This window comes from Brevundimonas sp. (genome assembly GCF_047617075.1).
Lineage (GTDB): Bacteria > Pseudomonadota > Alphaproteobacteria > Caulobacterales > Caulobacteraceae > Brevundimonas.
The window spans coordinates 223,274-396,258 of sequence record NZ_JBLGCI010000001.1; the positions used below are offsets into that span (position 1 = coordinate 223,274).

Consider the following 172,985-nt stretch of genomic DNA (forward strand, 5'->3'; position numbering starts at 1 on the left):
TCCCGATCCGGTCACGGCCTTCGCCTCCGGCTGGATGCGGGTGCGGGCCCGCGCCCGGCAGCGGGGGGTGGAACTGCCGCTGATCCTGTCCGACCACGCCGACTGGGACGAGCTGACCGACACCCTGACCGAGTTGAGGCCCGATCAGGTCTGGATCACCCATGGGCGCGACGACGCCCTGTGCCGCTGGGCCGAGTTGAACGGCCTGAACGCCCGGGCCCTGCATCTGGTGGGCTATGAGGACGAGGACGACGAGGACATGAGCAGCGAGGCGGACGGCTGATGCGCGCCTTCGCCACCCTGCTGGACCGGCTGTCCATGACGGCGTCGCGCAACGCCAAGCTGACCCTGATGCGCGACCATCTGGCCGACGCGCCGGACCCGGACCGGGGCTGGGCCCTGGCCGCCCTGACCGGGGCCCTGTCCTTCAAGGCCGCCAAGCCCGCCATGATCCGTCAGGCGGTGGAGGGGCGGGTCGATCCCGAGCTGTTCCGCCTGTCCTATGACTATGTGGGCGATCTGGCCGAGACCGTGGCCCTGATCTGGCCCGCGCGCCACGGCGCCAACCGCGAGCCGGAGTTGTCCGAGGTTATCGACGCCTTGACCCACGCCAAGCGGGGCGAGGTGCAGGGGCTGCTGGAGGGCTGGCTGGACGCGCTGGACGCGGACGGGCGTTGGGCCTTGCTGAAGCTGCTGACCGGCGGCCTGCGGGTGGGCGTCTCTGCGCGGCTGGCTTGGCAGGCGGCGGCGGACTTCGGCGGGGTCGCGGTGGCCGACATCCAGGAGGTCTGGCACGCGCAGGAACCGCCCTACGCGGACCTGTTCGCCTGGCTGGAGGGCAAGGCCGAGCGCCCCTCCGCCGACGCCCACGGCCGCTTCCGGCCGGTCATGCTGGCCCAGCCGCTGGACGAGGAAACGGACCTGCCGAAACTGGACCCGGCCGCCTACGCCGCGGAGTGGAAATGGGACGGCATCCGCGTGCAGGCGGTCTCGGAGGGCGGGGTGAAGCGGCTTTACAGCCGCACGGGCGAGGACATCTCCGGCGCCTTTCCCGACGTGCTGGAGGCCCTGACCTATGAAGGGGTTATCGACGGCGAACTGCTGGTCATGCGCGACGGACAGGTCGCGTCGTTCGGCGATCTGCAACAACGGCTGAACCGCAAGACGGTGGATGCGAAACTGGTCGCCTCCAACCCTGCCGGGGTGCGGGCCTATGACCTGCTGGCGGCGGACGGCGAAGACCTGCGCGGCCTGCCGTTCGTGGAGCGCCGGGCGCGGCTGGAAGCGTTCGTGACGGCGGCGGGATCGGACCGCATCGACCTGTCGCCCATCCAGCCGTTCGCGACTTGGGACGAGCTCGCCGCCCTGCGTCTGGCCCCGCCGCCTGGCGATCCCGCCATCGCCGAGGGGCTCATGCTGAAGCGGCTGGACAGCGTGTATGAGGCCGGGCGTCCCAAGGGGCCGTGGTTCAAATGGAAGCGCGACCCGCACCTGATCGACGCGGTGCTGATGTACGCCCAGCGCGGCCACGGCAAGCGGTCCAGCTTCTATTCCGACTACACCTTCGGCGTCTGGACCGAAGACGCGGACGGCGCCCATGTGCTGACCCCGGTGGGCAAGGCCTATTTCGGCTTCACCGACGAGGAGCTGAAGCAGCTGGACAAGTTCGTGCGCGACCACACCACCGACCGCTTCGGCCCCGTGCGCGCCGTGCGGGCAGACCGCGAGTTCGGGCTTGTGCTGGAGGTGGCGTTCGAGGGGCTGCAGCGCTCCAAACGCCACAAGTCCGGCGTCGCCATGCGCTTCCCCCGCATCAGCCGCATCCGCTGGGACAAGCCCTCAAAGGAGGCGGACGAACTGGCGACGCTGGAGAGGATGCTGAACTGATTTTCTCCTCCCCATCACTTGGGATGGGGAGGTGGCGCGGGCGCGACTCAGCGCCCGTGACGGAGGGGGCGGCGCGGACGAAAGGGATTGGTGTCTCGGGCGGCAGACACCGAGCCGCCCCCTCCACCACGCCCTTGCGGGCGCGGTCCCCCTCCCCATGAATGGGGAGGAGAATGAGGTCAGCTGCGCGTCCGGTCCCACACCCCGAATTCATGGGCGATGCATTGGGCGATCAGTTTGCGCCAGACGGGCTCGGCGATGGCGGGGGACAGGCCGGCGGCGTCCGACGCGGCCAGCACCTTGGCCACCACGTCCTCGATGCGCCAGTCGTCGTGGACCACATCGCGGCTGGGCTTGATGCGCGCGGCGGCCTCCATGTAGCGCTGCCGCTCGGCCAGCAGGGTCACCAGCGCGCGGTCGAGGGCGTCGACGCCCTCGCGCACCTGGCTCATGTCGGCGCAGTCTTCTGGCGGGGTGCGAGGGTCTATGGAGACGGAGTTCGGCGCGGTCATGGTCCGGCTTTAGGGGAGGGCGCCGCGCCCGCCAAGCCCGGTCAGCCCACGAAGGCCCGTTCCAGCACGAAATCGCCCGGCTCGGCGTTGGAGCCTTCCCGCATGCCATAGCCTTCCAGAAGCTCCGCCGTCTCCTTGATCATGGCCATGGAGCCGCACAGCATGACGCGGTCCTTCGCCGGATCGAAGCCTTCCTCGAGGCCGAGATCGCGGAAATAGTCGCCCGATCGGATACGGTCGGTGATGCGGCCCGCATTGTGGAACGGCTCGCGTGTCACGGTGGGATAGTAGGTCAGCTGGGCCTTCGCCTCGTCGCCGATCAGGGGGTCTTCGTGAATGCCGCCCTCGAAGAATTCGCGATAGGCCAGATCCTCGGCCTTGCGCACCGTGTGGGTCACGATCACCCGGCCGAAGCGGGAGTAGGTCTCCGGCTCGCGCGCCACCGACAGCCAGGGCGCCAGGCCGGTGCCCGTGCCGATGAGGTGCAGCCGCTCGCCGCCGGTCAGGGCGTCCAGCACCAGGGTGCCCGTGGGCTTCTTGCCCACCAGCACCGTGTCGCCGGGCTGGATCGTCTGCAGCCGCGAGGTGAGGGGGCCGTCGGCCACCTTGATGGAGAAGAACTCCAGCTCCTCGGCCCAGAAGGGGCTGGCCACCGAATAGGCGCGCACCAGCGGCTTGCCCGCCTCGGTGGGCAGGCCGATCATCACGAACTCGCCCGAACGGAAACGGAAATCCTCGGCCCGCGACAGGCCGAAGCTGAACAGCTGGTCGGTCCAGTGTTTCACCCACAGCACCTGGGCCTCGTGATACGGGCTGGGCTTGGCGGGTTTTGCGGCGACGGCGAGGGTGTCGGTCATGGGGCTTCGACTTAAGCCCTTCGGTGCAGATGCGAAAGGTTCGCGGGCGCGACATTTTCTGCGGCGTGCGAACACGGTTTCTCAATCCGCTCATCCCGGCGAAAGCCGGGACCCAGTGCTTTGGGTGGTGCAGCAGATCAGGGCCATTCTCCGCTCGCCAGTCCTGAAGCGCCGGCGCCAAGCGGGACAGGACTGGGTCCCGGCTTTCGCCGGGATGAGCGGAAGAGTGTTGTCAGCCCCTGCCCAACCCGCCTAGCTTCACCGCCATGCGCACATTGCTTCTGGCTTCGAGCCTGCTCATCGCCCCGCCCGCTTTCGCCCAGTCGATCGATTCGAGAGCCCCGGTCCTGACGCCCGAGCGGGTCTTCGCCGACCCCAGCCTGAACGGCCCGGTGGCTCGCGGCGTCAGCCTGTCGCCGGACGGGGAGCTGGTGGCGTTCCTCCGATCAAGGGAAGACGACGTGAACACCCTGGACCTGTGGGCCGCGCCCACCGGCGAGGGCGAACCCTACAAGCTGATCGACGCCCGGGCGCTGGTCCCGGACGCCGGCGAACTCTCCGAGGCGGAGATCGCCCGGCGCGAGCGCATGCGCATCAGCCAGCGCGGGGTGGTGGAGTATTCCTGGGACGAGCAGGGCCGCTACATCCTGGCCCCGCTGGAAGGCGACATCTTCCTGGCCGACCGCAACGGCGAGGTTCGCCGCCTGACCGAGACCGAAGGCGACGAGATCGACGCCAAGGTGTCGCCGCAGGGCACATGGGCCTCGTGGGTGCGCGACCAGAACCTTTACATCCAGCCGCTGGCGGGCGGTGAGGAGCGCGCCGTGACCACCGACGGCGACGGCCTGATCACCTGGGCCACGGCGGAGTTCATCGCCCAGGAGGAGATGGACCGGGACACCGGCTACTGGTGGAGCCCGGACGAGGCGCGCATCGCCCTGACCCGCGTGGACGAAAGCACCGTGGACGTGATCCCGCGCCTGGACATCCAGGGCGGCGGCGCCACCACCATCGAGCAGCGCTATCCCCGCGCCGGTCGGCCGAACGCTGTGGTGGACCTGTTCATCCACGACGTGGCCTCGGGCGAGCGGATCGAGGTGGATCTGGGCGAGAACGACGACATCTATCTGGCCCGCGTGAACTGGTCGGCGGACGGGGGCGTGCTCTATGTGCAGCGCCAGTCGCGGGATCAGCAAACGCTGGACCTGCTGGCCGTTGACCCGGCCACGGGCGCGAGCCGCGTCATCGTCACCCAGACCGACGCCGCCTGGGTCGGCCTGACCCACGATTTCCGCGCGCTGGAGGACGGCCGCTTCGTCTGGTCCAGCGAAGAGGACGGCTGGCGGCATCTGTATCTGTACGAGGCCGACGGGGCGCTGGTGCGCCAGATCACCGATGGCGACTGGGCGGTGAAGTCCCTGGACGGAATCAACGCGGAGACGGGCGAGGTCTTCTTCACGGCGTCGTTCGAGATCGCGGACGACGGTGCGCGCGAACTGCCCATCGAACAGCGTCTGTGGCGCACCACCCTGGATGGGGCGGCCCCGACGCCCGTCACATCCGAAGGCGGCTGGTGGTCCGTAAGCATGAACGGTCCGGCCACGGCCTTTGTAGGTAACTATTCCGATCCGGCGACGCCCAGCCGCAGCGGCCTGTACAGCGCCGACGGGACGTTCATCCGCTGGATCGAGGAGAACCGGCTGGACGAGGACCACCCCTACCACCCCTATCTGGCGCGCCACCGCACCCCGGATTACGGCACGCTGGAGACGGCGGGGGGCGAGACGCTGGTCTGGCAGATGACCACGCCCCACGACTTCGATCCGTCGCGGCGCTATCCGGCGGTGATCCAGGTCTACGGCGGCCCGTCGGGCGGCGGCGTGCGCCGGGGCTGGCAGCCCATGACCACGCGCCTGCTGAACGAAGCCGGCTATGTGGTCTTCCGCATTGACAACCGGGGGGAAGGCTATCGCTCCGCCGCCTTCAAGCGCGCGCTCTACCGACGCATGGGCACGGTGGAGATCGAGGATCAGGTGGTCGGCGCGAACTATCTGCGCAGCCTGCCATACATCGACGCGGACCGCGTCTCGGCCATGGGCTGGAGCTACGGCGGCTTCATGACCCTGCACATGCTGACCGAACCGGAGATGGGCCTGACCTCGGCCATCTCGGGCGCGCCGGTGACGGACTGGAGCCTGTACGACACCCATTACACCGAACGTTTCATGTCGACGCCGGAGGATAATCCTGAGGGCTACGCCGCCTCGGACGTGGTGGATCAGCTGGACCTGATGACCGGGCGGCTGCTGCTGCTGCACGGCATGGCCGACGACAACGTCATCTTCGAGAACACCACCCGCGTTCTGAACGCGCTGCAGGAACAGAGCGTCCCGTTCGAGACCATGCTCTATCCCGGCCAGCGCCACGGCATCCGGGGCAACGCGCGCCAGCTGCACCAGTGGCGCACCTATCTGGACTTTCTGGACCGTACGATCGGGGAGCGGAGCGAATGATGCGCAAGGGGGGCGTTCTTGCGGCGCTGGCGGGGCTGACGCTTTCGGCCTGCGCCACATCAGGATCCACAGGTCTGGAGGCTCGTGACCGGGCGACGGTGAACAGCGTCATCGCCTGGAGCCCGGCGGCCGGTTCGGCGACCTGGGACGCCGGGACCGCAGACCGGTCCATTGTCGGCATGCCCATTCTGATCAAGGACAACATCGAGACCGCCGACATGCCCACCACCGCCGGGTCGCTGGCTCTGGTGAACAATGCGCCCGGACGTGACGCGCCGCTGGTGGCGCGGCTGCGCGAGGCGGGGGCGGTGATCGCCGGCAAGGCGAACCTGTCCGAATGGGCCAATTTCCGGGGCGCGGACTCCATCAGCGGCTGGAGCGCCGTGGGCGGCCAGACCCGCAATCCCCATGCGCTGGACCGCAACCCCTGCGGCTCGTCTTCGGGCAGCGCGGCCTCGGTGGCGGCGGGGCTGGTTCCTGCGGCCATCGGCACCGAGACCAACGGCTCCATCGTCTGCCCGGCGGCGGCCAACGGCGTCGTGGGCTTCAAGCCTACTGTGGGCCTGGTCTCGCGCACCCACATCATCCCCATCAGCGCCAGCCAGGACACCGCCGGGCCCATCACCCGCACGGTGGAGGACGCGGCCCTGATCCTGTCCGTCATCGCCGGGACCGACCCGTCCGACCCCGCCACCGCCGAGGCGGACGCCCGCCGCACCGATTATCGCGCGGCGCTGGACGCCGGATCGCTGGCGGGGGTGCGCATCGGCGTGGCGCGCTTCGCCGCCGGCTATCATGAAGGAACCGACCTGGTGTTCGAGGCGGCCCTGGCCGAGCTGCGCGCCGCCGGGGCCGAACTGGTGGAGATCACCGAGGGACCGGAGATGGGGCCCATCGGCCAGGCCCAGTTCACCGTCCTGCTGACCGAGTTCAAGGCCGGACTGAACGCCTATCTGGCCTCTACCGATCCGGTGCAGGTGCCCTCTCGCACCCTGGCCGATCTGATCGCCTTCAACGAGGCGACCCCGCGCGAGCTGGCCCTGTTCGGCCAGGAGTATTTCGTTCAGGCCGAGGCCACAGGCGGTCTGGACGATCCCGAATACATCGAGGCACGGGACACGGCCCGGCGTCTGGCCGGACCTGAAGGCATCGACCGGCTTCTGGCCGAACATGACGTGGTCGCGCTCGTCGCCCCCACCGGCGGACCGGCATGGCCCACCGATCCTGTTCTGGCCGACAATTTCACGGGCTCGTCCAGCACCCTGGCCGCCGTGGCGGGTTATCCGCACCTGACCGTGCCCATGGGTTTTGTGCGGGGTTTGCCGGTGGGCCTCTCCATCTTCGGCGCCCAGTGGGACGACGCCCGCATCCTGTCGCTGGGCTATGCCTATGAGCAGCAGAGCCGGGCCTTCCGGGCGCCGGCGTTCCTCAACAGCATCAACGATAACGAAGAGATCGCGCCCCTGCTGCGGCCGGCTGCGTCGCAGTAGGAACCGGGCGCCCGCGTCGCCGTTCAGAGCCGGTGGAAAGCCAGCTCCTGATCAATGTCATCGGCACGGGCGCGGCCCTGTGCACCATCACAAGCTTCGTGCCGCAGATCATCAAGATCATCCGCGAGCGCGACGCCTCGTCGGTGTCCTTGCGGATGTACGGCCTGACCGTCAGCGCCTTTTCGCTGTGGACCATCTACGGCGTCATGCTGGGCGCCTGGCCGCTGGTGGCGGCGAACAGCGTGTCCTTGATGCTGGCGGCGACAGCCCTGGTCTGCAAATGGCGCTTCCGCGACGGCGACCCGGAGGAGTGACGACTGTCATTCTCCTCCCCACGTCGTGGGGAGGGGGACCGCGCCCGACAGGGCGTGGTGGAGGGGGCGTCTCGGTGTCTGCGGAACGAGTCGCCAGTCCCTTACCGTCGGCGCCGCCCCCTCCGTCACGGGCGCTGAATCGCGCCCGCGCCACCTCCCCATCTCGAGGGATGGGGAGGAGAGGGTTAGCCGAAAACCTTGGCCATCAGCCGTTCCAGCCATTCGGCGTCCACGGCGTCGAAGGCGGCCTTTTCGGTGGCGTCCACGTCCAGCACGGCGATCAGTTCGCCGGAAGGGTCAAGAACGGGGACCACGATCTCGCTGGCTGAACGCGAATCACAGGCGATGTGGCCAGGGAAGGCGTGCACGTCCTCGACGATCTGGGTTTTCCGTTCTGCGGCCGCCGCCCCGCACACGCCCCGTCCGAACGGAATGCGCAGGCAGCCCAGCGTGCCCTGATACGGCCCCACCACCAGTTCCTCGCCCTTGGCCGCGTCCACCACATAGAAGCCGGTCCAGAAAAAGGCCGGGAAGGCGTCCGCCAGCATGGACGAGACCGTAGCCATGCGCGCCACGCGATCCGGCTCGCCGTCCAGCACAGCGAGAATCTCCTGCTCCACCTCGGCGTAGCGGGCGGCCTTGTCGGCGGGGCGGTCGTCTCGGGCGGCGTAGGCCATGGTCTCTCCTGTTGCGCCCCGCATATAGGTCCACAGAAACCTTTGCGACAGACCCCGATGTGCTCGTGCCTCAGGCGAATAGCCAAGCCCCTGATTCGCCTTGGAAACGCATATTTTCGCCACACTGTGGCAACGCTTGAAGCAGCTTGGCGTTAAGCTCTCGTTAACCTTGACAGAAGGTTAACTCGACCGGATCGTCCCGGTCGAACAGGGTTACGGGCGGGCCGTCGGGGCCCTTTGGCCAGCGGGGCGTTATGGACGATCACGACCACCCTGAACCCAGACGACGCGGGTTCGACCGGTTCAACCGCTCCGGCGGTTCCGGGCCGTTGCCGTTCATCGCGGCGGCGGTGGTTGTGGTGCTGGCCGTTCTGGGCGCCTTGCTGCTTTCCGGATTCGGGGATCGTGGTCTCAGGTTCTGGTCGCGCGGCGATCCGGCCGCCGCCGCCTGCCCGCGCCCGGCGTCGGTCACCGGCGCCGAGTTCAACGATCAGGAAGCGGGCATTCGCCGCCTGCGACGCCTGGCGTTCCGGGGCGACTTCTTCGCCCAGCTGGAGCTGGGCGGACGTTACGCCGCCGTGCGCGCCACCGACCGCAATCTGGAAGACCCGATCGAGAGCTCGGTCTGGTACGCCATGGCCCTGGCCAACACCGAAGGCTTTGCCCCCATCAACAGCGCGCGGCGCGCCGGTCTCGGATCGTGGCGGCCCCTGTCGGGCTATGACGACTGCCGCGCCTTCGAGCGCCGCGTGGCCTATCAGCGTCTGGACGCCCAGCTGTCGCGCATGACCCGCGAGGAACAGGAAGAAGTCCGCGACCGGGTCATCTACGTGCTGTCGACCCAGGACGCGGACGGTTACCGCACCCTGGCCCGTCTGCACGACGAGCTCTACGGCCCGTTCGGCGAGCCCGTCGACAATGTTCAGGCCCGCGAGGCCTGGGGCCACGGCGCCCGCGTCGGCGGCCCCGGAAGGGTGAACCGCACGGGCCGTCAGGCGGCGGTGAACCTGTTCCCGCGCAACGATGTGGACGCCTACCTCTACAACTATCTGGCGGTGCAGACCGGCGACGTGGGCGCCTATGTGCTGCTGCGGGATTTCGAGGCCTCCACGCCCGCCCGTTCGCGCTACGGCGCCTTTGTGGAGGCCAAGGCCCGTCAGTGGGTGCCGCCGTTCGAGTTCTATCCCAACGAGGCGCCGCAGTCGGGCGTGCCCCACTCGGACGAGAGCCGGTCGCGGGGTGACGCCTATGACTACGCCCTGACCCGGATCACCGAGCTGCCCTTCGTCCATGTGGGCCGGGCCATGCGCTATCTGGGCGTGACGGACAATGTCGCTTCGGCGCCGAACGCCCTGTCCCGGCGCCAGGTGGAAACGCTGGAGGCCATGCTGGGCCATCCCATGGAGGCCCGGCTGTCCTATCAGGAGCGGCTGCGGGCCATCCAGCTGGCGGCGGTGAACGGCTCGTCCGAGGCCCAGCTGGTGCTGGCGGTCATGTACGCCGAAGGGGTCGGCGTGCCGGCCGACTACGCCCGCTCGTTCCACTGGTTCCAGGAAGCGGACCGTCAGGGCTCGCCCGAGGCCAAGTTCGCCATGTCCAGCTACTTCGCCCTGGGCGTGGCCGGGGTGGCCGATCAGGACAAGGCCGAGGCCGTGGTCTACCGCATCGAATCCGCGCTGTCGGGCTTCACCCCGTCGGCGTCCCGCCTGCAGGCCGTCCTGGCCCAGGTCTCGCGCGCGCAAAGCCGATAGAGGCGCCGGAAATGAAAAAGCCCATCTTCACCCCCGCCCGCGTCACCCTCGCCGCCGCCGTTTCGGGCATGGCCCTGATCGGCCTGGCGGGACTGGCCGACAGCCCCGCCAGCGCCCAGACCGCCGCCAAGGTGGAAAGCCAGACCCGGCCCAATTTCGGCATCCTGCTGGACCCGCCCACCCGCACCCGCGCCCGGCCCCAGCGCCGGTGGAGCTATGGCGACCATCGCCGCCGGTGGGATCACGGCTATGGCCGAGGCCCCACCTATCCGCCCCCGCCCACAGCCAGCGAGCAGGTCGTCTTGATCGACTGCGGCGGCAATCCCGGTTCGGGCGGGCTGGAGAACGCCGTGGCCCGCGTGGCGCCGGGCGGAACCCTGATCATCCGCGGCCGCGCGGGCGCCTGCGTGGGCTGGCTCAACATCGACAAGCCCATGACCATCATGGGCGACGCGGGCTTTGATCGCCGCGACTGGGACCGCTCGCCGTCCGCCACCATCCAGGCGCCGGACGGCCTGCCCTGCATGACGGTGGCCCAGGGCGTGCGGGTCGAGGTGCGCGACATCGTGTTCGAGTCCCGCAACGCGGGGGAGGCGGCCTGCGTGGTGGGCTACGGCGCCCAGATGATCTTCGATCGCACCGGTTTCCGCCACGGCGGCGACGAGCCGGCCATCTACGCAGACGGCGGGGCGCTGGACATCCGCAACAGCGTCATCGAGGCCCACACCATCGCCCCGGCCATCGTCGCCGACGGCGCGGGCGTCTCGGTCTATGAGGTGGACATCACCCACGCCCAGGCGGGCATGGAGGTGATCCCCGGCCCCGGCCAGACCGCCCAGCTGACCCGCGTGTCCATGAAGGGCACAGAGGCGCCCAACAATTTCGGCCCCCGCTCCATCGGCCTGATGGTCCGTTCGGGCCGGGACTACGGCCGGGTCATCGTCGAGGGCTCGCGCATCTGCGGCTATGTGGAGGGCGTGGCCATCGAGGGCGCCTCGGTGGAGGTGCGCGACAGTCGCATCTGCCGCGCCGACAAGGGCGTTGTGCTCTACAACGGCGAACTGGTCCTGACCGACAGCCGCGTGCGCGCCGACACCCTGGGCGTCGCCGCCGCCTCGGGCCGCGCCGTCATCACCGACAACGTGTTCGCGGGCGTGCGTCAACTGGTGTTCGCCGAAGAGCGAGCCTCGGTGGAGGAAAGCGGCAATCGGGTCTGGTCGCGCCACGACATCTGCCGGCCCCGGTTCCAGCCCCGCTACCGCGACCGCTACGCCTTCGAGCCGGCCCGGGGCCAGTCCTGGCAGTGCCAGTACGATCCCTATCCCCGCGACTGGTGGGCCCAGGACGACGGCTGGTACGGCGACCCCTATCAGGATTACGCCTACGGTCTGGACGGCTGGGACCGCTACAATCAGGGCTATGGCTGGTACGACCAGAACGGCCGGTACGTTGACGACCGCCGCTATCTTGGCGACGACCGCTGGAACCGGGGCGGCCGCCGCGGCTGGGGCTGGTAGGGCCTCCGGCATCCGCACGAACATGTGATCCGTAGCTGATCCTGTCGGGGTCAGTTGGAGAGGACCACATGATCAAAACAACCACCATCGCCGCCGGCGCCGTTTTGGCGCTCGCCGCCGCGACCGCGACCCCGGCCGCAGCCCAGGACTGGCAGGGGCCCTATGTGGGCGGCTATCTCGGCTACGGCTTCCAGCCCGACGACGATGACGAGCGCATTTTGTTCGACACCGATCTGGACGGCCAGTTTGGCGACACCGTGCGCACCGGCGCGGGCGCTGACGCCTTTTCGCCCGGCTTCTGCGGCGGCCGAGCCACCGGCCCCACCCCCGCGGACGGCTGTGACGACGATGACGACGGCGCCGAATTCGGCCTGCGCGCGGGCTACGACTGGCAAATGGGTTCCTGGGTCGTGGGCGCGGTAGGCGAAATCGGTCGCCCCGACATCACTGACAGCGTCAGTGGCTTCAGCACCACCCCGGCTCGCTACACGTTCACCCGCGAGGTCGAGAACATCGCCGCCCTGCGCGGACGTATCGGTTATGACGCCGGCCGGTTCCTGCCGTATGTGACCGCTGGCTTTGCGTCGGCTGAAGTGGAGGGAACTTATTCCACCAGCAACGGGGCCAACAGCTTCACGCCCATGTCGGTCAGTGATCGCCGCTCCGGCTACCAGCTGGGCGCCGGGGTGGAGACCTGGGTCACCTCGAACATGACTGTCGGTGTCGAGTATCTCTACACCAACCTCGAGGACGACGATTACATCGTCCGCACCGGCCCCGGCACGGCCCCCGCCACCAACCCGTTCCTGCTGGTGGATCCGACCGGGACGGATCAACGACGCAGCGACGGAGATTTCGATTTCCACGCGGTGCGCGTCACCGCCGCCTGGCGCTTCTGATGAGGCCTGGCCTCCGTCCCTCAGGGGCGGAGGCTATCGCCCAGGGCGCGCTTCGCCAGCGCTGCGGCGTCGTCCACCCGCGTGCCCGCCGCCTTGCGCTCGGAATACCGGTCCACCAAGCCCTGCGCGTGCGGCCGGGTCAGGACGGTGAAGCGGACCAGCTCCTCCATCACGTCCACGATGCGGTCGTAGTAGGCTGACGGCTTCATGCGCCCCGCCTCGTCGAACTCCTGCCAGGCCTTGGCCACGCTGGACTGGTTCGGGATGGTGATCATGCGCATCCACCGGCCCAGCAGACGCATGGTGTTGACCGCGTTGAAGGACTGGGAGCCGCCGGACACCTGCATGACCGCCAGCGTCCGCCCCTGGGTCGGGCGCACCCCGCCCATGTTCAGGGGGATGTGGTCGATCTGCAGCTTCATCAGGCCCGAGACCTGACCGTGCCGCTCGGGGCTGGACCAGACCATGCCCTCAGACCACAGGGCGTGCTCGCGCAATTCGTGCACCGCCGGGTGGTCGTCGCCCGCGATCTGGTCCGTCAGGGGCAGGTCGGACGGGTCAAAGATCCGGGTCTCGCAGCCCATCAGCCGCAGAAGCCGCGCGGCTTCCTCCGCCGTCAGCCGCGAATAGGACCGCTCACGCAGCGAGCCGTACAGCAGAAGGATGCGCGGCGGATGGTCCATCGGGCCCATGTCCAGCGCCGGCCGCGTGTGCAGATAGTCCGGATCCAGCGCGGGCAGATGGTCCGGGTCGGGCAGGGGGCGTAGACGGTCCATCAGCGCACCTCCTTCGACGGGGCCGTATCGGGGAACCAGCGGCGGCCCATCCACAGGGCCACCGACACCAGCAGGATCAGCACCGGCACCTCCACCAGCGGGCCGATCACGGCGGCGAAGGCGACCGGGCTGGCCAGGCCGAAGGCGGCGATGGCAACGGCGATGGCCAGCTCGAAATTGTTCGAGGCGGCGGTGAAGGCCAGGGCGGTCGTGCGCGGATAGTCCGCCTCGATCAGCTTGCCCATCAGGAAGCTGACCACGAACATGATCAGGAAATAGATGGTCAGGGGCACGGCGATGCGCAGCGCGTCCAGCGGCAGGGCTGCCACGTCGGACCCCTTGAGGCTGAACATGGCCAGGATGGTGAACAAAAGGGCGATCAGGGTGATCGGCCCAATGCGCGGGATGAAGCGCGTCTCGTACCACTCCTCGCCCTTGCGGGCGACCAGCACCCGCCGTGTCAGGTACCCGCCCAGAAACGGCACGCCCAGATAGATCAGCACGGCGCCCGCGACGGTCCAGACGCTGACGTCAATGACGCTGCCCTCCAGCCCGAACAGGGGCGGCAGGACGGTCAGGAACAGCCAGGCGTAGACGCTGAAGAACAGGATCTGGAACACCGAGTTGAACGCCACCAGCCCGGCCACATACTGGTTGTCGCCGCGCGCCAGCTGGTTCCAGACCAGCACCATGGCGATGCACCGGGCCAGGCCGATCAGGATGACCCCGGTCATGTACTCCGGGTAATCGCGCAGGAAGATCACCGCCAGGGCGAACATCAGTACCGGCCCCAGCACCCAGTTCTGGAACAGGGACAGGGCCAGCACCCGCTTGTCGGCAAACACACGGGGCAGGGCCTCGTATTTCACCCGCGCCAGCGGCGGATACATCATCAGGATCAGGCCGATGGCGATGGGGATGTTGGTGCTGCCCACCGACAGACTGTCCAGCCACGCGGGCAAGCCCGGGATCAACGACCCCAGCGCCACGCCCGCCAGCATGGCGGCGAAAATCCACAGGGTCAGCCAACGGTCGAGGAACGACAGGCGGCGCGGCGGGGCTTTCTCCTGAACGACGGTGTCCACCATCAGCGCACCCGGTTTCCGGCGTCGTCGATGATGACCTCGCCGTCTTCCTTGACGAAGGGCTTCAGCGGCACGCCCGGCAGCAGGTCCAGCACCGCCTCGGATGGACGGCAGAGCTTCACGCCCGCGGGCGTCACCACGATGGGCCGGTTCAGCAGCACAGGGTGCGCCTCCACCGCGTCCAGCAGCTGATCGTCGGTGAGAGTCTCATCATCCAGCCCCAGCTCCGCATAGGGCGTGCCCTTCTGGCGCAGCACGTCGCGCAGGGGCACGCCCATGCGGTCCACCATGTCGGCGATCAGGGCGCGGGTCGGCGGGGTCTTCATATACTCCACCACATGGGGTTCGATCCCCAGATGCCGGATAAGCGCCAACGTGTTGCGCGAGGTCCCGCAGGCGGGGTTGTGGTAGATGATGATGTCCATGATCAGTCCGTCAGACAGGGGTTCAGTTCGGCCATCAACGGCCGGCAAAGGTCGGCGCGTCCGCCGCAGCAGTCCTTGAGCAGATAGAGCACCAGCCCCGTCACCCGCTCGAAGGCTGCGCGATAGACGATGGAGCGCCCGCGCCGCTCGCCCCGCACCAGACCGGCATGGGACAGCACGTTCAGATGGGCCGACAGGGTGTTGGCCGGCACGGCCAGCGCCTGCGCCAGATCCCCCGCCGCCATCCCCTCGGGCTCATGCCGCACCAGCAGCCGAAACGCCTCCAGCCGCGTGGGCTGTCCCAGGGCGGCGAGAGCGGTCAGGGCGTCTTCTGATTCCATATTTCCAGAATAATGGAATCAATCGGACAGGCAAAGCCGCGCTGTGTCGGGACCACTTAAGACTGGCTCATCTGCTCACTGAAAAGCCGCACAAATTTTCCGGCGACCACTTATCCGACCACTTAAGGGCGCCTCAGTCGCGTTCTGGCCAGCCGCTCGCCGCCAAAGGCAGGTCGGCTTGGCGCCAGAGGCAGACCTTGGCTTCAATCCGAAAGAACGACATCCGGTCGCTCAAGATAAGCACTACGGCTGGGCGCCCCGAAGCACTTCCTGCTCCCAAGCGTCCAGCATCATCTTCTTTTCCTAGGGCTTGATTCACATTCTTGCGTGCATCATGCCGCGTGTGCGGGCGGGCCGGTTGTGGAGTGATTGATGGCGCGCATCCTGATTGCTGACGATGATCCGCTGTTGCGGGCGCTGCTGCAGCACAAGCTGGCGACGGAGGGTCATCAGGTGCTTGTGGCCGAGAATGGCGGCGAGGTTGCGGCCCTGGTTGGCGATCATGGGCCGGACCTGATCGTGCTGGACGCCATGATGCCGGTGATGGACGGCTTCGAGGTGCTGCGCAGGCTTAAGACCGATGAGAACACCCGCCACATTCCCGTGGTCATGCTGACGGCTCTGAAACGAGAGCACGACGTGGTTGGCGCTCTTCAGCTGGGCGCCGCGGACTATCTGGCCAAGCCCTTCATTCCAGACGAGCTGGTGCAACGGATCCGGCGGATTTTGAGCGCCTCGGACATGGAGCAAGGTGATGATCGTTCAAGACGTCCCGGCTGAGGTCCGCACGGACCCGACGGCCTTGTACGAGGCGGCGGTGGCCGACCGGCGCGCGGGACGACACGAGGCGGCGCTTCTAAAGCTGAACACCGTCCTGCAATTCCGCCCCGGCGACGTGGACGCCCGGCTGAATCGCGGCCTTTCCCTGCTGGCCCTCAATCGGCTGGACGAGGCTGAAGCGGACTTCGAGGCGGTGCTGGTCGCCGCGCCGGATTATGTGGACGCCAGACTGGGCCTCGCGCGCGTCGCGCAACGTCGCGGAGACGTGGCCCGGGCGCGGATGGAGACGGACAGAGCCGCCTTGGCGGCGCCGGACCGCGCCGATGTGGCGGCGCTGAGCCGTGCATTGCGGCCGCCGCCCACTTGGCGGCTAGATCTGGACGTCTCACGCAGCCGCCTCCGGGCCAACCTGCCCGACTGGACCGAGGCGCGTTTGGGCGCCGTCCGGACGCTGGATGAGCGCTGGACGCTTGGCGCGTCCGGCGAATGGACCGAGCGGTTCGGCGAGGACGACCTGTTTCTCGAGGGGCGCGTGGATCGTCGTTTCGCCTGGGGCGGGGCCTATGCCGCCCTGGGTGGCGCGCTGGAGGCCGAGTACCGGCCGGAAGCCTCTCTGCGGGCCGGCGCCGACATCCGTATCTCGCCGACGTTCAGCGGCACCCTCGACGCCTCCGCCGCCCGGTTCGCCAGTGGCGATGTGACCAGCCTGCAGCCGGGGCTGGCCGCCGACCTGGCGCAAGGTCGGATGCGGGTGGCGGCGCGCTGGATCAATGTCTGGGACGAAACCGATCAGCGCCGGACCGGCTACGCGCTGAGCGCCCAATGGACGGCTACGGACCGCCTGCGGCTGCGTCTGGACCACGCCGACGCGCCGGAAACCAGCGAGGGCGTCACCGTGGACGTGCGCGCCGTCAGCCTGGGCGCTGAAATCGGCCTGACCGACCAGGTCAGCCTGCGGCTGGGCGCCTTGCACGAAGACCGCGGCGCCTATGACCGGGAGGCGATCACGCTTGGTCTCGGCTGGCGGTTCTGGTGAGCATGCTGGCGCTCCTGTGGTGGAGCTCGCTGCTCTTCGGCGCGGCGGCGCTTGTCTGGATGGCCGGGCTGATCCTCGCCCGTCTCCGGCGCGAGCGGGCTGATCAGACGCGGGCTGCGGATCAGGCGCGCGTCCGCGCGTTGTTTCTGGAGACCATGGCCGGCGATGCGGATGCGGCGCAACGTCTGAGCCCCTACGCCGAACGCGCTCGATTAATGGCTGAGACTCTGGTCGAGGTGCTCGGCCTGGTGCGGGGCGTCGAGCGGGACCGGTTGATCGACGGCCTTGTAAAACTCGGATTGGCCGAACGCCTGCGACTTCGGCTCAATCGCGGCGGCAAGGCGGGGCGGATCGCCGCGGCCGAAGCGCTGGCGGCGTTTCCCGACGTGGCGACCGTGGAGGCGCTGCGCGCGTCGCTTGGGCGATCCCGTGACGGCGATTTTCGCGTGGCGGTTCTCACCGCCCTTCTGGCCATGGAGGCCGCGCCGCCACTGCAGGACATGCTCATCGACCTGGCGAACCGCGACCTGCAGGATTCGCTGTTGTACGAACCGGTCATCCGCCGGGCAGCGGCCGACTCGCCGATGGAAGCGCTGGACGTTTTCCTGCTGTCCGAAGCGCCGTCCGCCACCCGGGCGGTGCTGGCGGACGCTTTGGGCGCCTCCGGCGACTATCGGGCGGTGGAGCCGCTATGCCGAACCGCCGCCTCGCCTGAGCTGGAGCTGCGCATCGCCTCCGTCCGCGCTCTGGGGCTGCTTGGCCATCCCGCCGCCGAAGAGGCGGTTACGGGAGCGTTTTCAGACCCGGCATGGGAGGTGCGGTCCGCCGCGTGCGAGTCCGCTGGCCGGATCGGCTTGGTGCAGACCGCGCCCATGTTGATCCAGGCGCTGGGAGACCCCGCCTGGTGGGTGCGATTCCGCGCCGGCGAGGCCCTTGCCGCCCTGGGCGAAAAGGGTCTCGCCGGCCTGCGCATGGCGGTCGGTATCGATCAGGACGTGGTGCGACGCGCGGCTTCCCTTGCACTGGCCGAGCGCGGCCTAGCGGAGACGGCGTCATGACCCAGGGCCTGGCGGTCGTCATGGTGGGGTTCGCCCAGTCCATCGCCCTGTTCGTCATCGGCATGGGCCTGGCCCAGAACGTCATCTATCTGATCCAGCTGCTGCTGGCGGCCGGCGCCCTTTCGGCGCGCCCGTCGATCCCGCAGTCTGGCGTCCTGTGGCGCCGTTACGCCGAAGCGTCGCCGCCCATCGCCCTGCTGGCGCCCGCCTACAATGAGGCGCTGACCATCGTTCAGAGCGTCCGCTCCCTGCTGTCCCTGCGCTATCCCAGCTTCGAGGTGATCGTCATCAACGACGGCTCTAAGGATACGACCCTTCAGGTGCTCATTGACGCCTATGACCTGAAGCCGGTGGAACGCCATTACGATCAGGCGCTGGATCATCAGCCCATCCGCGGTGTGTACGCCGCCGCGCACCAGCCCCGTCTGATCGTCGTGGACAAGGAGAATGGCGGCAAGGCCGATGCGCTCAATGCGGGGATCAATGTGTCCCGTGCGCCGATCTTCTGCTCCATGGACGCGGACTCCCTGCTGGAGCCTGACGCCTTGCTGCGAGCGGTCAGGCCCTTCGTGGAGGACCCGGAGCGCACAGTCGCGGTCGGCGGCACCGTGCGCATCGCCAACGGCTGCCTCATCCGCGACGGCCAGGTTCTGGAAGTCCGGCCGCCGCGCAATCTGCTGGCATTACTGCAGACCGTTGAATATCTGCGCGCCTTCCTGATGGCGCGCCTCGCCTGGAGTCGCATCAACACCCTGACCATCATCTCCGGCGCATTCGGCCTGTTCCGGCGGGCCCGGGTGATCGAGGCCGGCGGTTACACGCGCGGTACGGTCGGCGAGGATATGGAGCTGGTGGTGAAGCTGCACCGGCTGATGCGTGATCAGCGCCGACCGTACCGTGTCGGCTTCGTTCCTGAACCGGTTTGCTGGACCGAGGCGCCAGAGGATCTGCGTGTTCTTGGTCGCCAGAGATCACGCTGGCATCGCGGCGCCCTGGAAACCTTCGAGCGCCACTGGGACGTGATGTTCCGTCCCCGCTACGGGCGCCTGGGCCCCATCGGCTTCGGCTACATCTTCTTGGTCGACGTGCTGGGGCCCATCGTGGAGTTGCTGGGCTATCTGCTGATCCCGGCCTTCTGGGCGCTGGGACTGCTCTCGCTGGACTATCTGCTGGCGTTCCTGGCTGTCAGCTTCACCTTTGGGGTGGTGATCTCCGTCGGAGCGCTGGCGCTGGAGGAGTCTGAGTTGCGGCGCTTTACCCGCGCCCGTCACCTGCTGCTGCTGACCGCCGTCGCGGTGCTGGAGAACTTCGGTTATCGCCAGCTCAACAACCTGTGGCGTCTGCGCGGCCTGTGGCAATATCTGCGGCGCAGCCAGTCGTGGGGAACCATGACCCGCAAGGGCTTCAGTCCTCCCGCTTAGCCAGCGCGTCCCTGATCGCGGCAGTCAGCCGCTCGACACCCGCGCGATCCGGCGCTTCGCCTTTGGCGAAGGCGTCATCGCATTCCCCCGCTGCGGCGCTGATGTCGGGAAATCCGAAGGTGCCGGCGGCGCCTGCCAGGCTGTGGACCAGGTCCTGCATCTCGTCGACGTCCAGGGCGCCGCGCGCCAACAGATCTTCGAGTCGCTGGAGATCGCCGACGCAGCGATCCAGAAAGCGCACCCTCAGACCGGCCAGCACATCATTCATCGCCGGGCCGCCAGGATGGCTCGAACGTCCTGCGCCAACGTCATGGGATCGAACGGCTTGGTGATGACGTCGAGCGCCCCCAGAGCACGGTAATGGTCCACTTCGCCGGACTGCGCGCGGGCCGTCATGAAGATCACCGGCGTGGCCTGATGCGCCTGCCGTTCACGAATTCGGGCCAGAGTCCCGGGGCCGTCCAGATGCGGCATCATCACGTCCAGCAGGATTACGTCGGGGCCAAGCCCCGCATCCAGGGCCGCCAGCGCAGCCTCGCCCGAGGCGGCCGAGGTCAGGGTGATGTCCGGATCCAGTTCCAGCGCGAACGCCGCCACCTCGCGGATGTCATCCTCGTCGTCCACGTGCAGAATCTTCAATGCACTCACGAAGGTCCTCCGGTGCGGCGAGTCAGGCGGCGCACGGTGCGCGCCAGCTGGGTCAGGGACATGCGCGACTTGGTCAGCACCGCCCGTACGGCCGGTGCCGCTTCACGGTCCATGTCCTGGGCGGAGTAGATCACGACGGGAATGGTGCCGCCATCCTCGTCCGTCAGTTCCGGCAGCAAATCCAGCCCGTTTCCGTCCGGCAAGCCAAGGTCCAAAATCACCAGGTCCGGACGCCTGGCCGCCAGCTCAGCCCGCGCCTCGGCCAGGCTTTCGGCCCCGACAACCTCGACCGATCCCAGGGCTTGCCGCGTGACCTCCAGAATGTCCCGATCGTCGTCCACATGCAGCACCAGCGGCTTTTTATTACCGCTGAACAGAGACTGTACGGCCAGTTTCAGGCGGGCCTGATCGACCGGCTTCTCCATCCAGTCAGCCACCTCCAGCGAACGCCCGCGCACCCGTCCGCGCGCCACATCGCCCGAGACCACGATCACCGGCATGGCGCGGGTGTCGTCGCTCGCCTTCAGCGCCCGGATGAGGCTGACGCCATCCGCATCGGGCAATTGCAGATCGACCAGCGCCGCCGCGTAGGATCCCGCCCGCGCGCTGGACAGGGCTTCGCGCGCCGTTCCGACCACATCGGCCTGATAGCCTTCGTGCGACAGCATCTCGGCCAGAACCCGGGCCGCGTCGGGGTCATCCTCGCAGATGAGCAGCCGTCCCGTTACGTTCCCGGTCGTCTCTTCCGGCCGGTTCAGAGGCAGGTCGAGATGGAAGGTCGCCCCCTCGCCCTCGGCCGACTCGAACCACAGCCTGCCGCCATGGCGCTCGGCGATCTCGCGCGCGATAGCCAGGCCTAGGCCCGTCCCGCCCTTGGCCCGCGTGTCGGTGGAGTCCGCCTGGGCGAACTTGCCGAAGATGCGGGCGCGAAATTCCTCCGGGATGCCAGGCCCGTGGTCCGCGACGCTGAGCCGGGCGATCCGCGCTTCGGGATTGACCGTCACGGTCACCTCGCCGCCCGACGGCGAGAATTTGGCCGCATTGGACAGAAGATTGGTCACCACCTGGATCAGCCGGTCGGCGTCGCCCCGCACCGGAGCAGGCTCGCCGTCGCCCAGGCTCAGGGTCACGCCCATCTGCTCGGCATAGCCGCGCACGCCGTCGATCGAGCGGGCGGCGATGTCGCGCAGGTCCAGAGGCGACAAGGCCAGAACCAGTTTCCCGGATTCCAGTTTCTCCACATCGAGAATGTCGTTGATCAACCGCACCAGGCGCTGGCTGTTGGAGTGCGCAATGCCGATCAGCCGCGCAGCCTTGTCCGGAAGGTTCCCGCCCGCGCCGCCCGCCAGCAAACCCAGCGATCCCGCGATGGAGGTCAGCGGCGTGCGCAGTTCATGGCTGACTGTTGAGACGAAGGCGTCCTTCATCTCGGCGACCCGACGGCGTTCGGTGATGTCGCGGATCACCGCCACCACATGACGGCCCGTGGGCAGATCCATGGCGCCCAGGGCCACGTCGGCCGGAAAGGTCTCGCCGTCCCTGCGCTTGCCGGTCAATTCCCTCAGCAGCCCGTCGTCCAGCGCGCCCTGGCTGGCGCCCAGTCGATCCAGAAATGTCCCTTCGCCATTGTCCGCCAGGTCGATCAGCACATTCACATCCCGGCGCCCGATCTCTTCCGCCCCCCAGCCGAACATGCGCTCGGCGGCCGGGTTCAGGGTTTCGATGCTGCCGCTGGGGTTCAGGGTGACGATGGCGTCGAAGGCGCTGTCCAGGGTGGCGCTGTGGCGAGCCGCCGCCGCTTCCAGCCGCTCCAGAAGCGCACTCCGTGTCGCCAGATAGCGCCACACCAGAACGGCTGTCCCGGCCGCTATGAGGACGAGCGCAGCGAACAGAACCATCACCATGATTTCTGTTCGCTTCGTGCGGGCCGTTGCGCCCTCGGAAAGGACCAGAAGGTGCTGCGCCTCTCGCGTCGTCATTTGGTCCACGAGGCGCCGGATCTCGTCCATGGCCGCCTTTCCCTCGCCGCTGGACACGGCCGCGAATGCGGCGTCCGTGCGCCCCGCTTCGCGAAGGTCGATGCTCCGTTCCATCGTCAGACGTTTGCGGGTGATGCGCTCGGAAAGGCGCAGATGGTCCACGGCCTGCGCATCATCCCCGCCGAACAGGGCGCCGAGGGCGGCCATCTGCGCGTCCAGCTGGGTCAGCGCTTCGTCGTAGGGTTCCAGAAAGCGCTCATCGCCGGTGATGATGTAACCCCGCTGCCCAGTCTCCGCGTCCTGCAGCAACGAGAACACGGACTGGATCTGCAGCCGGGTGTCGTACGACCGCTCGACAGCAGCCCGCAGCGCGCTGGCGCTGGCGAACTCCCGGCGGAGCTCCAGGCCCGTGACCACCAGAAGTACGGCCAGGATCGCGGACGCCAGCCCCACGACCACGCGGAAACGACGCCTGCCGGGTTGACGGACTTCGGGGTTCATCGGCTAGACCTGCATGATTGATGCATCCGGAGGTTGGGCATGAAGGTCTGTGTCATCGAGGACGATCCTCTGATGCTGAGTCATCTGGACGACATGCTGAAGCGCATGGATTACCAGGTCATGACCGCCGAAACGGTGGATGAGGGCCTCCGCATCGTCCGGGACTGGTCCCCTGATGCGGTCGTGGTGGACATCCTGATGCCGGAACGCGACGGCCTGAACTTCATCATGGAGACCCGACATCTCAGGGAAACCATGCATGTGATCGCCATAACCGGCGGCGGCAGGCTCGGCCCCGGGCCGATCCTGAAAATGGCCTCGGGCCTCGGCGCTCACGCCACCCTGACCAAACCGATCACCGAAGAGGCGTTGAAGGCGGCTCTGTCAGGAGTTTGAGACGAGCCTTGATCCATCACCCTTCAGAGCTCGGGATCCAGACTTTCCGAACCGTCACTTGAGCCCGAGGTAGACTTTCCCGGGTGATGCAGAGTCGAGCCGCCTACCCCCTGAGCCACTCTTAAGTGGTTTTGAGGCAGTTCTAAGTGGTCTCGACAGCCGCACTGGTAGGCGCGGAGGGACTCGAACCCCCAACCAGACCGTTATGAGCGGTCGGCTCTAACCATTGAGCTACGCGCCCGCCGTGGCGGAGCGTCTGGCTAGCAGGCCCGGCGGTCATGGGAAAGCCTGCAACATTACGGGCCCCCATGAGTCCATGAATGGAACCTGCACCATGGCGCCAAGCGTTCATTCAGGCGCGAAAGGCCAAGGTTCGGCCACGGCTGGGGCGCACGCTCCCGCCGGACGCACAACAGGAAGCTCCGAAGGAGACACCATGACCCGTTTTCCCGCCCGCGCCGTCGCCGTGGCCCGGCCCCGCCCGAACCTGACCCTGATGCTGGGCGCCGCCGTCCTGGCCGCCGGCGCGGTCATGACCGCCGCCCCGGCCCTGGCCCAGCAGGCGACGCCTGCCGCCAACCAGACCATTCTGGTCCAACCCGAGACTCCGACCCTGAACCTGTCGGCCTATGGCGAGGTGAAGGCCGCGCCGGACATGGCCAGTATCAATTTTGGCGTCGTGACCGAGGCGACCACCGCCGCCGAGGCCATGGCCCAGAACCGCACCCGCATGAACGAAGTGATGCGCGCCCTGCGATCCGCCGGGATCGAGGAGCGCTTCATCCAGACCTCGGGCCTCAGCCTTCAGGCCCAGTATGACTATGTGCAGAACGAACCGCCGCGCCTGCGCGGCTATCAGGCGTCCAACCGGGTCACGGTCGAGATTCGTGATCTGGAGCGTGTCGGCTCCACCGCCGATGCGGTTGTGAACGCCGGCGTCAACCAGATCGACGGCATCAGCTTCGGCCTGATCAACCCGCAGCAGGCCGAGGATCAGGCCCGCATGGCCGCCGTCCAGGCGCTGCAGGCCAAGGCCAATCTGTACGCCAATGCGCTCGGCGTGCGCCTCGCTGGTATCCGCAACCTGTCGGAAGGCGGCGGCTATGCGCCCCAGCCGCCGATGTTCGCCCGCGGCGCCATGGCCATGGACAGCGCCGAAAGCACCAGCGTGGCGCCCGGCGAACTGACCATCCGCGTCAACATCAACGGCGTCTACGACATCGTGCGGTAAGCCGCGTCCAAGGCCCTCTCCCTCCCCGTTCGGGGAGGGGGCTGAGCCGAAGGCGAAGCGGGTGGGGGCTGCACGGCAAGGCCGCCGCGCTCTCGTAGCCGAGCCCGCCCCACCCGGCCGTCGCTGCGCGCCGACCGCCCTCCCCGAACGGGGAGGGAGAACGACCGTCAGGATCAGATCAAGCTGCGTCCTTGATGTGGTTGCCGTCGTCCAGCAGCACCACATTGGGCGTGTAGTTGCGCGCCTGTTCTGCGGGCAGCTGGCCATAGGTGACAATGATCACCTTGTCCTTCTTCTGCACCAGACGGGCGGCGGCGCCGTTGACGCCGATGACGCGGGATCCGCGCGGCGCCTCGATGGCGTAGGTGGTGAAGCGCGCGCCGGTGGTGATGTTCAGCACATCCACCTGCTCGTGCGGGTAGATCTCGGCGGCGTCCAGCAGGTCGCGATCAATGGCGATGGAGCCCTCGTAGTCGAGGTCCGCCTGGGTCACCGTCGCGCGGTGCAGCTTGGATTTCATCAGGGTGACCAGCATGGGGAGCTCCGGCCTCCTCTATCCGTGGGGCGGGGGACATCCCCCGTTGATGGGCCGCATATAGGGGTTTCGCCGCCCGTCTTCAATCAGGACTGCGGCGGTGCAGCATGAAGTTCGCGCGTTACGGGACGTTCATTTGACGGTGACGCCCCGCCCTCTATGGTCACGACTGGCCACGTGTGGCCGAACGACGATTTTTCAGGAAACCGATGAAGCAGTTCGCACTCACCATCGCCGGGGTCTTTGTCGGCCTTCTGTTGTTCTTCATTGGAATTCCGCTGCTTCTGATCGCGTCCGCCGCCGGGTCGTCCAAACCCGCGGTTCACGCCCAGTCGGTGCTCGAGGTGGATTTGCGCGGCGGCCTGACCGATCAGGCGCCCACCAATCCCTTCGCCGGCTTCGGCGGCTCCGGCCTTTCGGTGATGCGCGTCGTGGACGTGCTGGCCCAGGCCCAGGAGGATGACCGCATCAAGGTGGTGCTGGTGCGCCTGCCTGAAAGCGGCATGACGCCAGCCTCGGCCGACGAACTGCGCCAGGCCATCCGCCGCTTCCGCGCCTCGGGCAAGCCGGTGATCGCTCACTCCCAGGGCCTGATGCCGCTGGGCGCGGTGGTGTCCACCTACATGCTGGGCGCCTCGGCCGACGAATTCTGGATGCAGGAGAACGCCAGCTTCCAGGCCACGGGTCTGGCCAGCGAGGAAATCTTCTTCGGTCGCGCCTTCGAGCGTTACGGCGTCACCGCCGACTTCGAGCAGCGCTACGAGTACAAGAACGCGGTCAACACCTTCACCCAGAGCGACTTCACCGAGGCCCACCGCGAGGCGGCCGAGGGCTGGATGACCTCCATCTATGTGAACGCCCTGGCCAACGCCGCGCGGGATCGCGACATGGAGGCGGCCGCCCTGCGCACCGCCTTCGAATCCGGTCCCCACACCCCGGCCGAGGCCGAGGCGCTCGGCCTCATCGACCACACCGGCGGCGTGCATGAGGCCGAGGCCGAGGCCCGACGCCGCGCCGGCGACAACGGCCGCATCATCCGCTTCAGCGACTATTCCGCCGCCGTGGGTGAGCGCACCGGCTCGGGCCGCAACGCCATCGCCATCGTGGGCGGGGAGGGCGCCATTCTGACCGGACGCAGCTCGGCCGACCCGTTCGGCGCGGGCTCGATGATGAGCTCCGACGACATCGCCGCCGCCATCTATGACGCCATCGAGGAGGACTCGGTGCGGGCCATTGTGTTCCGCGTCTCGTCGCCGGGCGGTTCGCCCGAAGGCTCCGAACAGATTCTCGAGGCTGTGCGCGCGGCCAAGGCGGCGGGCAAGCCGGTTGTGGTGTCCATGGGCGCCTATGCGGCGTCGGGCGGTTACTGGATCTCGTCCGAGGCCTCGGCCATCGTGGCCCAGCCCTCGACCCTGACCGGCTCCATCGGGGTGTACGGCGGCAAGTTCGTGCTGGACGAGGCCCTGGGCCGGTTCGGCGTGGACATTCAGGGCCTGACCGTGGGCGGCGAATACGCCGACGCCTTCACCCCCGAGCGTCCCTTCAACGAGGCCGAGCGCGCCGCCTTCTCCGGCTGGATGGACGGGGTCTATGAAGACTTCATCGCCCGCGTCTCCACCGGCCGCGACCTGCCGGCCGCCCGCGTGCGCGAAATCGCCCGCGGCCGCGTCTGGACCGGCGCCCAGGCCCGTCAGCTGGGGCTGGTGGACGAGATCGGCGGCATCCATGAAGCCATCCAGCGGGCCAAGGCCCTGGCCGAGATCCCCGAGGACGAGTCGGTGCGCTTCCGCCGTTATCCGCGTCCCCTGTCCACCTGGGAGGCGCTGGGCGAGGCGTTCGGCGCCTCGGGCGAAGCCGCCGAAACCCTGATCCGCCTGAACGGCGTCATGTCTGATCCGGACGTCCAGGCCGTCGTGGCCCGGGCCCGCGCCGAGCGCATGCGCTCGCAAGGGGCCGTGGTCATGGCCGATCAGCCGCTGCGCTGAGACACTCACCTGTGAGGGGATGTCGCATTGACGGCGTCCCCTCGCGGACCGACATTGATGTTCATGCGTTGAGCAGGATCACCGCCTCTTTCAGTGATCGTTCATGACGGCGTCGCCAAGGTAGCTCATGACCCAGTTCCAGACCCGCTTCACCCGCATCGGCTTCTCGCCGCGCCCCGCGCGCGGGTCCGGCCTGATGGGCGCGGTCATGTGGCTGGGCGGCATGATCGCCGCCGGGATCGCCGTAACCATCGGCGCCCTGCTGGCCGTGTTCACCGCCGCCGCCGTGGCCGTGATCGCCGTGGTGGCCGGGGTGGTCATGTTCCTGACCGGCTTCGCCATGCGCGCCCGCCGCTCGGCCCGCGCCCGCACCGCTGCGGCCGGTCCTGACGGCGTGATCGAGGCCGAGAAGGTGGGCGACACCTGGGTGGCCCACGGCTGGGAACGTCAGGGGCGCTAGACCCCGCTTTTCATCGGGCGCGGTCCGGTCGAATATGGGTCCATGACCGCCCTGGACTTCATCGACGCCCCCACCCCTAACACCGACGCCCGGCGCGCCCCGCCGGACATGATCCTTCTGCATTACACCGGCATGCAGACCGGCGCCGAGGCGCTGGACCGTCTGCGTGATCCAAAGGCGCGCGTGTCCGCCCACTATGTGGTGGAGGAGGACGGCCGGGTGTTCCGCCTTGCTCCAGAGGAGCGCCGGTGCTGGCATGCGGGCGTGTCCTGGTGGAAGGGCGAGACCGACATCAACGCCGCCTCCATCGGCATCGAGATCGTCAATCCCGGCCATGAATGGGGATACCGCGCCTTTCCGGAGGCCCAGATCGACGTGGTCATCGCCCTCATCGCCGACATCCGCTCGCGGTGGACCATTTCCGACAATCGCATTCTCGGCCACTCCGACGTGGCGCCGAACCGCAAGACCGATCCGGGCGAACTGTTCCCTTGGAAGCGCCTGGCCGAGGCCGGCCACGGGCTATGGTTCGAGCCTGCCGCCGAACGCATCGCCGCCCTGGGCCCCCCGCTGGGCCCCGGCGACGAGGGGCTGGGCGTCCATGTGCTGCAGGCCGGCCTGCACCGTTTCGGCTACGAGCCGGCGCCCTCCGGCGTCTATGACGATGACACCCGCATCGTGGTTGAGGCGTTCCAGCGCCACTGGCGGCCCGAGAAGGTGGACGGGATCGCAGACGGCCAGACGCGCGCTACCCTGATGGGCGTTCTGCAACTCGCGTCCGCCGAATCCCTGACCGGCGTTCTGGACGGATGACCGGGCTTTCGAAAAGTGGGACGGAGCGGGCGGCGAAACGCGAGGCCGACCGCGCGCTGCTCCAGAGGCGCTGGGTGGAGATTGAACGGCCCCGCCTGAAACGTGCTGTATTGGCGGAGGTCGAGCGCCGCGTTCTGACGTCCTTCATGAACGACACCCGTTGGCGCGAGCTGCGCGAGGCGGTGGAGACCCTGCCTTTCCCCCCGGTTTTCCAGCGTCAGGACGTGTTGGGGCCGCGCGAGCCCTTGTGGGCCTGCGATCAGATGTCCTGCCTCGGCGACTGGAGCCATGAGGGGCTCGAACCTTTCTTCATGATCGAGTGGATCCGGGTCGTGCCGAAGCTCTGGGCCGAGCAAGGCCGGCTTCTCCCGATGAAGCAGGTGGGCGACTGCACGGTCGAGCTGCGTGAGGTGCTTGATCGTCTGCGCCTGCCGTACCGGGAGGACGCGCGCGGGTTCTGGATTTACGGCTATGCCCAGGCTGATCCGTCAACATTGACGGAAGCGCCGGAACGGGCCCCTTGAAGCCGCGCCGTCTGCCGGGCGTCCTGATGCCGGCCCAGGCCGAGCCGGCGTGCCGCCATAAATCCGACTCCGGCGAGTGGTCAGGTGATGATGCGCCGTGCCGACGTGAACGGCTGTCACCGCGCGTCGGCTTCTGCTAGCGGGACATCATGATGATCACACCCCTGTTTATCGCCCTGGCCCTGGTTGGACAGACCGCCCAGGAACCGCGACCGGCTCCTGAAGCCCCCGTGACACAGGTCGACGAAGTCACCATTACTGGGCAGCGTGTGCGCGAAGCGGTCAGTTCGTTTCTGGATGAGGTTACGGATCCTCCCAGAGGCCGGGGGCCGGCGCGCTGGAGCGACAGCGTCTGCGTGGGCGCCGTCAATCTTCGGCGTGAACTTGCGCAGCCGATGATCGATCGATTGTCGCAAGTGGCGCTTGATCTGGAACTGGACATCGGCGAGCCCGGCTGTCGCCCCAACATTCTGATCATCGCCACGGATGACGGTCCGGGCCTGGCGCGCGCCCTGGTCGATGAACGGCCCCGGGCGTTTCGGCCGGGCTACGCCGGCGCATCACAAAGCCGGGCCAGCCTCGAACAATTCCAGAGCAACGATCAGGCGGTGCGGTGGTGGCACGTCAGCATGCCGGTCGATGCGGATTCCGGGCGTCCCGCGGTTCGCTTGCGGGGTCAGAACCCGCCCGTTGTCCCGAGCCAGGGCAGCCTTCTTCGCACGCAGATTCGCAACGACCTGACCCGAGCGATCGTGATTATCGATCTGGCGAGAGCGGAGGGCGTGTCCCTTCGGCAGCTGGCTGATTATGTCGCCATGGTCGCGTACGCCCAGGTGAATCCCGAAGCGGACACCCGGCCCTATGAGACCGTCCTGAACCTCTTTGATGACCCGTCGTCCGCGCCTGATGGAATGACCGACTGGGATGTTTCCTATCTGGCGTCGCTTTACGCCGCCGAACTGGATCAACGCAGTCCCACCGCTCAGGTGGGCAGGATCGGCTCGATCATGGCGCGCGATCGGGAAGAGCCTGCCGAGCCGGCCGCTGAAGACTGAGCAGTCGCTCTGTTGATGCAGGCTGTGTTATCCTCCGGGCGCCAGACGGCCGGGCGGTCGCGGCGGGGTTCGCCCCGTCGAGGAAAGTCCGGGCTCCACGGTGAAAAGGCGGCGGATAACTTCCGCCCGGGGTGACCCGAGGGACAGCGCCACAGAAAGCAAACCGCCTTCTTCGGAGGGTAAGGGTGAAAGGGTGGGGTAAGAGCCCACCGCGTCTTCGGCAACGAGGGCGGCATGGCAAGCCCCGCCTGGAGCAAGACCGAATAGGGACGTCGCGCGGCTTCGGCCGCAGGGCTCACCGCCTGGGACGTCCGGGTAGGTCGCGAGAACCGGTCAGCAATGGCCGGTCCAGAGGAATGATCGTCGCCGTCTTCCGAGACGGAACAGAACCCGGCTTACAGGCCGTCTGGCATTTCAACCCCGTTAACCGGTTGGGCGCCCATGTGGCGAGCACAGTCATCCACAGGCTGTGAATACTTGTGTGTTCCGCGAATGTTCTGAAAGTTAACAGAAACGGCCGCCCAAAACGGGTCTTCATGGTTAAGAAGTGTCAACTAATCCCATTGTCTCCCAACTGATCCCATGGTACCCCAATAGTGAACCTGGGGAGGGTCGGCGTTGTGCCGGTCCGCATGCGGCGACGGGTGTCGGGACGGATCAACGGGTCCGAGGCGGGCAAGGGTGTTTCTCTCAACCCACGAGAAGCAACTGGACGCAAAGCGTCGCCTGCAGGCGCCGCAGGAATTCCGCACCGCCGAAAACGGCGCCGCCACCGGCCTGTACTGCTTCCCCTCCATCGAGGCCGACTGCCTTGAGGCGGGCGGCGAGGGGTTCGTGGCGGCCTATCGCGCCTTCATCGACAGCATCCCCTTCGGCGATCCGTTTCGCGCCGCCATGGAAAGCCAGTTCTACGGCGGGCTGAAGCAACTCTCCTACGACACCGCAGGCCGCATCACCCTGACCGAGGCCCTGGTGGAGCGCGGCGGCCTGACCTCCGATGTGGTCATGGTCGGCCTGGGCGACCGCTTCCAGATCTGGGACCGCGCCCGCTGGCGCGAGCATGAGGCCGAGCAGCGCAAGCTGGCCCAGCAAGCCATGCGCGAGATGGGCGAGGCCCGCCGCCGGGCCGCCCTCACGGCGCGCGGGGAGGGCGGCTGATGACGGCTCCCCACGCTCCCGTCCTGCTGGATGAAGTGATCGAGGCGCTGGACCCGAAGCCGGGCGAGGTCATGGTCGACGCCACCTTCGGCGCCGGCGGCTACTCCCGCGCCATCCTGGCGCGCGGCGCGGCCGTGGTCGGTCTGGACCGCGATCCCACCGTGCGCCCCCACGCCGAGGCGGTCGCAGCCGATTTCCCCGGCCGGTTCGAACTGAAGCAGACGCCCTTCTCGGGCCTGTCCGCCGCCTTCGCCGAGACCGCGCATGAGCGGCTGGACGGCGCCGTGTTCGACATCGGCGTTTCGTCCATGCAGCTGGATCAGGCCGAGCGCGGCTTCTCCTTCATGCGCGACGGCCCGCTGGACATGCGCATGTCGGCCGACGGCGAAAGCGCCGCCGACATCGTCAACAGCTGGGACCACGGCCCGCTGGCCCACATCCTCAAGCTTTATGGCGAGGAGCGTCAGTCCGGCCGCGTGGCCACGGCCATCCTGCGACGCCGTGTCGAGAAGCCCTTCACCCGCACGCTGGACCTGGCCGAGGTGGTGGAGAAGGCTCTGGGCGGGCGCCGGGGCGCCCCCATCCACCCGGCCACACGCACCTTTCAGGCCCTGCGCATCGCCGTGAACGACGAACTGGGCGAGCTGACTGCCGGTCTGGAAGCAGCCGAGGCGACCCTCGCCCCCGGCGGGCGGCTGGCGGTGGTCACCTTCCATTCGCTGGAAGACCGCATCGTCAAGGCGTTCCTGACCGAGCGCACCGGCAATACGCCCGGCGGCTCGCGCCATGCGCCGATACAGGTCGAGACTCGCGCCCCCAGCTTCACCCTGCTGTTCAAGGGCGCCCGCGAGGCCGGCGAGGCGGAGCGCGCCGCCAATCCCCGCGCCCGTTCGGCCCGCCTGCGCGCCGCCGTGCGCACCGACGCGCCCGCCTGGGGGAGGATGGCCGCATGACCGCCGCCCTGCGCTCCGTTTTCGACTGGAAGGTTCGCGGCTTCCGCGTGACCGAGATCATCGGCATCGCCATCCTCGCCGCCGTGGTGGTCTCGGTCTATTTCGTGAAGGCCCAGGCCGCCCGCCAGAGCGCCGAGATCGCGGCCTTGCAATCGGACATCAGCGAGCAGCGCCAGCGCGTTCGCCTGCTCACCGCCGAAACCGCCCGACTGGAGGAGCCCGCCCGGCTGGAGGCCCTGTCCCGTCAGGCCGGCCTGGCCCCCATCTCGGTCGAGCAGCGCGCCGACCTGAACGCCCTGCCTGCCCTCGCGACCCAGGCCGAGCCTGAGGTGATCGAGCCCGCGCCGCCTGCGGAGGCCGCGCAATGAGTTCGGTCGAGCCGCGCCACATCCCGTCCGCCGCGCCGACGTGGCGCTGGCTGACCGGCCTGATCTGGTGGATCGAGCACGCCTTCGAGCGCGCCAAGGCGGACCAGCGGCCCGAGGAAGACACCCGCGTCCGCATCGCCCTGATGCTGGTGGTCTTCGGCGTTCTGTTCACCGCCCTTGTGGGCGGCGCGGGCCATGCGGCCCTGTTGTCCGGCGATCCCAACGCGGGCGGCTGGCGGTCCGGCCCGGTGCTGGCGCGCGGCGACCTGACCGACCGCAACGGCGCCCTGCTGGCCGCTAACATCCGTCACTACGGCCTGTACGTGGACCCGGCCGAGGTCTGGGACCGGGAGGCCGCTCTGGAGGCCATGACCGCCGCCCTGCCGCGCATTCCGCGCGACCGGCTGCGCGAGGCGCTTTACGGCGACCGCCGCGTGGTGGTGATGAACGGTCTGACCCCTCCGGAGCGCGCGGCCCTGCACGATCTGGCTCTGGGCGGCGTCTATTTCGAGGCCGAGAACGCACGGGTCTATCCGCTGGGCGGTACGGCGGCCCATGTGGTCGGTTTCGCCGGCGCCCGGGGCGTCACGGGCGCCGAGCTGGCCTTCGATCGCGAGATCCGCGAGGCCGGCGAGACGGGCGGCGTCGTGCCCCTGTCCATCGACCTGAGGGTGCAGGCGGCGCTGGAGAACGAGCTCTACGCCGCCGCCGAGGAATTGAACGCGCGCGGCGCGGTCGGCATCATCACCAACATCCAGACCGGCGAAGTGCTGGCCATGGCCAGTTACCCGGAGTTCAATCCCAATCGGCGGGGCGAGACCGGCGATGCGGAGCTGAACCGCGTCACCTCGGCCCACTACGAGATGGGCTCGGTGTTCAAGGCCTTCACCGTCGCCGCCGGGCTGGACACCGGCCAGGCGGACATGACCTCCACCTTCGACGCCTCCGATCCCCTGCAGATCGGCAATCGCACCATCCGTGACTTCCACGCCCAGAACCGCATCATGACGCTGGAGGAAGTGTTCCTGCACTCTTCCAACATCGGCACCTCGCGCCTGGCCATCGAGATGGGCGGCGACACCATGCAGCGGTATTTCCGGGACCTGGGCCTGTTGGACGCGGCGCCCATCGAGCTGCGGGAATCCGCCGCGCCCCGCCGTCCGGTCAACTGGCGCGACACCACCCTGGCGTCCCTGTCCTTCGGCTACGGCATCATGGTCACGCCCGCCCAGGCGGCCGGCGCCATGGGCTCGCTGCTGAACGGCGGGCGCTACGTTCCGCTCACCCTGCGTCCCGCCGACGGCCCGCACCCGGGTTCGCGCCGCGTGGTCAGCGAGGAGACCTCGCGCGAGATGCTGGAGCTGATGCGGGCGAATGTGGTGCGCGGCTCGGGCACGCGCGCCGACGCTCCCGGCCTGCGGGTCGGCGGCAAGACCGGATCGGCCAACAAGGTGGTGAACGGGCGCTACGATCCCACCCACGCCATCGGCACCTTCGCCGCCGTGTTCCCCACGGACGGCCCGCTGGATGCGCCGCGCTATCTGGTCTTCATTCTGATGGACGAGCCCCAAGGCTATCCGCGCACGGGCGGCTTCGTGGCCGCGCCGGTGGCCGGGCGGGTCATCGACCGCATCGCCGGTTTCGTGAACGTCTCGCGCGGCGCGGACCGCTGGCGCACCGCCACAGGCGAGCCCATTCCCCAGCCCGGTGACGACGCGAGGGCCGCCCAGTGAGCCTCGCGGGTGTGCGCCTCTCAGAACTGCTGCGCCGCGACATCGGTCATGATCCGGTCATCACCGGCGTGACCGCTGACAGCCGCAAGGTCGCGCCCGGAACCCTGTTCGCCGCCATTCCCGGCGCCGCCGCCGACGGTCGCGCCTTCATCCCCCAGGCCCTGTCGCTGGGCGCCGCCGCCGTCCTGGCGCCCAGCGATACGCCGGGCGAGGCGGCTCCGGTGCTGGTGCCCTGCGGCGACGTGCGGCGGTCCTACGCCTTGGCCGCTCGCGGCTTTTACGGCGCCCAGCCCAGGACCTGCGTCGCTGTCACCGGCACCAACGGCAAGACCTCCGTCGCCGCCTTCTGCCGCCAGATCTGGACGCGGCTGGGCATCCAGGGCGCCAGCGTCGGCACCCTGGGCGTCTGGCACGGCGATCACGCCCTGACCCGCGCCAGCCTGACCAGCCCGGACGCGGCGGACTCCGCCAAGATCCTGTCCAAGCTGGCCGAGCGCGGCGTCACTCATGTGGCGCTGGAGGCGTCCTCCCACGGGCTGGAGCAGCGCCGTCTGGACGGCGTCTCGCTGAAGGCCGCCGCCTTCACCAACCTGACCCAGGATCATCTGGACTACCACGGCGACATGGCGACCTATCGCGCCGCCAAGCTGCGCCTGTTCGACACCCTGCTGCCCCGCGGCCGCACGGCGGTGCTGAACGCGGATTCGCCCGCCTATTCCGGCTTCGCCTCCCACGGTTTGATGTCGGGCCTGTCCATCATGGGCGTGGGCCAGCGCGGCCGCGACCTGGGCCTCATCGCCAGCGCCGCGACCAGCGAAGGTCAGCGCCTGACCATCGACGCGCGCGGCGACATCTTTGAGGTCATGCTCCCTCTGGTGGGCGCGTTCCAGGCGTCCAACGCCCTGGTGGCCGCGGGCCTGTGCATCGCGGCGGGCGAATCCCCGGACCGCGTGCTGGCGGCGCTGGAGCACCTTCAGGGCGCCGAGGGCCGCATGCAGCATGTGGCCACGGGTCCCCAAGGCGGCGACGCCTATGTGGACTACGCCCACACCCCTGACGGCCTGGAGACGGTGCTGACCTCCTTGCGGCCCCACGCCACCGGCCGACTGATCGTGGTGTTCGGCTGCGGCGGCGACCGCGACCGGGCCAAGCGGCCCCTGATGGGCGCCGTCGCCCAGAAGCTGGCGGACGTGGCCATCCTCACGGACGACAACCCCCGTTCCGAAGACCCGGCCGCCATCCGCGCCGAAGCGAAGGCCGCCGCCCGTGACGCCATAGAGATCGGCGACCGGCGCGAGGCTATCCGTCACGCCCTCGGCATGATGCGCGACGGGGATGTGGTGGTGGTCGCCGGAAAAGGGCATGAACAGGGCCAGATCGTCGGTGGAATCACCCATCCCTTCGACGACGCCCAGGAAATCGCCGAGGCCCTGAAGGAAGACGCGTGATGCCCCAATCGTCGGGGAAAGACCCCCTCTGGACGGCCGTCGACATCGCCGTCGCCACGGGCGGCCGCATGGACGGCGCCGGGTTTCAGGCCCGGGGGATCACCTTCAACAGCAAGGAAGTGGAGACCGGCGACCTGTTCGTGGCGCTCAAGGGCGCGCGCGACGGTCACGAGTTCGTCGCCTCGGCCTTCGAGGCGGGCGCGGCCGGCGCCCTGGTCGAGCGCCCGGTGGACGGCGGCCCCTGCATCGTCGTCCCCGACACGCTGAAGGCGCTTGAGGCCCTGGGCGCCGCCGCGCGCGACCGCGCGCCTCAGGTAAGGCGCGGCGTGGTGACCGGCTCGGTCGGCAAGACCAGCGTCACCCAGGCCATCAAGGCGGGCCTCGATCTGGCCGGTCCCGCCCATGCCTCGGTCAAGAGCTTCAACAACCACATCGGCGTACCCCTGACCCTCGCCCGCATGCCTGCGCACGTGGAGCGCGCCGTGTTCGAGATCGGCATGAATGCGCCCGGCGAGATCGCGCCCTTGTCGCGGATGGTCCAGCCCCACGCCGCCTGCGTCACCACGGTCGGCCCCGTGCACATCGAGGGCTTCACGGACGGCGAGACCGGTGTGGCGAATGAGAAGGCCGCCGTGTTCGAGGGCCTCGGCCCCGGCGGCGTCGCGGTCATCAACGGCGACAACGGCTGGATCGACCTGCTGCGTGGCAAGGCGCTGCACCACGGCGCGCGGATCATGACGTTTGGTTCGGGCGCAGACGCCGACGCTCGTCTGATCGACTTCACCCCAAGCGAGACCGGCGCCCGTGTCGAGGCCGAGGTGTTCGGCCGCCATCACGTCTTCACCCTTCGCCAGTCTGGATTCCACTGGGGGCTCAACAGCCTGGCGGTGATCCTGATGCTGGAGGCCCTGGACGTGCCGGTGGAGACGGCGATGCAGGCCCTTTCGGAATTCCAGCCCCTGGCCGGGCGGGGCCAGAACAGGAGCGTTCGCATTCGCGGCGGCGCCTTCCTGTTGATCGACGAGAGCTACAACGCCAACCCCCTGTCCATGCGGGCGGGGTTCCTCAGTCTTGGAGCGCGGCCCGTGGCCACGGGCGGGCGGCGCATGGTCGCCCTGACGGACATGCTGGAGCTGGGCGACCAGTCCGTGGCCCTGCACGCCGGGCTGGCCGAGACAATCGACGCGGCGGGTCTGGATCTGGTCTACACCGCCGGGCCTCAGATGAAACACCTGCATGACGCCCTGCGCCCGGAGCGGCGCGGCCTGTGGCGCGAGACCGCCGCCGATCTGGCCGAGGCGCTCATCGAGGAAGTCCGGCCGAACGACATCGTCATGGTCAAGGGATCGAACGGCTCGAAGGCTTCGGTGATCGCCGCGGCCCTGGCCGACATGGAGCGTCGCCAGGACGCGGAGGAGGGCGCCTCATGATCTATCTGCTGTATCTCTACTACGCCGACATCGCCCAGGCTTACCCCCTGCTCAATCTGGTGCAGTACCAGACCGTGCGCGTGGGTCTGGCGCTGGTCACGGCCATGGTCGTTGCGGTGGCCATGGGTCAGCGCTTCATCGACTGGATGCGCGCCCGTCAGGGCAAGGGCCAACCTATCCGGGCCGACGGGCCGGAAAGCCACATTCTGACCAAGCAGGGCACGCCCACCATGGGCGGGCTGATGATCCTGGCGGGCATCGCGGCGGCCGTGCTGCTGTGGGGCGACCTGACCAATCCCTACATCTGGATCGTGTCGCTGGTGACCGCCGCTTTCGGCATCCTCGGCTTCATCGACGACTACGCCAAGGTGACCAAACAGTCCTCCGCCGGCCTGACCTCGAAACAGAAGCTGGCGGCCCAGCTGGTGGTCGCGGTCATCGCCGGCGTCCTGACCGTGGTCTGGATGCAGATTTCGCCCACCTCGCCGGGACTCGAAACCTCGGTGGCCTTCCCGTTCTTCAAGGAAGTCCTGCTGAACATCGGCTGGTTCTATGTGGTGTTCGCCGCCGTGGTCATCATCGGCGCGTCCAACGCGGTGAACCTGACCGACGGTCTGGACGGCCTGGCGGTGGTGCCCGTGATGATGGCCGCCGCCTGCTTCGGCATCATCAGCTATCTGGTCGGCAACTTCCTGTTCTCGGAATATCTGCAGGTGCACCACGTGCCCGGCGCCGGCGAGCTGGCCATCTTCTGCGCCGCCATCATCGGCGGGGGCATGGGCTTCCTCTGGTACAACGCGCCCCCGGCCAAGATCTTCATGGGCGACACCGGGTCGCTGGCGCTGGGCGGATCGCTGGGCGCCATGGCCGTGGCCACCAAGCACGAGATCGTCCTGGCCATCGTCGGCGGCCTGTTCGTGGTCGAGGCCCTGTCGGTCATGATCCAGGTGGCCTACTTCAAGGCCACCGGAAAGCGCATCTTCCTGATGGCGCCCATCCACCACCACTTCGAGAAGATGGGCTGGGCCGAATCCACCGTGGTGGTCCGCTTCTGGATCGTGGCGGCCATGCTGGCGCTGGTTGGCCTGTCCACCCTGAAGCTGAGATAGCCATGATCACCGTCCCCGGTTTTGAAGGGCGGCGTGTCGCGGTCTTCGGGCTGGGGCGCAGCGGCCTGACCGCCGCCCGCGCGCTCCGGGCCGGCGGCGCCGAGCCCGTGCTGTGGGACGACAGCCTGTCCAGCCGTCTTCAGGCCGAGGCGGAGGGCTTCGCGGTCGAGGACCTGTCCCGCGCCGACTGGTCCGGCTTCGCCGCCCTGATCCTGTCCCCCGGCGCGCCCCTGACCCATCCCTCGCCCCACTGGACCGTTCAGATGGCCAAGGATGCGGGCGTGCGGGTCATGGGCGACATCGAGCTGTTCGCCCGCGCCGTCTCCGCCCTGGCGGAGGTCGAGCGGCCCAAGGTCATCGCCATCACCGGCACCAACGGCAAGTCCACCACCACGGCCCTGATCGGCTGGGTCCTCCGTCAGGCGGGGCGCACGGTCCATGTGGGCGGCAACATCGGCATCGGCGTGCTGGCCCTGCCCGAACCCACGCCGGACGCCATCTATGTGATCGAGGTCTCGTCCTATCAACTGGATCTGACCAGCCGCTTCGGGCCGGACGTGGCGGTGCTGACCAACATCAGCCCGGACCATCTGGACCGCCACGGCGGCATGGCGGGCTATGTGGCCGCCAAGCGCCGCATCTTTCAGGAACAGCCGCCGGGCGGCGTGGCCGTGATCGGCGTCGATGATCCGTACAGTCAGGGCGTGGCCCGGGGGCTGACCGCCTTCATACCGATCAGAATATCCGCTCATCCCCGCGAAAGCGGGGACCCAGTTCTGTCCAGCGAGACGCCGGCGTTTCAGGACCAGCGAGCGGCGCCTGAAGCTGATCCGCTGCAACACCCAAAGAACTGGGTCCCTGCGTTCGCCGGGATGAGCGGGGTCGGTCTGCGTGGCGGCTGGCTGATGGACGGCGACGAGCGCATCGCCGATCTGTCCAGGGCGGCGTCCCTGCCGGGCCGGCATAACGCCCAGAACGCCGCCTGCGCCTACGCCGCCGTGCGCGCCGTGGGTCTGACCCGCGAAGAGGCCGTGCACGGCCTGCTGACCTTCCCCGGACTGGCCCACCGCATGGAGCCGGTGGCAAGCCTGGGCCGGGTCGCGTTCATCAACGACTCCAAGGCCACCAACACCGACGCGGCGAAACAAGCCCTGGCCAGCTATCCCCGCGTCTGGTGGATCGCGGGCGGCCGCGCCAAGGACGGCGGCGTCGCCGACCTGTTCTCGCTGTTTCCCCGCATCGCCCACGCCTATCTGATCGGCGAGGCTGCGGACGCCTTCGCCGCCGAGATCGACGACGCGGCGCCCGTCTCCCTGTGCGGCGATATGCAGTCGGCCGTGACGGCCGCCGCCCGTGACGCCGCCGAATGGGCAGAGGCGAACAACGAGGACGCTGTGGTCCTGCTCAGCCCCGCCGCCGCCTCCTTCGACCAGTATCCGGATTTCGAGGCGCGGGGCGAGGCGTTCCGCGCCGCCGTGCTCGGCCTCGGCGCCGCGCCGCCCGTGATCGAGGATGCCGCGTCATGACCGTGAACACCTACGCCCACCCGTTCTCGCGCAACGACACCTCGCCCATCGCCCAGTGGTGGTGGACGGTGGACAAGGGCCTGCTGGCCGCGGCCTCGACCCTGATCTTCCTGGGCGTGGCCTTGTCCTTCGCCTCCAGCCCGGCGGCGATCCGGGCCGATGAGTCGATCACCGATCCGTTCCACTACGCCTGGCGCATGATCCTTTTCGCCGGCGCCGGGGGCTCGGCCATGCTGATCGCCTCCCTGCTGTCGCCGCGCGGGGTCCGGCGCATCGCCGTGCTGGCGCTGATCTGCGCCATCATAGTCATGCTGCTGTTGCCCTTCATCGGCAATGAGGTGAAAGGCGCCGCCCGCTGGGTGAACATCGGCCCGTTCGGCCTTCAGCCGTCGGAGTTCGCCAAGCCGGGCCTGATCGTCTTCGCCGCCTGGATGTTCGCCGAGGCCCAGAAGGGGCAGGGGGTGCCCGGCGTCTCCATCGCCTTCGCCGTCTATGTGCTGACCGTGGGCCTGCTGGTGATCCAGCCAGACATCGGACAGACCCTGCTCATCACCACCACCTTCATGGCCGTGTTCTTCATGGCCGGCGTGCCCATCCGCTGGATGGCGGTTCTGGGCGGGATTTTCCTCAGCGGACTGGTGGCGGTCTATTTCGTCTTCGATCACGTGCGCGATCGGGTCGGCAAGTTTCTGTCGCCCGGCGCCGCGGACACCTATCAGATCGACCGCGCCTCCGAGGCCATCTCGGCCGGGGGCCTGCTGGGCCGGGGCGTGGGGGAGGGGGTGATGAAGCGCAATGTGCCTGACCTGCACACCGACTTCATCTATTCCGTCGCGGCCGAGGAGTTCGGGCTGGTCTTCTCGCTGATCCTGATCGGCCTTTACGCCTTCATCGTGCTGCGCGGCCTGTCCCGCGCCATGAAGCTGGCCGACCCGTACCAGCAGACGGCGGCGGCGGGCCTGTTCCTGCTGATCGGGCTGCAGGCCACCATCAATATCGCGGTCAATCTGAACCTGATCCCCACCAAGGGCATGACCCTGCCGTTCGTCAGCTATGGCGGCTCGTCCATGCTGGCCATGGGCCTGACCATGGGATTCGCCCTGGCGCTGACACGCCGACGCCCGGGAGCTTATGAACCGGGCGCCTTGCTGCCGCGCAACCGCCGTCGCATCCTGCCGCGATGAGTCCTTCCCGAGTCTGCGTCCTCGCCGCCGGCGGCACCGGCGGCCACATGTTCCCCGCCGAAGCTCTGGCCCGCGAGATGGCGGCGCGCGGCTGGCGCGTCGTCCTGGCCACCGACCGGCGCGGCGAGCAGTACGCCCACAGCTTTCCTGCCGAGGAGCGGCTGGATCTGGACGCGGCCACCGGCTCCGGCCCGCTGGGCATGCTCAAGGCGGCCAGCGCCATCGCCCAGGGCGTGCTTCAGGCGCGCAAGGCGTTTGATCGGCTGGATCCGGCGATCGTCGTCGGCTTCGGCGGCTATCCGTCCGCGCCCGCCCTTCTGGCCGCCATCAGCCAGAAGCGGCCGACCCTGATCCATGAACAGAACGCGGTGCTGGGCCGCACCAACCGCTGGTTGGCCCCCTATGTGGATCAGGTCGCCTCGGCTTTCCCGACGCTGGAGCGCACGCCCGACAAGCTCCGCGCACCCATCCAGGTGGTCGGCATCCCCGTGCGTTCCGACATCCGCGCTCTGCACGACCGCGCCTATGTGGCGCCCGACTACCGCATCCGGGTGCTGGTCACAGGCGGCAGCCAGGGCGCCCGCATCCTTTCCGAGACCGTCCCCCGCGCCCTCGCCGCCCTGCCCGAGACCCTACGCGCCCGCCTCAAGGTCGAACAGCAGACGCGCGCAGAATCCCTCGAGGCCGCACGGCAGATATACCTCGAAGCCGGAATCGCCGCCGAGGTGGCGCCCTTCTTCCGCGACATGGCCGCCCGCCTGCACGCCGCCCATCTGGTGATCGGCCGGGCCGGGGCCTCAACCGTGTCGGAGCTCGCCGTCGCGGGCCTGCCCTCGATCCTGATCCCGCTGAAGATCGCCACCGACGACCACCAGCGCGCCAACGCCAAACTTCTGGCCGACGCCGGCGCCGCGTGGGTCATCACCGAGGACGATCTGACGGTGGACAGCCTGACCGCCGCGGTTCAGTCCCTGTTGTCGAACGCATCGGGCCTGGCCGCCCGCGCCGGCGCCGCGCGCTCGGTGGCCATGCCGGACGCGGTCAGCCGCCTGGCGGATCTGGCGGAGCGAACCGCCCGGTCCTAGTCCTGCGTCTCGAGCAGGCGGAAATATTCCTGCGACAGCTCATAGGCCTCCTGCGTCCCGGAGAACGGCTCGCCGTCCCGGAAGTCCTCGCAGGCCGCCTGCACCAGACGCTCGCGCACCGTTCCCGGCTCGGCGCGCTGCGGCGGCTGGAGCGAGAACTGGCCATACTCGTACTGCATGGCGTCAAAGAACTCGGCCCGGGTCGTGCGGGTAGTGCGGGCCTCGCAGTCCACCTCGACGCGATAGGCCGTCCCGTCCCAGTCCGGCTGCTCCGGTGTGCGCGGATAGAAGTGCCACCACCACATGGCGCGGCCGCCGTCCGGGTCCACATCCACCGCGCCCCGCGCATGCAGGTTGGCCCCCTGCACCGCCACCAGCTCCAGAACCTCGTCCCGGGATTGCTGATCCGGGTGCGGGGTCGGCTGCGACAGGGCGGCGGCGATCAGGACGGCGGCGAGCGTCGACATGGCGTTCTCCTTGAGGGTTCGCGGCGCAGCATATCCGCCGCCGCCGCCGCGCAGCCTGATCATCCCTGACGCCGGGTCTTTCCGCCGGGTCTCATGCCGCCTAGGCTGAGGCCATGCCCGAGCCGATCCTGAATCTGACCCGCGAGGTGTTCGCCCTGTGGCGCCGGTTCGACTGGCTGCCGGAATGGGCGGTGATCGGCCTGGTCATCCTGGTCACGGTGGCGGTGGGTCTGATCGCCAACAGCATCGTGTTCCGCATCCTCACCTTCGTGGTGCGAAAGCGCGATCTGTTCTGGCGCGGCGTGGTGGCGCGGGCGCGCATGAAGGTGCGGCTGGCGGTGCTGATCATCGCCTTCGCCCTGGCCATCACCATCTCGCCGCTGGACCCGGAAACCAGCGAGTTCATCCGCCGCACCCTGCTGTTCGCCTTCATTCTGGTGACCGGCTGGATGGCGGTGGGGGCCATGGACATGTGGGCGGTGGTCTATCTGCGCCGCTTCAACATGGCGTCCGAAGACAATCTGATCGCGCGAAAGCACGTCACCCAGACGCGCATTCTCCAGCGGGTGGCGGCCCTGCTGATCGCCCTGATCACCGTGGCGCTGGCGCTGCTGACCATCCCCGACGTTCGCCAGTGGGGTCTGTCGCTGCTGGCCTCGGCCGGGGTGGTGGGCATCGTCGCTGGTCTGGCGCTTCAGCCGTTCCTGACCAATCTGATCGCCGGTGTGCAGATCGCCACGGCCCAGCCCATCCGCATCGACGACGCGGTGATCGTCGAGGGCGAGTTCGGCAATATCGAGGAGATCACCTCCACCTATGTGGTGGTGCGGCTGTGGGACTGGCGGCGCATGATCCTGCCCCTGACCTATTTCATCACCACCCCGTTCCAGAACTGGACCCGCGACAGCTCGCGCCTGATCGGCTCGGCCTTCTTCTTCGTGGATTACGCCGCGCCCATCGACCGGCTGCGCGAGGCGTTCGAGGCGATCGTCAAGGCATCGCCCCACTGGGACGGCGACGTCATGGTGCTTCAGGTCACCGACATCACTGAGCGCACCTTGCAGGTCCGGACCCTGATGAGCGCCAGAAACGGCGGCGCCGCCTTCGACCTGCGCTGCGAGGTGCGCGAGAAGCTGATGGCCTTCATGCGTGATGAATGCCCACAGGCCCTGCCGCGCGAACGCTTCGCCGCCGAGGACGTCAGTCCGTCGGCCCAGGGCCATCCCGCTCAGCCAGAAGCACGCGCCCCAGACTGACCGCCGCGTCGATTGACCTGACGGATTCGGCGTCCGGCGTCGCCGCTCCGCAGGCGACCTCGAACAGATCGCCCATGTCGCCGCCGGGGCTGACCGGCGTGGCGGGTGTGGAATCCGGCGTGACCGGTCCCTCGGTCCCGTCCTCGCCCAACGAGGCGAAATCCAGCCGATCCCCCGTGCGTCCGGCGCAGTCGAAACGCCAGTTGGACCAGCCGCCCGCGTAGGCGCGACCGCCCGCCTCGAAGCCCGGCTCCACCACCTGCAGCGCCCGGATCGTCACCACCTCGCCCTCGCGCTCCAGACTGGCGCGGTCTGCGAACACGGCGAAGCGTCCGACGCTGCTCAGCACCAGATCGTGGTCGATCAGCTGGGGCGCGTTGGTCTGAAGGGCGGCGGCGATAAGGATGGCGAGCATGGTCGTCGCCTAGCAGGACGCCGAACCCCGGCAAAGCGCCTTGGCCCTTCGCAGGCGGGATTGTGACGGCTATAGCCCTGTGATGATCGCGCGCCTCAGACCCGTCCCGTTCCATCTCGGCCCCGTCCATTTCGTCGGCATCGGCGGCATCGGCATGAGCGGCATCGCCGAGATCATGCTCAAGATCGGCTATCAGGTGCAGGGCTCCGACGCCAAGGCCAGCGCCAACACCGAGCGGCTCGAGGCCCTGGGCGCCCGCATCTTCATCGGCCACGACGCCGCCCATGTGGGCGAGGGGGTCTCGGCGGTGGTCTATTCGACCGCCGTGAAGGCCGACAATCCCGAAATGGTCGTCGCCCGCCAACGCCGCATTCCGTTGGTGCGCCGGGCCGAGATGCTGGCCGAGCTGATGCGGCTGCAGTTCTCCATCGCGGTCGGCGGCACCCACGGCAAGACCACCACCACCTCCATGGTCGCGGCCCTGCTGGATGCGGGCGATCTGGACCCCACGGTGGTCAACGGCGGCATCATCAACGCCTATGGCACCAACGCCAAGGTGGGCGACGGCGACTGGATCGTGGTGGAGGCGGACGAAAGCGACGGCAGCTTCCTGCGCCTGAAATCCACCGTGGCCATCGTCACCAACATCGACCCGGAGCACCTCGACCACTACGGCGACTTCGACGCCGTGCGCCGGGCTTTCGTGGACTTCATCGAGAACATCCCCTTCTACGGTTTCGGCGTGGTCTGCCTGGACCACCCGGAGGTCCAGAAGCTGGTGGCCACCATCGATAACCGCCGCCTCATCACCTACGGCGTGAACCCCCAGGCCATGGTGCGGGCCGAGCACTGCGACATGGGCCCCGACGGCGCCCGCTTCGATGTGGTGATCCAGGGCGCCGGCCTCGCCGCGCTGGAAGAGCCCCTGCGCATCAGCGGCCTCCACCTGCCCATGGCCGGCTGGCACAACGTCTCCAACGCCCTGGCCGCCATCGCCGTGGCCCGCGAGTTGGGGGTGGATGACGAGGCCATCCGCAAGGGCCTTGCCGGCTTCGGCGGGGTCAAGCGGCGCTTCACCACCACCGGCATCGTGGACGGGGTCCGCATCGTGGACGACTACGGCCACCACCCGGTGGAGATCGCCGCCGTGCTGAAAGCCGCGCGTCAGGTGGTGGACACCGCTGCCGGCGGCAAGGTGGTGGCGGTGGTCCAGCCGCACCGCTTTACCCGCCTGCGCGATCTGATGGACGATTTCTCCACCTGCTTCTCCGACGCCGACACCGTGCTGGTGGCCGACGTCTATGCGGCGGGCGAGACGCCCATCGACGGCATCGACAAGCACGCCCTGGTCGAGGGCCTGCGCCGCTACGGGCACCGCCACGTGATGCCGCTGGAAAACGCCGCCGTCCTGCCCCGCGCGGTGAAGGACGAAACCCACCCTGGCGACGTGGTGGTCCTGCTGGGCGCCGGCGACATCACCGCCTGGGCCTACGCCCTCCCGGCGCAGCTGGAGGCGCTGGGGTGACTTCTCATACCGCTCATCCCGGCGAAGGCCGGGATCCAGATCGTATGGCGAGGCGTCCGAAGGTTTGCATTGCCGGCTTTGGCCGGGGGTCCCGGTTTGTGATTTTGCATCTGGATCCCGGCCTTCGCCGGGATGAGCGGAGTTAAGTATGGCCTGGACGGATGCCTTGCCCACCGTGCGCGGCAAGCTGCTGCGGGACGAGCCGCTGGGTCCCTACACCTGGTTCCGGGTGGGCGGAAACGCGGACGTGCTGTTCATCCCCGCCGACGGCGAGGATCTGGCTGATTTCCTGAAGGCGCTGGACCCTGCCGTCCCGGTTCAGGTTCTGGGCGTGGGCTCCAACGTCATCGTGCGTGACGGGGGCGTGGAGGGCGTCGTCGTCCGTTTGGCCGGCCGCCCGTTCGGCGGCGTGACGGTGGAGGGCGAAACGGTCACCGCCGGCGCCGGGGCGCTGGACGCCATGGTCGCCCGCGCGGCGGCGAAAGCAGGCGTGGGGGGGCTCGAGTTCTATGCGGGCATCCCCGGCACCATCGGCGGCGCCCTGGCCATGAACGCGGGCTGCTACGGCGCCGAGACAAAGGACGTTCTGGTCTCCGCCTGGGGCCTGAACCGGGCGGGCGAGCGGGTCGCGTATCAACTGGCCGATTTCGGCTACACCTATCGCCATTCCGAGGCGCCCGCCGACATCATCTGGATCGAGGCGGTCTATCGCGGCCGACCCGACGACCCGGCGGCGGTGCAGGCCCGCATGACCGCGATCACCGAGCGGCGCGAAAAGACCCAGCCCATCCGCGAAAAGACCGGCGGCTCCACCTTCAAGAACCCCGAGGGCCATTCCTCGTGGAAACTGGTCGATGACGCGGGCTGGCGCGGCAAGCCGTTGGGCGGCGCGAAGTTCAGCGAACTGCATTCCAATTTCATGATCAATTTCGCCGACGCCACCGCCGCCGACATCGAGGGGCTGGGCGAGGCGGTCCGCGCCGACGTTAAGGATAAATTCGGCGTCGACCTGCAATGGGAGATCAGGCGCATCGGGCGGCCCGCCTGAGCGCGGAGCGCGACCAATGAACCGCCCGATCAAAGACCTCCACGTCGCCGTCCTGATGGGCGGCCTGTCCCCGGAACGGGAGGTGTCCCTGTCGTCCGGCCGCATGTGCGCCGACGCCCTGGAAGGGCAGGCGGCCCGGGTCACCCGCGTGGACGCCGGGCGCGACCTGGCCCAGGTGCTGGCCGAGCTGAAGCCCGATGTGGCCCTGAACGCCCTGCACGGCGTCTGGGGCGAGGACGGCTGCGTCCAGGGCATCCTCGAGACCCTGCAGATTCCCTACACCCATTCCGGCGTCATGGCCTCCGCCGTGGCCATGGACAAGGACAAGTCCAAGGCCGTGCTGAAGGCCGCGGGCATCGCCGTACCCGGCGGCGGCCTGTTCGACCGCCACGACGTCGCCGCCCGTCACGTCATCGCGCCCCCCTATGTGGTCAAGCCCAACGCCGAGGGGTCGTCCGTCGGCGTCTATCTGGTGCGCGAGGGCGCCAACCGCCCCATCAAGGAGGTGGGCGAGCCGGGCTGGACCTATGGCGAGCAGGTCATGGTCGAGCCCTTTATCCGGGGCAACGAACTGGCGGTGACGGTTCTTGGGGAAAAGTCCGGGCCGCGCGCCCTGACCGTGACCGACATCACGCCCACCAAGGGCTTCTATGATTATGAGGCCAAATACGCCCCGGGCGGCTCCCGCCACGTACTTCCGGCCGATCTGCCGGCCCATGTGTTCGAGGCGGCCCTGCGGATTTCCGAGCAGGCGCACGCCGCACTTGGTTGCCGAGGCGTGACCCGATCGGACTTTCGTTATGACGATCTTAACGACGATCTTGTTCTGCTGGAGGTCAATACCCAGCCCGGCATGACGCCGACCTCGCTCGCGCCCGAGCAGGCCGCCTTCACCGGGATGGCGTATGCAGATCTTGTACGGTGGATGGTGGAGGACGCCTCATGCCCGCGGTAGTGCGCGGCGGTCGGCGACAGAGTTCAAATCAGGCCCCCCGAAAGAGCGCTCCCAGGAAAGGCGCGCCGCGTCGGGGCGGTTCGCGCAACGCTCCTGCAACGCCCGGCAAGATGGCGGCGCTGGGGCGTCTGGACCTGTCGCCCCGCGCGGTGATCATCAGCTTCGTCGCCGGCGTCGTGCTGGTGGGCGCAGTGCTGTTCACCGGCGCGCGCGCGGATCGCATCGGCGCGTCCATCTCCAGCGGCGTGAACAATCAGCTGGCCGGCATGGGTCTGGCCCTGACCCGCGTGCACGTCACCGGCGCCTCCGACGAGGCCCGCCCTGCTATTCAGGCCGCTATCGACCTTCAGCGCGGCCAGCCCATCACCGCCGTCGACCTGGACGCCGTGCGCGCCTCGGTGGAGCAGGTGGGCTGGGTCCGCTCGGCCCGCGTGGTGCGCCTGTTGCCCGACACCCTCGTGGTGGCCGTGACGGAGCACGACCGTCTGGCCGTCTGGCAGACCGGCGGCCGCAACTATGTGGTCGACAGTACCGGCCAGGTGATCCCCGGGGCCGACCCCGGCCGCTATCCGCGTCTGCCGCTGGTGGTGGGGACCGGGGCGGCCGAGGCTGCCTCCGACATCTTGCCCCTGCTGCGTCAGCGACCGCGCCTGATGAGCCGCGTCGAGGCCCTGGTCCGCGTGGACGAGCGGCGCTGGGACGTGCGGCTCAGGGACGGCGGCGTCATCCAGCTGCCCGCGAGCAATCAGGAAGCCGCCCTCATCCAGCTGGATTCCATGGACCAGCGCGAGCGTCTGCTCGACCTCGGCTTCGAGCGCGTCGATCTTCGCGCCCCCGACGCCGTGGCCGTCCAGCCGACCGGCGAAGCGTAAGGGAGGGCCGCATGACGCGAGATCGAAACGAAGCGGGTCAGGTCATCGGCGCCCACAACCGCGCGCCGGTGGTGGCCGCGCTGGATCTGGGCCACGCCAAGATCGCCTGCTTCATCATGAAGCCCGAGGGCGTGCGCCACGCCGACCGCACCGTGCGCGTGGCTGGCGCCAGCCACGTTCAGTCGCGCGGCATCAAGGGCGGCGCCATCGTCAACATGGACGAGGCGGCCCAGGCCATCGGCCACGCCGTCGAGCGCGCCGAGCGCGCCGCGGGCGCGCCGGTGTCGGGCGTCATCGTCTCCACCGCAATCGGCCAGACCGCCAGCCACCGGGTGCAGGCCCGCGTGTCCCTGGGCGCCAATCCCGTCGGCGACGCCGACCTTGCCCGCGCCATCGCCACCGCTCTGGCCCAGATTCGCCTGCCCAACCGCCGCCCCATCCACGTTCTGCCCGTCGCCTGGTCCGTGGACGGCTCGCGCGGCGTGCGCGACCCGCGCGCCATGCGCGGCGCGTCCCTGGGCCTGGATCTGCTGGTGGTCTCCATGGCCGAAGGCGTCTTCGCCACCCTCAGTCATTGCCTCGAGCTGGCGCACCTGGATCTCCAGGGTGTCGCCGCCGCCCCCGTCACCGCCTCTCTGGCGGCGCTGGAGGAGGATGAGATGGATCTGGGCTGCGTCGCCATCGACATGGGCGGCGGCTCCACCTCCGCCGCCGTCTGGGGCGGGGGCAGCTTGCTGCACGTGGAAAGCCTGAACGTGGGCGGCGATCACGTCACCTCGGACATCGCCCGGGGCCTGTCCACCTCCAAGGCCGGCGCCGAGCGGCTGAAGACCCTGCACGGCTCGGCCATGGCCTCGCCCAATGAGGACCGCGAGATGCTGGAAGCCCCGCCGCGCGGCGAGGACGCCTCCGCCGGGCCCGTCATCGTGCCCCGCGCCATGCTCAAGACCGTCATCGCCCCCCGCGTGGAAGAGACGCTGGAGCTTCTGCGCGAACGTCTCAAGGCGTCAGGCCCCGGGCTTGAGCCCGGCACGGGCATCGTCCTGACCGGCGGTGCCAGCCAGTTGAACGGCGTGCGCGAACTGGCCGTGCGGGTGTTCGACCGCCCGGTGCGGCTGGGCCGGCCCCAGCGCGCGCCGCACCTGGCCGACGCCGCCTCCGGCCCCGCCTTCTGCTCCGCCGCCGGCGTTCTGCTGCGCGCCGCCTACGGCCCGCGCGAGTCCGTCTCGGCCCGCAAGCTGATGTCCCGTCAGCTCAGCGCCGCCGACGCCCCCCGTGTCCACTCCGGCGGCTTCATCGCCCGCGCGGCGGGCTGGCTGCGCGAGAACCTCTGACGCGCAAGACCGTCGCGCGATGGTCGTGAAAAAGGCCGACCGTTGCGAGACTGTGGCTAGATTGTAACATTACCGACGTCAGTTCGCCGCGAAGTCGCCTCAATGCTTGCTCGTGAGCCATTCGCCGCTAGTGTCCCTTCAGGGGGCGCATCAGCAGATGTCGGCGCCTGTCTGTGTTTCTCATCAGCTGAGCTCGGGTTAGACCATGAAAATAAATCGCAAACTGCTCCTCGGCAGCACGGCTTTCGCAACCGCTTTCGCGATTGCGGCTCCGGGCGTCGCCCAGGACGCTCCGCCGCCGTCCGGGGACGACGCGACCACGGTCGAAGAGATCGTCATCACCGGCTCGCTGATCCGTCGTGATCCGGCCAACGCGCCGACGCCGCTGATTCAGGTCGGCCGCGACGACATCCTGGAAACCGGCCAGACCACGGTCATCGACTACCTGGCCACGATCCCGGCTCTGTCCAACTCGCTGGTGCCCTCGGACACCACCGGTTCGGGCCTGAATGACGGCGGCCTCGAGTTCGCCAACCTGCGCAGCCTCGGCACCGGCCGGACCCTGACCCTGGTCGATGGCCGTCGTCACGTCGGTTCCTCGGCCGGTTCGCTGTCCGTCGACGTCTCGACCATTCCCCGCCTGCTGATCGAGAACATCGAGATCGTCACCGGCGGCGCCTCGTCGATCTACGGCGCTGACGCCGTTTCGGGCGTCATCAACTTCATCCTGCGCGACGACTTCGAAGGTCTCGAGATCGACGCCAACTACGGCATGATCAACTCGGAAGGCGAGGCCACGCGCCGCGTCTCGGCCCTGCTGGGTCAGAACTTCATGGATGATCGCCTGAACGTCTATGTTCACGGCGAGTACGAGCTGACCGACGAAGTCACCTCGCTGGACATTCCGTGGATCGCCAATGCGCCCTTCGTTCTGGGCGTCGACGCCGACCCCACCGCCGTTCCGTCGGACGGCATCATCGACTCGGCCCTGTTCACCGGCGTTGTCCGCATGGACCGTCCGCGCTGGGGTCAGACGACCCTGTTCGGCGGTCAGCGCGCCAGCGACCTGAACAATCCGAACGTGCCTTATGACGGCGGCGCTTGCGCCGGCGCCAGCATCAGCTCGCTGTGCTACGCTGTGACCCCGGGCCAGACCTTCTGGTACGAAGGCGGCGGCGCCCGTCTGGCCGACTTCGGCACCCGCGTGGGCAACACCGGCATCTCGCGGCCGTTCAACATCGGCGGCGACGGCGTCAATCCGTCGGACTTCTCCACCTCGTCGCGCCTGCCCGAGCAGGAATCGGCCCGCTTCCAGGCCGGCCTGAACTTCGCGGTGACGCCCAACGTCGATTTCTTCTTCGAGGCGAAATACGTCACCGAGGATTCGGACGACGTCGCGCAGCCGACGTTCTTCGACATCAACCTGCTGGACATCACCTACGGCCCCACCTCGGCGCCGGTTCTGCGTGGCGTTCAGGCCTTTGATCTGCGCTGGTCGGACAACGCCTTCCTGCCGCAGAACGTCAAGGACGCCATCGCCGCGAACACCGCTGAGGTCTGGGGCCCCCCGACTCAGGGCGGCGACAGCCAACTGCTCGGCGTGATCGCCGCGCCCTTCGCTCGCCACGTGATGTTCGGTCCCGAGCGGGCCCAGAACAACACCCGCGAAGTGACCCGTTTCGTGACGGGCTTCGAGGGCCGTATCGACAGCCTGGCGTTCGTTGACAACATCAACTGGGACATCGGCTACACCTACGGTGAGATGCAGAACGTCAACACCGAGATCGCGGTCGACTCCCAGCGCTTCCAATGGCAGGCTGACGCCGTGGTCGACACCGCCGGCGTCGTCGGCGCCGCAGGCGAAATCGTCTGCCGCATCCAGGTCATCGACGCCCTGGGTCTGCCGCTGACCGACTTTGTCCGCGGCGGCGACATCCGCGACACGGAATACGGTCGCAACTCGATCGACGAGTGCGTTCCGCTGAACGTGTTCGGCGCCGGCAACCAGACGGACGAGGCGCTGGCCTACTCCGCGGCCGAGATCAATGTCCGTCAGACCAACGAACAGCACCAGGCCCTGGCCCGCATCGGCGGTCAGCTGTGGGACTTCTGGGGCGCCGGTCCGATCGGCGTGGCTCTGGGCTACGAGTACCGCAAGGAATACACCGAAGGCATCGGCCGCAGCGCCGACACCGCCGGCCGCTTCCTGTTCCTCAACACCGGCCCCGACTTCCTGGGCGCCGAATACGAGAGCAACGAAGGCTTCGCGGAACTGTCGATCCCGCTGCTGCGTGACTCCGTCTTGGGCGAGTACGCCGAACTCAGCGGCTCCTACCGCTATTCGGACTACACGACCGTGGGCGAGGTGGACGTCTACGGGGTGAACCTGATCTATCGTCCGATCCGGGACATCACCTTCCGCTCGAGCTTCAACACCGCGGTTCGCGTGCCGAACCTGGGTGAGAACTTCAGCCCGGCGACCCAGACGTTCTTCAACGCCGTCAACGACCCCTGCGCCACGGCGGCCATCAACAACCCGGCCAACGCCGAGTTCCGGGACAACCGGATCCAGAACTGTACGGCTCTGGCGGCCCAGCAGGGCCTCAGCTTCGACTTCGCCGGCAATACGGCCACCAACACCGATGACTTCGTGCCGGTTTACGGTTCGGGCGTCGCCGGTGTGAACGCGGGCAACCCGTTCCTGGAGCCGGAAGAGTCGGAAAGCTTCACCTTCTCGGTGGTGCTGCAGCCGCGGTTCATCCCGAACCTGTCGGTCATCCTCGACTACTACGACATCGAGGTTGAGAACGTGATCGCGACGGTGTCGGCCCAGACGGCCGCCAACAACTGCGTGAACGGACCCAGCCTGAACGCCGCCGCCTGTAACACGATCTTCCGTAACGACCCGACCCCGGGCCGGGAGTTCTACATCGGCGCGCCGCAGGGCGATCCGATCGGCGGCTTCATTCAGGGCTCGATCAACTACGCCGCCCTGAAGACCGAAGGCATCGACTTCACCGTCAACTACGCGCTGGACACCTACGACTGGCTCGGACGTGACTGGGGTCGCTTCAGCTACAGCATGACCGGTCTGTGGCTGCTGAAGCAGGAGCAGTACACCAACGCGGACGATCCGACCGACGTCACCATCCTCGGTGGCCGTCTGTTCTACCCGCGCGTGCGTCTGACCTCGTCGCTGACCTATGCGCCGAACGACGCCTGGAGCGTGAACTGGACCGCCGACTGGCAGACCAGCCAGCCGATGGTGCTGCCGTCCTCCTTCATCGTGAACGAGGACTCCCGCCCGGCCAGCGAACTCGAGACGGGTGACTTCACTCGCCACGACTTCACGGTCCGCTGGAACGTCAACGACGATATCGCCCTGCGCGCCGGTGTCGTGAACGCGTTCGACAACAACCAGCACCCCTGGCTGGGAACGACGCTCTACAGCAACTTCGACCCCTACGGTCGTCGCTTCTTCGTCGGCCTGAACTACCGCCTCTGGTAGGATCAGCCGATCCGGAAACGGGAAAGGGCGGTCCTTCGGGGCCGCCCTTTTTCTTTGCCTCTTCGGGATCGGCGAACGCCGAAAGGCCTTTTCATTTCCCCGACTCAGGCTAGGGGGTAACCATCTCTTAACGTTGATGGTTCTTTCATTAACGCAGGGTTCGGGCCCATGTGATTCGCGGGGGTGTGTCGCGCAGGGTTCCGGTACAAACGGGTCGGAAGGTCGAAACGCAAATGTCGCTGTCGCTGGTGAAGCCGCAACACACTGAACTCAAGCCCCGCATCGTCGTGTTCGGTGTCGGGGGCGCCGGCGGCAACGCCGTCAACAACATGATCGACGCCGGCCTCGAAGGGGTCGAGTTCGTCGTGGCCAACACGGATGCGCAGCATCTGTCGTTCGCCAAGACCGACCGCCGCATCCAGCTGGGCGCCACCATCACCCAGGGTCTGGGCGCCGGCGCGCATCCGGAAGTGGGCATGAACGCCGCCGAGGAGTCCGTGGACGAGATCCACGAGCATCTGGAAGGCGCCCACATGGTGTTCATCACCGGCGGCATGGGCGGCGGCACCGGCACCGGTGCGGCCCCCGTCATCGCCAAATGCGCCCGTGATCGCGGCATCCTGACCGTGGGCGTGGTCACCAAGCCCTTCACCTTCGAGGGCCGCCACCGCATGCGCCTGGCCGACGCCGGCATCGCTGAGCTGCAACGCTACGTCGACACCCTCATCGTCATCCCGAACCAGAACCTGTTCCGGGTCGCCAACGAGAAGACCACCTTCGCCGACGCCTTCGGCATGGCCGACCAGGTGCTGCACTCGGGCGTGCGGTCCATCACCGACCTGATGATCCTGCCGGGCCTGATTAATCTGGACTTCGCCGACGTGCGCGCCGTCATGTCCGAAATGGGCAAGGCCATGATGGGCACCGGCGAGGCCTCCGGCGAGGACCGCGCCCTGCTGGCCGCCCAGAACGCCATCGCCAACCCCCTGCTGGACGAGACCAGCCTGAAGGGCGCCAAGGCCGTGCTGGTGAACATCACCGGCGGCATGGACATGACCCTGATGGAGGTGGACGAAGCCGCCAACGCCATCTCGGCCGAGGTGGACATGGACGCCAACTTCATCTTCGGCGCCGCCTTCGACCCGGCGCTGGAAGGCAAGCTGCGCGTGTCCGTGGTCGCCACAGGCATGGACGAGGAAGCCACCCAGTCGATCCAGCCGCCGCAACAGCGCCCGGTGGAAACGCCGCGCGCCCCGGCCGCGCCGACCGCCGCCACCAGCTACGCCGCCGCCACCCGTCATGAGCCCATGACGGCCCGTGAGCCCGCCGCCCCGGCCTACGCCCGCGAGCCGGTCCAGCCGGCCGCCCAGGCCCCGGCGCCCCAGCCCAAGGTCGAGGCCGACCCGATCATTCGTCCGGCCCAGCCCGCCGCCGCCTCGGCGGACCCCGAGCGCGTCATCGGTCGCATCGTCGACCCCTCGGTGGATGACTATGAGGACGAGGCGTCCGACTCCGAGCAAGGCGATCTGTATTTCGACCGTCGTCCGGAGCCCGCCCCCGCGCGCCGGTCGGCCCCGCAACCGGCCCAGCCGGCGCAATACGCCGACGACAGCCTGTTCGAGAACCAGGAGCCCAAGCGCGGCTGGAGCCTGTTCGGCCGCGGTCGCCGCACGACCCAGAGCTACCAGCAGGAAACGCCCGCCCCGGCTACGCCCCAGATGCGCCCGACCCAGCAGGCCCAGCCCTTGGACGAGCCGCAGCAGACCCAGGCCGACGACGATCTGGAGATCCCGTCCTTCCTGCGCCGCCTGGCCAACTAATTCGTAACCATCGCGATCCCTTGCGGCGCAAGGGTTTCGCGATGGATCGAAACAATCCGAAACCCTGATTTCATTTACCCTTTGCGACCCCGTCATTAACTGCATGACGGGGCGTAGACCGTCTTGTGACGGCAGTATTACGGGTATCTGGATTTGTTTGGACGCGACGATCATCACGAACGCACGCTGAGCGCGCCCGCCATCTGCGCGGGTGTGGGCGTCCATTCGGGCGAGCGCGTGCGTCTGGCCATCCGCTCGGCGCCCACGGGCACGGGCGTGGTCTTCGTGCGCACCGACGTCACCGACCGTGACAACCGCATCCCGGTGTCGGGCGAGGCCGTGGTCGAGGCGCGCCTGAACACCATGATCGAAAACGCCGACGGCGTGCGGCTGTCCACCATCGAACACCTGATGGCGGCCTTCGCAGCCCTGGGCGTCTCCAACGTCATCGTCGAGGTGGACGGCCCCGAACTGCCGATCCTCGACGGCTCAGCCCTGCCGTTCGTGCAGTTGCTGGACCGCGCGGGCTTCCGCCGCCAGCAGGCCCCGGTCCGCTACATCGAGATCCTCGAGCCCATCGTGGTGGAAGAGGGCGACAAGCGCGCCGCCCTGCTGCCCTGCGACCGCTATGAAATGCGTTTCGAGATCGACTTCGACTCCAAGGTCATCGGCAATCAGGTGGTGGATTTCGTGGTCGACGAGGCCACCTTCCGCGACCAGATCATGGCCGCGCGCACCTTCGGCTTCGCCCAGGATGTGGAGGCGCTGCGCCGCGCCGGCCTGGCCCGCGGCGGCAGCCTCGAGAACGCCGTGGTCATCGACGGCGACACCATCCTGAACCCCGGCGGGCTTCGGATGGAGCGCGAGTTCGTCAAGCACAAGGCGCTGGACGCCATCGGCGACCTCTATGTGCTGGGCGCGCCCCTGCTTGGCCGCTACGAAGGCGTCAAGGCGGGCCACGCCCTGAACAACCAGCTGGTCCGCGCCCTTCTGGCCGCGCCCCACGCCTGGCGCGAGGTCACCCGCGTCCCGGAACTGGCCCAGGTCGGCTGACCCACGGCGGAATTCATTGACCGCCGGGCGTTCCGCGCCCTAAGCCCGTGCCATGCTGCAAAACATCGAAGCCCTGTCCCGTGAGGCCCGTTCCTGGCCGTTCGAGCAAGCCCGCAATCTGCTGGCCCATCTGCTCAAACATCGCCTGGGCACGGACGCCGAGCGCGACCTGGCCGCGACTCTGATCGGCAAGGACAAGGCGGACGAGGCCCTGGCCACGCTCCCGGCCCTCGCGCGCCCGGTAATCTTCGAGACCGGCTATGGCCCCTCCGGCCTGCCGCACATGGGCACCTTCGGCGAGGTGGCCCGCACCACCATGGTGCGCAACGCCTTTCGCGCCCTGACTGGCGACCACTGGCCCACCCGCCTGATCGCCTTCAGCGACGACATGGACGGCCTGCGCAAGGTTCCCGACGGCGTGCCCAACCCGGAGATGCTGGCCGAGGATCTGCACAAGCCCCTGACGCAGGTGCGCGACCCGTTCGGAACCCACGACAGCTTCGGCGCCCACAACAACGCCCGTCTTCGCACCTTCCTCGACGGCTTCGGCTTCCAGTACGAGTTCATGAGCTCGACGGAGGCCTATCGCTCCGGCCGGTTTGATCAGGCGCTGCTGACCCTGCTGGAGCGCTTCGACGCGGTGCAGGCCATCATGCTGCCCACGCTGGGCCCCGACCGCCGCGCCACCTATTCCCCCTTCCTGCCCATCAGCCCGATCACCGGCCATGTGCTGCAGGTCCCGACGCTGGAGCGCAATCTGGATCGCGGGACCATCGTGTTCGACGACCCGGCCGGTGGGCGCACCGAGGTTCCCGTCAGCGGCGGCCATGTGAAGCTGCAGTGGAAGCCCGACTGGGCCATGCGCTGGGCGGCGCTGGGCGTGGACTATGAAATGAGCGGCAAGGATCTGATCGACTCCGTCAAGGTGTCCTCCAAGGTCTGCCGCGCCCTGGGCGGCGTTCCGCCCGAGGGCTTCAACTATGAAATGTTCCTCGATGAGGCCGGCCAGAAGATATCCAAGTCCAAGGGCAACGGTCTGACCATGGACGAGTGGCTGCGCTACGGCACGCCGGAGTCCCTCAGCTGGTACATGTTCCAGTCGCCCAAGTCGGCCAAGAAGCTGCACTTCGACGTCATCCCGCGCGCCATCGACGACTATCTGCAGGCGATCGCAACCTTCCCGACGCAGGAGCCGCCCAAGCAGATCGACAACCCGGTCTGGCACATCCACGCGGGCGCCCCGCCGGAAAACGCCAGCCCGGCGTCCTTCTCGCTGCTGCTGAATCTGGTGGGCGTCGCCAACGCGTCGAACAAGGCGGAGCTGTGGGCCTATTTCGCCCGCTACCTGCCCGACGCCACGCCCGAGAGCGAACCGGTGCTGGACCGGCTGATGGGCCATGCGCTGAACTACTACGAGGACTTCGTGAAGCCCACGAAGGCCTTCCGCGCGCCCACGGAAGCGGAGGCCGCGGCCTTCCTCGACCTGGCTGCGCGCCTGCGCGCGCTGCCGGCCGACACCACCGACGGCGAGGTGATCCAGAACGAAGTCTATGCGGTGGGCAAGGAACACGACTTCCAGCCCCTGCGCGCCTGGTTCGCGGCCCTGTACGAAGTACTGCTGGGCCAGTCGCAGGGCCCCCGCTTCGGCTCCTTCGCCGCCATCTACGGCCTGGACCGCACCATCGCCCTGCTGGAACAGGGCGCGCGCGGGGAACTGGCGCAGTAGGCGAGGGCAGGCGCCACGCGCTCAAGCAGCGAGCGACCGCGTCGCGAGCGTTAGCGCCCTGGCTGCGCTCAAGCAGCGAGCGACCGCGTCGCGAGCGTTAGCGCCCTGGCTGCGCTCAAGCAGCGAGCGACCGCGTCGCGAGCGTTAGCGCCCTGGCTGCGCTCAAGCAGCGAGCGACCGCGTTAGCGCCCTCAACAATCATGAACCCCACCTAACCGCCCGCGTCTGAACCGCTTCAGCTTCGGGGGCCTAGCCTCTCCTCATCGACAACGATCGAGCAAAGGAGAGAGCGTCATGTCGAATCTGAAGTCTTCCTCGAAAGCCGCTCTGGCGGTGATCATGGCCGGCGCCATGGGCCTGGCGGGAACCGCATCGGCCCAGTCGTACGGTCCCCAGCCCCAGCGCCCCATGGGCTCCGGCATCATCGGCTGTGACGCCCCCGGCGGCCGCCAGCAAGCCGGCGCCGTGATCGGCGGCCTGCTGGGCGCGGCCCTGGGCACCCAGATTTCGCGCAACGAGCGTGAGCTGGGCGCGGTGGGCGGCGGCGTCCTGGGCGCAGCGGCCGGCTCCTACATCGGTTGCCGCCAGCAGCGCGCCCGCTTCGACAACTACAACGCCGGCTACAACAACGGCCATGCGGAGGCCGCGGCCCAGGCCAACGCCTATGTGGCCACCAGCAACCTGCGCATCCGCTCGGGCCCCTCCACCGGCTACGGCCAGGTCGGCTCGCTCAGCGCCGGTCAGAGCTTCCAGGTCGCCGGGGCGCAAGGCGAATGGCTGCAGCTCGCCGGCGGCGGCTACGTCCACTCCGGCTACGTCCGCCGCGCGTACTGACTCTCCCATCACACGCGAGGCGAGGGCCGCTCCGAAAGGGGCGGCCCTTCTTCGTGCCTACTGGCTGACCCACAGGATGCGCGCCATCCAGTCGATGTCGCGCGGGTGCAGGGTGCGGGGCGGATGGGCCGGATTGATGGAGCTCAGCTCCACCCGCGTGGCGGTCAGGCGCGTGACCTCTTTGGCCATGACCTCGCCGCCGGTGGTGCGCACCACCACCCGGTCGCCCTTGCGCACATCGGTCACGGCCCGGTCCACGATCACCACGTCGCCCTCGCGGTACAGGGGCGTCATGGAGTCGCCGCTGATCTTCAGGCTGAATCGCGTGTCCCCGGCGGCGGGCAGCAGGGTGCGGTCCCATCCCTGACCGGTGGGATAGCCCGCGTCGTCAAAGAAGCCGTCCGCCCCCGCCTGGGCCATACCCAGCAGGGGCACGCTCTCGGCCGAGGCCGCATCCCGCGCCAGCCGCGCGAAATCCCCCAGGCTGACCCCCGCCACGTCCAGCGCCCGGGTCAGGCTTTCGGTGGACGGCCAGCGCGGCCTTGGCGGCTCACCCGGCCCAAACCGCTTGGACCGGTTGAAGCTGGTGGGATCCAGCCCCGCCGCCCGCGCCAGCGCCGACGGCGTCAGGCCCTGCCGCGCCGCCAGCGCGTCCAGACCTTTCCACAATTGGGCATGCGTCAGCGCCAAGGCGATCTCCCGATTCGCCCGAAGGTATCATGAAATAGGAATAAAAGCCGCTATTCGAGCCCGGCGGCTCGCCGTTCCTGCCACACCCAGAAGGTGCCGACGGCAAGGGAGCCGAGCAGGCCGAGCGTGGCGAGATTCAACACGGCCAGATGTGACCAGGCAGGCAGCCGTGGGTCAAACCAGGGGATCAAAATCCCCGCCAGAATCAGTAACTGAAACGCCAACGCCCAAGAGGGCCAGGTTCTGTCGGTCTTCCAGGTCAGACCGATCAGGAACACGAGAAACACGAGATCAATCGCCAACATTCCATACTGTAGATGGAACAGGTCGGTCCTGTTCTGGACCAACATAGTCGCAAGCCAGGCCACCAGATAAAGGCCCGCGAAACCTCTTTCCGGCTCTTCGCCTTTCCACAAGGCGAAGCCCAGAACGGCGACCACAAGGACGGCCCCGATCTGGGTATAGAGTGTTTCGAACATGCGAACGCCCCCAAGTCGTGGACCTGGGGGCGATCATGAAGACATTTCGCATCAACCGAAACGGTCAATGCCGAGATTACGAAGAATTAAGCGACGCGCAGGTCCGGGCGAACGAAGGGACGCTCCGAGGGGCGCTCCATGTCGTCGGGCTTCTCGACGGGGCCGACGGCGTAGGTGCCCCAGCCCATGCGGCGGTGGTCCTTGGCCAGTTCCTGGTGCGCGGCGATGATGGCCGAGCGGGCTTCGGCGAGGGCGGCGACCGCTTCCATGGCCTTGGCCTGGGCGCCGGCGCCGGCGATGGCCGACACGCCGAGCGGCTCGCGCGACGCGATCATCGTCTGAACCAGCGCGCTGGACTGGGCGATGGCGGCGTCCAGCGCCTTCTCCGTGGCGTACAGCTCATTGGCGACGCCGTCGACGATTTCAGCCTTGTACACTTTAAGAACCCTCCACTGATGGTTAGTGAAGTGTTAACACGCTTCGGTCGCCATGGGTAGGGTCTTTACGTCTCGTTCACCATGTTCGCGCGAACGCCGCCCGATCCGTCCATGGGCGGCTGATCATCCGGCTTGTCGACAGGGCCTGCCGCCACGACGTCGAGACCCAGTCGACGGGCCAGCGCGGACAGGGTGCGATGGGCGCCGCCGAGACGGGCGCGCGCCTGCGTCAGGGCGGAGAGGGACGCGGCCAGATCATCAAAGGCGGCCTGACCGGTGGTCGCCGACAAGCCCGCCCGCATCCGGGCTTCCGGAAGCGCGGCGACGAGCACGGCTGTTTCAATCAGGGCGTGGTCAACCGCTGCTTCTGCAGCATGAACCTTCCGGCTCAGGTCCTTGCCGATGATGTCGCGATGCATTGCCCACTCCTCACTGATGGAGGAGAGAAAACACGCTTAACGCGAATAATGCAATATTACTCGTTTAGGTTGCCGAGCAGGAAATGCGCCGTCAGGGTCGCGATCGGCTGTCGGCGTTCATCCTGCCACGCCTCGACGGTCACCGTGGCGACCCGGCGACCGGCCTTGCTGACGTGGGCGCGAGCGAAGGTGTCCAGAGGCTTTCCCGAGCGAAGATACGCCACCGTCACATTGATGGGGCGGGGCAGTCGGGGCCGAGGGTGCAGCAGCGCCAGCTGGGCCGTGGCCGTCAGCTCCAGCATCGCGGCGGTGGCCCCGCCGTGTAGCGCCGGCAGAATGGGGTTGCCGATCAACTGCGGTGAAAAAGGCATCACGACCGTCAGTTCATCACCCGACACGAGTGACCTGAGCCCCAGGAAGCGGGCGTAGGGAATGCTGTCCAGATCGAACGCCACCGACTCGCTCACGCCGTCACCTGCGGGCGCGGCACATTGGCGCCGGGGCCGCGCTCGCCGTCGGAATTGACGATGTAGGCCGCCTGGGCCGCCGCGACCGGATCTTCCGGATCGCTGTCATAGGCGAAGGCGCGCACGAAACCGATGGAATGGGTCAGGCGATAACACCGGGCGCTGGCCCGAAGATCCAGGCCCGGCTCCGCCGCCCGCATGTAGTCGACTCTCAGATCCAGCGTCGCGATGGGTCGGAATTCGCCGAGTGCGACCCAGACGGCCAGTCCGCCCACATGATCCAGCATGGCGGTGACCAGGCCGCCGGCCAGCACGCCCGCTTCTGGATCGCCCACCAGCTCCTGGCGGTACGGCGCCGAGAGGATCACCGAATCGCCCTCCAGCGCCTCGAAACGAAAGCCGAGGGCGTGGGTGTGCGCCGCGCCTGCGGCCAGCTGGGGCAATAGGGATTCGATGGTCACGGCCATGAACCGTTCCTAGACCATTGTTTGAACTGGAGACAGCCTAGCCGGCGCGGCGCGCGGCCTCGGACGCCGGCTGGGAGTCCGCATCAGCCAGAGCCGTGTTCATGGCCATGCGAAGGCGTTCCGGCTTGATCGGCTTCTCCACCACGGCGGCCATGCCGCACGCGATGTACTTCTTGGCGTCGTCCGGGTCCGCGTTGGCGGTCAGGGCGATGATCGGCGTCGTCGCCGCCGGACCTTGCAGCGCCCGGATGGCCTTGGTCGCGGCGACCCCGTCCATGCGCGGCATCTTGATGTCCATCAGGATCAGGTCGAAGCGCGTGGCCTGCACGGCGTCCAGCGCCTCCTGGCCGTCCTCTGCGGTTTCCGAGGTGCAACCGAACATTTCGCAAAGGGCCTGGGCCACCACGCGGTTGGTGGCGTTGTCATCGACGATCAGAACGTGCGGCTGGCTCTGAAGATTCAGTTCGGCGATCTCTGAGACATTCGTATCGGCTTCGGACCTGATGATCGCCTGGGGCGCGCACAGGTCGAAGGCGAAGGTGACCCCCTTGCCCTGATTCCGTTCGGCCCAGATGCTGCCGCCCATGCCGTGAACGATGTGTCGGCAGATCGACAGGCCCAGGCCGACGCCGTCCGGGGCCGCGCCGTGGTCCGCTGCTGTGATGAAGGTGGCGAACAGGTCCTCTTCCGCCAGCCCGGCCAGGGCCGATCCGCTGTCGCGCACCCGTGCTTCGATAACGACGGAACCGCCGGTCGCGCGCGCCTTCAGGCTGGCCTCGACCATCCCGCCGCGCGAGAATTTGAGGGCGTTGCCGATGAGGTTGTCGAACACCTGCTTCAGGCGGCCGCCATCCATCTCGGCGGCCAGCTCGGTGTCGCCATCGTAACCGATCATCAGGCGAACGCCCTGGCCGAGCGCGCGCGGCTCCCATTCGGCCTGCAGTGCGTCCATCAGCCCCCGCAGGTCCGTGGGGCGCGGTTCAAAGAGCAGGTCGCCGGCTTCGGCGCGGCTTACGTCCATCGCGTCCTGCAGGATACGGAGCAGGGTATCCGAGGAGTCGACGATGGTCTGAACATGAGCCTGTGCGTTGGCCCCCAGCGGCTGGCGTTGCAGAAGCTCCGCCACCGCCAATACGCCATTCAGCGGTGTGCGCAGGTCATGGCCCAAGGCATTGAGAAAATCGCAACGCCCCCGAGCGACGGCCAGAGCGCGTTCCTGCTCCTGGACCCGCGCTTCTTCCTTGAGCGCCAGATCACGGATCTGCCGGTCCTTGCCCTCGCTCGCGGCGCGAAGCAGACCGACAGCCGTTCCTACGCCCCAGTAGGCGCCGTCACGGGTGACGATGAAGCCGCGCAGCAGGGCTCCGGGGCCGCTGTTCAGGATGGGACCGGCGAAGGCGTCGATCATCACGCCGGCATCGACCACAGCCGGCTCCGCGTCCATGAGCAGCTCGACGGACCGATGCGCATAACGGGCGTGCCCGTGATCGTCTGCGAATTTCAGCAGGAAGGCGTCCCGCTCGATCAGCCCGATCGGACGACCGTGCTCCACGACGGGTATGACGAGGGTGTCCGGCTCCCGGAGGAAGCGCGCGTACACCTCGTGACCGAGGGTATTCAGGCCGGCCGGCGTGATCCGTTCGGCGATGGACTCGATCGTCGGCATACGGCCGAGAACTCCCTGTTACCGGACCACACTGCCCCATCAGGCTTTGCCGAAGGGTTAAGCTGGGGATGAATCTCAAAAGGCGAGAGAATTCATTCGTCTATCGACGTTACTCCTTGCCGGATCCAGTCCGTGAACGCTGTCGATGAGCCCTCTTGTGCTACCGGTAACATCAGGATGCAGGCGTTGTCGTAAGGATGGAGGGCCAGAACTCGGGTTTTCAGCGTCGGCGCGGCGACCGCCGTCGTCTTGAACAGGGCCGGAACCTCCACCGTTTCCTCGACGGCGGCGGACCAGCGATAGATGGAGCGCATCGGGGCCAGCACGTTTACGCAGGCGCACAGCCCTTCGCCCACCAGAACGCGCCCCGCCGCCGCCGCGCTTTCCGCGTCGGGCCATGTGGTGTAAAGCACCGCCACTTCGTTTTTCATCACTGGACTCCCTTGCATGCGCGCGGCCCCCGGGCCGACCGCAGATTTGTCATGAGCGCTTCCCCGATCAACCCTTCGTCCTCCGCCCTGGTTCTGTTCTCGGGCGGGCAGGACAGCGCCACGTGCCTGGCCTGGGCGCTGGACCGTTTCGCGCGGGTCGAAACCGTGGGCTTCGACTATGGCCAGCGCCATGCGGTGGAGATGCAGGCGCGACAGACGGTGCGCAGCGGCATGGCCCGCGTCTTGCCCCGATACGCCGACCGCCTCGGCCCCGACCATGTGGTGGACATCACCGGCTTCGGCCGGATCGCCGACAGCGCCCTGACCGCCGACCGGGCCATCGAGATGGACGCGCGCGGCCTGCCTACCACCTTCGTGCCGGGCCGCAATCTGGTGTTCCTGACCTACGCCGCCGCCCTGGCCGACCGGCGCGGGCTGGAGGTGCTGGTGGGCGGCATGTGCGAGACGGACTACTCCGGCTACCCCGACTGCCGCCGCGAGACCATGGACGCCATGCAGCAGGCCCTGTCCCTGGGTCTGGACAAGCCGGTCCCCATCGCGACGCCCCTGATGCATCTGACCAAGGCCCAGACCTGGGCCCTGGCTGACGATCTGGGCGGCGAGGCCCTCGTGAACCTCATCATCGAGGACAGCCACACCTGCTATCTTGGCGACCGCGAGCACGGTCATCCGTGGGGTTACGGCTGCGGAACCTGCCCGGCGTGCGAGCTGCGCGCTGCCGGTTATCAGCAATGGGCGGCGGGCGACGCGTGACCTACACCGTCAAGGAAATCTTCCTCACCGTTCAGGGCGAGGGCGGCCAGGCGGGCCGCCCGGCCGTGTTCCTGCGCTTTTCCGGCTGCAACCTGTGGAGCGGGCGCGAGCAGGACCGCGCCACGGCCGTCTGCTCGTTCTGCGACACCGACTTCGTCGGCGTCGGCCCCGACGGCGGCAAGTTCGCCTCGCCGGATGATCTGGCCGACCGCGTCGCCTCCCTGTGGCGGGGCGGGCAGGGAGGGCCTCGTCTGGTGGTCTGCACCGGCGGCGAGCCCCTGCTGCAGCTGGACCCGCCCCTGATCGCCGCCCTGCACGACCGCGGCTTCGAGATCGCGGTGGAGACCAACGGCACCGTCGTCGCGCCGGACGGGCTCGACTGGATCTGCGTCAGCCCCAAGGCCGACGCCCCGGTTCTCCAGACCACGGGGCAGGAGCTGAAACTGGTGTATCCCCAGGCCCTGGCACGGCCCGAACAGTTCGCGGACATGGCCTTCGAACGCTTCTGGCTCCAGCCCATGGACGGCCCGGACACCGAGGCGAACACGGCGGCGGCCATGGACTACTGCCTGCAACACCCCAAATGGCGCCTCAGCGTCCAGACCCACAAATACATCGGCGTGCGTTGACCCCTGACATGACCCAGCCTGTCTTCGAAATCACCAAGGCCGCCACCTTCGATGCGGCGCACCACTTCCCCAACGAGCCGGAGGGCAGCCCCTATCGCCGCATCCACGGCCACTCGTTTCAGGTGGAGGTGTCGATCCGATCCGACCGGCTGGACGCCAACGGTTGGGTCGCGGACCTGAATGCGCTGGACGCTGCGTTGAAGGCCGCCGCCGGCGAGCTGGACCACGGCATGCTGAACGAGCACGAGGGGCTCGAAATCCCCTCCCTCGAACACCTGTGCCTTTGGTTCGCCCGCCGCCTGACCCCCGCCTGGCCGGGCCTGTCCCGCGTGGTCGTCAGCCGCCCCACCATCCACGAACGCTGCGCCCTGGAGCTCTGACGCAAAAGAAAAACCTCCCCCGCACGGGGCGGGGGAGGCGAGGCGGAGTGTCTTTATCGGTCGAGGATCAGAACCGGCCCTTCAGCCCGATGGCGAAGGTGGCGCCGTATTCCTCGAACTGCAGGGTGGTGTCGGGCGTGCCCTGGTACAGCTCCAGCGGGTCATCCAGCAGGTTCTGCGCCTCGAACAACATCTCGATGGCGTCGTTCACGCGGAACGAGGCGGTCAGGTCCAGCTGCTGGCTCTCCATCACATAGATGTCGAACTCGCGGCTGTCGCCGATCTCCTCCAGGTACTCGCCCCGGAAGGAATAGCTGACCCGGCCGCTGAACCGGCCCTGCTCATAGCCCACGTAGAAGTTGGCCGTCTCTTCCGCCGCCTGGGGCAGGCTGAAGGTCTCGGTGCGGCCGTCCACGTTGAACTCGGTGTCCAGCAGGGTGGCGTTGGCGCCGATCAGCACGCCGTCCAGCGCCGGGGCCCAGCGGCCCAGTTCCTGCTCCAGATTCAGCTCGATGCCGCGGATCGAGGCGTCGGTGCCGTTGACCGGCCGCGTGACCTCGAAGCCCGGGAACATGGCGTCGTTCTGGAAGGTGCGCTCGACGATGTAGCTGTCCAGCTCCTTGGAGAACAGGCCCACGGACATCACCGAACCGCCGCCGGGATACCAGTCCAGCAGCAGGTCCAGATTGCTGGATTCGTAGGGCTCCAGATCCGGGTTGCCCATGTCGATCTCGACATCCTCGTTGTTGATCTCGAAGCGGGGCGACTGGTCGCCAAAGCTGGGCCGCGCGATGGTGTTGCTCCAGGCCGCGCGGATGACCAGATCGTCGCGCGGGGTGAAGCGGGCGTGGATGCCCGGCAGGACGTTGGTGTAGCTGGATTCGACCGAGCGCGGGTTGATGGTCAGATCGCCGTTATCGTCAAAGTTCAGCTCCGAACCTTCGGCCGAGAACTCGGTGTGCTCAACCCGCGCGCCGACGATGAAGCGCCACGGGCCGTTGTCCCAAGTGCCCATCAGATAACCGGCCGACACGTCCTCGTCCGCCGAATAGTCGTCGGCCACGTTCAGGATCAGGTTGTCCTCGACGTCCTGCGGGCGCTCCAGGATGTCGCCCAGGTTGGCGTTGTAGTAGTCCACGAACAGGTCGCTGCTGATCCCGTCGCCGATGGGGTGGAACGGATAGTCGGGCGCGTCGGTGGTGAACTGGTCCAGCCGCACGTCCGGCACGTCGCGCAGCTCGGTTTCGCCCACATCGGCCACCTTGCTCTTGAAGCGCATGTCCACGCCGCCGCTCAGGGTGAAGCCCGCCACGCCGAAGGCGTCCGCCCGCTCGACGTTGAAGTTCAGGTTGGTGTCGTCGTCGTCCACGAACTTGGGCACCAGAACCACGCGATCCAGGGCGTAGTTGGCGTTGTTCAGATAGCTCGCATCCGCCGCGCCGCCGTCACGGATTTCGAACGTCGGGATGCCCGAGCCCTGGCGAACTACGGCGTCCAGGGGCGACTGATCGTTCTCAAACCTGCCCTCGATCTCGTCAGGCACGTTCTCGTCGGTCATGGAGTGGCCGATGCGGTAATCGAACGACCACAGCCCGCGCTGATGTTCGCCGCCGAAGGCCAGGGCCAGGGTGTCCTGATCCTTGGTGCGGAAGCGGATGCGGCGACGGAAGCCGTCCTCGGCGATGTCCTCATAGGTGGCGGTCTCGCCGTCGAAACCGGTCAGGTCGCCGTCGGCGAACACGAAGATGCTGCGCTGGCGCGTCTCGGCGTCGGTGAAGCGGCTGAACAGGGCGTTGGCGAAGAAGGTGTCGTTCGCCGTCGGCCGGTATTCCAGGTTCAGGTTGGCGCCATAGCGTTCGCGATTGACGAAATACTTGCGCAGCTGGACTTCCTCGACCACGAACTCGTCGTCGCCCAGGTCGTCGTTGAAGCTGTAGGCCGCCTCGATGTTGTCCGACTGGAAGTTGCGGTCCAGGTAGTTCATGCCCAGCGAGACGCCCAGGTTGTCCTGACCGCCGCCGACGCTGAACAGGCTGGTGTAGTTCAGGCGCGCTTCCGGATTGAAGTCCTCGCTCAGCTCGCTGTACGAGCCTTCCACGCGATAGCGGAAATTGTAGTTCTGGTTCTCGTTGAACGGCGAGCCCGAGCGCACGTCGATGGAGCCGCCGATGGCGTCGCCCGGCATGTTCGGGGTGGGAACCTTAACGATCTCCAGCAGGTCGATGGAGCCCGAGGGGATCACGTCCAGCGGCACGGCGCGGTCGCCGTCCTCGGGCGTGCCGATGCGCATGCCGTTGATGGTCACGGTGCTCAGGCCCGGACCGACGCCGCGCACGCTGACGAAACGGCCCTCGCCCTGGTCGCGGGTGATGGACACGCCCGGCAGGCGCTGCAGGCTCTCGGCCACGTTCTGGTCGACGAACTGGCCGATGTCGTCGGCGGCCACGTAGTTGGCGATGGCGTCGGAGTTGCGATAGCGGTTCAGGGCGTCGTTCTGGGCGATGCGCTGCGACATCACCACAACCTCGGCCACGGTCACGCCGGCCTCGCCGCCCAGGGCGACGTTGACGCTGGCCGCACGGCCTGCGGCCACCTCGACGGTCGCGCTGGCGTCCGCCAGACCCAGATAGCTCACAGTCACCGTCGCGGCGCCGGCGGGCACGCCGGTCAGGGTGAAGGCGCCGGCCTCGTCGGTCAGGGCGACCACGGGGCTTCCGGCCACGCTGACGCGAGCGCCGGTCAGGGGCGCGCCGGTCTCGGTCGAGGTGACCCGGCCCTGAATCTGGCCGGCGGGCGCCTGGGCGTAAACGGCGGCGGGGGCGAGAAGCGCCAGCACGGAGGCGGTGGCGAGGGCTCGGGCGGTCAGGGTCATGGTGCGGTCCTCGGTGGGCGTCGCCGACCGCACGGAATGATCCGCACACGGTCTGACGACTTTCGAGGCCCGCTATGGCCAAGCTTCATGACACCGATGTCTTGGTTGTGTGTCAGTCCTGCGAACTTGACCTTGGGGCGGTGCGCCGCCGTGGGGATGAGGCAATCAGGTCACGCCGGACGAAACACAGACCCCAGCCCCGCCTCGCCGTCACACACGACCAAGCCCCGCCGGACCAGATCGATCAGGTGCGCCAGCACCGACAGCGAGGCGGCCGGCCACAGGCGCTGATCCACCGCCGCGTACAGGGCCGGGACCATCTCGCCGATGGTGCGGTCCCCCGCCTCCAGCCGCGCGAGAATCTGGGCCTCGCGCTCCAGTCGGTGCGTCCTGTACGCCGTCAGGAACGGCGCCACGTCCGTAACCGGCGCGCCGTGGGTGGGCCACAGGGTCTTGAACCCCCGCGCCGTCACCCGCTCAAGGCTGTCCATATAGGCGCCCATGTCCCCGTCCGGCGGCGCCACCACGCTGGTGGCCCAGCCCATCACATGGTCGCCGCTGAACAGGGCGTTCTCCTCGATCAGGGCGAAGGCCAGATGGTTGGACGCATGCCCCGGCGTGGCCAGGGTCTCCAACGTCCAGTCCGGCCCCACGATCCGGTCGCCGTCCGTCAGGATCACATCCGGTCGGAAAGCCTGATCCTCCGCCTCGTCCAGCCCGCCCGACGCATGGGTCTCCCGCGCCGGCGGCCGCGCCGCCAGCACCAGCGCCCCCACCGCGTCCGCGAAAGGCCGGGCCAGCGGCGCATGGTCCCGGTGCGTGTGGGTCACCAGCACATGGCTGACCGTCTCGCCCTCAACCGCCGCCAGCAGGGCCTTCAGATGCGCCGCGTCGTCCGGCCCGGGGTCGATCACCGCTACGGTTCCGTTTCCGACGATGTAGGTTCCCGTCCCCGTGAAGGTGAACGGTCCAGGATTGTTCGCCGTGACCCGCCGGATGCGCGGCGAGACGCGGCGGCAGACGCCGTATTCGGGATCGAACGCTTTCACATAGGGGATCATGGCGTCCCATTCCGGACGGCGCGGCGCTTGCGGTCAAGACGGTCTGAACCGCCCGGAGACGCCGAAATGGCCCGAACTATCGCCCTTGACGCCCTCATCACTGTCTCAAATCGGCTCCAGCCGCTGATCGCCGCCGTGCTGTGTGTCATGGCGATGCAACTGATCGCCGCCGCCTGCACGCCCGAACCGGCCGCGCCCTATGCAGTGCGCGCGGCGGTGGAACGCTAGAGCGGCAGGCCTGACAGGTCATAGCCTGCGGCGGCCGCGGCCGCCCGCGCCTCATCCGGCGTCATCTCTCCCGACGACGCGCGGCCCATGGCCCATGCAGCGGCCGAACGCATGCCGGACCGGCAATAGATCAGCGCCGAGTCCGACGTGTTCAGCAAATCGGCCATGGCGGTCGCCTGCTCGGGCGTGGGGCGGCCCTGAATGGGCTGCCAAGCGTAACTCAGGCCCGCCGCCCGCGACCAGGCCTCAATCTGAGCAGAGGTCGGCTGGCCGGGGTCTTCGCCATCGGGCCGGTTGTTGATGATGAGCGTGACGCCCAGATTCCTGGCCGAGGTTACGTCGTCCTCGCTGATCTGGCCCCAGACATGAACGCCCGGTTCAAGCGATCGGAAGCTCACTGGTCCCGCCGTACGCGAATGGCGCGGCTGCTGCCGACGGTCATCATGAAGCTGCCGAGGGCGGCGCGGCGAACCCGCACTTCGGTACCCTCACGGTTGGGGAAGAATACCGATTCCGAATCAATCTGGCGCCAGGTCGAGCCGTCGGCCAGGCGGAAAACCCATTTGCCGTCGCCGCCGCGGCTGGCCCGGGTCAGGGTGGTCTCCACGCTGGACACCTCGTCTTCGCCCGTGGTCACGCGCCCGAATGCCGGAAGGCTGGGCAGGTCGAAGCCGAACAGGGCGCGGCGGCTGTCGCGCACCTGGGCGCGGTCCACCACCACCACCTCGCCTTCGCGCTCGGCGGCGTCCAGCGCGGCTACGGCGGCGTCATAGCAGGCCAGTCGCGCGGCCTCGTCAGCCGTTGCCCTGCAAGCCGTCAGCCGGTTCAGCAGCTCCGGCCGGGGCGCTTCCTGGGCCTGGGTCGAGAAGGGAACGGCCAGCACGGCCACAAGGGGGAGCGCCTTGCGAAGAAAAGTCATGATGCGAACCTCGGTCGTCGACGATGTCGCACACCTATGACACCGGCGGCGGTGCTTCGCCAGCAAGGGCCTTCGGCGACAGAACCGTGGCGCGAATGCGACAGTCTGGCGACGACAACCTTACAGGCCTGTAATTCCGTTGACGCTGTTACGCCGCAATTCCTATCGTGCCGTCCAATCTGCCGGGAATTTTTCCGGTGGGTGACTGCTGAATCAAACGTACCGGACGGGGGCAGGTCGGTCATTTTGACCGATACAAACGCCGGTCTCAGGAGGGTGACCCTTGAACATCCAGAATACTCGTGAGCGCTTGCTGGCCTCGACGATGATCGGCGGCGCTGCGCTGCTGGCTCTCGCCGCGACGCCTGCCATGGCGCAGGACCAGGACCAGGAAGCGACCCGTGTCGATGAAATCGTCATCACCGGTACGCGTATCGCCCAGGCGAACCTGGTGACCACCAGCCCGGTGACCCAGGTCACGGGCGAGGACATCACCAACGCCGGCGTTTCGCGCGTCGAGGACCTGGTGAACCAGCTGCCGCAGGTGTTCGCCGGTCAGACCTCGACCGTCGTGAACGGCTCGTCCGGCACGGCCACGGTCGACCTGCGTGGTCTGGGTCCGAACCGCACCGTGGTGCTGATCGACGGCCGCCGCATGCCTTACGGCTCGCCGGCCATCGCCGCCGCCGACCTGAACCAGATCCCCTCCGCCCTGGTGGAGCGTGTTGAAGTCTACACCGGCGGCGCCTCGGCCGTTTACGGCGCCGACGCCGTGGCCGGTGTCGTCAACTTCATCATGCGCAAGAACTTCGAAGGCGTGCGCGTGGACGCCAGCTACGGCTTCTACCAGCATGAGAACGACTACGACGGCGTGGGCAATGTGCGCGCCGAGATCGCTCGTCGCGGCATCACCAACCCGGCCGAGTTCCAGCTGCCGGACGACAATGTCACCGACGGCGAAACCATGCAGTTCAGCCTGATCGTCGGCACCGACGTGGGCGGCGGCCGCGGCAACATCACCAGCTATTTCACCTATCGTGAAAACAACCCGGTGTTCCAGGGCGACCGCGACTACTCGGCCTGCGCCATCGGCGCTCCGAACGCGGCCAGCGGCGCGGACACGTTCAGCTGCGGTGGTTCGGCCACCAGCGCGGGCGGCTACTTCACCGACTTCCTGACCTACGGCTATACGCTGGATCAGGGCAGCGGCGGCTTCGTTAACTACAACCCCGACATCCACGCCTACAACTACGGGCCGATCAACTACTACATGCGTCCTGAGGAGCGTTACTCCTTCGGCGTGTTCGCCAACTACGAGCTGAACCGCGCGGCTGAGGTCTACACCCAGCTGATGTTCACCGACAGCTCGACCCTGGCCCAGATCGCGCCCTCGGGCTCGTTCTTCAACAACGCCACCATCAACTGTAACAACCCGCTGTTGCTTGAGGCGTTCGCCAACTCGGATCCGCTGGTCGCCAACCCCGCCGACATTGGCTGTGACGCTGCGGCGATCGCCGCCGGTGACGACACCACGTTCTACGTCGGCCGCCGTAACGTCGAAGGCGGTCCGCGCGTCCAGGACTACAACCTGAACTCCTACCGTCTGGTGGGCGGTCTGCGCGGCGACATCAGCGACGCCTGGTCCTACGACCTGACGGCGCAGTACGCCCGCGTCCAGTATACCGACCAGTACATCGGCGACTTCTCCATCCAGCGTCTGGGCCGCGCCCTGGACGTGGTGGATGTGGGCGGCACCCCGACCTGCCAGTCGGTCATCGACGGCACGGATCCGAACTGCGTACCCTACAATCCCTTCAGCCCGGGCGGCATCGACCAGGCCCAGCTGGACTACCTGACCCTGCCGCTGATCGCGACCGGCTATGTGACCAATCAGGTCCTGACCGCCGCCATGACCGGCGACCTGGGCGTCTATGGGGTGCAGAGCCCCTGGGCTTCCTCGGGCATGCAGGTGGCCTTCGGTACGGAATATCGCCGTGATTACCTGACGCTGAACCCCGACTCCGGCTACGGAAGCGGCGACGGCGCGGGTCAGGGCGGCGCCTTCATCGGCATCGCCGGCGCCACCACGGCGCGCGACTACTTCGGCGAGTTCATCCTGCCGATCGCGGAGGGCCTGCCCTTCGCCGAGTCCATCACCCTGGACGCCGCCTATCGTCACTCCAAGTACAACCTGGCCGACGACACCGACACCTACAAGGTGGGTCTGGACTGGGCCCCGACGAGCGACGTGCGCTTCCGCGCCTCGTACGCCCGCGCGGTCCGCGCGCCGAACGTGTTCAACCTGTTCAGCGCCCAGAACGTGGTCCTGTTCGGTCGCGGTTCGCCCGATCCGTGCGGCGCCGGCGGTTACGCCACCCAGGCGCAGTGCGTCGCCACCGGTGTTCCGGCCGCGGCCTACGGCTCGGTCGGTCTGAACAGCCCGGCCAACCAGTACAACCAGCAGACCGGCGGCAACACCGCCCTGAACGCGGAAGAAGCCGACACCTACACCTATGGTGTGGTCTTCACCCCGACCTTCCTGCCGGGCTTCAACCTGTCGATCGACTATTTCGACATTGAAGTGGCTGGGGCCATCGGGGCCTTCGGTGCCTCGAACACCATCGACGCCTGCTACGGCGGCGCGCCCTTCAACGCGCCCGATCCTGCGGCGTGTGCGCGTCTGAACCGCGCTCCCGGCGGCCAGCTCTGGACGAACAACGGCTTCGTCGAGAACCTGTCCATCAACACCGGCGGCATCATCACCCAGGGTGTCGACTTCGTCGCCAACTACAACATGAACCTGGACGACTTCGGTCTGGCGGGCATGGGCGGCCTGGCGTTCAACCTGACCGGAACCTGGCTCGACACCCTCGAGATCCAGCCCGCCGACGGCGCTCCGACGCTCGAGTGCGCCGGCTTCTATGAAGGCTCCTGCGGCTTCGGTTCGCCTGAGTGGCGTCACCGGTTCACCACCAGCTGGTCGACCCCGTGGGATGTGAACCTGCTGCTGACCTGGCGCTACCACGGTGAGGTCGAGCACTTCGGCCTGACCGGCGCCGGTCTGGACCGCATCGACCGCTACTTCGATGCCTACAACTGGTTCGACGTCGGCGCGACCTGGCAGGTGTTCGACAACACCCGCTTCCGCGTGGGCATCAACAACGTGTTCGACGAAGATCCGCCGCTCAGCTACTCGGGCAACGGAAACGGCAACACCTACCCCGGCGTCTATGACGCCATGGGTCGCTACATCTTCTTCGGCGTCACCGCCGACTTCTAAGAAGCTGACAGCGAGAAAATGGGGCGGCGGGCTTTCGGGTCCGCCGCCTTTTTTCTTGGACGGTGCGTGATTTCGCCGCCCCAGAAAAACCACCTGAGCCGTTCATGCGTTAGGGTGATCAGCCGGGCGACCGGCGCCGTCACGACGATATTCAGGATACCGCATGACCGTTCTGCTCGCTCTCGCCGCCGCTCTCGCCATCCAGTCGCCGGATGACGGCCCGATCCGCACGGGAGGCAGTTCCGTCGAGAGCGCCGAAGCCGTCAGGGTTCGTGAGGCGATCGCCTACGCCAACCCGCTGCCGCCGGGCGCCCCGACGAACGATTACGCCCTGGTGGCCTGGTGCGACGCGCTCGTCTCGGGTCACGTGCGGTTGGGCGAGACCCTGACCGAACCCTCGGACCTGGATCTTGAGATCATGCGGTTGGGCCGGCTGGAGGCCGCCGATTTCCGCGCCGGTCTGACCGCCGCCCGTGAACGCCAGTCGCCCGAGACCCTCGCCGCCGCCGAGGCCGCCGTCGCTGAGCGCACGGCCCTGTGGGACGCGGCCGTGGCCCGCGAAGATGAAGCGGATCGCAGTCAGGTCTTCGGCCTGTTCTTCGGCTTGCCGGGCCGCTGCGAGCACGCCGCCCGGCGTCTGCGCGACAATGTCACCACCCCGCCGGCGACGCCGGAGGAAGTCGGCCTGGAGTAGGGCGAAACCTCAGCCTTCGCGCTGCATCCTGACAAGCCAGCCGATCAAGGCGCCCCGGTCGTCGCGCATGTCCTGAAACGGTTCCACAGTCAGGCCCGACCCGCGGGCGTGATCGGCGAATTTCTGAATGCCGGTCTCATCGAGGGCTGAGCGGATCTGGCTGTGCTGGCGTCGGCGCCATGCCGCATTGGCGTCTGCGGCCCGCGCCAGGCTCTCCAGCGCGCTCTGCGGTTTGTACGCCGACGTTCTTCGGGCCAGATCGCCCATGAAGTCCATATACTGGCGCGCGGTCAGCGCCCGGGGATCGTCGCCCATTCGGGCGTGTGCGCGGTTCAGGCCGTTGCGGAACGCCGTTTCCGCCGCAGTCACCCGGTCCGCCGACTGACCCGCCTGATGGGCCCTGAAGGCTTGCCTGGCCAGGCGCATCAATGCGCCATCCGCTTCCACGCGCTCGAGCGCGGCCAGTTGCACGCGGGCCTGTTCAGTGATGGCGCTGCGGTCGTGGTGCATCAGCAGCTGCGCGGGAGCGCCCCCCTTCAGCACGCGGGCCAACTCGGCCAGGGCGGATCTGTGGTCCGCGTATTCAATGCCGAACTGAGAGGACGCGGCGTCGAACGAAGCCGCCGCGAACGGCAGCTGTTCAAGGCGGACGCCGCCCATGAGCTGGAAGGCTCCTCGATGCGGGGGCAGTTCAGCGTAATCGACCCCGACGACCTCGAACCGGCGGCCATGGGCCCGGGCGGCGTCGCAGGCGTATCCGGCCACCTGGCCGCCGCCGGTCGCCAGATCGATCAGCCGCGCGCCGTCAGGCAGGCCCGCGAAGAACGAAACCCACAGCTCGCGCGCCTCGAAGGGCCTCGCGCCCCCGGCGGCGCCCAGAGTCATGACCTCGGGCCTGGCGTCCCGCCAGTAGTCGCTCCAGTGGCCTGCGGCGTCGGCTCCCGATCGTGTCATGAGGTCTCGAACCCTGGCTGCTGCGGTCGCCAGCGTAGCGGACAGAACACCGCGTCCCCAAACGGAAAGCTTCTGGGGCCATCGCCGGCGAAGTTCTCTCGGATCATGCAGTCCTTTGCAGGTCGGGGCGATCGCGCTATCGCCTGAGCATGTCCATGCGCCCGCTGTTCGTGACCCAGGTCTATGAGGCCTCCCTCGCCGATACGCCCGGCTTCGAGGCCCTCAACACGGGTCTGCTGGAGCTGATCGAAATGCTCGCGTCCGAGGACACGGCCGGCCGCGCCTGGTGCCGCACCCACGGGTATCGGGGCTACACCTCATACGGGTCGCTGAACGACCTGCCGCGCCGCTTCCCGGAGTTCGCGGACCTCAAGCGGCTTCTGGATCGCCATGCCGCCGCCTATGCAAAGGCGCTCAATTTCGATCTGGCCCGCAAGCCGCGCCTCGACAACCTGTGGGTTAACGTCCTTAAGCCCGGCGGCGGCCATTCCGGCCACATCCACCCCCACGCCTTCCTGTCCGGCACGGTCTATCTGTCGGCGCCGGACGGCGCCTCGTCCCTGAAGCTGGAGGACCCGCGCCTGCCCATGATGATGGCGCGCCCCGCCGTCCACGCCGAGGCGCCCGAGGCCGAGCGCCCCTTCGTCTACCTGGCGCCCGCCGAGGGCACGATCCTCATCTGGGAAAGCTGGCTCCGCCACGAGGTCCCGCCCAACGCCGCCAGGTCCGAGCGCATCTCCATCAGCTTCAACTACGCCTGAGGCCCGCCAGACCGTCCCACGCCAGCATGGCCGCCCGCGCCGTGCCGCGCAGCTCGTCCGCCGTGGCGCCGTTGCGGGCGCGGAAGGCCATGCCCTGCTGCACCGTGGCGTAGAAGGCGGCCATGGCTTTCAGATCCGCGTCAGGCGCGATTTCGCCCGCGTCCCGGCCTTGGCGCAGGCGAGTCTCCGTCGTGGCGATGGTGCTCTCTCGAATCTGCCTGATGTCGTCGCAGGCGGCCGGGGGCAGGGCGTCGGGGTGGGCCGCCGAAAGCGCCACGAGGCAACCGGTGGGCCTGTCCTCGACGTCCGCCGCCCCGGCCGTCGCCATCAGCACCGCCTCCATGGCCTCGCGGGCCGTGGCCGACGCCATGGCGCTGCACAGCACCCCGCTGTTGGATTGCTCGTACAGCTGGACCGCCTCGCGAAACAGCTGCTCCTTGTTCCCGAACGCCGCGTACAGGCTGGGGGAGTTGATCCCCATGGCCTCGGTCAGATCGGCCATGGACGTGTCCGCATAGCCCTTGGTCCAGAACACCCGCATGGCGCTGGCCAAGGCCTGGTCACGATCAAAACTGCGAGGGCGGCCGCGCGTCGGCACCTTTCGGACTCCTTATTCGAATGATCGATACATAATCCCTTGACGAGGGGGAGCAAGCTTTCCATCTGGAGTTCTGTGCTATTCATTACAGAAAGGCTGCACATGACGTCCTCCTCTCTCCCACTCTCCGGCAAGCGCGCCCTCGTCACCGGCGGCAGCCGCGGCATCGGCGCCGCCATCGCCCGCCGTCTGGCCGCTGACGGCGCCGACGTGGCGATCACCTATGAAAAGTCCGCCGACGTCGCCGAGGCCCTGGCCGAGGAAATCCGCGCGAGCGGGCGCAAGGCCGCGGCCATTCAGGCGGACGCCGGCGCCGTCGCCGGAGCCCAAGCGGCCATCGACGGCGCCGTCGCCGCTCTGGGCGGCCTCGACATCCTCGTCAACAACGCCGGAATCGCCCGCATGGGTGACTTCGCCGATCAGCCGCTGCAAGAGATCGAGGCCCAGCTGAACGTCAATGTGCGCGGGGTCATGCTGACCACCCAGGCGGCCCTGAATCACATCCCCGAGGGTGGCCGGATCATCACCATCGGCAGCAATGTGGGCGAGAAGGTCCCCTTCGGCGGAATCACCGTCTACTCCGCCACCAAGTCGGCGCTGGAGTCCTTCACCCGCAGCCTGGCGCGGGAACTGGGGCCTCGTCATGTCACGGTCAATCTGGTGCGCCCGGGTCCGGTGGACACCGACATGAACCCCGCAGATGGTCCGATGGCCGCGTCGGTGCTCGGCTTCCTGGCGCTGGATCGCTACGGTCGACCTGAAGAGATCGCGGGCGCCGTCGCCTACCTCGCCGGTCCGGAAGCGGGCTTCATCACCGGCACGGGCATCGTCATCGACGGCGGCGCCAACGCCTGATTCCGCCGCCTTCAAACCGCCGCGCCGAAGAGGTAGCCATTTGCCTCACGGCGCGGCGGTCGCTACATCACGCGCCAACCTCCCCATACGAACGCAAGCAAGGGCGCAACGTACCTCATGGCGCAGCAATACATCTTCCAGATGCAGGGCCTGACCAAGACCTTTCCTGGCGGCAAGAAGATCTTCGAGAACATCTGGCTCAGCTTCTACAACGACGCCAAGATCGGCGTGGTCGGGGTCAACGGCTCCGGTAAATCCACCCTGCTGAAGATCATGGCCGGTCTGGACACCGAGTTCTCGGGCGAGGCCAAGGCCGCCGACGGCGTCAAGCGCGGCTATCTGGAGCAGGAGCCGCACCTGAACCCCGAGCTGAACGTGCGCCAGAACGTCGAGGCTTGGTGCGAGGAGAAGCAGTGGGTCGAGCGCTTCAACGCCATCGCCGCCGAAATGGCCGAGGACTACTCCGACGAACTGATGGAGGAGATGACGGCGCTGCAGGAGAAGATCGACGCCGCCGACGTCTGGGACATCGACAGCCGCATCGAAATGGCCATGGACGCCCTGCGCTGCCCGCCCGACGACTGGGAGGTCACCAACCTGTCCGGTGGTGAGAAGCGTCGCGTGGCCCTGGCTCGCCTGCTGCTGTCCAAGCCCGACATGCTGCTGATGGACGAACCGACCAACCACCTGGACGCCGAGTCCGTGGCCTGGCTGCAGCATCACCTGGAGAACTTCCCCGGCTGCGTCATTCTGGTGACCCACGACCGCTACTTCCTGGACCAGGTCACCAAGTGGACGCTGGAGCTGGACCGCGGCAAGGGCCACCCCCACGAGGGCAACTACTCCAGCTGGCTGGAAGCCAAGCAGAAGCGTGTTGTCCAGGAACAATCCGAGTCCGAGGCCCGTCAGCGCGCCCTGACCCGCGAGCTGGAATGGGTCCGTTCCGGCGCCAAGGCCCGTCAGGCCAAGTCCAAGGCCCGTCTGGCCGCCTATGAGCGCATGGTCGAGGAGCAGGAGAGCGCCCGCGACGCCCAGACCCACGCCCACATCCAGATCCCGCCCGGCCCGCGTCTGGGCAATGTGGTGCTGGAGGTCGAGGGCCTGCAGAAGTCGTATGGCGACAAGCTGCTGTTCGACAACCTGACCTTCAAGCTGCCGCCCAACGGCATCGTCGGCGTCATCGGCCCCAACGGCGCCGGCAAGTCGACCATGTTCAAGCTGATCACCGGCCAGGAAAAGCCCGACGGCGGGTCCATCAAGGTCGGCGAGACGGTCAAGCTGGCCTATGTGGACCAGTCCCGCGACGACCTGAAGCCGGACGAGACCATCTGGCAGGCCATCTCCGGCGGCACCGACGTGATGATGGTGGGCAAGCGCGAGATCAACACCCGCGCCTATGTGGGCAGCTTCAACTTCAAGGGCGGCGACCAGCAGAAGAAGGTCGGCCAGCTGTCGGGCGGTGAGCGCAACCGCGTGCACCTGGCCAAGACCCTGGCGTCCGGCGGCAACCTGATCCTGCTCGACGAACCGACCAACGATCTGGACATCGAGACCCTGCAGAACCTGGAAGAGGCGCTGGAACAGTTCGCCGGCTGCGCCGTGGTCATCTCCCACGACCGCTGGTTCCTGGACCGTCTGGCCACCCACATCCTGGCCTTCGAGGGCGACAGCCACGTGGAATGGTTCGAGGGCAATTTCGAAGCCTATGAGGAAGACAAGAAGCGCCGCCTTGGCGCCGACAGCCTCATCCCCCACCGCATCAAGTTTCAGAAGTTCGGGCGCTGAGACCCGGCGCGGCTGATCACAGGCTGATCAGCCGCGCGTCATCCGAACCCGGTTTCCCTGGGGGGCGACGCTTTCGTATGTCCCCGGGGCCGTACGCGCGAGAAACTGGCGTGTGAGGCCGCGCTGATCCGTCAGCTCGATACCGTCTGACGTGGGGCGCCAGCCGCCTAGTTGCGCCACAGAAGCGTTCCGCGCGCACCCGGGGCTGACTTCCAGCGACCAGGTTTCGCCGGCCGGAGGCGGCGCGGCCAATGGGATGGGGCTCAGGGACACGGCGCAGCTGTCGCCGTTCCATTCCAGCCGCCATTCCCCGGCCAGCTCTTCAGCGGCAGGCAGTCTCGGACTGGTCATTGGCAGAGCCTTTGAAGCGGCGGACAGCGCCAGGATAAGGGCCATGGCGCAGAATGTAATCGCACTGCGTGTCATGTGGCGTCATCACAACTGCTTGGTCGCGGCCGATTTGGGTTGCCGTAGACCGGTCGCCCCTTAAGGTCACCATAGACAATCTGGAGGGATAAACCATGTGCGGTCTGTGCGGTCTCGGCTATTTCGTTCGCCACGAGCAGGAAAATCCCTCGTTCGAACCGTTCTCCATCAACGCCGATGAACGTGGCGGCGGGCCGTTCAGCGGCAAGCCTTCCTTCACTGTCGAAGGCGCTGCTGGGGCCCTCGCCCGGGCCGGCCTGATCTGGGGCGGCGGACCCGGCGCCGTCGTCACCTTTGCGTTCCGCGATACCGCGCCGTCCTCCATGCCGGACGACACTGACGGCTTCTCGCGTTTCAACGGCATCCAGATCACGCAGACGCTTCTTGCGCTGCAAAGCTGGTCGGATGTGGCGGACATCACCTTCCAGAGGGTCGGGACGGACTACTCCAACGACGCCACCATCCTGTTCGGCAACTATTCCTCCGGCGCCGACGGCGCCGCAGCCTTCGCCTATCTGCCCGGAAGCGCGGGCTTTCTGGCCGCGCAGGGCGACGTCTGGGTGAACAGCACCCTGTCCTACAACGCGACGCCCGCCTATCTGAACTACGGTCGTCACACCCTGGCCCACGAAATCGGCCATGCCCTGGGCCTGCTTCACCCGGGTAATTACGACGCGAGCGAGGGCAGCCCCACCTACGCCAATGCCGACTACCGTGAGGACACGCGGCAGTTCAGCATCATGAGCTACTGGTCCGAAAGCATCACCGGCGGTTCCTTCCAGGGCAACCATCCCGCCGCGCCCTTGCTGGACGACATCGCCGCGATCCAGTTGATCTACGGCGCCAATATGGAAACCCGGACAGGGGACACGACCTACGGATTCAACTCCAACACGGACCGTGACTTCTACAGCGCCGACAGCATTTACGACGATCTGATCTTCGCGGTCTGGGATGCCGGCGGTTACGATACCCTGGATTTTTCCGGCTTTGCGGTGGGTCAGCTCATCGACCTGCGTCAGGGGCATTTCTCCAACGTGGGCGGTCTCGCCGGCAACGTATCCATCGCCATGGGTGCGGTGATCGAGCGCGCCATCGGCGGCTCGGGTGACGACGTCATGTATGCGGCGGGTGCGCCGATCGCCGTTTCCGTGGCGGACCTGGTGAAGGGCCAGGGGCAAGCCAACAACACGCGCGGCGCCGCCTTCTCGCTGGATGGCGGCTTCGGGCTGCAGTTTGATTCCGAGATCGTCTCGTCCACCTCGATTCCGCACGCCACGGTGCAGGCCACGAGCAGCGGAAACTACGAGTACTATCGCTTCACGGCGGGCGCCGGCGAAACGGTCACCATCGACATCGACGGAACGGGCGGAATGGACACCGTCGTTCGCCTGTACGGCGCCACCGGAGGTCCCCTGGCGCAGAACGACGACGGCCCCCTGGACGTCGGCAGCAGCGTTCGTCAGGACTCTTTCCTCACCTTCACCGTGCCGGCGGACGGTGTCTATTACATCGTCATCGGAACGTACGCGGGTCCAGGCTCGGGCGGTTTCGTGGACTTCAACCCCATGCCTGCCGGCGCGACCTACAGACTGAATGTTTCCCTGGACGGAGCCGATGCCCCTGTGACCGGCTATGAGGGATCGCGCCTGGATGGTGGAGCGGGCCGCGATGAACTCTATGGGGAGCGCGGCGATGATCAACTCTTCGGCGGTGAGGGGCGAGATCTGCTGGATGGTGGACTCGGCGCGGATTACATGGAGGGCGGCGCAGAAAGTGATATCTACATTGTAGATGATCGAGGCGATCAGGTTATCGAGATTGAGGATGATATCGGTTTCGATATTGTTCGTTCAAGTGTAAGCTTTGACGCCCGACCAACTCATATTGAGAACATCACACTCGAAGGTGACGACAACATCAACGCCGTCGGTAATGATTTGGACAACAGAATTACCGGCAATAGTGGAAACAACATCCTGAAGGGTGGAGGTGGGGTCGATTACATGCGCGGTGGCGCGGGTGATGACACCTACTATGTCGATGACAGGAGTGATGAGGTCTTAGAAATCTGGGGCGAGGGTGTCGACACCGTCATATCGTCAGTAAGCTTTGATGCCCAAACGCAGCAGATTGAGAACATCCAGTTGTTGGGATCGGCTAATATAAATGCGATCGGCAATAACCTGAATAATATTCTGATCGGAAACAGCGGCGCGAATATTCTCAAGGCCGGCTTTGGTGCAGACCGCATGGAAGGACGCGGTGGTAATGATACCTATATCGTCGATGATCGCGGCGACGTGGTCGTAGAGGTCGCCGGTGGCGGCGTCGACACTGTGCAGAGTTTCGTGAGCTTTGATGCTCAAACGGCCCACATCGAAAACATTCAACTGCTGGGGTCGGCTAATATAAATGCGGTCGGGAATGACCTCAACAATGTCCTGATCGGGAACAACGGCGCGAACATTCTCAAGGCCGGTCTTGGTGCGGACCGCATGGAGGGGCGAGGTGGCAACGATACCTATATCGTGGACGACCGGGATGACGTGGTGGTGGAGGTCGCCGGTGGCGGCGTCGACACCGTGCAGAGCTTCGTCAGCTTCGATGCGCGAACGGCCCACATTGAGAACATTCAGCTTCTTGGATCGACCAACATAAACGCCGTATCCAATGATCTCGATAACATCATCGTCGGAAACAACGGGGACAATATAATAATCGGCAACGGCGGCGTCGACTATATGACGGGCGGGTCAGGTTCTGACACGTTTAAGTACAACCTTCAGTCCGACTCGAACTATTCCGATTATGATCGTATTATGGATCTAGGGTCAGGTGACTTTATCGACCTTCGAAACATTGATGCAAACTCTAATGTCGCGGGAAATCAGGTTTTCGATCTGGTGGATGAACTTACGGGAGAGGCAGGGCAAGTTGCTCTCAACTGGAACGAAAGCGCCGGTTTCACAGTGCTGAGCGCCGATATCGATGGAGATGGCGTAGCGGATATGCGGATCGTTCTCTACGGCAACCATGAGAACTTCGAGAATATCCTCCTGTAAGCCGTTCATGGTCTCGAGCCGGATGAGTGCTGCATGAGCGAGCGCCCCGCCGTCCTGATCATGCAGCGGCATCTGGCGCCGCTGACGGCCTTTCTGGAGGGGGCCTACACGGTCTACCGGTTCTGGGAGGGGCCGCCGGTGGAGGCGCGCGAGGATATCCGCGCCATGGTGGTGGCCGGCGAGTTCGAACTGGACAAGCATCTGGTCGAGAGCTTGCCGCGGCTGGAGCTGATCGCCTGTTTCACCGCCGGTTATGACGGCATCGACGTGGACTGGTGCCGGGCGCGTGGGCTGCTCGTGACCCACGCGCCGGGGGTGAACCATGAGGATGTGGCCGACCACGCCCTGGGCCTGATCATCTCGGCGCGGCGGCGGATCACCGAGGGCGACCGGGCGCTGCGGGCCGGGCAGTGGACGCCGGACGCCAAGACCATCACCCCGTCCCTGAACCACCTGCGGGTCGGCGTTGTGGGGCTGGGCGCCATCGGCGAGGCGGTGGCGCGGCGCTGCGAGACCCTGCGCATGCGGGTCGCCTGGTGGGGCCCGCGCGAGAAGGATGCTCCCTGGCCTCGCGCCGCCTCCCTGCTGGATATGGCGCGGCACACCGACGCGCTGGTGGTCGCGTGCCGGGCTGACGAGACGAACCGGGGCCTGATCTCTCGCGAAGTGATCGAGGCGCTGGGGCCGGACGGTCTGCTGGTCAATGTGGCGCGCGGCCAGCTGTTGGACGAGGACGCCCTGATCGCGGCGTTGAAGGCGGGCAGGCTGGGCCATGCGGCGCTGGACGTGTTCGAGACCGAGCCCACCGATCCCGCGCGCTGGGCCGAGGTCTCCAACACCACCCTGACGCCCCACACCGGCGGGGCCACCAATGAGGCGGTGCAGGGCATGCTGGGCCTGCTGCTTGAAAACCTGTCTGCCCACTTTGAAGGGCGGGCGCTGAAGACGCCGGTTCAGTGAGCCCCGGTTGCACTCCCGAAACGAAAAACAGTCCAACTGGAGTCTAACGGGCGCACCTTGTCGTCCCGGCCGACGCGAAGCGGAGAGCCGGGACGGACGCTGCTGATGATCCACCGCCCGGACAGCCGTGAGGCTGGGCCGGGCGACCGGCGGACCTGACGGGACTGTCGGCCCGGATCGTCGCTTCGCGCCGTCCGGGCCCTATGTGGATGTGCCCATCCCGTCCCGGATAACGCCTGCGGCGTTTCCGGGATGACAAGGTGCGTGCCATGAGTCCGTTAGACGCTCGAGGCGAAAAAGAGTCCAACTGGAGTCTAGCGGGCCCGCCCAAAAACAGAGTCTGAATCGTCTGAAATCATCCCTCTGTTCACCGCAAAGACCGTCATTGTAGGGCCTGTGCGGGGTGGGGGATGAAAAAGGGCGTCTTCGCCACGTACTCTTTACAGCCCAAGGGATCAGTTCCCTGAAAATGCGGGATCAAGCACTCAGTCGGCGGCCAGCGGGTCGCCTGCTTCCATTTCCGTGTCGGTGATCACGCCGTCGCCGTCGGCGTCCAGACGCTGGAAGGCGCGGGTGGTCAGGTCGCCGAACTCCTGCGTGGATACAGCTTCGTTCAGGTCGATGTCGCTCTGTTCCAGAGCCGTGCGGAGAGAGAGCCGGCCGGCGCCCGAGGTGATCTCCTCACGATCCAGCCGTCCGTCGCCGTCCACATCCAGGCGGCGGAAGACCCGGTCGGCACGGGCGCGGTATTCGCCGAGGGTTTCGCCGTCGCGCGGGCCGATGATGACCAGCCCCTCCACCTCCACCGGTGGTTCCTGCGGCTCAAGCGCGGACGCAACGGGGGCGCCGCGTGGTGTCTTGCGGGCCGGCGCCGGTCCGGGGGTGGCGGCCTCATCCTCCGGGGCGGGAACGGCGTCCAGGCTCTCTTCCATCGGGGCCGAGGAAGGCTCGGCCGCGACGGGCGCTGGGGTCTCCTCCACCGTTTCAGCCGGCCTGGCCGCCGGTTCGCCGGGCTGCGCGTCGCAGGCCGCCAGGGCCAGCAGGCACAGGCCCGCCAAGGCGGATCCGCGCCCCGTTTTTGCTTGCATAATCATATAAAGATATCTTTATATGACGTCATGTCGTTCACGTCCGATCAGGCTGTGGAAGCCCTGCGCGCCGCGGGAGAGCCGACCCGTCTGCGGGTGCTGACCCTGCTCGCGGGCGACGAGCTTTCGGTCATGGAGTTGTCGCGCATACTGGACCAGAGCCAGCCGCGCGTGTCACGCCATCTGAAGCTGATGGCCGACGCCGGTCTTATCGAGCGATTCCCCGACGGGGCGCGCGTCTTCTATCGCCTGTCGTCGGATGTTGCGGCGCGGCGTCTGGTGGACACGGTGCTTGACCTGATCGAGGACGGCGCCGCCGAACAGGACCATCACCGGCTGGAGGAGGTGCGCCGCGAGCGCGAGGCCGAGGCCGCGGCCTATTTCGAACAGGTGGCGCCGCGCTGGGACCAGATGCGCTCGCTGTACGTCTGCGAAAGCGCGGTGGAGGCGGCCATCGAGCGCGCCGCCGGGCCGGGCCCGTTCGACCGGGTGGTGGATCTGGGCACCGGCTCGGGCCGCATGCTGACCCTGCTGGGCAAGAAGGCGCGCATGAGCATCGGCCTGGACCTGAGCCAGAACATGCTGAACATCGCCCGCAGCAACACCTCGAAGGCGGGGCTGGACAAGGTGGAGCTGCGTCACGGCGACATCTTCGCCACGCGTCTGCCTGGCCAGAGCGCGGATCTGGTGATCGTCCATCAGGTTCTGCACTATCTGATCGACCCCGCCGCCGCCGTGCGCGAGGCCGCGCGTCTGGTGGCGCCGGGCGGACGCCTGCTGATCGTGGACTTCGCCCCCCACGCTCTGGAGCAGCTGCGGGAAGAGCACCAGCATCGCCGCCTGGGCTTTTCCGACGCCGAGATCGCCGGCTGGCTGAGCGAGGCGGGGCTGGCGCCGTCCGCGCCAATCGCCCTGCCGCCCGACACCGAAGACCTGACCGTCACCATCTGGACCGCCACGCGGGCCGAAACCGCGAAAAGGAGCGTGGCATGACCGCCCCCGCCAGCCTGGCTGAAGCCCGCGCCCTGTTGCTGTCGCCGCTGGGGCCGGTGGCCCGCGCCGGACAACCGGGCGGCGCCGCGCCGCGCGTGTCCTTCGAGTTCTTTCCGCCCAAGACCGACCAGGCCGAAGACAACCTCTGGAACGCGATCCGGCGGCTGGAGCCGCTGAACCCGGCCTTCGTGTCCGTGACCTATGGCGCCGGCGGCTCGACCCGCGAACGCACTCACCGCACGGTCACCCGTATTCTGTCCGAGACCAGTCTGAAGCCCGCCGCCCATCTGACCTGCGTGGAGGCTTCGCGCGGCGAGATCGACGAGGTGATCGCCGAGTACAAGGCGGCGGGGGTGAACCACATCGTGGCCCTGCGCGGCGATCCGCCCGGCGGGGCCGGCATCGGCGGGGTCTATGAGCCGCGCGCCGACGGCTACGCCAACGCCACCGAACTGGCCGCCGCCATCAGCCGCGTGGGCGGGTTTGAGATCACCGTCGGCGCCTATCCGGAAAAGCACCCGGAGAGCCCCTCCATCGAGCACGACATCGATGTGCTGAAGGCCAAGGTGGACGCGGGCGCCACGCGGGCCATCAGCCAGTTCTTCTTCGACATGGACGCCTTCCTGCGGTTCCGCGACCGGGTGCGCGCGGCGGGGGTGACCATCCCCCTGATCCCCGGCGTCATGCCGGTGACCAATTTCGCCGCCCTGAAGCGCATGTCCGGCGCCTGCGGGGCCAGCGTGCCGGACTGGCTGGGCGCCCATTTCGAGGGTCTGGACGAAGACCCCGACACCCGCCGTCTGATCGCCGCCTCCGTCGCCGCCGAGACCTGCGCGCGGCTGCAGGAGGAGGGGTTCGGCGACTTCCACTTCTACACCCTGAACCGGGCCGATCTGGTCTACGCCATCTGCCGGGTGCTGGGCGTTCGCGAAGGAGCCGCCGCATGACCCGCGCCGAGCGCATCAAGGCCCTTCACGCGGCCGCGAAGGAACGCATCCTGGTGCTGGACGGCGCCTGGGGCGTGATGATCCAGCGTTGCGACCTGTCGGAAGAGGACTTCCGGGGCGAGCGCTTCCGCGAGCACAACCATCCGCAGAAGGGCAACAACGACCTTCTGATCCTGACCCGGCCCGACATCATCGCCGATCTGCACGACCAGTATTACGCGGCGGGCGCGGACATCTCGGAGACCAACACCTTCTCCTCCACCACCATCGGCCAGGCGGACTATGGCCTGGAGGACGCGGTGTGGGACCTGAATTTCGAGGGCGCGAAGATCGCCCGCGAGGTGGCCGACCGCTGGACGGAGAAAGAGCCGCACAAGCCCCGCTTCGTGGCCGGCTCCATGGGGCCGACCAACCGGACCCTGTCCATCAGCCCGGACGTGAATGATCCCGGCTTCCGCGCCGTGAGTTTCGACGAGGTTTACGGCGCCTACAAGCAGCAGGCCCGGGCCCTGCACGAGGGCGGGGTGGACCTGTTCCTGGTCGAGACCATCTTCGACACCCTGAACGCCAAGGCGGCCATCAAGGCGATCCTGGACCTGCAGGACGAGGGCTATGAGGCCTTGCCCCTGTGGATCTCGGGCACCATCACCGACCGCTCGGGCCGGACCCTGTCGGGCCAGACGGCCGAGGCGTTCTGGAACAGCGTGCGCCACGCCAAGCCCTTCGCCATCGGTCTGAACTGCGCCCTGGGCGCGGACCTGATGCGGCCCCACATCGCCGATATCGCGCGGGTGGCCGACACCCTGGTCGCGGCCTTCCCCAACGCCGGCCTGCCCAACGCCATGGGCCAGTACGACGAGCAGCCGCACGAGACGGCCTGTCATCTGCATGAGTGGGCGCAGAGCGGGCTGGTCAACATCCTGGGCGGCTGCTGCGGCACCACGCCGGATCACATCAAGCATGTGGCCGATGCGGTGGCGGGGGTGAAGCCGCGGGCGATCCCGGAGCGGCCCACGGCCATGCGCCTGTCGGGGCTGGAGCCGTTCGAGGTGGGGGCGTGATGACTCCGGCTTGGTACGCTGAATGGCGACACGACGCTGTCCATTCGTTGATGGAAAAGAATGCGATCCTGGATCGCGATCTTCGAATGAACCAATGGCCCAGGTGGCACTATGAGATGGACCGCCGGGAACTCAAGTTTTCGGACGATACTGGCGTCAGGCTCCTCGCGGAAATTCAGATTGTTGGATCAACCGCAGCGCACGACTGGCTCTGGTCATGGGCCAACAACTATTGGACCGACGAGTTGACGGTTGATGCCCGCCTTACTCGCGATTTCGGAATGGCCAACGACATTCAAGAACTGACCTCGGCATCGGTTTCCGACGAGAGTCTGAATGACCTCGGATGGGAGCTAACAGCCGTCGCCGCGAAGGTGACAAAGGCCGTGGGGGCCTATCGACCACAGTCCGAAACGGGTGGCCTTTTCCTCCTCATACGTTCGATCGCTGAAGTGAAACTCGCCTGATGCGTCCCATCTTCATCAATGTCGACGAGCGGACCAACGTCACCGGCTCGGCCAAGTTCAGGAAGCTGGCATGAGCGCCTTCGCCCACAACTTCGCCGACCCTGAAAAGGTCGCGCGCTACGCCACCATGGGGCCGCCGGCCTTCATGCCCGGCCATGGCGGGGTGCTGCAGATGGCCGGGGTGCTGCTGGCCGAGACCATGCCGGACGACGGACAGATGCTGGTCGTCGGCGCGGGCGGCGGTCTGGACACCCGGGCGCTGGCGGCGGCGGGGCCGAAATGGCGCTTCGTCGGGGTCGATCCCGCGCCGGCCATGCTGGATCTGGCGCGGGCCATCGTCGGTCCCGAGGTCAATGCGCGGCTGGAGCTGATCGAGGGCGTGGCGGCCGACGCGCCGCCGGGCCCCTTCGACGCGGCCACCCTGATCCTGGTGCTGGGGATGATCCCGGACGACGGATCGAAGCTGTCGATTCTCGAGGACATTCACCGCCGTCTGAAGCCCGGCGCGCCGTTCATTCTGGTGGACCGCTGCGGCGACCGCACGGGCCCCGCGTTCGAGCGTGATGTGGACCGCTACATCGCCTACGCCCTCGCCTCGGGCGTTGATGAAGCCACTCTCGAGGGCGCGCGCGCCAGCCAGAAGGCCAACCAAGGCCTCGTACCGCCCGAGCGGAACGAAGCCCTTCTGAGCGAGGCCGGGTTCTCCGGCGTCGAAGTGTTCTACGTCGGCATGGCCTGGCGTGGCTGGGTGGCCTACGCGTGATGAGCAGCATTTTTCCGAAAACGGTTCCCGCACCCCGCTCATCCCCGCGAACGCGGGGACCCAGTGCTTTGGGTGTTGCAGCGGTTCAGGACATGCGGGGGCCGACTGTCCGGAAACGCCGGCGTCCCGCTGGACAGGACTGGGTCCCCGCGTTCGCGGGGATGAGCGGAAGGGGCGCGCAATGAGACCGGTCTTCATCAACGTCGGCGAGCGGACCAACGTCACCGGCTCGGCCAAATTCCGCAAGCTGGTGGTCGAGGGCGACTATACGGCGGCGCTGGATGTGGCGCGCCAGCAGGTGGAGGCGGGCGCCCAGGTCATCGATGTGAACATGGACGAGGGGCTGCTGGACGGCGTCGTCGCCATGCGCACCTTCCTGAACCTGATCGCGGCCGAGCCCGACATCAGCCGGGTGCCCATCATGATCGACTCCTCCAAATGGGAGGTGATCGAAGCGGGGCTGAAGTGCGTGCAGGGCAAGCCCATCGTCAACTCCATCTCGCTGAAGGAAGGCGAGGCGGCGTTCCGCGAGCATGCGGTGAAATGCCTGCGCTATGGCGCGGCGGTGGTGGTCATGGCCTTCGACGAGGACGGCCAGGCCGACACCAAGGACCGCAAGATCGAGATCTGCACCCGGGCCTATCGCCTGCTGGTGGACGACATCGGCTTTCCGCCCGAGGACATCATCTTCGACCCCAACATCTTCGCCGTGGCGACAGGGATCGAGGACCACGACAACTACGCCGTGGACTTCATCGAGGCGGTGCGGGTGATCAAGCAGACCCTGCCCCACGCCAAGGTGTCGGGCGGGGTGTCCAATGTCTCGTTCAGCTTCCGCGGCAACGAGCCGGTGCGCCGGGCGATCCACAGCGTCTTTCTGTACCACGCCATCAATGCGGGCATGGACATGGGCATCGTCAATGCGGGCGACCTGCCGGTCTATGACGACATCGACCCGAAGCTGAGAGAAGCGGTCGAGGACGTGATCCTGAACCGGCCCCAGCGCACCAATGTGTCCAACACCGAGCGGCTGGTGGACATGGCGCCGGAGTACAAGGGCGAGAAGGGCGCGGCCCGGGTCGTGGACCTGAGCTGGCGCGAGCAGCCGGTGGCCAAGCGCATCGAGCACGCCCTGGTCAACGGCATCACCGAGTTCATCGAGGCCGATACGGAGGAGGCGCGGCAGGGCGTCGAGCGGCCGCTGCACGTGATCGAAGGCCCGCTGATGGACGGCATGAACGTGGTCGGCGACCTGTTCGGCTCGGGCAAGATGTTCCTGCCCCAGGTGGTGAAGTCGGCGCGGGTGATGAAACAGGCCGTGGCCTATCTGGAGCCCTATCTGGAGGCCGAGAAGGCCGGCAAGCCGCGCGAGCAGGCGGGCCGCATCCTCATGGCGACGGTCAAGGGCGACGTGCACGACATCGGCAAGAACATCGTCGGCGTCGTGCTCCAGTGCAACAATTACGAGGTGGTGGATCTGGGCGTCATGGTCCCGGCCGACCGCATCCTGGATGAGGCCAAGGCGCACAACTGCGACATCATCGGGCTGTCGGGCCTGATCACGCCGTCGCTGGACGAGATGGTGTTCGTGGCCTCCGAGATGGAGCGGCGCGGGTTCGACATTCCCCTGCTGATCGGCGGGGCCACCACGTCCAAGACCCACACGGCGGTGAAGGTGGAGCCGGCCTACAAGCGGGGCTCGACCACCTATGTCACCGACGCCAGCCGGGCGGTGGGCGTGGTCTCGGGCCTTTTGTCGGCCACCGAGAAGGACCGCATCCAGCAGGCGACCCGCGACGAGTATGTGCGGGTGCGCGAGCAGTATGCGCGGGGCCAGACCCAGAAGGCCCGCACGCCCATCGACAAGGCGCGGGCGAACCGCTTCGCTATCGACTGGGCCGCGCACAAGCCGGCGAAGCCCTCGTTCACCGGGGTGAAGGCGTTCGACGCCTGGGATCTGGCCGATCTGGCCGAACACATCGACTGGTCGCCCTTCTTCGCCAGCTGGGAGCTGGTGGGCCGGTTCCCGGACATTCTGGACGACGAGATCGTGGGCGAGGCGGCGCGGGACCTGTACAAGGACGCCCGGGCCATGCTGGACCGGATCATCGCCGAGAAATGGTACACCGCGCGCGGGGTGGTGGGCTTCTGGCCCGCCAATGCGGACGGGGACGACATCATCGTCTGGGCCGACGATGACCGCACCACCGAACTGGCCCGGCTGCACACCCTGCGCCAGCAGATGGCCAAGACCCCCGGCAAGCCGAACGTCGCCCTGTCGGACTTCATCGCGCCCGAGGGACAGGACTGGATCGGCGGCTTCGCCGTCACCGCCGGACACGGCGAGCTGGAGAAGGCCGCCGAGTTCAAGGCCAAGGGCGACGACTATTCCGCCATCATGGCCACGGCCTTGGCCGACCGCCTGGCCGAAGCCTTCGCCGAGCGCCTGCACAAGACGGTGCGCACCGAGCTGTGGGGCTATGCGGCGGATGAAGACACCACCGTCGCGGACCTGATCGCCGAACGCTATCAGGGCATCCGCCCGGCGCCGGGCTATCCGGCCCAGCCGGAGCATACGGAAAAGCAGACCCTGTTCGACCTGCTGGACGCGCCGGGCAATGCGGGCATGGCGCTGACCGAGAGCTTCGCCATGAACCCGCCCGCCTCGGTCTCGGGTCTGTATTTCAGCCACCCGGACAGCTTCTATTTCGGCGTCGGCAAGATCGACAGGGATCAGGTCGAGGACTACGCCCGGCGCAAGGGCTGGGATCTGGCTGTCGCCGAACGCTGGCTGGCCCCGATCCTGAACTATGACCCCGATCAGGCGGCGCGGGAGGATGCGGCGTAGGTCCTTTTCCTTCTCCCGATGGGAGAAGGGGGACCCGCGCACGAAGGCGCGTCAGCGGCTTCGTTCTGGCGCGGGGGATGAGGGTCGTGCTTGGCCCCGACGCGTCCGACCCTCACCCTGCGCGCTAAGGACGGATGCTAACGCATCCGTGCGCGCAGCCCTCTCCCATCGGGAGAGGGAAGGCTGGTTTCTCTCGGCCCAGGAGGAGGCTATTGACCCTCAGGACAAGCCCACAACGAAAAAGAGAGACCCCATGACCGCTGCGGATCAGGCGAAGGCGATACTGGAGCGGCTGGGCGTGGGCGATGTGTTCGGCGCGGCGGGCGTCGAGACGCGCTCGCCCATCGACGGGTCCAGCGCGGGGCGCGTGGCGGAGGCCTCAGGCGACGACATCGACCAGGCGGTGGTGAAGGCGCAGGGGGCGTTCGACGCGTGGCGCCGGGTTCCGGCGCCGCGGCGGGGCGAGCTGGTGCGGCTGCTGGGCGAGGCGCTGCGGGCGGCCAAGGATGATCTGGCCATGCTGGTGACGCTGGAGGCGGGCAAGATCGTCTCCGAGGGCGCGGGCGAGGTGCAGGAGATGATCGACGTCTTCGACTTCGCCGTGGGCCTGTCGCGACAGCTGTACGGCCTGACCATGCCGTCCGAGCGGCCCGGCCATCACATGCGCGAGACGTGGCAGCCGCTGGGGCCGGTGGCGGTGATCTCGGCCTTCAACTTCCCGGTGGCGGTCTGGTCGTGGAACGCGGCCCTGGCGCTGGTGTGCGGCGACCCGGTGATCTGGAAGCCCTCGGAGAAGACGCCCCTGACGGCCATCGCGGTGCAGGCGGTGTTCGACCGCGCCGCCGCCCGGTTCGGCGACGAGGCGCCGGGCGGCCTGTCCCAGGTGCTGATCGGCGGGCGCGGCGTGGGCGAGGCGCTGGCGGCGGACGGGCGCATCCCGCTGGTGTCGGCCACCGGCTCGACCCGCATGGGCAAGGCGGTGGCGACCGCCGTGGCCGGGCGGCTGGGCCGCAGCCTGCTGGAGCTGGGCGGCAACAACGCCATGATCGTCAGCGACAGCGCCGATCTGGATCTGGCGGTGCGGGCCATCGCCTTTTCCGCCGTGGGCACGGCCGGCCAGCGCTGCACCTCCCTGCGCCGTCTGATCGTGCACGAGGCGGTGGCCGATCAATTGCTGGACAGGCTGGGGAAGGCCTACGCCAGCCTGTCCATCGGCGATCCGCGTCAGGACGGGACGCTGGTGGGACCGCTGATCGACGGCGATGCAGGGCGGGCCTTCGACGCGGCCATCGAACAGGCGCGGGCCGAGGGCGGCGAGGTGTTGACGGGCGGCGTGCACGCGGACTGGGCCGGCGGGGTCTATGTGAAGCCCGCCATCATCCGCATGCCGGCGCAGTCGGCGGTGGTCATGCGCGAGACCTTCGCGCCCATTCTCTACGTCATGACCTATGCCGATTTCGACGATGCTGTAGCCATGCAGAACGCGGCGCCGCAGGGGCTGTCGTCCTGCGTCTTCACCGAGCGGATGCGCGAGGCGGAGGGATTCCTGTCCGCGTGGGGCTCGGACTGCGGCATCGCCAACGTCAACATCGGCCCCTCGGGCGCCGAGATCGGCGGGGCGTTCGGCGGCGAGAAGGAGACCGGCGGCGGGCGCGAGAGCGGCTCGGATTCCTGGAAGGCTTACATGCGCCGCCAGACCCAGACCCTGAACTTCTCCGGTGCCCTGCCCCTGGCCCAGGGCGTGCGGTTCGAGGTGTAGAAGAGAATCCGGAAATGAACTTTTCTGTGCGGCCTGCTTTGATCCGGCATGGCTCTTGATCTCGATATTCTGTTGGAGGGCTCGCCGGCCTACGGCGTGCTGGACGCCAGGGACGGCGTGGTCCTGTTCCGTCGCCCCGGCCACGAGCGCGAGTTCGGCCGCATCGCCGCCGAGGCCGTGCTGTCGGCTGGTGAGGAATACGAGGCCATCCCCCTGACCAACGAGAAGGCCGAATGTGATCGGCTGTTCATAGCGCCGCTGGCCGAGCCGAAATCCTTCGAGCAGAGAGACTGAGCCGACCTCAGTCGCCGCCGGCCTGGCCGCCGACCCACGTGCGGACCGCCTGGCCCGCCGCGTCCAAAAGAACCAGGTCGGCCGTCAGGCCGGCTTCGATCCGCCCGCGCTGGTCCGACAGGCCCATGAAGGCTGCAGGGGCGGCGGCGGCCATGAAGGCGGCCTGGGGCAGGGTGAGGCCCAGGCGGTCGACGGCGGTGCGAACGGCGGATGCCATATCCAGGTCGGCGCCCGCGAGGGTGCCGTGCTCGTCCATGCAGACACCGTTCTGCACCGTGATGCGGCGGCCGTGCAGCTCGAACACCTTCTCGGTCATCCCTACCGACGGCATGGCGTCGGTCACCAGCATGAAGCGGTCCAGCGGCCGGGCGCGCAAGGCGATCTTCAGGGTGGCGTCATGCACATGGCGACCGTCCACGATCAGGCCGCACCAGCAGTTCGGATCGTCCAGGGCCGCGCCCACAACGCCGGGCTCGCGATTGCCCAGCTGACTCATGGCGTTAAACAGGTGGGTGACGCCGGTGGCGCCCGCGTGCAGGGCGCGGCGGGCCTCGTCATAGCCGGCGTTGGTATGGCCGATGGCGACCACCACTCCGGCGGCGGCCAGACGCCCGATCATGGCCGGCGCCGCCGCCTCCGGCGCTACGGTGACCAGGGTGCGGCCGCGCTTCAGCGAGGTGAGCAGGGCCAGGCCTTCCTCGTCCAGATCGCGCAGGCGATCCAGACTGTGGATGCCCCGGCGACGAGCGCTGAGATAGGGGCCTTCAATGTGGATGCCCAGAACGCCGGGTACGCCCTGTTCGATGGCCGTCTCCACCGCGCGCATGGCCCGGTCGATGACGTCCAGATCGTCGCTGATCAGGGTGGGCAGAAAGCCGGTTGTGCCGAAACGGCGGTGGGCCGCGGCGATGGCGGCGATGCCCTCGACCGTCGGTTCGTTGTTGAACAGCACGCCCCCGCCGCCGTTTACCTGGGTGTCGATGAAGCCTGGCAGCAGGGTCCCGCCGGCCAGATCCACGCGCTCCCCCTCGGGGGCGGCGTCGGCGACGACCACCTCGGCGATGCGGTCGCCGTCCAACACCACCGCCACGTCGTCGCGCAGGACGTCGCCGGTCAGCACTCGGCCGTTTGTCAGAACCGTGCGCATCAGACCGTTTCAGTGACCTTGTTCAGATGGGGTGGGCGGTCGGGATCATAGCCCCGGGCCACCGACAGGGCATTGGCCATGCGGTAGAAACTCTGAATCATCAGGATCGGCTCCAGTCCGGGATCGGCGGCCAAGGCGGGCAGGCCGCCGGGATCGCCGGACACAGCCGCAAGGACCTGGGCGCCCCGCGCGGTCATGTCCGCCGTCATGGCGCGCACCCCGTCGCGGGTTTCATCATTCTGGGCGAACACAAGCGCGGGAAAGCCGGGCTCCACCAGCGCCATGGGGCCGTGCAGGACTTCGGCGGTGGAGAAGGCCTCGGCGTGCAGGCCGCAGGTTTCCTTGAACTTGAGCGCCGCTTCCAGCGCCACGCCATAGCCGACGCCGCGTCCTAGAACATAGAGATTGCGGGCGTCCTTCAGGGCCTCGACCCCTTGTGACCAGTCCAGCCCCCAGGCCTGAGCCAGCTGGGCGGGCAGGGCGTTGAGGCCGGTCCGCAGGCCCGCGTCGTCGCTCCATTCCGCCGTCAGATGGGCCAGGGCGCTCAGGGAGGCGATGTAGGACTTGGTGGCCGCCACACTGCGCTCGGCGCCGGCGTGCAGGGGAATGACCATGTCGGCGACCTCGGCCAGCGGCGAGTCGGCGTCGTTGACGAGGGCGATCATGCGGGCGCCGGCCTCTTTCGCTGCGCGCACGGCGGCCAGAAGGTCAGGGCTCTTCCCGGATTGTGAAATGGCTAAGCCCAGCACCCCGTCGAGGGTCTGGTGGGTCTGGTAGACGGAGCTGACCGACAGGCCCGCCGCCGAGGTCAGGACGCCCAGCCGGGTGCTCATCAGATAGCGGCCGTAGGTTCCCGCGTGGTCCGAACTGCCGCGTCCGAAGGTGACGACGGCGCGGGGCGGTTCGCGGCGCAGGATTTCCGCCAGCGACCGCACCACATCGGTGTTGGCCGCCAGCTGGCGCGTGACCACGGACGAGGCCTCGGCGGCTTCGGCGAACATGCGGGTGGATTCGGCGTACGGGACGGTCACGGCGGCGGCTCTCACGACAGGGCGTTCAGTTCGGCGACGAAGTCATAGGCGTCTCCGCGATAGTAGGATTGCGTCACCTCAACGGCCCGGCCGTCCGCCAGGATGCCGCGCCGCTCTATCAACAGGGCGGGATCGGTAGGCCGCAGGCCCATCAGCTCGGCGTGCTCGGCGCCCAGAAGCACCGCGCGCAGGCGTTGCAGCGCGCGGGCGGGGCGGTGGCCGGTCTTCTCCAGCGCCGCATAAAGAGAGTCACCCACGTCATTGGGCGAGGCCAGGCAGAAGCCGGGGATGGTGGAGAACTCCAGCGCCATGACCGCGCCGTCGGCGTAGCGGATGCGGCTGAACCGATAGACCGGCGTGCCAGGCGACAGGCCCAGAGTCATGGACTCCTCCGGCGTCACGGAGCCCCGCGTCTTGTTCAGCCAGGCGCTGTGCGGCGTGCGCCCGCGCGAGATCATGTCCTCGGTGAAGGACGACAGCTTGGAGAAGTTCTTTTCCACGCGCGCGGCGACGAAGGTCCCGGCGCCCTGGCGGCGGGTCAGCAGACCTTCGCCCACCAGACCGTCCAGCGCCTTGCGCACAGTGATCCGCGAGATCTTGTACTCGGCCGCCAGATCGCGCTCGGCGGGCAGGGCGTCGTCGGGCGCCAGAACCTTGGCGTTGATGGCGTCGCGCAGGGCTTTCTGAAGCTGCTTGTAAAGGGGCGCGTGGTCGCCCTGATCCAGCGCGCCGATCCGTTCAGAAAACATGGACGAGACCTCCCCCTTGCGGGCCGAATATCCCGCGTCGTCGATGACGGTAACACCGGACCAATGAGATACCAATATCAAATTTGTTCGGAATTGGCCTCATTTTGGGCTTGTCATTTTTTCGTAATGGGGCACTGTCCCGTTTCATTGGCCTGATACGCCCATGGCCTCGCACCATATCAGCGGGATTATTGGTCTTATATTGGGCTTCAATCGGCTTGGGGGCGGGGGCCCCCATCTTTGAGGGGAGAGTGCCGAGTGACCAGAGTTCGCAAATCGCTAATCGCGGCGTCCGTCAGCAGTCTGGCCATCATGGCCGCCGGGGCGGTGTCCGCACAGTCTCAGGATGTGACCGAGGTGGACGAGGTCGTCGTCACCGGCATTCGCGCCTCGCTTCAGCAGTCGCTGGAGACCAAGCGCGACTCCAACTCGATCATTGACGTGGTCACGGCGGAGGACGTGGGCCGCTTCCCGTCATCCAACGTGGCCGAGGCCATCACCATCATTCCGGGCGTGACCATCGATCGGGAGTTCGGCCAGGGCGAGAAGGTCTCGATCCTGGGCACCGACCCCGCCCTGAACCGCACCCTGCTGAACGGCCAGACGGTGGCCTCGGCGGACTGGTTCATCCTCGATCAGCCGGGCCGGACCTTCAACTACGCCCTGCTCGCGCCCCAGATCGTAGGCAGCGTCGAGGTCTACAAGACGCCCGAACCGCGCATCGACGAAGGCTCCATCGGCGGCACGGTGATCGTCAACACGCGCCAGCCTCTGGACGCGGGCATCGATCCCATCTCGGGCGCGGTCACCTATCTGTGGAACGACCGGTCAGAGGAAGGCGACTTCCAGTATTCGGTCATGGGCAACTGGACCAATCCCGAGCGCACCTTCGGCGTTCTGGTGGCCGCCCAGCGGGCCAGCGACTTCCTGCGCCGCGACGGGGTGCAGTCGTACGGCACCATAACGGCGGCGGAATATGCGCCTTCCACCCAGGCGTCATGGAAGCCCGGCTCACCCACCTGCGTCGGCGCCTGCGCCGACACCCTGGCGGCCAATCCGGACGCCATCGGCCTGAACGCCCTGGCCGCGTCCTATTTCGAGCAGCAGCGCGACCGCGACAGCTACATGGCGGCGCTGCAGTGGCGGCCGACGCCGAATCTGGAGCTCAATTTCGACTGGCTGCGCATCGACGCCAGCTACGACAACACCAACCAGTCCATGTTCGCCTTCCAGGGCAACACCTGGAACGCCATCGACCGCCTGACGGACATCACGGTCGAGGACGGGATCATCACCCGGGCGTCCTTCGACAACGCCCTTTCGGTGCTGGACGTGCAGTATCGCGAAGCCGCCATGACCTCGGACAGCTACCGGCTGAATCTGGAATGGTCAGGCGACCGCTGGGACGTCTCGGCGGTGGCGGGTTACACGACGGCCGAGGGCGGGACCCAGCGTCAGCTGTTCGGCGAGTTCCTGAACTGGTCGAACTATACGGTGGACATCTCGGGGGCTCCCGGGCGGCCCGGCGTGGTCACCTATGAGAACAACATCATGGACGACCCGACCGCCTTCGCCTTCGACGGTGGCTGGGGCACGGGCGATCCGACCCAGGGGCCGACGGACTGGAACTCGGGCTGGGGCGGCAACATCGTCTCGAAGCCGACCACCGACGAGGAGCAGTACGCCCAGATCGATCTGGGGTACGCGCTCATGGGCGCGATCAACCGTGTGCAGTTCGGCTACAAGTACCGCGACCACGAGACCGACCAGCGTATGTCGGGCGTGTCGATCCCCATCTTCGGCTATGTGGGCGACACCTCCATGTTCAACCCGCGTCAGGTGGCGTCCAACTATCTGGACGGCTTCGACGTGAACGACCAGATGCGCACCCGCTTCGTTCTGGATGGCGCCGCGCTGGCGGACTATCTGGCCTCGGGCGCCTATCTTCAGCCCTGGCAGACCGCGCCCGAAGTGACGGTGTTCGGCAATGCCGAATTCACCTCGCAGAACTGGAACATCCAGGAAGCGGCCCACGCCGCCTATGTGCAGGCGGATTTCGACACCGGCCGCATGCGCGGCAACTTCGGCCTGCGCTATGTGCGCACCGAGTCCGAGAGCGGCGGCTACACCTGCATCAACCAGACGGCGGCCGGCTGCGGGACCACCGAGGCTGACTGGGAGTGGGTCGTGGCCACCAAGGACTACGACAACTGGCTGCCGAGCGTGAATGTGGCCATCGACGTCGCAGATGATCTGATCCTGCGCCTGTCTGCGGCCCAGGTGATCGCGCGACCGAACTTCGCGGACATGTCCAACTACTTCTGGCTGTCGGACCAGATCCTGACGGGCGGCGGCGGCAATCCGGACCTGAACCCGTATGAATCCCTGAACCTGCACGCATCGCTGGAGTGGTATTTCCAGCCCGAGGCCATCCTGGGCGCCGAGTTCTTCTACAAGGACATCGACAACTACATCCTGCAGCAGACCGCGCCCGAGGAGCACTTCAATCAGGCGCAGCAGGCGGTGACCACCTATCAGATCAGCCGCCCGGCCAACGCCGGTTCGGCCGAGGTGCGTGGGGTGGCCCTGGCCTATCAGCAGACCTTCGCCTACGGCTTCGGCCTGCTGGCCAACTACACCTATGTTGACGCCGAGGCGGACGATGGATCGCCCCTGCCGTACAACTCGAACCACCAGCTGAACATCAGCCCGTTCTACGAGAATGGACCGTTCTCGGCCCGCGTTGGCTACAGCTGGCGCTCGGAATATTTCACGGGCGTGGACCGGGCCAACAACATGTACGTGGACGACCACGAGAATCTGGACGCCACGGTCAGCTGGGCCTTCAACGACCAGGTCAGCATGACCTTCGCCGGCCAGAACCTGCTGGACAGCGAGTACTACAACTACGCCGACACCGTCGCCCTGCCGCGCGGCGTGTACCGGACCGGCCGAAAGTTGATGGCGACGCTCGCCGTCAACTTCTGACGGAAAGGCGCGGGGCGGACTTTCCCGCGCCCCGCGCCGCCATCTTCGTCAGCTAATCCCCTGAGCGAACTGGGGCGGCCGCATTGCGCCGCCCCGTCTTTCGCCGGAAAGTCTTCCCGAGTGCGAGGGGCTCTTCATGATCAAGACCATTTCATCCGCCGTCGTCCTGTCCGTAGCCGGACTGATGACGGTCGCGGCCCCCGCGTGGGCGCAGCCCCCCTCCCTGATCCCGGCGCCCGTCGCCGCCACGCCCGCCGAGGGCGTGTTCCGTCTGGACGCCTCCACCGTGGTGCGGGTTCCGCCGGGCGATGAGGACGCGGCGCGGGCCGCCGCCTATTTCACCGACCTGATCCAGCGAACGCGCGGCCTTGTGCTGGTCGTGTCGGACGAGCCCGGGGCGGGCGTCATCTTCGAACGCCACGAGGGCGGGGAAGAGGACTCCTATGGGCTGGCGGTCGGGCCGGGCGGGGCGGTCATCGCCGCATCGGACTTCGGCGGGCTGCTGTACGGGGGCGTCAGCCTGTGGCAGCTGGCCACCGCCGAGGCCGGGCAGGGCGCCGTCGAGATCCCCGCCATCAACATTGACGATACGCCCCGCTTCGGCTGGCGCGGGCTGATGCTGGATTCCGCGCGCCATTTCCAGAGCATCGAGATGGTCCGTGCCCTGATCGACGTCATGGCGACGCACAAGCTGAACGTGCTGCACTGGCACCTGACCGACGACCAGGCCTGGCGGCTTCAGATCAACGCCTATCCCCGCCTGACCGAGGTGGGCGCCTGGCGCCAGCAGGCGGGGGCGGCGGGCTTCGACGAAAACGGCGAGCCCCTGCTATATGGCGGCTTCTACACCCAGGATCAGGTGCGCGAGATCGTGGCCTACGCCGCGTCGCTGAACATCACGGTGGTGCCCGAGATCGAGATGCCGGGCCACGCCCTGGCGGCGGTCGTGGCCTATCCCGAGCTGGGCTCGGTGGAGAACCTGCCGGACGCGGTGTTCACCGACTGGGGCGTGTTCCCCTGGCTGTTCAATATCGAGGACGGGACGTTCGAATTCCTGGAAACGGTGCTGGACGAGGTCATGGCCCTGTTCCCCAGCGAGTACATCCACATCGGCGGCGACGAGGCGGTCAAGGATCAGTGGGAGGCCAACGCCCATATCCAGGCGCGCATGGCCGAGCTGGGCGTCGCGGACGAGAACGAGCTGCAGAGCTGGTTCGTGCGGCGCATTGAGCGCCATCTGAACGCCGCCGGGCGCAACCTGATCGGCTGGGATGAAATCCTCGAAGGCGGGCTGGCGCCCAACGCCACGGTCATGTCCTGGCGCGGCATCGACGGCGCCATCGAAGCGGCGCGGCTGGGCCATGACGCGGTGCTGTCGCCGGCGCCGACCCTGTATTTCGACCACCGCCAGAGCGACAGCCCGGACGAGTCGCCCGGGCGGGGCGCGGTGATCAGCACCCGCGACGTCTACGCCTTCGATCCGGCCCCCGACGCCCTGACGGAGGACCAGCTGGATCATATCCTGGGCGTTCAGGGCAATGTCTGGACCGAGCACATCCGCACCGAGGAGCGCCTGTGGGACAAGCTGTTCCCGCGCATGGCGGCCGTGGCGGAGCTGGGCTGGTCGCCGCCCCATGTGAACGACTGGGAGAATTTCGCGGCGCGCCTGCCCGACCAGCTGGATCGCTATGAAGCGCTGGGCGCGACCCACGCCACCATCTGGCTCGAGCCCATGCTGTCGCTGGACGTGGCCGATGAGGGCGCGGACGAGGCTCTCTCGGTTTCGCTGTCGAGCGAGTTCGGTGCGGGCGAGATACGCTACACCACCGACGGCGGCGACGTGACGTCCGCCGCGCCGGTCTATGAGGGCGCCGTGATCGTCCAGCCGGGCGCCACCATCCGGGCGCAGAGCTGGCTGAACGGCGAAGCGGTGGGCCGCGAGCGCCAATGGACCGTGACGCGGCGGGACGCCGTGACCCGCACCAGCCATCAGCTGGGCCAGTGCGTGGGCGGTCTGGTGCTGGCGCTGGAGGACGACGCGCCGCGCAATGCCGACACCGACGAGCGCGCCGTGCTGGTGACCGACATCCTAAACCCCTGCTGGGTCTATGAGGCGGCGCCGCTGGACGGGGTGACCATGGTGACCGCCCACGTGGGGTCTCACCCCTTCAACTATCAGGTGGGCGCGGCGCGGGACTCGGTGCCGCTGCACCCCAAGTCCACGCCTGAAGGCGAGCTGGAGATCCGGCTGGACAGCTGCGAGGGTCCGTTGATCGGCGCCTTGCCGCTGGCGCCGGCCGTGGACCATGACGGCGTCACCGTCCTGACCGGCGAAATCGCGCCGCAAGATGGTCGCCATGACCTGTGCCTGCGGTTCACGCGGGACTCGGTCGATCCGATCTGGGCGATCGAACGGATCACGCTCGGTAGCCGGGAGCGGCCATGACCGACATCGTCCTCGTCGCACCCATGGCTGGCTGGGCCGCGCCGCTTTCCGAAGCGCCGGACCCGGTCTTCGCCGAACGGATGATGGGGGACGGGGTGGCGCTGGACCCTGTCGAGGGCCTGCTGCGCGCGCCCTGCGACGGGGTGGTGACCATCCTGGCGCCCGCCCGTCACGCGGTGACCATCCGGGGCGAAAGCGGGGTCGAGGTGCTGATGCACATCGGGCTGGAGACCGTGGCCCTGAAGGGCGAGGGCTTCACCGCCCGCGTCGCAGAGGGGCAGTCCGTGAAGACGGGCGATCCTTTGGTCGAGTTCGATCTCGACATGATCGCGGGGCGGGCGAAGAGCCTTATTACCCCGATCATCATCATCAACGGAGAGGCCTTCGAGGTGGCGAGCCGGGTCACGGACCGCGAGGTCAAGGCGGGCGATCCGCTGATGACCCTGCGGGCTCTTGGGGCTACGGCGGCGACTGCACAGGCGGTAGGCCCCGAAGCCGAACGGCAGGTGGTGACGCCGCTGGCCCACGGCATCCACGCCCGCCCGGCGGCGCGCATCGCGGCGCTGGCCAAGGGTTTCGACGCCGAGGTGACGCTGGCGGCCTTCAACCGCCGCTCCAGCGCGAAGAGTCCTGTGGGGGTTATGGCGCTCGCTATCCGCCACGGCGACGCCGTCACCCTGTCCGCCAGCGGACCGGACGCCGCGCGGGCGGTGCAGGCGCTGGCGGAACTGATCGAAGGCGGCATGGGCGAGGCCGGGGCGGCGCCTGCTGCGAAGACTGTGCCGGAGCCGACCCCGAGGCCTCGGCGGGCTTTGCACACCAGCGTGCTGCGCGGGGTGACGGCCGCGCCGGGCGTGGCCATCGGCAAGGCCGCGCGGCTGGTCCGGACCGAGATCGAGGTTCCTGTCGACGGGCGCGGGGCGGAAGCCGAACACGCGGCGCTGAACGAAGCGCTGGAGACGGTGCGTGAGCGGCTTCAGGCCCTGACCGGCGGCGACGCCACACGGGGCGCCATCGCCGGCGCGCACCTGGCCTTTCTGGACGATCCGGAACTGCTGGCCTCGGCCCAGCGCGGCATCAATGAGGGGCGCAGCGCGGGCCATGCCTGGCGCACCGCTATCGACGGCTTCGTGCAGGCGCTGAACGCCCTGGGTGACCGGCGCATGGGCGAGCGGGTGGACGACCTGAAGGATCTGGAGCGTCAGGTGCTGGCCGTGCTGACGGGGGAAGGCGAGGGCGGTGCTGACGTGCCGCAGGGCGCCGTGGTCATCGCCGAGGAGCTGGCGCCGTCGCAGGTCATGGCGCTGGACCCGTCGCGGATCGGCGGCCTGTGCATCGCCCGGGGCGGGCCCACGTCCCATGTGGCCATTCTGGCCGCATCCATGGGCCTGCCCTGTCTGGTGGCGGTGGGCGACGCGCTGATGGACGTGATGGACGGGGCCGCCCTCATCCTTGACGCCGACGCCGGGACTCTGCGGGTGTCGCCCGACGCCGCGGCGCTGGAGGCGGCGCAGACGGATCTGGCCCGGCGCCACCAACGCCATGCCGCCGCTCTCGAGAACGCGAGCGAGGACTGCCGTCTGCTGGACGGAACGCGCATTGAGGTGTTCGCCAATCTGGGCGCCGTCGGCGAAGCCGAGCGGGCGGTGGCGGGCGGCGCCGAGGGCTGCGGTCTTCTCCGCACCGAATTCCTGTTCCTCGAGCGCGAGACCGCGCCCGACGAGGACGAACAGGCGGCGCAGTATCAGGCCATCGCCGACGGGCTGGGCGGACGGCCGCTGATCGTGCGGACGCTGGATGCGGGCGGCGACAAGCCCATGCCCTATCTGCCCATTCCCCACGAGGAGAACCCGGCGCTTGGGCTGCGCGGGGTGCGGGTGGGGTTGTGGCGGCCGCAGCTGCTGATGACCCAGCTGCGGGCCATCCTGCGGGTCACGCCCGCCGGCCAGTGCAAGATAATGGTGCCCATGGTGGCCAGCCCCGATGAACTGGCCGCCGTGCGCCGCATGCTGGAGGAGGCGCGGCGCGACATGGGGGTGGCCACGGCGGTTCAGCTGGGGGTGATGATCGAGACCCCCGCTGCCGCCGTCACCGCCGACCTGATCGCGGAACAGGCCGACTTCCTGTCCATCGGCACCAATGACCTGACGCAGTATGTGCTGGCCCGCGACCGGGGCAATCCGGCGGTGGCCGCCGACATTGACGGGCTGCACCCGGCCGTCCTTCGCCGGATCCGCCAGACCGGGGGGGGGGGTCCGGCCAAGGGCCGCTGGGTCGGCGTTTGCGGAGGACTGGCGGGCGATATGGCTGCGGCGCCGATTCTGGTGGGGTTAGGCGTGACCGAGCTGTCGGCCTCACCCGCCGTTCTACCGGACCTGAAGGCGCTGCTGCGCGGCCTGACCCTGGACGCCTGCCGCGAGCTGGCGGCGCGGGCGCTGGCGTGTTCCTCCGTGGACGAGGTGCGCGCCCTGGCTGATGATTTCCGAAGGGGAGCCGACCGATGAAGGCCCTGCTCGAACGTCTGCAGCCTCTGGGCCGCGCCCTGATGCTGCCTATCGCGGTGCTGCCCGCCGCCGCCCTTCTGCTCAGGCTGGGCCAGCCCGATCTGCTGGACATCGCCTTCATGTCGGCGGCCGGGGACGCGGTGTTCTCCAACCTGGGCCTGCTGTTCGCCATCGGCGTGGCCGTGGGCTTCGCCCGCGACGGCAACGGCGCCGCCGGGCTGGCGGGCGTGGTCTGTTTCCTGATCGCCACCGAGGGGGCCAAGGCGCTGCTGGTTGTGTCGCCCGAGGTCGTGGCGGGATTGCCTGAAACCACCGTCGCCCTTGCCGAGGCGGCATGGCGCGACGGAGCGCTGGCGCGGCTCAGCGTGCCCATCGGCATCATCTCCGGCCTGATCGCGGGCGACTTCTACAACCGGTTCTCAGGCATGAAACTGCCCGAGTATCTGGCCTTCTTCGCCGGGCGGCGCTTCGTGCCTATCGTCAGCGGCGTGGCCGGGCTGGCGCTGGCGGCGATCGTGGGCTTCGGCTTCTCCGGCATCAGCGGCGCCATGGACGGCTTCAGCCGCGCCATCGTCGGCTCGGGCGAGGTGGGGCTGTTCTTCTATGGCGTGCTGAACCGCCTGCTGATCGTCACGGGCCTGCACCACATCCTCAACAACATCGCCTGGTTCGTGATCGGGGACTACGGCGGGGTGACGGGCGACCTGCGCCGCTTCTTCGCCGGGGATCCGGAGGCGGGCCCCTTCATGTCCGGCTTCTTCCCGGTGATGATGTTCGGCCTGCCCGCCGCCTGTCTGGCCATGTATCACGCCGCGAAACCGGAGCGGAAACAGGCCGTGGGCGGCATGCTCATGTCCTTGGCCCTGACGGCGTTCCTGACGGGGGTGACCGAGCCCATCGAGTTCACCTTCATGTTTCTGGCTCCGGTGCTGTACGCCGTGCACACGGTGCTGACCGGCGCGGCCATGGTGATCATGAGCCTGCTGGACGTAAAGCTGGGCTTCGGCTTCTCGGCGGGCCTGTTCGATTATGTGCTGAACTTCAACCAGTCCACGCGGCCGCTGATGCTGATCCCCGTGGGTTTGGCCTACTTCGCGCTCTACTACGGCCTATTCCGGCTTGTGATCCGCTGGATGGACCTGAAGACGCCGGGCCGCGAGGATGAGCCGGTGGCGGCGGCTTTCCCTGCGCAGGCGACGATCTCCGGCGGGCGCGGCGCGGCCTATCTGGCGGCCCTGGGCGGGGCGGCAAACGTGGAGAGTGTCGAGGCCTGCACCACCCGTCTACGCCTGATCCTGAACGATCAGACCGCGGTGGACGAAGCAGCCCTGAAGGCCCTGGGCGCGCGCGGACTGGTGCGGCCCTCTGACCGCGCACTGCAGGTGGTCTTGGGTCCCATAGCGGATCAGGTGGCGGGCGAGATTCGCAGCGCGATGAGCGGGGCGGCCGCGCGCCCGACCCCGCCCGGCGCTCGGGAATGGCTGGTCGCCTTGGGCGGAGCGGACAATGTGCTGTCGGCTGCCCAATGCGACGGGCGGGTGCGCGTCCTTCTCAGGGAAACCTCCCGCATGGACGTGGATGCGCTGAAACGCCTGGGGGCGCGGGCGACGGCCAGAACGCCGTCGGGCGTCCACCTGATCCTCGGCGCCTCCGCAGGGGCGGTGGCCGCCTTGCTGGGCGGCGCATGAGCAAAGCCGGGCGGCGCCGACGGGTTTCCACGATCCAAATTCACAATCTTAAGGCCCCGTTTACCATGGGGGCGGCACTTTCTGCCTAGCGGGAGCGTTCGAGGTCGCCCGCGTGTTTGGGGCGGTGCGCGTGGGCGGATTCACGGCGGCTTTGCAGAGATTCGGTATCGGCCGTCTGGCCGCCGTGCTGGGTGTTGCAGCAGGCGTGACCGCCGTGCTGATCGCCCTGATGCTGCGCGTCGGCCAGGAGCCGGACGCGCTGCTGTACTCCAACCTCGATCTGACCGAGGCCAGCGAGATCACCGCCGCGCTGGACCAGCAGGGCATCAGATACGCCACCCGCGGCGACGGCTCGACCATCATGGTTCACCGGGACGAGGTGGGGACCGCGCGCCTGATGCTGGCTTCGTCCGGCATGGTGACGTCAGGCAGCGTCGGCTATGAAATCTTCGACACCCAGTCCGTGTTGGGTCAGACCGAGTTCCAGCAGAACCTGAATGAAAAGCGTGCCCTGGAAGGCGAGCTGGCCCGCACCCTGTTGAGCCTGCGCGGCGTGAACACCGCCCGGGTCCACATCACCCTGCCGCGACGCGAGATGTTCCAGCAGCAGGCCGGCGACCCCACCGCCGCTGTCGTGGTCGGCGTCGGCGGGCGCGATCTGACGGGCGACCAGATTCGGGGCATCCGCAACCTGATCGCCGGGTCCGTGCCGAACCTGCGGCCTGACCGGGTGACCGTGATGGACGAGGCCAACCGCACCCTGGCCGCCGGCGCCGAGGAGGAAGGCTTCACCGCCGGGCTCGGCGACAGCCGCAGGGCCGAGGTGGAGGCCGCCATGACGGCCCGGATCCGTGATCTGGTCGAAGGCGTGGTCGGTGTCGGCGCGGCGCGCGTCCAGGTCTCGGCTGAGATCGACACCAGCCGGCAGACCACCCAGGAGCAACGCTACGACCCGGACGGTCAGGTGGTGCGCTCCACCTCCACCTCGGCGTCCAACTCACAGGACAATCAGGCCCAGCCGGACGGCGTCGTCGGCGCCCAGCAGAACATCCCCGGCGGCGAGGATCCGGCCATGATGGCGCTGGGCTCCACCAGCGGCGACCAGTCCGAGATCACCAACTACGAAATCTCCAACACCACCACCACGACGGTGCGCGAGCCAGGCCAGGTCCAGCGCATATCGGTGGCCGTGGCGGTCGACGGCGTCCTGACCCCGCCGGAAGGCGGCGAGGGCGAGCCTACCTATGCGCCGCGCTCGGAAGAGGACATGCAGCGCATCGAGGCCCTGGTCCGCTCGGCCATGGGCTTCAGCGAGGATCGCGGCGATCAGGTCAGCGTCATCAATGTGCGCTTCAACCGCGAGACGCCCGCCATCGGCGGCACCGAGGGCGGCGCCCCGCTGTTCAACTTCACCAAGAACGACATCATGCGCGGGGTGGAGCTGCTGATCCTGCTGGTCACCGGCCTGCTGCTGATCTTCTTCGTCCTGAGGCCGCTGCTGAAGACGGCGCGGGGCGAAGGCGGGCCGTCCGTGACGGCGCTGCAGACCATGGCCATGGGCGGTGAACCCGCCATGGCCGGCGCCTTGCCGCAGGGCGGCGGAAACGCCGCGCTCCCCGCCCCCAGCTCGGAGATGGACCAGCGCATCGACATCGCCCGCATCGAGGGTCAGGTGAAGGCGTCCTCGGTCAAGAAGGTTGCCGAGTTCGTGGACAAGCACCCTGAAGAGTCCGCCTCGATCCTGCGCACCTGGGTGCAGGAGGGCTGATGGCCGCCCGCCTCGCCAGCAAGAAGTCGGGGGTCGATGATCCCCGTCGCCTGACGGGCCCTGAAAAGGCGGCCGTGATCCTGCTCGCCCTGGGCGAGGAGCACACCGCGCTGTGGCAGTCGCTGGACGAGGACGAGATCAAGGAAATCTCCCAGGCCATGGCCGGCCTCGGCACGGTCAACGCCAATGTGGTCGAGGAGCTGATGGTCGAGTTCGTCTCCGGCATGTCCGGCGCGGGCACGCTCGTCGGCAGCTACGACCAGACCCAGCGCATGCTGTCCGCCTTCATGCCCGCCGAGCGGGTCGAGGCCTTGATGGAGGAAATCCGGGGCCCGGCCGGCCGGACCATGTGGGACAAGCTGGGCAATGTGAACGAGGCGGTTCTGGCGAACTACCTCAAGAACGAATACCCCCAGACCGTCGCTGTGGTCCTGTCCAAGGTGAAGTCCGAGCACGCCAGCCGCGTCCTGACGGCCCTGCCCGAGGACTTCGCCCTGGAGTGCGTGCAGCGGATGCTGCGCATGGAGCCGGTGCAGCGCGAGATCCTCGACAAGATCGAACAGACCCTGCGCACCGAGTTCATGTCCAATCTGGCCCGCACGTCCAAGCGCGACAGCCACGAGGCCATGGCCGAGATCTTCAACAGCTTCGACCGCCAGACCGAGGCCCGGTTCCTGGGGGCGCTGGAGGAGCGCAACCGCGAGGCGGCCGAGCGCATCCGCGCCCTGATGTTCGTGTTCGAGGACCTGGGCAAGCTGGATCCCAGCGGCGTTCAGACCCTGCTGCGGGCGGTGGAGAAGGACCAGTTGGCCCTGGCGCTGAAGGGAGCCACCGACACACTGCGCGAGCTGTTCTTCTCCAACATGTCCGAGCGCGCGTCCAAGATCATGCGTGAGGACATGGAGGCCATGGGCCCCGTCCGACTGAAGGACGTGGACGCCGCACAGATGACCATGGTCCAGGCGGCCAAGGATCTGGCGGCCAAGGGCGAGATCATGCTGGCCGGCCAGGGCGGCGACGACGAGCTGATCTACTGACATGACCCAACCGCAGCATCAGCCCTTCGTTTTCGACACCGAGTTCGACGCCAATGGCGCGGTGGTGGCGTCGCGCCCGACCCAGACCGTGAAGCGCGTTTATCTGGCCGCCGAGGTCGAGGCCCTGACGGCGCAGGCGCGCGCCGAGGCCCGCCAACAGGCCATGAACGAGATCGAGGGCGTCCAGGCCATGGCGCTGGCGGAAATCGGTCAGGCCTTGAACCGCGCCCTGCCGGGCCTGGCCCGTGTTGCGCACGAGCACCGCGCGGCCTCCGCCGAACTGGCGCTGGCGGCCGCCCGCATCATCGCCGGTCAGGCGCTGGAGCGGCTGCCGCAAGGGCCGCTGCACGAAGCCCTGGAGGCGCTCGGCCACGAGATCGACGCCTCGCCCCGGCTGGTGGTCCGCACCGGCGGCCTGTCCGACGACGCCCGCGCCCGCATCGAGGCCGTTTGCGCCGAAGCCGGCTTCACCGGTCAGGTCTCGTTCCGCGACACACCCGGCATGGACGCCGCCGCCTTCGCTCTGGAATGGGCCGACGGGCGCGCCGAATACAGCCCCGAAGATTCCGCCCGCCGCGTGGGCGAGGCTTTGACCGCCGCCCTGGCGACCGAGGGCGGACACGCCGAAACCCTGAACACGCCGCAAGGAGAAGGCTGATGGCCACCGACGATCTGGCCCTTGAGGAATTCGCCGAGGGCACGGCCCTGACGACGGCCGACGAGGCGGGGGACAAGTCCGCCACGGACCTGGCGCCCGTGTTCGATGTGCCGGTCAACATTTCCGCCGTGCTCGGCAAGGCGCACATGTCGGTGGCGCAGCTGCTGAAGCTGAATCGCGGCTCGGTGCTGGAGCTGGACCGCAAGGTCGGCGAGGCCATCGACATCTTCGTCAACAACCGGCTGGTCGCCCGCGGGGAGGTCGTCGTCGTCGAGGATCGTCTGGGCGTGACCATGACGGAAATCATCAAGACCGAGGACTCCGGCGCCTGATCGGCGACGGGATCGGAACAGAGTTTAGAGGAGAAGGACCATGCGGCTCCTGGTGGTGGGACGGCTCAGCGGACAGCTGGCGGCGGCGGTGAAGATGGCCATGGCGCACGGCGCCAAGGTGGGTCATGTCGAGAGGTGCGAGCAGGCCACCGACACCCTGCGGCGCGGGCAGGGCGCCGACCTGCTGATGGTCGACTACCATCTGGACATCGCCGCCCTGATTGCGGCCAACGAGGCCGAGCGCATCCATGTGCCGGTGGTGGCCTGCGGCGTGGACGCCGACGCCGATCTTGCCGCTAGCGCCATCCGCGCCGGAGCCAAGGAGTTCATCCCCCTGCCGCCCGAGGCGGACCTGATCGCCGCCGTGCTGGCCGCCGTGGCCGACGACGACCGGCCCATGATCAGCGCCGATCCGAACATGGAAGCGGTCATCAAGCTGGCCGATCAGGTGGCGAAGTCCGAGGCCTCCATCCTGATCACCGGCGAAAGCGGCGTCGGCAAGGAGGTGATGGCCCGTCACCTGCACAGCCAGTCGCGCCGCGCTGACAAGCCCTTCATCAGCGTCAACTGCGCCGCCATTCCCGACAATCTGCTGGAATCCGAGCTGTTCGGCCACGAGAAGGGCGCCTTCACCGGCGCCGTGGCCCGGCGCATCGGCAAGTTCGAGGAGGCCGACGGCGGCACCCTGCTGCTGGACGAAATCAGCGAAATGGACGCCCGGCTGCAGGCCAAGCTGCTGCGCGCCATCCAGGAGCGGGTCATCGACCGGGTGGGCGGCGCCAAGCCCGTCTCGGTCAACATCCGCATCATCGCCACCTCCAACCGCGATCTGGCCCGTGCGGTCAGCGAGGGCACGTTCCGCGAGGATCTGCTGTACCGCCTGAACGTGGTCAACCTGCGCCTGCCCGCCTTGCGTGAACGCCCCGGCGACGTGGCGGTGCTCGCCGATCACTTCGTCAAGAAGTACGCGGTCGCCAACGGCGTGCCGGCCCGGCCCCTGTCCGAGGCGGCCCGCCGCGCTCTGCTGAGCCACCGCTGGCCGGGCAATGTGCGGGAGCTGGAAAACGCCATGCACCGGGCGGTGCTGCTGGCGACCGGCCCGGAGATCGGCGAGGACGCCCTGCGCATGCCCGACGGCCAGCCGCTGGGCGCCTCCATGGGGGCGACCGCCGCCGCGCCCAGGGACGCCGGGGTCGCGGGTCACGCGGCCCAGGCGGCCGACGCCGTGACCCGGGCCTATGTGGGCCAGACGGTGGCCGAGATGGAAAAGACGCTGATCCTGGACACCCTGACCCACTGTCTGGGCAACCGCACCCATGCGGCCAACATCCTGGGCATCTCCATCCGCACCCTGCGCAACAAGCTGAACGAATACGCAGACGCGGGCGAGGCCATCCCCGCGCCCCAGAGCGGCGTCGCCGGCGCCGCCTACAACGTCGCCTGAGCGGGAGTGCGGGCGTGAAGCGCAGAAGCGTGATCGCGGGCCTTGGGGCGCTGGCTGCGGCGGGATGTTCGCGCGGACCGCCGATCGTTCACGCCTTCATGGGACTCAGCAAATGGGAGGAGGATCGAGGCGCGCGCATGGGGTTTTTCGCCATGCAGGGACGCAGCGTGGCCGAATGGCGGGCGACTGAGCGCTTCACCTTTTGCTCGACCTTCAAGCTGTTTCTCGCCGCCGCCACGCTGGAGCGAGTGCAACGGGGGGAAGAGCGCCTCGACAGACTCATCACAGTCGGCGAGTCCGACCTTGTTCCGCACGCGCCCGTAACCGGGGAAGCGGTTGGAAATGAGATCAGCGTGGAAACGCTCTGTCAGGGCATGGTCGAACTGAGCGACAATCCCGCTGCCAACATCCTGATTCGGGAAATGGGCGGATTGGACATGTGGAGAACCTGGCACCAGCAGGCGCTCAACGACATGACCACGAGTGTTGATCGCCTGGAGCCGGAATTGAACCTGATCAACGGCGAGATGGACACGACCACGCCGTTGCAGGCGGTTCTGAACATGCGTGCCCTGCTGGGGCCAGATCAGCGTCGCTTGTCTCCCGAGCACAAGGAACTTCTATCCCGTTGGCTGGTGAACAGTCCGACGGGCCCCAACCGTATCAAGGCAGGCGCGCCACGGGACGCCACAGTCGGTCACAAGACCGGAACCAACGGCCAGGGCATGGTCAATGACATCGGGGTGATCTGGCTGACGGAGGGTGAGCCCATTTTCGCGGCGGCCTACTATTCCGGTCCCGAGACGGACGGGCCCGAATGGGTCGAGCCCGCGATCGCTGAAGCGACCTTCGAAGCTGTGCGAGCGTTCGGTCATGGCTGACGTCGGGATGATGAAGGACGGCATGGCGCGCCCCACCGGGCGTGACATGTTCGGCTGGGTCTTGCGCGGCGAGGTGGCCCTGGCGCTGGGCGTCGTGCTGATCATCTGCCTGCTCATCATCCCGATGAGCAGCTTCGTTCTGGACATGCTGCTGGCCATCTCCATCACCGGCTCGGTGCTGGTGCTGATGACCGCCCTGCTGATCAAGAAGCCGCTGGACTTCGCCGTCTTCCCCACCGTTCTGCTGGTGGTGACCCTGTACCGGCTGGGCCTGAACCTGGCCTCCACGCGCCTGATCCTCAGCCACGGCCATGAGGGCACGGCCAGCGCCGGTCAGGTGATCGAGGCGTTCGGCGCCCTGATGATGGGCGGGAACTTCGTCATCGGGGTGATCATCTTCGCCATCCTGCTGGTGGTGAATTTCGTGGTCATCACCAAGGGCTCGACCCGCATCGCCGAGGTGTCGGCCCGCTTCACCCTGGACTCCATGCCGGGCAAGCAGATGGCCATCGACGCGGACCTGTCGTCGGGCCTGATCGACGAGGCCGCCGCCAAGGCGCGGCGCAAGGAGCTGGAGCAGGAATCCACCTTCTTCGGGGCCATGGACGGCGCGTCGAAATTCGTGCGCGGCGACGCCGTGGCCGGCCTGATCATCACCTTCATCACTGTCATCGGCGGGCTGCTGATCGGCATCGCCCAGCACGGCATGCCCGCCGGCGACGCGGCGTCCAGCTATGTGCTGCTGGCGGTGGGCGACGGTCTGGTGACCCAGGTGCCGGCGCTGATCGTGTCCATCGCCGCGGGCTTCCTGGTGTCCAAGGCCGGGGTCGAGGGCTCGGCCGACAAGGCGCTGGTGGCCCAGATGGCCATGAACCCGGTGGCGCTGGGCATGGTGTCGGCGGCGGCGGGCTTCATCGGCCTGATCCCCGGCATGCCGCTGTTGCCGTTCGCGGTACTGTCGGGGGGAGCGGGCTATCTGGCCTGGCGGCGCGGGCGAAACCGGTTGAAGCCGGAACCGGTCGAGGTGGTCTCCAACGGCCCGGCGGAGGATGTGGAGGAGCCCATCTCCACCGCCCTGACCATCGACGAGGTCAAGATCGAGCTGGGCTATTCGCTGCTCAGCCTGATCAACGATCTGGAGGGGCGGCGCCTGACGGACCAGATCCGCGCCCTGCGCCGGTCGCTTGCCCAGGAATTCGGCTTCGTCATGCCCGCCGTGCGCATTCTGGACAACATGCGCCTGGCCACCCAGGGCTACGCTATCCGCATCAAGGAGATGGAGGCCGGGTCGGGCGAGGTCCGCCTGGGCCAGCTGATGGCCATGGACCCGTCGGGCCGTCAGGTGGAGCTGCCCGGCGAGCATACCCGCGAGCCCGCCTTCGGCCTGCCCGCCACCTGGATCGACGACGGCCTGCGCGAGGAGGCCACGTTCCGGGGTTACACCATCGTCGATCCCTCCACGGTTCTGACCACGCACCTGACCGAGATCCTCAAGGAGAACATGGCGGATCTGCTGTCCTACGCCGAGGTGCAGAAGCTGCTGAAGGAGCTGGGGACCGAAGAGAAGAAGCTGGTGGACGAGCTGATCCCCACGGTGGTCACGGTCACGACCCTGCAACGGGTGCTGCAGTCCCTACTGCGCGAGCGGGTGTCGATCCGCGACCTGCAGGCCATTCTGGAGGGGCTGGCGGAAGCCGCGCCGCACACCAGTTCGGTCACCCAGCTGGTGGAGCATGTGCGGGCGCGTCTGGCCCGTCAGCTGTGCTGGCAGCACAAGGGCGACGACGGCGCCCTGCCCATCATCACCCTGAGCCCCGAATGGGAGCAGGCCTTCGCCGAAAGTCTGGTGGGGCAGGGCGAGGACAAGCAATTGGCCATGGCGCCGTCACGCCTGCAGGACTTCATCCGTCAGGTGCGCGACGTGTTCGAGCGCGCGGCCATGGGCGGCGAGGCCGCGGTGCTGCTGACCGGCCCCATGATCCGTCCCTATGTGCGCTCCATCATCGAACGCTTCCGCGGCCAGACCGTGGTGATGAGCCAGAACGAGGTCCATCCCAAGGCGCGGCTGAAGACCATCGGGCAGGTTTAGGGGCGAGCTCGTTCACAGCACCCATTGGGATGGGATATCGCCACGATCAGGGAACATAGTCGGAAATTACGATGGGCCATGCCCCTCTCACTCCGACGAAGAACAAGCCTCCATCGATGTCGGTGGCTATCAGGCGGCAGCCACGGTCAACGCCCGGGGATGTCACACATAGCGCGTTGCCTATGAGCTCGTAGGATCCGTAGACTTCAGCACGATCTTGGCGCTGGATGTAGGTCCCGTCCGGGAGAAACACTTCGCCACGATCTGAAGAGCGCGCGCCTTCGCGTTCGATATCGCCATGGACGTAAATGCCGCGAGAGGTGATAGACACGAGCTCTTCGGCCGTCTTGGGTTGCAGCCTTTGAGGCGCCTGCGGAATCTCGCGATTGGCCCGAGGTGCAGTGGCAGGCGGTTCTATCCCCAGCGACAGAACGATCAGGAGCCACAAGCAAGGATTCATAGTGGCTGAGTCTCAGCGGTGAGCCGTTCTGAACAGGGCGGAACCGACCTTTTGTAGCCGCGGCATGCACATGAGCGCGTCACCACCACCTACCCCACCTCCCCCTTCTCGAACCCCGTCCAGACGTCGTCGTAGTCCAGCTGCATGGCCGGGGTCTCCACCGCCGATTTCGTGGGGCGGAAGACCCAGCGGCTTTCGAACATGAAGGCCAGGGTGTTCTCGATCTTGTGGGGTTTGAGGTCGGCCTTGATCGCCTTGTCATAGGCGGCCTGGTCGGGGCCGTGGCCGCTCATGCAGTTGTGCAGGGACGCGCCGCCCGGCGCGAAGCCGCCGCCTTCCTTGGCGTCGTACGCGCCGTGGATCAGGCCCATGAACTCGCTCATGACGTTGCGGTGGAACCACGGCGGGCGGAAGGTGTCCTCGGCCACCATCCAGCGGGGCGGGAAGATGACGAAGTCGCAGTTGGCGACGCCGGGCGTGTCCGACGGGCTGGTCAGCACCGTGAAGATGGACGGGTCGGGGTGGTCGAAGCTGACTGTGTTGAGGGTGTTGAAATTGGCCAGGTCGTATTTGTACGGCGCGTGATTGCCGTGCCAGGCCACCACGTCCAGCGGCGAGTGGTCCAGCTGCGTCGCCCACAGGCCGCCATGGAATTTCTGGATCATCTGCACCGGGCGATCCACGTCCTCGAACCACGCCACCGGCGTCAGGAAGTCGCGCGGATTGGCCAGGCCGTTGGCGCCGATGGGGCCCAGGTCTGGCAGACGGAACGGCTCGCCGTAGTTCTCGCAGACATAGCCTCGAGCCGAGCCGTCGGGCAGTTCGACCCGGAAGCGCACGCCGCGCGGGATGACCACGATTTCGCCGGGGCTGGCCGCGATGCGGCCCATCTCGGTGAACAGGTCCAGGGCGCCGTCCTGGGGCACGATCAGCAGCTCGCCGTCGGCGTTGTAGAAGACGCGGTCCTTCATTGAGGTATTGGCGGCGTACAGGTGCACGCCGAGCCCAGCGGTGGCCGCCGCGTCGCCGTTGCCCACATAGGTCACCAGTCCGTCGACCCAGTCGGTGGGGGCGTCGGGCAGGGGCAGGGGATCCCAGCGCAGGCGGTTGGGCGTCGGGGGCTGTTCGGTGAAGGGGCCCGTGCGGATCAGCTTGCCGCCTTCATAGGGCGCATAGGCGCCGTGGTTGGCGCTGGGCCGTAGGCGGTACAGCCATGAGCGACGGTTGGCGTGACGCGGGGCGGTGAAGGCGGTGCCCGACAGCTGTTCGGCATACAGGCCGAAGGGCGTCTTCTGCGGCGAGTTGCGGCCCTGGGGCAGGGCGCCGACCACGGCCTCGGTCGCCACATGGTTGCCGAAGCCGGGCATGTAGCCCTCGGGCGCGCCGGAACGGGTCTGGGTCATGGCTTGGCTCTCCCATCGCGCCCGCACCCGGCGGACGGTTCTAGTTGTTCGGTTTGGCATAGAGCGTCCGTATGCGGGGCGCCAACCCCTGAGAGGAACACCGATACTGTCTACCGGTTTCCTTAACATCGATCAGTCAAAACTGGCGCTAACCGCCGGAATTCACGCAATGATGAGTTCTGGAAGGGTGCAAATGCAGCCGGAATGTGCATGCTGACTGACGGGAGACTGTTCAGGGCGGGGAATGTCGGGATCAACCGAATCACGCATCCGGGAAAACTACAGTCGCGTCGCGCCGGCTTTATTATCAGCGTTAACCGACTATCTGATTGTTTCGCGAAGACAGTCCGATGATCTGGACAGACAACTGGTCCTGCTGATCATCATGCTGCGCAGCGCCATGGCGCCGGGCTTCGCCGAGTTGTCGTCAGAGCGCCTGCTTTCGGGCGATGTGGACACCGTACCGACCCTGTGGACCAATATCCGCTCCATCGCGGATTCATCGGGCATTCCGCGCGAAACCGTGCGCCGCAAGGTGAACGACCTGATCAAGGAGGGACTGGTCAGGCGCTCCGGCCAGCTGTTGACCATCACGCCGCAAGCGTTCCCCGACAATCGTTTCGTGGTGGACAAATTCATCCGTCTGGCCGCCGTCAGCCATGCGACGGTCGAGAAACTGCCGCCGGTCAACGACTGAAAGCCCTAAGGGTCTGTCCCTGTAAATCCGTCATCCTCGGGCTTGTCCCGAGGATCCATTGCAGCCTCAAGCGCGATTTGCAGGCGCTTTATTGTCCGGTGGGCCCCGGCGACCTTTCGAGACCGTCTTCACCATAGGCCCTCGGGACAAGCCCGAGGGTGACGGAGTATTGAAATCAATGAACTATTTTTGTGCAGCTTACAGGTGCACGATCTAGCGAATGCGGTCTTTCAGAGCCTGCGCCACCTGGGCGGACAGAATCGGCTTGGCGAAGAACGCGCTGTCCTTCACGCCCTGATCCTCCCAGTGGTGCGGATCGTTGCCGGAAATATAGACCACCGCGATTGCCGGATTGATCGACCGGGCGTGGCGCGCCACGTCGAACCCAGTCTCGTCGGCGGACAGGTTGAGGTCGACAACCACGCCCGACAGGCCCGCCCCTTCCTCGTCGAGGCGCGCCTTGGCGCCCGCCGGATCCGACGCCATCACCACCTCGAACCCTGCGCGAGACAGCTCAGCCTCCAGGGTGAACAGAACCAGGGTTTCGTCTTCGACCACCAGAACACGCATGGGATTCCTCAGTTCATGCGACCGGATGGGCGCCGGCCCAGGCGGAATGGTTAAGCGGGAACTCGAAACAGACGGCGGCGCCGTTTTTGCGGCGGAACTGGGCCCAGCGCCCGCCGAACTCATGGCGGACGGCGTGGTCAATCAGGCGGCGCGCGAAGTCGTCCCCGTCCAGATCGAAGCCACGAAGGGCAGGCGACAGCCAGACAAGATGAAGACGGTCACCGCGCCTGTGTGCCCGGATTCGCGGTCGTGTCGAACCGTCCGGCGTTTCAGGACCGGATTGGTGAAGAAGTTCGTGAAGCATCAGACCCAGGGTGATGGCGGCCTTCGGCGTCAGCTTGGCGCCGGCGCCTCCGCCGCTGATACGGATGCTGCTGCGCTGCGGATGCGGCAGGGCGCCGAGCAGGGCGGCGAGACTGACATCCGGCCCTTCGCGGTTCAGCAGGATATTCACGGCGGCCAGGGCTGACAGGCGGCCTGCGAAGACGGTGCGGAATTGGTCCAGCGAAGGGGCCTGGGCGGCGCTCTGTTCGGCCAGGGCCAGGACTACGGCCAGGATATTGCCCTGTCGATGGGCCAGCTCCTCGCGCAGGAACTGTTGGACTTTCAGGGCGTGAACCTGCTCGGTGACGTCCCGGCCACGGCAGAATATGGCCTCCACCTTCGCCGCCTCGTTGGTCAGGGGCTGGAGACTCAGGTCCAGATAGCGATCCTTCTCGGGATCGGCGAACGTCCGGAAAGGTTGGGCATGAGCCACATACGGGCGTCCTGTGGCGCGCACACGGTCCATCTGCCGAATGATCTCGCGCCCCCTTTCCGACTGAACCATGTCCCGCATGGAGCGGCCCAGCATCTGGACGTCCCCGGCGATCTTTTGCATGGCCGGATTGATGAGTTCGAACACATGATCCGGGCCGACCACCAGGGACAACATGTCCGTGGCCTGTTCGAACATCTGGCCCAGGCGGCGGCGTTCTGACCAGACCAGGGCGTCATCCGGCTCCTCGGCGAGGCCTTCCGGCGCCGCGCCCCGACCTAGGGTGACAGCGGCGGTCACCTCGCACACCGTCAGCAGCAAACAGCCGCGACCGTCCAGTTCGAACGGCGAAGCGGACAGCCGCCACCAGGCCTCTCGTGGCGCGACGCTCAGGTCCTTCTGGATGTCGTACCGAAAGGGCGGGGGACGAACGACCGTCTGTTCGGCCAACGCCTGTCTGACGGCGCTAAGGACCAACCGCCGGCTGGCGGCGCGTCGTGCGTCCCGGCCCATGAGGCTGGCGGCCAGCGACTGACCCACGAGAGGCCCGGCTTCGTCCGGATTGGTGGCGTGAAAGGCGGCGTTGGCGAAAAGGATCGTCTGGTCCGCGGCCAGCAGGATCTGAACATCCGGCGAGGCGTCCAGCACCGCAGCCAGCGCCGGCAGTGAAGTATAGGCGGAGGCGCAGCCCGCGGCGGCGGTCGCTTTTTCCTCCTCCCCATGGCGACTCAAGGCGTCCATGAGGACAGCCTAGAACAGATAACGGCGTTTCCCCACCGCATATGACATGACACCGGTGGCGAAAATCATTCGCAACGACCCATTTTGGGTCACAGGGCCCGCCCGCCGAGCGCTGCTATTTCGATTTTGGTAAGGACTGATCGCGTTATCTGTAGCCTGTAATCGCGTATATTTTCTGCGTAACTCCATATTTCACAAGTAGAACACTGAGTGAGGTTTATTTTGACTAAGGCTTATTCCGTAGCCGCCTGTATTGCGGCTGTATCTTCGGTCGTTGTTTCGGCTTTTTCTCCCACAAACGCTGAAGCGCAGACGGCTTCCCCGGCCGTCGACTGGTCGGTCGAAATCGGCGCGGCGACGGAATATGTCGGGAAAGGCCTGGGCAAAAGCGACGGTGATCCCAGCATCTTCGCCGGCGTCCAGGCCACCCACGGCGGCTTCTACGCCAAGGTCTGGGCGTCCAGCGCCGACCTGCCCCAGGGATCGACTGCCGAGATCGTCTCGTCGATCGGCTACAAGACCCGCTGGGCGGGCAACGGGCTGAACTTCTCGGTGGTGAACCGCGATTTGCCCGGCACACGGTCAGGCATCGACAGCAACTATTTTGAGTTCCAGACGGACGTGTCGCGGCGCCTCGGCCCGGTGAACACCCGCCTGCGCGTCAACTACACGCCCGACGGTTTTTCCGCCACGGAAGAGGCCTGGTGGATCGAGCTGAACGGCTCGGTGAGTGTGGCCGACGCCACCCGTGTCAGCGCCGCCTTCGCCAACCGCGCGGCCGAGAACGGCGCAGACTACAACGCCTGGAACCTGGGCGTGAACCACGACCTCACCGAAAACCTGGCCCTGGATGTACGCTGGTTCGACACCGACGCGCATTTCCGCGGCGACCGCTACGACGGCCGCCTGGTGGCCGCTCTCACCGCGTCCTTCTGACCCCCAACGATCCGGCGGCGACCCCGCTCGAAGACCTTCTGAAAGGCTTTTTCCGTGAACCTGAACAATCTCAAGATCGGTCAGAAGCTGGCGGCAGCCTTCGCGCTGGTCGTCGCCGCCATCGTGGTGATGGGCGTCGTCGTTTTCCTCAACGTGCGGGTGGTCGATAACGCCCGCATCGCGAACAGTGAAAGCGTGCGGTCCATCGAGCTGGTCCAGCAGGCCCAGTTCTATCTGGGCCGTCAAGAGAACAGCTTCCGCGGCTTCCTGATCTCGGGCGACGCCTACTATCTGGAGCGGCTCGACGCCCACCGCGAGAACTTCAAGCAGCGCCTGAACGGCCTGCGAGAACTCGGAGAGGGCACAGCGGATGAACTGGCCCTTATCGACAGCGTCGAGGGCGCGGCCGACGAGTGGTTCGTTAATGTGGTCGAGGTCGGTTCGGCCCTGGCGGCGGATCCGGCGACCTACAGCCAGGCCACCGACATGGTCGGGCGTGAAGGGGTCGCGGACACCTACATCGAACGCGCCGAGGCCGGCATGGACGCCGTCATCGAGCGTGAGCAGGCGCGCCAGACCGCCAGCAGCGCGAACCAGATTCAAGCTTCGACCACCGCCGTGGTCGTGCTCGGCGTCGGCATCCTGCTCGCCGCCCTGATCGCGGCCGGGCTGGGCGTCATGATGGCCCGCGCCATCGCCAGCCCCGTCGTGAACATGACCAATGTCATGCGCAAGCTGGCCGGGGGCGACAAGACCGTCGAGGTGCCGGGCGCCGGCCGCAAGGACGAGATCGGCCAGATGGCCGCCGCCGTGCTGGCCTTCAAGGACGCCGCCATCGCCAATGATCGTCTGGAAGGCGAGGCCGCCGACCAGCGCCGCATGACCGAGGCCGAGCGCGCTCGCGCCGAGGCCGAGCGGGCCGAGGCCGCCCGCCAGCAGGCCGCCGTCGTCGCGGCCCTGGCCGAGGGTCTGGAGCAACTGAGCAAGGGCAATCTGACCTATCGCCTGACCCAGACCTTCCCCGAAGAGTATCTGAAGCTGCAGAGCGACTTCAACGCGGCCATGGGCCAGCTGAAGGACGCCATGACCACGGTGGTGACCAATGTCTCCGCCATTCGCTCGGGGGCCGGCGAAATCAGCCAGGCCGCCGACGACCTGTCGCGCCGCACGGAGCAGCAGGCCGCCAGCCTGGAAGAGACCGCCGCGGCTCTGGACCAGATCACCGCCACGGTCCGCAGGACCGCCTCGGGCGCCAAGCAGTGCTCGGACGTGGTGCTGGCCGCGCGCGGCGACGCCGAGAAGAGCGGCGAGATCGTCCGCGACGCCGTGGGCGCCATGAGCGCCATCGAACAGTCCTCGACCCAGATCAGCCAGATCATCGGCGTGATCGACGAGATCGCCTTCCAGACCAACCTGCTGGCGCTGAACGCCGGGGTCGAGGCCGCGCGCGCCGGTGACGCCGGTCGCGGCTTCGCGGTGGTGGCGTCCGAAGTGCGGGCCCTGGCCCAGCGCTCGGCCGACGCGGCCAAGGAGATCAAGACCCTGATCTCGTCCTCCGGCACCCAGGTGGGCGCGGGCGTCAGCCTGGTCGGCCAGACCGGCGAAGCCTTGACCCGGATCGTGGAGCGCGTGGCCGAGATCGACGGCCTGGTGTCCGAGATCGCCGCCTCCGCCCAGGAGCAGGCCACCGGCCTTCAGCAGGTGAACACCGCCGTCAACCAGATGGACCAGGTGACTCAGCAAAATGCTGCGATGGTCGAGGAATCCACCGCCGCCAGCCACTCCCTGGCCCAGGAAGCCGACGTGCTGAACCAGTCGGTCTCGCGCTTCCAGATCGGCGAGAACGGCCGGGCCGCGAGCGCGCCGGCGCCCACGGCGCCCAAGCCCGCCGCCAGGCCTTCCGCTGTCCAGCGCACCGTCACGGCCCTGAAGGCCATGGGCGCCGGCGGCGCGGCCCGCAAGCTGGAAACCGTGGCCGCCGAAGACGGCTGGGAGGAGTTCTGATGACGGCCCTGGCCTTGCCGGCGGTGCTGGACATCCGCGCCGCCGCGCCTCTGCGGGATGATCTGCTGGCCCGGCGCGGGTCGGACATCGTCCTTGACGGCGGCGAGGTGGAGCGGGTCGGAGGCCTGTGCCTGCAGGTGCTGATCAGCGCGAAAAAGACCTGGGACGCGGACGGCAAGGGGTTCGCCCTGAACCCGGCCTCGACCGCCCTGAACGAACAACTGGCGGCCTATGGCTGCGCGGACCTGAACATTGACCCTGTGGGGGCGACCCGATGAAGACCGTACTGACCGTCGATGACTCGCGCACCATGCGCGACATGCTTCTGATGGCTCTGAAGGACGCCGGCTACAACGTCATTCAGGCCGAGGACGGCGTGCACGGCCTGGAGACCCTGAAGGCGCACGGCGCCGATGTGGTCATCACGGACATCAACATGCCGCGACTGGACGGCTTCGGCTTCATCGAAGGCATGCGCGCCGATCCCGAATACCGCGGCACGCCTGTGCTGGTTCTGACCACCGAGAGCGACGCGGCCAAGAAGCAGCGCGCCCGTGATGCGGGGGCGACCGGCTGGATCGTCAAGCCGTTCGATCCCGTCAAGCTGGTGGACGCGGTCCGCCGGGTCGCGGCCTGAGCGGGAGCGCGCGATGACCGAAGATCCCTTCGAGGCGATCAAGGCGACCTTCTTTCAGGAGTGCGACGAACTGCTCGCCGACCTGGAAGCCGGCCTTCTGGCGCTCGAGAACGGCGAGGGCGACGACGAGACCATCAACGCCGTGTTCCGTGCGGTGCACTCGGTCAAGGGCGGCGCCGGGGCCTTCGGCATGGAGGCGCTGGTGCGCTTCGCCCACGTCTTCGAGACCCTGATGGACGAGCTGCGAGCGGGCCGCAAACCCTGTGACGACGCCACCATCAAGACCCTGCTGCGGGCCTCCGACGTCCTGAACGACCATGTATCCGCCGCGCGGGGCGCCGGCGCCCCGGTGGATGAGGCGCGCTCAGCCGGTCTGGTGGCCGAGCTGGAAGCCCTGACCCATGGCGAGGCGGCGCCTGCCGCCGCTCCGGCCCCGACTGTTGCAGACGTGGAAGAAGACGAATTCGGCTTCAAGCCGGTGCAGTTCGATCCCATGGATCTGACCCCCGCCGCGCCCGAGGCCGGCGGCGACTGGCGCGTCGTGTTCCGCCCCAACGCGGCGCTTTACGCCAAGGCCAATGATGCGGGCCTGCTCCTGCGCGAACTGGCGCGGCTGGGCGAAGCCTCTGTTGAGATCGACGCCAGCGGCGTGCCCATGCTGGATGCGCTGGAGCCGGAAGAGGGCTGCCTCAGCTGGACCATCCGCCTGCCCGGCTCGGTGGAAGAAGCCGCCATCCGCGAGGTGTTCGAGTTCGTCGACGGCGACTGTGATCTGGCCGTCCTGCGCGACGAGGCCGACGCTCCGCTCGCCGAGCCGGTCGCCGAGCCGGAGCCTGAGCTGGACATCGCCGCCCTGCTGGCCGCCGCCCAGGCGCCGGTGGACGCCGCGCCCGTGGCGGCGACGCCCGAACCCATTCCCGCGCCCCAACCTGTGATGACGCCGGCCGTCCCCGAGGCCAAGGCTGCCCCTGCCGCGCCCGAAGCGACCGCCAACGCCCCGGCCGCCCAGGCGCCGGTGACCATCCGCGTCGACCTGGACCGGGTCGACCGCCTGATCAATCTGGTGGGGGAACTGGTGATCCAGCAGGCCGTGCTGGCCCAGCGGGTCAGCGAGACCGCCATGATCCGCGCCTCGGGCGTGGGGCAGGGGCTGGAAGATCTGGAGCTGCTGACCCGCGAGATCCAGGACAGCGTCATGGCCATCCGCGCCCAGCCGGTGAAGTCGGTGTTCCAGCGTATGCCGCGTCTGGTGCGCGAAGTGGCCCAGATGACCGGCAAACAGGTGCGTCTGGTCACCGAGGGCGAGGCCACCGAGGTGGACAAGACCGTCGTGGAGCGTCTGGCCGAGCCCATCACCCACATGCTGCGCAACGCCATCGACCACGGGCTGGAGAAGCCCGAGAAGCGCGTCGCCGCCGGCAAGCCCGCCGAGGGCCAGGTGCGCCTGGCCGCCCTGCATCGCTCGGGCCGCATCGTCATCGAGATTTCCGACGACGGCGCGGGCATCAATCGCGAGCGTGTCTTCGGCATCGCAGTGGAGAAAGGCCTGATCGAGGCCGACGCCCAGCTGAGCGACGAGCAGATCGACAATCTGATCTTTATGCCCGGCTTCTCGACCGCAGAGACCATTTCCGACGTGTCCGGCCGCGGCGTGGGCATGGACGTGGTCAAGCGCTCCATCCAGTCGCTGGGCGGACGCATCTCCATCGCCAGCAAGCCGGGCGAGGGCTCCACCTTCACCATGAGCCTGCCGCTGACCCTGGCGGTTCTGGACGGCATGGTGGTGTCCAGCACCGAACAGACCCTGGTCGCGCCGCTGGCCGCCATCGTCGAGAGCCTGACGCCGCGCGCCGAGGACATCCATCTGGTGGGCGGCCACACGCCGGTGATCCGCTTCCGCGAGGAGTTCGTGCCTCTGGTGGATGTGGCCGCGACCCTGGGCTTCGGTACGGGGCCTGAGCCGGCCTCCACCGGCGTGGCCCTGATCGTCGAGGCCGAGGGCGGCGCCAAGGCGGCCCTGCTGGTGGACGCCATCCAGGGCCAGCGCCAGGTGGTCATCAAGAGTCTGGAGACCAACTACCAGGCCATCGACGGCGTGGCCGCCGCCACCATTCTGGGCGACGGCCGGGTGGCCCTGATCCTCGATGTCGACGCCCTCGTCTCGAACACGCGCCGTTCCGCGCGCAAACCCGACCTCAAGCTGGCGAGCTGAAATCATGACCGAAGCCAATATCCAGACCGGCGCTCGACGCGAGCTGATCTCCTTCCGGATCGGCGAGCAGGAATTCTGCGTGGACATCATGGCCGTGCGCGAGATTCGCGGCTGGACACCCGCCACGCCCTTGCCCCGCACGCCCGGCTACATGAAGGGCGTCATCAATCTGCGCGGCGCCGTGCTGCCGATCATCGACCTGTCCGGCCGGTTCGGCCTAGGCGCCACCGAGCCCAGCGCCCGGCACGTCATCATGGTGGTGCACATCGGCGGGCGCACCGTGGGCCTTCTGGTCGACGCGGTGTCCGACATCCTTCAGCTGACCGATGATCAAGTGCAGCCGACGCCCGACGTGGCGGCGGACGAGGTCAAGGCGTTCGTGAAAGGCATCTTCGCCATCGACGGTCGCATGATCAGCCTGATCGCCCTGGACCGCATCCTGCCGACCGAGCCGGAGGCCGAAGCGGCATGACCCAGACCGCCGACATGGCGCGCCCGGCGAAGGATGCCGCGCTGGTGCAGGGCGAATTCGCCTTCACCGCCGAGGATTTCCGCCACATCGCCCAGGTGCTGCATGCCCATGCCGGCATCGCCCTGACCGAGGCCAAGGCGGCCCTGGTCTATTCGCGACTGGCCAAGCGCCTGCGGGCGCTGGGCCTGCGCAGCTTCCGCGACTATTGCGCCCTGATCGACGGCGCGGACGGTCTGGACGAGCGCCAGGCCATGTTCGCGGCCCTGACCACCAACGTCACGCGCTTCTATCGCGAGCCGCACCATTTCGATCACCTGCGCGACAAGGTTATGCCCGCCCTGGCCGAGCGGGCGCGACAGGGCGGCCGGGTGCGCCTGTGGTCCGCCGCCTGCTCCAATGGGCAGGAGCCCTATTCCATGGCCCTGACCGTGCTGTCTGTTCTGCCTGAGGCGGGCGAACTGGACGTGCGAATCCTGGCCACCGACATCGACCCGAACATGGTGGCCGAGGGCAGGGCGGGCCTCTATTCCGCCGAGGCGCTCGAGCCCGTGCCCGACACCCTGCGGCAGCGCTGGTTCAAGCGGGATACGGGCGGCGACCGCATGCTCTATTCCGCCGCCCCCGAACTGCGCCGCCTGATCACCTTCAACGAGCTGAACCTGATCGGGGACTGGCCCATGAAGGGCAGGTTCGACGTGATCTTCTGCCGCAATGTGGTGATCTATTTCGACGACCAGACCCAGGAGACGGTCTGGAGCCGGTTCCTGCCGCTCATGAACCCCGGCGCCACCCTCTACATCGGCCATTCCGAGCGGGTTTCCGGCCCCGCCACCGCGCAGCTGCGCACCAGCGGCCTGACCACCTATGAGGCGCTGTCATGACCGTGACCGTTCTGGTGGTGGACGATTCCCCGACCATGCGCGGCCTGATTTCGGCCGCCCTGAAGCGCGATCCCGAAATCGAGGTGCTGGGCACCGCCGGTGATCCGCTGGAGGCCCGCGACGCCATCAAGCGCCTGAACCCCGACGTCATCACCCTGGACGTCGAGATGCCCAACATGAACGGGCTGGAGTTTCTCGAGAAGATCATGCGCCTGCGGCCCATGCCGGTGGTGATGGTCTCGACCCTCACCCAGGCGGGCGCCGAGGTGACCCTGGCGGCGCTGGAGCTGGGCGCCGTTGACGCGGTGGGCAAGCCGTCGGGCGGGACCACCGCCATGGATGCCTTCGCCGACCTGCCCCAGCGTGTGAAGGCGGCGGCCGGCGCCCGAGTGCGCGCCAGCGGACCCGTTACGGCCCCCTCGGTCGACGCCGCATGGCGCGCCCGCCCCGATCATGTGGTGGCCATCGGCGCCTCCACCGGCGGCGTGGAAGCCCTGATCACCGTGCTGTCGTCGTTCCCTGCGAACTGCCCGCCCACCGTCATCACCCAGCATATGCCGGCCACCTTCACCAAAAGCTTCGCGGCGCGGCTGGACAAGCTGTGCGCGGCCTCGGTCAAGGAAGCGGAGGACGGCGACGTGCTTCTGCCCGGGCGCATCTTCCTGGCCCCCGGCGGCCAAGCCCATCTGGAGGTGTCGCGCGGCTCCTCGCCGCGATGCCGCCTGCGCACGGGCGAGACGGTCAGCGGCCATCGGCCCTCGGTGGACGTGCTGTTCGAATCCGTCGCCCGGTTGGACCAGAAGGCCGTCGGCGTGATCCTGACCGGCATGGGCCGCGACGGGGCGCAGGGCCTGCTCGCCATGCGCCAGTCCGGCGCCCGCACCCTGGGCCAGGACGAGGCCACCAGCGTCGTCTACGGCATGCCCCGGGCCGCCCATGAGCTGGGCTCCGTGGAGCGCCAGCTTCCGCTGGGCCGCATCGGCCCCGCCATTCTCGAACTCGTATCCGCCGCCTCCCCGGCCGCTTCCCAGCCCTCAGAGGTCCACTGACATGCCCGCCGCTTCCGCCATCCAGACCCTGATCGTGGACGACCAGCTGACCATGCGCAGCCTGATCCGCGCCAGCCTGCAGCAGATCGGCGTGGTCAACCTTCGCGAGGCCAACGACGGCGAGGAAGGTCTGCGCGCCATGATCGCCCAGCCGGCGCATCTGGTGATCTCCGACTTCAACATGCCGAACCTGGACGGCCTGGGTCTGCTACGCGCCATCCGCGCCCATCCCCCCACCAGCAAGTCCGCCTTCATCATGCTGACCGGCCGGGCCGACAAGGAACTGGTGCAGCGCGCCGTGCAATTCGGCGTCAACAACTACCTCGTGAAACCCTTCACCGCCGGTCAGCTGAAGGAGAAGATCGAGGGCGTCTTCGGTCCGCTGACATGAATGCCGCTGCGATCCTCACCGAAACGCCGGTCTCCGTGCGCCTGCACGTAGGGCAGGGCGAGCACCTGATCACCGGCGATCCCCAGGTGATGCTGACCACCATCCTTGGGTCGTGCGTAGCCATGTGCCTGCGCGACCCGGTCGCCCGGATCGGCGGCATGAACCATTTCCTGCTGCCCTCGGGGCGCACCGACGGGGCCGACGAGGGCCGCCGCTACGGCGCCTACGCCATGGAGGTGCTGATCAACGGCGTGCTTTCCGCCGGCGGACGCCGTAATCGTCTGGAGGCCAAGCTGTTCGGCGGCGGGCGCATGTTCGACGGTCTGGCCGACGTGGGCGTGGCCAATGCGAACTTCGCCGAGAAATTCCTGGCCGACGAAGGCATCCCCATCATCGCCTCCAGCCTGCGTGGCTACGGCGCGCGTCGGGTCCAGTTCTGGCCCGCGAGCGGCCGCGCGCTGCAGAAGGCGGTCAGCGACCGCCCGGTGGAGCGCCCTGTCCCGCCGCCGACGGTCGTGGATTCCGGCGAACTGGAACTGTTCTGATGAGCGCCGACACCCGCTTTCTGGCCGCCCTCGCCGAAGAACTGGCCCGTGGCCGCGTCATGGCCGAGACCCTCGCGCCCCTGCTGTCGACCGCGCGGTCGGGGGACAGCGGCGACTCCATGATCCGCGCCCAGGGCCTCGACCTGTTGGTGCAGCATCTGGACGCCCTGGCGGCCATGACCGCGCGGGTGGCCCAGGGCGACGCGCCCGGGGACGCCGTGGTCGCCGCTCCGCTGGGCGGTCTGGTGGAGCGCATGTGCGCAGCCCTGGACGGCCGGATCGCGTCCGCCACGCCTCATCCGCCGCCTTCCGGCGATCTGATGCTGTTCGACTGACCATGTCCCGCGCCATCTCCCCCGAAACGCGGATCAATCTGGAGCGCACCTCGGCGCTGCTGATCAACGACAATCCGCAGGGCCTCGATATCCTCAGCTCCATCGTCCAGGGCTTCGGCCTGAAGGAGCAGATCAAGTGTGCGTCGCCCGACGATGCGAGGGGAGTCATCAAGCGGCGGCCGGTGGACCTGATTCTGGTGGAGTGCGCCTCCGCCGCCGAAAGTTCGGAGTTTGTCCGCTGGCTGCGCCGGGAAGGCCCGAAAACCAGCGCTTTCACCCCGGTGATAATTCTGACCGGCCACGCCTCCGAGAGTTTTGTCAGCCAGAGCCGGAATTGCGGCGCCAGCTTCATCGTGGCCAAGCCGTTGACGCCCATGATCCTGCTGCAGCGCATCCTCTGGTTGACCAAGGATCAGCGGGAATGGGTGGAGTGTGACACCTACGTCGGGCCTGACCGCCGGGTGCGCAACTACGGACCCCCGCTGGGCATGGCCGGGCGCCGCGCCGGCGACCTGTCCGCCGAGGTGGGTGTGGCGCTTGAGCCGAACATGGACCAGTCTGACATCGACATGCTGATGAAACCGCAAAGGGTGGCCCTGTGACCGCTGGTTCCGACAACGCCGCCCGCCTGTTCAAGGTTCGCCCCGCCATCGCCGACCAGATCCGTCTGCCCGGCGGCAAGAAGGTGGGCGAGGCCGTGGCCGCCGCTGACGCCGCCCTGGACGATCAGCGCGCCTCGGCTGTCGAGGGGCTGGTGCAGGGGGTGGAGCGTCTCGAGGCCCTGTGCCGCGAGCCGTCCGATGACGGCTTCGCCTCGGTCTATCCCCTCGCCGCGAATCTGGCCGGGACGGCCGGGTTCTTCGAGACCGGGCCATTTTACAGGGCGGTCTACAGCCTGTGCGAACTGACCGAGAAACTGGGCGCCGCCGGGCGCCGGGACTGGTCGTCGGTGGACGTCCATGTCCGATCCCTGCGGCTCATCCTGACTACCGGCTTTCAGGACGGTCCCGAGGCGAAGGCCATGCTGGACGGACTGGCGTCCCTGGTGCGCCGGGTGGATGGCTCGACATGAACCCATCGATCGAAATCGACGACGCCCGGCGCCGGGTCGTCATGACATCGGGCTTCAACGTCATGTCGCGCGATATGATCGACGCCATGATCGAGCTGGTTCTTGAGGCGCCGCAACGGGCGGACCACGACTTCATCATCGACCTGCGGGAATCCTACGGCGACGGCTCCCATGACGACGTGGTGCGAGCGGCGGAGATCTTCCGTGCCTGCGGGGCGGGGCGGCGGGCGGCCCGGACCTGTTTCGTCAGCTTTGACTCCGGCTTCGTCCACTGGGCGCGGACCATGGATTTCTGCTTTCCCAATCGCACCCACCACGTGTTCATGAACGCCGAGGCCGCGCACGCCTTTCTGGATCGCGGGCGGAGTGCGGAACGCGCCGTCGCGGCGGCCTGAACCGTCAAGCGGAGCCTTTGCGGGCGAACGGCGTTAACCTTCGGCGTTGAACCGGAGGCGTCCATGACCACTCGCACCACCCTGTCCATTCTCGCCGTGTCCTTTTTGGCCCTGAGCGCCGCCGCCTGCTCACGCGAGGAAGCGCCGGTCGAGGCGGTGGAGGACGTACCCGTGGCCGAACAGCCCGAAGCGCCGTCTGCGCCGGAAGTCAGCTACGCGTGCGAAAGCGGCCGGTCGCTGAGTGTGCGCTATGTGGACTCCGCCAGCGCCGAGGTGACCTATGAAGGCCAGACCTACACCCTGAACATCGCCCGTTCCGCCAGCGGCGCGCGCTATGCGGGCCAGGAGCTGGAATGGTGGACGGCGGCGCGCGGCGATCAGGAGACCGCGACCCTCAGCCGTCTGGGACCGAACGAGGAGGTGGGCTCCACCGTGCTGGAGCGCTGCACCCGCCCGGCTAACACGGTTCTGCCGCCGCGGGGGCCCGGCGAGACCGGGGAACTCGAGGATGTGGATTCGGACATGGCTCCGCCCTGCCGGGGACCGGCCCTGCGCCTGACCCGCGAAGGCGGCGACGCCGGCGCCGGCAACCGGCAGGTGGTGCTGGCCCTGACCAACGCCGGTTCGACCCCTTGTTCGGTGCGCGGCTACCCGGGCCTGACCCTGCGCGATGGGGACGGCGACGAACTGGACCAGATCCGCACGGTCGAGCAGCTTGGCAACTATTTCCGCGCCGGCCAGACGCCGGAGGCGGTCGAGCTGGAGCCGGGCGCCAAGGCGTATTTCGACCTGTCCTACAGCGCCGTGCCCCATGAAAATCTGGGCGAGACCCGCTGTCCCTCCGTGGCGGAGGTGATCGCCACCGCGCCTGGCGACACCGCCGAGATCCCGCTGGAGCTGGAGATGCAGCCCTGCGGCCGTCAGGTGCGGGTCAGTCCGCTTCGCCCGGTCGAGGACGGTTCGCGCCCGGACTAGGGACGGGTGGTCTTGCGCGCGGATTCGGCGTAACTCGCGCCGAGACCTGAATCCTCGACCCCGGAGTGAGCATGCCCGCGCAATTCCATACCCGTGTCCGTGCCGAACTGGACTCCATCGACCAGCAGGGCCTGACCAAGCCCGAGCGGGTGATCGCCTCGCGCCAGGGGCCGGTCATCACCGTGGCGGGGCGCGAGGTGCTGAACTTCTGCGCCAACAACTATCTGGGTCTGGGCGGCGACGAGCGCGTGGCCCAGGCGGGTATCGCGGCCACCGAACGCTGGGGCTCGGGCACGGCCTCGGTGCGCTTCATCTGCGGCACGCTGGAGATCCACAAGGAGCTGGAGGCCGCCATCGCGGGCTATCTGGGCTTCGAGGACGCGATCCTGTTCGCCGCCGCCTTCGACGCCAACGGCGGCATCTTCGAGCCGTTGTTCGGGGAGGAGGACGCCATCGTCTCCGACAGCCTGAACCACGCCTCCATCATCGATGGCGTGCGGCTGTGCAAGGCGAAACGCTACCGCTTCGCCAACTCGGACATGGACGATCTTGAGGCGAAGCTGAAGGAGGCCCGCGCCGCCGGGGCCCGGGACATCATCATCGCCACCGACGGCGCGTTCTCGATGGACGGCTACATCGCCCGGTTGCAGGACATCCGCGTGCTGGCCGATAAGTATGACGCCCTGATCATGGTGGACGACTGCCACGCCACGGGGTTCCTGGGCGAAAAGGGCAAGGGTTCCTACGCCCATCACGGGGTCCAGGTGGACTTCGTCACCGGCACCTTCGGCAAGGCGCTGGGCGGGGCCATGGGCGGCTTCATCTGCGCCACCACGGAGGTGGTCCAGCTGCTGAAGCAGCGGGCGCGGCCCTATCTGTTCTCCAACGCCCTGTCGCCCGCCGTGTGCGGCTCCAGCCTCGAGGCCATCCGCATCGCCCAGGGCGATGAAGGCGACAAGCTGCGCGCGCAACTGGCCGCCAACGCCGCGCGCTTCCGCAGCGCCATGACCGAGGCTGGCTTCGACCTGCTGCCCGGCGAGCACCCGATCATCCCGGTGATGCTGGGCGACGCCAAGCTGGCCCAGGACTTCGCCGCGCGCATGCTGGAGCTGGGCGTCTATGTGATCGGGTTCTCGTTCCCGGTCGTGCCGCGCGGCGCCGCCCGCATCCGCACCCAGATGTCGGCCGCCCACACCTTTGACCACATTGACCAGGCGGTCGAAGCCTTCACCACGGCGGGCAGGGAGCTTGGGGTTATCTGACCTCGCCGACCGACACCCAAGGACTCAGGAAGACCACATGACCCAGACCATGAAGGCCCTCGCCAAGACCCGGCCCGCCGAAGGGCTCGAGCTGATCGACGCGCCGGTGCCCGAGGCGGGCCCCGAGGACGTGCTGATCCGCGTCCAGCGCACGGCCATCTGCGGCACCGATATCCACATCTGGAACTGGGACGAGTGGTCCCAGAAGAACGTGCCTGTTCCCATGATCACCGGCCACGAGTTCTCCGGCGAAATCGTCGCCGTGGGCAAGGACGTGGATCGTCCCATCAAGATCGGCCAGCGGGTCTCGGTTGAGGGCCACGTTATTGACCTGAACAGTGAGGCGGCGCGCGCCGGCCATTTCCACCTGGACCCGGCCACTCGCGGCATCGGCGTGAACCGTCAGGGCGGCTTCGCCGAGTTCGTCGTGGCCCCCGCCTTCAACGTCATCGAGCTGCCCGACGAGGTGCCGTGGGAGATCGGCTCCATCCTCGACCCGTTCGGCAATGCGGTGCACACGGCGCAGCAGTTCGACCTGCTGGGCGAGGACGTGCTGGTCACCGGCGCGGGCCCCATCGGCATGATGGCCGCCGCCGTGGCCCGTCACGCGGGCGCGCGCACCGTGGTGCTGACCGACATCAATGACTTCCGGCTGGAGCTGGCGCAAAAGGTGGCGCCGGGCGTGCGCACGGTGAACACCACGAAGGAAGACCTGCACGACGTGATCCACGAGCTGGGCATGAAGGTGGGCTTCGATGTGGCGCTGGAGATGTCCGGCTCGCCCATCGCCTTCAAACAGTGCGTCGACACCCTGATCATGGGCGGCGGCATGGCCATGCTGGGCATTCCGTCAAAGCCCATGGAGACCGACTGGGGCGCCATCATCCTCAAGGCCCTGACCATCAAGGGCGTCTACGGGCGCGAGATGTTCACCACCTGGCGCAAGATGCTGGGCCTGCTCAAGGCCGGCCTGGACCTGACCCCGCTGATCACCCACCAGCTGCCCTACGATCGCTTCGAGGAAGGCTTCGAGGCCATGAAGTCGGGCCAGTCGGGCAAGGTGGTTCTGGACTGGTCGAAAATCCGCTAAACCTTCTCCTCCCCATTCATGGGGAGGGGGACCGCGCGGGCGACTCAGCCCGCGTGGTGGAGGGGGCGGCTCGATGTTACCGGATCAAGTCGCCAATCCCCTTTCATCCCGCACCGCACCCTCCGTCACGGGCGCTGAACCGCGCCCGCGCCACCTCCCCATCTCGAGTGATGGGAAGGAGATTTGACCTCACGACGCGCGGCGCCAGTCTTCGGGCGGCGTGAACCCGTACGCCCAGGCTCCGGCGTTGTCGCGCCGGGCGGCGCGCTCCTCCAGCACATAGCGCTGCGAATAGCGGGTGTAGGCCACTGCGTGGCCCCGGCGGACCTGGGCGGCGCCCAGGTCCTGACCGCCGGCGTGGCACACGGCGACGATGCGGCCATAGCGGTCGCGGTCCATCTCGGCGCAGTCCACGGATCGGCCGCCCACCAGAGTGCGCAGGGCGTCCGCCGAAGCCCGACCGCAGGCATGGCCGCCGCACATCTGGCGGGTCTCGAAGGCGTCCACGCCGTGCAGGCGAATACGCTGGCCGCCGATCTCCAGCCCGTCGCCGTCCACGATACGGGCGGGGCCGGAAATGTCGCCGGTGGCGGGCGCATCGGCGGCGGGCGCGGGCAGGGGCGGCAGGTCGGTCGTCAGCGCCGCGTCCACCCAGTCCGGTTTCAGGATCACGGCCACCGAGACGACGGCGGCCACGATGACGCCGCGCTCAAGCGGGCTCAGGCGGCGAAAACGGCGACGGCGAAAGGAAAAGGCGCGGCTCATCCCGGCAGGATGGCCGCGCCATGGTTAGGGCTTCGTCATTGCGGATGGTGAACGCTCAGACGTCCAGGATCGGCGTGAAACCGCCATAGATCATGCGCTTGCCGTCGAAGGGCATTTCCATGTTCTGCATGCGCGGGTCCTCCATCATCTTCGCCCAGCCGGCGTCGCGGGTCGCCTTGTCGGGCCAGGTGATCCACGAGAAGACCACGCTCTCGCCGTCCTTGCGCTGAACCGAGCGGCGGAAGTCGGTGACCTTGCCGTCGGGCACGTCGTCCTCCCAGCATTCGACGATGCGCTCCGCCCCGAACTCCTTGAAGATGCCGGCGGCGAATTTGGCGTGTTCCAGATAGGCGTCCTTCTTGTCGTCCGGCACGGCGGCGAGGAATCCGTCAACGTAGGCCATGGGTCGTCTCCTTTGGATGGTGGGGTCAGGCGTCGGCGGCGGCCCGCTCCAGGGCGGCGATGTCGATCTTCTGCATGGACATCATGGCCTGAAAGGCGGCCCGTGCGCGGGCGGGGTTCGGATCGTTGTAGAAGTCCATCAGGCGGCGGGGAATTATCTGCCAGCTGACGCCCCAGCGGTCCTTGCACCAGCCGCACTGGCTTTCGGCGCCGCCGTTCCCGACGATGGCGTCCCACAGGCGGTCGGTTTCGGCCTGATCGTCCGTCATGATCATGAAGGACACGGCCTCGGTCTGGGGAAAGATCGGCCCGCCGTTGAGGCCCAGATAGGGTCGGCCAGCGAGGGTGAACTCGACCATCAGCTCGGCGCCCTCGGGTGAGGACGGGTTGTCGGCCGGACTGGCGTGAACCCGGTCGACGCGGCTGTCGGGCAGGCCCAGCGAGACATAGAACGCGGCCGCCTTGCTGGCCTCACCCTTGTCGTACCAGATGCAGGGGATGATCTTGTCGGTCATTGGAGGTCTCCGGTCAGCGGTTGATCTCGGCGCGGCGTTTCACTTCGTCCTCCGATGGCGTCTCCATGGCGAAGGAGCCGCTGGAAACATCGCCCGCACGCTCATATCGGGCGACCACGACGCCCGTGCTCGTGGTGCGCGAGCCTTCCAGTTTGAGGCCCGCCGGCGCCGCCTCGCCGCCGAACAGTCGCTTTCCGCGACCGAGCACGACCGGGAAGATCAGCAGGGTGAACTGGTCCACCAGATCGGCCTTCAGCAGCGACTGGATCAACTCTGCGGAGCCCTGGGTCAGCAGGTCGGGGCCGTCCTCGGCCTTCAGCGCCCGCACGGCCTCGACGGCGTCCGGCCCGATGGCATGGCTGTTGGTCCAGTCCAGCGGGCGCGGCGAGCGGGTGGCCACATATTTGGGCATGGCGTTCAGGGCGTCGGCGAAGGCGTCCGACTGGTGCGGCCAGTGGGCGGCGAAGATGTCGTAGGTCTTGCGACCCAGCAGCAGGGCCTTCGGCCCGGCGAAGAAGCGATCCACCTCCTCGCCCAGCGCCTCGTCGAAATGGGGGACGACCCAGCCGCCGTGGGCGAAGCCGCCCGAGCGGTCTTCCTCCGGCCCGCCCGGCGCCTGCATGACGCCGTCCAGGCTGACGAAGGCGGCCACGTGGAGCTTGCGCATGGCTCAGGCCCCCGCGGTCTCGAGCGCCCCGGCGCCTTGCTCGGCGGCGGCCGGGTCCATCCACATGACTTCCCAGATGTGGCCGTCGGGGTCGGCGTAGCTGCGGCCGTACATGACGCCGAAATCCTGGGTCGGGGTCGGATCGCCCAGGCCTCCCGCGCCGGTGGCCGCCTTGACGGCGGTGTCCACCGCCTCGCGACTTTCCTCCGATACGCACAGCAGCACCTGGGCGCTCTTCTTCGCATCCGGGATGGCCCGGTCGGTGAAGGTGCGCCACTTGTCGTGGGTCAGCAGCATGACGTGGATCACGTCGGACACCACCATGCAGGCGGCGGTGTCGTCCGAGAACATGGGGTTCTTCACCGCGCCGACGGCTTCATAGAAGGCGATGGAGCGATTGAGGTCGGCGACGGGCAGGTTGATGAAGATCATCCGGGTCATTGGGTTCTCCGTTCGTCTCTGTGGACACCCTGCGCCGGATAGTTATAAGATGCAAGCATGAAGTTAGAAAAAATAACTAAGCAGTCCGGACGGGTTTATAACGACGCCTGCGGCACCGCCCACGGGCTGGAGCTGATCGGCGAGCGCTGGGCGCTGCTGGTGGTGCGCGAGCTGATGCTGGGGCCAAAGCGGTTCGGGGATCTGAAGGCCGACCTGATGGGCATCAGCGCCAATGTGCTGACCCAGCGGCTTGAGCGGCTGGAGGCCGTCGGCATCGTTACCCGCCGCAAGCTGCCGCCGCCCGCCTCGGTGCAGGTCTATGACTTGACCGACTGGGGCCGCGAGGCCGAGCCCATCATCATGACCCTGGGGCGCTGGGCGGCGCGGTCGCCGGGCCACGATCCGACCCTGCCGCTGAGCGGGGTGTCCATGATGCTGTCGCTCCGCACCATGATCGACAGCAAGAAGGCGGGAGACATGCGTCTGGACGCGGGCTTCGTCTTCGGCGACGAAACCTATCGCGCGCGGCTGGCGGACGGGGAGTTGGTGGTTGCGCGGGGCGAGGTTGAGGGCGCGGACTTCGTCATCACCGCCGCGCCCGAGATGACCGCCGCCGCCGTCTATGGCGATCAGCCCCTGACGGCGATGGAGGCGGGGGGGGCGCTTGTTCTGACGGGGGACAAGGCCCTGGCCCAGCGGTTCATCGACCTTTACGCCCTGCCGCCCAAGGCGGGGACATAAGGCTTACGTCCGCTCAAGCACCTCGCGGCGCAGGGGCGACACCGCGGCGGCCAGGGCGTCCTCGTCGCCCTCGTGCTCGATCAGGCTGGTGATGCGGCGGCCCATGTCCAGAAGCCAGGCCGGGCGCTGGTTGGTCAACCCGTCCGCGACGGCGGGATCGTCGCCGGACCAGGCGAGCAGGGCGCGGATGCTTTCCCTCGCCTGATCCAGCGGATTGGGGTCCGCGTCGATGCGCCCGGCGCCGCCCGCCCACTGCACCGCCTGCACGATCTGGTCGCGGAAGCGCGGGTCGCTCCATGTGGAGGGGGTGTGGCCCAGGTTGGTGTAGAACAGCCGCCCGTGGCCGATCTGGCGTACCCAGGTCACCGGCACGGCCCACGGCCGCTTCGTCGGGGTGCGCGCCATGTCGAGGCTCTGCAGCACCCGCACCCAGGTCGGGTCGAACTCCTGAAACTGATAGATCTCTTCGCGATAATCGAAGGCGTCCGGCCACATGCCCACGGTGGGGTGGTCGCCGTGGGTGCGCACGCGGATCGGGTCGCCCTGATTCCACGGATGGCCCGCGAAGTCGCCGCCGACCATGCCGACCCAGGCCTCGCGCCCGCCGGGGAAATCCAGTCCCGTGTCGGCGGCGCTGTGCAGACCCACGAAGCCGCCCCGGCCCGAGGCGAGCCACGCCTGAACGGCTTGCCACGACTGCTGCGAAATGGGCAGGGCGCCGGTGGTGTAGGCCACCAGCACATCCACATCGGCCAGCAGGGCGGGGGTGATCTGCGAGGCATCCTGGGTCGCCCGGGTGGTGAAGGCGCCGGACGCGCGCCCGATCTCGGTCATGGCCAGTTCCGACATGGCCAGGCCGCCGTCATCCGGCCGGGCCACCGGGTCATGCAGCCATCCGACCGACTGGCTGAGATACAGCACCCGCTGGGCCCGGCGGGGCCGGGCTTGAACGATCGAGGGCGCGGCCAGGGCGGCGGCGCCGACGCCCAGCAACGCCTGACGGCGATGGATCATTGGTGTCCTCCCTTGGGGAGGAGTCTAACCCTGCCCGGAGCACCGGCCTAGGCTCAGTGCATTTCCATTGTCGTCATTCCCGGCCTTGTGCCGGGAATCCATACGCGCGGCGCGTTCCGAATGGGCCTTGAAGTGTCGACGTCTATGGATCGCCGGGACAAGCCCGGCGATGACGGAAGCTCTCATTTTGTGGGCGCGTCGGCCAAACTAGACCGTCTTGTCCAGCAGGGTCCCGAGCATCTCGTCGGCGGTGCGGATGACCACCGCGTTGGCCTTGAAGGCGTGCTCGGCCGTGATCCGCTCCACCGTCTCTTCGGCCAGATTATCCAGCGGCGCGGCGGCCGTGCGGCGCGCGGAGGCGTCGAAGCGTTCGGCGGCGGACATCATCCCGGCGGCGGCGATGGACAGGGCCTGCATGGCGGTCTCCTCTGATCCCGCCACCCTGACGCGGCGAGGTGACCGGACCGTTCAGGAACAGGGTGAATCCATAAGTGAACGCAATACCGCCGCTATTCGTGTATAGATGCCCGCTCTCCAACGCCCGGCCCGGTGCAATACCGGCCGGGCGCGGTCGTTTCCACGGCCGCCCAAGTCAAGATTCAGGTTTCCAATGCCCTTTCCCGCCATTCACCCCGCGCTTGACCGCGCGCTCGTCCAGCGCGGCTACGCCGAACCCACCGCCGTGCAGGACGCGGTTCTGGAAGCGGGGCTGACCGAGGCCGACCTGCTGGTCTCGGCCCAGACGGGCTCGGGCAAGACGGTGGCCTTTGGTCTGGCGGCGGCCCCGACCCTGCTTGGCGAGGCCGAGCGCTTCGGCCAGACCCGCAATCCGCTGGCGCTGGTGATCGCGCCCACGCGCGAACTGGCCATGCAGGTGGCGACCGAACTGACCTGGCTCTACGCCGACGCCGGCGCGCGCATCGTCACCTGTGTCGGCGGCATGGACGCGCGTCAGGAAGCCCGCGCCCTGAACGTCGGCGCCCACATCGTGGTGGGCACGCCCGGCCGCCTGAAGGACCACATCGACCGTCGCAATCTGGACCTGTCGGCCCTGAAGGTCGTGGTGCTCGATGAAGCCGACGAGATGCTGGACATGGGCTTCCGCGAGGACCTGGAGTTCATTCTGGAGCAGGCGCCGTCCGAGCGCCGCACCCTGCTGTTCTCGGCCACCATCGCCCGCGAAATCGCCACCATGGCGAAGAAGTATCAGCGCGACGCAGTGCGCATCGACACCACCAACCGCAGCCAGCCGCACGGCGACATCGAATACCGCGCCATGCGCATCGCGCCGAACCAGATCGAGCACGCGGTGGTCAATGTGCTGCGCTTCTTCGAGGCGCCGGGCGCCCTGGTGTTCTGTTCCACCCGCGAGGCGGTCAAGCACCTACAGGCGGCGCTGCGCGAGCGGGGCTTTTCCTCGGTGGGCCTGTCGGGCGAGCTGAGCCAGCGCGAGCGCACCGATGCGCTGCAGGCCCTGCGCGACGGTCATGCGCGGGTGTGCGTGGCCACCGACGTAGCGGCGCGCGGTCTGGACCTGCCCGATCTGGGTCTGGTCATCCACGCCGAACTGCCTGTCAACAAGGCCACCCTGCTGCACCGTTCGGGACGCACCGGGCGGGCGGGCAAGAAGGGCGTGTCCGTCCTGCTGGTCCCGTCCACCCGTCGTCGCAAGGCCGAGATGCTGCTGGGCTCCGCCGGTCTGGACGCCACCTGGAGCGCCGCGCCGGGCGCCGACGAGATTTTGGCCAAGGACGAGGAGCGCCTGCTGGCCACCCCGATCTTCGACCAGACGGTGACGGACGAGGACTTCGCCCTGGCCCGGAAGTTCGCCGCCGAGCGTACGCCGGAGGAGCTGGCCTGCGCCCTGGTTCGCCTGATGCGCAAGGAAATGCCGGCCCCCGAGGATCTGACTGATCCGGGCGAGGGACCGCGCGGACGGCGCGAGCCCGGCGCGGCGCCGAACGGCTCCGCCTGGCCCACAGACCGGCTGCAGCCCGATGAGGTGACCTGGTTCCGCGCCGACATCGGCCGCCAGAAGAACGCCGACCCTAAATGGCTGATCCCGCTGATCTGCCGTCTGGGCGGGATCACCAAGAAGGACATCGGCTCGATCCGCGTGTTCCCCGACGAGACGCGGTTCGAGATCGCCCTGTCGGCCCAGGCCGGGTTCCTCGCCTCGGTCAAGGCGGCCAAGGGCGCCGAGGTGGCCATCACCCCGTCCGAGGCCCCGAACCAGGGCTTTGGCGGACCGCGCCCCAAGAAGCCGTTCAAGCGCCGCGAGAACGACAACGCCCAGAACCGCGCCGCGCCCTACCGCCCCGAGCGGACGGCCTCGGCGACGTCGGGTGGGGAGGGCGACGCCCGCCCGTTCGACCGCAAGCCCTACAAGGGCAAGCCCAAGCCCGGTTTCAAACCCGGCGCCAAGGCGGGCAAGCCGGCGTTCAAGAAGAAGCAGCGCGCCTAGATTCGCTCGAAGTCGAACACCGAAATCTGAATCGACACGCTCGCCCCCGCGCGGCATGGTCGCTCCGCTGAACGGAGCCAGACCATGTTTCACGGGGGCCATCTGAAACGGCGGATCAGCCAGTATGCGGCCCTGTGGCTGGGGGCGTTCCTGCTGTCGGGCGGGGCGATCCTGATCGCCACCCTCGGCATGGACCTTATGGTCGCGGCGGACCTGATCCTGCCGGTGATGCTGGCCCTGACCCTTCTGGCGCTGGGCGCCGGGGTGGTGCTCAGCCTGATCTCGCCGCACACCCTGGGCACCAAGCTGGCGGTGTTTCTGGGCGCCCTGATCCTGGTGCTGCCGCTGCTCTGGGCGCCGGTGTCGGCGGCGGTGGTGATCGCCTTCTTCGCCGACCGGTCCATCGAATATTCCACCGTCTATGCCGACTTCCGCATCGGGATCAGCCGGGTGCTGTATCCCGCCACGGCGGCCCTGTTCGGCGGCGGGGCGTTCAATCTGATCTGGGGCGTGTTCCAGGCGGTGGCCAGCTTCATCGGCTTCGTGGCGGCGGTGGTGCGCATCTGGCCGCTGATCCGCCGGCTGCTGGGGCCCGAGCCCGCGTCAGACTTGCGATGACGGCGGGGCCGTCGCAAGTTCGGTCCCGGAGGAGACCATGACCCAGCCCGCAGCGGCCGAACGCTATCCGTCGTTCGAAGCCTTCTATCCCTATTACATCCACGAGCATTCCAACCGCACCTGCCGCCGCATCCATGTGGTGGGCACCGGGCTGGTGATCGTGGCCTTTGTGCTGGCGGTCGTGACCCTGAACCCGTGGTGGCTGCTGGCCATGCCGCTGATCGGCTACGGCTTTGCGTGGGTGGGGCATTTCTTCTTCGAGAAGAACCGCCCCGCCACCTTCAAATACCCCCTGTGGAGCCTGATGGGCGACTTCCGCCTGTTCTTCGAGACGGTCAGCGGGAAGCGGAAGTTCTAGATCACCCGCCCCGGCCCGGATCCTGGAAGAAATAGAGGCTCAGCGCCATCACCGCCACGGCGTCGCGGTCGGGCGAGCCTTGCGGGGCAAGTCGAAGGTGGGGCACCACGGCCAGGCTGATCTGGGCTTTTGGCCGAGCCCACATGGCAAAAACCGCCGGCGGATTGCTCCACCGGCGGCTTTCTACACGTCGTCGATTCGACAGGGGGGCTGAAACTTAATCGACGACGCGATAGCGGCCGTTTCCATCGGGGCAGGCGCGGACGTAGCGGTTTTCCACGCGGCCGTCGGGAAGACGGATGTTGCTCTCGACCAGGCGGCACTGGTCGGTGTTGTCATAGTCGCGGACCGGCTGGCCGTAGCCGTAGCCCGGGTCGCGATCCTGATAGCCGTACTCACGGTCATAGCGGTCGTCGTAGCGACGATCGTCATAGCCGTAGTCGGCCGGGTAGGCCTGGCCATAGGGCTGCGACTGGCCCGGTTGGCAGGCGGCGGTCGAGCCGGTGACGCCTGCTCCGATGGCGGCGCCGACCACGGCCCCCAGGGCGCCGCCTTCGCTGCGCACCCGGCGGCTGGCGACGCCGCGACCGGCGGCCAGGCCGACCAGGGCGCCGACCACGCCGCCCGCCAGCTGGCGCTGACGACGATCACGGACGCACTGGTCGTAATAGGGCTGGCCGCTCTCGTAGCCCTGTGAATAGCCATAGCCGTGCTGGGCCTGGTTTCCGTAGGAGGAGCCGTAGCTCTGGCCGTAAGGCTGGCCGTAGCTTTGGGCCGAGGCGGGCAGGGCGGTCGCACAGGCCGCAATGGCGGCCGCGGCGACGGCGGAATTCTTCAGGAAGGCGTTCATCGTTTCAGCTCCGTCCTTGGGGTTGCGGCGCTGAAAGGATCAGCACCCCCTTGTCGACGTCCGTTATGGCTGAACGAAGCTGAACGGCTTTTGAGCGGGCCGTTCATCTTCGTTCATGTTTCGGTTTGGGCGCGGGACGGGCTATGAGCGCGCCATGTCCGAACAAATGACCATCGCCCGCGTGGGCCACCAGGGCGACGGGATCGCCGAAACCCCCGCCGGCGCCGTCTTCGCGCCCGGAACCTTGCCCGGCGAGGTGGTGCGCGCGGTGGTCAGGGACGGCCGCGCCGAGGACATCGAAGTTCTCGAGCCCAGCGCCGACCGGGTTCCGATCCAGTCGCAGACCTACGCCGAGTGCGGGGTCGCGCCGCTGCAGCACTGGGCGAGCGCGCCCTATCTGGCGTGGAAGCGGGATCTGGTGGTCGAGACCCTGAAGCGGGAAGGCATCGAGACCGAGGTGGAGGCGACCGTGGCCACCCCGCCGGGGGTGCGCCGCCGCATCGCTCTACATGCGCGGCGCGGCGAGGATGGTCGGGTGCGGCTGGGCTTCAAGGCCCGCCGGTCGTGGCGGGTGGTGGAGCTTGAACACTGCCCCCTGTCCGAACCGCGCATCAACGCGGCCCTTCCCAGCCTGGCGGCGGTGGCGGCGCCGTTTCTGGGCGGCGCCAAGTCGGCGCCGACCCTGCATGTGACCGTGACCGACTCCGGTCTGGACGTGGACATCACCGGGGTGGAGCGCGGCGGCCGATCCGCCGACGTGGCGCAGCAGGGCGTACGCGCGGCGCGGGCGGCGGACATCGCGCGGCTGAGCATGGACGGCGAGACTCTGGTGATGATGCGCCAGCCCACCGTGCGGTTCGGCCGGGCCACTGTGCCCCTGCCCGCCGCTTCGTTCCTGCAGGCTTCGCCCGTAGCCGAGGCGGCGATGGTGGAGCGGGCCGTGGCGGCGGTGCGCGGCGCCAAACGGATTGCGGACCTGTTCTGCGGCGCGGGGACGTTCACCTTCCCGCTGGCCGAGGTTGCGCCTGTGCTGGCGGCGGACGCCTCTGCGGGGTCCATCGCGGGGCTGAAGGCCGGCGCCGGGACGGCGCAGGGGCTGAAGGGCATCGACGCCCAGGCCCGCGACCTGTTCCGCCGCCCCCTGTCGCCCCACGACTTGAAGGGCGTCGAGGCCATCGTCTTCGACCCGCCGCGCGCCGGGGCGCTGGAACAGACCCAGCAGTTCGCCGGGACCAAGTCGCTGTCGGTGGTGGTCGGGGTGTCCTGCAACCCCGTGACCTTCGCCCGCGACGCCCGGGTGCTGATCGACGCCGGCTTCGTGCTGGAGCGGGTCACCCCAATCGACCAGTTCCTGTGGTCGACCCATGTGGAGCTGGTGGGCGTGTTCCGGCGCTAAACCGACGCCACGCGGCGGTAGGTGGTCCGGCTGAAATCGCGCCAGGTGCCGTCCGTATCCTTCACGCGCCCGACTGAGCGCCGCTCGTCCGGCGAGACGATCTCGAACACGTCGTCATACTCGGTGTCGCCGCCCTTGCCCTCCATGTGCGGACCCCGGCTTCGCAGGTGCAGCTTCCCGTCCGCCTCGACCGCGCCGTCATAGGTCCAGAGCAAGGGATGCGCCCAGTGGATGAAGTCGCCGGAGGCGCGGCCGGTGTCCGGGTCGAGGGTCAACTGAAAGCGGTACTCGTCGCCTTCGATGACGATCCAGGCGCCACGGCGCGTGACGCGTTCGGTCCCTGTTTGAATTCGGTCGGCCTGATCGGGGACCGAGCGGCCCTCGAAGGTCCAGTCGCCGACCATCTGGTCCAGCCAGTCGCTCATGATGTCGTCTCCCTGATCGATCAAGGCAAGGGAGAGCGGGGTCTGTCAACATGATGGGTGCTTGCCCCCCGGCGCCGCTTGTCCCATGTGGCGGGGATGACCATTCCTCCAATCAATCCGTGGCTGTCGCTGGTGATCGCGGGCCTGCTCGAGGTGGCCTGGGCTTCGGGCTTCAAATTCGTCGGCGTGCAGCGTCCGGTGACGTCGCTGGTGGTGGGCGTGACCATGATCGCCAGCTTCTGGTTCCTGTGGCTGGCCACCCAGAAGCTGCCCATCGGCACGGCCTACGCCATCTGGACCGGCATCGGCGCGGTGGGTGCGGCGGGCGTGGGCATGCTGATCTACGGCGAGCCGGCCACCACGCTGCGGATCCTGTGCATCCTGCTGATCGTCTCCGGCATCGTGGGCCTGAAGCTGTTCTCGGGGGCGCATTAGTGCGGGGGAGGGTTCTCATCATCGCCGGGTCCGACTCCGGGGGCGGGGCGGGGGTGCAGGCGGACATCAAGGCCGTGACCATGATGGGCGGGTTCGCCGCCACGGCCATCACGGCCCTGACCATCCAGAACACCCTGGGCGTCCACGGCGTGCATCCCGTGCCTCTGGACGTGATCGCGGCCCAGGCGGACGCGGTGCTGGACGATATCGGGACCGACGCGGTCAAGACCGGCATGCTGGGCTCGGTGGAGGTGGTGCGCTGCGTGGCGGACATTCTGGACCGCGCAGGGGCCCCGGTGGTGGTGGACCCGGTGATGATCGCCAAGGGCGGCGCGTCCCTATTGGCGGACGACGCCGTGGCGGCGGTGCGCGACCTGATGGTTCCGCGCGCGGCCTTGCTGACGCCCAATGCGCCGGAGGCCGAGGCCCTGACGGGGATCGCGGTCGCCGATCTGGACGGCCAGCGGCGGGCGGGCGAGGCGCTGCTGAAACTGGGCGCGGGCGCCGTGCTGATGAAGGGCGGCCATGTGCCGGGCGAGACAGTGATGGACCTGCTGATGACCGCGCGCGGCGAAACCCTGCTGGAGGGCCCGCGCATCGAGACCCGGCACACCCACGGCACCGGCTGCACGCTTGCGAGTGCGTGCGCGGCGGGGATCGCCAGGGGCCTGCCGCTGGAGCAGGCGGTGGCGCAAGGCTGGGCCTATGTGGCCCAGGCCATCCGGCGCGCGCCGGGCCTGGGCGGCGGCCACGGGCCGCTGGACCACGGCTGGCCGCTGCGATGAGCGATCTGGAGAACCGTCTGAAGGCCATCGTGCGGGCCGATCCCGGCCTGATGCAGGTGATGACCACGGTGCGGGGGCAGGGGCTGAACGACTGGCGCATCTTTTCCGGCGCGGTCTATCAGAGCGTCTGGAACGCGCTGACGGGCAGGGCGCCGGGATACGGCATCAAGGATTATGACCTGGGCTATTTCGATCCGGATGTGTCGTGGGACGCTGAGGATGCGGTGATCCGGCGGGTGGCTGATGCGTTCGCGTCGCCGCTGCGCGAGATGGTGGAGGTCCGCAATCAGGCGCGGGTTCACCTGTGGTTCGAGGGTCGGTTCGGCGAGCCCTATGAGGCCCTGACCGGCACGGACGAGGCGCTGTCCCGGTTCGTGGCGCCGGCGTTTGCGGTGGGCGTGCGGCTGGAGGATGACGGCGAGCTCAGCGTGGCGGCGCCGTTCGGGCTGGATGACGTCTTCCACATGGTGCTGCGGCCCAATCCGAACCGGCCCAGGGCGAAGGGGTGGGCGAAGGCGGTGGAGAACGCCCGCGCCCGTTGGCCTGAAATCCGGGTATTGGAGTCCTGACAGCGAAACGGCGCGGCCTTTTCAGACCGCGCCTTCGGACGCCCCGGTGACTCAGGATTTACCAGCGGCCGCCGGGGCGGCGGTTGTTGTCGGCGCGCTCCATGCGGACGCGGGCCGACAGGCGGTCATAGCGGCGGTCCAGATCACCCATCTCCCAGCGGGTCAGGCCGTGGCGGCGATACTGGGCCTCGAGCCGCACGATGCTGTTCAGCTCGGCGCGCAGGCTGCGGGCCTCGCGCGGGCTGATGGCGCGGTTGTAGGCGGCGCGGTCGATGCGGCGGTCCAGGTTGATCTTGCGCTGGGCGATGGACTGCCAGCCCGGGGCGTGGGCGACCGGCCCGCCGCGCGGCGGGCCGTAGTGCTGGGCGGTGGCCGGGACGGCGACGGAAACCGCGGCGGCGGCCATCAGGGAGGCGGCGAGGGTCTTGTTCATGGCTTCGATCCTTCGATTGCGGTCGCCCCAGGGATCAGGGCGGCGATGACGGGATCAGTGAAGCGCGCGGCGCCTGATCGGCGCCTGAACGAGGCGTTTCAGATGGCGTTCACCTGGCTGAACGCGGGGCAGGAAAAAGGGCGCGACCCTTGCGGATCGCGCCCCTTTCGGTCGTTCCTTGGTCGCGCTTACCAGCGGCGACCGCCGATCCGGCGGTTGTAGCGATCCAGGTTGGCCTGAATGCGCTGATAGCGCTCGCGGATATCCTGCCGCTCCCAACGGGTCAGGCCGTCGCGGTCGAAGCTGTACTGCTGTTCAAGCCGAACCACGCGCTGAACGGCGCCCCGGTACTCGCGCGCCTTGCCGGTGCTCATGACGCGGGCCTGCCAGGCGCGATCGATCTGGCGTTCCAGACGCTGGGCCTGGCGGCCGCCGCCGGGATAGCCGGCCGGGCCGTGATAGGCCGGCCCGCCGCGCGGAGGGCCGTAATGCTGGGCTGCGGCCGGAATGGCGACGGAGATCGCCGCGACGGCCATGACGGCTGTCATCAGTTTTTTCATCATGGGCTCCTCGGTTTCGGTTCGGCGGCCGACCCCGTGACAGGGTGGTGCGATGGACACATAAGAGCATGCGCCGCCTGAGCCTGACCTGAACGGGGCGGTTCAGTTCGCGTTCATCTTCCTGAACCCGCGCGGAGCCTCTATGGTTCACGCGAAGTGACCGATGGACGCGCCGGTCATGACCCGTTTCTCACGCCCCTGTTCAGACGCCGTTCAGAGGCGCCGCTGTAAACCGCTCTGCATGAACCGTATTGGCATCCTTTTTCTGGCCGGGCTGATCGCCGCCGCTCCCATGGCGGAAGCGTCGGCTCGTGCGCTGGAGACCCAGGCGCGCGACCCCCTGATGAGCTCGCTGCGTCAGGACCGGGCGCGTGAGGAATCCCGTGAAGGCCGCCGGGTCAGCGCCAGCGAGGTGGCGCGGTCCGTGTCCCGGGGTCGCGAGGGCCGCATGCTGGGCATCAATGAACGCAACATGGGCGGCCGCGCCGTCTATGTGGTGCGCTGGGAATATCCGGGCGGACGCGTGGCCGACATCACGGTCGACGCCCGCACCGGCGCCGTGATTGGAGAACGCTGATGAGAGTCCTGCTTGTCGAGGATGACGCGGACCTGTCGCGCCAGTTGAAGACCGCCCTGACCGACGCCGGCTATGCGGTGGACCACGCCCCGGACGGCGAGGAAGCCCACTTTCTGGGCGATACCGAACCCTATGACGTGGTCGTGCTGGACCTGGGCCTGCCCAAGGTGGACGGCGTGTCGGTGCTGGAGCGCTGGCGCCGGGACGGCAAGACCACGCCGGTGCTGATCCTGACCGCGCGCGGCGCCTGGTCCGACAAGGTGTCGGGCTTCGACGCCGGCGCTGACGATTACCTGACCAAGCCATTCCACACCGAGGAACTGCTGGCCCGCCTGCGCGCCCTGCTGCGCAGATCGGCGGGGCATGCGACCTCAACGCTGGAGTGCGGCGCCCTGCGACTGGATCCCCGCGCGGCGCGGGCCAGCGTGGACGGGGAGCCCCTGCGCCTGACATCGCTGGAATACCGGCTGCTGCATTATCTGATGATGCATCAGGGCCGGGTCATCAGCCGCACCGAACTGGTCGAGCACCTGTATGATCAGGACTTCGACCGCGACTCCAACACCATCGAGGTGTTCGTGGGCCGCCTTAGGAAAAAGATCGGCGCGGACCGGATCGAGACCGTGCGCGGCCTGGGCTATCGCCTGACGCCGCTGGCCGGGGAATCCGAGGCGGCGTGAAGCAGGACCTGGGGCGCTATCTGGGTCGTCCCGGCCGGTCCCTGACCCGCCGGCTGATCTGGTTGGCCGCCGCCTGGATCGTGGTGGCCCTGCTGGCCACGGGCCTTGTGCTGACCTCGCAGTTTCAGGAGTCCGGCCTGCGCCGACTGGGCGGCGTCAACAACAACACCATCGACGAACTGGTGCTGGCCGCCGGCGTCCAGGGTGGACAGGTGGTGGTGCCCCAGATCGAGGACTCCCGCACCAAGGCGCTGCTCTCCGGCAAATACTGGGCGGTGGCCGAGCGGGATGCCGACGGCGACCTGGTGGTCATTGCACGGTCCACGTCACTCTGGGACGCCGAGATGCCGATTCCGACCAGCCTGTCCCGGCGGGTGGCCGAGGCGGAAGGGGGCACCGTGTCCTACAATGCATTCGGTCCCAACAACGCAGAGCCTCTGCGGGTCTCCGCCAGCCAGAAACAACTGCCGGGCCGGGAAGAACCGGTGGTGTTCATCGCCGCCCTCAATCGCTCCAACATCGACGCCGATACCCGCCAGTTCGCCACCCTGACCTGGATCGCCCTTGGCCTGCTGGGCGCCGGGTTGATGGCGGCGGTGTTCTTCCAGGTGCGCATCGGACTGAGGCCTCTCTACGAGCTGGGCCAGGAGATCGGCGATGTGCGCAAGGGCCGCGCCACCCGGATCAGCCAGGATTATCCGGTGGAAATCGCTCCGCTGGCCGAACAGCTGAACAAGCTGCTGGATCACAATCAGGAAGTGGTGGAGCGCCAGCGCACCCACGTGGGCAATCTGGCCCACGCCCTGAAGACGCCCCTGTCCGTCATGCTGGCCGAGACCGAAGGCCAGTCCGGCGGCCTGCCCGAGATCGTGCGCCGCCAGTCCGAAATCATGCGCGGCCAGGTGGACCACCATCTGCGCCGGGCCCGCGCCGCCGCCCGCGCCCAGGGGTCAGGCGAGCGCACCGCCGTGGCCGAGGTGCTGGACGAGATGGCGGTCATGCTGGAGCGGGTGTTCCAGTCCAAGGACGTGGTCATCGACTGGCGCTCGCCCGACGAGCTGATGTTCCGGGGCGAACGGCAGGATCTGCAGGAAATGGTCGGCAATCTGCTGGAGAACGCCTGCATCTGGAGCGAGGGGCGCGTGAAGGTTTCGGCCGGGGCCATGGGCCTGGGCCGGCTGCTGCTGGTGATCGAGGACGACGGGCCGGGCCTGCCCGAGGACCGCCGCGACGAGGTGCTGAAGCGCGGGACGCGGCTGGACGAGGACGTGCCGGGCACCGGACTGGGCCTCTCCATCGTCGACGAACTGACCCGGGCCTATGAGGGACGTCTGACCCTGGGCGACAGCGACATGGGCGGGCTGAAGGTCATGCTGGAGCTTCCCGCGGCCGAATCCTGAAGAGGGTTTATGCGTTTCGTTAAGCGCCGCTGTGGGAGACTGCCGTCTCTCGCGGAGTGAAGACGTCCATGACGGGTTTGTCCGTCGCCAGTCAGACCGCCTTGAAGGCGATGATTCAGGCCGCGCCGGATGACGCGCTGGTCAAGCTCTCACGCGCCTTGCGCACGACGCCGGGCGAGCGGGTGGACTGGATTCGCCGCATGATCATGGGCGAACAGGCGGTCCGGCGCATGCGACAGGCCGCGTTCGGTCCGCTGGTCCCCATGTTCCGGGCCCGGATGGACGGGGTGCGCGCCCTGACCTTTCCCGCGCCGGTGCTGGGCGGCCTCTGGCGTCAGGTCTGCGCGCGCCAGCCCGCCCTGGTGGACCAGGCCAGGGAGATGACCGTCGGCGGCGGGGAGATCGACGCCGGTCTTCTGGACCAGTTCTGCGTCTCTGCGGCGGCGGTGCTGCGCGACGATCCGGCCTCGGTCTGGTCGCCGCTGAAGCCCGATGTCGCCGAGGAACTTGCGGCCTGCTTCGATCTGGCCCCGCTGGCCCGCGCCGCCCTGCCCATGCTGGGACGCTGGACCGGACCGCCGGATCCGGACAGCGAGGCGTCGCTCAGGCTGATGATGCGCGACGCCGAACGCATCGGCGAGAACGCCGCCGTGCGCATGACCGAAATTCTGCTGGCCAATATCGCCGAGGCGCCGCTGATCCTGCGTGTCATCGGCCGGGTCGCCAACACCGACGGCGAGGAGCGCTTTCTGGCCGAATCCGAACTGGCCGATTTCGGAGAGCGATTGTTCGAACGGCTCGAGGTCGCCGCCGAGGCGCTGGACGAATTCCATCCCGCTCGCGCCGCGCCCGGCGATGCGGAGGCGGTGGCCGCGCGCCTGACCGCCGCCGCTGAAATCCTGCGCCAGATGGAGCTCTCCCTCGCCCTGACGCCGGACGGCGACTGGGGCGCGCGGTTCCAGGCGCTGAAAATGCGGATGAGCCGCGGGCTGGACAACGTCATGGGCCTGGCGCCGCGCATGGTGGACAAGGCTCTGCCGCTTGAGCGTGTGCGGATTGTCGGCGCCATGAGCCGCATGGCGCCGGTCATGGACGCCGCCGCCCATGGTCCCCTGATGGATCAGGCCCGGTCGGCGCTGGTGGTGCTCCACGGCGCCCGATCGGCGTCGGCGGTGCTGGGTTGCGGGGGCCAGCGGGCGCAGATCTGCGACACCCTGCAAAAGCGTCTCATGCCCTACGGCGACGAACTGATCGAGGGGCTGAACGCGGGCGACGTGAAGGACGAGGCTCATGTGGCCGTTCTGGCCGAGTTGTGCGCCGGGTTCCTCGAACTGTGCGACGCCGCGCCTGCCGCCAAGGCGCTGCGGCGACGGCTGGCCGCCACGGGTGCGACAGCGGCGCCCTCGCCTCGGGTCGCCTGATCCATTAGACCGGCGCCATGACGATTTTCTGGCTCGTGGCGGGCATGACGGCGACATTGGCCGCACTGGGCGTGCTGTGGCGCGCGCGGCGGGCCGTGGGCGCGCCTGTGCTGGACGCCGGGCCGGATGCGCGGCAGCTGGATGAACTGGACGCCCTGCGCGAGCGGGGCCTGCTGGACGAGGACGCCTGGCGCGTCGCGCGGGCCGAGGCGGGGCGGCGTCTGCTGGCCACGCCGTCCCAGGCGCAACCGCTGACCGCCGACCTGTCCCACGGCAAATGGGTGCTGGCGGGGCTCGGCGTGACCGCCCTGATCGCCCTGGGCGCCTACTGGTTCACCGGAGCCCCAGGCCTGCCGGATCAGCCGCGTGAGGCGCGCGTGCAGCAGTGGGCGCAGGAACTGGACACGCTGGATGCGCCGCGTCTGGCCGCCGTGGCCGAGGCCGTGGCGCGTGACAATCCGCAGGATCGCGAGGCGCAGGTGTTCCTGGGCCGCGCCCGGTTCGAGGCCGGCGACCCTATCGGCGCCGCCACCGCTTTTCGCCGGGCCCTGGCGCTGGACGCCGACGATCCGGTCAGCTGGTCGCGTCTGGGCGAGGCCCTGACCGGCGCGCAGCAGGGCGTGGTGGGCGCCGACGCCGAGGCCGCCTTCCGCGAGGCCTTGCGCCGTGATCCGGACGCCCAGGCCGCCCGCTATTTCCTCGGCCGCGCCGCCCTTGCCCGGGGCGACGCCGCCGCCGCCCGCGCCCTGTGGGCGCCGCTGCTGACCGAGCTGCCGCCGGGCGATGGCCGCCGCGCCCAGCTTCAGGCCGATCTGGCGGCGATCGAGGGGGATGACGCGTGAGCTGGTTGCCCCGATCGCCCAAGGCGCGCCGGCGCCTGTGGATCATCGCCGCCGTGACCCCGGTGCTGCTGCTGGCCGTGGGCCTGTCCCTGTGGGCCATGCGCGACAGCGTCACCTTCTTCTTCAGCCCGTCCGAGGTCACCGAGGAGGCCGCGCCCGCCGGCCGCATGATCCGGCTGGGCGGCCTGGTGGTTCCCGGCAGCGTCCAGCAGGGCGGCGACGGGTCCGTATCGTTCGCCGTCACCGACAACGCGGCCGAAACCCGCATCGTCTATCAGGGCGACCTGCCCGACCTGTTCCGCGAGGGACAGGGCATCGTGGCCCAGGGCGCGTTCGACGAGGCGCGCGTCTTCCAGGCCAGTCAGGTTCTGGCCAAGCACGACGAGACCTACATGCCGCGTGAGGTGGCTGACCGCCTCAAGGAAACCGGCGAATGGCGCGGCGGCGAGGCGCCCGCTAATGCGGCGTATGTGACCGAATGATCGCGGAATTCGGCGCCTTCGCCCTGGCCCTGGCCCTTGCGCTCAGCCTGATGCAGGCGGGGGCGGCGGGGATCGGGCGCATCCTGCGTTCGCCGGTTCTGGCCGGGGCGGGGGAGGGTGCGGCCGTGGCGTCCACCGTCGCCGTGGCGCTGGCTTTCGGCGCCCTGATCTGGGCCTTCGTGACCTCGGACTTCTCGGTCAGCAACGTCGCGCTGAACAGCCACACGGACAAGCCGCTATTCTACCGCGTGGCCGGGGCCTGGGGCAGCCACGAGGGCTCGCTGTTGCTGTGGTGTCTGGTCATGACGGCCTTCGGCGCCGTGCTGGCGCTGGGGCGCGGCCTGCCGTTCGGGCTCAAGACCTCCGCCGTGGCGGTGCAGGGCGGGCTGAACGCCATGTTCCTGGCCTTCACGGTGTTCACCTCCAACGCCTTCACGCGGCTGGACCCGGCGCCGGTGCAGGGCGCGTCCCTGAATCCGTTGTTGCAGGACCCCGCGCTGGCGATCCATCCGCCGCTGCTCTACCTGGGCTACGTCGGGTTTTCGGTGTGTTTCTCGCTTGCGGTCGCCGCCCTGATCGAGGGGCGGGTCGAGGCGGCCTGGGGGCGCTGGGTGCGGCCGTGGGCGCTGGCGTCCTGGGCCTTCCTGACGGCCGGCATCGCCCTTGGGTCCTTCTGGGCCTACTATGAACTTGGCTGGGGCGGCTGGTGGTTCTGGGATCCGGTGGAGAACGCCTCCTTCCTGCCGTGGCTGGCGGGAACGGCCCTTCTGCATTCGGCGATCGTGACGGAAAAGCGCGGGGCGCTGGCGGGCTGGACCCTGTTCCTGGCGCTGGTGGCCTTCACCCTGTCCATGCTGGGCGCGTTTCTGGTGCGCTCCGGCGTGCTGACCTCGGTGCACGCCTTCGCCGTGGATCCTGAGCGCGGCATCCTGCTGCTGGCCATTCTGGGCGTGGCGGCGGGGGCGGCCTTCGCCCTGTTCGCCTGGCGCGCGCCGGGCCTGCCCAAAGGCGGGGTCTTCGCGCCGGTCAGCCGCGAAAGCAGCCTGGTGCTGAACAATCTGTTCCTGTCGGCGGCGGCGGCCACGGTGCTGCTGGGCACCCTGTATCCGCTGATCCTGGAGGCCGTGACAGGCCAGACCATCTCGGTGGGGCCGCCCTATTTCAACCTGACCTTCACGCCGCTGATGGCCGCCGCCCTCATCATCCTGCCGGCCGGGCCGCTGCTGGCCTGGAAGCGGGCGGATCTGAAGGGCGTGGTCCAGCGCCTGACCCTGGCCTTCGCCGCCGCCGTGCTGGCCGCCCTGATCGCCCTGTTCCTGTTCGACCCCATGAAGGCCATGGCGGCGGCGGGAATCGGGCTGGGCGCGTGGCTGGTCGTCGGCGCGCTGGTGGAGATGGCCGAACGCATCCGCCTGTTCCGCGCGCCCGGCGCCGAGGTATGGCGGCGTCTGACCGGCCTGCCCAAGGGCGCCTTCGGCATGACCCTGGCCCACGCGGGGCTGGGCCTGTTCGTCATGGGCGCCGTGGCCGAGACGGCGTTCAAGGTGGAGGCGGTGGTGGTCACCGCCCCGGACGGCCCCGTGGCCGTGGCCGGTCCCTGGCACGTGGCGCTGGACGAGGTGCGCATCGTCGAGGGGCCGAACTATCTGGCTGAACAGGGCGTGTTCACCGTGGCGCGCGAGGATGGAAGCGGCGCCCGCACCCTGACCGCCGAGCGCCGCTTCTTCCCCGCGGGCGGCCAGACCACCACCGAGGTGGGGCTGGATTTTCGGGGTCTGGACGACGTCTATGTGGTGCTTGGCGAGCGGCGCGCGACCGAGACGCTCGATCAGGCCTGGACCGTGCGGGTCCACTGGAACCCGTGGGCGCGGCTGATCTTTCTTGGGCCCGCGCTGATGGCGCTGGGCGGGGCGGTGTCGCTGGCCGACCGGCGCCTGAGGATCGGCGTGGCGGGGAGGAAGCGGGCATGAGGCGCCTGCTCCACATCCTTCTCCCGGTGGGAGAAGGGGGCCCCGCGCACCGCAGCGCGCAGCGCGAAGGTTCTGGCGCGGGGGATGAGGGTCGGATGTTTTACAAGGCCGCCAGTCGACCCTCACCCTGCGCGCAAAGAAGCGGCTCGCTTCGCAACCCGCTGCGCGCAGCCCTCTCCCAATGGGAGAGGGGATTGGTTGTAATCGCCGCCGTGCTCCTGATGGCCTTCGCCGAACCGGCGGCGGCGCCCGACCAGCCCTTGCCTGATGCGGCGCAGGAGGCGCGGGCGCAGGATTTGTTCGAGGACATCCGCTGCGTCGTTTGCCAGCACGAATCCATCGCCGATTCCCCCGCCGGGATCGCCGCCGACATGCGCCGTCTGGTGCGCGACGAGGTGGCGGCGGGCCGCACGGATGAACAGATCGAGGCCGGGCTGGTGCGCCGTTATGGCGACTATGTGCTGTTCCGCCCGCCGTTCCGGGCCGGAACGCTGCTGCTGTGGCTGGGGCCGTTTCTGGTGGTGCTGATCGCGGGGGGCGTTCTGCTCACGACCCTGCGCCGCCGCCCGGCCGATGTCGCGCCCCTGACGCCGGAGGAAGAAGCCGCGCTGGAAAAACGGTTGGCCGGTCGCCCGGATTTGGACGCATCCTCGCCCCATGATCATCCCTGATCTGTATGATCCGTAACTGGTTCCCGTTGGCGCGCCGCGTCATAGGGTTATATCAAGGGGCACGGGGCCGCCTTTCGGTCCCGCCGAAACGACACAAGGACGACGATGCTGAAGCGTAAGGAATTCATTCTGGGCGCCGCGGTCGGACTGACCTTCGCCGCCGCCGCGACCGCCGGCGGGATCATCGACTGGCCCACGGCCGGCGCCCAGGAGCAGCGCGCCGAGATGCGCGGCGGACTGGTTCCGGCCTCCACCGCCGGCGCCGTGCTGTTCCAGCCGCCCCCGGGCGCGCCCAATTCCTTCGCCGACATCATCGACCAGGTCTCGCCCGCCGTGGTGCAGATCGACGTGACCACGCGGGTGCCGCGCCCGACCATGCGCGGCTTCCCCAATATTCCGGGTCTGCCGTTCCCCTTCTCCGCGCCGCCGCAGCCGGAAGGCGAAGAGGGTGAACCGCCGACCATGGAGGGCGCCGGCTCCGGCTCGGGCTTCTTCATCTCGGCGGACGGCTACATCGTCACCAACAACCACGTGGTCGAGAACGCGTCCGAGATCACCGTGCGCCTGACCGACGACCGCGAATTGACGGCCCGGGTCGTGGGCCGCGATGAACTGACCGACCTGGCCGTCCTGAAGGTGGACGGCGGCAATTTTCCCTTCGTCCAGTTCGAAACCGAGGCCCAGCCTCGCGTAGGCGACTGGGTGGTGGCCCTGGGCAATCCCTTCAGCCTCGGCGCCTCGGCTACGGCCGGGATCGTCTCGGCGCGCGGCCGCGACATCGGCGATCAATATGTCGACTTCATCCAGATCGACGCGCCCATCAACCGGGGCAACTCGGGCGGCCCGACCTTCGACATTTATGGCCGGGTCATCGGCGTGAACACGGCGATCTTCTCGCCCACGGGCGTGTCCGTGGGCATCGGCTTCGCCATCCCCGCTGACGTGGCCCAGCGCGTGACCCAGCAGCTGATGCAGGGGGGCACGATTGAGCGCGGCTATCTGGGCGTGCAGATCGGCACGCTCACGCCTGACATGCGTGAAGCCATGGGCCTGGGTGAAGACGTGACTGGCGCATACATCAACGACGTCACGCCGGGCGGCCCTGCCGCAGAGGCTGGCCTGCGCGCCGAGGACGTCATCACGGAGATGAACGGCGACGCGGTGCGGAACAACACCGACCTGACGCGACGGGTCGGTCAGGCGCGGGCCGGCGATACGCTGCGCCTGACGGTCCTGCGTGAGGGACGCCGCGTCCAGCTGAATGTCCGCGCGGGTGTGCGTCCCCCGGAAGATGAACTCAACAATCCTACGCCGGGTGAGCAGAACGGCTCCCCGGAGAGGCCGGCGACCGCCGGCGTCGTGGTCGAGGGGCTGCGTGTCGCGCCGATGAGCGCGGCCCTGCGTCAGCAGTACGGCATTGATCCGCAGGTCAACGGCCTGGTGATCCTTGGTGCTGAGTCCGGCTCCGCCGCCGCCCGCATAGGGTTCGAGCCCGGCATGGTCATCCAGAGCGCCGACCGCAGGCCGGTGACGACGGTGGATGAGCTGCGCGCCACCGTGCAGCGCCTGAGAGAAGCCGGACGGCCGAGCATTCTGCTGTTTGTGCGCACCAGTCAGGGCAACACGCCGGTGGTTCTCGAACTGGACGGCGACGAGGAGTAGGGTCGCGAGAGCGATTCTGGAGACGGGGCTGATGCGCATACTGGTGGTCGAGGATGATGAGGAGGCCGCGGGCGCCATGGTGCGCGGCCTGTCGGAGGCGGGGCACGAGGTGACCCACGCCGTGGACGGCGCCTATGGCCTCGTGGAGGCCCAGAAGGGCGGCTTCGACGTCTATGTGGTGGACCGCATGATGCCGCGCCTGGACGGGGTCGGCATGGTCGAGACCCTGCGCAAGGACGGGGACCAGACCCCCGTGCTGTTCCTGTCGGCGCTGGGCGAGGTGGAGGACCGGGTCACGGGCCTGAAGGCCGGGGCCGACGACTATCTGGTCAAGCCCTACGCCTTCGCCGAGCTGATCGCCCGGGTCGAGGCCCTGTCCCGCCGCCGCGAAACCGGCGGGGTGCAGACGGTGCTGAAGGTCGGCGATCTGGAGATGAACCTGATCAGCCGCGAGGTGCATCGGGCGGGTCAGGAGATCGACCTGCAGCCGCGCGAGTTCCAGCTGCTGGAATTCCTCATGCGCCACGCCGGCCAGTCGGTGACCCGCACCATGCTGCTTGAGAAGGTGTGGGAGTACCATTTCGACCCCCAGACCAACGTCATCGACGTCCACATCAGCCGTCTGCGCGCCAAGATCGACAAGGGCTTCGACAAGGCCATGCTGCAGACGGTGCGCGGGGCGGGGTATCGTTTGGAAGCCTGAGGTTTCGCGCGGCGTTCTCCCTCCCCGTTCGGGGAGGGCGGTCGCGCAGCGACCGGGTGGGGAGGGCTCGGCGACATGGCCGTCATCGCCAGGGCAAGGGCCCTCAGGAAACGACTGACGCCCGCCGAAGCGCGCTTGTGGGGCGCGCTGCGCAGACTGCGGGCCGAAGGCCTGCATTTCCGCCGACAGGCGCCCATGAGAGGCTATATTCTCGACTTCGTCTGCATCGACAGGCTGCTGATTGTCGAGGTGGACGGTGCGTCGCACGATTGCGAAGACCGACAGCGTAAGGACAGGGTGCGGGACGCGGTGTTGTCGAGAGAGGGATTTCTGACGTTGCGGTTCTCGAATTTGTCCGTTCGGGATGCTCTGGATGACGTCGTTCAGACGGTGCGGGACCGTTGCCTTGCCCGCCCCACCCGGCTGTCGCTTCGCGCCAGCCCCCCTCCCCGGGACGGGGAGGGAGATATCCTGTGAAGCTGCCCTCGCTCTTCCGGCGCACGCCCTTTCGGCTGACGCTGATGTTCGTGGCGCTGTTCGCGGCGGCGGCGTCGGCGGTGCTGGCCTATGTCTATCTGGCCTCGGCGTCCGAGGCGCGCTCGCGGGCCGAGGCGGACGTGCGGCGGGAGGTGGGGGTGCTGACCGCCATCTACCGCGAGCGGGGCCGCAATGCGCTGAATCAGGCGCTGGTGGACCGCACCATTCGCGGCGGGCCCTATCTGTATCTGCTGATGACGCCGGACTCCGAGGTCATCACCGGCAATATCGAACAGTCCCCCATCGTCCCCACCGCCGAGGATCCGGGCGAGCGGTGGGAGGCGTTTCGCCTGACCGACACCGACGAGGCGGGCCGTATCGTCAAGCGCCAGGCCCTCGGCGTGCAGATGCGCCTCTCGGGCGGCGAAATCCTGTTCGTGGGCGAGGACATCGGCGACACCGAAGCCTATCTGGACCGCCTGACCCAGGCCCTGTGGGGCGCCATGCTGCTGGTGGTGGTGCTGGGGCTGGGCGGCGGCCTGCTCATCAGCCGCAATCTTGAACGCTCCATGGGCCGGTTCAACACCGTGGTTACGGCGGTGAAGGGCGGCGACCTGAAGGCGCGGGCCGAGGTGCGCGGCACGGGCGATGAACTGGATGAGCTGGGCGCGGGCCTGAACGGCATGCTGGACCGGCTGGAGGCGTCCATGGCTTCGATCCGCCACGCCGGGGACGCCATCGCCCACGATCTGCGCAGCCCCCTGACCCGAATGCGGGCCAAGCTGGAGGTGGCCCTGATCGATGCGGAGGCCGGGCGCATCGACGCCAATGACGCCTTGCAGATGGCGCTGGCCGAGGCCGATGAACTGCTGAAAACCTTCAACACCGTGCTGGCCATCGCCCGCCTGCAGGCGTCCCGGGAGCCCCAGACCGAGGTGTTCGACGCCGCCGATCTGGCCGGCGACATGGCCGAGCTGTACGAGCCCGCCGCCGAGGACAAGGGGCTGGAGTTCGACTCCGAAATTCACAAGGGCCTGATGATCCGCGCCAACCGGCCGTTCCTGGCCCAGGCTCTGGCCAACCTCATCGACAACGCCATCAAGTACACGCCGCCGGGCGGCGCGGTGATGCTGCGCGCCCGCCGTCGGTCCAGCGGCCAGGTGGAGTTTTCCGTCACCGACACCGGCCCCGGCGTGCCCGACGAGGACCGCAAGCGCGTTCTGGACCGCTTCGTGCGGCTGGAGAACAGTCGCACCGAGCCGGGTTCCGGCCTGGGCCTGTCGCTGGTGGCGGCGGTGGCCGAGGCGCACCGTGGCCGAATCTATCTGGATGAAGGCCCGGGCGTGGTGGACGACACGGGGCCGGGTCTGCGGGTCGCCCTGGTCCTGCCGCCCGCCGAATGACCGGACTGGCCGAAAAGATCAGGCCCGGCGGGCCGGTGCTGGACGCGGAACTGGCCGCGCGAACCCGTGAACCGATTGAGGTCGCCGCGCGTGAAGGCGGCTGGCTGGAGACCCTCGACGCCGCGTGGCCCGCGCTGGAGCCGGTCTTCGCCGCCGCGCCCTATCTGGCGGGTCTGCCACGGCGGTCGCCCGGGAGGCTGCGCGCGATCCTTGAGGCCGAGCCGGACCAGCGGCTGGCGGACATTCTGAAGGAAACCGAGGCGCTTGCGGGCGGCGCCGACGACCTGCGCGCGCCCCTGCGGGGGCTGAAGGCGGACCTGCATCTGCTGACGGCCCTGTGCGACCTAGGCGGGGTGTGGGATCTGGACCAGGTCACCGGCGCCCTGACCGATTTCGCCGACGCCGCCACCCGCGCCGCTCTGCGCGCCGTGGCCCATGACACGCGCCAGAGAAGCAAGCTGGTCAGCGCCGCCGACGATCCGCGCGGCCCCGTGCCCGGCCTGTTCGCCCTGGCCATGGGCAAACACGGCGCGCATGAGCTGAACTATTCCAGCGACATCGACATCTCTTTCTTCCACGATCCTGATGTGGTCGAGACGGCCCTGGCGCCCGGCGTGGAGGCCCAGCCGTTCGTCAATCGCCTGGCCCAGGGGGTGGCAAGCCTGCTTTCGGAGCGGACCGGCGACGGTTACGTGTTCCGGGTCGACCTGCGGCTGCGTCCTGATCCGTCATCGACCCCGCCGGTGGTCCCGGCGCCCGCGGCCATGGCCTATTACGAATCCGTGGGCCAGAACTGGGAGCGGGCGGCCTTCATCAAGGCGCGGCCGGTGTGCGGCGATCTGCGGGAGGGCGAGGCCTTCCTCGCGGAGCTGGCGCCCTTTATCTGGCGACGCAGCCTCGACTATCACGCCATCGCCGACATCCATTCCATCAAGCGCCAGATCCATGCCTTCAAGACCTGCGAGGGCCTGCACGCGGCGGGCGCCAATCTGAAGCTTGGCCGGGGCGGCATCCGCGAGATCGAGTTCTTCGTCCAGACCCAGCAGCTGATCCTGGGCGGCCGAGATCCCGGCCTGCGCGCGCCCCGAACGCTTGAGGCGCTGGCCGCCCTGACCGCGGCGGGCCATGTGGACGAGACGGTCCGCGTCGAGCTGTCCGCCGCCTACGACCGCCTGCGGGGGCTGGAGCACCGCATCCAGATGCTGGCAGACGAACAGACCCACACCCTGCCGGAACCCGCCGAGCGCCGCGCCGCCGTCGCCGCCCTGTCCGGTGAGGCGGACCTGGCCGCGTTCGACGCGGGCGTGGAGACCCTGCTGAAAAGCGTCAACCGCCGCTATGGCGAGCTGTTCTCGGACGAGGAAGACCTGTCCTCGCCCTGGGGCAGCCTCGTCTTCACAGGCGTGGAAAACGATCCGGAGACCCTGAAGACGCTGGAGCGTATGGGATTCTCCAATCCCGAAAGCGTGGCGGATACGATCCGGGGCTGGCACCACGGCCGCGTCGGGGCCACCCGTACGGCGCGCGGGCGAGAGTTGTTCACCCGACTGGCGCCGCGTCTTCTGACGGCTCTGGCCGAGACCGGGGCGCCGGACGCCGCCTTCGCGCGGTTCTCCACCTTCTTCGCCGGACTGTCGGCGGGCACGCAGATCCAGTCGCTGTTTCTGGCCCAGCCCGAGCTGTTCGCCCTGATCGTGCGGGTCATGGCCTTCGCCCCGCGTCTGGCCCGGACCCTGGCGCGCTATCCCGCCGCCCTGGACAGCATGCTGGACGCCCGCTTTCTGGAGCCGCTGGATCAGGACACCGGGGTGCTGGACGAACTGGTAGCCGAGGCGGTGGGTGAAAGCGATTTCGAGGAGGCCATGAACGTGGTTCGGCGCATCCACCGCGACCAGATCTTCCGCATCGGCATCCAGACCCTGACCGGGCGCGCCCACGCCGACAGCGCGGGCCACGCCTACGCCGATCTGGCCGATGTCTCGATCCGCGCCCTGTCCGCCGCCGCCCTGAAGGAAGTGACGCGCCAGGGCGGCGCCTTCGCGGGCCGCATCGCCGTGGTGGCTCTGGGCAAGGCCGGATCGCGTGAGATGACCGCCGGGTCCGATCTGGACCTGATGACGGTCTATGAAGCCGATGATCCCGCCGGCATGTCCGAAAGGAAAGGCTGGAGCGCCGACACCTTCTATGGCCGTTTCACCCAGCGCCTGATCGCGGCCCTGTCGGCGCACACGGCGGAGGGCGCCCTGTACGAAGTGGACATGCGTCTGCGTCCCTCGGGACGCGCCGGGCCGGTGTCGGTCAGTTTCCGGGCGCTGGAGGACTACTACGCCGGCGAGGCCGAGACCTGGGAATTTCTGGCTCTGACCCGCGCACGGGTGGTGTGGTCCAGCGAGGCGGCCTTTGGCCAGCGGGTGGCCGGCGCCATCCAGACGGCCCTGCGCCGACCACGCGACCCGGAGCAGGTGACGCGCGACGTGCGCGACATGCGCGCCCTGATGGACCGGGAGCGGCCCGGCGGCGGACTGTGGGAACTGAAGCTGGCGCCCGGCGGCCAGGTGGACTGCGAGTTCGCGGCCCAGCACAGCCAGCTTCTGGCGGCTGCGCGGGGGGAACCGCTGACCGTCTCGACGGTGGAGGCCCTGTCGGCGCCGGGACTGGACGCGGTATTCGGCAAGGCCTGGAGCCTGCAACAGTCCATCGGCCAGGTGATCCGCTGCGCGTTCGAGGGCGACCCGGACCCGGAGGCCGAACCCGCCGAGTTCCGAGAACGGCTGGCGGGTGTGGCCGGGTTCGACAGCTTCGATGCGCTGAAGACGGAACTGGCCGCTCGGAGAACGGCGGCGCGGGCGGCGCTGGAGGCCCTGCTGGGGCCGCTGACCTCGCCCGCGACGGAATCCTGACGCCCGCTCGTTGAACCTTTCGACAGGGACGACCAGCGCCGCCCTTCGCGGGCGGATCAGGAGAATGAATCCATGAGGAAGATGATTGTGCTGGGCGGCGTCGCCGCCCTGGCCATGAGCGGGGCCGCGATCGCCCAGACGAACGATGAGGGTCAGCGCGGCTGGCGCATGGACGCCGACGCGCGGGTCAGCCAGGCCGAGTTCGTGGACCGGCGGGTCGCCCGCCTGACCGCCATGGACGCCAATGGCGACGGCGTGGTCGCCCGCGAGGAAATGCAGGCTCAGCGTCAGGCCCGCATGGTCGAACGCCGCAACCGGATGTTCGAGCGCATGGACGCTGACAGCGACGGCTCCATCACCCGCGCCGAGTATGATGCGTCGCACGCCCAGCGCGTGGAACGCATGGCCGAACGCCGGGCCGAGCGCGGCGAGGCGGGTCAGCGACGCGGCTGGCGCGGTCATCGCGGCCAACGCATGGGCATGCGACTTGACCAGGGCGGTCAGGGCGTCAACATCGAACAGGCGCGCCAGCGCGCGACCGAACAGTTCGGCCGCATGGACGCGGACGGGGATGGTTTCGTCACCGGCGCCGAAATGCGTGCGCAGCGCGAGGCGCGCCGCGCCGAACGTCAGGCCCGCCGGGCCGAACGCCGCGCCCAGGCGGCGGAGTAGGGGTGATGTCGGGACAGACCGGATCGGTCCGGTCGGCCCGCCCGCAGGGAAACGGAGCGAGCCGGCTTGGCGACACGGGTGGTCGATCCCGACGAAGATCTGGTGAGCCGCGTGGGTCAGGGCGACCCCGCGGCGATCCAGGCCATGGTCGCGCGCAAGCTTCCGCGCATGCTGGCGCTGGCGCAGCGCATGCTGAACGACCCCTCGGAGGCCGAGGACGTGGCGCAGGAGGCGATGCTGAAGGCGTGGCGCCAGGCGCCGCGGTGGAAGCCGGGCAAGGCGCGGTTCGACACCTGGCTGCACCGGGTGGCGCTGAACCTCTGCTACGACCGGCTGCGTCGACGGCGCGAGGTGTTGACGGATACGGTTCCGGACCGGGCCGATCCCGGGCCGTCGCCGGATCAGGGATTGCAGGCGGCGGAGCTGGGCGCGCGGGTGGACGCGGCGCTGGCGGCCCTGCCGGAACGCCAGCGCGAGGCCATCGTGCTGTGCCACTATCAGGAGCTGGGCAATATCGAGGCTGCGGCCCTGATGGACATCAGCGTCGAGGCGCTGGAGAGTTTGCTGTCGCGCGGTCGACGCGCCCTGCGGGCGTCGCTGGCCGAGACGGCCAGAAGTGAAGGTGTGCTGAGATGAATGCGCAACGTTTTCAGGATCTGGCGGATGCCTACGGCGCCGATCCGCGCCGCTGGCCCGAAGCCGAGCGGGCGGCCGCGCGCGCCTTCATGGACGCCGATCCGCAGGGAGCCGAACGGCTGCTGTTCGAGGCGCGCCAGATGGATCTGGCGCTGGACGCCTCGCCGCGCGCCCTGGTCAGCCATGACCTGCGCGAGCGCGTGATCGCCATGGCGGCGACGGCGGGTCTGAAGCCTCGCGCGCGCTTCGCCTTCGGCCGGCTGGCCTGGGCCTCTGGCGCCGGATGGGCCGTGGCCTGCGCGGCGGGGGTGCTGGTGGGGCTCAACCTGTCCCAACCCGCGGTGGCCCAGGCCGAGGCGGACGCGGTTCTCTATCAATCCCAGCTTCTGGCGCTGGACGATACCGAGGTTCTGGAATGAGCAGGCGCGCATTGATGATCGCCTTGGCGGTCTCGCTGGCCCTGAACCTGTTCGCCGTTGCGGCGGGAGTCACGGTCTGGGTGACCCGCGAGGTCGCAGAGGACCGCGTGGAGGACGCCCGGTCCAGCCGCGTTCGCGTGCCGCTGATGGAAGTCATCGACACCATCGAGCCGGCGTGGCGTGAGCCGGTCCGCGCCGAACTGCGCGCCGCCGCCCTGTCGGCCAGGCCGGATTTCCGCGAAGCCCGCGAGGCGCGCCGACAGGCCATCGCCCTGACCGAGAGCGAGGATTTCGACCCCGCGAGGGTCAGCGCCCTGCTGGAACAGTCCCGCGCCTCGGAATTTCGGGGCCGTGCGCGGCTGGAGGTGGAGGCCGTCCGCATCCTGTCGGATCTGTCGCCCGAGGACCGCGCCCGCATGTCCACCCTGCTGAAGCGCCATCATCGCCATGGCCGCCGCAGCGGCGAAAGCAGCGATCAGCAAACCCCGCCGGATACCAACGAATAATCGGTCACGCCGCCTGGGCTTCGTCCATGACTGCGGCGGGCCGGTGGACGGGCAAAGTGAAGCTGACGGTGGTGCCCTGACCTGGCTCGCTTTCCATCGCAAGCTCGCCGTGGTGCATCTCGATCAGCGACTTGGTCAGGGCCAGGCCCAGCCCGGTGCCCTGGGTGGTCTTGGAGTGTTGCCCCTCCACCTGTTCGAAGGGCTGGGCCAGACGGGCCAGATCCTCGGCGGCGATGCCGATGCCCGTGTCGCGCACCGACACGCGGATCAGGTCGCCGGTCTGGTCCGCCGACACGGTGATGGATCCGCCCTCCGGCGTGAACTTCACCGCGTTCGAGATCAGGTTCAGCAGAACCTGTTTCAGGGCCCGGTAATCCGCCTCGATTTCAGGCGTCTGCGGAGCCTCCAGCGTCAGGGTCAGGCCGCATTCCTGCGCCCGGCCGCGCATCAGGCGGATGGCGTCCTGGCAGACTTCGCCCAGATCCACGGCCTCGTAGTGCAGGGTCATCTTGCCCGCCTCGATCTTGGCCATGTCGAGGATGTCGTTGATGAGCGCCAGCAGGTGCTGACCCGAGTTGAGGATGTCCTTGGCGTAACCCTTGTAGCGCTCGTCGCCCAGCGGCCCGAACATCTCGCCGGCCATGATCTCAGAGAACCCATTGATGGCGTTCAGCGGGGTGCGCAGCTCGTGGCTCATGTTCGCCAAAAACTCGCTCTTGGCCTGATTGGCGGCCTCGGCGCGGGTCATGGCCACTTCGTACTTGCGCGCCAGCAGGGACAGCTCTTCCTGGCTGCGCTCGAGCTGGGTCACCGACTGGCGCAGGGCGTCGGCGGACTTCTTGCGCTCGACTTCCTGGCGCTTGACCATGGTGATGTCCGCCGCCGTGACCACCGACCCGCCGTCGCCGGTGAACCGCTCGGACAGCTGCAGCCAGCGACCGTCGGCCAGCTCGATTTCCCGGATGCCGGGACGACCGTCCGCCGAGGGCTGATCCTTGCGGATGGCCAGGGCCGCGATCCGGTTAAGTTCGTCCTTCTGGGCGCCGCGCTTCAGGTGCGAGTCCTGATAGCCGAAGGCGTCCTGGAAGGCCCTGTTCCACAGGATCAGCCGGCCGTAGCGGTCGAACAGAACGAAGGCGTCCGAGACGCTTTCGATGGCGTCGCGCAGACGGCTTTCCGCAGCCTGGGCCTGGGCCTTGGCGCGGCGGGACTCGGTGATGTCCAGCGCCACGCCCATGAGGTGGTCGTAGCCGTCGTTGCGCCGCCCGCGCAGGGCCTGGCCGCGCAGCTCCATCCAAAGGGGCGGCTGGTCCGGCGCCTCGACCCGCACGTCGATCTCCAGCACCCCATAGGCGGTCGCCTGACGCAGGGCGTGCCGCGCGGCCTCCTGGTGTCGCGGGTGGAGACGCTCGATCACCTCATCGGTGGATACCGCTCCGCCCCGGTCGAATCCCAGCATCCCGGCCATGACGTCGGACAGGATCACCTCGTCCCGGTCCAGATTCCATTCCCACACGCCACAGCGCGCCGCCTCCACCGCGCTGTGGAAACGGCGCTCGGTGTCGGCCCAGTTGCGGGTCGCGCGCCGCGCCCGCCGCTCCTGAAACAGCACCACGGCGGTAAGGCCCAGTCCCAGACCCAGCGGCCCGATCAGGATCCAGGCGTCGCCCATGAGGTTCAGCACGCCGGTCGCTCCGGCCGGCGCCGTGGCGATGACGGTCATGGGCGCGGACTGAATTCTGCCCGTGGCGGCGCGAAGCTCGCCGCCGTCGGCGGTGAGGGCGAGGGTCCCGCCGTCGGCGTCGGCCAGGTCCGCCTCGGTGGCGCCCAGCACCGTCAGCGGTTGGTCCAGCCAGGCGGGGCGGGACGAAGCGATGATCGTGTCGCCGGACGCTACGCTGACCGCCATGTTCTGGACGGCCAGGGCGGCGCTGAGGTTCGGCAGGGGCAGGCGCGCGACGATCATGCGACCATCGCCGGCCTCTTGCCGAAGCAGCAGGGCCTCGCCGTTCGCCGCCCGCGTCACGGCTGGTCCGGATGCCGCGGCCTCGAACGCGGCGGCGTCAGCGCCCGCCGTCGCGGCGATCCCGCCCTGGGCATCAAGCGCCGCGAAGGCGAAGCCCTGCGCCTCGGCGCGCGCCGCCTCGACCGCGTCCAGCGGCCGTCCCGGCGTCAGCCGCAGTTGTCTGGATCCGGCGATCAGTCCAAGGCGCGCACGGGCGGCCTGCGCGTCCAGCCGCGCGGCGGTCAGCTCGGCGCGCCATTCCAGCACCCGAGACGCCTCGACGGCCTGTTGCCGGGGACGGTCGCCCGCCTGGCGTACATAGAGCAGGGAGTAGATGGCCAGGCCCAGCGTCGCCACCAGAACGGCCACGCGAATCCATGCGGGCATGCCGAAGCCGCTTGACGCCCGATCCGCCGCGCGGCGTCCTGGCCCGGACCTGCGGCGTTCATCCGCCCGCAAAACGCGTCTCCCGCACGATTCGTCAGAACGTGCAGCCTAGGGTGCGTCGCGGATTCGTGTCGAGGCCGCGTTTCAGGCTGTGGCCGTCACGGGCGCTTCGATTTCGCCGGGCGGGCCCGGCACGGTCTTGACCGACTTGAGGATCTCCCGCGCGGCGCGGGCCAGACGGATCAACTCGGGCGGCGCCTCGTCCACATTTTCGTCGATGGACGTGGCCAGATCCTCGGCCAGCTTCATCAGACCCGGCGACGCGGCGATCAGCCGGGCCTGGGCCTCGATCTTGTCCGGGTCCCGATCATACTCGGCGCCGGGCACCCGCCAGCCGCCCCAATCCGCCGGATCGGTGACCACGACGGGATAGGTGCCGGGGAAGGGGTGGTGCTGGCAATCCTCGGCCAGTTGCCACTTGTTGCGGGCGCGCAGCAGCCGCCACTCGCCCATGTTCGCGGCGGCGGCGTCATCCTGGGGCAGCATCAGCTCGGCGGCGGTGAACTCGCGCCCCAGCCCCACGTCATAGGTGACGCGCACCGGTTCCTCGAACCCCTTGGCCCAGACGGGCTGGACCTTCTCGATATAGGCCCAGGCGCCGACGCACTCGACCCAGACCTTCTGGCCTTTCTGAAACTGCGCGCGCGCCATGGCCGGCCCCCGATGCTCCGTAAAACTGCCGACAATCATGCAAGGGCAGGGTTAGCGGCCCGTTTCGACAGGGAAATAATTATTGATATTGCGTCTGCAAATCGTTCGCATTAATTGCGCCGCACAACAACAACCGGGGCCGTATCTCATGCGCACGTTTCTGCTTTCCACCTCCGCCATCCTGAGCCTGACCGCGGGCGCCGCCTGGGCCGAGGACGCCGCTGTCGTGGCCGAGCCGACGGACGTGGCGCCGGTTACGGTCATCGCCACGCGCAACGAAGCCCGCACGGACGAGATTCCCGTCACTGTCAGCGTCATCACCGCCGAGGAGATCGAGGAGAACCTGTACACCGACATCAAGGATCTGGTTCGCTTCGAGCCGGGCGTCAGCGTACCCACCAGCCCCCAGCGGTTCACCGCCGCCCTGTCGGGCGCGGGGCGGGACGGCAACTCGGGCTTCACCATCCGGGGCATGGGGGGCGACCGGGTTCTGATCGTGACCGATGGCATCCGCGTGCCGGCCGGGTTCACCTTCGGAGCCCAGAATGTGGGGCGCGGCGGCTACAGCGACCTGGACCTGATGCAGCGGGTGGAGATTCTGCGCGGACCCGCCTCGGCGCTGTACGGGTCGGACGGCATCGCCGGTGCGGTCAGCTTCACCACCAAGGATCCCGAAGACATGCTGCGCGGGCAGGTGTTCACCGCGCGAGGCCGGGTCGCCTATGCGTCGGCCGACGAGGGCTGGACCGAGGGTCTCGCCATCGCCGGATCCAACGGCGCCCTGTCGGGCCTGCTGGCCTATACGCGCCGGGACGCGCAGGAGACCGAGAACCAGGGCGACAATTTCAGCGAAACGTCCGCTCGCACCGCGCCCAACCCCATCGATTTTTCGTCCAACGCCGTGTTGGGCAAGCTGGTCTGGCAGGCCGCGCCGAACCACCGCTTGCGCCTGACCTGGGATCACTATGACTCCGACATGGCGGGCGATTCTCTTAGCAGCCGCGGCCCGGCCGTCCCGCCGTTCCAGCCCAACGCCACCCTTCAGGTGCTGGGCGAGGACGAGCAGCAGCGCGACCGGATCAGCCTCGATCACCGCTTCACGGATGTCCTCGGTCTGGATCGCGGATCGTGGGCCGTTTACTGGCAGGACGCCACGACCCGGCAGTTCACCTTCGAGGACCGTGACCCGGCCGTTGACCGCACCCGGGACGTGACCTTCGACAACAGGGTCTATGGCCTGAACGCCCAGGGACAGCGCACCTTCGGGCGGGGCGGGGCGGCGGAGCACCGCGTCACCTTCGGCGGTGACTGGTCCGAAACCACCCAGGAAGCCATCCGCGACGGCACGGTTCCCGGGGCGGGCGAAACCTTCCCCAACCGTCCGGTTCCGATCACCGACTACAGCCTGGCCGGCCTGTTCGTTCAGGACGAGATCGTCATGCTGGACGGGCGCCTCATCGTCACCCCGGCCCTGCGCTACGACTGGTACGAACTGACGCCCGAGGATGACGCACTGTACAGCGGCGCGACGGTGGAGGGCCAGAGCGACGGCCACGTCTCGCCCAAGCTGGGCGTGGTCTACTGGCCGACGGAAACCTTCGGCCTGTTCGCCAACGTGGCCGAGGGCTTCAAGGCGCCGTCGCCCATGCAGGTGAACAACTATTTCGCCAATCCGCTGTTCGGCTACACCTCCATTCCGAACCCGGACCTGGGGCCGGAGACTAGCACCAGCATCGAGGGCGGCCTGCGCTTCCGCAATGTGCAGGTGGCGGGCGGTGACGCGCGGCTCCAGCTGGCTGCGTTCCGCTCCGACTACGACGACTTCATCAGCCAGATCGTGGTGGGCGGCACGGGCATCCCCGGTGTCGATCCGCTGATCTATCAGTACGTGAACCTGGGCAGCGTCTCGGTGCACGGTTTCGAGGCGCGCGGCGACATCGCCTGGGGCAACGGGTTCAACGTCACCACGGCCTTCTTCTATGCGGACGGCGAACAGGTGGAAAACGGCGCGCGCGCGGCCTTACCCACCGTCGATCCCATCAAGCTGGTGGCTGGCCTTGGCTACGCCGAGCCGGCGGGCCGCTGGGGCGGGCAGGCGATCGTGACCTGGTCGGCCCGGAAGGACGCGGACGAAACCGACGGACTGTCCTGCTTCGACACCTGTTTCACCGGCGACGACTTCACCCTGCTGGACCTGACCGCCTACTGGAACGTCAACGACAGCGTCACCCTGCGCGCCGGCGTGTTCAACGTGTTCGACGAGACCTACGGCTGGTGGAGCGACATCGCCGGGCTTTCGTCCAGCTCGGCGGTGCTGGACGCCTATACCCAGCCGGGACGGAATTTCTCGGTCTCTCTGGCCTTGCGCTACTGACCCGATAATTCGATAACGCGAACCAATCGCAGGAGGATTCCCACATGCGCCGCATCGCCGCCGCCCCCGCCGTCGCCCTGGCCGCCGTTCTGGCGGTCGGCCTCGCCACGCCTGTCATGGCCCAGACCCAGCCCGCCGCCGCCCAGGCGCCCCAGGCCCGGTTCGAGCAGGAGCGGCAGGCCATCCTATCCCAGGCCGGGGACTACCGCGTCCGTTTCGACATGCGCGAAACCGTGGCCTTCCAGCCCGGCTATGAGCCGCTGGAGCCCAAGCTGTCCGGCGGTCACGAGATCGTCCGCGTGGTGGAGGACACCGGCGAGCGCATCGTGCTGCAGCACATTCTGGTCATGGAGCACGAGGGCCAGAGCCATGTGATCAAGCACTGGCGTCAGGACTGGGTCTATCAGCCGGAAACGGTGCTGACCTACGCCGGGCCCGACCGCTGGACCCTGACGCCGGTGTCAGAGACCGCGCGCGCGGGCGCCTGGTCCCAGACCGTCTGGCAGACCGACGACTCGCCCCGTTACGGAGGCGTGGGTCGCTGGACCTTCGACAACGGCATGGCCCAGTGGACCAGCGACGCCACGGCCCGCCCGCTGGCCCGGCGCGACGCCGTGCGCGGCCCCGTCTATGATCGCTATGTGGGCTCGAACCGCCACGCCCTGACCCCGGCGGGCTGGGTGCACCTGCAGGACAACATGAAGCTGGGACAGGGCCAGGGCGATGCGGCCGACCTGATCGCATACGTGCAGGAGGACGTGGTCAACACCTACGACCGCTTCGACGGCTTCGACCCCGCGCCCGGCGACGACTACTGGGCCGCCACGGCCGAATACTGGGCGGCGGTGCGTCAGGCCTGGGACGACGTCATCGCGGCTACGGGCGGCATCACCCTGGAGGAAGAGCCCCAGTTCGGCGCCGTCACCGGACCGCTGCTGATGGGCCTGGCCAATCAAATCCAGCAGGGCGAGACCACCACCGACGCCGCCATCACCGAGGCCCGTCAGGCCATCGGCGAGGCGACCGGCACGGCCCTCTGAGCGGCGTCAGTTCGAGCGGGAGATGTCTTCCAGAGCCTCTCCCGCGTACTTCTCCTTCACGCGGGTGGACAGGTCGCCGAGGGACACCACGCCCACAAGGCGGTTGTCCTTGTCGAGGATCGGCAGGCGGCGGATCTGCTTGTCGGACATGCATTTCAGCACGTCCTTGAGATCCTCGTCGTCGCGGCGCCACTCCACCGTGGTGCTCATGGCCTCGCTGACCGGGGTTTCGGCGCCCGCGCCGCTGGCCAGGGCCCGCACCACCAGATCGCGGTCGGTCACCGTGCCCACCAGCTGATCGCCCTCGGCCACTGGCATGAAGCCGAAATCGCCCGCCGCCATGCGGCCGGCCACGTTCTGGATGGAGTCGCCGGGACGGGCGACCTGTACGTCGCGGCTCATGATGTCGCGGACTTTCATGGAGTCTCTCCCTTGGATGATGGGAGAAGAACCCGCCGCGAGAGGCGCGGTTCCGGGTCTCAGCCCAGCGAGGCGCAGAACCGCTGGATTCGCTTGCAGGCTTCCTCCAGCACATCTTCCGACGTGGCGTAGCTGATGCGGAAGAAGGGTGACAGGCCGAAGGCCGCGCCGTGCACCACCGCCACGCCCTCGGCTTCCAGCAGCTCGCGGGCGAAGACCTCGTCGCTGTCGATGACGACGCCGCTCTCGGTCTTCTTGCCCATCAGGCCCTCGGCCGACGGATAGACATAGAAGGCGCCCTCGGGCGTGGCGCAGGTGATGCCCTCGGCCTCGTTCAGCATGGACACGACCAGATCGCGGCGCTTCTCGAAGGCGGCGCGGCGCACGGCCATGAAATCCTGCGGCCCGTTCAGGGCCTCCACGGCGGCGGCCTGGCTGATGGAGGAGGGGTTGGACGTGGTCTGGCCCGCCACCTTGCGCATCAGGTCGATCAGGGGCTTGGGACCGCCCGCATAGCCGATGCGCCAACCGGTCATGGCGTAGGCCTTGGACACCCCGTTGACCGTCAGGGTGCGCTCGTACAGGTCCGGCGCCACCTGGGCGATGGTGGTGTACTCGAACCCGCCGTAGACCAGATGCTCGTACATGTCGTCGGTCATCACCCAGACGTGGGGATGACGGCGCAGGACCTCGGCCAGGGACTCCAGCTCGGCGCGGGTGTAGGCGGCGCCGGTGGGGTTGGACGGGCTGTTCAGGATCAGCCACTTGGTCCGGGACGTGATGGCGGCCTCCAGCACCTCCGGCTTCAGCTTGAAGCCGTCGGCGGCCTCGCCCACGATCTCCACCGGCTCGCCGCCCGCCAACAGCACCATGTCCGGATAGCTGACCCAGTAGGGCGCCGGCACGATCACCTCGTCGCCGGGCGACAGGGTGGCCACCAGGGCGTTGTACAGCACAGCCTTGCCGCCGGGGGCCACGTGGATCTGGCTGGTCTCGTAGGTCAGCCCGTTCTCGCGCGCGAACTTGGCGACGACGGCGGCCTTCAGCTCGGGCGTGCCGTCCACGTCGGTGTATTTGGTCTCGCCGCGCTGGATGGCGGCGATGGCGGCCTGTTTGATGTTGTCGGGGGTGTCGAAGTCGGGCTCGCCGGCGCCCAGACCGATCACGTCGCGGCCCGCCCGCTTGAGCTCGCGCGCCTTGGCGGTCACGGCCAGGGTGGCCGAAGGCTTGACGCGCGCGAGGGCGGAGGACTGCAGGCTGGACATAGGCGATCCGGGGGTGGCGTTGGGGAGAACGCTGTCTTACGCAACCGCGAAAGGACGCGCAAACGCCCTGTCCGGCGGAACGGACAGGGCGTAGGGCGGCGTGAGAGGGGTCAGATGTCCGAGGACGCCTGACGGGCCATGCGTTCGGCCTGAGCCTCCAGTTCGTCCGCCTGCCGGCCCAGGCGCGGCGCCAGGGCGACCAGTTCGGCATCGGTCACCGTATGGCCGCGCTCCCGGTTCTCCTCGATCTGGCGGGCGCGATAGGCCGGATCACGCAGGCGGCGGCTCTCCTCGCGCATCTGCCGAGCGCCCTGGCGCATCTGCTCGGCGCCCTCGCGCATGTGAACGCGGGCCTCCGCCATATGGACGCGCGCCTGCTCGCGGGCCGCCGTCGCCTGTTCGCGCGCCTGCGCCGCATGGACCCGCGCCACCTCGGCGTCGGCACGCGCACGGGCGATTGCGGGTGCGTTGGCGGCCACCTCCGCCCT

General features: G+C 68.2%; 166 protein-coding genes, 1 tRNA gene, 1 other RNA gene and 2 pseudogenes (1 of these 170 cut by a window edge). 116 read left to right on the forward strand and 54 right to left on the reverse strand.

Annotation, left to right across the window (positions count from 1 at the left end):
- Both ACI8U3_RS01095 and ACI8U3_RS01100 read left to right on the forward strand, forming a co-directional pair.
- Positions 1-283, forward strand: the final stretch of a protein-coding gene (locus tag ACI8U3_RS01095; RefSeq protein ID WP_415013015.1) for a ligase-associated DNA damage response exonuclease. Its footprint begins 761 nt before the window's first position; only the last 283 of its 1,044 coding nucleotides appear in the window; its start codon lies beyond the left edge, outside the window; it ends in the stop codon at positions 281-283.
- Positions 283-1,887, forward strand: coding sequence for a cisplatin damage response ATP-dependent DNA ligase (locus ACI8U3_RS01100; RefSeq protein ID WP_415013016.1), 1,605 nt, complete (start codon positions 283-285; stop codon positions 1,885-1,887). Before ACI8U3_RS01095 ends, ACI8U3_RS01100 begins: the two co-directional genes overlap by 1 nt.
- Positions 1,888-2,066: 179 nt before the next feature.
- On the opposite strand, the gene ACI8U3_RS01105 is transcribed toward ACI8U3_RS01100, so the two are convergent.
- A complete protein-coding gene (locus ACI8U3_RS01105; protein ID WP_415013017.1) occupies positions 2,067-2,399 on the reverse strand; it encodes a chorismate mutase in 333 nt (110 codons plus the stop codon).
- Positions 2,400-2,440: 41 nt separating this feature from the next.
- A complete protein-coding gene (locus tag ACI8U3_RS01110; protein ID WP_415013018.1) occupies positions 2,441-3,256 on the reverse strand; it encodes a ferredoxin--NADP reductase in 816 nt (271 codons plus the stop codon).
- A 266-nt stretch (positions 3,257-3,522) separates the two neighbouring features.
- Between ACI8U3_RS01110 and ACI8U3_RS01115 the strand changes: the two genes are divergently transcribed.
- From ACI8U3_RS01115 to ACI8U3_RS01125, 3 genes are read left to right on the forward strand one after another with little or no spacing between them, the layout of a single operon-like run.
- Entirely contained in the window at positions 3,523-5,769 is a 2,247-nt protein-coding gene (locus ACI8U3_RS01115; protein ID WP_415013019.1) for a S9 family peptidase, read from the forward strand.
- Positions 5,769-7,259, forward strand: coding sequence for an amidase (locus tag ACI8U3_RS01120; protein ID WP_415013178.1), 1,491 nt, complete (start codon positions 5,769-5,771; stop codon positions 7,257-7,259). The genes ACI8U3_RS01115 and ACI8U3_RS01120 overlap by 1 nt, the downstream gene beginning before the upstream one ends.
- Positions 7,260-7,291: 32 nt before the next feature.
- Complete coding sequence (locus tag ACI8U3_RS01125; protein ID WP_415013020.1) at positions 7,292-7,573, forward strand: SemiSWEET family sugar transporter; 282 nt, start codon at positions 7,292-7,294, stop codon at positions 7,571-7,573.
- A gap of 185 nt (positions 7,574-7,758) precedes the next feature.
- Here ACI8U3_RS01125 and ACI8U3_RS01130 read toward each other — a convergent pair whose 3' ends face one another.
- Positions 7,759-8,250 (reverse strand): GAF domain-containing protein, encoded by a 492-nt coding sequence (locus ACI8U3_RS01130; protein ID WP_415013021.1) that lies wholly within the window; start codon positions 8,248-8,250, stop codon positions 7,759-7,761.
- 254 nt (positions 8,251-8,504) lie between these two features.
- On the opposite strand from ACI8U3_RS01130, the gene ACI8U3_RS01135 reads away from it, so the two are divergent.
- From ACI8U3_RS01135 to ACI8U3_RS01145, 3 genes are all read left to right on the forward strand, one after another.
- Entirely contained in the window at positions 8,505-10,001 is a 1,497-nt protein-coding gene (locus tag ACI8U3_RS01135) for a tetratricopeptide repeat protein (protein ID WP_415013022.1), read from the forward strand.
- A gap of 11 nt (positions 10,002-10,012) precedes the next feature.
- A complete protein-coding gene (locus ACI8U3_RS01140; protein ID WP_415013023.1) occupies positions 10,013-11,518 on the forward strand; it encodes a hypothetical protein in 1,506 nt (501 codons plus the stop codon).
- 68 nt (positions 11,519-11,586) lie between these two features.
- Complete coding sequence (locus ACI8U3_RS01145; protein ID WP_415013024.1) at positions 11,587-12,417, forward strand: outer membrane protein; 831 nt, start codon at positions 11,587-11,589, stop codon at positions 12,415-12,417.
- A gap of 20 nt (positions 12,418-12,437) precedes the next feature.
- On the opposite strand, the gene arsH is transcribed toward ACI8U3_RS01145, so the two are convergent.
- The 4 genes from arsH to ACI8U3_RS01165 are packed head-to-tail and all read right to left on the reverse strand — an operon-like array spanning position 12,438 to position 15,044.
- Positions 12,438-13,193, reverse strand: a complete 756-nt coding sequence (gene arsH / locus ACI8U3_RS01150) for an arsenical resistance protein ArsH (RefSeq protein ID WP_415013025.1) — start codon at positions 13,191-13,193, stop codon at positions 12,438-12,440.
- Positions 13,193-14,281: an ACR3 family arsenite efflux transporter gene (gene arsB / locus ACI8U3_RS01155; RefSeq protein ID WP_415013026.1), complete on the reverse strand. Its 1,089-nt coding sequence runs from the start codon at positions 14,279-14,281 to the stop codon at positions 13,193-13,195. Before arsB ends, arsH begins: the two co-directional genes overlap by 1 nt.
- Positions 14,281-14,703 carry an arsenate reductase (glutaredoxin) gene (gene arsC, locus ACI8U3_RS01160; RefSeq protein ID WP_415013027.1) on the reverse strand — a complete coding sequence of 141 codons (423 nt, stop codon included), beginning with the start codon at positions 14,701-14,703 and terminating at the stop codon, positions 14,281-14,283. Before arsC ends, arsB begins: the two co-directional genes overlap by 1 nt.
- Positions 14,704-14,705: 2 nt before the next feature.
- Positions 14,706-15,044, reverse strand: coding sequence for an ArsR/SmtB family transcription factor (locus tag ACI8U3_RS01165; RefSeq protein ID WP_415013028.1), 339 nt, complete (start codon positions 15,042-15,044; stop codon positions 14,706-14,708).
- Between the two features lie 372 nt (positions 15,045-15,416).
- Between ACI8U3_RS01165 and ACI8U3_RS01170 the strand changes: the two genes are divergently transcribed.
- The 4 genes from ACI8U3_RS01170 to ACI8U3_RS01185 are packed head-to-tail and all read left to right on the forward strand — an operon-like array spanning position 15,417 to position 19,339.
- Positions 15,417-15,824 carry a response regulator transcription factor gene (locus ACI8U3_RS01170; protein WP_415013029.1) on the forward strand — a complete coding sequence of 136 codons (408 nt, stop codon included), beginning with the start codon at positions 15,417-15,419 and terminating at the stop codon, positions 15,822-15,824.
- Entirely contained in the window at positions 15,799-16,860 is a 1,062-nt protein-coding gene (locus tag ACI8U3_RS01175) for a YaiO family outer membrane beta-barrel protein (RefSeq protein ID WP_415013030.1), read from the forward strand. The genes ACI8U3_RS01170 and ACI8U3_RS01175 overlap by 26 nt, the downstream gene beginning before the upstream one ends.
- Before the next feature lie 2 nt (positions 16,861-16,862).
- Entirely contained in the window at positions 16,863-17,918 is a 1,056-nt protein-coding gene (locus ACI8U3_RS01180; RefSeq protein WP_415013179.1) for a HEAT repeat domain-containing protein, read from the forward strand.
- On the forward strand, positions 17,915-19,339 hold the full coding sequence (locus tag ACI8U3_RS01185) for a glycosyltransferase family 2 protein (RefSeq protein ID WP_415013031.1): 1,425 nt from the start codon (positions 17,915-17,917) through the stop codon (positions 19,337-19,339). The genes ACI8U3_RS01180 and ACI8U3_RS01185 overlap by 4 nt, the downstream gene beginning before the upstream one ends.
- On the opposite strand, the gene ACI8U3_RS01190 is transcribed toward ACI8U3_RS01185, so the two are convergent.
- From ACI8U3_RS01190 to ACI8U3_RS01200, 3 genes are read right to left on the reverse strand one after another with little or no spacing between them, the layout of a single operon-like run.
- Positions 19,323-19,607 carry an Hpt domain-containing protein gene (locus ACI8U3_RS01190; RefSeq protein ID WP_415013032.1) on the reverse strand — a complete coding sequence of 95 codons (285 nt, stop codon included), beginning with the start codon at positions 19,605-19,607 and terminating at the stop codon, positions 19,323-19,325. The genes ACI8U3_RS01185 and ACI8U3_RS01190 overlap by 17 nt on opposite strands.
- Positions 19,604-19,987 (reverse strand): response regulator, encoded by a 384-nt coding sequence (locus ACI8U3_RS01195; protein WP_415013033.1) that lies wholly within the window; start codon positions 19,985-19,987, stop codon positions 19,604-19,606. Before ACI8U3_RS01195 ends, ACI8U3_RS01190 begins: the two co-directional genes overlap by 4 nt.
- Positions 19,984-22,467, reverse strand: a complete 2,484-nt coding sequence (locus tag ACI8U3_RS01200; RefSeq protein ID WP_415013034.1) for a CHASE3 domain-containing protein — start codon at positions 22,465-22,467, stop codon at positions 19,984-19,986. Before ACI8U3_RS01200 ends, ACI8U3_RS01195 begins: the two co-directional genes overlap by 4 nt.
- Before the next feature lie 39 nt (positions 22,468-22,506).
- Here ACI8U3_RS01200 and ACI8U3_RS01205 point away from each other — a divergent pair, with 39 nt between their 5' ends.
- The gene (locus ACI8U3_RS01205) at positions 22,507-22,863 is read left to right on the forward strand and encodes a response regulator (protein ID WP_415013035.1); all 357 of its coding nucleotides are present in this window, start codon (positions 22,507-22,509) and stop codon (positions 22,861-22,863) included.
- Between the two features lie 165 nt (positions 22,864-23,028).
- On the opposite strand, the gene ACI8U3_RS01210 is transcribed toward ACI8U3_RS01205, so the two are convergent.
- Positions 23,029-23,104 (reverse strand) — tRNA-Ile (locus tag ACI8U3_RS01210).
- A gap of 195 nt (positions 23,105-23,299) precedes the next feature.
- Between ACI8U3_RS01210 and ACI8U3_RS01215 the strand changes: the two genes are divergently transcribed.
- Positions 23,300-24,094 (forward strand): SIMPL domain-containing protein, encoded by a 795-nt coding sequence (locus ACI8U3_RS01215; RefSeq protein ID WP_415013036.1) that lies wholly within the window; start codon positions 23,300-23,302, stop codon positions 24,092-24,094.
- A 178-nt stretch (positions 24,095-24,272) separates the two neighbouring features.
- Here ACI8U3_RS01215 and panD read toward each other — a convergent pair whose 3' ends face one another.
- On the reverse strand, positions 24,273-24,629 hold the full coding sequence (gene panD, locus ACI8U3_RS01220; RefSeq protein WP_409748236.1) for an aspartate 1-decarboxylase: 357 nt from the start codon (positions 24,627-24,629) through the stop codon (positions 24,273-24,275).
- Between the two features lie 209 nt (positions 24,630-24,838).
- Here panD and sppA point away from each other — a divergent pair, with 209 nt between their 5' ends.
- From sppA to murG, 16 genes are all read left to right on the forward strand, one after another.
- Entirely contained in the window at positions 24,839-26,614 is a 1,776-nt protein-coding gene (gene sppA, locus ACI8U3_RS01225) for a signal peptide peptidase SppA (RefSeq protein ID WP_415013037.1), read from the forward strand.
- Between the two features lie 127 nt (positions 26,615-26,741).
- Positions 26,742-27,074, forward strand: a complete 333-nt coding sequence (locus ACI8U3_RS01230; protein WP_415013038.1) for a hypothetical protein — start codon at positions 26,742-26,744, stop codon at positions 27,072-27,074.
- 42 nt (positions 27,075-27,116) lie between these two features.
- A complete protein-coding gene (locus ACI8U3_RS01235; RefSeq protein WP_415013039.1) occupies positions 27,117-27,887 on the forward strand; it encodes an N-acetylmuramoyl-L-alanine amidase in 771 nt (256 codons plus the stop codon).
- Positions 27,884-28,411: a DUF6678 family protein gene (locus tag ACI8U3_RS01240; protein WP_415013040.1), complete on the forward strand. Its 528-nt coding sequence runs from the start codon at positions 27,884-27,886 to the stop codon at positions 28,409-28,411. Before ACI8U3_RS01235 ends, ACI8U3_RS01240 begins: the two co-directional genes overlap by 4 nt.
- A gap of 152 nt (positions 28,412-28,563) precedes the next feature.
- A complete protein-coding gene (locus tag ACI8U3_RS01245; RefSeq protein WP_415013041.1) occupies positions 28,564-29,466 on the forward strand; it encodes a hypothetical protein in 903 nt (300 codons plus the stop codon).
- A 41-nt stretch (positions 29,467-29,507) separates the two neighbouring features.
- Positions 29,508-29,880, forward strand: an RNA gene (gene rnpB, locus ACI8U3_RS01250) — RNase P RNA component class A.
- A gap of 267 nt (positions 29,881-30,147) precedes the next feature.
- Positions 30,148-30,624, forward strand: coding sequence for a division/cell wall cluster transcriptional repressor MraZ (locus ACI8U3_RS01255; RefSeq protein ID WP_415013042.1), 477 nt, complete (start codon positions 30,148-30,150; stop codon positions 30,622-30,624).
- Complete coding sequence (gene rsmH / locus ACI8U3_RS01260) at positions 30,621-31,577, forward strand: 16S rRNA (cytosine(1402)-N(4))-methyltransferase RsmH (RefSeq protein WP_415013180.1); 957 nt, start codon at positions 30,621-30,623, stop codon at positions 31,575-31,577. The genes ACI8U3_RS01255 and rsmH overlap by 4 nt, the downstream gene beginning before the upstream one ends.
- The gene (locus tag ACI8U3_RS01265; protein ID WP_415013043.1) at positions 31,574-31,945 is read left to right on the forward strand and encodes a cell division protein; all 372 of its coding nucleotides are present in this window, start codon (positions 31,574-31,576) and stop codon (positions 31,943-31,945) included. The genes rsmH and ACI8U3_RS01265 overlap by 4 nt, the downstream gene beginning before the upstream one ends.
- The gene (locus ACI8U3_RS01270; RefSeq protein ID WP_415013044.1) at positions 31,942-33,678 is read left to right on the forward strand and encodes a peptidoglycan D,D-transpeptidase FtsI family protein; all 1,737 of its coding nucleotides are present in this window, start codon (positions 31,942-31,944) and stop codon (positions 33,676-33,678) included. Before ACI8U3_RS01265 ends, ACI8U3_RS01270 begins: the two co-directional genes overlap by 4 nt.
- A complete protein-coding gene (locus ACI8U3_RS01275) occupies positions 33,675-35,126 on the forward strand; it encodes a UDP-N-acetylmuramoyl-L-alanyl-D-glutamate--2,6-diaminopimelate ligase (protein ID WP_415013045.1) in 1,452 nt (483 codons plus the stop codon). Before ACI8U3_RS01270 ends, ACI8U3_RS01275 begins: the two co-directional genes overlap by 4 nt.
- Positions 35,126-36,556 (forward strand): UDP-N-acetylmuramoyl-tripeptide--D-alanyl-D-alanine ligase, encoded by a 1,431-nt coding sequence (locus ACI8U3_RS01280; RefSeq protein ID WP_415013046.1) that lies wholly within the window; start codon positions 35,126-35,128, stop codon positions 36,554-36,556. The genes ACI8U3_RS01275 and ACI8U3_RS01280 overlap by 1 nt, the downstream gene beginning before the upstream one ends.
- Positions 36,553-37,665 (forward strand): phospho-N-acetylmuramoyl-pentapeptide-transferase, encoded by a 1,113-nt coding sequence (gene mraY / locus ACI8U3_RS01285; protein ID WP_415013047.1) that lies wholly within the window; start codon positions 36,553-36,555, stop codon positions 37,663-37,665. The genes ACI8U3_RS01280 and mraY overlap by 4 nt, the downstream gene beginning before the upstream one ends.
- A gap of 2 nt (positions 37,666-37,667) precedes the next feature.
- Positions 37,668-39,191 (forward strand): UDP-N-acetylmuramoyl-L-alanine--D-glutamate ligase, encoded by a 1,524-nt coding sequence (murD, locus tag ACI8U3_RS01290; protein ID WP_415013048.1) that lies wholly within the window; start codon positions 37,668-37,670, stop codon positions 39,189-39,191.
- Positions 39,188-40,375 (forward strand): FtsW/RodA/SpoVE family cell cycle protein, encoded by a 1,188-nt coding sequence (locus tag ACI8U3_RS01295; RefSeq protein ID WP_415013049.1) that lies wholly within the window; start codon positions 39,188-39,190, stop codon positions 40,373-40,375. Before murD ends, ACI8U3_RS01295 begins: the two co-directional genes overlap by 4 nt.
- The gene (gene murG, locus ACI8U3_RS01300; protein WP_415013050.1) at positions 40,372-41,460 is read left to right on the forward strand and encodes an undecaprenyldiphospho-muramoylpentapeptide beta-N-acetylglucosaminyltransferase; all 1,089 of its coding nucleotides are present in this window, start codon (positions 40,372-40,374) and stop codon (positions 41,458-41,460) included. The genes ACI8U3_RS01295 and murG overlap by 4 nt, the downstream gene beginning before the upstream one ends.
- On the opposite strand, the gene ACI8U3_RS01305 is transcribed toward murG, so the two are convergent.
- Positions 41,457-41,927: a hypothetical protein gene (locus ACI8U3_RS01305; protein WP_415013051.1), complete on the reverse strand. Its 471-nt coding sequence runs from the start codon at positions 41,925-41,927 to the stop codon at positions 41,457-41,459. The two genes, murG and ACI8U3_RS01305, sit on opposite strands and share 4 nt — an antisense overlap.
- A gap of 113 nt (positions 41,928-42,040) precedes the next feature.
- On the opposite strand from ACI8U3_RS01305, the gene ACI8U3_RS01310 reads away from it, so the two are divergent.
- Positions 42,041-43,183, forward strand: coding sequence for a mechanosensitive ion channel family protein (locus ACI8U3_RS01310; protein ID WP_415013052.1), 1,143 nt, complete (start codon positions 42,041-42,043; stop codon positions 43,181-43,183).
- Here ACI8U3_RS01310 and ACI8U3_RS01315 read toward each other — a convergent pair.
- On the reverse strand, positions 43,128-43,598 hold the full coding sequence (locus ACI8U3_RS01315; RefSeq protein ID WP_415013053.1) for a surface-adhesin E family protein: 471 nt from the start codon (positions 43,596-43,598) through the stop codon (positions 43,128-43,130). The two genes, ACI8U3_RS01310 and ACI8U3_RS01315, sit on opposite strands and share 56 nt — an antisense overlap.
- Positions 43,599-43,680: 82 nt before the next feature.
- Here ACI8U3_RS01315 and murC point away from each other — a divergent pair, with 82 nt between their 5' ends.
- The 10 genes from murC (at position 43,681) to ACI8U3_RS01365 (ending at position 58,273) form a co-directional block, all read left to right on the forward strand.
- Positions 43,681-45,123, forward strand: a complete 1,443-nt coding sequence (gene murC, locus ACI8U3_RS01320; RefSeq protein WP_415013054.1) for a UDP-N-acetylmuramate--L-alanine ligase — start codon at positions 43,681-43,683, stop codon at positions 45,121-45,123.
- Positions 45,124-45,271: 148 nt separating this feature from the next.
- Complete coding sequence (gene murB / locus ACI8U3_RS01325) at positions 45,272-46,171, forward strand: UDP-N-acetylmuramate dehydrogenase (RefSeq protein ID WP_415013055.1); 900 nt, start codon at positions 45,272-45,274, stop codon at positions 46,169-46,171.
- A 16-nt stretch (positions 46,172-46,187) separates the two neighbouring features.
- Positions 46,188-47,126, forward strand: a complete 939-nt coding sequence (locus ACI8U3_RS01330) for a D-alanine--D-alanine ligase (RefSeq protein ID WP_415013056.1) — start codon at positions 46,188-46,190, stop codon at positions 47,124-47,126.
- Positions 47,114-47,998 carry a cell division protein FtsQ/DivIB gene (locus ACI8U3_RS01335; RefSeq protein ID WP_415013057.1) on the forward strand — a complete coding sequence of 295 codons (885 nt, stop codon included), beginning with the start codon at positions 47,114-47,116 and terminating at the stop codon, positions 47,996-47,998. Before ACI8U3_RS01330 ends, ACI8U3_RS01335 begins: the two co-directional genes overlap by 13 nt.
- 11 nt (positions 47,999-48,009) lie before the next feature.
- Positions 48,010-49,332, forward strand: a complete 1,323-nt coding sequence (gene ftsA, locus ACI8U3_RS01340) for a cell division protein FtsA (RefSeq protein ID WP_415013058.1) — start codon at positions 48,010-48,012, stop codon at positions 49,330-49,332.
- Positions 49,333-49,537: 205 nt separating this feature from the next.
- The gene (locus ACI8U3_RS01345) at positions 49,538-52,840 is read left to right on the forward strand and encodes a TonB-dependent receptor domain-containing protein (RefSeq protein WP_415013059.1); all 3,303 of its coding nucleotides are present in this window, start codon (positions 49,538-49,540) and stop codon (positions 52,838-52,840) included.
- A 233-nt stretch (positions 52,841-53,073) separates the two neighbouring features.
- Complete coding sequence (ftsZ, locus tag ACI8U3_RS01350) at positions 53,074-54,660, forward strand: cell division protein FtsZ (protein WP_415013060.1); 1,587 nt, start codon at positions 53,074-53,076, stop codon at positions 54,658-54,660.
- Positions 54,661-54,813: 153 nt separating this feature from the next.
- Positions 54,814-55,713 carry a UDP-3-O-acyl-N-acetylglucosamine deacetylase gene (gene lpxC, locus ACI8U3_RS01355; protein WP_415013061.1) on the forward strand — a complete coding sequence of 300 codons (900 nt, stop codon included), beginning with the start codon at positions 54,814-54,816 and terminating at the stop codon, positions 55,711-55,713.
- Positions 55,714-55,765: 52 nt separating this feature from the next.
- Complete coding sequence (locus ACI8U3_RS01360) at positions 55,766-57,439, forward strand: lysine--tRNA ligase (RefSeq protein ID WP_415013062.1); 1,674 nt, start codon at positions 55,766-55,768, stop codon at positions 57,437-57,439.
- 294 nt (positions 57,440-57,733) lie between these two features.
- The gene (locus ACI8U3_RS01365; protein WP_415013063.1) at positions 57,734-58,273 is read left to right on the forward strand and encodes an SH3 domain-containing protein; all 540 of its coding nucleotides are present in this window, start codon (positions 57,734-57,736) and stop codon (positions 58,271-58,273) included.
- 57 nt (positions 58,274-58,330) lie between these two features.
- Here ACI8U3_RS01365 and ACI8U3_RS01370 read toward each other — a convergent pair whose 3' ends face one another.
- The 8 genes from ACI8U3_RS01370 to cutA all read right to left on the reverse strand — a co-directional run bounded on the left by ACI8U3_RS01370 (position 58,331) and on the right by cutA (position 63,329).
- Complete coding sequence (locus ACI8U3_RS01370) at positions 58,331-58,963, reverse strand: S24 family peptidase (RefSeq protein WP_415013064.1); 633 nt, start codon at positions 58,961-58,963, stop codon at positions 58,331-58,333.
- Between the two features lie 50 nt (positions 58,964-59,013).
- Positions 59,014-59,442 (reverse strand): hypothetical protein, encoded by a 429-nt coding sequence (locus tag ACI8U3_RS01375; protein ID WP_415013065.1) that lies wholly within the window; start codon positions 59,440-59,442, stop codon positions 59,014-59,016.
- A gap of 86 nt (positions 59,443-59,528) precedes the next feature.
- Complete coding sequence (locus tag ACI8U3_RS01380) at positions 59,529-59,879, reverse strand: hypothetical protein (RefSeq protein WP_415013066.1); 351 nt, start codon at positions 59,877-59,879, stop codon at positions 59,529-59,531.
- A gap of 65 nt (positions 59,880-59,944) precedes the next feature.
- Positions 59,945-60,298 carry a hypothetical protein gene (locus tag ACI8U3_RS01385; protein ID WP_415013067.1) on the reverse strand — a complete coding sequence of 118 codons (354 nt, stop codon included), beginning with the start codon at positions 60,296-60,298 and terminating at the stop codon, positions 59,945-59,947.
- Between the two features lie 56 nt (positions 60,299-60,354).
- Complete coding sequence (locus tag ACI8U3_RS01390) at positions 60,355-60,765, reverse strand: PaaI family thioesterase (protein ID WP_415013068.1); 411 nt, start codon at positions 60,763-60,765, stop codon at positions 60,355-60,357.
- The gene (locus ACI8U3_RS01395) at positions 60,762-61,232 is read right to left on the reverse strand and encodes a PaaI family thioesterase (protein ID WP_415013069.1); all 471 of its coding nucleotides are present in this window, start codon (positions 61,230-61,232) and stop codon (positions 60,762-60,764) included. Before ACI8U3_RS01395 ends, ACI8U3_RS01390 begins: the two co-directional genes overlap by 4 nt.
- Positions 61,233-61,269: 37 nt before the next feature.
- Complete coding sequence (locus tag ACI8U3_RS01400) at positions 61,270-62,898, reverse strand: response regulator (RefSeq protein ID WP_415013070.1); 1,629 nt, start codon at positions 62,896-62,898, stop codon at positions 61,270-61,272.
- A gap of 92 nt (positions 62,899-62,990) precedes the next feature.
- Entirely contained in the window at positions 62,991-63,329 is a 339-nt protein-coding gene (gene cutA / locus ACI8U3_RS01405; protein ID WP_415013071.1) for a divalent-cation tolerance protein CutA, read from the reverse strand.
- 51 nt (positions 63,330-63,380) lie between these two features.
- Here cutA and queC point away from each other — a divergent pair, with 51 nt between their 5' ends.
- The 3 genes from queC to ACI8U3_RS01420 are packed head-to-tail and all read left to right on the forward strand — an operon-like array spanning position 63,381 to position 65,112.
- On the forward strand, positions 63,381-64,103 hold the full coding sequence (gene queC, locus ACI8U3_RS01410; protein WP_415013072.1) for a 7-cyano-7-deazaguanine synthase QueC: 723 nt from the start codon (positions 63,381-63,383) through the stop codon (positions 64,101-64,103).
- Complete coding sequence (gene queE, locus ACI8U3_RS01415; protein ID WP_415013073.1) at positions 64,100-64,732, forward strand: 7-carboxy-7-deazaguanine synthase; 633 nt, start codon at positions 64,100-64,102, stop codon at positions 64,730-64,732. Before queC ends, queE begins: the two co-directional genes overlap by 4 nt.
- Before the next feature lie 8 nt (positions 64,733-64,740).
- Positions 64,741-65,112, forward strand: coding sequence for a 6-pyruvoyl trahydropterin synthase family protein (locus ACI8U3_RS01420; RefSeq protein WP_415013074.1), 372 nt, complete (start codon positions 64,741-64,743; stop codon positions 65,110-65,112).
- A 67-nt stretch (positions 65,113-65,179) separates the two neighbouring features.
- On the opposite strand, the gene ACI8U3_RS01425 is transcribed toward ACI8U3_RS01420, so the two are convergent.
- Both ACI8U3_RS01425 and ACI8U3_RS01430 read right to left on the reverse strand, forming a co-directional pair.
- The gene (locus tag ACI8U3_RS01425) at positions 65,180-67,984 is read right to left on the reverse strand and encodes a TonB-dependent receptor (RefSeq protein ID WP_415013075.1); all 2,805 of its coding nucleotides are present in this window, start codon (positions 67,982-67,984) and stop codon (positions 65,180-65,182) included.
- Positions 67,985-68,154: 170 nt separating this feature from the next.
- Positions 68,155-69,045 carry an MBL fold metallo-hydrolase gene (locus ACI8U3_RS01430; RefSeq protein WP_415013076.1) on the reverse strand — a complete coding sequence of 297 codons (891 nt, stop codon included), beginning with the start codon at positions 69,043-69,045 and terminating at the stop codon, positions 68,155-68,157.
- A 66-nt stretch (positions 69,046-69,111) separates the two neighbouring features.
- On the opposite strand from ACI8U3_RS01430, the gene ACI8U3_RS01435 reads away from it, so the two are divergent.
- Positions 69,112-69,273: a hypothetical protein gene (locus ACI8U3_RS01435; protein ID WP_415013077.1), complete on the forward strand. Its 162-nt coding sequence runs from the start codon at positions 69,112-69,114 to the stop codon at positions 69,271-69,273.
- On the opposite strand, the gene ACI8U3_RS01440 is transcribed toward ACI8U3_RS01435, so the two are convergent.
- Entirely contained in the window at positions 69,270-69,671 is a 402-nt protein-coding gene (locus ACI8U3_RS01440) for a TIGR01244 family sulfur transferase (protein ID WP_415013078.1), read from the reverse strand. The two genes, ACI8U3_RS01435 and ACI8U3_RS01440, sit on opposite strands and share 4 nt — an antisense overlap.
- A complete protein-coding gene (locus ACI8U3_RS01445; protein ID WP_415013079.1) occupies positions 69,668-70,192 on the reverse strand; it encodes a hypothetical protein in 525 nt (174 codons plus the stop codon). Before ACI8U3_RS01445 ends, ACI8U3_RS01440 begins: the two co-directional genes overlap by 4 nt.
- Before the next feature lie 283 nt (positions 70,193-70,475).
- On the opposite strand from ACI8U3_RS01445, the gene ACI8U3_RS01450 reads away from it, so the two are divergent.
- A complete protein-coding gene (locus ACI8U3_RS01450; RefSeq protein WP_415013080.1) occupies positions 70,476-73,472 on the forward strand; it encodes a TonB-dependent receptor domain-containing protein in 2,997 nt (998 codons plus the stop codon).
- A 163-nt stretch (positions 73,473-73,635) separates the two neighbouring features.
- Entirely contained in the window at positions 73,636-74,166 is a 531-nt protein-coding gene (locus ACI8U3_RS01455) for a hypothetical protein (protein WP_415013081.1), read from the forward strand.
- A 9-nt stretch (positions 74,167-74,175) separates the two neighbouring features.
- On the opposite strand, the gene ACI8U3_RS01460 is transcribed toward ACI8U3_RS01455, so the two are convergent.
- On the reverse strand, positions 74,176-75,120 hold the full coding sequence (locus ACI8U3_RS01460; protein WP_415013082.1) for a methyltransferase domain-containing protein: 945 nt from the start codon (positions 75,118-75,120) through the stop codon (positions 74,176-74,178).
- A 149-nt stretch (positions 75,121-75,269) separates the two neighbouring features.
- On the opposite strand from ACI8U3_RS01460, the gene ACI8U3_RS01465 reads away from it, so the two are divergent.
- Complete coding sequence (locus tag ACI8U3_RS01465) at positions 75,270-75,881, forward strand: TIGR02466 family protein (protein ID WP_415013083.1); 612 nt, start codon at positions 75,270-75,272, stop codon at positions 75,879-75,881.
- On the opposite strand, the gene ACI8U3_RS01470 is transcribed toward ACI8U3_RS01465, so the two are convergent.
- Positions 75,868-76,479, reverse strand: coding sequence for a TetR/AcrR family transcriptional regulator (locus ACI8U3_RS01470; protein WP_415013084.1), 612 nt, complete (start codon positions 76,477-76,479; stop codon positions 75,868-75,870). The two genes, ACI8U3_RS01465 and ACI8U3_RS01470, sit on opposite strands and share 14 nt — an antisense overlap.
- A 102-nt stretch (positions 76,480-76,581) precedes the next feature.
- Between ACI8U3_RS01470 and ACI8U3_RS01475 the strand changes: the two genes are divergently transcribed.
- Both ACI8U3_RS01475 and ettA read left to right on the forward strand, forming a co-directional pair.
- Entirely contained in the window at positions 76,582-77,334 is a 753-nt protein-coding gene (locus tag ACI8U3_RS01475; protein WP_415013085.1) for an SDR family oxidoreductase, read from the forward strand.
- Positions 77,335-77,451: 117 nt separating this feature from the next.
- Positions 77,452-79,119 carry an energy-dependent translational throttle protein EttA gene (ettA, locus tag ACI8U3_RS01480; RefSeq protein ID WP_415013086.1) on the forward strand — a complete coding sequence of 556 codons (1,668 nt, stop codon included), beginning with the start codon at positions 77,452-77,454 and terminating at the stop codon, positions 79,117-79,119.
- A gap of 27 nt (positions 79,120-79,146) precedes the next feature.
- Here the strand turns inward: ettA and ACI8U3_RS01485 are convergent, their stop codons facing one another.
- Positions 79,147-79,545, reverse strand: coding sequence for an AprI/Inh family metalloprotease inhibitor (locus tag ACI8U3_RS01485; RefSeq protein WP_415013087.1), 399 nt, complete (start codon positions 79,543-79,545; stop codon positions 79,147-79,149).
- A 95-nt stretch (positions 79,546-79,640) separates the two neighbouring features.
- Here ACI8U3_RS01485 and ACI8U3_RS01490 point away from each other — a divergent pair, with 95 nt between their 5' ends.
- Positions 79,641-82,610 (forward strand): M10 family metallopeptidase C-terminal domain-containing protein, encoded by a 2,970-nt coding sequence (locus ACI8U3_RS01490; RefSeq protein ID WP_415013088.1) that lies wholly within the window; start codon positions 79,641-79,643, stop codon positions 82,608-82,610.
- A gap of 33 nt (positions 82,611-82,643) precedes the next feature.
- Positions 82,644-83,570: a 2-hydroxyacid dehydrogenase gene (locus ACI8U3_RS01495; protein ID WP_415013089.1), complete on the forward strand. Its 927-nt coding sequence runs from the start codon at positions 82,644-82,646 to the stop codon at positions 83,568-83,570.
- Positions 83,571-84,055: 485 nt separating this feature from the next.
- Here the strand turns inward: ACI8U3_RS01495 and ACI8U3_RS01500 are convergent, their stop codons facing one another.
- The gene (locus tag ACI8U3_RS01500; RefSeq protein WP_415013090.1) at positions 84,056-84,628 is read right to left on the reverse strand and encodes an EF-hand domain-containing protein; all 573 of its coding nucleotides are present in this window, start codon (positions 84,626-84,628) and stop codon (positions 84,056-84,058) included.
- A gap of 60 nt (positions 84,629-84,688) precedes the next feature.
- Here ACI8U3_RS01500 and ACI8U3_RS01505 point away from each other — a divergent pair, with 60 nt between their 5' ends.
- From ACI8U3_RS01505 to ACI8U3_RS01540, 8 genes are all read left to right on the forward strand, one after another.
- Entirely contained in the window at positions 84,689-85,651 is a 963-nt protein-coding gene (locus tag ACI8U3_RS01505) for an ArsR/SmtB family transcription factor (RefSeq protein WP_415013091.1), read from the forward strand.
- Positions 85,648-86,598 carry a methylenetetrahydrofolate reductase [NAD(P)H] gene (metF, locus tag ACI8U3_RS01510; protein ID WP_415013092.1) on the forward strand — a complete coding sequence of 317 codons (951 nt, stop codon included), beginning with the start codon at positions 85,648-85,650 and terminating at the stop codon, positions 86,596-86,598. Before ACI8U3_RS01505 ends, metF begins: the two co-directional genes overlap by 4 nt.
- Positions 86,595-87,659, forward strand: coding sequence for a homocysteine S-methyltransferase family protein (locus ACI8U3_RS01515; protein WP_415013093.1), 1,065 nt, complete (start codon positions 86,595-86,597; stop codon positions 87,657-87,659). Before metF ends, ACI8U3_RS01515 begins: the two co-directional genes overlap by 4 nt.
- Positions 87,659-88,126, forward strand: a complete 468-nt coding sequence (locus tag ACI8U3_RS01520; RefSeq protein ID WP_415013181.1) for a DUF6882 domain-containing protein — start codon at positions 87,659-87,661, stop codon at positions 88,124-88,126. Before ACI8U3_RS01515 ends, ACI8U3_RS01520 begins: the two co-directional genes overlap by 1 nt.
- A 70-nt stretch (positions 88,127-88,196) precedes the next feature.
- Positions 88,197-88,889 (forward strand): class I SAM-dependent methyltransferase, encoded by a 693-nt coding sequence (locus ACI8U3_RS01525; RefSeq protein WP_415013094.1) that lies wholly within the window; start codon positions 88,197-88,199, stop codon positions 88,887-88,889.
- Between the two features lie 181 nt (positions 88,890-89,070).
- Complete coding sequence (metH, locus tag ACI8U3_RS01530; protein WP_415013095.1) at positions 89,071-91,737, forward strand: methionine synthase; 2,667 nt, start codon at positions 89,071-89,073, stop codon at positions 91,735-91,737.
- Between the two features lie 253 nt (positions 91,738-91,990).
- On the forward strand, positions 91,991-93,496 hold the full coding sequence (locus ACI8U3_RS01535; RefSeq protein ID WP_415013096.1) for an aldehyde dehydrogenase family protein: 1,506 nt from the start codon (positions 91,991-91,993) through the stop codon (positions 93,494-93,496).
- Between the two features lie 48 nt (positions 93,497-93,544).
- Entirely contained in the window at positions 93,545-93,790 is a 246-nt protein-coding gene (locus ACI8U3_RS01540; protein ID WP_415013097.1) for a hypothetical protein, read from the forward strand.
- A 7-nt stretch (positions 93,791-93,797) separates the two neighbouring features.
- Here ACI8U3_RS01540 and nagA read toward each other — a convergent pair whose 3' ends face one another.
- Genes nagA through ACI8U3_RS01555 form a run of 3 tightly spaced genes read right to left on the reverse strand, consistent with a single transcriptional unit; the run spans position 93,798 to position 96,717 of the window.
- Positions 93,798-94,937 (reverse strand): N-acetylglucosamine-6-phosphate deacetylase, encoded by a 1,140-nt coding sequence (gene nagA / locus ACI8U3_RS01545; protein ID WP_415013098.1) that lies wholly within the window; start codon positions 94,935-94,937, stop codon positions 93,798-93,800.
- Positions 94,937-95,938, reverse strand: coding sequence for an SIS domain-containing protein (locus ACI8U3_RS01550; protein ID WP_415013182.1), 1,002 nt, complete (start codon positions 95,936-95,938; stop codon positions 94,937-94,939). The genes nagA and ACI8U3_RS01550 overlap by 1 nt, the downstream gene beginning before the upstream one ends.
- 41 nt (positions 95,939-95,979) lie before the next feature.
- Positions 95,980-96,717, reverse strand: a complete 738-nt coding sequence (locus ACI8U3_RS01555) for a GntR family transcriptional regulator (protein WP_415013099.1) — start codon at positions 96,715-96,717, stop codon at positions 95,980-95,982.
- A 258-nt stretch (positions 96,718-96,975) separates the two neighbouring features.
- On the opposite strand from ACI8U3_RS01555, the gene ACI8U3_RS01560 reads away from it, so the two are divergent.
- The 11 genes from ACI8U3_RS01560 (at position 96,976) to flhA (ending at position 114,552) form a co-directional block, all read left to right on the forward strand.
- Positions 96,976-99,705, forward strand: coding sequence for a TonB-dependent receptor (locus ACI8U3_RS01560; protein WP_415013100.1), 2,730 nt, complete (start codon positions 96,976-96,978; stop codon positions 99,703-99,705).
- A gap of 136 nt (positions 99,706-99,841) precedes the next feature.
- Positions 99,842-102,151: a family 20 glycosylhydrolase gene (locus ACI8U3_RS01565; RefSeq protein ID WP_415013101.1), complete on the forward strand. Its 2,310-nt coding sequence runs from the start codon at positions 99,842-99,844 to the stop codon at positions 102,149-102,151.
- Positions 102,148-104,655: a phosphoenolpyruvate--protein phosphotransferase gene (ptsP, locus tag ACI8U3_RS01570; RefSeq protein WP_415013102.1), complete on the forward strand. Its 2,508-nt coding sequence runs from the start codon at positions 102,148-102,150 to the stop codon at positions 104,653-104,655. The genes ACI8U3_RS01565 and ptsP overlap by 4 nt, the downstream gene beginning before the upstream one ends.
- Entirely contained in the window at positions 104,652-106,343 is a 1,692-nt protein-coding gene (gene nagE / locus ACI8U3_RS01575; protein ID WP_415013103.1) for an N-acetylglucosamine-specific PTS transporter subunit IIBC, read from the forward strand. Before ptsP ends, nagE begins: the two co-directional genes overlap by 4 nt.
- Positions 106,344-106,494: 151 nt before the next feature.
- On the forward strand, positions 106,495-108,111 hold the full coding sequence (gene fliF / locus ACI8U3_RS01580; protein ID WP_415013104.1) for a flagellar basal-body MS-ring/collar protein FliF: 1,617 nt from the start codon (positions 106,495-106,497) through the stop codon (positions 108,109-108,111).
- Positions 108,111-109,148 (forward strand): flagellar motor switch protein FliG, encoded by a 1,038-nt coding sequence (gene fliG, locus ACI8U3_RS01585; protein ID WP_415013105.1) that lies wholly within the window; start codon positions 108,111-108,113, stop codon positions 109,146-109,148. Before fliF ends, fliG begins: the two co-directional genes overlap by 1 nt.
- Position 109,149: 1 nt before the next feature.
- The gene (locus ACI8U3_RS01590; protein ID WP_415013106.1) at positions 109,150-109,806 is read left to right on the forward strand and encodes a flagellar assembly protein FlbE; all 657 of its coding nucleotides are present in this window, start codon (positions 109,150-109,152) and stop codon (positions 109,804-109,806) included.
- A complete protein-coding gene (fliN, locus tag ACI8U3_RS01595; protein WP_415013107.1) occupies positions 109,806-110,138 on the forward strand; it encodes a flagellar motor switch protein FliN in 333 nt (110 codons plus the stop codon). The genes ACI8U3_RS01590 and fliN overlap by 1 nt, the downstream gene beginning before the upstream one ends.
- A gap of 40 nt (positions 110,139-110,178) precedes the next feature.
- The gene (locus ACI8U3_RS01600; RefSeq protein ID WP_415013108.1) at positions 110,179-111,582 is read left to right on the forward strand and encodes a sigma-54 interaction domain-containing protein; all 1,404 of its coding nucleotides are present in this window, start codon (positions 110,179-110,181) and stop codon (positions 111,580-111,582) included.
- Between the two features lie 14 nt (positions 111,583-111,596).
- Positions 111,597-112,463 (forward strand): class A beta-lactamase, encoded by an 867-nt coding sequence (bla, locus tag ACI8U3_RS01605; RefSeq protein WP_415013109.1) that lies wholly within the window; start codon positions 111,597-111,599, stop codon positions 112,461-112,463.
- Positions 112,464-112,470: 7 nt separating this feature from the next.
- On the forward strand, positions 112,471-114,552 hold the full coding sequence (gene flhA, locus ACI8U3_RS01610; RefSeq protein WP_415013183.1) for a flagellar biosynthesis protein FlhA: 2,082 nt from the start codon (positions 112,471-112,473) through the stop codon (positions 114,550-114,552).
- Between the two features lie 46 nt (positions 114,553-114,598).
- Here the strand turns inward: flhA and ACI8U3_RS01615 are convergent, their stop codons facing one another.
- Both ACI8U3_RS01615 and hmgA read right to left on the reverse strand, forming a co-directional pair.
- Positions 114,599-115,000 carry a hypothetical protein gene (locus ACI8U3_RS01615; RefSeq protein WP_415013110.1) on the reverse strand — a complete coding sequence of 134 codons (402 nt, stop codon included), beginning with the start codon at positions 114,998-115,000 and terminating at the stop codon, positions 114,599-114,601.
- A 101-nt stretch (positions 115,001-115,101) separates the two neighbouring features.
- The gene (gene hmgA / locus ACI8U3_RS01620; protein WP_415013111.1) at positions 115,102-116,415 is read right to left on the reverse strand and encodes a homogentisate 1,2-dioxygenase; all 1,314 of its coding nucleotides are present in this window, start codon (positions 116,413-116,415) and stop codon (positions 115,102-115,104) included.
- 244 nt (positions 116,416-116,659) lie between these two features.
- On the opposite strand from hmgA, the gene ACI8U3_RS01625 reads away from it, so the two are divergent.
- Positions 116,660-117,112: a hypothetical protein gene (locus ACI8U3_RS01625; RefSeq protein ID WP_415013112.1), complete on the forward strand. Its 453-nt coding sequence runs from the start codon at positions 116,660-116,662 to the stop codon at positions 117,110-117,112.
- A 213-nt stretch (positions 117,113-117,325) separates the two neighbouring features.
- On the opposite strand, the gene ACI8U3_RS01630 is transcribed toward ACI8U3_RS01625, so the two are convergent.
- A complete protein-coding gene (locus ACI8U3_RS01630) occupies positions 117,326-117,682 on the reverse strand; it encodes a response regulator (protein WP_415013113.1) in 357 nt (118 codons plus the stop codon).
- A 13-nt stretch (positions 117,683-117,695) separates the two neighbouring features.
- Positions 117,696-119,180 carry a PAS domain-containing protein gene (locus ACI8U3_RS01635; RefSeq protein WP_415013114.1) on the reverse strand — a complete coding sequence of 495 codons (1,485 nt, stop codon included), beginning with the start codon at positions 119,178-119,180 and terminating at the stop codon, positions 117,696-117,698.
- A gap of 222 nt (positions 119,181-119,402) precedes the next feature.
- On the opposite strand from ACI8U3_RS01635, the gene ACI8U3_RS01640 reads away from it, so the two are divergent.
- The 17 genes from ACI8U3_RS01640 to tdh all read left to right on the forward strand — a co-directional run bounded on the left by ACI8U3_RS01640 (position 119,403) and on the right by tdh (position 133,436).
- Entirely contained in the window at positions 119,403-120,116 is a 714-nt protein-coding gene (locus tag ACI8U3_RS01640; RefSeq protein ID WP_415013115.1) for a TorF family putative porin, read from the forward strand.
- 54 nt (positions 120,117-120,170) lie between these two features.
- Entirely contained in the window at positions 120,171-122,120 is a 1,950-nt protein-coding gene (locus ACI8U3_RS01645; protein WP_415013116.1) for a methyl-accepting chemotaxis protein, read from the forward strand.
- Positions 122,120-122,398, forward strand: coding sequence for an STAS domain-containing protein (locus ACI8U3_RS01650; RefSeq protein ID WP_415013117.1), 279 nt, complete (start codon positions 122,120-122,122; stop codon positions 122,396-122,398). Before ACI8U3_RS01645 ends, ACI8U3_RS01650 begins: the two co-directional genes overlap by 1 nt.
- Positions 122,395-122,757 carry a response regulator gene (locus ACI8U3_RS01655; protein WP_415013118.1) on the forward strand — a complete coding sequence of 121 codons (363 nt, stop codon included), beginning with the start codon at positions 122,395-122,397 and terminating at the stop codon, positions 122,755-122,757. The genes ACI8U3_RS01650 and ACI8U3_RS01655 overlap by 4 nt, the downstream gene beginning before the upstream one ends.
- Before the next feature lie 13 nt (positions 122,758-122,770).
- Positions 122,771-124,969 carry a chemotaxis protein CheA gene (locus ACI8U3_RS01660; RefSeq protein WP_415013119.1) on the forward strand — a complete coding sequence of 733 codons (2,199 nt, stop codon included), beginning with the start codon at positions 122,771-122,773 and terminating at the stop codon, positions 124,967-124,969.
- 4 nt (positions 124,970-124,973) lie between these two features.
- Positions 124,974-125,441 carry a chemotaxis protein CheW gene (locus tag ACI8U3_RS01665; protein WP_415013120.1) on the forward strand — a complete coding sequence of 156 codons (468 nt, stop codon included), beginning with the start codon at positions 124,974-124,976 and terminating at the stop codon, positions 125,439-125,441.
- Positions 125,438-126,322 carry a CheR family methyltransferase gene (locus tag ACI8U3_RS01670; protein ID WP_415013121.1) on the forward strand — a complete coding sequence of 295 codons (885 nt, stop codon included), beginning with the start codon at positions 125,438-125,440 and terminating at the stop codon, positions 126,320-126,322. The genes ACI8U3_RS01665 and ACI8U3_RS01670 overlap by 4 nt, the downstream gene beginning before the upstream one ends.
- The gene (locus ACI8U3_RS01675; RefSeq protein WP_415013122.1) at positions 126,319-127,371 is read left to right on the forward strand and encodes a protein-glutamate methylesterase/protein-glutamine glutaminase; all 1,053 of its coding nucleotides are present in this window, start codon (positions 126,319-126,321) and stop codon (positions 127,369-127,371) included. Before ACI8U3_RS01670 ends, ACI8U3_RS01675 begins: the two co-directional genes overlap by 4 nt.
- Before the next feature lies 1 nt (position 127,372).
- A complete protein-coding gene (locus ACI8U3_RS01680; protein ID WP_415013123.1) occupies positions 127,373-127,762 on the forward strand; it encodes a response regulator in 390 nt (129 codons plus the stop codon).
- Positions 127,759-128,307: a chemotaxis protein CheD gene (locus tag ACI8U3_RS01685; RefSeq protein ID WP_415013124.1), complete on the forward strand. Its 549-nt coding sequence runs from the start codon at positions 127,759-127,761 to the stop codon at positions 128,305-128,307. The genes ACI8U3_RS01680 and ACI8U3_RS01685 overlap by 4 nt, the downstream gene beginning before the upstream one ends.
- Positions 128,307-128,642 carry a hypothetical protein gene (locus tag ACI8U3_RS01690; RefSeq protein ID WP_415013125.1) on the forward strand — a complete coding sequence of 112 codons (336 nt, stop codon included), beginning with the start codon at positions 128,307-128,309 and terminating at the stop codon, positions 128,640-128,642. Before ACI8U3_RS01685 ends, ACI8U3_RS01690 begins: the two co-directional genes overlap by 1 nt.
- Before the next feature lie 2 nt (positions 128,643-128,644).
- Positions 128,645-129,244, forward strand: a complete 600-nt coding sequence (locus ACI8U3_RS01695; protein ID WP_415013126.1) for a response regulator — start codon at positions 128,645-128,647, stop codon at positions 129,242-129,244.
- A complete protein-coding gene (locus tag ACI8U3_RS01700; protein ID WP_415013127.1) occupies positions 129,241-129,714 on the forward strand; it encodes a hypothetical protein in 474 nt (157 codons plus the stop codon). Before ACI8U3_RS01695 ends, ACI8U3_RS01700 begins: the two co-directional genes overlap by 4 nt.
- Positions 129,711-130,109, forward strand: coding sequence for a hypothetical protein (locus ACI8U3_RS01705; protein WP_415013128.1), 399 nt, complete (start codon positions 129,711-129,713; stop codon positions 130,107-130,109). Before ACI8U3_RS01700 ends, ACI8U3_RS01705 begins: the two co-directional genes overlap by 4 nt.
- A gap of 63 nt (positions 130,110-130,172) precedes the next feature.
- A complete protein-coding gene (locus ACI8U3_RS01710) occupies positions 130,173-131,084 on the forward strand; it encodes a DUF4232 domain-containing protein (RefSeq protein WP_415013129.1) in 912 nt (303 codons plus the stop codon).
- 71 nt (positions 131,085-131,155) lie between these two features.
- A complete protein-coding gene (locus ACI8U3_RS01715) occupies positions 131,156-132,346 on the forward strand; it encodes a glycine C-acetyltransferase (RefSeq protein WP_415013130.1) in 1,191 nt (396 codons plus the stop codon).
- Positions 132,347-132,395: 49 nt separating this feature from the next.
- Complete coding sequence (gene tdh, locus ACI8U3_RS01720) at positions 132,396-133,436, forward strand: L-threonine 3-dehydrogenase (protein WP_415013184.1); 1,041 nt, start codon at positions 132,396-132,398, stop codon at positions 133,434-133,436.
- A 189-nt stretch (positions 133,437-133,625) separates the two neighbouring features.
- Here tdh and ACI8U3_RS01725 read toward each other — a convergent pair whose 3' ends face one another.
- The 5 genes from ACI8U3_RS01725 to ACI8U3_RS01745 all read right to left on the reverse strand — a co-directional run bounded on the left by ACI8U3_RS01725 (position 133,626) and on the right by ACI8U3_RS01745 (position 136,226).
- On the reverse strand, positions 133,626-134,132 hold the full coding sequence (locus tag ACI8U3_RS01725) for a thermonuclease family protein (RefSeq protein WP_415013131.1): 507 nt from the start codon (positions 134,130-134,132) through the stop codon (positions 133,626-133,628).
- Positions 134,133-134,256: 124 nt separating this feature from the next.
- Positions 134,257-134,604: a DUF1428 domain-containing protein gene (locus ACI8U3_RS01730; protein WP_415013132.1), complete on the reverse strand. Its 348-nt coding sequence runs from the start codon at positions 134,602-134,604 to the stop codon at positions 134,257-134,259.
- Positions 134,605-134,629: 25 nt separating this feature from the next.
- Positions 134,630-135,118, reverse strand: a complete 489-nt coding sequence (locus ACI8U3_RS01735) for a VOC family protein (RefSeq protein WP_415013133.1) — start codon at positions 135,116-135,118, stop codon at positions 134,630-134,632.
- Positions 135,119-135,131: 13 nt separating this feature from the next.
- Entirely contained in the window at positions 135,132-135,785 is a 654-nt protein-coding gene (locus ACI8U3_RS01740) for a dihydrofolate reductase family protein (protein WP_415013134.1), read from the reverse strand.
- A 3-nt stretch (positions 135,786-135,788) separates the two neighbouring features.
- Positions 135,789-136,226 (reverse strand): VOC family protein, encoded by a 438-nt coding sequence (locus ACI8U3_RS01745; protein ID WP_415013135.1) that lies wholly within the window; start codon positions 136,224-136,226, stop codon positions 135,789-135,791.
- 57 nt (positions 136,227-136,283) lie between these two features.
- Between ACI8U3_RS01745 and ACI8U3_RS01750 the strand changes: the two genes are divergently transcribed.
- A complete protein-coding gene (locus ACI8U3_RS01750; RefSeq protein WP_415013136.1) occupies positions 136,284-136,967 on the forward strand; it encodes a winged helix-turn-helix transcriptional regulator in 684 nt (227 codons plus the stop codon).
- A gap of 3 nt (positions 136,968-136,970) precedes the next feature.
- Here the strand turns inward: ACI8U3_RS01750 and ACI8U3_RS01755 are convergent, their stop codons facing one another.
- A complete protein-coding gene (locus tag ACI8U3_RS01755) occupies positions 136,971-137,981 on the reverse strand; it encodes a ThuA domain-containing protein (RefSeq protein ID WP_415013137.1) in 1,011 nt (336 codons plus the stop codon).
- Positions 137,982-138,188: 207 nt separating this feature from the next.
- Complete coding sequence (locus ACI8U3_RS01760; protein WP_415013138.1) at positions 138,189-138,398, reverse strand: flagellar basal body rod C-terminal domain-containing protein; 210 nt, start codon at positions 138,396-138,398, stop codon at positions 138,189-138,191.
- A gap of 193 nt (positions 138,399-138,591) precedes the next feature.
- On the opposite strand from ACI8U3_RS01760, the gene ACI8U3_RS01765 reads away from it, so the two are divergent.
- The 3 genes from ACI8U3_RS01765 to ACI8U3_RS01775 all read left to right on the forward strand — a co-directional run bounded on the left by ACI8U3_RS01765 (position 138,592) and on the right by ACI8U3_RS01775 (position 141,421).
- On the forward strand, positions 138,592-140,445 hold the full coding sequence (locus tag ACI8U3_RS01765; protein WP_415013139.1) for a DEAD/DEAH box helicase: 1,854 nt from the start codon (positions 138,592-138,594) through the stop codon (positions 140,443-140,445).
- Positions 140,446-140,529: 84 nt separating this feature from the next.
- Positions 140,530-141,063, forward strand: coding sequence for a hypothetical protein (locus tag ACI8U3_RS01770; RefSeq protein ID WP_415013140.1), 534 nt, complete (start codon positions 140,530-140,532; stop codon positions 141,061-141,063).
- 37 nt (positions 141,064-141,100) lie between these two features.
- Positions 141,101-141,421 carry an Mpo1-like protein gene (locus tag ACI8U3_RS01775; protein WP_415013141.1) on the forward strand — a complete coding sequence of 107 codons (321 nt, stop codon included), beginning with the start codon at positions 141,101-141,103 and terminating at the stop codon, positions 141,419-141,421.
- Between the two features lies 1 nt (position 141,422).
- On the opposite strand, the gene ACI8U3_RS01780 is transcribed toward ACI8U3_RS01775, so the two are convergent.
- On the reverse strand, positions 141,423-141,566 hold the full coding sequence (locus tag ACI8U3_RS01780; RefSeq protein WP_415013142.1) for a hypothetical protein: 144 nt from the start codon (positions 141,564-141,566) through the stop codon (positions 141,423-141,425).
- 72 nt (positions 141,567-141,638) lie between these two features.
- Positions 141,639-142,271 (reverse strand): hypothetical protein, encoded by a 633-nt coding sequence (locus ACI8U3_RS01785; RefSeq protein WP_415013143.1) that lies wholly within the window; start codon positions 142,269-142,271, stop codon positions 141,639-141,641.
- 154 nt (positions 142,272-142,425) lie between these two features.
- Between ACI8U3_RS01785 and ACI8U3_RS01790 the strand changes: the two genes are divergently transcribed.
- Positions 142,426-143,667, forward strand: a complete 1,242-nt coding sequence (locus ACI8U3_RS01790) for a class I SAM-dependent RNA methyltransferase (RefSeq protein WP_415013144.1) — start codon at positions 142,426-142,428, stop codon at positions 143,665-143,667.
- Here ACI8U3_RS01790 and ACI8U3_RS01795 read toward each other — a convergent pair.
- Positions 143,664-144,092, reverse strand: a complete 429-nt coding sequence (locus ACI8U3_RS01795; protein ID WP_415013145.1) for a DUF1579 family protein — start codon at positions 144,090-144,092, stop codon at positions 143,664-143,666. The genes ACI8U3_RS01790 and ACI8U3_RS01795 overlap by 4 nt on opposite strands.
- Before the next feature lie 96 nt (positions 144,093-144,188).
- Here ACI8U3_RS01795 and ACI8U3_RS01800 point away from each other — a divergent pair, with 96 nt between their 5' ends.
- From ACI8U3_RS01800 to ACI8U3_RS01810, 3 genes are read left to right on the forward strand one after another with little or no spacing between them, the layout of a single operon-like run.
- On the forward strand, positions 144,189-144,527 hold the full coding sequence (locus ACI8U3_RS01800; RefSeq protein ID WP_415013146.1) for a DMT family transporter: 339 nt from the start codon (positions 144,189-144,191) through the stop codon (positions 144,525-144,527).
- Positions 144,527-145,312, forward strand: a complete 786-nt coding sequence (thiD, locus tag ACI8U3_RS01805; RefSeq protein WP_415013147.1) for a bifunctional hydroxymethylpyrimidine kinase/phosphomethylpyrimidine kinase — start codon at positions 144,527-144,529, stop codon at positions 145,310-145,312. Before ACI8U3_RS01800 ends, thiD begins: the two co-directional genes overlap by 1 nt.
- Positions 145,309-145,881 (forward strand): nucleotidyltransferase family protein, encoded by a 573-nt coding sequence (locus ACI8U3_RS01810; protein WP_415013148.1) that lies wholly within the window; start codon positions 145,309-145,311, stop codon positions 145,879-145,881. Before thiD ends, ACI8U3_RS01810 begins: the two co-directional genes overlap by 4 nt.
- Before the next feature lie 58 nt (positions 145,882-145,939).
- Here the strand turns inward: ACI8U3_RS01810 and ACI8U3_RS01815 are convergent, their stop codons facing one another.
- Both ACI8U3_RS01815 and ACI8U3_RS01820 read right to left on the reverse strand, forming a co-directional pair.
- Positions 145,940-146,314, reverse strand: a complete 375-nt coding sequence (locus tag ACI8U3_RS01815; protein ID WP_415013149.1) for a hypothetical protein — start codon at positions 146,312-146,314, stop codon at positions 145,940-145,942.
- Positions 146,315-146,502: 188 nt separating this feature from the next.
- Positions 146,503-146,874, reverse strand: coding sequence for a hypothetical protein (locus ACI8U3_RS01820; protein ID WP_415013150.1), 372 nt, complete (start codon positions 146,872-146,874; stop codon positions 146,503-146,505).
- 241 nt (positions 146,875-147,115) lie between these two features.
- On the opposite strand from ACI8U3_RS01820, the gene ACI8U3_RS01825 reads away from it, so the two are divergent.
- The 17 genes and pseudogenes from ACI8U3_RS01825 to ACI8U3_RS01905 all read left to right on the forward strand — a co-directional run bounded on the left by ACI8U3_RS01825 (position 147,116) and on the right by ACI8U3_RS01905 (position 164,295).
- Entirely contained in the window at positions 147,116-147,451 is a 336-nt protein-coding gene (locus ACI8U3_RS01825) for a PepSY domain-containing protein (RefSeq protein ID WP_415013151.1), read from the forward strand.
- Complete coding sequence (locus ACI8U3_RS01830) at positions 147,451-148,131, forward strand: response regulator transcription factor (RefSeq protein ID WP_415013152.1); 681 nt, start codon at positions 147,451-147,453, stop codon at positions 148,129-148,131. The genes ACI8U3_RS01825 and ACI8U3_RS01830 overlap by 1 nt, the downstream gene beginning before the upstream one ends.
- A complete protein-coding gene (locus ACI8U3_RS01835; protein WP_415013153.1) occupies positions 148,128-149,531 on the forward strand; it encodes an ATP-binding protein in 1,404 nt (467 codons plus the stop codon). Before ACI8U3_RS01830 ends, ACI8U3_RS01835 begins: the two co-directional genes overlap by 4 nt.
- Positions 149,532-149,599: 68 nt before the next feature.
- Positions 149,600-150,952: a hypothetical protein gene (locus tag ACI8U3_RS01840; RefSeq protein ID WP_415013154.1), complete on the forward strand. Its 1,353-nt coding sequence runs from the start codon at positions 149,600-149,602 to the stop codon at positions 150,950-150,952.
- Positions 150,953-150,969: 17 nt separating this feature from the next.
- The gene (ccmI, locus tag ACI8U3_RS01845) at positions 150,970-151,794 is read left to right on the forward strand and encodes a c-type cytochrome biogenesis protein CcmI (RefSeq protein ID WP_415013155.1); all 825 of its coding nucleotides are present in this window, start codon (positions 150,970-150,972) and stop codon (positions 151,792-151,794) included.
- Positions 151,791-152,276, forward strand: coding sequence for a cytochrome c maturation protein CcmE (ccmE, locus tag ACI8U3_RS01850; protein ID WP_415013156.1), 486 nt, complete (start codon positions 151,791-151,793; stop codon positions 152,274-152,276). Before ccmI ends, ccmE begins: the two co-directional genes overlap by 4 nt.
- Positions 152,273-154,246 carry a heme lyase CcmF/NrfE family subunit gene (locus ACI8U3_RS01855; protein WP_415013157.1) on the forward strand — a complete coding sequence of 658 codons (1,974 nt, stop codon included), beginning with the start codon at positions 152,273-152,275 and terminating at the stop codon, positions 154,244-154,246. The genes ccmE and ACI8U3_RS01855 overlap by 4 nt, the downstream gene beginning before the upstream one ends.
- 194 nt (positions 154,247-154,440) lie before the next feature.
- Complete coding sequence (locus tag ACI8U3_RS01860; protein ID WP_415013158.1) at positions 154,441-154,917, forward strand: cytochrome c-type biogenesis protein CcmH; 477 nt, start codon at positions 154,441-154,443, stop codon at positions 154,915-154,917.
- Positions 154,918-155,022: 105 nt separating this feature from the next.
- Complete coding sequence (locus tag ACI8U3_RS01865; protein ID WP_415013159.1) at positions 155,023-156,579, forward strand: Do family serine endopeptidase; 1,557 nt, start codon at positions 155,023-155,025, stop codon at positions 156,577-156,579.
- Positions 156,580-156,610: 31 nt separating this feature from the next.
- Entirely contained in the window at positions 156,611-157,282 is a 672-nt protein-coding gene (locus tag ACI8U3_RS01870) for a response regulator transcription factor (RefSeq protein ID WP_415013160.1), read from the forward strand.
- A 75-nt stretch (positions 157,283-157,357) separates the two neighbouring features.
- The gene (locus ACI8U3_RS01875) at positions 157,358-157,759 is read left to right on the forward strand and encodes an endonuclease domain-containing protein (protein ID WP_415013161.1); all 402 of its coding nucleotides are present in this window, start codon (positions 157,358-157,360) and stop codon (positions 157,757-157,759) included.
- Positions 157,756-159,162, forward strand: a complete 1,407-nt coding sequence (locus tag ACI8U3_RS01880) for a sensor histidine kinase (RefSeq protein WP_415013162.1) — start codon at positions 157,756-157,758, stop codon at positions 159,160-159,162. Before ACI8U3_RS01875 ends, ACI8U3_RS01880 begins: the two co-directional genes overlap by 4 nt.
- Entirely contained in the window at positions 159,159-162,062 is a 2,904-nt protein-coding gene (locus tag ACI8U3_RS01885; RefSeq protein ID WP_415013163.1) for a bifunctional [glutamine synthetase] adenylyltransferase/[glutamine synthetase]-adenylyl-L-tyrosine phosphorylase, read from the forward strand. The genes ACI8U3_RS01880 and ACI8U3_RS01885 overlap by 4 nt, the downstream gene beginning before the upstream one ends.
- 72 nt (positions 162,063-162,134) lie before the next feature.
- Positions 162,135-162,734 carry an EF-hand domain-containing protein gene (locus tag ACI8U3_RS01890; RefSeq protein WP_415013164.1) on the forward strand — a complete coding sequence of 200 codons (600 nt, stop codon included), beginning with the start codon at positions 162,135-162,137 and terminating at the stop codon, positions 162,732-162,734.
- A gap of 54 nt (positions 162,735-162,788) precedes the next feature.
- A pseudogene (locus ACI8U3_RS01895) lies at positions 162,789-163,370 on the forward strand (RNA polymerase sigma factor); the annotation flags it as partial.
- On the forward strand, positions 163,367-163,789 hold the full coding sequence (locus ACI8U3_RS01900; RefSeq protein ID WP_415013165.1) for a hypothetical protein: 423 nt from the start codon (positions 163,367-163,369) through the stop codon (positions 163,787-163,789). The pseudogene ACI8U3_RS01895 and the gene ACI8U3_RS01900, both read left to right, overlap by 4 nt.
- Before the next feature lie 14 nt (positions 163,790-163,803).
- Positions 163,804-164,295, forward strand: a complete 492-nt coding sequence (locus ACI8U3_RS01905; protein WP_415013166.1) for a periplasmic heavy metal sensor — start codon at positions 163,804-163,806, stop codon at positions 164,293-164,295.
- Positions 164,296-164,299: 4 nt separating this feature from the next.
- Here ACI8U3_RS01905 and ACI8U3_RS01910 read toward each other — a convergent pair whose 3' ends face one another.
- Positions 164,300-166,687, reverse strand: a complete 2,388-nt coding sequence (locus ACI8U3_RS01910; protein WP_415013167.1) for an ATP-binding protein — start codon at positions 166,685-166,687, stop codon at positions 164,300-164,302.
- 144 nt (positions 166,688-166,831) lie between these two features.
- A complete protein-coding gene (locus ACI8U3_RS01915; protein WP_415013168.1) occupies positions 166,832-167,398 on the reverse strand; it encodes a hypothetical protein in 567 nt (188 codons plus the stop codon).
- A gap of 148 nt (positions 167,399-167,546) precedes the next feature.
- Here ACI8U3_RS01915 and ACI8U3_RS01920 point away from each other — a divergent pair, with 148 nt between their 5' ends.
- Together ACI8U3_RS01920 and ACI8U3_RS01925 are read left to right on the forward strand one after the other, a co-directional pair.
- Positions 167,547-169,772 (forward strand): TonB-dependent hemoglobin/transferrin/lactoferrin family receptor, encoded by a 2,226-nt coding sequence (locus ACI8U3_RS01920; RefSeq protein WP_415013169.1) that lies wholly within the window; start codon positions 167,547-167,549, stop codon positions 169,770-169,772.
- 44 nt (positions 169,773-169,816) lie between these two features.
- Positions 169,817-170,812: a DUF6607 family protein gene (locus tag ACI8U3_RS01925; RefSeq protein ID WP_415013170.1), complete on the forward strand. Its 996-nt coding sequence runs from the start codon at positions 169,817-169,819 to the stop codon at positions 170,810-170,812.
- 6 nt (positions 170,813-170,818) lie between these two features.
- On the opposite strand, the gene ACI8U3_RS01930 is transcribed toward ACI8U3_RS01925, so the two are convergent.
- The 3 genes and pseudogenes from ACI8U3_RS01930 to ACI8U3_RS01940 all read right to left on the reverse strand — a co-directional run.
- A complete protein-coding gene (locus ACI8U3_RS01930; protein ID WP_415013171.1) occupies positions 170,819-171,232 on the reverse strand; it encodes a CBS domain-containing protein in 414 nt (137 codons plus the stop codon).
- Between the two features lie 59 nt (positions 171,233-171,291).
- The gene (locus tag ACI8U3_RS01935; protein ID WP_415013172.1) at positions 171,292-172,497 is read right to left on the reverse strand and encodes a pyridoxal phosphate-dependent aminotransferase; all 1,206 of its coding nucleotides are present in this window, start codon (positions 172,495-172,497) and stop codon (positions 171,292-171,294) included.
- 110 nt (positions 172,498-172,607) lie between these two features.
- Positions 172,608-172,985 (reverse strand): annotated as a pseudogene (locus tag ACI8U3_RS01940) (peptidase M56); the annotation flags it as partial.

Excerpts from the sequence above, each read along its gene's own strand:
- ACI8U3_RS01100 (WP_415013016.1), top strand. The coding sequence starts at position 283 with ATGCGCGCCTTCGCCACCCTGCTGGACCGGCTGTCCATGACGGCGTCG.
- ACI8U3_RS01105 (WP_415013017.1), bottom strand. The coding sequence starts at position 2,399 with ATGACCGCGCCGAACTCCGTCTCCATAGACCCTCGCACCCCGCCAGAA.
- ACI8U3_RS01110 (WP_415013018.1), bottom strand. The coding sequence starts at position 3,256 with ATGACCGACACCCTCGCCGTCGCCGCAAAACCCGCCAAGCCCAGCCCG.
- ACI8U3_RS01115 (WP_415013019.1), top strand. The coding sequence starts at position 3,523 with ATGCGCACATTGCTTCTGGCTTCGAGCCTGCTCATCGCCCCGCCCGCT.
- ACI8U3_RS01120 (WP_415013178.1), top strand. The coding sequence starts at position 5,769 with ATGCGCAAGGGGGGCGTTCTTGCGGCGCTGGCGGGGCTGACGCTTTCG.
- ACI8U3_RS01130 (WP_415013021.1), bottom strand. The coding sequence starts at position 8,250 with ATGGCCTACGCCGCCCGAGACGACCGCCCCGCCGACAAGGCCGCCCGC.
- ACI8U3_RS01135 (WP_415013022.1), top strand. The coding sequence starts at position 8,505 with ATGGACGATCACGACCACCCTGAACCCAGACGACGCGGGTTCGACCGG.
- ACI8U3_RS01140 (WP_415013023.1), top strand. The coding sequence starts at position 10,013 with ATGAAAAAGCCCATCTTCACCCCCGCCCGCGTCACCCTCGCCGCCGCC.
- ACI8U3_RS01145 (WP_415013024.1), top strand. The coding sequence starts at position 11,587 with ATGATCAAAACAACCACCATCGCCGCCGGCGCCGTTTTGGCGCTCGCC.
- arsH (WP_415013025.1), bottom strand. The coding sequence starts at position 13,193 with ATGGACCGTCTACGCCCCCTGCCCGACCCGGACCATCTGCCCGCGCTG.
- arsB (WP_415013026.1), bottom strand. The coding sequence starts at position 14,281 with ATGGTGGACACCGTCGTTCAGGAGAAAGCCCCGCCGCGCCGCCTGTCG.
- arsC (WP_415013027.1), bottom strand. The coding sequence starts at position 14,703 with ATGGACATCATCATCTACCACAACCCCGCCTGCGGGACCTCGCGCAAC.
- ACI8U3_RS01165 (WP_415013028.1), bottom strand. The coding sequence starts at position 15,044 with ATGGAATCAGAAGACGCCCTGACCGCTCTCGCCGCCCTGGGACAGCCC.
- ACI8U3_RS01170 (WP_415013029.1), top strand. The coding sequence starts at position 15,417 with ATGGCGCGCATCCTGATTGCTGACGATGATCCGCTGTTGCGGGCGCTG.
- ACI8U3_RS01175 (WP_415013030.1), top strand. The coding sequence starts at position 15,799 with ATGATCGTTCAAGACGTCCCGGCTGAGGTCCGCACGGACCCGACGGCC.
- ACI8U3_RS01180 (WP_415013179.1), top strand. The coding sequence starts at position 16,863 with ATGCTGGCGCTCCTGTGGTGGAGCTCGCTGCTCTTCGGCGCGGCGGCG.
- ACI8U3_RS01185 (WP_415013031.1), top strand. The coding sequence starts at position 17,915 with ATGACCCAGGGCCTGGCGGTCGTCATGGTGGGGTTCGCCCAGTCCATC.
- ACI8U3_RS01190 (WP_415013032.1), bottom strand. The coding sequence starts at position 19,607 with ATGAATGATGTGCTGGCCGGTCTGAGGGTGCGCTTTCTGGATCGCTGC.
- ACI8U3_RS01200 (WP_415013034.1), bottom strand. The coding sequence starts at position 22,467 with ATGAACCCCGAAGTCCGTCAACCCGGCAGGCGTCGTTTCCGCGTGGTC.
- ACI8U3_RS01205 (WP_415013035.1), top strand. The coding sequence starts at position 22,507 with ATGAAGGTCTGTGTCATCGAGGACGATCCTCTGATGCTGAGTCATCTG.
- ACI8U3_RS01215 (WP_415013036.1), top strand. The coding sequence starts at position 23,300 with ATGACCCGTTTTCCCGCCCGCGCCGTCGCCGTGGCCCGGCCCCGCCCG.
- panD (WP_409748236.1), bottom strand. The coding sequence starts at position 24,629 with ATGCTGGTCACCCTGATGAAATCCAAGCTGCACCGCGCGACGGTGACC.
- sppA (WP_415013037.1), top strand. The coding sequence starts at position 24,839 with ATGAAGCAGTTCGCACTCACCATCGCCGGGGTCTTTGTCGGCCTTCTG.
- ACI8U3_RS01230 (WP_415013038.1), top strand. The coding sequence starts at position 26,742 with ATGACCCAGTTCCAGACCCGCTTCACCCGCATCGGCTTCTCGCCGCGC.
- ACI8U3_RS01235 (WP_415013039.1), top strand. The coding sequence starts at position 27,117 with ATGACCGCCCTGGACTTCATCGACGCCCCCACCCCTAACACCGACGCC.
- ACI8U3_RS01240 (WP_415013040.1), top strand. The coding sequence starts at position 27,884 with ATGACCGGGCTTTCGAAAAGTGGGACGGAGCGGGCGGCGAAACGCGAG.
- ACI8U3_RS01245 (WP_415013041.1), top strand. The coding sequence starts at position 28,564 with ATGATCACACCCCTGTTTATCGCCCTGGCCCTGGTTGGACAGACCGCC.
- ACI8U3_RS01265 (WP_415013043.1), top strand. The coding sequence starts at position 31,574 with ATGACCGCCGCCCTGCGCTCCGTTTTCGACTGGAAGGTTCGCGGCTTC.
- ACI8U3_RS01270 (WP_415013044.1), top strand. The coding sequence starts at position 31,942 with ATGAGTTCGGTCGAGCCGCGCCACATCCCGTCCGCCGCGCCGACGTGG.
- ACI8U3_RS01280 (WP_415013046.1), top strand. The coding sequence starts at position 35,126 with ATGCCCCAATCGTCGGGGAAAGACCCCCTCTGGACGGCCGTCGACATC.
- mraY (WP_415013047.1), top strand. The coding sequence starts at position 36,553 with ATGATCTATCTGCTGTATCTCTACTACGCCGACATCGCCCAGGCTTAC.
- murD (WP_415013048.1), top strand. The coding sequence starts at position 37,668 with ATGATCACCGTCCCCGGTTTTGAAGGGCGGCGTGTCGCGGTCTTCGGG.
- ACI8U3_RS01295 (WP_415013049.1), top strand. The coding sequence starts at position 39,188 with ATGACCGTGAACACCTACGCCCACCCGTTCTCGCGCAACGACACCTCG.
- murG (WP_415013050.1), top strand. The coding sequence starts at position 40,372 with ATGAGTCCTTCCCGAGTCTGCGTCCTCGCCGCCGGCGGCACCGGCGGC.
- ACI8U3_RS01305 (WP_415013051.1), bottom strand. The coding sequence starts at position 41,927 with ATGTCGACGCTCGCCGCCGTCCTGATCGCCGCCGCCCTGTCGCAGCCG.
- ACI8U3_RS01310 (WP_415013052.1), top strand. The coding sequence starts at position 42,041 with ATGCCCGAGCCGATCCTGAATCTGACCCGCGAGGTGTTCGCCCTGTGG.
- ACI8U3_RS01315 (WP_415013053.1), bottom strand. The coding sequence starts at position 43,598 with ATGCTCGCCATCCTTATCGCCGCCGCCCTTCAGACCAACGCGCCCCAG.
- murC (WP_415013054.1), top strand. The coding sequence starts at position 43,681 with ATGATCGCGCGCCTCAGACCCGTCCCGTTCCATCTCGGCCCCGTCCAT.
- murB (WP_415013055.1), top strand. The coding sequence starts at position 45,272 with ATGGCCTGGACGGATGCCTTGCCCACCGTGCGCGGCAAGCTGCTGCGG.
- ACI8U3_RS01330 (WP_415013056.1), top strand. The coding sequence starts at position 46,188 with ATGAACCGCCCGATCAAAGACCTCCACGTCGCCGTCCTGATGGGCGGC.
- ACI8U3_RS01335 (WP_415013057.1), top strand. The coding sequence starts at position 47,114 with ATGCCCGCGGTAGTGCGCGGCGGTCGGCGACAGAGTTCAAATCAGGCC.
- ftsA (WP_415013058.1), top strand. The coding sequence starts at position 48,010 with ATGACGCGAGATCGAAACGAAGCGGGTCAGGTCATCGGCGCCCACAAC.
- ACI8U3_RS01345 (WP_415013059.1), top strand. The coding sequence starts at position 49,538 with ATGAAAATAAATCGCAAACTGCTCCTCGGCAGCACGGCTTTCGCAACC.
- ftsZ (WP_415013060.1), top strand. The coding sequence starts at position 53,074 with ATGTCGCTGTCGCTGGTGAAGCCGCAACACACTGAACTCAAGCCCCGC.
- ACI8U3_RS01360 (WP_415013062.1), top strand. The coding sequence starts at position 55,766 with ATGCTGCAAAACATCGAAGCCCTGTCCCGTGAGGCCCGTTCCTGGCCG.
- ACI8U3_RS01365 (WP_415013063.1), top strand. The coding sequence starts at position 57,734 with ATGTCGAATCTGAAGTCTTCCTCGAAAGCCGCTCTGGCGGTGATCATG.
- ACI8U3_RS01375 (WP_415013065.1), bottom strand. The coding sequence starts at position 59,442 with ATGTTCGAAACACTCTATACCCAGATCGGGGCCGTCCTTGTGGTCGCC.
- ACI8U3_RS01385 (WP_415013067.1), bottom strand. The coding sequence starts at position 60,298 with ATGCATCGCGACATCATCGGCAAGGACCTGAGCCGGAAGGTTCATGCT.
- ACI8U3_RS01395 (WP_415013069.1), bottom strand. The coding sequence starts at position 61,232 with ATGGCCGTGACCATCGAATCCCTATTGCCCCAGCTGGCCGCAGGCGCG.
- ACI8U3_RS01400 (WP_415013070.1), bottom strand. The coding sequence starts at position 62,898 with ATGCCGACGATCGAGTCCATCGCCGAACGGATCACGCCGGCCGGCCTG.
- cutA (WP_415013071.1), bottom strand. The coding sequence starts at position 63,329 with ATGAAAAACGAAGTGGCGGTGCTTTACACCACATGGCCCGACGCGGAA.
- queC (WP_415013072.1), top strand. The coding sequence starts at position 63,381 with ATGAGCGCTTCCCCGATCAACCCTTCGTCCTCCGCCCTGGTTCTGTTC.
- ACI8U3_RS01420 (WP_415013074.1), top strand. The coding sequence starts at position 64,741 with ATGACCCAGCCTGTCTTCGAAATCACCAAGGCCGCCACCTTCGATGCG.
- ACI8U3_RS01425 (WP_415013075.1), bottom strand. The coding sequence starts at position 67,984 with ATGACCCTGACCGCCCGAGCCCTCGCCACCGCCTCCGTGCTGGCGCTT.
- ACI8U3_RS01430 (WP_415013076.1), bottom strand. The coding sequence starts at position 69,045 with ATGATCCCCTATGTGAAAGCGTTCGATCCCGAATACGGCGTCTGCCGC.
- ACI8U3_RS01435 (WP_415013077.1), top strand. The coding sequence starts at position 69,112 with ATGGCCCGAACTATCGCCCTTGACGCCCTCATCACTGTCTCAAATCGG.
- ACI8U3_RS01445 (WP_415013079.1), bottom strand. The coding sequence starts at position 70,192 with ATGACTTTTCTTCGCAAGGCGCTCCCCCTTGTGGCCGTGCTGGCCGTT.
- ACI8U3_RS01455 (WP_415013081.1), top strand. The coding sequence starts at position 73,636 with ATGACCGTTCTGCTCGCTCTCGCCGCCGCTCTCGCCATCCAGTCGCCG.
- ACI8U3_RS01460 (WP_415013082.1), bottom strand. The coding sequence starts at position 75,120 with ATGACACGATCGGGAGCCGACGCCGCAGGCCACTGGAGCGACTACTGG.
- ACI8U3_RS01465 (WP_415013083.1), top strand. The coding sequence starts at position 75,270 with ATGTCCATGCGCCCGCTGTTCGTGACCCAGGTCTATGAGGCCTCCCTC.
- ACI8U3_RS01475 (WP_415013085.1), top strand. The coding sequence starts at position 76,582 with ATGACGTCCTCCTCTCTCCCACTCTCCGGCAAGCGCGCCCTCGTCACC.
- ettA (WP_415013086.1), top strand. The coding sequence starts at position 77,452 with ATGGCGCAGCAATACATCTTCCAGATGCAGGGCCTGACCAAGACCTTT.
- ACI8U3_RS01485 (WP_415013087.1), bottom strand. The coding sequence starts at position 79,545 with ATGACACGCAGTGCGATTACATTCTGCGCCATGGCCCTTATCCTGGCG.
- ACI8U3_RS01490 (WP_415013088.1), top strand. The coding sequence starts at position 79,641 with ATGTGCGGTCTGTGCGGTCTCGGCTATTTCGTTCGCCACGAGCAGGAA.
- ACI8U3_RS01495 (WP_415013089.1), top strand. The coding sequence starts at position 82,644 with ATGAGCGAGCGCCCCGCCGTCCTGATCATGCAGCGGCATCTGGCGCCG.
- ACI8U3_RS01505 (WP_415013091.1), top strand. The coding sequence starts at position 84,689 with ATGTCGTTCACGTCCGATCAGGCTGTGGAAGCCCTGCGCGCCGCGGGA.
- metF (WP_415013092.1), top strand. The coding sequence starts at position 85,648 with ATGACCGCCCCCGCCAGCCTGGCTGAAGCCCGCGCCCTGTTGCTGTCG.
- ACI8U3_RS01515 (WP_415013093.1), top strand. The coding sequence starts at position 86,595 with ATGACCCGCGCCGAGCGCATCAAGGCCCTTCACGCGGCCGCGAAGGAA.
- ACI8U3_RS01520 (WP_415013181.1), top strand. The coding sequence starts at position 87,659 with ATGACTCCGGCTTGGTACGCTGAATGGCGACACGACGCTGTCCATTCG.
- ACI8U3_RS01525 (WP_415013094.1), top strand. The coding sequence starts at position 88,197 with ATGAGCGCCTTCGCCCACAACTTCGCCGACCCTGAAAAGGTCGCGCGC.
- metH (WP_415013095.1), top strand. The coding sequence starts at position 89,071 with ATGAGACCGGTCTTCATCAACGTCGGCGAGCGGACCAACGTCACCGGC.
- ACI8U3_RS01535 (WP_415013096.1), top strand. The coding sequence starts at position 91,991 with ATGACCGCTGCGGATCAGGCGAAGGCGATACTGGAGCGGCTGGGCGTG.
- ACI8U3_RS01540 (WP_415013097.1), top strand. The coding sequence starts at position 93,545 with ATGGCTCTTGATCTCGATATTCTGTTGGAGGGCTCGCCGGCCTACGGC.
- nagA (WP_415013098.1), bottom strand. The coding sequence starts at position 94,937 with ATGCGCACGGTTCTGACAAACGGCCGAGTGCTGACCGGCGACGTCCTG.
- ACI8U3_RS01550 (WP_415013182.1), bottom strand. The coding sequence starts at position 95,938 with ATGTTCGCCGAAGCCGCCGAGGCCTCGTCCGTGGTCACGCGCCAGCTG.
- ACI8U3_RS01555 (WP_415013099.1), bottom strand. The coding sequence starts at position 96,717 with ATGTTTTCTGAACGGATCGGCGCGCTGGATCAGGGCGACCACGCGCCC.
- ACI8U3_RS01565 (WP_415013101.1), top strand. The coding sequence starts at position 99,842 with ATGATCAAGACCATTTCATCCGCCGTCGTCCTGTCCGTAGCCGGACTG.
- ptsP (WP_415013102.1), top strand. The coding sequence starts at position 102,148 with ATGACCGACATCGTCCTCGTCGCACCCATGGCTGGCTGGGCCGCGCCG.
- nagE (WP_415013103.1), top strand. The coding sequence starts at position 104,652 with ATGAAGGCCCTGCTCGAACGTCTGCAGCCTCTGGGCCGCGCCCTGATG.
- fliG (WP_415013105.1), top strand. The coding sequence starts at position 108,111 with ATGGCCGCCCGCCTCGCCAGCAAGAAGTCGGGGGTCGATGATCCCCGT.
- ACI8U3_RS01590 (WP_415013106.1), top strand. The coding sequence starts at position 109,150 with ATGACCCAACCGCAGCATCAGCCCTTCGTTTTCGACACCGAGTTCGAC.
- fliN (WP_415013107.1), top strand. The coding sequence starts at position 109,806 with ATGGCCACCGACGATCTGGCCCTTGAGGAATTCGCCGAGGGCACGGCC.
- ACI8U3_RS01600 (WP_415013108.1), top strand. The coding sequence starts at position 110,179 with ATGCGGCTCCTGGTGGTGGGACGGCTCAGCGGACAGCTGGCGGCGGCG.
- flhA (WP_415013183.1), top strand. The coding sequence starts at position 112,471 with ATGATGAAGGACGGCATGGCGCGCCCCACCGGGCGTGACATGTTCGGC.
- hmgA (WP_415013111.1), bottom strand. The coding sequence starts at position 116,415 with ATGACCCAGACCCGTTCCGGCGCGCCCGAGGGCTACATGCCCGGCTTC.
- ACI8U3_RS01625 (WP_415013112.1), top strand. The coding sequence starts at position 116,660 with ATGTCGGGATCAACCGAATCACGCATCCGGGAAAACTACAGTCGCGTC.
- ACI8U3_RS01630 (WP_415013113.1), bottom strand. The coding sequence starts at position 117,682 with ATGCGTGTTCTGGTGGTCGAAGACGAAACCCTGGTTCTGTTCACCCTG.
- ACI8U3_RS01635 (WP_415013114.1), bottom strand. The coding sequence starts at position 119,180 with ATGGACGCCTTGAGTCGCCATGGGGAGGAGGAAAAAGCGACCGCCGCC.
- ACI8U3_RS01650 (WP_415013117.1), top strand. The coding sequence starts at position 122,120 with ATGACGGCCCTGGCCTTGCCGGCGGTGCTGGACATCCGCGCCGCCGCG.
- ACI8U3_RS01655 (WP_415013118.1), top strand. The coding sequence starts at position 122,395 with ATGAAGACCGTACTGACCGTCGATGACTCGCGCACCATGCGCGACATG.
- ACI8U3_RS01660 (WP_415013119.1), top strand. The coding sequence starts at position 122,771 with ATGACCGAAGATCCCTTCGAGGCGATCAAGGCGACCTTCTTTCAGGAG.
- ACI8U3_RS01665 (WP_415013120.1), top strand. The coding sequence starts at position 124,974 with ATGACCGAAGCCAATATCCAGACCGGCGCTCGACGCGAGCTGATCTCC.
- ACI8U3_RS01670 (WP_415013121.1), top strand. The coding sequence starts at position 125,438 with ATGACCCAGACCGCCGACATGGCGCGCCCGGCGAAGGATGCCGCGCTG.
- ACI8U3_RS01675 (WP_415013122.1), top strand. The coding sequence starts at position 126,319 with ATGACCGTGACCGTTCTGGTGGTGGACGATTCCCCGACCATGCGCGGC.
- ACI8U3_RS01680 (WP_415013123.1), top strand. The coding sequence starts at position 127,373 with ATGCCCGCCGCTTCCGCCATCCAGACCCTGATCGTGGACGACCAGCTG.
- ACI8U3_RS01685 (WP_415013124.1), top strand. The coding sequence starts at position 127,759 with ATGAATGCCGCTGCGATCCTCACCGAAACGCCGGTCTCCGTGCGCCTG.
- ACI8U3_RS01690 (WP_415013125.1), top strand. The coding sequence starts at position 128,307 with ATGAGCGCCGACACCCGCTTTCTGGCCGCCCTCGCCGAAGAACTGGCC.
- ACI8U3_RS01695 (WP_415013126.1), top strand. The coding sequence starts at position 128,645 with ATGTCCCGCGCCATCTCCCCCGAAACGCGGATCAATCTGGAGCGCACC.
- ACI8U3_RS01705 (WP_415013128.1), top strand. The coding sequence starts at position 129,711 with ATGAACCCATCGATCGAAATCGACGACGCCCGGCGCCGGGTCGTCATG.
- ACI8U3_RS01710 (WP_415013129.1), top strand. The coding sequence starts at position 130,173 with ATGACCACTCGCACCACCCTGTCCATTCTCGCCGTGTCCTTTTTGGCC.
- ACI8U3_RS01715 (WP_415013130.1), top strand. The coding sequence starts at position 131,156 with ATGCCCGCGCAATTCCATACCCGTGTCCGTGCCGAACTGGACTCCATC.
- tdh (WP_415013184.1), top strand. The coding sequence starts at position 132,396 with ATGAAGGCCCTCGCCAAGACCCGGCCCGCCGAAGGGCTCGAGCTGATC.
- ACI8U3_RS01730 (WP_415013132.1), bottom strand. The coding sequence starts at position 134,604 with ATGGCCTACGTTGACGGATTCCTCGCCGCCGTGCCGGACGACAAGAAG.
- ACI8U3_RS01735 (WP_415013133.1), bottom strand. The coding sequence starts at position 135,118 with ATGACCGACAAGATCATCCCCTGCATCTGGTACGACAAGGGTGAGGCC.
- ACI8U3_RS01740 (WP_415013134.1), bottom strand. The coding sequence starts at position 135,785 with ATGCGCAAGCTCCACGTGGCCGCCTTCGTCAGCCTGGACGGCGTCATG.
- ACI8U3_RS01745 (WP_415013135.1), bottom strand. The coding sequence starts at position 136,226 with ATGACCCGGATGATCTTCATCAACCTGCCCGTCGCCGACCTCAATCGC.
- ACI8U3_RS01750 (WP_415013136.1), top strand. The coding sequence starts at position 136,284 with ATGAAGTTAGAAAAAATAACTAAGCAGTCCGGACGGGTTTATAACGAC.
- ACI8U3_RS01755 (WP_415013137.1), bottom strand. The coding sequence starts at position 137,981 with ATGATCCATCGCCGTCAGGCGTTGCTGGGCGTCGGCGCCGCCGCCCTG.
- ACI8U3_RS01760 (WP_415013138.1), bottom strand. The coding sequence starts at position 138,398 with ATGCAGGCCCTGTCCATCGCCGCCGCCGGGATGATGTCCGCCGCCGAA.
- ACI8U3_RS01765 (WP_415013139.1), top strand. The coding sequence starts at position 138,592 with ATGCCCTTTCCCGCCATTCACCCCGCGCTTGACCGCGCGCTCGTCCAG.
- ACI8U3_RS01770 (WP_415013140.1), top strand. The coding sequence starts at position 140,530 with ATGTTTCACGGGGGCCATCTGAAACGGCGGATCAGCCAGTATGCGGCC.
- ACI8U3_RS01775 (WP_415013141.1), top strand. The coding sequence starts at position 141,101 with ATGACCCAGCCCGCAGCGGCCGAACGCTATCCGTCGTTCGAAGCCTTC.
- ACI8U3_RS01780 (WP_415013142.1), bottom strand. The coding sequence starts at position 141,566 with ATGTGGGCTCGGCCAAAAGCCCAGATCAGCCTGGCCGTGGTGCCCCAC.
- ACI8U3_RS01785 (WP_415013143.1), bottom strand. The coding sequence starts at position 142,271 with ATGAACGCCTTCCTGAAGAATTCCGCCGTCGCCGCGGCCGCCATTGCG.
- ACI8U3_RS01790 (WP_415013144.1), top strand. The coding sequence starts at position 142,426 with ATGTCCGAACAAATGACCATCGCCCGCGTGGGCCACCAGGGCGACGGG.
- ACI8U3_RS01795 (WP_415013145.1), bottom strand. The coding sequence starts at position 144,092 with ATGAGCGACTGGCTGGACCAGATGGTCGGCGACTGGACCTTCGAGGGC.
- ACI8U3_RS01800 (WP_415013146.1), top strand. The coding sequence starts at position 144,189 with ATGACCATTCCTCCAATCAATCCGTGGCTGTCGCTGGTGATCGCGGGC.
- ACI8U3_RS01810 (WP_415013148.1), top strand. The coding sequence starts at position 145,309 with ATGAGCGATCTGGAGAACCGTCTGAAGGCCATCGTGCGGGCCGATCCC.
- ACI8U3_RS01815 (WP_415013149.1), bottom strand. The coding sequence starts at position 146,314 with ATGAACAAGACCCTCGCCGCCTCCCTGATGGCCGCCGCCGCGGTTTCC.
- ACI8U3_RS01820 (WP_415013150.1), bottom strand. The coding sequence starts at position 146,874 with ATGAAAAAACTGATGACAGCCGTCATGGCCGTCGCGGCGATCTCCGTC.
- ACI8U3_RS01825 (WP_415013151.1), top strand. The coding sequence starts at position 147,116 with ATGAACCGTATTGGCATCCTTTTTCTGGCCGGGCTGATCGCCGCCGCT.
- ACI8U3_RS01830 (WP_415013152.1), top strand. The coding sequence starts at position 147,451 with ATGAGAGTCCTGCTTGTCGAGGATGACGCGGACCTGTCGCGCCAGTTG.
- ACI8U3_RS01840 (WP_415013154.1), top strand. The coding sequence starts at position 149,600 with ATGACGGGTTTGTCCGTCGCCAGTCAGACCGCCTTGAAGGCGATGATT.
- ccmI (WP_415013155.1), top strand. The coding sequence starts at position 150,970 with ATGACGATTTTCTGGCTCGTGGCGGGCATGACGGCGACATTGGCCGCA.
- ACI8U3_RS01855 (WP_415013157.1), top strand. The coding sequence starts at position 152,273 with ATGATCGCGGAATTCGGCGCCTTCGCCCTGGCCCTGGCCCTTGCGCTC.
- ACI8U3_RS01865 (WP_415013159.1), top strand. The coding sequence starts at position 155,023 with ATGCTGAAGCGTAAGGAATTCATTCTGGGCGCCGCGGTCGGACTGACC.
- ACI8U3_RS01870 (WP_415013160.1), top strand. The coding sequence starts at position 156,611 with ATGCGCATACTGGTGGTCGAGGATGATGAGGAGGCCGCGGGCGCCATG.
- ACI8U3_RS01875 (WP_415013161.1), top strand. The coding sequence starts at position 157,358 with ATGGCCGTCATCGCCAGGGCAAGGGCCCTCAGGAAACGACTGACGCCC.
- ACI8U3_RS01885 (WP_415013163.1), top strand. The coding sequence starts at position 159,159 with ATGACCGGACTGGCCGAAAAGATCAGGCCCGGCGGGCCGGTGCTGGAC.
- ACI8U3_RS01890 (WP_415013164.1), top strand. The coding sequence starts at position 162,135 with ATGAGGAAGATGATTGTGCTGGGCGGCGTCGCCGCCCTGGCCATGAGC.
- ACI8U3_RS01900 (WP_415013165.1), top strand. The coding sequence starts at position 163,367 with ATGAATGCGCAACGTTTTCAGGATCTGGCGGATGCCTACGGCGCCGAT.
- ACI8U3_RS01905 (WP_415013166.1), top strand. The coding sequence starts at position 163,804 with ATGATCGCCTTGGCGGTCTCGCTGGCCCTGAACCTGTTCGCCGTTGCG.
- ACI8U3_RS01910 (WP_415013167.1), bottom strand. The coding sequence starts at position 166,687 with ATGCCCGCATGGATTCGCGTGGCCGTTCTGGTGGCGACGCTGGGCCTG.
- ACI8U3_RS01915 (WP_415013168.1), bottom strand. The coding sequence starts at position 167,398 with ATGGCGCGCGCGCAGTTTCAGAAAGGCCAGAAGGTCTGGGTCGAGTGC.
- ACI8U3_RS01920 (WP_415013169.1), top strand. The coding sequence starts at position 167,547 with ATGCGCACGTTTCTGCTTTCCACCTCCGCCATCCTGAGCCTGACCGCG.
- ACI8U3_RS01925 (WP_415013170.1), top strand. The coding sequence starts at position 169,817 with ATGCGCCGCATCGCCGCCGCCCCCGCCGTCGCCCTGGCCGCCGTTCTG.
- ACI8U3_RS01930 (WP_415013171.1), bottom strand. The coding sequence starts at position 171,232 with ATGAAAGTCCGCGACATCATGAGCCGCGACGTACAGGTCGCCCGTCCC.
- ACI8U3_RS01935 (WP_415013172.1), bottom strand. The coding sequence starts at position 172,497 with ATGTCCAGCCTGCAGTCCTCCGCCCTCGCGCGCGTCAAGCCTTCGGCC.